This window comes from Priestia sp. YIM B13491 (genome assembly GCF_042787605.1).
GTDB classification, from domain to species: Bacteria; Bacillota; Bacilli; order Bacillales; family Bacillaceae_H; genus Priestia; species Priestia megaterium_E.
The window spans coordinates 1-229161 of the sequence record NZ_JBHZOR010000006.1 but is presented as its reverse complement, the minus strand read 5'-3'; the positions used below and the strand labels follow the sequence as shown (position 1 = coordinate 229161).

Below are 229161 nucleotides of genomic sequence, written 5' to 3'. Positions count from 1 at the left end.
CTTAAAAATCAGCCCTGGAGATCAAATAAAAAAAGGAACGATTACATATAAAGCATTAGAACGAAAGCAAAAAGTGTCGGAATTTATTCACCGAGACGTATTCGGCACACCTTACTACGGCATGGCCGTGCCCTTTTTAGATGAAGGAGATGTTCAAGGATGCGTAACGGCGATTTTTCCCGCGTTAACGAGCGGAAAGTCAGTTGTGACGTTAAAGGTGAACGAGGGATGGATACCGGTTCCTTTCTCAAAAATCATCTACGTAGAAGCGCGTGACCGAAAAACCTATGTGTACGCCCAGAAGTATACAGGTACGCATAAATACACGTTAAATGAATTTGATTATGTGCTTCCAAAAGAAGAGTTTGTGCGCTGTCATCGTTCCTTTATCGTCAATGTGACGCAAATTCAAGAAATTTACCCTGATACACATTCAACCTTTCTGTTAGTGATGAATAACGGAGAAAAAATTCCGGTCAGTCAGTCGTACGCCAGTTATTTTCGAAAGCTGCTTGGGTTTTAACCGTCATTTAGCTTAATTATCATCAAATATGCTGTTTTGTCGCTATTTTTGTCCATTTCATTCCAAAAACTCTTGTGGACGCTCCCTTTACAGTAAAATGGTAAAAAGAGAAAAAACAAGGAGTGAAGAGAATGAAAAACGCTTGTAATCGAATTAAGCATGAAGCACTACAGAATCGTGTTGTCTCTGCTGAAGAAGCAGCGTCTTGGATTCAAGATGGAATGACGCTTGGTTTAAGCGGCTTTACGCGTGCGGGAGATGTTAAGGCTGTGCCGTTTGCGCTAGCGAAACGAGCAGAAACAGAATCGATAAAAGTCAGCGTGTATACCGGTGCTTCACTTGGGTCAGATGTGGATAAGCTATTTGCAGAAAAAGGTATGTTAAACAAACGCCTGCCGTTTCAAGCTGATCCGACGATGCGTAAAAAGATTAATGAAGGTGAATTTCAGTTTATCGACCAGCATTTATCGCATACTTCTGAATGGGTGCGTTCAGGCGTGTTAGATTCAATAGATTTCGCTATTTTGGAAGCGGTTTCTATTACGGATGACGGAATGATGATTCCAACAACGTCAATCGGCAATTCGATGGTGTTTGCCGAGCATGCAAAATCGATTATTATTGAAATTAACACAGCACAGCCAGAGCTGTTAGAAGGCATTCACGATCTGTATGATCCAGGCGTTCAAGGACAGCGAGATGTGATTCCTTTAAAAAAATCTGATGACCGGATTGGTTCGTTAGGCATACCAATTGATTTAGATAAAGTAAAGGGCATTGTGTTTACAAATCAGCTAGATTCACCGTCTACGATTGTAGCACCTGACGAAGAAACGGTTGTGATGGCTCAAAATTTGATTTCATTTTTACGTGAAGAAATTAAAGAAGGGCGATTAACCGAATCGCTTGCTCCTTTACAATCTGGAATTGGATCTGTGGCAAATGCCGTTTTCCACGGTTTGTTAGATTCAGAGTTTCATAATTTAGAGGTGTATTCAGAAGTATTGCAAGATGCTGTGTTTGATTTATTTGACGCAGGAAAAGTTACGTTTGCTTCCTGCTGCTCAATTACGCTTTCAGCAGATAAAATGAAACAAGTTTTCTCTAATTTTGAAGCCTATCGAGATAAGCTCATTCTTCGCCCGCAGGAAATTTCAAACCATCCCGAAATCATTCGTCGCTTAGGCCTGATTTCTATTAACACTGCGCTAGAGCTAGACATTTACGGAAACGTCAATTCCACGCATGTGATGGGAACAAAAATGATGAATGGCATCGGAGGCTCAGGAGATTTTGCCCGAAATGCGCGTCTCGGTATTTTTGTAACAAAATCCATTGCTAAAAACGGTGATATTTCAAGCATAGTGCCGTTTGTTTCACACGTTGATCATACGGAACACGATGTGGATGTCATTGTAACAGAGCAAGGATATGCGGACTTACGCGGACTCGCTCCAAGAGAACGAGCAAAACGCATCATTGAAAATTGTGCACACCCAATGTATCGAGACCAGCTTATGGCGTATTACAAAGAAGCGCTCACGCGAGGCGGCCAAACACCGCACGTTCTTGAAAAAGCCTTTTCTTTTCATAATTCTTATCAAAAAAATGGAACGATGCGAGAAGTTGTAGCGCAAACAAAGTAAAAGAACGCTTTGTCTCCTGAGGAGACAAAGCGTTTTTCCCTTGAGTCAGAAACTTGTGTTTGTTATCTCTTTGAATTACGATGAAAGGGAATACATAAAGAAAACGAGGTAACTTATCTATGAAAGCATTAGTATTTGAAAGATTTGGAGGACCTGACGTTCTGCACTATCAAGATATACCGAATCCCTCTATTGGACCAACAGATGTACTAGTAAGAACAAAAGCAATTGGACTTAATTTTGCCGATGTGTACCGAAGAAAAGGGAACTATCACTTAACGGGTACACCTCCGTATATTTTAGGATATGAAGGAGCAGGTGTGGTAGAAGAAGTAGGAGCAGAAGTAAGTCATGTTAACGTAGGAGACCGTATTGCGTTTGCTGACGTTCCTTTTGCAAATGCAGAGCTTGTTGCCGTGCCACAAGATAAAATCATTGCCGTACCTGATGATATTTCGTTTGACGCAGCTGCTTCTGTGCTTTTACAAGGGTTAACGGCGCACTATTTAACACAAGACAGCTACAGCATTCAGCCCGGCGATTATGTACTTGTTCACGCAGCTGCTGGAGGCGTAGGTCAGCTTTTAGTTCAAATTGCCAAGCTATTAGGCGGACAAGTCATTGGCTTAACGTCATCTTCTGAAAAAGCAAAAGCGGCGGCTCAAGCAGGTGCTGACTATGTATTTTTATACGAAGATAACTGGGTGGAACAAGTGAAAGAAGTAACGAAGCGAGGCGCAGATGTTGCCTATGAATCTGTAGGAGTTACGCTAGAAAAAAGCTTTGAAGCCGTAAAAACAGGCGGAACCGTGGTATTTTACGGAATGGCAGGAGGCGATCCGGCTCCAGTGGATCCGCGTATGCTGATGGATACCTCTAAAACGCTCACAGGCGGAGATCTGTGGAACGTACTTGTATCTTATGAAGAACGTAAAGTACGTTCCCAGCAGCTGTTTGAGTGGATCAGTAAAGGTCAGCTTGTGCTAACTGATCCCGTGGTGTTCGATTTAAAAGACGGAGCAAAAGCACATGAGCTGCTTGAAAGCCGGAAAAGTACAGGGAAAATTTTGTTAAGACCGTAAAAGAAAGGCCCTTTAGTCAAGGGCTTTTTTCTGTTAGTAAAGGAGAAACTAAGGAGCTGTCTAATATATATAGTAGATAAGTAGAGTGAAAGAGGTGAAGGTAGATGAAACATGCATTGATTACAGCGGGTCATAAAGGTATTGGCAAGAAGGTAACAGAACAGTTTTTAAAAAAGCAGTATTCCGTTACCGTCCATTTTCGAAGTGATAAAAATAAAGTGCGAGAACTGCAAGAAGAATGGCATCAATATAAAGACAACGTACAGTTTGTAGAAGGAGATATAACGAATAAAGCAGATATTGAACACGTCGTTGCGCAGGCTATGGAGCAATTTGGACGTATTGATGTTTTAATTAATAATGCAGGTCCGTATGTATTTGAAAGAAAAAAATTAATAGAGTACACAGACAGTGAATGGTATGAAATGCTGGAAGGGAATTTAAGCTCCGTTTTTCATTTTGTAAAAGCGGTTGTTCCTATTATGAAAAAGCAGCAGTTTGGAAGGATTATTACATACGGTTTTCAAGATGTAGAGCATACCCCTGGATGGATGTACCGCGCGGCTTTTAGTGCCGCTAAGTCAGGGCTAGCTTCTCTGACCAAATCGCTTGCTCTAGAAGTAGCCGAATACGGGATTACGGTCAATATGGTCTGTCCCGGAGATATTGTAGGGGACATGAAAGAAAGTGATATTATAAAAGCAAGATTACTAGAAGACAAGGAAACGCCTGTGGGCCGATCAGGTACGGGAGAAGACATTGCGCGTATTATTGAGTTTCTTTGTGATGAAAACTCAGATATGATTACAGGCAGCATTATATCCGCTTCGGGTGGAGTAGACGTTGTTCATAAAAGTAAAAAAACAAGCCCCTGACGTTGACGCAGGGGCTTGTACGTTACAGCAGCGATTCTCCGCCGTCGATAAACATTTCACTTCCGGTAATATGTTTGGACGCGTCAGAAGCTAAAAAGAAGATTAAATCTGCTACTTCTTCGGGCTTAGCTGAGCGTTTAGCAAGCGGCTGATTGCCATTTGGATATTCAATTGGAATCGCCACTTCTTTTAATTTGTCTTCTTGACGGAATGTATTGCTTTCAATATTTGTATCAACTGCTCCTGGACAAATGACGTTTACCCGTATTCCGTATGTAGAAAGTTCAAGAGCTGCCATTTTGCCGAAAGCCATTTGGCCAGCCTTTGAGGAACTGTATGCGCTCATGCCGATATTTGAAAATGTACGGTTGCCGTTAATCGAGCTAGTAATAATAATGCTTCCTCCCTGAGCTTTCAAATAAGGAATAGAATGCTTCACGGTTAAAAAAGTACTTGTTAAATTTGTATCAATTGTTTTTGTCCAATCTTCTGGTGATAGTTCTTCAATAGAAGAGAACGTACCGTTGATGCCTGCGTTAATAGAAACAATATGTAATTGACTCCATAGGCTGCTGATCGTTTCGATACTCTCTTTTATACTTTCAGAGTCGGAGACGTCTGTTTTAATGGCTATACACTCTCCGCCGCTCGACATGATGGTCTCTTTTACTTCATGTGATTTTTCTTCGTCTAAATCTAAAAGAGCAACGCGCGCTCCTTGTTCAGCTAATGTAATGGCTGAAGCACGTCCAATTCCAGACGCCGCTCCCGTCACGAGCGCAACTTTTCCAGTTAATGCAATCATTTGTAACCCCTCCATATAAAAATGTTGTTTCCTTTCTTTAGCCTATACGGAGGAAATAAAAACCTCTTTTAAAATATTTGTGTTTAAATTTGCTAAAAGATGCCAAAAGGAAAAGAGAAAACAGCGGCGAATTATTAATATGACGCCAGAACATGAAAAAGCTAATGTCAAATGAGCCTACTTGAGTAGCTAAAGATATACCCTGTCTTTTCAGAAGAATGTTTATATAAAATTTTACATCAGAGGGACTTGCAAATCGTTCCTTGAAAGCTTACACTAGTAAAGCACAGAAAAAGGACGGTGTTTTATGAAGAAGAAAGATAATGTGATTCCATTCCCGCAAAGAAGGGAAGCGGCTGCTTATGTTCCCGCTTCTATTAGCTTAGATAAGGATATTGTGGAATTTTTAGAAATTATGAATTTTGAAGATCGCAATGATTTTTTAAACGAAATGATTGATTCATTTTTTAAATATGTAAAAGGTGAAGAAGACGAAGTAAGATAAAAGATAACGTAAAGACATCCAAAGAGATGTTTTTTATTTTGTGACCAATTGCTTAAAAGGCATGCTTAAGCCTCGTATAGTTATTTATGGTATAGTATACATTAAATACTATCTAGCAGGTGCAATTGCGAGGAGTGATAAGATGAGTGGATTTAAAAAAGACATTCGTGCCGGATCTGAAGAAACACACTCACTAGAACAATTAAAGCATGAAATGGAGCAAAGCCTGTGGAATTTAAGAAAAGATTTGCGAAATGAAAGTCGCTCGGAAACGGAAATGGCAATGATTAAAATTTCGCTGCTGTCACTATTTGAGGAACAGGCAAATAAATTGAGTGAAACTGAGCTTTCTGACTACCTTGCTGATTACCACAAAAGAGTCGAGCAGTTATTCGACAGGTATAGCTATAAATAAGACAAGCATCCTTGCGGGGATGCTTGTTTTTATTTGAGCAAAATTCGCTTGTATTCATTGTGTTTCAGAGGTTTGGATACATATCCGTCGGCTTCTAGCTGATAAATAATGGTCGCGGCTGCATACACGCTAAAGGCATGATCAAGACCAAAGTAGTCTTGCAAAGCGGCGACGCTCACTACCTCTTGAAAGATTTTACTGCGATTCGATAAGACAATAGGGTAGACGTTTTTAACGATTTGCTTTGAAATTTCGAGTGTTAACATATTAAATCCCTCCCGTGTGAATGTACATAACTAAAGGTATTCAGCACGGTGTACATTCATGAAAAAGGGAGCGATTACATTTCTAAAAGATAAAGAAAAGAGGAGTAAATGCCCATAAAATCAAATGTTTTATCTCTTTATGGGGCATGTTTGAAAAACGCAGTATTTTTAGTGTATGACAAACATTTTCAAAAGTTCTATGGAATTATTAGGAGCAATTTAACTAAATCCACATATCTTAAAGTATAGCAAATGGAGGTGAAACACATGGGATACTACGGAGGTTACGGATACGGTTGTGGTTATGGCGGCGGTGGCTGCGGCGGCGGTTTCGCTTTAATCATTGTACTTTTCATCTTATTAATCATCATCGGCGCTTCTTGCTTCGGCGGCGGCTGGTGCTAATTATTAAAAAATGATGACGACGCAACATCCACACTTTATTTCTTCAACTATTTCTTCCACAAAAGGTCTCTTCGGGATGAAGAGACTTTTTTAGTTTATTATTTATAATAACGTGTACAAACTGCACGTTAAAAAGGTTTTATGCGTGGTTCTACATAAAAAAAAGACTCTGAAATCAGAGTCTTTTTCTACTTATGCTTTTTGAACGTTAGCAGCTTGAGGTCCGCGTTGACCTTCTTCAACGTCGAATGTTACAGCTTGACCTTCGTCTAAAGATTTGAATCCTTCGCTTTGGATTGCTGAGAAATGTACGAATACATCGTCGCCGTTTTCGCGCTCGATAAATCCGAAACCTTTTTCTGCGTTAAACCATTTTACTGTACCTTTTTCCATGAATGTTGCCTCCTCGTGTGCTATGCACACATTGTATTACTATCCTTGCTCATGATCAAAATCTTTAAGACGAAAGTATTCACCTATCGATTGTTGCCGAACAAAAATAATTCTTCTTATAGAATAGCAAAAGTTAATGATAATTGCAAGAAATGAAGAAAATTTAATGAAAGTGGTTCATTCATTTAATGAAAGAAAACGAAAATTATACGAGTGAAAATAAGTAAGAAAGAGCGTATCAGGTCACACTATCTCTATATATAAGAAGAAAGGGGTCAGTCATATGTTTAAACAAAAAGCAGGGGAAAAACTGATTGAACTGTTAATTGAATGGGGCGTTGATCATATTTACGGCATGCCAGGAGACTCCATTAATTCAATTATTGAACCGCTTCGCAAAGCCCAGGATAAAATTAAATTTATTCAAGTGAGGCATGAAGAAGCGGGAGCTCTCGCAGCGGCTGCATATGCCAAGCTAACCGGTAAAATCGGTGTATGCACGGCTATTGCCGGACCGGGAGCGATTCATTTACTGAATGGTTTGTATGATGCAAAGTTAGACAAAGCTCCCGTGTTAGCACTTACAGGGCAAGTGGAGTCCGATCTCATCGGAAGCGATGCGTTTCAAGAAATTAATTTAGAGCGAATGTTCGATGACGTGGCTGTATATAATCAGCGAATCATGTCCGCTGAACAGCTTCCCACTGTTGTTAATCAAGCGATTCGAACAGCTTATGCTAAAAAAGGTGTAGCTGTGTTAACTATTCCTGATGATATCCCTCGTTTTGAAGTCGGATCAGAAGCACGAGAAACATCAAGCATAATCGTTAAACAAGACGTCTTTCCTCACAGAGAAGACCTTGAAAAAGCAAAAGATTTGATTGGTAAAGCAGAAAGTCCGGTTATTTTAGCCGGTCGAGGCACACATGAAATGAGAGAAGAACTGCTTGCGTTTGCAGAAAAAATCGCAGCACCTATTGTTCTTACGCTTCCTGGAAAAGGCGCCATACCGGATGAACATCCATATTGTCTCGGAGGACTTGGATTAATCGGTACAAAGCCAGCGTATGAAGCGATGCAAGAAGCGGATACGCTCATCATGATTGGAACGTCCTATCCGTTTACAGGCTTTTTGCCAGACCATGCGAAAACGATTCATATTGATATTGATCCCGCACAAATTGGCAAAAGGTACCCTGTAGATGCAGGGCTTGCAGGAGAAGCAAAAACAACCATTCAGTGGTTCTTAGAAAACGTTGGCCGCTCAGAGCATCGCCAGTTTTTAGAGCAAAGTCAAGAACGTATGAAAAAGTGGTGGAGTCAGCTTGATACCCAAGAAGCAAAAGAAAGCCTACCTATCAAGCCACAGCGAGTGATTCGAGCGCTTCAGCACGTAGCGGCTGATAACGCGGTCTTGTCCGTAGATGTAGGAAACGTCACAGTATGGATGGCGCGTCATTTTCGTATGACAAATCAGCAGTTTGTGATTTCAAGCTGGCTAGCAACTCTTGGATGCGGGCTGCCGGGCGCACTTGCTGGAAAAATTGCTTATCCCGAGAAGCAGGTATTTGCGGTCTGTGGAGACGGCGGCTTTGCGATGACGATGGCAGATTTTATTACAGCTGTTAAATACAATCTTCCGCTAGTTGTGGTGCTATTTAATAACCATAAAATCGGTATGATTAAATTTGAACAAGAAGTAATGGGAAATGCTGAATTCGGCACAGACTTAACAAATCCGAACTTTGCCAGGTATGCAGATATTTGCGGAGGTGTTGGCTACCGAGTAGAAAAAGAAGAAGAGCTGCTGCCGGCTTTTGAAAGTGCTGTTAGGCAAAACAAGCCGTGTATTATCGATGTAATCGTTGATGCAAACGAAGCGCCTATGCCAGCTAAGATTACGCTAGGACAAGCAACGGGTTATGCCAAGCATATGGTGAAAGAATTGTTTCAAGAAGGCAAGCTAGATTTACCGCCTCTATAAAAAATAGGCTGTGACAAAAGTACTTTAGTAAAGATCCGAACGATGAATCGAGACTCTTAATAGAGAATCAACTTCGTTTGGATTTTTTTGTTGGAATGGTGAAGGTAATTTAATTAACTATAAAATTATTATGTAAACTTAAATGCTGGCAAATGAAAAGAGGTGATATTATATTTATTTTGTAAAGTGGATGAGCAAAAAAACACCGAATTGGATGGTCTTTTTTTATAAAACTGCTTTAAGATAAGAGAGATAAAGGATAAACTACTAATAAGAAAGTTTAAATGTAAGGACTGACGCCGCATGAACTGGAGACCAGATCGCGCTAGCAAAAAAGCGATTTATAAACAAATTGCAGAATATATTGAAAGCTGTATTTCATCGGGAGCGTTTCCGCCGGATTCTATGCTGCCATCAGAACGAACGCTTGCTGCTGAGCTAAACGTGAACAGAAGCACGGTAGTAGCTGCTTATGAAGAACTGCAGGCACTTGGAATCGTAGAACGTAAAAAAGGAAGCGGCACGCGAGTTAGTTCAAGCATCTGGGGAATTTCCCGTAAACGTATTCCAAACTGGGGGAGATATGTAGAAGACGGTTCATTTTTGCCTAATTTACCGCTCGTACAGCGAATAAGAAGCGAAGCTTTGCGAACAGATTTTGTAAACTTAGCCAGCGGAGAATTAGCTCCTAGCTTATTTCCAAGTGAAGATTTTCAGCGAATATTAGCGGGCATGCCGTTTAATGAGCATTTAGGCTATGATCATCCTCACGGCAATGAACGTCTGCGTGACGCTATTGCTGCTCATGTTCATGAGTACCGGAAAATCTCCACCGATGCTAATTCTATTTTAATCACATCAGGTGCACAGCAAGCACTTCATTTGATTGTTCAGTGTTTGTTAAAACCAGGAGATGCAGTAGCGATTGAAGATCCGTCCTATAGCTATTCACTGCCGCTTTTTCAATCAGCAGGTTTACGAACGTTTTTGTTGCCTGTAGATAAAAATGGAGCCAACCCGGAGGACTTAGTAGAATTACATAAAAAGCATCGCATTCGTATGGTTTTTTTAAATCCGTATTATCAAAACCCGACTGGTATTGTGTTATCAGAAGCGCGCCGAAAGCGGTTTTTAGAGCTTTCTTCAGAATACGGCATTCCGCTTATTGAAGATGATCCTTATTCACTCACGGCATTTGACGGAAATGTACATCAAACGCTGAAATCGATGGACGAGAACGGAAATGTCCTTTATATCAGCTCGCTTTCTAAAATTGTGGCATCGGGCCTTCGAATTGGCTGGATAGTAGGGCCAGAGCAAGTGATTCAGCGCCTGGCAGACGCTAAGCAGCAAATTGACTTTGGCCACAGCATCTTTCCCCAGTGGATTGCTTATCAATTCTTAGATTCTCCTACGTTTTCTTCACATATTGAAAAGCTTAGACAAGAGCTCAAAAAGCAAGAGTATGCCCTGTCGTCGAGTCTGAACGAATTGCTCGGATCAAAAGTATCTTTCGATTCACCTCAAGGCGGGATTCACTTATGGTGCAAAGTAAATCAGCCGGTCGATGACTATCGACTATTGGAAGAATCGCTTAAAAGAGGAGTGGCTTTTGTACCAGGAAGCGTGCTGAGTTCTCAAAGCGGAGCTATTCGCTTTACGTTTGGCAGAGGGGAAGAAGAGGTCATTCGAGAAGGAATCAAACGATTTGCAAGCGCCCTAGAGAGTCTGGAATAGCTATAAACATAGGTAAACGTACCGGATGAAAGTTTTATTTTATTATTTCGTATAGATTGTTATGATCTTGTGCTATACTAAGAGTACCATTAACTTTACTTCTGTATTTGTACCGACTGGCCCTGTTGAAAAACAGGGCTTTTTTATGTTTGTACACAAAAAAACAGATCCTTTAAAGGATCTGTTTCTGATATGTTGTGTTTCTTATGCTTTTTGAACGTTAGCAGCTTGAGGTCCGCGTTGACCTTGTTCTACGTCAAATGTTACAGCTTGACCTTCGTCTAAAGATTTGAAGCCTTCGCTTTGGATTGCTGAGAAGTGTACGAATACATCGTCTCCACCTTCGCGCTCGATGAATCCAAAACCTTTTTCTGCGTTAAACCATTTTACTTTACCTTGTTCCATAATTGTTGCCTCCTCGTGCGGACTCGCACATTGTGGTACTATTCTTGCTCAAATCTAAAGACGAAAAGTGACAATACTCATACATCCCCACCGAACAAAAATAATTCTCTTACATCTTAGCAGAAATTTCCTATGTTTGCAAGCGCTTTATTTAAAAACCATTCGTATTTTTTAGACAAGTTTTTTATAAATCATGTCTAAAAAATGTCACATTTTGAACATTATAGAAAGGCTATTCTTTGTATTCGCTTTTACTGTAGTTATATAATAATGAAAATACGCTTTTTCTAAAGATAGACGACAAGTATAAGAAACGTACATACTGAGTGCTGAAATGGAGTGGTAAAGATGAAGGTGGGTTTAATTGGTTTAGGAAATATGGGATTACCGATGGCGGAAAATATGATAAAGGCGGGTCATGAACTTGTTATTTATAACCGTACTGCTTCGAAGGCGGAAAGTCTTGTGAAAAAAGGAGTAAAGGTTGTGGAGACACCTGCTCAAGCAGCACAAGAAGCGAATCTTGTCTTCACAATTCTTTCAAATGATGAGGCTTTAGAAGAAGTAACGCTTTCAGAAGCCGGTGTACTTGCAGGCCTTCAAGAAGGTGGTATTCACGTCTCTGTGAGTACTATTAGCGTAGATTTGTCGGAAAAATTAACAAGCGCACATGCTGCATCAGGACAGCATTTTGTTGCAGCGACTGTTTTAGGTCGCCCCGACGCAGCAGCTGCCGGGGCTCTCAAAGTAATAGTTGCAGGTAATAAAGAAGCAAGAGAGCACGTTTGGCCGCTGTTTGAAGCGATTGGTCAAACTATTTTCACTGTAGGAGACGAGCCTTACTTATCAAATGTAGCTAAGCTTGGCAATAATTTTTTATTAGTATCGATGTTAGAAGCTGTTTCTGAAGCAGTAGTCATGGTAGAACAGTATGGCATGCAAGCGGAAGAGTTTCTTGAAGTGGTTAATAGCTTATTTGCATCTCCTGTGTATAAAAATTACGGCAATTTAATTGCTAAAAGAGACTTTGATCCGGCCGGGTTCAAGCTGGAGCTTGGACTAAAGGATGTAAACCTGGCTATTGATGCAGCCAAAAAAGTGTCCGCTCCGCTTCCGTTAGGAGAGCTTGTGAAAGGTCATTATGAACAAGGAATCGAAAATGGCTGGGGTCATTTAGACTGGTCTGCTTTACTAAAAACAGTTGAAGCTCTAAAAAAAGATAACTAAAAAGACGAAAAGGAGTGCAGCCAGTGAAAGCGAAAGGAAAGTGGGTATGGATTGTATCCTTGATTTCGATTATTTCGTGTCTGCTGTTTGCAGCGGGACTTGGAATGTCTATTTATGATTATGTTAGCGCCTCAAAAGCTACTGTAAAAGAAATGCCAAAGCCAAAGCAAGAAACAAGCAGCAGTAACAAAAGTACAAAGAATTATACGATTGTTGCTTTAGGAGATTCACTGACAAGAGGAACAGGAGATGCAGCGGGAAAAGGATACGTTGGGTATTTAAAAGATAATCTTAAAGAAAAAACGAAGAAGAAAATTCTCTTAAGTAACTTTGGAATAAAAGGTCAAACGTCTTCGCAGCTGGCAAGTCAAGTAAAGCAGCAGGAAATTCAGCGGCAGGTTAAGTCGGCAGATACCGTGCTGATCACCATTGGAGGAAATGACTTATTTCAAGGCGGACAAACGCTGCAGAACTTAAATAAAAACAATATTCAAAAGCTAGAAAATGACTATTTAAAAAACGTAGACAGCATCTTAAAAAGCATCCGGTCGGCCAATAAAGACGCGACGATTTTTTTAATTGGTTTATACAATCCGTTTAGTAACCTACAAGATGCAAAAACGACAACGGCTATTGTACGAGAATGGAATTACAAAAGCAGTGAATTAAGTGCTAATTATAAGCAAACTGTTTTTGTTCCGACCTTTGATTTGTTTCAGCTAAAGGTAGATGACTACTTATATACCGATAAGTTTCATCCTAATGCAAAAGGCTACAAGCTGATCGCAGAACGTGTAGCATCGCTTATTACGTGGTAAGGGAGGGAATGATATGAGTGAAGTAACGCTTTCAGTAAAAGGACTGAAAAAAGTAATAGGAAAACGAGAAATTATCAAAAATATTGATTTTGAACTAAAAAGAGGCGAAGTGTTCGGCTTTTTAGGACCCAATGGAGCCGGTAAAACGACAACGATTCGAATGCTTGTCGGCTTGATTCGCCCGACCGCTGGTTCCATTTATATTTGTGGATACAGCGTATCGAAGCAGTTTACAAAAGCGATGGAGCATATCGGCTGTATTGTTGAAAATCCTGAGCTGTATCCATACTTAAGCGGCTGGGAAAATCTGCAGCACTTTTCACGGATGATTCCTTCTATGACAGAAGAACGCATTCATGAAGTGGTGGAATTAGTTGGCTTGCAAGAGCGTATCCACGATTTAGTTCGCACGTATTCGTTAGGTATGAGGCAGCGTTTAGGAATTGCGCAAGCGCTTCTCGGAAAACCAAAAGTGCTTATTTTAGACGAGCCAACGAACGGACTAGACCCTTCTGGGATTCGGGATATGCGTAAATTTATTCGCTTTTTAGCTGAAAGTGAAGGTCTAAGCGTCCTAGTATCCAGTCATTTACTGAGCGAGATTCAGCTAATGTGTGACCGAGTAGCGATTATCGCAAAAGGAGAAGTTATTCACACAGAATCGGTGAAGACCCTGTTAACTCAGCAAGAGCGTTTACTGTGGAAGCTAGATCCGCAGCCTGCAGGAATAGACGTTTTAAAACAAGTGACGGACTTTGTACAAGTGCAAGGGGAGTATGTCACGACGTTTTATGAAGAAGCTGAAGTGGGAGAGTGGAATAAACAGCTCATTGCAGCAGGAGTAACGGTAAAAGAAATGAATCGAAAGCTTCCAACTCTTGAAGATTTATTTATCGAAATGACAGGAGGCGAATCGATTGATTAGTTTGGTTCAAAATGAAATGATCAAGCTCGTTCGAAAAAAGCGCCTGTTAATCGTTACTCTTATTATGGGCGTTTTGATTTCCATGTTCACCTATGCTCAGCTTCGCGAAACACAGCGCCTTCAAGAAAAGCTAGGAACGACCGATTGGCGCAGTACGCTGCAGCAAGAAATTATCGATACGCAAAACCGGCTGAGCGGAAGCCAAATTTCAGATGATTGGCGCAAGCAGCTTGAAATTCGCGTGGCGCAGCAACAGTATTATTTAGATAATGATATCAATCCTTCGGAACCAGGGGCACCAACGTTTGTGCGAGGATTCATTGAAAACGCCATTCAGCTTTTGCTGCCGCTAATGATTATGATTATTGCAGCGGATTTAGTGTCTTCAGAGTACAGCTTGGGATCCATCAAGGTATTGTTGACGAGGCCTGTGAAACGGTGGAAAATCCTGCTTAGTAAATACATCACGCTCGTCATGTCCGTCTCGTTTTTAATTTTAATGTTTGGCGTTTTGTCGTACCTCATTTCTGGCGTTGTATTTGGATTTAAAGGCTGGACAGCCCCGATTCTTACGGGATTTAGCGTGCAGGGAAATGACTTAAATACAGCGGACGTTCATTTAATTTCGCAGTGGAGATATATTTTAATGGAGTTTGGTCTTGCTTGGTTTGTATCTCTGGTGGTTGGAACGCTTGCTTTTATGCTGTCTGTTTTAATTAAAAGTACAGCTGCGGGTATGGGTGTGATGCTTGCTTGTTTGATTGCAGGTACAATTTTAAGCAGCATGGTTTCTTCGTGGAATTCAGCTAAGTACTTGTTTATGGTCAATTTAAATTTAACTTCTTACCTGCAAGGAACAGCTCCTCCGACTGAAGGAATGACATTAGGGTTTTCCTTGGGTGTTTTAACCATTTGGGGACTTGCCGGGCTGCTCGTGTCGTTTCTGGTATTTACCAAAAAAGACGTGTACTAATTCCGTATAAGTTGACGATAATCAGGAACGTGCGTTATGATTGTGTTAACAAAAAATGCTGTTTTGCTCAAAGGGGAGTAGCTCTTGCAGTAAAGTCGTCATTTCGAGATTATTATCTCCGGCTTTATTGACAATGCAAATTGTTAGCGAGACCTTTGCCAATGTTGCCATTGGTAAAGGTCTGGATACAAACACCTTTACCACATGTGGTAAAGGTGTTTTTTGTTATTTCAAAATGAGAGAGGAGCTTAAAAATGTCAAAACTATCGAGACTGTTAAAAAGCCCCGCTGTAAAAAAAGGAATAAAAAAAGCTGTACCCATTATTATGAAAGAGTTAAAGAAACGAAAATCGAAAAGAAGATAGCAGAAAAGAAAATAAGAAAGGTTGAGTGCTAAGTGAAAAAGTGGATGCTAGTCATATCAACTGCTGTTCTTTTTATGGTCGGCGGCTGTTCTTTTCTTGAAGATACAAGCAGTACGCTGAACTACGCAAACGATGCGAAAGATTACGTGAGTGAAGCACAAAAGTTTGCTGAAGAAATACCGCCTCTAGCGGAAAAAGCTGTTAATGATGACGAGGCAATAAAGAAGCTAGAGCAAAAGCTGCAGGAAATGAAAGGAAAAGCTGAAGAATTTAATCAAACAAAAGCTCCTGACATCGCTTCTGATGTGCACGATCAGCTTGTTCAACAAAATGAAAAAATCATTAGTGGAATTGAAGCGTATGAAGCCAATATAAAGGATGGCAGCTTCAATCCAGAAGCGCTAAAAAACAGTGAATTGTTTCAATCAATTCAAGATGTATCAAGTATTATGAAACAAATTAAAGAATTAGGTCAGTAAAAAAGCGAGCCTGGGACAAAAGTATGTAGTTGAAGAAAATCCGAACGATGAATCAAGATTCTTGATGGAGAATCAACTTCGTTCGGATTTTTTTATTTGTAGGGTGAACGTAGGTTTCATGTGTATAGATGCTTTAGGTTGGATTGATATAGTAGGTATGTCTTATAACTCAACCTCGTTTCCGTGTTATAAATGTAAAATTATATAAATATATCTATTTATTAGAAGACAAAAACCTTCTCTTTCTTTTTTATATCTACGAAATTTTGTTAGAAGCTGTGACAAACTTAATGTCTGCTTTTCATATCCTATGTATAGTACATATATACACACCGCTTGAAATAAATTTTTTTTGAATGAAAAGGGGGCGTGGGAACGTTGATGTATTAGGTAATAAGACTCATTTTAAAAGGAGGGTTCATCCAATTAATAAAAACTATAGTCCTTGGTTTTGAAGAGAGAAACTAAAAAAATTTTTTCCGTTTACAAAAAGTTAATAAAACGCATACAAATGGTTTACTAAAAAATCAAAAAATTTACATCCTTTATAAATCTTTTCTGCTATACTATTTTTGAACAGTTGCTAGATTTATAGCGATGATAACTTACTTGAAAGGTGAATGGTAGATGAAAAAGAATACTCGCAGTAAAACGAAGAAAATCCTATCCACATCACTGGCACTTTCTCTATTATCTATGCCTCTTTTAACTACACAGGCAGGAGCGGAAGAACGTCATCCTGGACAAAGCTCACAGCAAAGCAAGCATCAAGGCCACAATAAAAAAGATGCGCTTGTGAACATACGCCTGATGGAAACAACCGACGTTCATACGAATCTATTAAACTATGATTATTTCAAAGACGCCCCTTATGAAAAAGTAGGTTTAGCTAAAACCGCTACCTTAATCAAAAATGCTCGAAAAGAAGTAAAAAACAGCTTATTAGTAGATAACGGAGACCTCATTCAAGGAACGCCTCTAGGCACGTATAAAGCCAAGATTAACCCGCTGAAAAAAGGTGAAGTTCATCCTGTATTTAAAGCAATGAATCAGCTGGATTACGATATTGCAACGCTTGGAAATCATGAGTTCAACTATGGATTAGACTTCTTAACAGAAGCGTACAACGATGCAAATTTCCCTTACATAAATGCCAATGTCTACGTTGATGATCATGACAACAACCCGAAAAATGATAAAAATAAATTTACGCCTTATAAAATTATGAATAAAAAAGTCGTCGATGAAAATGGAAAGAAACGAACGATTAAAGTTGGTTTCATTGGCTTTGTGCCTCCTCAAATTAACGATTGGGATAAAGCAAACCTTGATGGAAAAGTCATTACAAAAGGTATTGTAGAAACAGCCAACAAATATATTCCGGAAATGAAGAAAAAAGGTGCAGACGTAGTTGTTGCAATGGCTCACTCTGGATTTAGCAGCAACAAGCAAAACACGGAAGATGTCATTTACTCATTAAGTGAAGTAAAAGGCATTAACGCTATTACGTTTTCACACACGCATAAAGTCTTCCCTGCTAAAACGGAAGCTGCGCTAGACGGTTTGTTTCTTGGAGCAGATAAAAAGCCTCTTCCTGGCGTTGATAATGCAAAAGGAACGATCAACGGCGTTCCCGCTGTTCAAGCAGGTTACGGCGGAGGATCACTTGGCTTAATTGACTTAACGTTAAAAGAAGAAAAAGGAAAATGGAAAGTAGTAAGCTCTCAATCGTCTACGCGTGAAACGTATAAAGACGTAAAAGATGCGTCAGGGAAAACGGTTACGCAAAGTACGGTAGAACCGGATAAAGGTGTTGTTAAAGCAGTTCAAAAAGATCACGATGCAACGGTTAAATATGTGAACACACCAATTGGTAAAACGACGGATGATATTCACAGCTATTTTTCTCTTGTAAAAGATGATCCATCTATTCAAGTGGTAACAAATGCACAAAAAGATTACGTAGAAAAATACGTTTCTCAAAACAAGCCGGAATATAAAGACCTTCCGATTTTATCAGTGGGAGCGCCTTTTAAAGCAGGAAGAAACGGCGTTGATGAATATACGGAAATTAAAAAAGGTGACTTAACGATCCGAAGCGCTGGCGACCTGTATCTATATGACAACACGTTAAAAGCGGTTAAAGTAAAAGGTTCTGTTGTAAAAGACTGGATTGATATGTCTGCCGGTAAATTTAATCAAATTACACCGAACAAAACAGAAGAGCAGGAATTATTAAACCCAAGCTTCCCTGTTTATAACTTCGACGTAATTGACGGCGTTCAATACCAAATCGACGTCACAAAACCAGCAAAATACGATGTGAATGGAAACGTGATTCACGGAGATTCAAGCCGCGTTGTTAACTTAACGTATAACGGCAAGCCGGTTGATCCGAACCAAGAGTTTATCGTTGTGACAAATAACTACCGAGCTGGCGGAGGCGGAAACTTCCCTGGTCTAAAAGGAAGCGAGCTCGTGGTGGATTCAGCGGATGAAAACCGTCAAATTCTAATGGACTACATCACCGAGCAAAAAGAAATTACACCAACAGCTGACGATAACTGGTCCATTGCACCAATTAACGGAACGGCTAACGTGACGTTCACAAGCTCACCGCGCGGAGAAAGCTATTTAACTGAAGGAAGCAACATTACGTATACAAATAAAACGGATGACAAAGGATTCGGCATTTACAAAATTAATTTAAACGGCGAATCAAAAGATAATACAAAGGTTCAGCTGTTAGGCATGAACGACCTGCACGGTCAGCTCGATACAGATACAAAAATCAATTCAAATGGCCAAGCGCTTTTAGCTGGAAATATGAAATATACAGCAGCAGCTATTCGTAAACAAGAAGCTGAAAATCCGAATACGCTTTTAGTTCATGCTGGAGATATGATTGGCGGAAGCCCGTTAGTTTCAGCGCTGTTTCAAGATGAGCCAACGGTTGAAGTGATGGAATCACTTGGATTTGATGTGGGTACGCTTGGAAATCATGAGTTTGATGAAGGCATTGCTGAGCTTCACCGTATGATTGAAGGTGGAGACCATCCAAAAGGCACAAAAGGATACGACGGCATGAATTTCCCGGTTGTAGCGGCAAATGCTTATGATACTTCAACTAATGAATTAATTACGGAGCCTTATGCAATAAAAGAAGTAGGCGGCAAGAAAATCGGCTTTATCGGCGTTGTCACACAAGAAACGCCAAGCATGATTGTTCGTAAAGGAAATGAAAACTTAAAAATTACGGACGAAGCAGAAGCGATTGATAAATACACGGCAGAGTTGAAAAAGCAAGGTATTAAAGCCATTGTAGTACTTGCTCATAATCCATCTAATCAAAATGGAACGTCTACCGAGTTTGATGCAGCAGATATCGCTAAAAAAGTTGATGATGAAGTTGACGTGATCTTTTCAGCTCACAATCACGTATACAACAACAAAGTAGTAGATAACAAACTAATTGTTCAAGCTTATTCATACGGCTCAGCGTTTTCTGACGTAGACGTTGAAATCGATAATACGGGTGACATCGTAAAAAAAGATGCAAAAATTGTAACCGTATATCAAAAAGACTATACGCCAGATCCTGAAGTTTCAAAGATTATGCAAAAATATGAAGACTTAGCGGCACCTATTAAAGCAGAAGTGGTTGGAAAGTCATCTACTGATTTAGCAAAAGGCTATCCGTCTAGCGGAGCAACAGGGGATATCGCACTTGGAAACTTAATTGCTGACGGCATGAAAGCAGAAATGAACGCTGACTTTGCTTTAATGAATGGCGGAGGCGTTCGTTCACAGCTTGATTCAGGTGACGTAACATACGGTGATTTGTTTGCGATTCAGCCGTTTGGCAACGTCTTAAATAAAGTAAAGCTAAGCGGAGCAGATTTAGAAACGGTGTTAAACAATCAAATTACATCATCCGGACTAGATTTCCATATTGCAGGCTTTAACTATACGTGGGATGGAAGCACAAATAAAGTAGTCGATATTACGCTACCAGATGGAAGTAAAATCGACAAAGAAAAAGAATACACGGTAGTAGTGAATAACTACATGTACGGAAATGAAAAATATGGTATTGGTGCACTTTCGTCAGATATGGAAGTGGGACCAGAAGATTTACAAGCAACGGTAAACTATATTAAAACACTTAAGAGCCCGTTTGAATACAAAGCTGAAGGCCGTATTCAAAACGTGGCAGCTGCTAAAACAGCTGAACAGCAAGAACCTACTTTAAAAATAGCTCAATAAGCCAAAAAAGACTGTCTCATAACTCGGATTTCCGGTTTAGAGACAGTCTTTTTTAGTAGATTATCTTCACTTTCAAACTTTAAATCAATTAATTTACCCTATAACAGACCTCTTAATTTTTGAAACAATCACCAGATTGTGGTATTCTTTCCTTGGAAAGAAGATTTACGTAAACGTTAAAAGTGGTATAAAAATTTCACTATTTTTTCATTTATCTGAGTTATGATATAGAGCTATATAGAACCTGAAATAGAATATGTTCGTTACAGTAAAGGAGTAAATAAAAGTGGCTATTAATCTACAAAAAGGTCAAAAAATTGATTTAACAAAAGGAAGAGAAGGCCTATCTTCTATTACAGTTGGATTAGGATGGGATCCTGTAAAAAAACGCAGCTTTTTTGGTTTCGGAGGAAACGGACCAAGCATCGACTGTGATGCATCTGTTCTTATGCTAAATTCAAACGATAAGCTTGTAAGTAACTCAGCCGTTGTGTATTTTGGAAATCGTCACAGTAACTGCGGGAGCGTTAAGCATTCAGGCGATAACCTTACCGGAGCAGGTGAAGGGGACGATGAACAAATTTTTGTTAATTTAAAAAATGTTCCCGGAAACGTACATAAACTTGTGTTTGTGGTCAACATCTATCAGTGTGTTGAGCGAAACCAAGATTTCGGTATGATTAAAAATGCTTTTATCCGCGTTGTGGACAGCGCTAAAAACGAAGAGCTTGTACACTTTAATCTATCTGAAGATCATTCAGGAGCAACAGCTTTATTTGCAGGTGAAATTTACCGAGACGGGAATGAATGGAAGTTTTCAGCAACTGGAGATGCAACGAGAGATACTGGATTAGGAGAAATTGCAAACAAATATACAAAATAAACAACTAGAAAAGAGGGAATAAAATGGCTATTAATCTTTCAAAAGGACAAAAAGTAGATTTAACAAAAACAAATCCAGGATTAACAAACGTAGTAGTAGGTCTTGGGTGGGATGTAAATAAGTATGACGGTGGAAACGATTTTGATTTAGATTCATCTGTCTTTTTATTAAACGGAGCAGGAAAATGCGCTTCAGAATCTGATTTTATTTTTTACAACAATACGACGGGTGCAAACGGAGCGGTTGAGCATACCGGAGATAACCGTACAGGCGTAGGCGAAGGAGACGATGAGCAGGTTCAAGTAGATTTGAAAAATGTGCCTCAATCTATTGAACGTATCGCGTTTACCATTACGATCCATGAAGGGGAAGCACGCGGTCAAAACTTTGGCCAAGTAAGCAACGCCTACGTTCGTATTTTAAATGCAACAAATGACGAAGAGTTAATTCGTTATGATTTAGGTGAAGACTTCTCGATCGAAACAGCCGTTGTAGTAGGAGAGCTGTACCGACACGGCGGAGAATGGAAGTTTAATGCTATTGGCAGCGGCTATCAAGGCGGCTTAGCGGCACTTGTCAACGACTTTGGTTTAAACGCCTAGTCATTAAAGTAAGAAAACGTACGGAGGATATTTTTATGTCAATTTCTTTATCAAAAGGTCAGCGCATTGACCTAACGAAAACCAACCCAGGATTAACAAAAGTAATAGTAGGCCTTGGATGGGATACAAACAAATATGCCGGATCTCAGGATTTCGATTTAGATGCATGTGCATTTTTAGCCAATAAATCAAGTCAGGTTGTAAATGACGAGGAGTTTGTTTTTTACAACAATTTAAAAAGTCCAAATGGCGCTGTGGAGCATACCGGTGACAACCGTACGGGTGCAGGAGATGGAGACGATGAGCAAATAGCCGTTGATTTTTCTCTTCTTCCTGACCACGTTGAAAAAATCGGAATTAGCGTCACGATTCACGACGCAGATGCTCGCGGACAAAACTTTGGACAAGTATCCAACGCGTTTGTTCGTCTGATTGATGCTGAAACAAATGAAGAAGTACTGCGCTATGATTTAGGTGAAGATTTTTCAATCGAAACAGCTGTCGTTGTATGCGAGCTATACAAGCACGGAAACGACTGGAAGTTTAATGCCATTGGCAGCGGATTTTCCGGTGGCTTGGCCGACCTTTGCCGCAACTACGGATTATCCGTATAAAAAAGGCATGGGATAAATGAAAAAGAAAGGGTGCTTTAACGAGTACCCTTTCTTTTTAGCATGTATATGTCTGAAAAGAAAGGAGCTGTAAGGCGTGAGTAAACTAATTGATCCTCATATCATTAATCTTAACGAGCAAAATGGAACTTCTCTTTTTTCTCAAGATGTTTCTCTGCGAGGTGACTTTATACAAAATGAGCAGCAAATTTCCTATAAACAAGTGGCGGGAAGATATGTAGGCACCCATCTTGATGCGGACGAGTACGCAGCTTTTCTTTATGAACTTGCGCACTCATCATCATCGATCCTTGTCCTGCACGATAAGCTTGATAAGTCCATTTCAAATGATAGATTAAAAGAAGTACAAACGATTCTTAAAATTAATCAAGAAGAACGCGGCCTTTCTGTCAATCGACTGTTTGCTTTTTTAGAAGGAAAAAAGCTGATCGTGAAGTCAGAAAATCCCGCTATACATAGAAGAATACGTGAAAAATTTATTGAAACGTTAACGTGCTTTAAAGAACAGCACGCAGAGGGCTTTATGGACGGGCATTTTCAACGCTTATTAATCGATTTAATAAAGTGGCAGTGGAATCATGTGAAGTCTTGGATGGTCGATCAAGCATTTCCTGAACACGCGCCTCGCATCATGTGGTATGGAGATGCGAATAAAAGCGAGCAGTATTTTCTCTATTATTTGATTTTACTAGGTTTTGACGTCCTTACCTTTCACCCAGAGGGAAAGGATCATTTAAAAGAAGTAGATAAGAATCAACATTTAACAACGGTTTATACGTTTCCTTCTACTAGCTCGCTTTTACCTTTTCCAACGGATAAGCCGGTTCGAAAAGGTACGGTAGCATTTCGAGCTTCTCAAGAAATTGAGCAAGTGCTTCATTCAGAGGAGTCTATGCTGTATAAACCGTGGCAATTTCGTTCGTATTTTCCAACTTCAGTTACTCTTAAAACGACGTATGATGAGATTTTTTTATTAATGAGAGAACGGGCGTTTATTCGTCCTAATTTTGAAGTGTCAAAGCCATATGTACACGTGCCGGTTCTGTTTTCAAAAGTGCTTGGCATTTCCAAAAACCGAAAAGAGTACTGGAGTAAAGTACATGAGCTCATGCAAACAGAAAATGAGTTAGCTCTGACTGTTGATTCTGTTCCTTTTGCCAAAAAAATAGAAGGAAATAATCACTTTCACTACCAAGGCGCTCTCGGAAGTGATGGGACGCTCAGTCCTGATAAAATGATTGAAAGCAACTGGTGGCGCTATAAAGAACTGCCTATCGGGCTTCAGCAAGGGCTAGCTGCTGCTATTTCCAGATACTGTGCACATTCAAAGCTCCTTCGGTTGGATCATGAAGATGCGTATCAGCATCAAATGTACTTGTTTAATCAGTCTTTGAAGCTTCCGAACAACGTGCTTCGCATGCTTCAAAAATTTGATTATACGCAGCACGTCCCTCGGCTCATTATTTATCACGGAAATGAACATGAAGCGTTTACGCGTGAAGATGCAGCTTTACTGCTTCTGTTAAATGAATTTGGCGTTGACATTGTTCTTTTTAATCCGACCGGTCAAATAGATATAGAAGCGTTTGTCGAAGAAAAATATTTCGATATACATTGGCTAGAAGAAATTAGCTTTAATGAAGAATTCAAAGAGCCGTCGCTCATTCAAAAATGGTTAAAACGAATCTTTTAAAGAAAGAAGGGTTTTTAAATGGCAACAAACGAATTACAGTCTTTAGATGTAAACGAAGCCGAAGAAGTTTTAGAAACAAAGCCTAATGAAGTAAAAGCAAAACTGCGAGAAGAGCCGGAAGTACGTCGCTTAGCAGAACAAATTGATTATAAAAATCAGCTGGCTTTACTTGAGTATGGGAAAGAAACAGCCAATGAAATTTCCTCGTTTTCCGGAAAAGTGCTTAGTACAATTAAATCGTCTAGCATGGAAGAGTCAAGTCAATTATTAAAGCAGCTTGGAAAGATTATGGACAAATTTGATGCAAAGGATTTTGTTGAAGATAAAGGGTTTTTCTCTAAGCTTTTTAAACGCGGTCAAAAAATAGTGGATAAGCTGTTTCAAAAATATGAAACAATGGGCTCTGAAATTGATAAAGTATATGTAGAGATTACAAAATATGAAACCGAAATGAAGCATTCAACCACGACGCTTGAACAGCTTTACGAGCAAAACTATCAGTATTATATGGAGCTTGAAAAATACATTGTAGCGGGCGAAGTGAAAGTAGAAGAGTTAAAACAAGAGGTAAAGGTGCTTGAAGAAAGAGCGTCGAGTGGAAATCAGCTGGCGGCAATGGAGCTTCAAACCTTAAAAAATGCGGTTGAGCTGATGGAGCAGCGATTATATGATTTAGAAATGGCAAAACAAGTATCTTATCAATCCGCTCCTCAAATCCGTATGCTGCAGCGAGGAAATACAAAGCTGATCGGCAAAATCAATTCTGCGTTTATTACAACGATTCCTATTTTTAAAAATGGACTCATTAACGCAATCGCAGCAAAACGTCAAAATTTAGTAGCGGAGTCTATGAACGAATTAGACAAACGCACAAATGAGCTGCTCATTCGCAATGCAGAAAACATTTCACAGCAAAGCGTTAAAATTGCCAAAATGTCCGGTGCTCCTAGCGTAAAAGTAGAAACGATGGAACAAACGTGGAATATTATTATGAAAGGAATGCAGGAAACAAAAGCAATCGAAGAGGAAAACAAACGCCTTCGTGAAGAAGGACTTGTTCGCTTAGCGCAATTTCAAGAAAACTTCAAGGCGCTTGAACATAAGATGTAACGAAAAAGCGGGAATCTTTACGATTCCCGCTTTTTTTGCCTATACGTTTGCTAGAAGTCTGAACCGTAAGAGATTAGTGAAAAGCGTGAAAGGGTATCAGGTATAAAAGAAGTATTATCCAAAATAAGATAGTTATTTCCAGAAGACGTTTATGTACTTTTATAATTTAAGTTAAAAATGCAAAAAAACTTAATTATTTTAAGTTTTTTGCTGGTTTTTAACTTTTCTTTGCGCTACAATTAGCTCATATCAAAGTAAAAAAGGAGGGTATTCGGGTGTATCAAGAACAGCGCATGAGTGCGATTATTGAATACCTTCACACACACCGCACGATTACATTAGACGAAATTTGCGATATGTTCACCGTTTCAAAAGATACGGCGAGGCGTGATTTAGTCAAGCTTGAAGAAAACGGCGAGGTTATGAGAGTTAAAGGCGGAGCGACGCTATCGTCAAGTCATATCATTGATTACAGTGAACGGACGCCTACCAAAGCCAAAGAACAAATTGCTAAAGAAGCAGCTTTGTTAATATCGGAGGGGTATGACGTGCTTTTAGATACGTCTTCTACCATCGTACTGATGGCGAAGTATATGGATGTAAAGCATGTAACCGTTATTACGAATTCCATTGATAATGTGGATTTGCTCGATCAATATACAGCGTGTGATACGTTTTTGCTGCCGGGCAAGTTTAACGGGAAAAACCGTAACGTCACTGGGCCAAGAACGATTTCTACGTTGCAGGAATACAAAGTAGATCAGCTGTTTTTAGGTACGTGCGGCGTTGGTGCAGATGGTATTACATCTCCAAGTGAAGAAGAAGCGTTTTTAAAAAGACAGATGATTCAATGCGCAAGACAAGTTATTATGCTTGCGGATCATACAAAGTTTGAACGTGAATTTTTACATCGAGTATGTGATATGAGCGACATTGATATCCTAATTACAAATAAAGCGCCAGAAGCGGATGTAAAAGAAAAAATAGAGCAAAATCAAGTGCGGCTTATCGTAACAGATTTTGATAAAGGAGAGGAAACACAATGAAGAAAATAAAAGTAGGATTAGTAGGATACGGATTTTCAGCAACGGTCTTTCACACGCCGCTTTTAAGCGTGTTAGACGAATTTCATATTTCAAAGGTAATGAGTTCAAATCCTGAAAAAGTAAAGAGTGACTTAGAGGATGTTGAAGTAGTGAGCACTCTCTCTGAACTTTTAGAAGATGACAGCATTGATTTAGTTATTATTACAACGCCTAGCGGCATGCACTATGAAATGGTGAAAGACGCACTACGCGCAGGCAAGCATGTAATTGTTGAAAAGCCGATGGTCGTATCAGAAAAAGAAGCAAATGAATTAATTCAATTAGCAAAAGAACAGGATGTTCAACTAAGCGTCTATCATAACCGCAGGTGGGATAATGATTATTTGACGGTGAAACAGCTGATTGAAGAAGGGAAATTAGGCGACGTTAAAATGTATGAAGCGCATTTTGACCGCTATCGTCCAGCTGTTCGAGACCGCTGGAGAGAAAATGAAGGACCTGGGTCAGGAGCGCTTTACGATTTAGGATCTCATTTAATTGACCAAGCTTTACATCTTTTTGGAATGCCTGACTTTGTTCAAGCTGATGTGTTTGGTCAGCGAGATCATGCACGTACGGATGATTACTTCCACGTAGTGCTTGGATACGGTTCTCTTCGCGTTATTTTGCATTCAAGCGCTATTGTGCCAAGCAACGGGCCGCGCTTTCAAGTTCACGGAATAAAAGCAAGCTATATTAAATACGGGATTGACGGCCAAGAAGATATGCTGAGAGCTGGCAAGAAGCCTGTGGATGATACGTGGGGAGCCGACAGCCCTGAACACTACGGTAAGCTGACCACTGGCGAAGGCGAAACGAAAGAAATTTCAACGCTGCACGGTTCTTATGTGACGTATTATCAAAAAATTGCCGACAGCCTGCTTCGAGGAGAAAAACTTCCGGTTTCAGCAGAAGAAGCTCGTGACGTGGTTAAAGTTATCGAAGCGGCATTTGAAAGCAGCAAGGAAAAACGAGCGGTTTATTTTAACTAAGGAGCGAGAAACAGTGTGTAATCATTCGGTAGAGACGCTGCTTGAAAAAGTAGTTCAACAGGAAAAAGAACTGATCTTTCATCAATTTACAAATGACCAGGCGTTACAGATCGGCACGGCCATTATTAATGAAGCAAAAAGCAAGGGTAAGGCAGTAACTGTAAGTATTAAACGAAATGGTCAAACACTTTTTCATCATGCGATGGAAGGGGCGATTCCCGATCATGAAGAATGGATTAAACGAAAATCAAATACCGTTCTTCGTCACCATCACAGCTCGTATTATATGAAGCTGTACTGCGAGTTAAAAGATCGTTCTTACGCGCAGTTTTATGCAGCGAACCCTCAGGCATTCGAAGCGGTAGGCGGGTCATTTCCAATTTTGGTTAAAAACGTCGGCGTAATTGGAAGCATCACCGTATCAGGCATGTCACAAGAAGAAGATCATGCACTGGTGACCGATACGATTCGTAGCTTTTTGCAATAAAAATAAGCGGACTTCGTTGGAAGTCCGCTTATTTCATTAAAAGATGAGTGGCGATAAGGCGTGTGTTTTTTCTACATACATAAAAGCATCATATCGTTTTGACAAGCGAGAAGGAACATAATTTCCGTATTGTTCAATCTCTGGTTCGTATACAACACCAATGGCGCGATGGCCTATCGTTGAATGAAAAAATGTTCGGTTTTCCTCTGTGAACATGAGGTATTGATCAAAAGCACCTGCTCGGTGAATGGCATCTTCCCAGCTTCCTTCTATAGCTGGAGGAACGGTTAATTCCTGATGAGGATTACCCCAGCTATCAGAAGCAATGACCGTGCCGTGATGAGTTCCGAATCCGACGGCGTAAACATGCTTCTGTCCGTATTCTTCACGGGTAAGCTGACCTACATTCACCATGCCGCTGCTTTTCATGTCCGTTGCTCTTGCATCTCCGATGTGAGTGTTATGCTCCCATACAATTCCTTTAGCGCTATCTTTGTAGTAAGCTTGAATATATTTTAAAGCTTCTACCATATGACGATCGCGAATATTCCACGATTCATTGTCGTTGGTAATCATCGTATGATAATAAGCTTCAGCATTGCTTGCTACCAGCGCATTTACCTGCATACTAAGCGCAGCCTCAGGCTCATGAGTATAGGTATCTTTCTTTTGCTGAATGGTTTGTAAAAGCTCTAAGATTTCTACCATGCAGTTTTTTCCGTAAAGGGCAGAAGAAATTCCGTACATCTGTGCTTCGCGATGAAAAGGTTCAAAGCATTCAAAGGCTTTTTTCGCTTTCTTAGCATCAGAAGCGTGGTTGTTTTCTAAGTACTCAATAATGGCTTCCATCGATTCCCACAGGCTGTATACATCTAAGCCGTAAAAACCTACTTTTGGCTGATGTGCTGGCAAGTTGTTGTTATAATCACGAAGCCATTCAATCAATTCTTTTATTTCTTGATTGGCCCACATCCATGAAGGCCAGCGGCTAAAAGATTTTAAGACATCTTCGGCATTCGCGTATTGAGTTGTATATCCTTTAATGTAGCGATTAACTTCAAAACATGAAGGCCAGTCTCCTTCCACTGCTATAAAGGAAAAATCATAGTGCTGAATTAATTCTTTCGTAATAGCTGCTCGAATTTCGTAAAATTCAGATGTACCGTGAGAGGCTTCTCCGAGAAGTACGTATTGAGCGCGGCTTGCTGTGTTAATAAGCGGCAGTAAGTCATCGACATCAGCAAAAGGCATAGAATGTTTTTTAATGGCTTCTATCATTTGAATGGTTTTTAGCATACGACCACCTTATGTTTAAGAAATGGATAGCAAGAGCTTGAGACAGCGAGTCTTGCTACCAGTTAACGCGTTTTTATTTTTATGAATTACCTGCTAAAGTGCTTAATAGCAGAATCATTTAAAGAAAAATCTTCTTTAGTAAGCGCCGTTTGATTCTGTGTTTCGCACTCTTTAGTAGGATGCTCTTCTTTTTTAGAAACAGCAGAAACTTCTTCGTTATTTTCATACGTGTGGTTTGTTGACATTATGTTTCACCTCTTGTATCTAGTGTTTGAGGTACAGAAAATAAAATAAGAAGAAATATCAGGAATACCTTGAAAAGAAAAGTATACGCTTTAAATTATTTGAACTCATGCAAAAAATTGTCTACACTAAACACTGATACATAAATCGAGTGAGGAGAACGTGAAAAGTTTATGAAGTTGATTTCGTGGAACGTAAATGGCATTCGCGCGTGTGTGCGAAAAGGATTTTTAGATTATTTTCAAGAAGTGAATGCGGATGTATTTTGTATTCAAGAGACGAAGCTGCAGGAAGGCCAAATTGATTTGCAGCTAGAAGGGTATTATCAGTACTGGAATTATGCCGTGAAAAAAGGGTATTCCGGAACGGCTGTTTTTACAAAGCAAAAGCCTTTATCCGTTTCATACGGTGTGGATAAAGAATCGGAAGACGAAGGACGTATTATCACGCTTGAGTTTGAACAATGCTATGTAGTAAACGTGTATACGCCAAATTCTAAAAGAGACTTAGCAAGGCTTGAAGAAAGGCTTCAATGGGAAGATGATCTGCTCGTGTACTTAAAAAAATTAAATACCCGTAAAGCAGTGATTTTATGCGGAGACCTAAATGTAGCACACGAAGAAATTGACTTGCGTAATCCAAAGCCAAACCGAGGCAATTCTGGTTTTACCATAGAAGAGCGAGGGAAAATGACGACGCTTCTTGCTAGCGGATTTCTTGATACATTTCGTTATTTGTATCCGAATCAAGAAGAAGCCTATACGTGGTGGTCGTATATGAACAAAGTGAGAGAACGAAATATCGGGTGGCGCATTGATTATTTTATCGTATCCGAGAGAATCAAATCCGTTATTCAAGAAGCTGCTATTCATCCGCATGTAATGGGAAGCGATCACTGCCCTGTGATGCTAGAATTAAATGTACCCCATCTATGATATCTTTCTATATAATAGAAGAAAAACGGAAAAAAGGTTGGTTCACGCGAACGGTTGCGGTATAGTAAACATATTAAAAAGTACAGAATGTTTTATAAGATAAAGGGGGAGACAGAGGTGAAGCGAGACTCGCTGCAAACCATTGAGCACGAAATTGCGCTGCTTGTTCGTCTAACAACGACGCACAGTCCTAAGCTTGGAAGCCTGGACCGTTCTGAGTATTTACTGTTAAGCGAGCTAGATCAGCGCAGTCCGCTCGGGATTAATGCATTAGCTGAAAATTTAAAGCTGAGCTTATCTACAGCTAGCCGGCAAGTATCTGCGCTTGAGACTAAACAGTTTGTCCGCCGCTTTCCAAGTCCGGAAAACGGGCGAATTAGTTTAATTGAAATGACGGATTCAGGAAAAGAGATTTTGCAGCATGTACAAAACAAGCGTAAACAGGCCTATGCTGAAGTATTAGAAGATTGGTCGGAAGAAGAGGTTTTAGCACTGGAAAAAAGTTTATCCCGCTTGAATCTCGATTTTAAAAAATGGCGCAGTAATGGATGTTAAAGCGAATACATATAGATGAACAAAAAGGCTATTGAAAAATAGTCTTTTTAAGTTGAAACAAAGAAGTTGATTTCTTCTTTAAAAGATGTATAATATGTAGTGCTGCTATAACTTGCATGATACAACTTGTACAATAAAATATGTAAGGAATTGTTAGTCATATGAAAAGAATTTAATAAAAGGAGGAATAAATATGAGTCAGAATAATCCAGCAGTAGCCTCCGACAAACAAGGTTTAAGCGTACCTAAATACTTGATTATGGCGATTTTAACGCTATTTTCAATTGGCCCTCAGTATTTTTTGAATTTATCTTACACGGTCAATCAAGTATTGATTCAAAATCGATTTGATGCGAGTACACAAAGCTTACTATTGCCATCTATTATTTCTAACTTGGCATTTGGACTTGGGGTACCTATTGGTCCGATGCTGACGAAAAAATATGGCGTGCGTAAAGCATACTTAACGTTCGTTTTAGTCTTTTTAGCGGGTTCAATTATCAACGTTTTTTCCGAAAACGTTGCGTTTTTATCCCTTGGTCGTCTGATTCAAGGCTTAAGTTCAGGAATGCTGTTTTTAACCATTATTCCAGCTGCGCTGATCTCGTTTCCGAATAAAATCCGAAACTTCTTTTTAGTGTTAGCAATCGGCGGACTGTTCGGTTCAACGGCGATTGGAGCCTTTTTAGGTGCTGTATCTCTTAGCATGGATAATTGGCGCTGGGTTTTTGTTTTAGGAATACTTGCTTCTCTTGTATGTCTGTTTATTGGATATAAGGTATTACCTGCTCACGACCCAACTCAGCAAGAAGATCGACCAGTGGATAAGAAAAGTATTTTTATTCTTAGTCTTATTATGATTTTATTAGTGTATCCACTGTATGAACTAAGATACGAAGGATTTGCTTCTATTCAAGTGTGGCCGTTCTTACTGGCTGCAGCAGGATTAGTTGTCATTTTTGTCTTAGTTGATTTAGCGGCTGAAAATCCGCTAGTACCATTAAAATCGCTGCTAGCCGTAAAACCAGTTGCAGGTACAATTATGGCAATTGGCGGTCATATGGCGTATATTCTAGCCATTGCAGGTATTAATGGCGTCATGCAAAATGTGCAAAATGCATCGTACACCACGCTTTCTTATTTTTATTTATACTTTTTTGTTGGGGTACTGATTTCAGCATTTGCAACGACATTCTTATATGACAAATTTGGTCCAGGTTACCTTGGAGCAATTGGATCACTTCTTATTGTCATTGTAGGATTTAGCTGGGTGAACGTATCAGCTGATACATCACTAGTAAGTTTATATGTTCACATTATGCTCTTTGGTATGGGTGTTAGTATGGCACTGGTATCCGGCGCGCTAGGAGCGGCACTAGCCGGAGATTTACATCAAGCTTCGATGCGGTCCATTTCACTGCACTCCATTCGAAATTTATTAGGAGCGATTGTAGCACCTGTGATTGGGTGGTTTGTTGTTCGACAAAATGCGATTTATTATGAAGATTTTCGAGGTCAAATTAGCTCAGTAGATCCTCAGGTGAAGCTGCAGTTATCTGAAATGATCAAACGCTATATGGGTATGGGAATGAGTCAAGCAGACGCAAAAACATCGGCCGTGACGGCTATTGTAGCAGGCGCTAAAAAAGCGTCAATTTTACATGCGTATCACAACTTATTTTTCATGCTTGGTATTTTAGGCGTAATTATGCTCATTGCTTCACTAAGTAAAGCGTGGAGCGGTGAAAATAGAATTCTTGTTCAAAAAGAAGAGGTTCAAGAAGAAGCTGAGCCGCAAGAAGAAAGAAAAATGCTGCCGGCACCTCAAACAGAAGAAACCTCTGTATAATATACTAACTATAGAAAGAAGGAATTCCGATGAGTAAAAGTCGTTTATTGGTTACTAACATTGTTGGAATCATTGTGATTTTATTACTAGTAGGCTTTGGTGGATATTATTTCTACGAAAAAGCAAATTACGTTAAAACAGATGAAGCGCAGGTAGAAGCACCGCTTTCACAAGTCATCGCTTCAGCTAACGGTCAGTTAAGCGAATGGAATGTAAAAGAAGGAGATAGCGTTTCACAAGGTGATTCTGTTGGAAGCTTAAAAGAAGGCGAAAAATCAACAGACGTAACGTCTATGATTGACGGAACAATTATTAAAAACAACGCATCTCAAAATCAATTAGTAAAAGCTGGCGATGTGTTAGCACAAACAGCTGATTTATCTAAAATCTACATCAATGCAAACATTAAAGAAACAGACCTAGGTGACTTAGAAGAAGGAGACAGCGTCGACATTACAGTGGACGGAGATTCAGGTAAAGTCTTTAAAGGCCATGTTGAAGCAATCGGCCGCGCAACAAACTCAGTGTCTTCTATGCTTCCTGCTCAAAATACAGGAAACTACACAAAAGTAACGCAAAAAGTACCGGTGAAAATTTCAATTGATGACGCATCAGATAAAGTTCTTCCAGGTATGAATGCGGAAGTGAAAATTTCAATTTAATAACGGGAAAAAAGCTGCTTCCTCTAAGGGAGCGGCTTTTTTTATGCCTAAACAAATAAAATAAAAAATGTGCTAAAAAGGGGATGTATACAAAGGAAATGTGTGGTAAGATACTTCTTGTTTGAAATTGGATATCGGTAAAGAAGGTGATGGGATGACCGCGGTCGAAACAAAAAAAGGGCCAAAAGAAAAGCTGAATTTGTTTTTCTTAACGTGGCCGATCTTTTTAGAAGTGTTTCTTTTTATGTTAATGGGGATTGCTGATACCTTTATGCTAAGTGCGCTGTCGGATGATGCCGTATCAGGAGTCGGAGCAGCCAATCAATACCTTCACATTGCGATTTTGGTGTTAGAGGTCATTGGTAACGGAGCGGCAATTGTTGTCTCCCAGTATTTAGGATCAAAACGGTATATGGAAGCGTCAAAGATTTCTGCTTTGGCCGTTACGTTAAATTTAGGAGTCGGGCTAGTCATTAGCGCGGGTTTTCTTTTGTTTTCAAGACATATGATGGAAGCGATGAACTTACAAGGTGACGTACTGATGTATGCACAAAGCTATTTATCCATCGTCGGAGGAGCTATTTTTCTTCAAGCGATTATTAACTCTCTTGCAGCGATTATTCGCGTACATGGCTTTACGAAGCAGGCAATGTTTGTTTCACTTGGAATGAACATTTTTCATATTGCAGGAAACTATGCTTTAATCTTCGGGAAGTTCGGCTTTCCGGAAATGGGCGTGCAAGGAGCAGCGATTTCATCTGCGTTCAGCCGATTCGTTGCCCTTATTGTGTTCTTTTGGCTGCTGTATCAAGTGATGGAATATAGAGTGAAATTTCAATACTACATTACGCTTTCAAAAGAATATATCGGTAAAATTTTAAAAATCGGTATTCCGTCGGCTTTTGAACAAGTGATGTATCAGGGCTGTCAAATTGTCTTTTTATACTATGCAACCTACCTAGGAGCAGAATCACTTGCTGCGAGACAGTACGCGATGAATATTTCAATGTTCATTTACTTATTTGCCATTGCAATTGGAATGGGTACAGCGATTATTGTCGGCCGTTTAGTAGGCGGAAACGAAAAAGATGAAGCGTACCATCGCGTATGGAAAAGCGTCAAATGGGCCAGTGTCGTAACGATGATGATGGTTGTTCTTGTGATGACATTCAGAACACAGCTGATCAGCGTGTTTACAGACAATCCGCATATCATTGAGCTTGGGGCGACGGTGCTGCTTCTGAGCATTGTGCTTGAAACGGGAAGAACGATGAACATTGTGCTGATTAACTCGCTGCGGGCAGCGGGAGATGCCAAATATCCGGTGTTAATTGGTGCGATGTCGATGGTCATGATGAGCTTGCCGCTCGGTTATTTCTTCGTTTTCCATTTAGACATGGGGCTCGCTGGCATTTGGCTTGCCATCGCAGCCGATGAATGGACGCGCGCAGTTATTATGTTTTTTCGCTGGAAAAGCCGAGCATGGGAAAACTACGGACTTATACAGCACGAACAAACAGCTGAAGAACCAACGCCGGTTCAAGTATAAAACAAAACCTCTGCAGAATGTGCAGAGGTTTTTTGCTGTGTAAAAAAACGAAGTGAAGCTGGTCTTTTTACGCAAAAAGCTTTAATTTGTGGGAAAAAACGGGTATGGGTACAAAGGAATGGTTTTATTCTACTTATTCTTTGTTTTAGATAACGGTATATGGTTAGATAACGTATTTAGACATGAGTCTTTTTTCTCTTATTTTTCATTTTTATCTCAATTCATGAAACTAGAAGCATAAAAAAGAGAGTTTTTTCCTATTTAGCTATAATGAGACAAATTTTATACTTATAATTATTGGATTAAACTCGAAATGTGCGGAACAGGAGGAACGGTATGGGGTTAGGAAGCGTATTAGACGGACTGCTGGGTGAAGTATCTGGAAGAGTCTCAGATGTAGAAGGGAAAATTTCTAAGCTAAGAACGGCTAAAAGTAAAATTGAGCATGAACAAGCTGTTTCGTTAAAAGAAATTGAACACATCAAAAAGCCTGAGCTGGGAGACAAATGGACGGGTACGTTATCGGATGATTTTGACGAAAAACGTACGGCAGCCTACGACAACATAAAAGGCATTTTAGACGGTGATTACGATGGATACATTCGTGAAATTGAAACAAAGATATGGGCGCTAGAAGCTGAAAAAGGAGCTTTGAGCGGCTTGAACGCCGTTATTGGAGAAGCGGATTCTTTATTAGCTAAAGGTGAAGAAGCCTATGACGCAGTAGAAAACAAGATTAGTGAAATTAGAAGGGGGCTGTTTTCATGACAATTAAGCTTGATCACGCTGACGTTATCAAAAAGCTTGAAGCAGTCAGCACAGCGATTGGAAATTTATCCATTAGCAAAATGCCTGACCTTGGAAAAAACAGCCTTGATACTACAGAGAAATGGGAAGCGCGCGAAGAAGAAATTCAAACGCTTATTTCTACTTATATAAAAGCACTAAACAAAAACGTAAAAGATACAAAATCTAATGTAGACTTACTAAAAGAACAAGACGAATCTATTATCCATTCGTAGCAGCAAAGGGGGATGACTGTGGGAAAGGTATACGATGCAAAAGCGCTGTTTGATGTAGCAAAAGACAGGGAAAAAGCCTACGATGAGTTACTCAGCCAGCTGGGTGAACTGAAAAAAGCGCTGCAGGGCGTAGCGGACTTAGATGGCAGCTTAGAAGGAAAAGGCGCTGACAATATAAAATCTTTTTATAAGCAGCACGCCGATACGGCCGGACAGTGGGAAAACTTAATTAAAATGCAGCAAAGCTATTTTTCAACGCTTCACGTTAAAGCTGAAAAAGCAAAGCTATCAGGAAGCACGATTGTAACTGAATCATTTTTAGAAACAGAGCTAAAAAACGCCAACAGCAATGCTAAAGAAATGGTTGCGCAGCAGCACGAAGATCTGCAGAGTATTTTAAACGGCATTGACGATATCGTCTCTATTTCAGCGTTTTCAACGAGTGAGTTTAACGATAAAATAGAAGAAGCAGAGAAAAAACGCACCGATACAATTGAAGCAGTGAACCAGCTTGACGCTGAATGGTCAAAAGAATACAGCGAAATGGATGACTTCTATGCGGTAGTGGATATGCTAGTAAGCGGCTTAGAGCTTGCTACGAGTCAAGGAGGAAGTGTCTATCAGCTTGCCTTTGACGAAAAAGCCTATCACGACAGCGAGCTGTATAAAGTTCAAACAAAGCTAAACGACTATGCAACTTCATATGTTGACTACAACAAGCAGCAAGAAGAAGTATACGAGCTGGAAAAAAAGCAAGAAGAAGAAGCAAACAAGCCGTGGTATGAAAAAACGTGGGACGCGGTTTCTACCTTTACAGGAGAGGTCAGCGGATATTATGATTATAAACGAGCAGCAGAAGGCGTGGACCCTGTTACGGGTGAAAAACTTTCTACCTCACAGCGCGTCGCAGCGGGAGCCATGGCAGCAGCCGGCTTCATTCCGGTTGTCGGCTGGGTAGGAAGAGCCGCAAAAGGCGGAAAAGCCATCTACAAAACGGCTAAAGGCCTAAGCGCAGCGGATCACGCCTTAGACGCCTACAAATCCGCTAAATCCTTCAAAGTCCTGGAGCAAACGGAAAAAGGCCTCTACGGTCTTGTGGCCGCAAACGGGCTAGGAGAATATATGACCGGACGCGACATGTTCGGGAATAAAATCAGTGAAGAGCAGCGTAAAGCAAGTCTTCTGCAAGCATTAGGAATTGCTGGAGCTGGAGCGCTTTCTACGAAGGTAGCGGGAAAAATGGGACAAAGCCTTGCGACCAAAGGAACCGAAAAGCTCAACAACATGCGCAACACGCTTCGCACAAGCGCCGTTGCCAACGTCACAAAGCAAGCCTACCAAAGCGTCAAAAACGCACCGGCCTCTTGGACACAGTCGCTACATAAAACATATAACAACATCCTAGACAGCAGCATGCCAAGACTGGGGCCAGAACTTGTGCCGGCTGGTCCAGCACTTGCCCAGCAGACGGTGAGGGAGACCTTGCAGAATGTGAAGCAGCAGACGATGCAGATGATTGAAAAGCCTGTAAAAGCAGAGCGTGTGAGTGAACGTCAAATTCAACAGGATACGGGTGAAGTCAAGCACTTAGATAATATACCTAGAACAAAAGAAATTGAAGTGAAATTTAACTACAAAACTAAATTCGATTCAGAAGAATTTGCAAGACAGTTAAAGGATCAAGAAAAAGGTATGAATGAATTAACCGTACATGAATACCAGGAAAATCGAGAGCGATTTATTGATAAAGGCAGGGCAATAGAGGGAAATGTTGCTCAACAAACAGCTAGAGAAGAAGCTTTATCTGACAAAATTACCGAATTTATGGATAAAGGAAAATCATTTGATGAAGCAGAGGAAGAGGCGAAAAAATGGCTAAAAACCCAAGCGGCACTTCATAATCCAGATCAGGTTGCGGGAGGAAGGCCTGAAATAATAGGAGGAATGGGAGATAAGAGGGTTAATTTCTCTATAGGTAGTCAATGGAGGTCTAGAATTAAAATTGTTGATAAACAAATAGAGGAAATATCAAAAAATATGACACTAGAACAACTGAAAAATACTTATTTGAATGTAAAGTTAACACATTAAAGGAGGAGTTTGAATGGAACAATATTTAAAAGATTTTAAGTTGCATAATAAAGTTCCTAGTGAACTGATTGAAAAGTATAAAAATATGGTCCCTAAAGAAATAATAGATTTATGGCAGGATTATGGATTTGGAACATTTATGGCAGGTTATTTTAAAAGTGTCAATCCAGAGGAGTACATTGATATCTTACAAGAAAGTAGCCAAAGATACACTGATTCTTTAGTATTATTTGCAACAAGTATGGGGGATTTAGTCATATGGGCTGATGGTTATGTAAGGTTGCTTAATTTTAGGTACGGCTTACTTAAAACACTTATGCCAAACTTTCTATACTTTTTTAAAAGTTTAGATTCGGAAAAATTTCGAGACGAATATTTAAAGTGGAAGCCATATCCAAAAGCAGTAGAAAAATGGGGCGAAATATCTTATGACGAATGTTTTGGATACACCCCTCTATTAGGGCTTGGTGGAGCAGAAAAAGTAGAGAATCTAAAAAAAGTCAAATTGAAGGAACATATTCTTATTATTACTGAATTCATGGGACCAGTACAATAATGTTCAAAGCTATATTACAAAATGAACTATAAGCACTTGACTGCCTTTTAGGCAACAAGTGTTTTTTTGTGAGCCATTTTTTGTTTTTAAATTATCCGATGTGAATGTGAAAAATATCAGAAAGTTAAAGAGAAATGAGGTTGAATTTTTAAAAAAATATTTCAAAAAAACAAGTGTTGACGTTAAAAACATTTATACTGAGAGTAATATGCAAACAAAGAAATTTATAGTTAAATATATTATTGATGGCAAGCATGGCCTTACAGCATTTTATTATTGTTAAAGAAGTAAAAGTAGTATGAAAGAATTTGAAGATTTATTCAGTGAATTGCAGGCTGATATGACATCTAGTATGTAAGGAGGATATAGATGAAACCTAATTATTTTTCAATTTCAATGTACCCCACAGTAGCTTTTAACGAAGAGGAGCTATTAGGTCGTCTTTTGGATGTGTTTGAGTCAAATGAAAAATTTGCTCCTACCCATTGGGGTAACTCTGAAACAGTAAAGGTAGAATATAATCGTCGGGAAATTCTAGAAAAAGTGATTTCAGAGCGTAGAGTATCTGAAGTTCACCTGTATCGTGATAAAGCGGTGCACTATAAAGGGAGTTTTAAAGTTAACTGGAGTCATAGTTCATATTTGGAGTTTGAGTTCCATAAATCAATACCTAAAAAATTATGGTCTGTTTTTTTTAAGTTATCTGATCAAATCGCAGAAATTGTAAAGCCGCGTTATGGAGTGTCCCAAATTTTTTGGAAAGCATCTTATCCATGGAATACTGAATATGAACGCTTACATATGTGGATGAATACGTCTTCACTACCTATACCGGTCAGGTTTCTTCCTAACGGTCCCTTGGGGGTAGGAGCTAGAACATATTTTAGTGGTCATATTTTAGAAATGTTTGATAAGGAATTCCTACTAAATACTCCCGCTGTCGTATCAGAATTAGAATGGGGCGGGGTTTGTATGGATCTTTTACAAAATCCATTAGAAGCTGATAGGGATACATTGCTAGATCGGTGGTTACATGTAATGAAATACTTAGAACCAGCTCAAGTAATAGCTGTGCCAAGTTTTCATGAAAGTCGAATGGTTGTCACGTATTCTCCCAATGTTGCTTGGAAGAAGTATCTAGAAAATTAAAGGAAAGGAATTTGTAATCATGGATGAGAAAAGTAATGAGCGAATAAGGGTTATGGAAATAGTAAATAGATCTCAATATAATGATGAGGTTATAGATCAGATAGATATGAGTGATTTAGACCTTAGTTTTTCAGACCTGTCAGAAGTAATGGCAAGGCGTATTATGGCAAAACGTGTTGTGTTGAGAGCCTCTTCACTAATGAGAGCAGCGTTTCATGACTGCGATTTTGAGTTAGCTGATTTCAGAAGTTGTAATTTAGAAGAAATTAACATGGCAGATTGTAGGTTTGGCGAAGCGGATTTTTCTAAAGCAAATATGAAATATGCAAAGATAAATATAAGTAGTTGCTTTGAAACTCGTTTTGATGAGGCTGATTTTTCACATGGAGAATTAGTTGGAACAATTTTAAATCATGCTACATTTCGCCATGCAAATTTGTCAGGAATTGATGCGGAACAGGCCGACTGTACGGGAACGGATTTCAGCGGTGCCAATCTGACAAATAGTAAATTTGAAAAAGCGCATTTGGAAAATGTAAATTTATCAGCGGTAGATGCTAGAAATGCTAATTTCACAGAAGCGGATTTTACCGGAGCAATCCTTTTAAATGGGGATTTCACAGAAGCGGATTTTACCGGTGCTAAACTCGACAATGTAGTTTGGACAGGAGCAAATGTAGAAGGAGCTAAGTTTGACGAAAATGTGAAAGAACAAGTGTTGAAAATGATATAGAAGTTGATTTTAAATTGTATGTAAAATTGGCACCTACGTTTTAATGTATGATTTGTCACAGCATGTAAAGGGTGTCACACTCTCACTATAAAACTTGCAAACTTAAAGCACTTAATTGTCTAAGAGAGACGATGAGTGCTTTTTGTATCTCAGTATGAAAGGTGAAATGAACATGATAATTTTATAAGTATGCTAATGAGAACGGTAAAGCAGTATCTAAAAAGAAATCAATACCCAATTTTGTGAAAAACAATGGGAAGAAATATGTTGTTGATTCTTATATTCTAGGTGGGGAAATTGTCTCGAGGAAATTCACTCAACTGACTGAAGTACAAGAAAAGACCGCATTAAGTTATTTAAGTGAGTTTACTAAAAAATATTATTCTGGTAAATTTAACCTAAATACTTTAAAAGGTGGTCGAGTAGAGGGAGAATTAATTTTGGAAGTTCCTGTTCAAACGAAGCCAATTCCACAAAAAATCACTAAAGATCATTGGTTGATACGAAAACAAAATGTATTGAAGTAATATGCCAGGTGAAAAGCCGAAAACTCATGATTTTAAATATACTGACTAGCTTAAATAGCCCAAAAAATGATGAATACTGAAAATCACCTAGGTTTCTACAATAGTCTAACAGAAGAAAATAAATATAGTTTAATAAATGAATTTAAGAGGATAAATAGGAGTGATTCTAAGTGAATAAGTTATCTTTTCTACAACAATACAGAAAAAGTATTGAGTTTGTATCTAATGAAGACTTACTAAGTATTGAGAAAGAGAAAATCCCGGAGGAATGGATGGAAGTATTTATAGAAACTGACAAGACTGAGAGGAAAGATAAAATAATTGCTTTATGGAATCGGATATGTGAAAAAGAATTAAGTCATACGATCTCATATTTAAAAGAGAATTTAGTAGATGTTGAACTCATTATAGATAATGGACAGTACGCCATTCTATATAGCGTGAAGAGTGAAAATGACGAAATTCTTTATTATGAAGGGGGAATACCAAACAAATCAATTTACGATTTAGACATGCAACAAGCTTGGTCAAGTGTTCCGCAATCTATTGTTAAATTTTACGGAAAGTTACATAATGGCTTTTATTATATGCCAAGTCGAGCAATGGGTCTAGTACCGTTAGAGAGAGTAACTTATTTTAAAGAAGATGAATGGGGGATTCTTGATGATTTAGAGCATCCATTAGAAATCAATCTTGATACCACTTATGGATTTTTTGAGAATGGTATGGGTGGATACGTTGCGGTAGATTTGAACAATTGTACGGATAATAGAGCAACACTGTGGTTCACCAATGACCAGCCTGAATATAGTGTTGATTTCTGGGATATTGTAGATGAATGGATTTTAATAGGGTTACAAGATAATTAAAAAATAATGTGTAAATAGACTAAGTAAGTTTATATAGCATATAGCACTTGATTGTCCATAAAAGGAAGCAGGTGCTTTCTTTTATTTGAGCGTAACAATCGGTGCAATCATAAAAAAGTTCAAAAATGAATTACGTGTACGTTTAAAAAAATGGAAAGATTATTAAATAAACATAAGGAGGATTTTATGAAAAATAAATCCATTCTTAATTTACAAAGTGAACAAAAAGTTGGGGTTGTTTTAATTGTTGCTGAAAGAGTATTTTCTGTAATAAGTAAAGGTGATGAAAGATATCCAGCAGGTAGAGAAGCGTTAGACAAATGTTGGTTATGGGGTGAATCTCATACTGTAACTGGAGATGAACTCTATGAGCTTATTGATAGTGCAGACTATACAGGGATCTCAGAATTTGCTGAGGAAGAAGAAGACTTGAATATGGCTAGGCTATGGTCACTACTAGTGGATGCCGTCGCTTATACATCTTGGGAAGCTTATAAAAACGAAAAAGTAAAATATGTACCGCAAGCGCTGGAAGGTATCGGTGCAGATAGTATCACTGTCTTTTTGAATAGCGCAGTTGAAACCGGTTTTATCACAGTAGAGGAAATTGAAAGAATGGAATTAGTTCTTTATGATTATGAGTGTATAAGCAATGAAACCTCAATAAAAAGAGAAGACTTTATAAAATTATTCTAAAAGTGCATTAAACCTACGGAATAAAAACATTGTGAAATATAGAAATACTGATATGAACAAGTTCTATCAAGAACGTCAAAGAATATTGGGTAAGGAAACTCCAACAAGAAACTGAGATTAAAAACAATTAAATAATGCTCATACTAATTAAAGATTATGAAATGAGTTTTACAAGTATAGAAAATTAAAGGTGATTAAATGAAGGTATTTGAAGATTTTTTTTCAGAATTACAAACAGACATGATAGCTATTTGTTTAGAGTATGTCGAAAATAAAGCAGATGAAATCTATATCTATTGTTCATACGAGCCAAAAATGTATGTTTTTGATTTTTTCTTTAAAATTAATGAAAAGGTAGTCCATAAACATCAACTAAATGAGGCCAAACCTGAATTAAATGGTCAAGGCAATCTAGTTTATGATGTTTCAAGAGAAAGACAGAAGGCTGCTTTGAAAATCGGTAATGAAAACTTGAAATTTATTCATAAGAAATGCGAAGAATTTGATAGGGACATGCCAACCGAAATAAAACTTTTTTATGATGTGAAGCAGAATAGGGTAAAAGCAAACCATAGATATGACTTAATTTATACAAATGATGACGAACTATTGCCAGATGATATTTTTGATTGTTGGTTCGAAGAAGTAAAAGAAAGTCATTTGTAAACTAGAACTTGATGGGCTAATGCTTTTCAAAGTTTTTACTTTAATTAATATTAAACCGCTCTAAAGTTTGAGTGAAATAATGAGTAAAGTAAAAGGTGCTTCTTACGTTTTAGGATAGGAATCAATAAATCTAGTCAAATTTTATAAGTGCAAAACTATTAAATAGTAATGTATCTTTAGTCTTAACAAGTCATCCCATTTTATTAAGGAGAATGTAAATGAAAATGGAATTAAATATCCAACAAAGAGTTGGAGAATATAGAGTGAAAAGTGATCAGTTATTTGAACAGAAAAATTATCAATAATCTGTTGATGTATTAATCAAAGGGTGGGAAGAGATTCCGCTTCCAAAAGGGTTATATAGTGATACTTATGAGGTGGTAAAAGATATCATTGATACCTTTATCATAATGAATGACTATGAAAGTGCCCAATATTGGCTAACTCATCTATACTCATCAGGCTTTAAACGATTTGATGATGGTGAAAAAGAGTTTATTTCAGGCGTTATTTATTATGAGTTGGGATCCCTTTTAATTGCCAAAGAGTTTTTTGATATAGCTAATCGAAAATCAGAAGGAAGGTTATTTGAAGGGAAAGACACGAAATATATAAAATTACTCAAAAGGTAACCATGTATGAAGGAGGATCACCAAATCAAATGAATCGATTTAATAATTTGAGCAAGGATGCTAAAGTCGTATATCTATTGTCGCTATCTAATTTAATTATCAACAAGATTTCTGAATCTAAAGGATTTGAAGTAGCGGTTGAGTCATTAGAAAAAGCTTGGGAATGGCTAAAATTAAAGGATTTTGACGCAGATAGCCTGTATGTATATTTAGAAAACATAGATGAAACAGATATCATGACTTATATGCAACTGGCCGATGATAAAGATAATGAAAAAGTATGGATATGTATTGGAAATGCTCTGGCATATACAATCTGGGAGGCGTATCAATATGAAAAAGAAAAGTATCTTCCCCAGACTATTGAAAGTGTTGATTATCAGACTGTTGAAAGCTTCATAACAAATTTTGAAAAGGTATATGAGAATAATAGTATCTCAGATAAGCTATTACACTTTCTTGAAGAAAACTATCCAAAGAATGCTGATAAAAGGGTAGATTTAATTTCAATAAAGACTTTTATTGATGAGTCTATTGAGAAATAGATAACTAAGAAACTTCTAAAAATGTGTAATTATTTAGCTATACTTTTAAAAGCAGATTTTAACTTCAAAGATAAGCAGATGAGACTTTTAGATGACAGCTGCTTTTGGTTGTTTTTTTGAGATATTTACATTTTGTATACTTGAATGATGCTTTATTAAAGTTCATGAAGGTAGCATCATCAAGGAATATCAAGTTAATATTTGAATTTTATGAGAAGGACGATGATCAGAAGCCAAATGGATATATCGCCTTTTAATATTACACTTCATCACAATGTTAAAGAGGTATACAAATGGAATGTAAGGATGGTCAATCATTTATCCCTTGCCGGACGATACTGTGCTTTCTGAAAAGGAAGGTAAATGGAGAATGAATTTATCAGAAACGTATAAAGAATTTGTAAAAAAAAACAGCACTGTTAGTAGAAATATTATGGGAAGGTGTACAAGTGACTATGGAAATGTATTATTGTGACGAATGGTCAGATATCAAAAAGAAGCCTTGGAACATTCTTGATGAGCATACTGCATACACATACCACCAAAAACATAAACCCTATACGGTCGTACTAAGGGAAGATGAGAAGCACAAGTATATTATAAATATTACAAATGAATGGGTTTCGGTAGGGTTTTATGATGAACTAATTCGTAAATATTTAAATTATGATTTCGAAGTTATGAGTGAAGGTAAGCTTTTTTTAAGAACAGCCATGTATTGGGAATATGATGATAAAACTAATACAGAAGTAAGTAGTTTGATTTTGAATTTCCGAGAAGATGGTTACATAGCAATGGAAAATCGTGATTTAAAAAATGGTTCAGTCGAGGAACGCGAAGCAAACAATACCCTTGAAAAAAACTGGGATGTGTTTCCTGAATTTGGCCAATACTTATATTTGTGCAAAGAAGAGCGCTAATTCTTTTGTGAAGCTAGAGTTCATAAGATGTGTCAGCTTAATAGTTGCTACGATATATAAGTATCATAGTGTCTTTTTTTTAGTTGTTTGACATGGATTTGAAGAAATATAAAAAAGTTAACGATAAACAGTTAGGATAACATACCAAATTGAAGATGAAGAACTAGGGATAGCAACAGTTGAAAACCAGTCAGGAGGATAAATTTTATGCAAATGGAAAGCCAGTTACAGGAATTGTATCAAGAAATAGCAGAAACGGTTAATAATATGATTCCAGAAGAATGGGAGAAATTTTATTTTTATGCACAGATTGATGAATCAGGGGGGCGAGTTTACTTTTTTTATAAATCAATTAGAGATAATAGCTACACGTATAGTCTAGATATACCAAAACAATTTAACATATCGGAACTAGAATTTAATAATGAAGAAGATAAGCTTTTTGATCTTAGTGAACAGCTCAGGGAAATCTTTAAAGAAAATAACCAGGAACTATGGTATTCTTTTACGCTAATGTTAGAGCAAACAGGGAAGTTCTCTGTATCATTTGATTATACAGATTGGTTGAATACAGATTACGGATTTGTAGCACAGAAAAAGATTTGGAAGTATAAATATTTAGATGAAGCACCGGCGGATGAAAAAACTAAAAGTTTAATAGATCAGTATTTAAAAGAATATCCAAATAATCCTATTTAAATAATTATTAAGGCTATACAAATAAAGGAAGCAGTAAGCACAAAGTGAAGATGCGGGATTTTCGAGTACAAATATTTAAGTAGAGAATTAGCGGATGAAAAAGATAAAGAACAAATGATGAAAATGAAAAGATATGAAGAGAATTTTAACAGCAATAATTAATAATTTATAGCATTTGAGTTTTTTAAAAAGGAGGCAAGAACTTATGGATAAGGACGATATTCATTTTCTTCAACAGTTAATTAATAGCACAGATAAGGATTATATAATAAGTTATTTATTGAATACTAATAACTCTCTATTGCTTCATTACTCTGCTGCAAATTATAACTGGAATAGTGGATTTGAAGTGCCAGCAGTTATTCTAGAAAATGCAGCTTGTGATTTTGGAACAGGTTTACTGATGTTTCATTATGCAGACGGGTATCGTATGTTAGAAGATCCTGGTGAGGTTTTAAATTCTCCTTTGGAAAATTGGAAAAAATTTTTAGGGGAAGTTTACAACAAACTCATAAACTTAGAGTTTACATCTCAGGCTATTTCTTTCAATCCTGAATTAACAAACATTCAAAAATATAAATTAAAGAAGAGTAATCCAAACAGTCCTGAACTCCTTATTAATAAATCTCCAGGAGATGCGGTTGATATTTTTAAAATATAATGAATTAGTAACTAAACTTAGGTTAATTGATGCATTATAAAAAGAGAAAAGAGTTAGGTCTAAGTCTAAAATACATAAAGGAAGCTAAATATCAATATCAAGCAGCTAAATCTGGAAGAATGGTAGGTATAGAATTTGAACGAACTGAAGTCATGAAAAGAGTGGCAGGTGAGACCGTTTTTGTTGGTGTTTCATTAAGGTCAAATGTATCGGAGGTTGCTAAAAGTGGAAAATGAAATGAAGCAATTACATAAAGAAATAGCTGAAACAGTGAATAAAATGATACTAGAAGAATGGGGAAAGTTTTATTTTTATGCTCAAATATCAGAAACTGGAGGAGGCACTTACTTTTTTTATAATACCCTTGAGAATGAAAAGAACTATAAATATAGTTTAGAAATTCCTTGTGAATACGACGATATTGATAAAGAATTTTATAAAATGAAGGATCGAGCTTTATTTGAGTTAAGTAATAGATTAAGAAACGTTTTTAAAGATAATCAGCAAGAACTTTGGTACCCTTTTACGCTATCTGTTGATAGCGATGGCAAATTAAAGGTGCATTATGATTATACAAATTGGTTTGACACAGATTACAGCTTTGATGACCAGCTAGTGATTTGGGAATATAAATATTTAGGAACAGAACCAGATGATAGTGAAAGCAAGACTTTAATTAATAAGTATTTAAATGAGTATCCCAATAATCCAATTTAGCATAAATCCAGTATTTTTGGTTAAATTCCCACCTCATGAAGTTACTAAATTAACCCTGGAAAAATTACATCAAGAGGACTTTTTATAAGTGTATAAATAAACATTTATTACCAATTTTTATTTTATTTGCAGGAGATTTTGTGTGTTTAGATTATAGAGATAACCCTAGCGTTTGCGTAGTGATTACGGTCAAATAGTAAACGTTGATTCAATTAATTATAAAAAGGGGATACGAATGAAGAAGATCGTAGAATTATTTCATGATATAGATTGTACGTTGTCTCCCATGATAAGTTTTTATAGCGCTTTATCAGATCAAAAATTTTTAAAAGTCTCACACTATTTTTCAGAGGAAACTGGTTATGGAAATGAGTACCACATTTGTACATTTTCAGGTGACTTAGAGCCGTGGGAAGAGGGTTATGTTGAAAACGGTATTGAATTTCTAGACGGTACGGGTGACACTGACAAAAGTGTTATCGTTGATTATGAAACGTTTTTAACTTATTTGAACAAAATTTGCCGCGTATATATGGAAGATCATGCACATGATAAAGAAAAAGTGATGGCTCTTTTACATAAAATCAAACAAAATTATAGTATCGAAGACTAGTAGGAGTACATAAAGAAGCCACGAATCGAGTCTTGCTATAGACAATAAGCTCCCCACACTACAGCGCATTACACCAAGCAGAGAGACGATATATTTTGGAGAGAATTCTACAAGGTAGAAAGTAGAGGGAAAACGAAAAATGGAAATAACTCAAATGACAAAAGCTATTAGAGGTGCTATAAAAGGCGGTCACTTAAATAAGGTGAGAGACTTACTTGAGAAAGAGCCAGAAATGTTAACATGGGTCACACCTTTTGGCACATGGCTACATGTAGCGACAGCTCATGGTCATTTAGAAATCGTCCAGTACCTTATTCGTGCTGGAATAGATGTTAATGCACAAGGAGGAACTTTTTCTGCCAATGCCTTAGAAAGAGCGGCTGCAAAAGGACATATAGATATTGCTAAGTATCTTATTAACCATAATATTGAACTTGATATCAGTGAACCAGATAGAAATCCGCTGTTTGCTGCCATATATAACGGTCATTTTGAGATGGTTAAACTGTTAGTTGAAAATCATATCAATATATCGATTACATACTCTGGTGAAAACATGAAAGAAATGGATGCTTACACGTTTGCACTTGAAAGAGGACAAATAGAAATTGCTGAATATCTAAAGCGAAAGCTGAATGGAAAAGTACAAAAGAGAGTGCTTGAAGACTAATAAAATCGTATACAACAGGTCACAAAACTAATAAAAGCAAGGAGGTCCATCTCATGCTAGAACCCATATATGCTGAAAACGTAATTGTCGGAGTGGTACATAAAAAGCAGTTTCAATGGTATGTAACCGATCGAGAGCTATGGTACTTAGATAATGTAAAGTTTGCGCAAGCTTTTGAAAATGAAGGTGATTCAGCGGTTAATGAATATATCGAACCTGAACGAAAAGGAATCGAAGTTCTTAGCAGTGAAAATGCTGAGCTTTTTTTAAAACGTATAGAGTCATATAAAGCAGATGGAGCTACTCTTTCAAAGCTGTTTGAAAATAAAATAGAAAGCAAAGATGAAGAAGACGTATTAGACTTTAGCCCTTCGTTTTTAGTGGACTTTGATCAAAAAACGTTCTACTCACTTTTTCCTGAACCGGCTTCATTTGAAGAATACGTTCCAAGAGATTGGAAAGGAACGTATGAAGACTTTACAGCTTTGGTTCCGGAAATAGAAAAATATTGGGTAAATAAGGACGGAGAAAATTTATTTGAGCTGTGAAAGTAAACAGAGCATGGAGGGATAATGTTGTTTCGTGTTCAAACATTCATTAAGCGTCCAGGTATTTTGATTACCGATTTATCATCTCTATATGAAAAGGAATCGCACTATTTTATCGATATATCAAATGAAGCAGAACTCATTCGTTACGGTAATCAGTTTGATTTTACCTGTCTTGAAGGAGCTATTAAGCTTGAATACTATGGTGAACCGCTTCTTGATGTATCTGCATGGGATGTTATAGATGGGATGTGGCTTTATTTGTTGAATGCAATGGAGAATTTAAAAGAGACCGGGTATGGAGAGATGAATTTTCCAGATCAACCGTTAGTATTAACCTTAAAATCGGCTTCTGAACAGTTTATACTGTATACCTTGCATACATCTCCTCCCGTAAAAGCAGTGCTTCCGAAACAAGACTTTTTTATGATGGTGTTAGGAAGAGCGGAGCAGTTTTTTAAAACGATGGAGAGATGTTTTAAAGGGAACTTTCAATATTTCAATGAAATTAAACGTATTGAAGCGTTAAAAAGGCAGTAAGGAAGACGAGGTTACTAGTAAAAAACTACAGGAACTATGGCCACATTGTGACGGCAAGTGTAATTACTCGGCGTGCGCTTCCTTTTTCGAGCTGTTGTCCGATAGCACTTGATGTTTGCACCCAATTCACTTCATCGGGATAATTTGTAATCACTCCGTCACTTTTTGTTTTCCACAAAAATGAAGCGGGAAGCCGCTTGGTTCCAGACCACGGCGATATTTTCATTCCGGCAGAATGGACTTGGTGGATAAGAGCAGGCGTTAGGATGTCATAGGACGGGTTAAAGTAAGTGGCAAAAGCGGCGAATTGCTGGATTGAATTTGGGTTTGTATCTCGCTGTGAAGAAGTTAGTATGCCTATAGGAACGTTTGGGAGAAGCTCATGCATTTTTTTCATGGATGAAACGTTAAAAGACTGAACGATAACGTGATCGAGCTGTCGCTTGTTGATTTCAAAAGCTACTTTTCTTTCAATTCCAGGATAAAGCTCCGGGGCTTTTAACTCTATTAATATACCGATTTTTCCTTGAAATTCATCTAACACTTGTGAAAGAGTTGGAATTTTTTCATTCGCAAACGAATTGTCTTTCCAGCTTCCAGCGTCCAAGCGCTGAAGCTCCGCGTACGTTAACTCTCGAACGTGTCCGCTTCCATTTGTCGTTCGGTCTACGGTACGGTCATGCATAATAACGAGTACACCGTCTTTGCTTTGCTGCACGTCAAGTTCAATGTAATCCGCATTCATTTCTAGGGCTTGGTGAAAAGCAGCCATTGTATTTTCAGGTGCGTAAGCGGAGGCTCCTCGGTGCGCGATATTTGTGAGTTTTTCTTCCGTACGTGCAAAAGCAGAAGAGGCAATCGAACAGCATAACAAGGCGACTGCACTTAGCCCAGCTAAATATTTTTTCATCACGTTTCTCTCCTATGCGTTGGTATAGAAACAGCATAACGAAAAAATGTGATGCTGATATAGAGAAAGTGTGTAGAAAGCGTTGACATTTCGTAAAGAAAAATAGGGATTTTTTCATGGTGATGTTTACAAAAAATGCGTAAACGAATAGGAATTTTAATCAAACGTTAAGGAAACAGCGCTATAATAAAAGGTGTGAAAAAAAGAATAGGAATTTCTTAGAAAATAGTTGTATAATAGGTGAGTCAGTCAATGAAAGGAATGGAACATGGATATTCAGTACATACATACGTTTACGATGCAAACAAAAGAGGAGTGCCGGACGCTTCAGCAAAAGCTAAAAGCACAAATTGATTTAACATCAGGCGTCAAAATGACGCATATACATAACTGTGCTGGTGTTGATGTTGCGTATTGGGAAGAAAACGGCATATCTTACGGAGCTTGCAGCATTGTAGTGGTTGATTATCAGACGAAAAACGTTGTAGAAAAAGTGCACAGTGTAGGAGAAGTAACTGTTCCTTATCTTCCTGGATTCCTAGCTTTTCGAGAGCTGCCTTTAATTCTTGAAGCGGCTAAAAAACTTCAAATAGAGCCCGACGTGTTTTTATTTGATGGCAACGGATATTTGCACTACGAGCACATGGGAGTAGGCACACATGCTTCGTTTTTTCTCAATAAACCTACCGTTGGAATTGGGAAAAGCTATTTAAAGATCAAGGGACATGATTACGTTATGCCTGAAGATACAGAGGGCGCTTATGAAGATATTGTGATTGATGATGAAGTTTATGGTAGAGTAGTAAGGACAGCCAAAGGGGTAAAGCCTATTTTTCTGTCGTGCGGAAACTATATTGATTTGAACATGTCGTATCAGCTTATGATGCATTTTATTTCAAAAGAAAGTAAGCTTCCGATTCCGGTCCGCCTAGCAGATCTGCATACGCATGAGCTGCGGAAAAGGTACCGGCAGTCAACAGGGAAGTAAGCTGTTCATAGTGAGTTCATAGTTTCCTTTTATACTGATGGTTGGAATATAGTAGTAGTGTAAAATTATTAAAGAATGAGTAAGGTGATTAAAGGTGAGTTCATTTGTTGCGAGTATTTTGGATTTTTTAACGAGCCTTGGCTATTTAGGTATTGCGCTCGGCTTAATGATTGAAATCATTCCAAGTGAAATTGTACTAGCTTACGGAGGGTATATGATTTCTCAAGGTATGATTAGTTTTCCTGGAGCAGTCATTGCCGGAATTATTGGCGGAACGATTGCACAGTGGTTTTTATATTGGATTGGAGCCTACGGAGGACGTCCGTTTCTTCAAAAATACGGCAAGTACTTATTCATTCATGATAAGCATATTGATCTTGCTGAAAACTGGTTTAATAAATACGGCGCGGGCGTTGTTTTCTCCGCTCGTTTTGTCCCGGTTGTTCGACATGCGATTTCGATTCCTGCAGGTATTGCTAAAATGCCGTTTTGGAAGTTTACGTCTTTAACCGTGTTAGCGATGATTCCTTGGTCGATTTTATTTATTTACTTAGGCGGAAAGCTAGGCGAGAACTGGGCGAACATTGAAGACGTAGCAAGCAAATATACGCTTCCGTTTGTGGTTGCGGCATTTGTTATTATTGTTCTTTATTTCGTATTCAAACGCACGCGTGCAAAGCGCGTATAAGATTATCTTCGGACTAAAAGCATGGCAAAAAGCCATGCTTTTTTTGCATGAACAAAAACAAGCTCTTTTATTTGCTCATGACTTCTTCAAGTGCTATTATTTTTCATACGCACTAAAAAAGGAGACGATTTAACGTGGTACAAGAAATTGTATTAAATGATACGCCTATTCAAATTTACAGCTATGAACAAGAAATTGTAAAAGGCAAAACAAAAGTTTCAGTTGATTTCAAAGTAACAAGTGAGGAATATCATGATATTACTACACTTTTATATAAAGGTACTTTTCATGTAAATGTCCCGGAAGAAGATCTGGATTTCCAAGGAACGATTCATCAGTACTCTACGTCTTTTACAAATTTATATGAAAAAGGCCAGGTAGGGGATTTTTCATTAAGTTTAATTGAAGTGAACGAATAAGGAGCAGATGCGTGATGAAAGTAAGTATACTCGACCAATCGCCCGTTTCATCCCATCAGACCCCAGCGGAAGCGTTAGAAGCATCAATGCAGCTGGCCAAAGCGGGTGACAAGCTTGGCTATGAGCGCTACTGGATTGCAGAGCATCATGATTTGTCTGGACTTGCCTGTTCGGCTCCTGAAGTGATGCTTGGCTATATCGGTGCACAAACTAATAGAATTCGAATTGGACCGGGAGCGGTGCTGCTGCCTCACTACAAGCCGTATAAAGTAGCGGAAACGTATAACATGCTCGCAACGCTGTTTCCAGGGCGCGTTGATTTAGGAATTGGGCGCGCGCCGGGTGGATCGGCTGAAGCAACAAATGCGCTGTCGGATAACTTCTTGCAGCAAGTATTTAAAATGCCTGAACTTGTTAAAGAGCTTCTGCAGTTTTTAGACGATAAATTTCCGGTTGAACATGAATACGCAAAGCTTTCAGCTTCGCCGCTGCCTCCTGTCTCTCCGGAACCTTGGCTGCTTGGCACAAGTAAAAAAAGTGCCGAGCTCGCCGCTAGAAACGGAATGGCCTATACGTTTGGACAGTTTATGAGTGAACAAGACGGTTCAGCTATTATTGATCAGTACAAACAGGCATTTCAGCCAAGACGGACCGGTGATCACCCCTATGCCATTGTCACTGTATCGGTCATTTGCGCTGAAACAACGGAGCAAGCGCATCGCATCGCAACGAGCTCACTCGTATGGAAAATTCAGCAGGATAAAATGGAAGCAAAAGGCGTGCCTTCTATTGAAGAAGCTGCCAGCTATCCGCTTACAGAAGAAGAAGAGAAAAAAATGAAGAAGATGAAAGAAGCCATGATTATCGGAGACCCAGAAGAAGTACACGTCCGTCTTCAAGAAGTTCAAGCACGCTACGGAGCGGATGAACTCATGCTTGTCACCATTACACACGATCCGGCTGACCGATTAAAATCATATGAGCTTGTCGCAGAGAAATGCAAAAAATAAGAGCCAAATGTCGGCTCTTATTTTTTATGCCCGTAATAGTACTCAAATAAGTGCTGAAATGCTTCTATAGCGCTTGAAAAAGAAGCGACGTCTTGGCGGTCCTCTATTAACCAGCACGTGGCTAGTACAGAATGAGCGTATCCCCACAGTAAAATGCGTTTTTTACTTATGTTCAGTTCTTGTACAAATATATTGATTCGATGGTCAATTGTCTCTGCCACGTTTGTCTTAGGTAGATGATTTAAAAGAAAAGGGATAATTTCGTACTCTTTTTCTCCAATTAACCCTTTTGGATCAATTATTTTCCACGCCTCACCAGACTGTAAGATGTTATCATGATGCAAGTCGCCGTGAAGCAAAAAAAGCTGCTGAGAAGTCCGGTTTAATTCAGAGAAAACGGATAGTGCGTGTTGAAGCGTTTCAGAAGAAAGAAAATCAATACCGTTTGGATACATTTGTGTATACTCTCGAAGCTGCTTCTCTCTTTTAATGGCTGTTTCGATAGTGGAGTCCGAGTGAGGCATGCGCCATAGAGATTTCATAAGCCTAGCAGCGGTTAACGCAGCTTCGTCTTTAGTTGATAAAGAGGAAAGCGGGCATCCGGGAGACAGCTTTTCAAGCAGTAAAATGCCTTTTTCAGCATCGCTGTCCACGATCTTTACCGTGCTCTCACCAGCTAGTGCTGTCAGTGCTTCTTGCTCATGAAGCAGCTCTGAAGGCTCTACAAAAAGTTTGACAACTAGTTCACTTCCATCTGCTTTGCGCGCAGGAGCAACAAAGTGGTAAGAAAGGGGAAAGTGACTGTGAATGTTGATACGCCAGCGCTCTTCACAGTAGCGAATAAGCTGAGGAAAGTCAGTTAACCACTTTTGACCTTTATGAGAGTGAAGGTGAGTAATCGTATCACAAAACGTTTGAGGCAACGTATGCATGCGTTTGTCTCCTTTGTTGTTTCCAATTTTTTCTGATAAACTCATCATATACAGTCTATATAGAATCTGTAAAGAAGGAGGAGATCCTACATATGAAGAAAAAGAAGGTGAAATCCCCTTGGGCTCTTGCGGGGTTCCCGGTTTATATCATGGGGTTTTCACTTTTACTTGCTGGAAGCGCACCGGAGTGGCTAGAAACGGTGAGTAAAATCATGATTGTTCTTGGAGTCATTTTGCTTATTATTGCAGGAATTGATCTTAAAAAACGAAAAAAATCAGTACAAGCCTAAAAAACTGCCGTTTGGCAGTTTTTTTATTTGGAGAAAGGGTAACAAGATAACCAGATAAAAATGTTGAATTATTATTCTATTTGATGTATAAATATAATATAGAAAGCAACGGTATTGAAAGGAGAATGAACGTGTCCTACGTAATAAAAAAAGAGGTTCCACTATTTGAGCAGTTTGCAGCTTTGCATGAAGCGAGCGGATTACATAAAAGTAAAAAAGGAAATTATACAAAAGAACAGCTGTTTGAAGCCGCAGCCAACAGCTGGTTTAGAGTCGGTATTTACGACAATGAACAATTAATTGCATTTGGCCGTATGATTTCAGACGGAATTTACCAAGCGCTTATTTGCGACGTGATGGTTGATCCCACATATCAAAATAAAGGGCTTGGAAAGCAAATTATTCAAGAGCTGTTGACGAAATGCCAAGAAAGCGGAATTGAATCGATTCAGCTGTTTGCAGCAAAAGGAAAGCATCATTTTTATAAAAAATTAGGGTTTCAAGAAAGAGAAGAAGACGCGCCAGGCATGTCGCTTGTTATATAAAAAAGCTCAGTGATCAATCATACTCACTGAGCTTTTTGTATTATGCAGTTTTTAAAATCGTACTTTTTTGGACTGAATTCCAAGCAACTTTTACTAAATAAACAACAAGCAAAACGTTTAGCATAGACGTAGCAAACATAGAAAACGGATAGGACGTACTGTTTTGCATATTGCTGTCACCGTATAAAACAAAAAAAGTGTTCATAAAAATACTGATGCTAAATCCAAGGAATAAGTAAAGCAAGTTTTTGTCTTTCAAATAAATATAAGCAAGCAAAGCAAGCGCTGCTGCTGGAAATAAGTAGCGTTCATGCATGCTTGAAGAAAACGTAAATACCCCGGAAATTTGAATAAGCGCTGCAAGAGCGGCGTATTTAAAGCTGCGCCCTTTTATATAAATAAGCCATGAAAAAACAGTTGTTGCGACGATAAAAATAAGTCCCCACGTATGATAGCTGAAAAACAGCAGCGTTGCAGAGCTGTCTTTATAGTTTGCGCCTATTAAACTAAAAAAGTTATAGGCGTTAACAGAGGCATACGGGTACTCTCCAAAGGTGGATGAGAATAAATCAATAATCCACGTAGGACTTTTTCCTGCTGAAAAAGGCAATAAAATCACAGCAGCAGTGAAAGCAGCAGTGAAAGCAATGCCGAAGAAATGCTTCAGTTGCTTCAGGCGAATGAGTTCGAAAAATAAAATAGGCAGGATAATAATCGCCTGCGGCTTCATTAAGACCGCTGCTGTAAAAATAACGGCCGACGCGTAAATTCTTTTTTCCGTAATCATTACAATTGCTAGGACAATAAGCAAAGTGAAAAATGAATCGACTTGTCCCCAAAACGTTGAATTAACTAAAATGGCCGGATTAAATAAATACCCAATTGCTAACAGATATGCAAAAGAAGGTGCCAAGTATTTACGAGCTAAACGATAGAGTAAATAAGATGTGACAACATCTGCTAAAATAGGCGGGATTTTAATCAACAGCGAAAAATACTGCTGAAAATCCGGTAAACTGCCAACTTTCCCAACGATAAACAAGATATAAATATAAAACGGCGGGTAATCGCTTCCGCTTTTAGCATAGAAATTTGAAAAATGATTAGCCGCAACCGATGCCCAGTTTTTGAAAAGAGATGCATCCATATGAGAGCCTACCCACGGAATCAGTGCAATCCGGATAAATAGTCCAGTGCCAAGTAATGACCATAAAATAACGCGAGAATGCCCTATCGAATGATGCCATTTCTTTTTCTTTAATAATCCGTAAACGAAAGCTGATGCTATAAAAAAGCCCACCGTATAAAGAGCGAGCGGTGCTTCATAGTCTTTATTAGCTCCTTGACTTCCGGCACCGTTATCCATAGATAGATTATGAAAAGGCGTTACGTGTTCTCCGGAATTGCTAGACGAAGCGGGACCGTTTCCTGAAGGAAGACGATGATCCCTCGAATTATTATCAGAAGCAGATATACCATTCGTAATCTTTTTTAACTGATGACTTTCTTGAATCGAAAATAAATGTTCTTCTCCTTTGTAGTGTGATAGTGAAACGATACTGAAAACAAATGCTAAAAGAAAAGCAGCCATTACGATAAAAGCCGTTCTTTTTTGTAGTATGTTCATATAAAATCCTCCGATGACAATGTATCGAATAAGTAGTAGTGTGTATCCATACTATAAGGGGAGTTAGTGAAAATAAAGTGAAACTTCTTTAATAAAGAGCGGAAGAGAGAGCATAAAAAAACAAGGCCTTAGAAGACCTTGTTTTTTATATTGCTTATAGTACAGCATCAAACTTATTTACTTTCCACTGTGAACCAGATTTATAAAATGTAACGGTGCGTTTTACACTTCCTCCGTCAACTGTTGGAACCGTAAATTGATAAGAGCGAACATCGGCGCGCTGATAAGTTAGTTTTGCTTTTGCTTTGTTCCACTCTAGCATGCTGAATCCGTCACCGACAGGACGAGCAAGCTTTCCGTTATATGTGATGTAGCGATAATTTGTTAATCCTTTTTGAATAGCACTGTTTGTAAACGTTTCAGATAAGTAGCTTACTAGTTTGCTTTTTGTATTAAAATCTTGACAAAGATATGAGTACTGAGTGCCTTTATAATTAAATGTTTTTTGAGTACATAAATTACCTTTAGATCCATGAAGTGCATTCCAGAAATGGTTGCTTGCGTTTGCTGCAATTTTTACCGCATTAGTCGTTGATAGATTTTGTGATGCTGCTTGAGCTGTAACTCCTGTGCTTAGTGAAAAGAAAAGAGCAAGTGATGCTAAGATTATTCCAAATTTTTTCATTTCCATTTCCCTCCTACTCATTCATTGAAATATATGTAACATTCATGCTGTTAATATTACAATTGTTACATTTATATTACAATACTTCTTTAAAGAAATAAAGAGTATTTCTTATATATGTTTGAATTATTCCCGTATTTTCTTAAATAAAACGTAGAATTAAAAGAAAACATATAAACAGTATGTCAATTATGTGTCACATATTTCGTCGCTTTACAAGTTCGTATATAATAGGAATAAACCGACCAGTATGCTGATGCAGGTAAATAGGTCAGGCACAAAAGGAGAACGTAGACTAATGGGTGTTTCAGAAGTAACATCAGGAATTATTATTACCACTGCTGTAATTGCTATTGTGATTATTACAGTCGGTGTTTTGGCCACAATGATTGCGATTGCGAAGAAAGCAAATAAAAAGTAAGTATGTAGAGGAGAGTTAGTATAGTAACTAATTCTCTTTTTTTTGAAAAAAACCTATCGCTATTTTTATAATAAAAATGCATAAATAATGCGTGCATTATTCATAGAAAAAAGCAGGAAATTTACGTTTTGAAGCTAATAGATACATAAGGCAAGCTGCGCACTTTCATTACAAAAACAATGGAAGGGGTTCTAACAGACTTCAAGTGATATCGCCTATTTTATGTCATAATGAATGATATTCATTAACACAGCATCTTAGACGCACTTTATAACCAAATAATGAGGAGAGTGGTTGAGTTGCAACGACAAAAAGTAGCAGTGAATGGAGAAAGGTTAAAAAATACGCTTGAACGATTTGCCGAGTATGGACGAACACCTAATAACGGTGTAACCCGCCTAGCGCTATCAGAAGAAGATCGCTTAGCACGAGATTATTTTTGTTCATGCTGCCGGGACCTTGGAATGGATATTAAAATCGACGATCTTGGATGTATTTACGCCACGCTTGAAGGAATAGAAGATAAGCCTCCTGTTGTGATTGGCTCACACATGGACAGCGTAAAAAAAGGCGGAAGGTTTGATGGAATCCTCGGTGTAGTTGCAGGATTAGAGTTAGTAAGAACGCTGGTTGAACATAATATTAAGCCGAAGGTGCCGATTACCATTGTTAACTTTACGAATGAAGAAGGCGCGCGTTTTGAGCCTTCTATGATGGCTTCAGGTATTTTATCGGGCAAGTTTCAAAAAGACGTTATGATGAAGAAGACAGATGTTGACGGCGTGACGTTTAAGCAAGCCCTTCAATCATGCGGATATGAAGGCGATACGAGTAGCCGTCTTACTGAAGCATCGGCATTTGTAGAATTACATATTGAGCAAGGGCCTATTCTAGAACGAGAAGCCAAATCAATCGGTGTAGTCGAGTGCGTTCTAGGAATGGTATGCTATGAAATTGAAGTTACCGGGGAGTCAGATCACGCCGGGACGACGCCGATGGACATGCGGAAAGACGCACTTTTTGCAACTAATAACCTGATTGCTGAAGCTCGTCATGAGCTCGGCAGATTAGATTCAAATTTAGTCTATACAATGGGTCGTATGAACGTACTGCCTAATATTCATACCGTTATTCCAAATAAAGTTATTTTTTCGCTTGAAGCGAGACATACGGATGAAGATGTCATTGCATCTGTGGAAAAAATTATTCAATCACTGCCTGATCAAGCGGAGCTGTTAGAAGGCTGCGAAGTGCGGGTGACCAAGCTTTGGGGTCGCGATACCGTGTGGTTTGATAAAACGGTTTGCGATGAAGTGGAAGAGTCGGTTCGTTCGCTTGGGTATTCCTACAAGCGAATGGTAAGCGGAGCTGGACATGACGCACAGTTTTTAGCTAGCTATATTCCGACGGCTATGATTTTTATTCCGAGCGTAAACGGAAAAAGTCATTGTGAGGAAGAGTTCACTCCTTGGGAAGAATGTGAAAAAGGTGTAAACGTACTTTTAGAGACGGTGATGAAGTTAGCTCAGAAGTAATGAGATAAAAGAGTAAACCTGCGGAGGTTTGCTCTTTTTTAGTGCTTAGAAAGACTGCGGACTATCGCATTGAACTTTTGGTTTATTATGGCTACAATAAATGAGAAGCATCCGGATGGATGTGAAAAAAGGATGTGAAAAAAAGTGAGGTCTTCTCACTTACAGAAATGAAAATTACTATTATTATTGCAGATGATAATTCGTTTATTCGAGAAGGAATGAAAATTATATTAAATACATACGAGGAATTCGACGTTGTCGCTACTTTAAAAGATGGTCAGGAAGCCGTTCAATATTGCAAGAATCATTCCGTCGATATTGCATTGTTAGATGTAAGAATGCCTGTTATGGACGGTGTAGAGGCTACAAAGCTTATTTCAGAGTCAACGAAAGCAAAGCCGCTTATTTTAACTACGTTTGATGACGATGAATATATTATTGATGCCGTAAAAAACGGAGCTAAAGGCTACTTGTTAAAAAATACAGAGCCAGAGCGCATTCGAGACGCAATCAAAAGCGTGTTCAACGGACATACGGTTCTTCAAGATGTTGTGCTTGATAAAATCAAATCGAGTTTAAACGCTGCAACTGAGCGCGAGTCAAAAGCGGATATGACACAGTTTACAGAGCGTGAAACGAGCATTATGACGCTGATTGCCAAAGGGCTTTCGAACAAAGAAATTTCTAAAACACTTTTTATTTCAGAAGGTACCGTAGCAAACTATATTAGTTCGATTTTAAGTAAGACAGGACTGGAGCACCGTACTCAAATTGCTATTTACTATTTAACCGGTAAAGGGAAGTAGGGCTATGGAAGTCGGATTAATGATGACTAAGCTCATCCTTATACTGTTTTTGGCTATTACGTACATTCAGTTTAATTATGTACACTCGATTTCAGCTATTGTGTTAGCACTGCTTCTTTACAGCTGTGTTAACATTGCAGCGTCCATTGTGAAAAAGAGCGTGTTCAAGCGCATGTTTATTGTTAGTTCAATTGTCCTTATTCTATATTGTGCGTATAAACTTCATCCTTTGTTTTTTCTTCTTTTGCCGCTAAACCTTTGTGAGCTTATTGGAGAATCAGTCGTGAAAAAATGGATGGTGCTGCTGCTTGTTTTGCTTCCAATACTGCTTGTTCCCTCTGATATTAGCGCGCTGTATGTGTTAGTCGCTGCGTTTACTTTCTTTATTTATACAGGAGCAGCTCTCTATCAAAAGCGGACAATCAATTATGAACAAAAGCTCGATGAAATGAGAGTAAGTATGCAAAAGCTGCAAAAGCACGTGAATGAAAATAAAGAGTATGTGAGACAGTCTCAATATGCTTCAAAATTAGAAGAGCGAAATCGATTATCGCAGGAAATTCACGATAAGATTGGTCATTCAATGACTGGAGCACTTATTCAAATGGAGGCAGCAAAGCATGTAATGAAGCAAGATGAAGAAAAAGCGCTGTCTCTTCTTCAAAATGCAATTACAATTTCGAAAGAAGGCATTGAAGAAATCAGGTTAACGTTAAAAAGTATAAAGCCTCCCGCTGAGCAAATAGGAATCAGCAGGCTTAAATTATTTATTGGTGAATTTGAGGCTAAACATAGTATCGCACTGCCTCTTGTATACAAAGGGAATTTGGATCTTATCACCCCTCTTCAGTGGAAAATTATCCATGAAAATATAACGGAAGCTATTACGAATGCCTTAAAATATGCAGAAGCAACGATGATTGCCATTGAGCTTCATGTACTAAATAAAATGGTTAAAGTAGAAGTCAAAGACAATGGAAAAGGGGCTCACTTGTTTCAAAAAGGTCTAGGCATAGCAGGAATGGAAGAACGAGCCGCTTCCATTAACGGAACGGTGATTGTTGACGGGGCAAACGGATTTTCTGTTACAACGCTGCTGCCGATAGGTGAGAAACTTCATACATAAATAATGAGATTTCTCATGGGTAAAAGGTGAACTTATGCACTGACGTAAGTTTGCCTTTTTTTCATAAAATAAGGATATACCAACACACTAGAGGTGAAATGATGAACGTATTATCAATTCAAAAATTAACAAAGAAATTTGGAGATTTTATTGCGGTAGATAATTTGTCTTTACAAGTAGAAGAAGGAGATATATTCGGCTTTTTAGGAACAAACGGAGCAGGAAAAAGCACAACGATCCATATGGTGGCTAGTCTGCTTCAGAGCAACAGCGGCGATATTGAAGTACTTGGGAAAAATATAAAGAAACATCGAAATTTCGCAAAGATGAACATTGGAATTGTTCCGCAGGACTTAGCGATTTATGAAGATTTGACAGCCTATGAAAATGTGAAGTTTTTTGCAGGTCTCTACGGATTAAGAGGATCACTTCTTAACGAACGAGTCGAAGAAGCTTTAGCGTTTGTAGGGCTTTTAGATAAACAAAAGGGGTATCCGAAAAGCTTTTCAGGAGGAATGAAAAGAAGGTTAAATATCGCATGCGCAATTGCTCATCGACCGAAGCTGATCATTATGGATGAACCGACGGTTGGCATTGATCCTCAGTCGCGAAATTATATTTTAACATCTGTAAAAAAGCTAAATGAAATGGGAAGCACAATCATTTATACGAGTCACTATATGGAAGAAGTAGAAGAGGTATGTACAAAGATTGCGATTATTGATCACGGCAAAATTATTGCTGAAGGAACAAAAGAGCAGCTGAAAGCTATTATCACTGATACAAAAGATATTTGGATTGAAGTAAAAGAAGCGGACGATATAGATTGCAGCGGTCTAAAAGAAATTCCAGGCGTAACAGCCGTTACGTATGAAGATGGAATCATTAAGATTAATTCAAGCGCCGAAGTGAATAACTTGAACAAAGTCATTCATTATTTAATGACGCATCATATCGAAATTAAAGCAGTCAAGGAGCAAGCACCAAATTTAGAGACGGTCTTTCTGACGCTCACAGGACGCAGTTTAAGAGATTTATAAAAGAAAGGAGGAATAACGAATGAATATTATTGCAATTGCTTTGAAAGAAATGAAAAGTGATCTGCGGGATAAGCGTGCATTTATCTTTATGATTCTTTTTCCGCTAGCTCTTGTCCTTATTTTAGGAACAGCTTTGTCCCAAGCCTTTAATAATGACATGACGATAGACGACAGTTACGTTCTCTATAAAATCGACACAAGTAATGAAGAATCTGCTGCTTTTAAGCAGTTTGCTGCCCATGCAGAAAAATCGGGCATTCATTTTAAAGCGCTGAAAAAAAATCAGGATGGAAAAAAAGAAGTAAAAGAGCAGCGCTACACAGCTTATGTAGAAGTGAAAGAAGGAGACATTCATCTCTACGGAAATGAAGAAAACAGCATTGAATTCAACATGGTCCAAGGTATGTTAAGCACTTTTGTGGATAAGTACAATGTGGCGATGGAAGTGGCAAAAGTAAACCCTCAGCAAGTGAATAATCTGCTCCGTGCGTCTAAGCATGACTATATTCAAGAAACATCTCTTCATTCTCAAAAACAGCCAAATTCAATAGACTACTACGCCATTTCAATGACAACTATGATTGTTTTGTACGGATCTATCTCAGCGAGTTATTTAATTAGAGGAGAGCGTATGCGAAATACAGCTAGTCGATTAGTAGCCGCACCGATTAAAACCGCTGAAATTTTTATAGGGAAAATTTTGGGCACTGTTTTGGTTCACGCCATTTGTGTATTAGTGGTCATTATGTCGACTAAATATTTTTTTGATGCCAACTGGGGAGATCATTTACTCTTAGTACTCGTAATGTTAGTATCTCAGATTCTTTTTGCCATTAGCTTTGGATTAGGAGTTAGCTACCTTACGAAGACGGAAGCGGCGTCAAGAGCAATTATTATGGTTGTTATTCAAGTGTCGTGTATTGTGGGAGGAACCTATTTTCAAAATGGATCTGGAGAGGGCTTCGTCAATGTATCACCTTTAACCTGGATGAATAATGGACTTATTAAATTGATTTATACAAATGATATCGGCGCTTCTCTTTCAGTGATCGGGTTGAATGTAGGCTTCTCTATTTTATTCCTGGGCATAGCAATTGTGCTTTTGAGAAAAAGAGAGGGGTTATAACATGAAAAATATCATGTGGCTTGTCACAAATATGCTAAGAAATATGCTGCTTAGAAACAAAAGGACGCTTGTGCTTGTTATTGGTTTGCCTATTGCAGGGATTTTAATGTCCGTTCTTATTTATGGAAATGCAGGAGGGACTTCGGTGAATATCGGAGTTGTCAATCACGATTCAACGGATATTACAAAAGATACCGTTCAGTTTTTAAAAGGACTGCATAAAACAAATGTTAAAATGCTTACGGACAAAGAAGTGGATCATGACATTACGTCAAAGAAAGTTGATGCGGTTATTACCTTTGAAAAAGGGTTTTCTGACAGCGTCAAAGCGAACAAACCAGATCATATTACAATCACTTCAATAAAAGGAGCAGAAGTAACGAGCTTTATTAAGTCTTATTTGTATCAATATATTGACAATATTTCTTCGCTGAATCAAGCTGCTGAAGGCGACGATGCTGCGTTTAAACAAATGTATGAGAATTATCAAAAAGCGCCATTCCACGTCTCTACGCACGCCCTTGAAGACAAAGGAACCGATCAAAATATTGTCAAGCAGACAATTGGGTATTTAATTATGTTTATGCTTTTTTCTGCGGTAAATTTATCGGCTCTTATCACAAAAGAAAAAGAGCAGCGAACGTATTTTAGACTGTTAGCTTCGCCAGTTAGTGCAAGGCAATATGTGATATCCAATGTTATTACAAATATGATTTTATTAACTCTGCAAGTAATGATTACACTTGTGTGTATTACGACTTTTTTTCACGTAGATATGAACATTCCCGTGTGGCAGCTGTTTTTCATTTTAGTTTTGTTTGGTCTAGTAGCCATCGGCTTGTCTCTTGTAATTATCGCTTTTACAGAAAGTTCAAAAGCAGCGAATGGTCTTCAGACGCTTATCATCACGCCAACTTGTTTACTGTCCGGCTGCTTTTTCCCGCCTGAATTTATGCCGGATGTGATGCAGAAAATAGCCGACTTTCTTCCTCAAACGTGGGTATTAAGTACGTTAAAAAGTGTTCAACAAGGAGCTGATTTAAGCAGCCTATGGTTAAATATCAGCATTTTACTAGCTTTTGCACTCGTTTTTTTCCTGCTGTCTATTTATAAATTAAATCGAAATAATACTGTTCAAAAGTTTATTTAAATGGTAAAGTCAGAGAATACCTCTGGCTTTTTTTGTAATTTTTAAAAAGTTACAAAAAAAAGATTGAAAAATATAAGATGAAATTTTAGAATGAAAGAGGAAAGGGGTATACAAAAAGAGAATAAATAGGGGAGAAAAACGAAGTTCATGTTGGTTTTTTGCATAAACAAATGAAATCGCTTACATAAGTCAGCATGAAAATACGGAAGGAGAGATTGTCAGCGAGATAACAAAGGGGGAAAAACAGTGGGAATTTATGAACTACTTGTACCACGCACGGTTTTATATGGAGAAGGATCATTTTCTAAAATTGGAGAACAGGCTGCACTGCTTGGGACAAAGGCATTGCTTATAAGTGATGACGTTATGGTGAAAGCAGGCAATGTAGAAACTTGCCGTCGTTACTTAGCCGAGGCTGGCATGGACTGTGCCGTGTATACAGGCGTAAATTCAGAGCCGACAGATATTCATCTAGATGAAGCGCTTGTTATATGTAAAACGGAGCAGTGCGATGTGGTTATTGCCTTAGGGGGAGGCAGCTGTATCGATACTGGAAAAGCGGTTGCCATTATGATGACAAATGAAGGGCATCTACGAACATATTTTCAAAATCAACAAGATTTTCAAGATAGTCCTCTTCCTTTGGTTGCCGTGCCTACGACTGCTGGAACAGGCTCAGAAGTGACGAAAGCGACGGTTATTACAGACACGGCGTACGATGTGAAAATGATGCTCGCAAGGCCTCAATTATTGCCTGATACAGCCATTGTTGATCCGTTATTAACTCTATCATGTCCAAAACACGTAACGGCAGCTACAGGAATTGATGCACTCAGTCATGCAGTGGAAGCGTATTTGTCTAAAAAAGCACATCCTTTTACAGATTCACTTGCGCTTCAAGCAATTGAGTTAATCATGAAAAATATCCGTCTTGTGTACAGAAATGGAGAAAATGTTCAAGCAAGAAACGAAATGGCCTATGCATCTATGCTTGCGGGAATGGCGTTTTCAAATTCATCTGTTGCTCTAGTGCACGGTATGTCAAGACCTATTGGCGCGTTATTCCATGTGCCGCACGGTATTTCTAATGCGATGCTTCTGCCTGCGGTTTTGGACTATACAAAAGAGGCTTCAATCGATCGTTTAGGTGAAATAGGACAAGCTCTTTTTCCGAACGTATCATATACAAAAAAAGAGGGAGCAGATGTGTTAATTGAAGCCATCAAGCAGCTTTGTATCGACTTAGAGATTCCTAATCTTCAATCGTGGGGCATTGATCGCCAGCTATTTTACGCGGCGGTTGAGAAAATGGCAGCGGATGCGATTCAAAGCGGAAGTCCTGCTAACCATCCGGTTGTACCGACGGCAGAAGAAATTATCCAGCTGTATTACACGTGCTATGAATATGAGTTTGAGTCTGCACTTTATAAAAAATAAGATAAATTCAAAACAAATTGAATGAGGGATGAAAGGGGAAACGTTATGGATTTGCTGATTATTTTGCTGTCTCTGGGGCTTTTGATGCTGGTTGCTTACCGCGGATTTTCAGTTATTTTGTTTGCTCCACTGTGTGCGCTGCTAGCCGTTATTTTAACGGAACCAAGCTATGCACTCCCGTTTTTCTCAAACGTTTTTATGGAGAAAATGGTTGGGTTTATTAAAAACTACTTCCCTGTCTTTCTATTAGGAGCAGTCTTCGGAAAGATGGTAGAAATGTCTGGAGTCGCTGAATCGATTGCGAAAACAATTGTTAAAGTAGTAGGGGCTAAACGCGCCATCTTGGCTATTGTTTTAATGGGAGCAATCTTAACCTACAGCGGCGTAAGTTTATTCGTTGTTGCGTTTGCAGTTTATCCGTTTGCCGCTAACTTATTCCGCGAAGCGAATATTCCAAAACGATTAGTACCGGGAACGATTGCATTAGGAGCTATTTCGTTTACCATGGATGCACTTCCGGGTACGCCGCAAATTCAAAACGTTATTCCAACGACTTTTTTTAAAACAGACATCTATGCTGCTCCGACACTGGGGATTATCGGATCGGTGATTGTCTTTAGCTTAGGTCTTTGGTATTTAGAAAGCCGAAGCAAAAAAGCAAGAAAAGCTGGAGAAGGCTACTACGGGTTTAATAATGAACTAGCGGCTGCTGCAGAGCTAGAAAAAGAGTCTGTGCCTTCTACAGAACCTAAATATGACCCTAGCGTAGCAAGACAGATTCTTGCATTTGTTCCGCTCGTGCTTGTAGGGGTTGCAAACAAATTTTTTACTGTTTCTATTCCAAAGTGGTACCCAGACGGTTTTGATTTTGCCAAAATTGGTCTTGAAGCGTTCGGAAAAGTAGATTTAACCGCAGTTGTTGGTATTTGGTCAGTAGAATTGGCACTTGTTATTGGAATTATTACAACGATTGCGTATGACTGGAAGAGAGTGACTACCGGTTTCCAAGCGGGTCTTAACGCAAGTATTGGCGGAGCGCTTCTCGCTGCGATGAACACGGGAGCTGAGTATGGCTTTGGAGGCGTTATATCATCTCTTCCTGGCTTTGCAACCGTTCGTGATGGTATTTCACATACCTTTACAAATCCGCTTGTCAATGGAGCCGTTACGACAAACATTTTAGCCGGTATTACGGGCTCTGCTTCTGGAGGTATGGGAATTGCGCTTAGTGCGATGGGAGATAAGTATGTAGAAGCTATTAATCAGTACAACATTCCTCCTGAAGTTATGCACAGAGTTGTAGCGATGGCATCAGGCGGTATGGATACGCTTCCTCATAACGGAGCCGTTATTACCCTGCTTGCTATTACCGGGTTAACCCACAAGCAGTCTTACCGAGATATCTTTGCCATCACTGTTATAAAAACGCTTGCATGTTTCTTGATTATTGGAATCTACAGCTTAACTGGACTCGTATAACAAATAAAGAGGCTGAGTTTAGTTAAAGAAAAATCCGAACGATGAATCGTTCGGATTTTTTTATTGTTGCAGTGATTTAGTTATATATCAAGCTTTTGGCTCTAAAACAGATTCTTTGACTTTCTAAACTGTAAGTATTATGATTACACTACTTTCTGCAGTACTATATGCCGTTACATTAATTCTTAGCATGTTTATGAAGAAAGGAGAATGACTGTGAAGCTATTTGAAGGAAATTTAAAAGTAGGTGACTGGGTCAAAGGAAAGTCTCGCGACGGTGAACTTATATACGGATATATTAAAACGATTAATCCATCTAAAAAAGCAGCACTAATCAACGTTGTGAAAAGTGATGATGAAAAAATGGTCGGCACAACCATTGGCATGATGGATGAAAAAATAGAGAAGCTGCCCCTTCAAAAAACGGCGCACGAAGAGCAGATTCTTTCATTGATTGACCTTGCGCTGCTAACAAAAGATAAGGCTTGGTTTAATGAATTAACAGCTGAATTAAAAAGATTACAAGATAAAAAGCAAGGCTGACATTCCTGATAAGGAATGAAGGCCCTGCTTTTTTTATTATTCATAGGGGAAAAGCAGGAATGGAAAGCCGCTTGCGAGAAGAAGTAAGTGACAACATTAAGAAAGAAAAGGTGATAAAAGATGAGTAAACGTGTCTTGATTTTAACAGGAGATGCCGTGGAGGCATTAGAAGTTTTTTATCCGTATTATCGCTGTTTAGAAGAAGATATTCAGTGTACCATTGCTTCTCCCGTGAAAAAGAAGCTCCAAACGGTTGTTCATGATTTCCTTCCAGAAATGGAAACATTCACAGAGAAAACGGGATATAAAATTGATTCTCACGCTTCTGTCGATGAAGTGGATCCTGCCGATTATGATGGTCTTATTATTCCTGGAGGACGGGCGCCTGAATACATTCGAATGAACACAAAAGTTCAGGAAATCGCTGCGCATTTTTTAAAAGAAAATAAACCTTTAGGCGTTATTTGTCATGGTCAGCTCGTGTTAACGACGGTTAGAGAGTATCTGCAGGACAGAGAAGTGACAGCGTATCCTGCTTGCCGACCGGAAGTAGAAGCGGCGGGTGCTGTATTTGTGGAACAGACGCTTCACGTAGACGGAAACCTAGTAACCGGACAAGCTTGGCCGGATTTACCTAAATTTATGAAAGAGTTTTTTAACGTGCTAAAAAAAGCTGAAAAAGTGAACGCATAATAAAAAAAGCGGGCTGGGAGAAAATCATTCTTTCAGCTCTTTTAATTGATGATAGGTGAGGTGTAAACAACGTGCAGCTAGTGTCTGAACTGTCGAAGAAAATTATAAAAGAAGTACAGCTTGTGATGAAAGAACATGTAATTGTAACGGATATACGGGGAATTATTATTGCGTCTACAGAAGAAAAGCGGGTTGGTTTTTTTCATGAAGGCGCTTGGAACGTGATGCAAAAAAAGCAAAAACTATATATCTCCAAAAAAGAAGCAGCAGATTTAAAAGGAGTTAAGCCAGGAATTAATTTGCCTATCAGTTATCAAGGAGACATTATTGGCGTTATTGGCATTACAGGTACTCCAGAAGCTGTTGAGCCTTTTGCAGACATTATTCGAAGATTAACAGAGCTAATTATTCGCGAGGCATATTACATAGAAACAAAGGAATGGGAAAATAAAGGAGTAGAAGCTTTTTTTCGTGAATGGATTTATAGCCAGCAAGTAGATGCAGAATTTATTGAACGAGGCCATATTTTAGGAGTACAAGTAGACAGTGCTTATTGCTGCACGCTGTTTCAAATTGATTCATCTCTTTCGAAAAAGAAGCAGAAGCAGGTGCAAGAAATGATTCGCTACTGGTTTGAAAGTCATAAAGCTGAAGGAGATTATATCGCAAATTGGGGATACGATCGCTTGCTTTTACTTAAAGAGGCTGTAGGTGAAAAGGCAAGGCAAGGATTTAAAGAAGAATTAATAAAATGTCAGCAGTATATTCAAGCAAACAACCAAGTTATGATCACTATTGGTGTAGGAAAGCCAGCGGAGCAATTTAATTTGCATGCTTCATATGAAGAAGCGAAAAAAGCGCTTAAAGTGGCTTCAAAACGTCAAACCGTTGTTTTTTATGAGGAGCTGCTGATGGACATGATTTTAGAAGACGTTTCTGAACCTGTAAAAAAGGAATTCTTGAGTCGAGTGCTTTCTTCCATTCAAAAAGAAAAAGAGCTTCTCGAAACGCTGAAATGCTATTTAGCCAACGATCAATCTTTGAAAAAAACGGCGTTTGATTTACATATTCATATTAATACGCTTCATTACCGCTTGAAGCAAATGAAAGAACTAACAGACATTGATCCAAAAAGCGTAAAGGGTATCACGCTTTTTTACCTTGCGCTGTCTCTATTAGAATAAGTGCGCCCTTCGTTAGATAAACATACAAAAAATGAGTTTTTAAAGCGCTTTTTTTTAGTTTTTTATCCATAGCCCCTCGTGGCTTCTGCAACTATAATAAAATTAAGAGATATATAAGGAGGAACGTTATGCTTAATGAACGAACAAAAGCAAAGCTCATTGAAGTTGTAGGATCAGCCAACTTTCAAGATAGCAGTGAAGCAAGACTCGTGTACTCTTATGACGCAACACCTAACTTTCATTCGCTTCCTGATGCGGTTATTATGCCTGAAAACAAAGATCAAGTGAAAAGAATTTTAACGATATGCAACGAAGATCATGTTCCTATTGTGCCAAGAGGTTCAGGCACAAATTTAAGCGCAGGAACGTGTCCAACGCAAGGCGGAATTGTTCTTACATTTAACCGAATGAATAAAATTCTGGAAATTGATGAAGAAAATTTAACCGCTACCGTGCAGCCAGGTGTTATAACCTTAGATTTAATTAACGCTGTAGAGGCAAAAGGTTTATTTTACCCTCCTGATCCAAGCTCTATGAAAATATCAACCATCGGAGGAAACATCAATGAATGCTCAGGAGGATTACGAGGCTTAAAATACGGCGTAACAAAAGATTACGTTCTTGGTCTTGAAGTAGTTCTTGCAAACGGCGACTGCATTAAGACGGGAGGCAAGTTAGCTAAAGATGTAGCTGGCTACGATTTAACGAACTTGTTTGTCGGGTCTGAAGGAACGCTTGGCGTCATGACAGAAGCGATTTTAAAGCTCATTCCAATGCCTGAAACAAAACAAACTCTGCTCGCGCTGTTTGAAGACATGGACGCAGCCGCTAAGACGGTATCAGCAATTGTCGCTAATAAGATTATTCCAGCTACGCTTGAATTTTTAGATCAGCCGACGTGTGAAGTAGTAGAAGATTTTGCCCAAGTTGGGCTTCCAACTGATGTAAACGCTGTCTTATTGATTGAACAAGACGGTCCGCCGGAAGTGGTGAGTCGGGATATTGAAATGATTTCCCGCATCTGCAGCGAAGGAAATGCTGTATCTGTAAAAGTAGCGGCTTCGCAAGCAGAAGCAGAAGCGTTAAGTACAGCAAGAAGATCAGCTCTTTCTGCTTTAGCGCGAATGAAGCCAACGACGATTTTAGAAGATGCAACCGTCCCGCGGTCTAAAATTAGTGAAATGGTCAAAGCGATTAATGAAATTGCCGTAACATATAACGTTAAGATCTGTACGTTTGGTCATGCGGGAGACGGAAATCTGCATCCGACTTGTTTAACAGATGCGCGTGACAAAGAAGAGCTTCACCGCGTCGAACAAGCTTTTGAAGCGATTTTTCATAAAGCCATTGAGCTTGGAGGAACGATTACAGGTGAACACGGAGTCGGAGAAATGAAAGCACCGTATTTAGCGCTGAAGATGGGTGGAGAAGGAGTAGCTGCGATGAAAGCAATCAAGTATGCTTTGGACCCGAAAGGAATTATGAATCCAGGGAAAATTTTTGCTAAAGACACGAGAAAAAGAGTGGTGGTTCGTTCATGACGGCAACAAAAGACATTCAGCAAGCATTCAAGGAACGGTTAGATTATGACGAGTTAATGAATTGTATGAGATGCGGTTTTTGTTTGCCAAGCTGTCCGACGTATGGCCAAACGAATCAATATGAAGCAGCGTCACCGCGCGGAAGAATTGCTTTGATGAAAGGAGTTGTAGACGGACTTATTGAACCTGATGAATCTGTTGAAAAGCAATTGAATCTTTGCCTTGGCTGCCGAGCGTGTGAGCCTGTTTGTCCTTCGGGTGTGAAGTACGGACACTTATTAGAAGAAGCGCGTGATATTATTCAGCAGAAAAAAAGGCATAAATGGCCGGTAAAAGCGCTCAGGCATATGGTGTTTGAACAGCTTTTTCCTCATAAAGAACGATTAAAAAATGTACATTCTCTTCTTGCTTTCTATCAAAGAAGCGGCTTGCAAAAAGCTGTTCAAAAAACAAACATACTAAACGTCCTTCCTGGTAATCTAGCACAAATGGAAAAAACGCTTCCGCTTGTGCCAACCAAAAAAGAAATGAAGAAACGGCCGTTTTTATTTGAAGCAGAAGGAACAAGAGAGCGTACGGTTGCTTTTTTTACAGGGTGTTTAATGGATACGATGTTTATGGAAACAAACAACGCGACGATTGCACTTTTACAAAAAGCGGGGTGTAAGGTCGTTATACCAGAAGTGCAGACGTGCTGCGGCGCCCTGCATGCGCACGGAGGAGAAAAAGATCAGGCAAAAAAGTTAGCGAAGCAAAATATTATGGCGTTTGAATCCATTCAAGCGGATGATATTGTTCTTAATGCAGGAGGCTGCGGTGCGCTGTTGGTAGAATACGATCATTTATTAAAAGAGGAACCGGAATGGAAAGAAAGAGCAGAGGCCTTTTCTGCAAAAGTAAAAGATTTTTCAGAGATTTTATTGCAGCAGCAGTTTGTGGAAAAACAAAAGTTATCGCTGCCAAGTCAAATTATTACGTATCAAGACTCGTGTCATTTAAGAAACGTGATGAAAACGTCCAGCGCACCGAGAAAACTGATCCAAGCGATTAACGGAACGGTGTTTCATGAAATGGAAAATGCGGATCATTGCTGTGGCTCAGCTGGTATTTATAATCTAACGGAACAAGAGATGTCTATGCAAATTTTAGATTATAAAATGGAAAAAGTGAAAGAAGCCCATGCCCATACGATTGTAACAGCAAACCCGGGCTGTCTCATTCAAATGAAGCTAGGGGTAGTCAGAGAAGGAGTAGAAGAAAGTGTAAGGGCCGTTCATCTTGCAGATTTACTTCTTGAAGCAGTAGAAAGCAAATAAAAAGGCCGGACGTGTCCGGCCTTTTTATTATTTGAACAGCTGAGAAACAATTTCGTACGAACGAAGGCGAGCTTTGTGATCGTAAATTTGAGCGTTAATCATCAGTTCATCTGCTTCTGTTTCTTCAATAAACTGTTCCAGCTTGACTTTAATCGTCTCAGGACTTCCGACAATAGAAGAGCCCAGCTGCTGTTGAAGAGAAGCTTTTTCAAAGTCAGTCCATAGTTCATCCATATTATCCACAGGAGCTTTTAGTTTACCCGGTGTGTTTCGAATTAAATTTAGAAACTGCTGCTGCATAGAAGTAGCCAAACGTTCAGCTTCTCTATCTGTATCAGCAGCGATTACGTTTACACCTAACATTGCATATGGTTTGTCTAACACGTCGGACGGCTTAAAATAACGGCGATACATGTTAAGAGCTGTCATTGTATTATTAGGCGAAAAGTGACTTGCAAATGAAAATGGCAAGCCTAGTTGTGCAGAAAGCTGTGCGCTAAAACCGCTTGAGCCAAGCAGCCAAATCGGAATATTTAAACCTTGACCGGGAACAGCTTTAACGCGCATCTGACTTTCTGAAGCCGGTTTAAAGTATTCTTGCAGTTCAGCCAGCTGTTCTGGGAAGTCACTGCCGTCGCTTCTGCGATCGCGTCGCAGAGCTTGTGCTGTCAGCTGATCTGTCCCTGGCGCTCTTCCTAAGCCTAAATCAATACGTCCTGGAAATAGTGATTCAAGCGTGCCAAAATGCTCAGCAATAACAAGCGGAGAATGGTTAGGAAGCATAATACCTCCAGAGCCTACGCGAATGCGTGACGTGCCTGCAGCTACATGACCAATTACAACAGATGTAGCGGAGCTTGCGATACCTGTCATATTATGATGTTCAGCTAGCCAATAGCGGTTATACCCCCATTTTTCAGCGTGCTGAGCTAAATCTAATGTATTTCTAAGTGAGTCAGATACAGTTCCTCCTTCAACTACAGGAGAAAGATCCAATACGGAAATCGGAATATCTTTTAATGCTTTACTCATCAATTTCATCTTCTTTCTTTAAAGACTTCATAGGCCTTGTTATTTCAATGGAATACAAGTATTTTAACAATAATCTTTCGAGTTCCAAAATATTTTGCTTCGGTTATTTCCCTTTACGTTATTGCTCTTTATTTACATAAGCTTTTGAGAAACAAAAAGCTTGTACGCTATAGGGCAGAAGCCGCCTCTTTCTATAAAAAGCTGTCATATTTTATAGTAGAAGGGAGGATGAACATGGTTACTTTAAATGAACTAAAAAGCAAGCAGTACGATATGATATACAGCTTAGGCTATAACTGTTTTCCAGGGATATACATGAAAAAATATTCTTTGCGAAAACAAGCCGGCGTGATTGATTGGTGTATTAGTATTTCTCTTTCTCATGTTAACCAGCTGTTGAAAAATCGCTGTAAAGACTTATTTGTATATGAACACTTAACCTATATCAGTTCTTTCGGAGATGGTTCCACGCTTAGACTGCGTGATAAGGTGTATCAAATTGATTCTGCTCATGATTTTCCGTCGTCTATTAATACGGAGACTAACTGGCTTTCATATAATGAAGTCAAAGAAAAATATGAACGGAGAACGGAGCGATTTTTAACGTCAATGGAGACTAGTTCTTGTATATTATTTATTCGCATGGGCGGAACGTATGAAGAAGCGAAAGAACTAGAGCATATTTTAAAGAGAATGGTCAAAAACGATTTCTATATACTGCTGCTAACAAACAGTGAAAAAGAACTTTTGTCCGAAGCTAACTGGGACTTGCCTTATACATGTGTTTTACATGCACCTATTTTTTCAATGGACGTGCTGCGCGATGATCAAGTATGGGAAGAGCTCTTAAGCGGGCTTGTTATAAAATAAAAGAAACTCTTTTTGCTTAATACGGGAATGAAAAAGCTCGTTTTTTTCATAGACTTTGTTATATCTGTGTATCAAAGGAGATGAAAAGATGGAGTCCAATGTGCGGAAGGCGATAAAAGAAATTGTATTGCTGCTGCTAGAACAAGACCAGCGCTGGAATGAGTATCTAGTACAGCTGGAGGATTTGAAAATACAAGTGGATTTGAATAGTTCCGCATATGAAGTTCTGAGAAAGATGACGGGTAATTACGAAGTGCTGCTTGAACATATGGATCTTATTCAGCAGTTTGAAAATCATTCTAAAAGTGAAACGGCGCTGAATGACTTAGTTACTATCGTTATGAAGCATTACTCATTAAAAAATTCATAAGCCTGCTTTGTGCAGGTTTATGGAGTTTAAGCTCTCAATGGAATTCGGTAGAGATAATCGTTTATAATAAGTACATAGGGTGATGAAAGGGTGATCGATATGGAAGAGAAACAAGAAATTGTACCCGTTCGGACAGAGGAAACAGCCAAATATTATTCGGAAGAAAAATTTTGGGACAAGCTTAAAAAGTTTGGTAAAAAAGCGGGAGCAAACGTTGTTTATGCCGTATTGCTTTTATACTACACGCTGCAAAAACCTGATATTCCCCCAAAAGCAAAAGCAGTCATTATAGGAGCGTTAGGTTATTTTATTCTTCCTTTAGATTTAATTCCGGACTTTGCAGCGGGAGTTGGATTTACAGATGATTTAGGAGCTCTGGGGCTTGCATTGATTCAAGTTGCCATGTACATTGATGAAGGTGTTAAACTGAAAGCAAAAGAAAAAATTAAAACGTGGTTTTCAGAAGAACACAATTTTTCCATTATTGATGCTAAAATAAAGTAACGTTATGATCTACATGTAATTATTAAATAAAGTAAGCAAAAGAAGGTGATAGATGAATCATCTTCTTTTTAATCGATAATATATAGGTCTTTTTGACTAACTTAATCCGTTTTATGTAAAAAAAACAGGATTAAAATATTTTTTTCACTAAAAGTTTAAGCAATGTAATTGAATAATTCCCCTACAAATGTTAAGTTAAAACATGTTCATAAATTCGTCACAGAAAGCAATATACAAATAAGTAAGATTGTTTGTAAAAACTTTGTGAAATTATGGAACTTTTTAACTGAGAGTTTCAAACTCTTAGAGATTCTTCCTCATCAATCAGAAGTAGCTTTCTTTCGTCACAAGATTAAGCATCTTTCATTTGAAGGTGTTTTTTTTCAGCCTAAGTAAGCCAACAACATGATTGTATGACAAGTTTTTGCTAAGGTTGTAGAGTTACTGTATTGTATGACAAGTTTTGTGTGATTTGATTTAACTAAATGAACAGCTTCGAAGTAAATAAATGATTGCAGAAAAACAAAGTCCATGCGTTTTCATGAACCATTATACGTTACTTCATATTTGTAGAGATGTTTAGCAAAAAGGGAGATGAATGGCCTGACGTAAACAATATCCATAGACAAGCCTTAGAAGATAATTATCTTTCTAAGAAAGCAAATTTATATGATTGAGTCTAATCTAAACAATGGAGTGTTCAAAAATGGAAATTAGTCAAATCTTTATTATTTTAACCCCAATCTTTTTTGTTATTTTGTTAGGTTATTTAGCAGGGTATTTCAAAAAGTTTGATGCAACAACATCTAAAGGGTTAAACACGCTTGTAACAAAATTTGCGTTACCTGCACATCTATTCGTTGGTATTACAACAACATCAAAACAAACGCTTATTGAAAAATGGCCGTTTTTATTAGCATTAGTTCTTGGTATTATTGGATTTTATGTTCTTTTCTTACTTGTTGCAAAATATGTATTCAAATACTCACTAACAGGCGCGTCTATGTTCTCTTTAAACTCTACGCAGCCAACGTTTGCGTTCATGGGTATTCCCGTATTAGGTAGCTTGTTTGGCGCAGATGTAGTAGCAATTCCAATCGCCATTACGGGTATTGTAGTAAATGCGATGCTTGATCCTTTAGCAACTATTATTGGTACGGTCGGACAGCGCGAAAGAAGTGAAGGGGATTCAGAAGAAAGCTTATTTAAAGTAACGATTAAATCAATCTTACACGGTCTTTCTGAACCATTAGCTTGTGTTCCGTTAATCGCAGTAGTATTAGTATTATGTGGGTTCCAGTCTCCAGATTTACTTTCAAGCAGTTTAGATCAAATTGGTTCAATTACATCTGGTGCGGCACTATTCGCAGTTGGGGTAACAATTGGTATCCGTAAAATTCAATTTAGCCCAGCGGCATTTGGTATTGCGATTTTAAAAGTTGCTATTCAGCCGCTTGTAATGTTAGGAATTGCAACAGCAATGGGCCTATCATCAGCTGACATCGTAAAATTAGTATTATTAGTAGCGTTCCCAGGTTCAGCTGTAGCAGCGATGATTTCAGTTCGCTTTGACAGCTTAGCTGGTGAAACAGCTTCAGCATTCGTACTTAGTGCCATTATGTCACTTGTTACATTACCGCTGTTAATTTCTTGGTTAATGTAGTCACATATATCAATATAGAACATAAAAAAAGACTTTGCTATTTTAGCAAAGTCTTTTTTGTGCATCTATATTTAAAAAAGCTTTAAAAATTCTTGAGCGATTTTGGGAAGATAACTGTCGGTACGCCACGTAACTAAAGGCTCAATTACAAATGGATTATCTTCTATACTTAGAATTTTAATATGTTCTAGTGAAAAAGAGGAAAGCATTGAATAAGGAACAATGGCAGCACCAAGGCCACGACATACTAAATTAAGAAGCATCGCTGAATCATGGCATTCGCATAAAATGTTGGGTATTACACCTATCTTTTCAAATTCCTTCACAATGCGATTATATATGCTTATTTCCCGATTTGAACGAAGAAGAATAAGAGGGAGAGAAGCAATTTCAGCGACTGAAATCTTTTCTGTTTCATAACCACTTTCTTTAGGAACAGCTACAACAAAAACATCTGGTGCAAGTGTTTTTGTTTTGACATGTTGATAAGGTAAGTCAGTAGTAGTGACTGCTACATCGATTTTTCCTTCCGTTAATAACTCGTTTAAGTGAGCTGGTTCGTTTTCATAGATGTTAAATGTGCTGTTTGGATACTGTTTTTGAATAAGAGTTAGCTTATCGAGAACCGTTGATGCACAGTAGATCGTACATCCGATTTCAAGCTTTTCATTTGTTACGTTTTTACATTCCTGTACTTCTAATACTGATTTTTCGACCCTTTGCACAATTTCTTTCGCTCGTTTTAAAAAAAGCTCACCTTCTACCGTTAACAATAAGCGCTTGTTATTATTTCGTTCAAAAAGTAAAAGGCCCAGCTCATTTTCGAGCTGTTTTAGCTGCCTGCTTAAAGGAGGCTGAGCCATATGCAGGCGCTTTGCTGCTTTGGTCACATTTAATTCTTCAGCTATGACAATAAAATAATGCAGCTGTCTTAATTCCACTGTATTCAACTCCATACTTTAAAGGTATTATTATATATTTTATCAATATTTTAATTGTATGGAAAATGAGTGTAAAGTTAAATGTGTAACCAAAGCAGAGGGGAGAAAGAGAGATGAAAATAGCTGTAGGAATCACAGGAGCCACGGGAGCTATTCTAGGTATTCGAATTTTAGAGCTTTTGAAGAAGGCTTCTGTTGAAACGCATTTAGTCATGTCGACTTGGGCTCATGCCACAATTAAGTTAGAAACACCGTATAGCGTTCAGCAAGTAGAAGCGCTAGCAGATTATTGTTATTCATATCAAGACCAAGCAGCAAAAATTTCGAGCGGTTCTTTTCGTATAGACGGAATGATTGTTAGTCCTTGCAGCATGAAAACATTAGCATCTATTCGAATGGGGTTAGCAGATAACTTAATAGCGAGAACGGCAGATGTGATGTTAAAAGAAAGAAAGCCACTTGTGCTACTTCCTCGAGAAACGCCTTTGAATACGATTCATTTAGAAAACATGCTGGATCTTTCAAAAATGGGCGCTATCCTTGTGCCTCCTATGCCGGCATTTTATAACAAGCCTGAAACGATTGATGATATTGTCACTCATATTGCTGTTCGAACGTTAGATCAATTAGGAATTGAGCTTCCTGAGGCAAAAAGATGGAATGGAATTAAACATTTATCACAAGGAGGAAAATAAACATGGCTTATAAAGACTTTAGAGATTTCCTTAATACGCTACATAAAGAAGGGCAGCTACTGACGATTACAGATGAAGTGCAGCCTGATCCAGATTTGGGTTCAGCAGGTCAAGCCATCAGTAATTTAGGAGACCAAACGCCGGGATTATTATTTACCAATATTTATGGGTACAACAATGCAAAGGTAGCCCTAAACGTAATGGGTTCCTGGTCAAATCACGCGTTAATGATGGGAATGCCTAAATCAACTCCTGTAAAAGAACAGTTCTTTGAGTTTGCTCGGAGATATGAAAAATTTCCTGTCAAAGTAAAAAGAGAAGAGACGGCGCCATTTCATGAGTGTGAGATTAAAGATGATATTAACTTATTCGACCTTTTGCCGTTGTTTCGCTTGAATCAAGGAGACGGAGGCTACTATCTAGATAAAGCGTGCGTTATTTCTCGTGATCAGAATGATAAGGAGAACTTTGGCAAGCAAAACGTAGGTATATATCGTATGCAGGTCAAAGGGAAAGACCGTCTAGGCATTCAGCCTGTGCCACAGCATGATATTGCCATTCACTTGAAACAAGCCGAAGAAAAAGGTGAAAACCTCTCTGTATCAATTGCTTTAGGATGTGAACCTGCGATTGTCACAGCAGCCGCTACGCCGCTTCATTATGATCAATCAGAATATGAAATGGCAGGAGCTATTCAAGGTGAACCGTACAGAATTGTGAAATCTCAGCTTTCTGATTTAGATGTACCTTGGGGAGCAGAAGTGATTTTAGAGGGAGAAATTTTAGCCGGTGAACGTGAATATGAAGGTCCTTTTGGCGAATTTACAGGTCATTACTCCGGTGGCAGAAGCATGCCTGTTATCAAAATCAATCGCGTATATCATCGTAAAGATCCTATTTTTGAAAGTTTATATATCGGTATGCCTTGGACAGAAACAGATTATTTAATTGGAATCAATACAAGCGTTCCTTTATATCAGCAGCTAAAAGAAGCATATCCTGAAGAGATTGAAGCGGTGAACGCGATGTATACTCACGGTCTCGTTGCTATTATTTCAACGAAAAGCCGATACGGAGGATTTGCTAAGGCGGTTGGTATGAGGGCATTGACTACGCCGCATGGATTAGGATACTGCAAGCTAGTTATTTTAGTAGACGAAGATGTGGATCCGTTTAATTTACCGCAAGTCATGTGGGCGCTATCGACAAAAATGCACCCAAAACATGATGTTATAACAGTGCCTAATCTTTCAGTTCTGCCACTTGATCCAGGATCTGAGCCGGCTGGTATTACAGATAAAATGATTTTGGATGCTACAACACCGGTTGCACCTGAAACAAGAGGCCACTATTCTCAGCCTTTAGATACACCACTTGAAACTGAAAAATGGGAAAAAATCTTAACGAATATGATGCAAAAATAAACAAGGAGGAATCGACATGCATACTTGTCCAAGATGTGAAACCAAACAAGCGAACTTAGTATCTAAATCACCAGTTGAAGGAGCCTGGGAAATTTATTTATGCAGCGTGTGTTTGTTTACCTGGCGTTCTTCTGAACCTGAGACGATCACCAATCCTGAAAAATACCCTCGACCATTTAAAGTCAATCCAAAAGACGTACCGCTGGCAACGCACGTGCCTCCTGTGCCACCCCGATCTTAATCAGCAAAGGTGGTAAGTAAAATGAATAAAGCAGAGCTGCCAAGAGCCGTGCGGGTATTTTTAAATGGAAAAGATCTAGAAAGGAAGCAGCATGATGCGATGTTGCTATCTACAGTGACATCCGAGGGTTTTCCTCATGTAGCAATGATTAGCGCAGGAGAGCTGGTAGCTATTAGCTCTTCACGCGTCAAGCTATTAGTATGGAAAGATACAACATCTTCAACAAACATGATACAGAATCATAAGGCAACCGTTACATTAGTTGTTGAAGGAAAAGCTTATTACATTAAATTTTCCCTAAAAAAAGAAGCTCCTGTGTCATCAGGCTATGAGCTATTTACGGGAGAAGTAGCCGCTGTTAAAGAAGATTACGCAAAATATGCAGTTTTAACATCAGGAATTCAATTTCAGCTTCATGATTCCAAAGAGGTACTGAGCCGCTGGAAACAATCAATTGAGGCTGTTCTTTCTACCGAAAAAACCGATTCTTAAAAATAAGAATCGGTTTTTTAGCTGTAGTGAAATTTTTTTAAATAGCATGCTAGCTGAACTTTTAATAGGTGTTCACTGTTTGTAAATGATATGTTCATTTTTTCTTCGATTTTTTTCAACCGCTGATAGAGTGTATTAACATGAATATGAAGCTGCTTAGCTGTAAGTGAAGCAGAGCGGTTATTATCGAAATACGCTTCTAGCGTTTGCTCTAAAGGTTCGTCGCTTAAATGATTGTTCTTAAGAGGGAGAAATACTTCATCAATAAAGGTTTTTACTTCTTCTTTCGATTGATTAATAAATAGCCGGTTAATTCCTATTTCCTCATACAACATGCATCCATCTTGCTGCTGAGACAGAAGATAAGAGATAGCTTTTTCAGCTTCACTATAACTTTTTCCTATTTGAGTAAAATGAGAATAACGACTTCCAATCCCTGTTTTTACATGACATTCATTGTAGTAACGCCATTTTGAGAGTAAATCCTCTAATTGTTGGATAATAGCATGATGTTTTTCATAAGGATCAAGCGTAAATACAATGGTTACTTTGGTGTCGAATCCGTATACGACCGGTGTTTTTGAGCTGAAAACAGATTTGATGTCAGATACAAGGCGATGAAGGTGTAAGTTTAAGAGCTGCAGGTCCGCTTGTGAACGAATGGTAATGAGAGCGACTAGAATATGCTTTTTTGTATCAATGTTTAGCTCAGCTGCTTTTTGATACAGCAAAGTGGTGTCATAACACGATAAGTATTCACTAAATAATTCATGTGTTCGCTTGTAAAATAAATCAACTAACGTTTGTTTTTTCAGCATTTCTAATGCAATAACAGAGCTGCTTTGTTCGAGTGCCACTTGATCTAGAGAGGAAAGATCTCCTTGATTTGCCTGCATAATAAGTAACCCTAAGAGCGTGTCAATGCCGTGTATGGGGTGAATATAAACACTGTGTGCTTCATTGTGTGCCTCAATAGTATAAAAACAAGGCTTTGTATGTGAAAGAAAATGTGTGTGAAATTCAGCTGTTTTTGTGTCTATATCAAAGAATTTCAAGAAGCCATAGGCCTTATTATCAACAAAATCTACAATGGTGACAGGGGATGTAACCATTCGGCGCAATTCGGTAAGTATTGGTTCAATTCCTTTACTTTGAAGTGAAACATTCATGAAGGTGCGATGAATTTGATCCCGGCGTATTAAAAGTTCATTTTGTTTTTTTACATCTTCAAAAAGCGCTGAGTTTAAGAGAGCAATCGATACTTGATCGGAAAAGCTTTCTAACAATTCTTTATCCTCTTCATTTAAAAGGGGGGTTGTACCATTTTGATAAATAATGAGTACGCATACCGTCTGTTCTTCCATACAAATGGGGACAGAAATAATAGATTGAATGTTTGTAAACGTATAGGACTGATTAAGATAATGAATATTATCGTCAGTCATAGTAGAAGAATCGCGTAATATATCTTTTAAGTTCGTATACATATAGCTTTTATTATGCTGAAATGTCTTTCCGATAATTCCTTCGCCGACTTTCATTTTCATGTTTTGAATTTCATTGTTTGGCCCCCCGGACCAGGCGCGTGGCAAAAGAAATTGAGTGGAAGAATCAAACATCCACAGCACGCCCATATCGGCAACAGAAATAACTGAAAGAGCATTTTCAAGAATTCTTGTTAATAGATAATCTGAGTCTTGTAAAAGTGAAATTTCCTTAATGCTTTTCATAAGCACGTTTAAAATGTGCTCATGCCGCTCCAGCTTTTTTTGCAGCACATAAGGAGAAAAGGTAGCCGATAGCTGTTTTATTTGTGGGGGTGTCCAGTCGTGCTTAGCAAATATGCGAACAACAAACGCATAGCGATTTGGAAAGGACAAGTAAATTTCCTCGAACTCTTCATATGCCATATGCTTTTGAAAGGAATCACTGCCGTTATGTAGGCTAGTGGGAGGAGGGTAAGTCAGGGATGAACATGAAGAACTGGAAAAAATCACGTTGAAATTTGCAGAATCAATACTTGTCCAAATTTGATAAGGACTATTTTTGATAATAGATGTAAGATAACCTTTCATATTAGCTAATAAATCACTCATGTTAACAACCCCTTATAGACTACTTAATGTAAAAAAATACATAGTTATAGTTCTTATTATATAGAAATACACATTGAAAAAATAGTCAGAATTTTTTAATATTTATATAACGAATTGATTTGTTACAAAACATTACATTAAATGGAATAAAAAGGAGATGAGTGCATTTATGCTAGCAAGGTCGAACTGGAAATACGTCATTTTATTTTTATTATTTTTAGGCTGGTCGCTTGGAAACTTAGATCGTTTTATTATTAACTACGCTATTTTAGATATTTCGAAAGATCTACATCTGAATGCTTCTTCTACAGGCATCATCTTAAGTAGCTTTTTTGCAGGATACGCACTGATGCAAATACCTGGAGGGTGGCTAGCAGACCGCTTTGGATTTAAAAAAGTTATTACAATCGCCGTGCTTTTATGGTCTTTGTTTACGGTTTTTACCGGCATGGCCTGGTCTTTTGCTTCTATTATTATCATTCGCTTTTTATTTGGTTTAGGGGAAGGGAGTTATTTTCCATCTGCATCAAAAGGAATCGCAGGGTGGTTTCCTCAGCAAGAACGCAGTAGAGCCATGTCCTTCTTGTTATCGTCAGGTACGATTATGGGCGTGGTTACACCAATTCTAGCGACGCAGCTGATGCAAACGATAAGCTGGAGAAGTATCTTTTATATCATAGGAGCCATCGGACTCGTTATTACAGTTCTGTTTGTTTTTTTACTGAAAGAAAAGCAGCAGAGAGAAAAAACAGAGACTTCTGCTATTCCTGCTAAGCAGATGACATTAAAAGAAATTATCAAAACTCCGATGATTTGGAATTTATTTATTGCATACTTCAGTATCTACGCCATTAACTGGGGGCTCATGTCGTGGATGCCTACATATTTAGCCGAAGTAAGACATCTGAATTTAACGGACATCGGTTTTCTTTCCGCTATCCCAGCATTTGTAGGCATTATCGGAATGTTTGTTAGCGGCTTTGTTTTAGACAAGCTTCCGGACGGAAAAGACAAGACGATAGCGGCGGTGTTTGGTTTACTGATGGGTATTTTTCTTTGCTTCATGGCCATTTCACCTAGCGTAGGCATGTTTATCGTTTTTCAAAGTGCAGTCACCTTGTTGTTTTCGTTTAATGTGATTTTAATCGCTTCAGCTCCTTTAAAAATGTTGCCTGAATCAGTGGTCGGTTCAGCAAATGGTTTTATCAATACAGGAGCTCAAGCAGCCGGCGTATTAACACCGATGCTCATTGGCTTTTTAGTACAATCGTTTGGCGGGTCGTATAATGCAGCATTTGCTTTATTAATTATCTGCGCTCTTGTCTGTGCTATTTCGTTGTTTTCGATTCGACCTGCAAAAGTGGTAGTGGACGCACAAAATGCTGTTAAATAATGAAGAAAAAGGAGAGTGTCTCATGGGTATTATTAAAGAAGTCGAACAACTTATTGAAAAAAAGCGAAACGAGCTAACTCAAATCAGTGATCAAATATGGGAATATGCAGAGACGAGGTTTGAAGAGTATAAGTCTGCACAGCTGATTTGCGACATGTTAGAAAAAGAAGAGTTTACGCTTCGTACACATATTGCTAACCTTGAAACAGGTTTTATTGGAAGTTACGGGAGCGGTTATCCGATCATCGCTATTCTCGGTGAATACGATGCGCTTACCGGGCTGAGTCAAAAAGATAAGTGTGCAGTAGCAGATCCGGTCAAAAAAAACGGAAATGGCCATGGGTGTGGACATAACCTACTTGGCGTAGGCTCACTAGCAGCTGCACTTGCTGTCAAAGAATATTTAAAAGAAAAAAATGTCCCGGGGACCGTTCGATACTATGGATGTCCAGCTGAAGAAAGTGGTTACGGAAAGACGTATATGGTACGAGAAGGATTTTTTCAAGATGTAGACGTCGCGTTTTCATGGCATCCCGCTACCGTTAATGGTGTTATGCATACGTCATCGAATGCGGTTATGCAAGCAACTTTTAAATTTAAAGGAAGAAGCAGTCATGCAGCTGCTAGTCCTCACCTTGGTAGAAGCGCTTTAGACGCTGTAGAGTTGATGAATATTGGTGTGAATTATATGCGTGAACATATGATAGATGAAGCGCGCGTACACTACGCCATTACAAACAGCGGAGGCATTTCTCCTAATGTTGTTCAAGCAGAAGCGGAAGTGATGTACTTAATTCGTGCTCCGAAGCCATCTCAAGTAAAAGAACTTTATGAACGGGTTGTGAAAATTGCAAAGGGAGCGGCTTTAATGACTGAAACACAAATGGAACAGGAAATTCAAGGAGCCTGCGCTAATCTAATTCCAAATCAAACAATGGAGCAGCTCATGCATAAGCAAATGATGCAGATAAATTTGGCTGAAGTGAAACATGAAGAAATAGCTTTTGCCAAAGCTATTTACGAGTCTACATCCGCCGAAGATAAAGAAGCAGCAAAAAAACAAGTGGGTTCACTGCTAGACAGAGCTTTAGCGGATCATCCAGTCTTCAACCAAATTGCTCTTATGTCTAAAAATGTTTCCTTCATGACAGGATCAACGGATGTCGCAGACGTTAGCTGGAATGTTCCCACTGCACAGTGCGTGACCGCAACGTGGGCTTATGCTACGCCGTTTCATACATGGCAAGCTGTTGCTCAAGGGAAAACGGAGTATGCCCATGATGCGATGTTATTGGCTGGAAAAGCCATCGCGGCTACGGCGATTGAAATGATAGAAAATCAAGAGCTGATTAGTCAAGCCAAACAAGAGCTGGAGGATAGACTAGAAGGGGAAAGCTATGAATGTCTTGTGCCTTCACATATACATCCACCTAATTACTCAGAAAGTGAGCAGGAAGACTATAGCGTGGTATAAAAAACGAGATGGGAAAAAACGTATTTTCGTGTAAGGAAGATCCGAACGATAAATCGTTCGGATTTTTTTATTGTTAGGTTGAACACAGGTTTCATTTATCCCGTTTTTTCGTCTCTAGATTGTATTGATGTAGTTATGGCTCAATCTCTTTTTTGTTTTCATTAAAAATAAATGGTTAAAAATATATCTCTTTGCTGAACCTAACCCTATCTAATTGTTTTAGGAAAAGAGGTAAAGAAACATGAGAGCATATAAAGTAGAAAAAGATGGGTCAATTTCAACTTCACTAAAAGGAAAATCAGTTTTATCCACTTCTTATTTAAATAAAGGTTCTGCTTTTACTGAAGAAGAAAGAGAAAACCTTCATCTGCAGGGACTTCTTCCTCCAACGGTTTTAACGTTAGAAGAACAGGCAAAAAGAGCATATGAACAGTTCAAAAAAGCACCGAATGATCTTCAAAAAAATAATTCGTTGAATGATCTACATACTCGGAACGTTGTCTTATTTTATCGTTTATTAACCGATCATTTAAGTGAAATGCTTCCCATTATTTACACGCCTACTGTAGGTCAATCCATCCAAGAATACAGCCATGAATACCATCGACCTGATGGACTATATTTATCCGTAAATGAAGCGGATCGATTAAGTGATGCGATTGAAAACTTAGGACTCGACAGCGAAGATATTGATTTGCTCGTTGTAACGGATTCAGAAAGTATTCTCGGCATTGGGGACTGGGGTGTAGGAGGGATAAATATTGCAGTTGGAAAGTTAGCTGTCTATACAGCTGCAGCAGGAATTGACCCAAGCCGCGTACTGCCTGTTGTTCTTGACATGGGGACCAATAACAAAAAGCTTCTTGAAGATCCTTTGTATTTAGGAAATCGTCATGAACGAGTAAAAGGAGAAGACTATAATCGTTTTATTGCTCAATTTGTAAAAGAAATAACGACCAAGTTTCCTAAAGCGCTTCTTCATTGGGAGGATCTTGGGAATATTAATGCGCGTCACATTATGAAAGAATACGGCGATAAAATTTTAACGTTTAATGATGATATTCAAGGAACGGGAGTAATTACTCTTGCAGCCGTTTTAACAGCGGTGCGCATTACAGGAACGCCCCTAAAAGATCAAAGGGTTGTTGTATTTGGACCGGGATCTGCTGGAATTGGGAATGCTGATCGTATTCATAGTGCGATGATGCTTGAAGGGCTGTCTGAAGAAGAAGCATATGATCGTTTTTGGGCATATGATTACAGAGGTCTGTTAACCGAAGATATGGAAGATTTAGCTCCTTTTCAACAGCCGTATGTTCGCCAAAATGAAGAGATTAAAGAATGGGAAAAAGACGATGAAAATAAAATTTCACTGTTGGAGCTTGTCAAGCAAGTGAAGCCAACAATTTTAATTGGAACGTCAGGCGTCACGGATGCTTTTACTGAAGAAATCATTAAAGAAATGGCAAAACATGTAGAGCGCCCGGTGATTATGCCTCTTTCCAACCCTACTAAACTTGCTGAAGCTGTTCCGGAAAATATTATAAAATGGACGGAAGGAAAAGCCCTTATTGCAACGGGAAGTCCATTTGAACCCGTTGAATATAACGGGAACACTTATGAAATCGGACAGGCTAATAATGCGTTTGTGTTTCCGGGTCTTGGTTTAGGTGCAATTGTGGTTCGCGCTCAAAAGTTTACTGAATCTATGTTTTCAGAAGCAGCCAATGCAGTAGCGCGTATAGCAGAAACAGACACAAAAGGAGATACGCTTCTTCCCAACATTAAAGATCTTCAAAAAGTATCAAAGGCGGTTGCTGTAGCAGTTGCTGATGCTGCTGTAAAAGATAACGTAGCAACTGTTACCAAGCAAAATGTAAATGAACTTGTAGAAGCAGCGGTATGGCAGCCTGTTTATAAACCGGTTAAGGCAAAAGATGAATGAGGTGAATGATAAATGAGCATAGGTCAAATTTTCCTCATTCTCGCGCCTATCTTTTTTGTCATTTTGCTTGGTTATTTAGCAGGGCACTTTAAAAAATTTGATAAGCAAACGTCTAAGGGGCTCAACACATTAGTAACGAAGTTTGCGCTTCCTGCACACTTATTTGTAGGTGTAACGACAACGCCAAGAAAAACACTCATAGACGAATGGCCGTTTTTATTAGCGCTGATTTTAGGAATCGTCGGGTTTTACCTCATTATCTTGCTTGTCGTGAAGTATGCAGGGAAGAATACGCTAACTGCCTCTTCTATGTTCGCCTTAAACTCAGCTCAGCCAACGTTTGCTTTTATGGGCATTCCAGTACTCGGAGGATTGTTTGGTGCAGGCGCAGTAGCGATTCCAATTGCTATAACAGGAATCGTGGTGAATGCGATTTTAGATCCGCTGGCAACGATTTTAGGAACCGTTGGACAACGGGGGCGAAAAGAAGGGGAAGAGAAAACAAGTTTATTTAAAGTAACGGTTCATTCCATTTTGCATGGTTTATCTGAGCCTTTGGCATGTGTACCGTTAATTGGAGTGATTTTAACCCTTTGCGGTTTTCAGTCACCTAAACTTTTACAGGATATGCTTGATCAAATCGGAAGTATTACATCGGGAGCAGCTTTGTTTGCGGTAGGAGTAACGATTGGAATTGGAAAAATTAACTTTAGTAAAGGGGCGCTTGGGATAGCCGTCTTAAAAGTAGCGGTTCAACCCATCGTTATGCTCGGAATTGCAGTATGGATAGGGTTGTCTTCAGATGAAGTGACAAAAGCTATTTTACTGGTAGCTTTTCCTGGGTCTGCTGTAGCAGCGATGATTGCTTTGCGGTTTGAAAGCTTGGAAAACGAAACGGCATCTGCTTTTGTTATTAGTGCTATTTTATCGTTGATTACGCTGCCGCTTCTTATTTCTTGGCTTATGTAAATAAAAAAACGAAAGAGGAGAATTCCTCTTTCGTTTTAAGACGGATTAATAAGCTAATGCAAATAATCCTTTGATATGAGATAAGTAACGAACGTTACTTGCTTCTTTCATAAGTGATGCTGGTAAACCTTTTAATTGCGTTTTGTTTCCGCCGATTGTACCAATTGCATCTTTGCGTCCAAGACTTCCTAGTGTACCAGAGAAGACAGGAACGAATGATTCCATTGCTCCGCCGCGAATAGCTACTGCTAAGTTCACGCCTACAACTTCACCCATTTGCCAAGCTAATTGAGCAGTAGGTGGGTAAGGGCGACCTTCTGGACCCATTACAACCGCTGAGTCACCAGCAAGGAATACATCTTTATGAGATGTAGATTGTAAGAATTCATTTACAAGTGCACGACCGCGGTTTACTTCGATACCTGAGTTAGCAACTACAGAGTTACCTTGAACTCCGCCAGTCCATACCATTGTTTTTGTTTCAATTTTGCTGCCGTCTTTAAGTTCAACAGTTGTAGCATCCATTTTTGTTACAGGTGTACCAGTAACAAATGTAACGCCACGTTTTGTTAAGCTTGATTGAGCGCGCTCTACTAATTCAGCAGGGAAGCCTGGAAGAACTGTAGGAGCTGCTTCTACACAGTATAGAGAAATTTCTTTTGGATCAACACCGTGTTTTAGACATAGGCTTGGCATTAAGTCAGCGTATTCACCAACAAGTTCGATACCTGTTAATCCGCCGCCGCCAACTACGATTGTACCGTCAGCTTTATTTTTTGTTTTGCTGTATTCAGCGATACAAGCTTCTACGTGTGCACGTAAACGGTTTGCATCATTTACTGATTTAAGAACGAAGCTGTGCTCTTCTAAACCAGGGATACCGAAGTAAGCAGTTTCACTACCTAAAGCTGTAACAAGGTAGTCGTAGCTTAATTTTGTACCATCTTCAAGAGATACTTCACGTTGATCTGGTGAGATTTCTTTTACCGTTGCAATTTTTAAATCAACGTTGTAGTTTTTAAGTAATTTATCAAGTGGTAAAGCTACCGCTTGTTCAGAAACGCCGCCTACAGCTAGACGGTGTAATTCTGTAATGATTTGGTGAGTAGCAAAACGGTTCACTACTGTAATTTTTGCTTCATCCGCACTTAGGTGTTGGCGAGCTGTCATTGCAGTTAATAAACCACCGTAACCGCCGCCTAAAATTAAAATATGTTTTGACATAGTCGATCCTCCGTCCACACTTTTTAATGAAAATTATTTTTGTTTTTCGTTTGTAATGTCTAAATACGCTTGTGCAAAGCGGAATAGTTTTTGAGCTTGTGGATCTTTAAGCATGCGTAATAAACCGAATAAACCGATTGAATTAGAAGCATTTGCTTCTGCACGATCGGTTGCTTCGATTGCAGTAGCTGCAAGACCTTTTACTGTTCCTTCTACCGGCTCGATAAATTCTTTTACTCCACCAAGTAGATCTTCTTTTAATACGTCGTCAGTTAATAATGATTGCGCAACGTCGTAAGTTTTTGTAAGCACCGTTACCATTTCAGATAATTTTGGTAAATTATCTACAAGAACAGTAAGAGCTTCTTGTACTTCAGGCTTTAACAATTGATCTAACACATCCGCTTGACCTTTGTTAACTGCCGCTTCTGTTTGTACAGCAGCATTTTCCTCTGCAGCTGATTTTTGAATAGTTGATTGAGACATGAAAAGTCCTCCTTTGCTGGATACTGTTGCATATGTAGTTCCTAGTTATCTGCTAGACTTTCAAACTACATTGTGAAGTTGTGAAATCTTGCACATAATTCTATTTTAATTTTAATACGAGATAAAATCAACTCATTTCGTTGAAAAAATAAGTAAAGAACCTCGTAACCCTTTGTTTAATAAAAGTTTATAAAAAATAAAACGAATAATTGCCTAGGTAAATAAAATTAAAATAGGGAACTAACATGATTCCTCTTCCTACGATAAAACAAATAACGTCATATTTCAACACATACGAACTTAATATTCTATAAGTGTTAAAAAGATAGGGCGCATTTACTATTTAAAGAGTTTTCAAAAAATTACATTGACTTACTATAGTGTTCTACATATAATCAGAATATAACATCTTATGTAAGGAGATATAACATGGTTATAGTGGATGAACTTTATCATAATGTGGTCATTACGTTGCCTCAATTAAAATTAATTGAATTTATAATGAAGTTAAAAGAAGCTAAAGCACAAGAAATAGAAGATATAAAAACGAAAATTAGTAAATACGAAGAGAAGAAACGTGCTGAAGAAGCTTGGTATCAATCACTATCACCGTTTCGTAAATTTTTTACCGGGCGTCCTTTAAGTCAGCATCAAGCGGTCGAGTATATGGTATACGTAAAGGAGCGCTTTAAAAAAATTGATCACCTTAAAGCACAAATGCGAGAACTTCATGAAGTTCTTGAATTAATAAAAGCGGAAAATGAAGAAACAAGTGAAATTACGCTTTCGCCTGCTATTGTACAAGAAATAAAACGATTAAAAAGCAGTGGAGGCGTTGGGATATGAGTGTTAATGAACTAAGTTTAGGTATAAATACAACGTGGGTTGTATTAACAGCCGCGATGATTTTGTTAATGGAAGGCGGCTTTGCCTTGCTAGAGGCAGGTTTTGTCCGCTATAAAAATAGCGTGAATATTATTATGAAAGTATTCGCTGATATTACAATAGGAACGCTTTGTTTCTATTTAATTGGTTTTGGATTAATGTACGGTGATGATTTAGGTGGAGTTGTCGGTAAAAGCGGTTTTGCGCTCTCGGGTAATTTATCGCACCTTGACATTTCAATTGGGCTTGAAACGTTTTGGCTGTTTCAATGTGCGTTTGTTATTGCGGTCATTTCTATCGTTTCTGGAGCGGTAGCAGAACGAATTAATTTCCGCGCATATCTTTTATATGCGATTTTGATGACTACATTTATTTATCCTATAGCCGGCCACTGGATTTGGGGAGGCGGATGGATTAGTAAGTTAGGGATGCTTGATTTTGCCGGTTCGGCAGTTATTCATGCTCTTGGCGGTTTTTCAGCTTTAGCAGCTGCAATAATGATTGGACCGAGAAAAGGGAAGTTCACGAAAAATGGAATCAGTTCTGTTTCTCTTCCAAGCAATTTGCCGCTTGCATCAGTGGGTGCTTTTTTATTATGGTTTGGATGGTTCGGGTTTAATGCAGGAAGTACGCTAAGTGCTACTGACGTTAGAATTGGTCACATTGCTATTGTCACAATGTTATCAGCAGCAGCAGGCGGAGCAGCTACTTTATTTTATACTTTATTTCGCTACAACCGTTCAGATGCACCTTCTGTGATAAATGGATCGCTTGCCGGACTGGTTGGCATTACGGCCGGGTGCGCTTTTGTTAACACACCATCTGCTATTTTTATTGGAGCTGTATCTGGTTTATTAATGATGGCAGCTACAAACTGGCTCGAAGCACGTCAAATCGACGATCCTGTAGGAGCTTTTCCTGTACACGCTGCTTCGGGAATATGGGGCACGTTGGCTGTAGGCTTGTTTTCTACAGACGGCGGTGTGTTTACAGGAGGGAGCTGGACATTATTTGGCGTTCAACTTCTTGGGTTAATCGCTCTATGCGCTTGGGGATTTGTTACGACGTGGATAGGGTTAAAGGTTATTTCCTTGGTGGTTCCGCTTCGATCTACGGAAGAAGAAGAAGAAGTGGGCTTAGATATCAGCTACCACGGTATCATGGCAGCTCATCAGGCTCCTGAATTTATTGAATATGAAAACTACTATGCGGAAGTAAAAGAAAAAGCCGCAGATTCGTAATAAAAGGCCGCGCTTTATAACAAAAGGGCGGCCTTTTTATGTGAAAAAAAATAGATTTAAAATACTTGGTTTAAATGATTGAAAAGTCAGAATATTTGTGTTATATTATAAAAAAGCCAAGGAGTTGATTTCTTATGAAAAAGAATTTACTTAATTCACCGCAAAAATCCAACGGAAAGGTGCTTGATGCATTATTCGCTGAGATGATTCTAGACAAGGCGATTGCAGAATTTCGTAAAGCACAGCTAAAAGAAGAAATCGACCGCACGCTATTGATGAAAAATAAAGAAGAGTTTTTAAAACTCTCATCAGAACTTAAACAAATTTCTTAATTACTTACTATACTTCACACACCATCTATTTTAGATGGTGTGTTTTATTTTTGATACCTACTAAAAGGGATTAATTAGTAATAATTATGAATATATTCCTATTTAAAACTTTATTTACATTAATTGTATTGACTTCTTTTATGGGTTTTTTTAACATAAACAAGAATTAAAGAGGAGGGGTTTGGTTGGGACATCTATTATTAGTAGACAGCTTGATTGCAGGTATTGTTTGTATTGTGTTAGGAATTTTATTTAGAGCTCATAAAACAAGCAAATTTTTGTATGGCATAGGGATTGTGTTTGGTCTTATTTTTGTGATCGGGACGGTCACTCATTCTCCATCTAATACAGAAACTTCATCAGTTACAGCTGAGAAAGTAGAAGCAAATCAAAAAGACAGTAAAGACACGTCAGAACTTAAAGCTCTCGTTACTAAGGGAATGACAGATAAGGAATTTCAAAAAGAAAAAGGGAAAGCCGCTTTTCAACAGTCAGACTTAATTGCGTTAGGTAACGGAGAAGTCGGATATGTGATCAAAGCTGAAGACGGTTACGTTGTAGCTGATACGAATGGCAAAACCATTTCAAGCATTGAAACGTTTAAAACGGCTGATGAAGTAGAACAGTATGAATTAAACGAAGTTAAAAAAGTACATAAAGATGTAAGAACAGTTGATGCTCATTATAAGGCTTCAGATTTAGAAAGCTTAGAAGATTTTGATCAAAAAATTAATGAAGTGCTGAAGCGCGTTAATCTTACAAAAAAAGAGTTTAATGAACTAAAATTAAAGGATGTTAAAACATTAACTTCTCATGAAATAGAAGTAATGAAGGCTATACGTGATTCTGTTTCTCCCCTTACAAAAGATACGCTGCTGCAAAAAACGATTCCTGCTAAAGATATTGAAAAGTATGTAGATGGATCTTATACAGCAGTGGGGGGGTATGTAGCTAAAGCTGAAGATGTTCATGATATTACTTCTTACAAAGATTTTGTTGAAAGCTTACGTTTAGATTACATCGATGGTTCAGGCAAAAGGCCGTTTCCTGAAGAAGGATCGACGTATGGTGTAATCAAATTTAAATCGCAAGCGGTAAGCCACGTTGATATTCCCTACGGAACTGTGTTCGGAGGAAAAACAACAGACGGACCTCCATGTACGCTTAATGGGTTTACAGGATCTCGAAACGGGGAAACCGTTCCAGAGTTCAAATTCGATAACTATTATCCACCAGCAAACGGAGCGGAACTATATCAAGTGGTAAATGGGGAAGAAGTACTTGTAGCTACCTATGTGGCAGAAGAAAAACGATTTGTACCAGCGGTTGCTAACCCAATGTAAAGGACTGGTTTTTTGTGATTCGAAAAGGTTTGTATGCAGCATATAATGAACGAGATTACGAATGTTATGAAACGGAAAACGGGGGTGTAAAGCTAATTAGCTATGATAAAGGCGATGTAGCAAATGGATTCATTCCATACAATGATACGACTTTCACAAAAGAAGTTCCTCGTGATGCTGTTGAAGAAGTGTTTTTTATAGCTCCGTATGCTACTTATCAAAATGAAACGTTTGGTGTGTCAGATGCTTCTAATCATCGAGTGCTTTTGACCACATCTGAAAAAGAAAAAGCGGATAAATATCATTTTCAACGTACGGATAAATATCTATACGAAAAACATGTGTTAAGAGAAGAAGTGAAGTTAATGGAGAAAAAAACTCCTTATTCATAATACGCCATAATAAAAAGAGGATGCGAGTGCATCCTCTTTTTATTTAATCAATTTTCTTGAAGTGTTTCTGTTCGTATTATCATTTGTACGAAGGAAGGTAATGCCAAGACCGATTAATCCTCCTACAATAGCAGGAACTACCCAGCCGAGACCTACTCCATACATAGGTAGAATCGATGTAAACAGATCGTTTACTGCCGCAATTTTGAATCCAGCAGCATTTAAGCCATCAAATAAACTAACGATAAACGTGAACAGAAGGCTCATTTGGTAAACTTCAGAACGTCCTTTAAATAAAGGATGTAAGAATGTTAAAGCAATTAACACAATAGCTAACGGATAAATAGCTGTTAAGACGGGAACCGAAATAGCGATTAATTCCGTTAAACCAAAGTTCGCTACAACGGCGCTGAATGCTGATAAAATAACAGCAATCAACTTATAAGAAACACTTGGAAACAGCTTATGGAAAAAAGATGAACAAGATGTTACAAGACCTACACTTGTTGTTAAACAAGCAACGGTAATCATCAGACCTAAAAGAATTCCTCCGTAAGAGCCAAAGTAGTAATTTGATACTTCAGCCAAAACCGTACCTCCGTTATCAAGACGTCCAAGCTCTGATACGCTTGAAGCACCCATATAGGACAATGCACTATAAATAAGAGCTAAAATAACGGCAGCGATAGCCGTAGCTTTTGCACAAATTGTGATAATTTGTCGGTTGGATTTTGCTCCTTTTTCTTTAATTGCATTAATAATAATAATTCCAAAAACAAATGATGCTAGTGTATCCATTGTTAAGTAGCCTTCTTGGAAGCCTTTAAAAAATGAGTGTGTTGTATAAGCTTCGCTTGGTGCTTCAAATTTTCCAATTGGGTTCACAACGGCTACAACTACCAATATTCCAATAAACGTTAATTTAATAGGTGTTAAAACTTTTCCTACTAAATCGACAATTTTCGCAGGATTTAGCGAAAAAAAGCAGGTAATAGTAAAGAAAATTACCGTGAAAATGATAAGGGGAAGGTGCCCTGAATTTTCTGATAAAAAAGGCTTAACGCCGATTTCGAACGAAACGCTTCCCGTTCTTGGCATCGCAAAAAGCGGTCCGATTGCCAAGTATAAAATCGTAGTAAAGATAATACCGAAAGCTGGGTGTACGCGACTAGCTAAAGACTGCAGATCCTCTTTTCCGGAAAAACCAAACGCGAGAACGCCTAGAAGAGGCAGACCTACACCCGTTACTAAAAATCCAGCGTTTGCTGACCAAATATTGCTTCCAGCAGACTGACCTAACATTGCAGGGAAGATTAAATTACCTGCACCGAAGAATAGGGCAAAAAGCATAAAGCCAATAACCACTATAAATGAAAAAGGAACTTTGTTTGACACGTTAAAACCTCCAAAATTATAAATGCTTTTTATTATCGTGTTGAATAATTAAAATTTTCAGAATTTTATATTCGAATAATAAAAATAAACATGTATCGTATTATACTAACCTAAAATGCATATTTCAATATAAAATTTTATTTTTTTAATTTATTCGCTGAAATAGCAAAAATAGAAAAATTCTTAGCAAAAAAATCTCAATATACAACAATTATTTGATATGATAAAACAGAACTGTAAGTTTTAAAAATTCGCATGTGCGGCCTTACATCCTTTTAGTAAAGAACTGTTTACATAAGGTGCTGTAAGGATGTATATTTATACACGGTTCGCGGAACCGCATATGCTCGATGGATGAAAGTCAACTGTGCGAAAGGAGCAAGAAAGTGAAAAGGTTAGGTCTAGCAACTCAGATTCTAATTGGACTGATTTTAGGCGTAGCTGTAGGTGCTATCTTTTACGGAAGCGATACAGCCATTTCTATTTTACAGCCGATTGGAGACATATTTATTCATTTAATTAAGATGATTGTCGTACCGATTGTGATTTCAGCATTAATCGTAGCGGTCGCAGGAGTAGGCGATATCAAAAAATTAGGTAAGCTTGGCGGAAAAACAATTCTTTATTTTGAAATTGTTACAACCATTGCTATTGTAGTGGGGATTATTGCCGCGAACTTATTTCACCCTGGTGCAGGGGTTGATATGGGACATATTGAAAAAAGCGATATTTCTCAATATGAGGCAACGGCAAAAACGTCTGAAAGTACAGGGATTGCTCAAGAGCTTCTTCATATTGTTCCGACAAACGTCTTTCAATCGGTAGCAGAAGGCGATCTTTTACCAATCATTTTATTTTCCGTACTGTTTGGTGTAGGCGTAGCTTCGATTGGAGAGAGAGGAAAACCTGTTTTAGCCTTTTTTGAAGGCGTCTTGGATGCAATGTTTTGGGTAACTAATTTGGTGATGAAGTTTGCTCCAGTAGGTGTATTTGCACTTATTGGTGTTAATATTATAAAGTTTGGTGTCGGATCACTTATTCCATTAGGAAAATTAGTGTTCGCCGTTTACTTCACCATGATTTTCTTTGTGCTTGTGGTTCTTGGAATTATTGCTAAAATGGCTGGAACAAGCATGTTTACGCTGATAAAAGTGTTAAAAGACGAGCTGCTTCTTGCTTTTACAACGGCAAGTTCAGAAGCCGTTTTACCGTCTCTTATCAAAAAGATGGAAGACTTCGGCTGTTCTAAATCGGTTACATCGTTTGTTATTCCAACGGGCTACACGTTTAATTTAGATGGTTCAACCATTTATCAGGCGCTGGCATCGCTGTTTATTGCTCAAATGTACGGCATCGACCTTTCCATTATGGACCAAATTCAGCTCCTTCTTGTGCTAATGTTAACCTCAAAAGGAATGGCTGGTGTACCAGGGGCATCGTTTGTAGTTGTACTTGCTACACTTGAATCTATGGGCTTCCCTCTTGAAGGCATGGCATTTATTGCAGGAATTGACCGCATTCTTGATATGATGCGTACCACAGTTAACGTAGTAGGAAATGCTTTAGCTGCTATTGTAATGTCCAAGTCTGAAGGCGAGTTTGATAAGCAAAAATCATTAAATTACACAAATGAATTAAAGAAATCAAACATAGCTTAAAACAAAAAAGCTGGGCAGATGCCCGGCTTTTTTGTTTGGAGCTGCCTGTTATCTTTTTTGAAACATATGGTAAAATAAAAGAAATGAGAGACAAAGGAAGTGTCATAATGACGGAAACTGTTCAGTTAATTAAAAAGCTTGTTTCGATTCCCAGTCCTTCTGGAAATACAGAAAAGGTAATTTCATTTGTCGAAGACTATGTAAAAGAGCTAAATATTCAAACGTATCGCAATCGAAAAGGGGGCTTAGTCGCTACTATTCCCGGTAAAGATACAGATCACCACCGCATGCTGACGGCTCATGTCGATACATTAGGTGCTATGGTAAAAGAAATCAAACCGAGTGGACGTCTGAAAATCGACCTGATTGGAGGGTTTCGCTACAATTCTATTGAAGGAGAATATTGTGAAATTGAAACTTCATCAGGAGAAGTATTTAAAGGAACCATCCTTATGCATCAAACATCTGTTCATGTGTATAAAGATGCAGGGAAAGCTGAGCGGAATCAAGAAAATATAGAAATTCGATTGGATGAAAAAGTACATAGCGCAGAAGATGTTCGCAGTCTTGGAATTGAAGTCGGCGACTTTGTTTCGTTTGATCCTCGTGTAGAAATAACAAAAAGCGGTTTTATTAAATCTCGTCATCTCGATGATAAAGCAAGCGTAGCTTTATTGCTTCAGCTCATGAAAATAATTCAAGAAGAACAGATCGAACTGCCATACACTACGCATTTTCTCATTTCAAATAATGAAGAAATTGGATACGGAGGAAATTCGAACATTACGCCTCAAACAGTAGAATACTTAGCGGTTGATATGGGTGCTATGGGAGATGGACAATCTACTGATGAATACACCGTGTCTATTTGTGTAAAAGATTCAAGCGGCCCATATCATTACGGTTTGAGAAAGCATTTAGTGGAGCTAGCTAAGCAGCATGATATTCAGTACAAATTAGATATTTATCCGTTTTACGGATCAGATGCTTCTGCTGCTATTCGTGCCGGACACGATATCGTACACGGCTTGATTGGTCCAGGAATTGATTCTTCTCATGCGTTTGAGAGAACGCATCAAGATTCATTGAATCATACGTATAAGCTTCTCTATTACTATGTTCAGTCGAACATGATTCTGCTTTAAGAAAGGGATATTTAATTAGTGTATTTTTATGCAAAGGAAAGAACAGAACGGGATTGTGATGTCTGTTCTTTCCTTTCTTAAAAAAGAAGCCGGCTGTCTGGCTTCTTTTTTTTTATAAATACTATATATTTTTTTACTGGTGAATCAACAGTTGGTTAAAAAAGCACCTTTTTAAAAAGGTACAATACTGCTTAAACCTTTTGTACATTTTGTTCATTTACAGAAGTTAAAATGTTTTTAAATTTTTAAAAGTTTCTTGTGACAAGTTTTGTAGAATGGGTTTTCAAAAGGAAATGGTTTCGTCATAATGTGGATATAGCGATCACTACAATAATCGGAGGCGAATCTTTTCATGTGGGTACTGACGGTATATGCTGGAAAAGAAATGAAAATGTTTGAATTTGAAACTGAAAAGCAGGCGAGAGAAGCTTTTGCCAAAACAAATGGCTGTAAAGTTCTTTCAGAAGTCGTGTATTATAATGATCCTCATTTAACATTGGTAGCTATATAAGTAGAAAAACAAGAGCTGATTTTTTGCTCTTGTTTTTTTATGGCTCTTTATATCCTATAAAAAGAATAGAGTTGAAATAAAAAAAAATGTACGCTATGATATGGTAGTTACTTCTATTATTCTGATAGTTTAAAAGGTTCATATATATCAAACAGCAACAGTAAAGATGCCAAGAAGGCTTAATAGGGAAACTGGTGAAAGACCAGTACTGCCCCCGCAACTGTAAGTGTGGACGAACGAGTATAACCACTGTGGAAAAATCACGGGAAGGTTCTCAAGTAGAATGATACACAAGTCAGGAGACCTGTCTTTATTGTGAAGTTTCTATTTCTCCGGGGAGCGGGAAGGGAAACGTTGGCTTAAAGTGGCATTCGTGTACACTCTTATTCTGACGTTTTACCCGCTCGCATATTAGCGAAGCGGGTTTTTCTCGTATCGCAAAACTACATATCGTGCAAAAAAGGTGCGCAATGTCCACATTGCGTTAAATGGGAAGTCTGGTGTGAAGCCAGCGCGGTACCCGCCACTGTGAAGATGAGCTGATTGCATATGCCACTGTATTCGGGAAGGCGCAATCAAGTGATGAATCGAAGTCAGGAAACCAGCCTTTTTCTAATGCGAAGCTTACCCTACGGGATATAGGTGGAAGTGCAAAAACTTAGTTTGAATTTTTCTGCGCCTCTATCATTGATAGAGGCGCTTTTTTTAGTAAAGGAGCGAATGAGTGTGACGACGTGGAACTTAAATGGAACAAAACATCACGTATTGATTTGTAATGGAAGCAGCTGTATGAGAAAAGGTGGAGAAGAAGCCACGCAAGCTATTCGAAATAAAGTGACAGAACTGGATTTGGATGAAACGGTTCATACAACGCGTACACGTTGTAACGGACGATGCAAAGATGCTCCTGTAGCTATCGTCTATCCTTCAGGAGATTGGTACAAGCAGGTCACTGAAACCGTGGCTCATCGGATTGTCGAAGAACATTTAGCAGGAGGCTGCAGTATAAAGGAATCGCTTATTTATGAATATGATCAAAATGGTTTCGTTTCTCCGGAAAACAGTGACTCCATAGAAGGAATTGACAAAGTAAAAAGTAACGCATAAAGGAGGAGCTAGCATGAAAGGTAAACTTTTAGTTATTGGATTTGGGCCGGGAAGCTTTGAACATATTACACAGCGAGCAAGAGAAGCCATTCAAGAAAGTGATATGATCATCGGTTACAAAACCTATGTGGAATTAATTCAAGGACTGTTAACGAATCAGCAAATTATTAGTACGGGAATGACCGAAGAAGTAAGCCGTGCACAGGAAGCTGTAAAGCAAGCTGAAGCAGGAAAAACCGTAGCTGTCATTTCGAGCGGAGATGCGGGAGTATACGGAATGGCAGGCCTTGTGTATGAAGTGTTGATTGAAAAAGGCTGGAAAAAAGAAACGGGCGTAGAGCTGGAAGTAATTCCTGGCATTTCGGCTATCAATTCATGCGCATCTCTCCTTGGAGCGCCCGTGATGCACGATGCTTGTACAATTAGTTTAAGTGACCACCTTACGCCTTGGGAGCTAATCGAAAAAAGAATTGAAGCAGCTGCACAAGCAGATTTTGTAGTGGCTTTTTACAACCCAAAGAGCGGAAGACGAACAAGACAAATTGTTGAAGCGCAAAGAATTCTATTAAAGTATCGTTCCCCTGATACGCCTGTTGGTCTTGTGAAAAGCGCTTATCGTGACCGTGAAGAAGTCGTAATGACCAACTTAAAAGACATGTTAAATCATGAAATTGGCATGCTGACTACCGTTGTTGTCGGAAATTCATCTACGTTCTTTTACGACGATTTAATGATTACACCGCGCGGATATCAGCGAAAATATACCCTCAACCAAACGGAGCAGCCGCTAAGACCGCATCAGCGACTTCGAAAAGAAGCAGAACCATGGGCTCTCGATCAAGAAGAGACTGTAAAGCAAACAGCTTCGACTATTGAAGCAATTCAGACCAAAACAGAAGAAACAGCAACTTCACGAGCTCTTGCAGAAGAAGCGCTTCAAGCAATTTTAGGTGAACCTACTTCTGCGGTCGTACGTCAGCCAGTACAGTCTATTTTCGAAGTGGCGGTTAGTCCAGGACTTGCCAATAAGAAATTCACGCCTGTTCAAATGACAACACTAGCAGAAGTTGTTGGTGAAAAAGGTACGATGGAGTATACACCTGACCATCAAATCAAACTGCAAATCCCAACGGCTCAGCCAGATGTGATTATTAAAAAGCTCCAAGCAGCTTCCTTTTTACTATCTCCGGTCGGAGATGTGTTCACAATTAAAGCGTGTGATTTTTGTGACGGAGAAAAAAGCGATGCTATTCCACATACGGAAGAATTACAAAAACGCCTCGGGGGAATGGACATGCCAAAAGAGCTGAAGCTTGGTATTAATGGATGCGGTATGGCTTGCTATGGCGCTGTTCAAGAAGATATCGGCATTGTCTATAGAAAAGGTGCGTTTGATTTATTTTTAGGAGCTAAAACGGTTGGACGCAATGCGCATTCAGGTCAAATTGTGGCGGAAGGTATAGCGCCTGACGACATTGTTGAAATAGTGGAGAACATTGTCCATGAATATAAAGAAAAAGGTCATCCTAATGAGCGGTTTCATAAATTCTTTAAGCGTGTGAAGAACGTTTATGGATTCGACTATCAAGATATAACACCAAAAATAAAAGTAGAACCAGCTCCGTGTGGAGATTAAAAAATGGGAGGGCATTATATGAAATCAGTTTTATTTGTCGGTCATGGAAGCAGAGATCCTGAAGGGAACGATCAAATTCGCGAATTTATTTCGACTATGAAGCATGATTGGGACGCATCTATTTTAGTAGAAACGTGTTTTCTAGAATTTGAACGCCCAAATGTAAGTCAAGGCATTGATACATGTGTGGCAAAAGGAGCACAAGATGTAGTTGTAATTCCAATTATGCTCTTGCCTGCGGGCCACTCTAAAATACATATTCCGGCGGCTATAGATGAAGCTAAGGAAAAATATCCACACGTAAACTTCGTATACGGACGTCCCATTGGCGTTCATGAAGAAGTCCTTGAAATTTTAAAAACGAGATTACAAGAATCAGGAGAGAATTTAGAAACTCCAGCTGAAGACACGGCTGTTATCGTCTTAGGGCGAGGAGGAAGTGATCCTGATGCAAACAGTGATTTATATAAAATTACGCGCCTTCTTTGGGAAAAAACAAACTATAAAATCGTTGAAACTTCTTTTATGGGCGTAACTGCTCCGCTGATTGATGAAGGGGTAGAGCGATGTTTAAAACTAGGCGCTAAAAAAGTGGTTATTCTCCCGTATTTCTTATTTACAGGAGTACTAATTAAGCGTTTGGAAGAAATGGTGACGCAGTATAAAATGCAGCATGAAAACATTGAGTTTAAGCTCGCCGGCTATTTCGGTTTTCACCCAAAACTGCAGACAATTTTAAAAGAACGTGCTGAAGAAGGATTAGAAGGTGAAGTGAAAATGAACTGCGATACGTGTCAATATCGCCTCGGCATTATGGAGCATATTGATCACCATCATCATCACGATCATGACCATGATCACGGACACCATCACCACGATCACCATCATGACCACGACCACCATGAAGATAAGGTCGGCGGGCTAAAATGATTTTATTGTTAGCCGGAACTAGCGATGCACGTGCATTAGCCGTGCAAGTGAAAAAAGCAGGTCATGAGGTTACGGCAACGGTTGTAACCGAAAACGCAGCTATCGAATTACAGCGTGCAGAAGTGAAAGTGAAAATTGGACGTCTCACAAAAGAAGATATGATGGATTTTGTAAACGAACATCGTGTAAAAGCTATTGTGGATGCAAGTCATCCCTTTGCGGAAGAAGCGTCTAAAAATGCTATCGGCGCAGCTGCTGAAACAGCGATTCCTTACATACGCTATGAGCGGGCTTCGCAGGCTTTTACCTATGATAATATGACAATGGTTTCTACGTATGAAGAAGCAGCAGAAGTAGCAGCTGTGAAAAAAGGAGTTATTATGCTCACAACAGGCAGCAAAACGCTGCAGGTTTTTACAGAAAAGCTGCTTCCTCTTTCAGATGTACGGCTTGTTGCTCGTATGCTTCCAAGGCTGGATAATATGGAAAAGTGCCAGCAATTGGGATTCCCGCAAAAAAATATTATTGCTATTCAAGGGCCGTTTACAAAAGAGTTTGATCGAGCGCTGTATAAGCAATACGGAGTGACGGTCATGGTCACAAAAGAAAGCGGAAAAGTTGGATCTGTGGATGAAAAAGTGGAAGCAGCTAAAGAGTTAGGCTTAGATATTATTATGATTGGGCGACCGAAAATTGAGTATGGAACCGTGTATTCCACTTTTGAAGAAGTGGTTCATGCTTTAGTAAACCAAAATAGGAGTTGATTGAGATGGATTTTCGTACAGAATTTAAACCGTTAACTGTTCAGCCTCAGCAAATAGAAGGAAAAAGTTTTGAGATGATTACAGAAGAGCTTGGGCCTCATCCGTTTACAGACGAACAGTACCCAATTGTTCAGCGCGTAATTCATGCGTCTGCAGACTTTGAACTTGGGCGCAGCATGCTGTTTCATCCAGATGCGATTCAAGCAGGAATTAAAGCTATTCGCAGCGGCAAGCAAGTAGTTGCAGATGTACAAATGGTGCAAGTAGGAACAAACAAGCAGAGAATTGAAAAACACGGCGGTGAAATCAAAGTTTATATTTCGGATCCGGACGTAATGGAAGAAGCAAAGCGCTTAAATACAACGCGTGCAATTATTTCGATGCGAAAAGCCATCAAAGAAGCAGACGGTGGAATTTTTGCAATTGGGAACGCACCCACAGCTTTACTTGAATTAATTCGTTTGATTAAAGAAGGAGAAGCGAAGCCTGGGCTTGTTATTGGTCTGCCGGTAGGATTTGTTTCAGCAGCTGAATCTAAAGAAGAACTTGCAAAACTTGACGTACCGTTTATTACAAACATCGGGCGAAAAGGCGGCAGTACGGTAACGGTTGCTGCATTAAATGCAATTTCAATTCTTGCAGATCAGGTGTAACGCATGAAGGAAGTACCAAAAGAACCTAAGAAACTCAGAGAAGGCTATACGACGGGCGCTTGTGCAACGGCAGCTACGAGAGCAGCTCTGCTTACGCTAATTTCAGGAGAAGTGCAAGATGAGTCAACGATTTACCTACCTGTCGGCCGCTTTGCTACGTTTCATCTTGAAGAATGCGAGTATCGCACAAGCAGTGCTGTAGCCAGCATCATTAAAGATGCTGGAGACGATCCCGATGCCACGCACGGAGCGCTGATTATTTCTGAAGTTTCGTGGTGTAATGGTGCAGACATTATCATTGATGGAGGAGTGGGAGTAGGGCGTGTGACAAAGCCCGGTCTCCCAGTTCCTGTCGGTGAAGCAGCCATTAACCCTGTTCCAAGAAAGATGCTGAAAGAAACGGCTGAACAGCTTCTAGCCCAATACAATATACAAAAAGGCGTTAAGATTGTCATCTCGGTTCCTGAAGGAGAAGAAATGGCGAAAAAGACATTAAATGCGCGTCTAGGTATTTTAGGAGGCATTTCGATACTGGGGACGCGGGGGATTGTCGTTCCGTTCTCGACAGCTGCTTATAAAGCAAGTATCGTTCAGGCCATCAGCGTTGCTAAAGCGAGTAACTGTGAGCACGTTGTCATTACGACAGGGGGCCGAAGCGAAAAGTATGGAATGAAACAGTTCCCTGAACTTCCGGAAGAAGCATTTATCGAAATGGGAGATTTTGTTGGATTTACGTTAAAACAATGTAAAAAGCAAGGAATGAAAAAAGTGTCGCTCGTAGGCATGATGGGAAAGTTTTCAAAAGTCGCGCAGGGCGTTATGATGGTTCATTCAAAAAGTGCACCCATTGATTTTAATTTTTTAGCAAAAGCTGCTTCTGAGTCAGGCGCTTCTGCTGAACTGGTAGAGGAAATAAAAGGTGCAAACACAGCTTCTCAAGTGGGAGATTTAATGACGCAAAGCGGTCATCATCAGTTTTTTGAAAAACTGTGCGAGTACTGCTGTTTATCAGCATTAAAGGAAATAGGGGACGGAATCGATGTCGATACGTCTCTTTACACATTAAAAGGAGATTTTTTAGGACAGGCGGTGCAACATGGCAATTAAAATTATTGGAATTGGTGACGATGGGAAGTTAAGTTTGCTTCCGATGTATGAACAGTGGGTGTATGAAAGTGATGTGCTAATTGGAGGAAAGCGTCACCTGGATTTTTTTCAAGATGTCGAAGGCGAAAAAGTAGCGATTGAAGGGGGTCTTTCTCCTCTTGTTGAACGTTTAAAAAACGAAGAAGGAAATGTGGTTGTGTTAGCCTCAGGCGACCCGTTATTTTACGGAATAGGAAGCTATCTTTCTACAAAGCTAGACGTTGAAATATATCCTTATTTAAGTTCTATTCAGCTTGCATTCTCACGTTTAAAAGAGCGATGGCAAGACGCTTATTTTACAAGCGTGCACGGCAGAAGTATAAAGGGACTCGCTCAGCGCATAGACGGTCATAAAAAAGTAGCGATTTTAACAGATGAGCAAAATTCTCCTAGTGCTCTGGCAAACTACTTATTGTCATTTGGCATGACGGAATACAAGATGTTTGTAGCAGAGAATTTAGGAGGAGAAACGGAGCGCTGTCAGCTGCTTACGCTGGAAGAAGCGGCGAATCAACTCTTTTCCCCGCTTAATGTCGTGATATTAAAGCAGGTAGAAAAAAGCCCAATTTGGCCTCTTGGAATAGAGGACGATGAATTTATTCAACGCAAGCCGGACAAAGGACTTATTACTAAAAAAGAAGTTCGTACACTTAGTATTAGCGCCCTGCAGCTAAAGAGAGACAGCGTCGTATGGGATATCGGAACATGTACGGGTTCAGTCGCAATTGAAGCGGCTAAAATTGCGCGTGAAGGACAAATCTTTGCCGTGGAAAAAAATGAAGCAGACTTAGAAAACTGCAGAGAAAATCTATTGAAATTTCGAGTAGACGCCCACACTGTGCACGGAAAAGCACCGGAAGGGTTAAGTGAGTTTGCTAATCCTGATGCGGTGTTTATTGGAGGGACAGCAGGAGGCATGGAAACCATTTTGGACGTGTGCTGCAGCCGATTAAATGCAGGAGGGCGCATCGTATTAAATGCCGTAACGATTGAAAATTTAGCAGAAGCGATGAAAGCTTTTAAAGAGCGAGGATTCGAGACTGCTGTTACGCTTGCACAAATTTCAAGAAGCAAGCCCATTTTACATTTAACGCGATTTGACGCTTTAAATCCCATTTATATTATTACAGCCAAAAGAGGAGAATGAATATGATTGGAACATTGTACGGACTTGGAGTTGGACCGGGAGATCCAGAACTGATTACAGTAAAAGCATTTCGTAAATTAAAAGAATCACCCGTTATCGCGTACCCGAAAAAACAAAAAGGAAGCAAAAGCTACGCCCAAAAAATTATTGATGTCTATTTCAGTGCAAATGAAAAAGATATGCTCGGCCTTGTGTTTCCAATGACAAAAGATCCTGCTATTTTGGAAAGAAAATGGACCGAAACGGTAGAACGAGTATGGGAAAAGCTCCAGGAAGGAAAAGATGTAGCATTTGTCACAGAAGGCGACCCTATGCTTTACAGTACGTTTATTCACATGATGCGCCTGATGCAAGAACGTCACCCTGAAGCTCCGATTCAAGTAATTCCTGGTATTTCATCCATTAATGGAGCTGCATCTCGTTTAGGTATTCCGTTAGCAGACGGTGATGAACACGTAGCAATTGTTCCTGCTCGTGAAGATTATGAAACAATGAAAAAAGTATTAATGGAAAACGACTGCGTCATTTTTATTAAAGTGGCCAAAGTCATCGATTTTATGGTCGGTCTTTTAAAAGAGCTTGATCTGCTTGAAAAAGCGTCAGTGGTGACAAAAGTAACGTCAGATGAAGAAATTATCTGGAAAGCTTCAGAACTAGAAGGAGCGGATTTACAATACTTAACGCTAATGGTGGTGCGAAAATGAAGTTATACATAATCGGAGCTGGACCCGGAGATCCAGATTTAATTACCGTAAAAGGCTTAAAATTACTTCAGCAGGCAGATGTTGTCTTGTACGCTGACTCACTGGTAAGTCAAGAGCTAGTTGCTAAGTCTAAACCAGGAGCTGAAGTGTTAAAAACAGCGGGTATGCATTTAGAAGAAATGGTCGGTACGATGCTTGAGCGCATGCGTGAAGGAAAAATGGTTGTAAGAGTACATACCGGAGATCCCGCTATGTACGGAGCCATTATGGAACAAATGGTACTTTTAAAAAGAGAAGGCGTTGATATTGAAATTGTTCCGGGCGTCAGCTCCGTATTCGCTGCTGCAGCAGCGGCTGAAGCGGAATTAACCATTCCAGATTTGACTCAAACAGTTATTTTAACTCGTGCTGAAGGAAGAACGCCTGTGCCTGAGTTTGAAAAATTAACTGATTTAGCAAAACATAAATGTACGATTGCGTTATTTTTAAGCGCGACGCTCACAAAAAAAGTAATGAAAGAATTTATAAACGCCGGTTGGAGTGAAGACACGCCGGTTGTAGTAGTCTATAAAGCAACGTGGCCAGATGAAAAAATTGTTCGCACAACGGTAAAAGACCTAGATGATGCTATGCGAACAAACGGCATTCGCAAGCAGGCGATGATTTTGGCAGGCTGGGCACTTGATCCACACATTCATGACAAAGATTATCGTTCAAAACTTTATGACAAAACATTTACCCATGGCTTTCGAAGAGGAGTGAAGTCGGAATGATTCAACTCCAAGAAGGAAAAAAAGCCCTCATTACACAGCGCGGAGATTATGCCGTTGTAGCTATCACAAAACACGGCGTAGAAATTGCAAGAAATCTAGGCCGCACTTTTCAGCAGTCTGACGTGTATTACATGAGCAAATTTGAAAAAGGAGACGAACAAGAGCAGAACATTCAGCTGTTTTCAGGAAGCGTTCGGATGCTTTTGCCTTCTCTTTTTGAATCCTATAAAGGACTTATTATTATTATCTCACTCGGAGCAGTTGTGCGTATGATTGCCCCTATTTTAAAAGATAAGAAAACGGATCCTGCGGTTGTTGTCATTGATGATAAAGGTGAAAATGTCATCAGCGTGCTTTCAGGTCATATCGGAGGAGCAAATGAGCTTACGCGTGAAGTTGCGGCAGCTCTTGAAGCTCATCCTGTTATTACAACAGCATCCGATGTGCAAAAAACAATTCCAGTTGATTTATTTGGTAAGCGCTTTGGATGGGTTTGGGAATCAGCAGAAAAACTAACGCCTGTCAGCGCTTCTGTGGTGAATGAAGAAGAAATAGCAGTGGTTCAAGAATCAGGTGAAAAGAACTGGTGGCATTATGAACACCCTGTTCCAGCTAACATTAAAACGTATTCATCGATTCAGACAGCTCTTGAAGCATCGCCACATGCAGCCTTGGTTGTAACGCATCGCAATTTAGAAGAAGAGGAAGAAGCGATCTTAGAAAACGGTGTTCTTTACCGTCCAAAAGTACTGGCGATTGGGATGGGATGCAATCGAGGGACAAGTACAGCGGAAATTGAAACCGTTATTGAAAAAACGCTTGCTGAACTTCAGTTTTCAATGAAAAGTGTAAAAGCATTATGTACAATAGAGTTAAAGAAAGATGAAGAAGGGCTGTTAGAAGTGGCATCTAAGTACGGCTGGGAGTTTGTCTATTATTCGCCCCAAGAGCTAAACAGCATAAGTATCCAACAGCCTTCAGATACTGTCTTTAAATATACAGGTGCATATGGCGTCAGTGAACCTGCTGCTATGTTATACAGCGGTGCTGATAAGCTTGAACTTGTGAAGAAAAAGTCAGGGAATGTAACCATTTCAGTGGCACTTATTCCATATGACTAAAGGAGAGAGCAACATGTCAAACAGAAGACTCGTCATTGCCGGTACCGGAAGTGGCGTAGGGAAAACAACACTTACAATCGGGCTGATGGCAGCATTAAGACAAGCTGGTTACAGAGTTCAAGGGTTTAAATGCGGACCCGATTATATTGATCCAACGTATCATACGGCTGTTACAGAACGAGCGTCTCGAAATATAGACAGCTGGATGCTTGAACACGATATGGTTAGAGAAATTGTCGCTCGCGCTAGTGAAGATGCTGATATTTCCATCATGGAAGGAGTTATGGGATTTTTCGATGGGAAAAACCCGTTAACGAACGAAGGAACAACAGCAGAAATCAGCTTAATCACCAATAGCCCTGTCCTTTTAGTCGTCAATTGTGCTAGTATGGCTAGAAGTGCAGCGGCGATTGTAAAAGGGTTTCAGCAATTTTTACCGGAAGCTAACATCGTTGGTGTAATTGCTAACCGGGTTGGAAGTGAAGGACATTATAAACTTGTTAAGGCAGCGATTGAGCAGGAATGTCATATCCCTGTAGTAGGCTACTTGAAAAGAAACGATAATCTTACGATTCCTGAACGTCACCTCGGGCTCATTCCGTCGATTGAACGAGGAGAGTTAACACCGTTTTTTGAACAGTTAGGAAAGCTTGTTCATGATACAATTGATATCGAAAAAGTATATGAACTGGCTTTAGCTCCTAAAATAGAAATTAATGAGCCTATCTTTACAAAGCCGTCCGTACCTCAAGTGAAAATTGCTGTAGCGAGAGATGCCGCTTTTAACTTTTATTATGAAGAAAATTTCGAATTGTTAAAAGCTTACGGAGCAGAGCTTGTAGAATTTTCGCCTTTAAAAGGAGAAATGGTTCCACAAGATGCTGACGGTCTTTATATAGGAGGCGGATTTCCAGAAGAATTTGCTGAAACGCTGGCTAAGCAAATCGACGTTAAAAATTCTGTTCGAGCAGCCATCCAAAAAGGGATTCCTACACTAGCTGAGTGCGGAGGCTTTATGTTTTTAACAGATGGTATTGTCACAACAGATGATACATGCCATGAAATGGTGGGGCTTATTCCCGGACAAGTAAGAATGCAGACAAAATTAGCTGCTTTAGGGTACCGAGAAGTAACGGGAAAGCAGGGGAATTTTTTATTTAAAGGCGATATACAAGCTAAAGGCCATGAATTTCATTATTCAACTTTTCATTCAGAGAAAGAGTTTTCGCCTGCCTATGATACAAAAGGGATGCGAGGAATGAAAGAAGAAGGCTATATGAACAATAATTTAATTGCCGGCTATACGCACTTTCATTTCGGCTCTTCTACGAAGATGGTAGAAAACTGGGTGGAACAGTGTAAAGCCGTAAAAAAAGAAAGAAGAGATGCCGTGTGACAGTTGGAAAAGTATATTTAGTAGGAGCAGGACCAGGAGATCCGAAGCTAATAACCGTATATGGAATGGAGTGTATTCAAGAAGCGGATGTTATTTTATATGACCGCTTAGCCAACGAACAGTTGTTAAACTATGCTAAAAAAGACGCCGAGCTTATTTTTTGCGGGAAATTACCGGGTAAGCACGGAGTCATCCAAGATCGTATTCACGAACTGCTTGTTGAAAAAGCGCTTCAAGGAAAAGTAGTGACGCGCTTAAAAGGAGGCGATCCTTTTGTGTTTGGCCGCGGAGCAGAGGAAGCTGAAGTGCTTGCTACTCAAGGAATTCCTTACGAAGTAGTGCCTGGTATCACGTCAGGAATTGCAGCTCCAGCTTATGCAGGAATTCCTGTTACCCATAGAGATCATGCCACTTCTTTTGCGATTGTAACGGGTCATGGAAGAGAAGAAAAAGGAAAAGATTATTTAAATTGGTCAGCGCTTGCTCAAGGAATAGATACAATTGCGTTTTACATGGGCGTTGGAAATTTACCTCATATATGCAAGCAGTTGATGGACCATGGACGAGATAAACATACGCCAGTAGCGCTTGTTCAATGGGGAACGACGAAGTATCAGCGCACCGTAACGGGAACGCTTGCCACAATCGAAGAAATAGCAAAAAAAGCAGAAATTGCTCATCCTGCTATCGTGCTTGTAGGTGAAGTAGTGACAATTAGAGAAAAAATAAAATGGTTCGAAGAAAGAGCGGAAAATATTCTGCTTTAATGTTAAAAGGAGGAGACAATATGACGATTATCTCACAGCTAAAAGAACGAAGAGCGGTACGAGATCATGAAGCGCGTGAAGTGGAGCAAGAGAAAATCGAACAGCTGCTTGAAGCAGCAACATGGGCTCCAAATGACCGAATGAGAGAGCCTTGGAGCTTTTATGCGATTCAAGGAGAAGCAAAAAAGAAGTATGAAGAACTGGCTGAAGTTTATTTAAAGGAGCGTTTTCCTACAAAGCCCCATTTAGTAGAAAGTTCGTTAAAAGCAGTAAAAAATACGCCTGTACATATCGTCGTAACTGCTGACACAGTTGAAGGAGACGACGAAGCCACTGAAGACAACAAATATGCGGTTTCATGCGCGATTCATTCCATGTGGCTAGCAGCTAAAGAACTAGGTCTTGGATTCGTTTGGAGAACAAGAGGCGTTGGTCTTGTTCGAGACGAGAGATTGCATGAGTTTATCGGCAAGCCTTCAGGTAAAGTCGTAGTAGGAAACGTATTTTTAGGTTACCCAAATGAAGAGTCTCTTACAAAAATGAAAGAGCCTGCTAGAACACCGTTTACAGAAAAAACAACATGGCTGTAAACTGAAATTCGAAGAAAAAGAGGTTTTTAGATTGAAAGACAAACGGGGTCTTACGTTAATTTATACCGGAGACGGTAAAGGAAAAACAACCGCTGCTTTAGGTCTTGCGTTGCGCGCTACGGGACGCGGACAAAAAGTATTAATGATTCAATTTATTAAATCTCCTCAGCGTACATATGGCGAAAAGCTGATGTTTGACAGAATAGGAATTGAAATGATTCAAACAGGAGTCGGCTTTACGTGGACAAAAACACCGCCTGAACATCGTGAAGCTTTGCAAAAAGCTTGGGCGCTAACGAAGGAAAAAGTCTTCTCGAACGAATATGATGTAGTTATTTTAGACGAGTTAAATAATGCACTGGCTATCGAGAAATTTCCTATTGATGATGTGCTACCGCTACACGAAGTAATTGATCTTATTCAAAAGCGCCCTGAGCATATGCATTTGGTCATTACCGGGCGTTCTGCCAAAAAAGAAGTGATGGATGCAGCAGATCTTGTGACGGAAATGAAGCCTCATAAACATTATTATGATGAAGGAATTCCGGCTGTAAAAGGAATTGAATTTTAAAAAGCCCTCAGTGAAGAGGGCTTTTTTTATTGAGCAGGAGCATCTACTTTTTCAGCTTGCCAGTAAAATTGGCTAATGACATCAGACAGTGCTTTTGCTGTGTTGGTTAATTCATCAAAGTTATTATCAACCCCGCCCACTTCAATTAAAATTGCATTTTTAGAAACATCTTGGTTATATACACCGTTACCGCTGGATTTGTTTTTGCCAATAACTCCGCGGCTTAACCCAGGGTATTTCTTTTCAAGACCTTCATGAAGCGCTTTTGCCATTTTTAAGTTTTGTTCAAAGTTTTGATTCGCTTTCCCTAAAACAAACACAACTTTTGCATACGATTTATTGTTAATCTTAATGGTTGTATTATCTTTTCGAAGCGAATCTCGATGCAAATCGATAAAGTAAGTTAAATCTCTATTCTCAGTCATCGCCGTTTCAATGACTGTGCGAGACATGGCGTACGATCGGTTGGTGTTCCAGCCTTTTTCTTTTAATTTCTGTCCAATATTGGTTTGATCCACTTCTGCCCCAATTCCCTGAGCCTCTAAATCTTTTCCTAGCATATTTGCGACTATATTAATATTGGTTTTGCTATCTACTGCTTTATTAGCATCTGGATCACCTTCAAGTCCTAACAGAGGCAAGTAAGATTCCCAGCTGTGTGTATGATAAATATAAAATACCTTTTTTCCGCCAGTTGTATTATTATTTGGAGCGTTCGTACCATCGTTTTCTTTAGGTTGCTGAACTTTTGTAGTAGAATTTCTTTCTTTTAGCGTTTCATCTAGCGGCGGTGCAGATTCTCTAGGGAAGTTGGTGAAATTTGTGCCTTCACCGGCGATGATAATATTGGAGTCGTAAATACTGAATCCAGGCAGTTCTGAACCAAACAAGCTTCTCGCGTCTTCTGCTCGAATACTTGTTGATAACTCGAGCAGTGTAGAAGAAAGACCTGGAGGCGAGTAATTTTTATCAAAAGCCGTTGAAAAGTGGTGGTTTTCCTGGCTCATCAAATAATAAAGGCTTTCTGCTTTATGCTTTGATAACGTTTGATAGACAATAGAAGAATTGAACTGTTCTTTAAATGCTGAGTAACTTACTAGAACAATGATAGATGATGTCATTAAAACAACGGATAAAATAACAAGAACCATCTTATATGTTAACACTACAAAATTGGCGCGATTACTAGATTTCAATGGCGAAATCTCCTCTCTATGTCAGCGTCAGGCTAATAGGTATGAAGGACTTTGCTAATCTAGTAATGATTATATGAATGGAGGTTTCTAATTATGATAAGCATTTAATAGAGAAAGTAGTCTTCAAAATCAAAAAAGAAGAATCACGTGAGATACAATCTCATATTCTCCGTGATTCTTCTTCAAATAGACGTCGGATGGCTTCTCCTTTTGGAGTGAGGCTGAATCCTTTTTTCTCTTTTTTAAGCATCTGATAGTTTTGTAATTCTTGTAAATACGTAACAATGCGCTTGCGCTTTATGGAATTTAATAATCCAAACGCGGGTATTATATCGAGCTCTTTTTGACGAATACTGTTAGTAGAAACGCCTTCTAAAATTTGTACGTAAACCTGCTGAGTTTCCGTGTTTTTTAAGGTATCTATAAGTGTTAATAGCCGTAACATTTGGTTTGAATCAAAAGTTATTTGACCGATTTTTAGCGGAGTCGAAAGCAGGTCCTGACGCTGCTTATGAAGTTCATTTTCTATCTTAGCGCTTATTTCTGTCAGCTTCGTTTCTATTTCGTTTGGACTCATATAACATGTAAATTTGTTTGTTTCCTGCAGCAGGGTGACATCTGGAAAATCCCACTGTGAAAACCATTGAATGGAACCAACTTTGAGATTGGCATTCGGTGTCTTTACTTGTAATACGTTTTGAATGAAGGAAAGAAAGGGCTCGTTTTTCTGTAAAACTTGTTCTTCATTAAGTTGATAAGTGGTTAGGCTGCACAATTTGTCTTGGATCTCTTTGATGTGCACTTCATGATGCTTTAAAAGACTTTTCCATTTAAAAAAGACAAGCAGTTTTTGAATTACTTCTTCATTTTCATCTATAATCTCTTCGAACTGCCGCTGAGTTGTAGCTAATCGTTTCGCTGCTAGCACTACATTATACTCATCATCGAGTGAAATAGTATCATTTGTGACATCATATGTTACGGCGAGACCCCTGTTTTCTGAAGTTAAGCGAATGATCTCGTTTTCTCCGTGAACAGTTAATACCGTATCTTCCGTATCTGAAAAACCTCTCTCAAAGGCGGTGGAAGAAAGAGAGCGAAAAGGTCTCATAATGATTTCAATCCGATTGCGCCAAAAAGCAATTTGCTCAGGGTTTTTCATAATAAAAAGCAAAGGTGATTTTTTTGATTGTTCAATTGCTTCAATCACATCTGCATTTCGATGATAAAGGGAAATGAGCGGATGTTTGAAGAAACACTTATTAATATGTTGAATCCATTCTTCTTTGGAAGAATCATGTATCCTAGCGCAAAACATGTAATCTTTCATAATACTTCCGAGGTAGTTTTCCAACTCATTTTTAGTTAAAACCGTAAAATCTTGAGAATAAAGCTCATCATGATGAATAGGAATGCCGCGATTCTTATTATATTCTTTCCATAGGAATGAAGTTGGTTTCCAAAAGTGAGGATAAACGTCTTCATTTTTATCAATTGCGACGGGAAAACCGCCCCTATGACTTCCATATAAGAACGTTTGAAAAAGGACTATATCTTCTTGAGATAACTCATTCATTGCTCGTTCAAAGTAGTCATTTAAACGTCCAAGCAGCCCTTTAGTATGTTTACTTCCTACGGACCGAATCGATTTATTTTTGCGTCCGAGCGGAAGGAATGTTAAGTGGTTGTAAGCTGTAAAATCAACAGGCAAATTTTCTGGTAAAGTCATTTGTCTAGCTCCTTTCATTTATTGAGTATTTTACCTATTAAAGAAGAGAAGAAAAAGTTTTAGTGTGTCTTGAATATAAGAGTTATTTTTTAAAATTTTCTGTTAATTAATCTGTAGAAATTAAGAAAAGGGATTCAAAGTGATTTTGAATGGGTATAGTAATAAAAATTTTGACACATATTATCGAATATATATGAATATTGTCAAAAAAAACAACAAAAGTGATGATTCATCCAAAGGAGGAAGCTTATGGAGAATAAAGGTCCGTTTAAAAAGACGATATCCCTATTAGACTTAACATTGATTGGATTAGGGGCTATTTTTGGCTCCGCTTGGCTGTTTGCCGTTAGTAATGTCGCTACGCAAGCCGGTCCTGCAGGAAGTTTTTCTTGGGTTATTGGTGGAGTTATTATTTTATTAATAGGCCTTGTATACGCTGAGCTAGGGGCTGCCTTGCCTCGTACAGGAGGAATTATTCGATATCCTGTTTATTCACATGGTCATCTTGTAGGCTATATGATTTCATTTATTACGATTGTAGCGTACACTAGCTTAATCGCTATCGAAGTAACAGCTGTGAGACAGTATGTGGCCTATTGGTTTCCGGGTTTAACAAAATCTGGATCTGATTCACCGACCATATCTGGATGGATTCTACAATTTGTGTTGCTTTGCTTATTCTTTTTACTCAATTACTGGAGTGTAAAAGCATTTGCAAAATCGAATATTATCATTTCTATTTTTAAATATTTTGTACCGCTTACAGTAATCGTAACGCTGGCATTTTATTTTAAGTCAGGAAACTTTACGATGGGAGAGTTTGCTCCCGGGGGGTTTGATGGTATCCAGGCCGCCATTGCCACAGGCGGGGTTATGTTTGCCTACTTAGGCCTTCATCCAATTGTATCGGTAGCTGGAGAGGTGAAAAATCCTCAGCGTAATATTCCAATTGCTCTTGTGATTTGTATCATTCTAGCAGCTCTCATTTATACTGCCCTACAAGTATTATTTATCGGAGCTATTCCATCTGACATGATTAAAGGCGGTTGGTCCGGCATTCAAGATAAATTCTCACTGCCGTTTAAAGACATCGCTGTTGTTCTTGGCCTTGGCTGGCTAGCAACACTTGTTATTTTAGACGCTATTTTATCACCGGGTGGTAACGGTAATATTTTTATGAATACAACATCTAGACTTATCTATGCTTGGTCTCGTAATGGTACGCTATTTAAAACGTTTGCTCATGTGGATAAAAAAACAGGGATTCCTCGATCGTCTCTATGGCTTTCATTAGGACTTTCGATTTTTTGGACACTGCCATTTCCTTCATGGAATGCACTCGTAAACGTATGCTCTGTTGCGCTTATTCTTTCTTACGCGATTGCACCAATTTCATCAGCGGCCTTTATGGTGAATGCAAAAGATTTGGAAAAGCCTTTTAAATTAAGAGGAATGAGTATAATTGGTCCATTATCCTTTATTTTTGCTTCCTTTATTGTCTACTGGTCAGGATGGAAGACTATTTCATGGCTGTTAACTTCTCAATTGGTTATGTTTGTTATATATTTGATTTTTGCTAAATATGTGCCTAAAAACGAAGTAAGTCTTCGTCAGCAGATTAAATCAACTTGGTGGTTAGTTGCTTATTATATCATCATGCTCTTTATTTCTTATATTGGTTCGTTCGGCGGAGGAAAGGGTTTGATCGATACGCCTGTAGACTTAATTATCATAGCGGTCGTATCTCTTGGGATTTATTATTGGGCTAAATATACCGGCCTTCCAAAAGCGCTTATTGATTACGATCACCATCCTGAACAGGAAGAAAAAGCACCTGTATAACCTGTAAAGCAGCGATATTCGCTGCTTTTTTCTATGTTATTTGAACATGAATTTCTAAAGTTTGTCGTATAATTTAGTAGGAAAGAAGGAATTAGCACATTATTGTTTAATTAATGTAATGTAACCGTTTTAAATCCAACGCTTGGAGGAAGAGTATGATTGAAAAAATAATAAATTCACTTCGAAAGCGGCTGTGGGAAAACAATAATGTTATAGAAGTGTGTAAAAATGAAGGAGAAGTATACAGAACCACGTGTGCTTTTTTTGATGGAGTAAGCAAGAATCAACTGAATGTTTTTGAAGAAGAAATGCATGTATCACTTCCTGAAGACTACAAGCAGTTTTTACAGCTAACAAATGGGTGTAATTTGTTCATTGATGCTGACAAAAAAATAGCAGGGAATCTTTATAGCTTAGAAGATGTAAGAGAAACAGCTTATAAAAGTCAGAGTCTTTATATGACAATTGGGTCTGTCGGAGAAGAAGAGATTATCATTGACTCTAAAAAATCAGCGCACTCTGCATATATAATAGTAAAAAAGCGGAAGGCATCGTTTCAAGATGCACATGTATTACATATGAATTTTCAGAAATGGCTGGATTGTTTTATAGTGAGTCAAGGGAATTGTTTTTGGCACTGGAATGGGCTTTGTAATAAAGCTCATTCAACGGATAAAAAGACAACGGCTCAATAATATTATCTTCTAATAAATAAACGAGCACACTAGTGTGCTCGTTTATTTATTAGAAGGAAGACGTTCCCAACCGTATGCTTCGTCTTCAACTTTAGTTTCTCCAAACTGACTTGTACGATTCAAGATTTTTTTGCCGCCTAATTTTTTATAAAACTGAGTCGCTTTCTTATTTTTCTTCATAGCCCAAATAATCATAGACGTATATTGCTGATCAGCAAATTCTTTTACTGAATGAGAAAATAGAAGATGACCAATTCCTTGGCTTTGCACTTCCTTGCAAACGTATAGCGCGTATATTTCAGCGCGTGACAAATGAGGCTTACCCGCTGAAAAGCCGACGATCTCTCCTCGTTCATCGATAGCGAGCAAAATAAAATGAGAAGGATCGGTAAGAAAAAGGGACCATTTTTCTCTACTTTGTTCATAAGACAAGTTGTTTAAATAAGCATCAGGTACTAACTCTTTGTATGTAATGCGCCAGCTGTCTACGTACAGACGGGCAACAGAAGGGATGTGAGAGGAAGTAGCTTTAATAATTTTCATTAAAAAATCTCCTTTTTTAAAATATTAAGGCATATAGTATACCTTTCAGCCTAAGAATATTATGAAAAATAGATCATAATTTTCCAGTAATTCATAAAATGGTAAAAAAGGTGGTGTTCATTCTCACTCTATCACGGTAAAGTGAGAATATACATTTGTTTTGTTGTTTTAATTTTTGCTACATGTATAATGTCTAACGATCTATTTGTTATTCACCTTTACTAGTCTATCAAATAGTTTTGTTAAAGCCAAAGGGGCATAGGGTAAGAAATGTCAATTCAACTGCGTTTTGTTTTAACGTATATCAGTATTGTGTTTGTCTTTATTATTTTGCTTTTTTTATCGGGCTTTCTCATTTTCTTCTCTATTACTGGAGACGCCGATTTTGTAAGAAAACTGTACAGTCACTCCTATGAGTACAAATTGTTAACGCCAGAAGAAGAAAATGCATTCTTGGATTTAAAGTTATTGAGTGAAGAAAAACCGGAGCAGCTGCTGCGGCCGGATATGGTTAAAAAATATGAATTTGAAAATATTGATATTGTGATTCAAAAAAACACAGAGGTTGTATATGCTTCAGAATCCATTAAAGGAGAAAACCTTCGTAAATACTTGCCAAAGAATCAAAAAAGTAAAGGAAATCATTCGTATCAGCAGGACATGCTGCGCATAGGCAAGCAGTACTTTACATATATCAACCTTGATTTTCCTTTCTCGAATCAAGAAAAAGGAAGCATTTACGTTTTGCGAAAAATCAGCCCTTATGTAGGTATTATTAATCGAATTTTCCCTTTTTTAATCTTTCTACTATTAATTTTAGTCATTGTTATTATTGGATTTTTAAACTATCTTGTTTCAAGAAGCATTATTAAACCTATTCGTGAATTAAAAGAAGCGGCTGAAAAAATAAAACAAGGTGATCTTCACTTTGAGATCTCTGCTAATTCAAAGGATGAAATAGGCGAATTAACGCAAGCTTTTGAAGAAATGAGGCAAAAACTAAAATCTTCTGTTGAACTGCAAATTCAATATGAAGATAATCGAAAGCAGCTGCTTTCAAGTATTTCACACGATTTACGAACTCCTATTACTTCCATTGTAGGATATGTAGAAGGAATTCAAGATGGAGTAGCTAATACGCCGGATAAGCTTTCTAAATATTTGTTAACGATTTCAACAAAAGCAAAAGACATGAATGCGTTAATCGATGAGCTATTTTTATTTTCTAAATTGGATTTGCACGAAATTCCATTTGTGTTTAAAAAACTTAATATTTCAGCATTTATGGAAAGTTATGTGCAAGAGCTTCAGTTTGAAATGAGCGAACATGATATTGATGTTTTATTTTCTAATGATTCTCTAACGACACTGTATGCAAAGGCAGATGCTGAGCAGCTGCGGAGAGTTTTAATAAATTTAACAACCAACAGCATTAAATTTATGGATAAAGAAAGAAGAAGAATCGATATCGTTCTTTCTGCTACCGAAAGTGAACTCATTATTGAAGTAAAAGACAACGGCTCTGGGATTTCACCGGAAGCATTAGCGCATATTTTTGACCGGTTTTATCGAGCAGAACAGTCCCGCAATAGCAATACTGGAGGAAGTGGACTTGGACTGGCCATTGCAAAACAAATTGTTGAACGCCACGGGGGAGACATCTGGGCACTAAGTAAGCTTGGCGAAGGAACAAGTATTTTCTTTTCTTTGCAAAAAATGAATGAAAATGGTGATACACATGAAGAAGATATTATTAGTTGAAGATGAAGTAAGTATTGCTGAATTGCAAAGAGATTATTTAGAAATTAACGATTTTGAAATAGACGTTCAATATAGCGGGGATAAGGGATTAGAAAAAGCGTTAAATGAACATTTTGACCTGGTTATTTTGGATATTATGCTTCCTAAAGTGAGCGGATTTGAAGTGTGCAAGCAAATTCGAGCTGCAAAAGATATTCCAATCATTTTAGTTTCAGCTAAAAAAGAAGAAATTGATAAAATTAGAGGTCTCGGGCTAGGTGCAGATGACTATATTACCAAGCCATTCAGCCCTGGGGAGCTGGTCGCAAGGGTTAAAGCGCATTTAGCGAGATATGAAAGACTCTCTGATAAGCAGGAAAAGCGTATGATTCGCATTCATGGCTTAGCGATTGACACGCTCGCTAGAAGAGTATTTGTGAATGACAAAGAAGTGTTTTTTACAGCGAAGGAATTCGATTTGCTGAAGTTTATCGTTTCTCATCCAAATCAAGTATTAAGTAAAGAACATCTATTTGAAAAAATATGGGGATTCGATTCTTCAGGAGATATTTCAACCGTAACAGTTCACATTCGAAAACTAAGAGAAAAGTTAGAAGAAAACCCAGCAGACCCTCAGTACCTAGAAACGGTTTGGGGAGCAGGGTACCGGTTTAATATTTAAAAAAAAGAGATCCGAACGATTAATCGTTCGGATCTCTTTTTTATTACGTAGTAACGATTCTATGACGAGCTTTAATCTTACTCACGGGAGGTTCGGAAGAAAATATATTTTTTTCACCGATTTTATCATATAGACCGGTTGACTTTAACATTTCTTTCGGCTGGTGCTGTAAGCCAGAAATAACGACTTGGCTATGCGAATCTTTCAAACGTTCGACTACCTTCGATAGTAAAGCTTCTCCAGATGTATCAATAAAGGATACTTGGCTCATTCGAAGCAATAAAACTTTCGGTTTCGCTTCAGCGATGTTATCAAAGGAATCTTCTAATACTTCAGCCGATCCAAAGAAAAGAGATCCTTGCATGGTATATTCCATCAACTCAGATTTGTGAGCATTTTCAGATGTTTCCGCTAAAACTTTTGAAATCTTCAGTGATCCGCTCATTCGTTTCACGAACATAACAATAGCTAAAAGTAGACCCACGCCTACACCTGTTGTTAAATCGATTGAAACTGTTAATAAAAACGTAGCTACAAGTACAAATGAATCAGCTGACTTGGTTTTTAAAATATGTGCAAATTCTTTACGCTCACTCATATTCCAAGCCACAAACATTAAAATAGGTGCCATACTTGCCAGCGGAATGTTTGATGCATGAGGAGCCAGCATCACAAGGACCAATAAAACAACTAAGCCGTGTATGACTCCTGATAACGGAGAAGCTGCGCCGTTTTTGATATTGGTAGCTGTTCTGGCAATGGCACCAGTTGCTGGAATTCCGCCAAATAGCGAGGTAGCGATATTAGCAATTCCTTGGCCCACAAGCTCTTTATTGCTATTATGCTTGGTTTTGGCCATATTATCAGCAACAACAGCTGATAGTAAAGATTCAATACCTCCAAGCATCGCAATTACGCAGGCAGCCGGAAATAGCATCACGATGTTATCCCATGTTAAATCTGGGAAGCTAAAAGATGGTAGTTTACTCGGAATGGCACCGTAAGTAGAGCCAATCGTTGCAACTTTTCCTGGGAACAGTGTAATGGCTACAAGTGTGGAAATAAGAAGACCTAGAAGGGCACCGGGAATTTTAGGTAAAAACTTTGGCGTTATAATCACGATAGCTAAACAAATAGCGGCTATGATGACGCTGTAAATGTTAATCGTTGCAATTTTTCGTAGGATTTCAATCATATTTAAATGAAATTCCTCATGTTTTGCAATTCCCTTTAATCCTAAAAAGTTAGCGATCTGACCTGAGAAAATAATAATCGCAATTCCTGCTGTAAATCCAATCGTCACAGGGCGCGGAATAAACTTTATAAATTTACCTAGCTTAAATATTCCGAGCAGCGTAATCATAATTCCAGCCATAAAGCCGGCAATAATGAGGTTCTCATAACCATATTGCATGACAACTCCAAGCAGCACCGGAACAAATGCACCTGTTGGACCTGCAATTTGAAATTTAGATCCGCCTAATATGGAAACCATAATTCCTGCGATAATGGTTGTATAAATCCCGTATTCAGGTCTTACACCAGAAGCGATGGCAAAGGCCATTGCTAAAGGAATAGCAACGACCCCAACAACCAAACCGGCGATAATATCTTTTTGTAAATGCCCTGCTGAATAGCCTTGAAATCGGTTATCTTTTAGCATTCGATAAAATCCTCCTTCATGAGCTTACGGTTTCAGCTTGGTCTTGGGAATAGCCGTTTACAACGACGTCAAGCTTTCCTGTTGAGGGGTGAATAACCATTCCAGAAACAAGCACGTCTTTTGGTAATAAAGGGTGATTTCGAATCATATCCACACTGTTTTCGACACTATCCTCTACACATTCAAACCCAGTCAGCCATGATTCTAAATCAATACCGGCATATTTTAGATTACGAATTTGTTCCGCGCTGATCCCTCTTTGTTCAGCAGAGGCTAAAATAGCTTCAGCTTTCATGCCCGTCATTCCACATTCATGATGACCGATGACACATACTTCATCAGCTTGCAAAGCGTAGACGGCAACTAATATACTTCTCATGACGCTGCCAAAGGGATGGGAGATAACAGCTCCGGCATTTTTCACTATTTTTGCATCTCCATTTTTTAGCCCCATGGCTTTAGGAAGTAATTCTAACAAACGTGTATCCATACAAGTTAAGATGACTATTTTTTTGTTAGGAAATTTGGATGTTTGAAAAGCCTCAAATTGATTATTTGTTACAAATTTTTCATTAAACTTTAAAACTTCAGATAGACAAGTCATTGTTTTCCTCCTGCGTTATTTATTTTTAACTTATTTTTTAGTCTAAAGATAAAGTTTAAAAACGAACTAAATAAAATATTAAAATTTTCTTAAAATATTCAGAAAAAACTTGTAAATAAATCACATTTATATGCGTGAAATTATGTAAGCGTATTCTTTCTTTGTTTTGACGAAAAAATAGGAATTATATGTTAAAATGGTACAAAGTTGGAATTGTCTAAAAGAATGGTAGGGAGGAGGAAGGCAAAAGTGAAGGCTCTTATAGCAATAGGCTTTATTTTTTGTTGTTTAGCAGGGTGCAGTTCTAATGCTCAAATCACCAACGACAAAGAAATGGGAAAGAATATTCAGCAATTATTTGAAAAAAAAGGTGTAAGGTCAGTGGATGTATCGAAGTTAAGTGATTTTAAATGGGAAAAAGGATATTTATTCACAAACAAAAGCAAGAAAGCGGACGTAGAAAAACTTGTAAACGCACCGATCAGTGAAGAGGTAATGAAAAAAATATCTGCTGCTAATCAAATGCTTGTGTTTGTACACGAAGGAGAAGTTGTCCGCTATGTAGAACTACCCCAAGATTTCATAGCACATGATAAAAATCAACTTGAGTTTTCATTTTATCATTCTGAACTAAAATTTAATAAAAAAAGGGAGGGCAAGCTTATAAAAGCAGGAGATAAAACGTTAAGTTCAGAAGATGCTTTAGCTGTAGAATCAATTATGAAACAAATTCAATGGAAAAAAGCTGATTACACTGTCGCTCTTGACCCAGATGTACAGCTTACTTATGAAGGAGTCGTATACAATGTACGATTCACCTCCGAGAGTGCGGAACTTACTTCTAAAAGACGAGGAGTATATGGTAAAGTTACAGGAGAAACAGCACAGCAGCTATATGACATATTGATGTAACCTATTGATTTATCAATAGGTTTTTTTGTGCACATATTTTTAAATTTACATAAAATGTCTCGATATTATTGACATTAACGTTAACGTTAATCTATAATGGTAATAGATAGTTGACGTTAACGTTAATGTTTGAGGGAGGTGAAGGGGAAAATATGTATCTAATCGATGACGTAACGAAAATGACTGGTTTGACCAAGCGTGCTCTTCGGTATTATGAAGAGATTGGACTCATTTTGCCCCCGCAGCGTACAAAAGGAAATGCACGGATTTATTCCGAAGAAGAGGTAAGAGAACTAAAAAAAGTAGCAGAAGCAAAAGAAGTTCTCGGTTTTTCTTTACAGGAGCTGCAGCAGTTTATGTCGCTCAAAAGAATGATTGAAGAAAGAAGTGAGCAGCAAGGATTATCAGCGAAAGAGATAACTAAAATAGAAAATTTACTGGAAAATCAAATCAAGATGATTGATTTTAAAGTGGTTAAAATGCAGGCATTTAAAACAGAATTAAAACAAATGCGAGAATCTGCTATGGAAATACATGAAAAAACAAAAGGAGAGATGAAAGAGTGGAAGGACAGCATTCAAATAACCGATTAGGTCAAATTATTACGGTAGTAGCTACTTTTTTAGCATTTATGGGAATCGGGGTAGTAGATCCGATTTTACCAGAGATTGCTAAGCAAATTGGAGCTTCTCATTGGCAAGTAGAAATGTTATTTACTTCCTATTTGTTAATGATGGCTATTATGATGATTCCAGCAGGCATCTTAGCATCACGTGTAGGAGACAAGCGTTTGATGGTAACAGGACTTATCATTGTAACGATTTTTGCAGCACTATGCGGGTTTTCTAACAATATTCCTCAGCTTTCTATTTTCCGAGCAGGATGGGGACTTGGTAATTCGTTTTTCTTTGCAACAGCTATGACGCTGCTTATTGCATTATCAGGTGAAGTGAAAAAAGCAGTAGGATTATATGAAGCTGCGATTGGTTTGGGAATGGCCGGAGGACCGCTTGTAGGAGGCGTGTTAGGAAATGCTTCTTGGAGATTGCCGTTTTTCGGTACAAGTGCTTTAATTTTTATCGCCTTTATTTTAGTATTAACGATTGTTAAACAGCCTACAAGCACTAAGCCTCGTAAAGCAGCGGGTTTTAAAGACATGGTTAAACTTTATAAATTAAAACCATTTACTCAAGGCGCTGTATCAGGCATGCTTTATTACTACGGGTTTTTTACAGTGTTAGCTTATACGCCGCTTATTCTATCGATCGGAGCTCTTCAAATTGGCTTTGTTTTCTTTGGATGGGGATTATGTTTAGCTTATGGATCAGCGGTTTTAGCACATCAGTTAGAGAAAAGATATCAGCCAAAACAAGTGTTACATGTTAGCTTAATTGTTTTTTCACTTATTTTAATTTGTTTATTTGCCTTTGATGCAACATGGTTGCGTATTGTCTTAATCATGGCAGCAGGTCTTGTATCAGGACTTAATAATGCATTATTTACGAGTCATGTAATGGAAGTATCTCCTTATGAACGAGGAATTACATCTGGAGGATATAATTTCTTAAGATGGTTAGGTGCAGCTTTTGCTCCTTTATTATCAGGAGTTATCGGCAATGCCGTAGCGCCTCAAGCTCCTTTTCTCGTAGCAGCGATTCTTGGGTTGCTAGCTTTTGTTATTATGGTTATAAAAGTAAAAACAGCTTCTCAAACGAATGAAGCTGTATCTAAATAAACGTTGAAATAAAAGGCTTTTTCTTGTAAAAAGCCTTTTATTTTGTTTTATGTTATAATAGTAAAAACGTTTTTAATCATAAAAATGAAACTCTTTACCAACTTGTACGTATACTTTATATGTACATAAATCTTTTTAGGAGCGTGATGCCCATGGCCACCTGTCAAAATTGTAATCATAAATGGAACTGGAGGACAACCTTTAAACAACTGTTAACATTTAGAAACGTTTTAGAATGCCCACACTGTGACAAACAACAGTATATCTCTGCAAAATCCCAAAAGCGATTATCAATCTACTCATTTGCACCCCTTATTATTTGGCTTATTCTCTCACTATTTGACTTTTCCTTTCCATCCATTGTTGTCGCGGAGCTTATTTTCTTCATAGCAGCGGTTGTTATGATGCCACTTTCTTATGAAGTAAGCAGCGAAGAAGAACCCTTGTGGTAATAAAAAAACCTTCCGTTTTAACGGAAGGTTTTTTTATGCGGCTTTACCGTCTAGCTGTTGTCCGTGATGGCGCTGATAATACACCCACCCAGCATTCAATAGTAGAAGAACACTGGTTGTTAAGAATACGTAAGGAATTCCTTTAGCTCCGGCAATTTGTCCGCCAATGACTGGACCGGCTAAATTCCCAAAGTATTGGGCTGTTTGATTATAGCCAAACATTTTACCGGTAATCGAGTCCGGCACAATTTTCTTTAAATAAGAATTAATAGAAGGTAATAATCCTCCCATTGCAAAACCGAGTAAAAAACGAAGTAAGAATAGCTGCCAAGTACTATGCACAAAGGCCTGTAAGCCGCAAATAACTGCTACGATGAGCAGGCATATTTGAAGTACATTTTGAGGACCAACGCGATCGCTGACTTTGCCGAGTCTTGATGCAGCTAAAATATTTGATATTCCTGTTGCCGCCACGACAAAACCTGAAATAAGGGCAAGGTGATCGGTATGAGTAGACAGTTGTTTTACATACAGTGTAACGATTGGCTGAATAGCCATAACTGCAAGCTGCAGTAAAAAAGTTGTAACAAATATACCAATCACGGCCTTTGAATTTTTTAGAGATAGTAACCCAATGTTAGATTCTTTCGTCGTTTTCGCCGTCTCTTTTTTGTCTTCTTGAATTAAATTTACAATTAAAAAAGACAAAAACATAAATGCACCCGTCACGAAAAAGACGTGACGCAATCCAATTGTATCTCCTAAATAGCCCCCTACTAGCGGTCCTAATAAAGATCCTGATACAGCCCCTGTAGATAACGTACCTAATGCTTTACCACTATGCTCTTTAGGTGTTTGAGTCGCTACTAACGTAATGGCTGCAGAGATGAAGCCGGAAACAGCGCCCATTAAAAAGCGCAGTCCGACAAGCTGATAGACATTTTGCACAAAACCAATAGAAGTCATAACAATTGCCATACCCAAGCTTGCGCGAAGGAGCATAAGCTTTCGCCCGTATTTATCGGCTAAACTCCCCCATAAAGGAGAAACAATAGCCGCCATTAAAAAGGTAGCTCCAAACGCAATACCAGCCCATCTGCTGATGGAACTCGTATCGTGAACTCCCAGCTTTTCAATATAAAGCGGTAAAAACGGAATAACTAAACTCATCCCGGCTGTGGTGCAAAAAGAACCGAACCAGCAAATGTACAAGTTTCGTTTCCATAATTCCATTATATTTCCTTCTTTCGTTGTGCCGCATAGCGTAAAAACAACAAAAGAGCGAAACCATATGGCCTGCTCTTTTAGCATACATGCAGCATCTTTTTATCGGTTTAAATTATACCATATATCAGAAATATTTAAAAATAAAATGATTCACTTAGTGAAATATTACCGTGAAATGAAAACAGAAAGATGTCCTGTGTTTACGCTTGGCTTAGAACATAAAGTGACCCTTGGTTCACTCATTACTTTATGTTGTGACAATGGAATTATGTAAAGAATTTATACTTCACTAAAAACTGCGTCAGATAATCTGTCCAAAATATACGTTATACCCACAAATTTTGTCTATTTATCAAATAATGTGTAAAACAACCTGACGAAAAGAATGAATTTTCTGTTTTTTAACTCTATATTAAAACTATGTTCTCATTATTCATAATGTGGAGAGTGTTTTAAGGAGGAGTGTATATTGGAGCAGATGATTAGTACAATAAGTGAAATGATTTGGAGTACGCCGATGCTTTATCTATGTATAGGAGTGGGACTTTTATTTACTATTCTCACTAGATTTGTACAAGTTCGATATTTGAAAGATATGGTTACTTTATTGTTTAATGGAAAAAGTTCTGAATCGGGCGTTTCGTCTTTTCAAGCGTTAACACTTGCTTTATCAGGGCGCGTGGGAGTTGGAAATATTGCGGGAGTTGCAACAGCCATTGCATTCGGTGGTCCAGGAGCAGTTTTTTGGATGTGGTTTATTGCTTTTATAGGTTCAGCTAGTGCATTTATTGAATCAACACTTGCTCAAATTTATAAAGTAAAAGATAAAGGAGAATACCGAGGTGGGCCTGCTTATTATATTGAAAAAGGCATGGGAAAGAAGTGGTACGCACTGATTTTCGCTTTTGCCGCACTGCTAGCTATGAGTGTACTTGGACCAGGAGTGCAAGCAAATTCAATTACAGCAGGGTTAAATAATGCATTTTCAATACCGCCTTTAACGTCTGGGATTGTACTTGTTGTTATTTTAGGATTAATTATCTTTGGAGGCGTTAAGCGTATTGCTGCCGTGGCACAATATGTTGTTCCGTTTATGGCCATTGGATATGTTCTTGTTTCGTTAGTGATTATCGGATTGAACATTCAAGCTTTACCAGGAGTTATTGCTTTAATCTTTAAAAGTGCGTTTGCACTTGATTCTACGTTCGGTGGAATTATTGGCATGGCTATAGCGTGGGGAGTCAAGCGAGGTGTATATTCAAATGAAGCGGGTCAAGGTACCGGAGCTCACCCCGCGGGAGCAGCGGAAGTCTCACATCCTGCCAAGCAAGGTCTGGTACAAGCTTTTTCAGTTTATATTGATACGCTGCTTGTATGCTCTGCTACAGCCTTTATGATTTTAATTACAGGTTCTTACAGCACCCAAGGGCCAGATGGTTCGTTCATTGTGGATCATTTAAAAGGAGTTGAAGCCGGGCCTCAATATACGCAGCAAGCAGTTGAGACGGTGCTTCCTGGATTCGGATCAGGGTTTGTAGCTGTTTCTCTCGTGTTTTTCGCCTTTACTACGATTATGTCACAATATTATATTGCGGAAACGAACTTAGCTTACGTATTGAAAGGCAAACAAAATAAAATAGTATCCATGTTCCTTAAGGCAGCTCTTTTAGCCACTACTTTATACGGATCTATCCGAACGGCTGAAACTGCATGGGCGTTAGCAGATATTGGAGTTGGAATAATGGTTTGGCTCAATTTAATTGCAATTTTGATTTTAGCTAAGCCTGCTTTAATAACTTTAAAAGATTATCGCCAGCAGAGAAAACTAGGGATAGACCCTACCTTTTCTCCAAGGAAATTAGGAATTCAAAACGCTGATTATTGGGACGAAGAATATCAGCATAATCAAGATAAGGAAAATGTTTCATAAATCAAAAAAGCCAGCTGGGGTTATCCCGTTGGCTTTTTTTAGTTTATGAAGCAGCTCTTTTGACCGCTTGAAGATGGTAATGATTCGTTCTTTTCGGGTATAATGTGGCGTGAAGCGTCCTCAATTTATTTTCGTTTGAGTATTTATTTATAATAGAAGACATATAAAGGGACGGTGGTATGTAAATGACTAAAAAAGAAAATGAATCCATTTATATTCAGCAGCATTTAGCAAATGAACGAACGTATTTAGCGTGGATTCGAACGTCTATTGCCACACTCGGCATTGGCTTTGTTGCAGGCGGCCTACATTTCAATTCCGGAAAAAAATTAAGTGAAGCAGCCGATACTCTTATTATTGCTGTTATTATCTTTTCTTTAGCTGCAAGTGCAGGTTTGCTTCTCTTCTCAACCTATCATTATTTTTCAACCCGCAAAAAAATTAACAGCCAAACGTATCAATCTTCTCACGCTTTGGTTATTTTTGTTTCAATGATTATGCTGATGCTGATCGGCGCTCTTATGTTTTACTTTTTTAACATTGCGTAAAAAAGTTTAAGATGTAAGAAAAAAGGGAAAGCAGTCTCAGAGAATTTCCGGTTTTATGAAAGAAAAAGAAGATCTATTGATATGGTGGTAATGGCAGATGTAATTATAATAATATCTTCTTTATGAACCGGCTGTATAATTTTACAGGTTAAATTCTTTGTTAACCGCGGATAATGGAAAAGGAAAGCTTTATAAGCCGAAACTTATCCAATACATGTTGAACATAAAAAATGAATATGAATTTCACTACAGGGTGAAGCGAAAGTAAAGGAGAACGCTGTTATGATTCAAACATCTAAGACCGTTGCCGCTCGTTTTTTTACGGAGCGTTTCTTTGATCAGGCTGCTCAAACAGCCTACTATTTTTTGTTATCTTTTGTACCGTTTATTATCTTTCTTTTTTCTCTGCTGAGTTTCTTTCCAATTGATACAAACAATTTGCTGATATTTATTGAACCATTTACGCCTAAAAGCGCCTACGACGTAATTGAACGGTCAATTGAAACAGTTAACAATAGCGGGAAAAAAGTTTTATCTTTTAGTTTATTAGCGACTTTTTGGCTCGCATCTATGGCTATACAATCTTTGGTTCGCTCGTTAAATGACGCGTATCATATTCAAAGAAAACAAACGTTTTTGCGCGGTTTAATCAATGATTTGATTTTAACTTTTGGTTTTATGGTTGTGGTAGCTATTTCATTGTTTGTACCAATTATTGAAGAGGTCATTCGACATTTGGTCCTAACAAAAGTCCATGTTCCTGATATATGGTTTCAAAGCTGGACGACAATTAGATGGGGAATTGGGACATTATTTTTATTAGGCTTCTTCATTCTTTTTTACAAACTGATGCCAAGCGCAAGAGTAACGTGGAAAGATGTACTTCCAGGGGCTGTTTTCTCCACGCTAGGATGGCAAGTTGTATCTACCGGATTCGGATACTATGTCCAGTTTGGAAGCTACTCGCAAATCTATGGTCAGCTTGGAAGTATTATTATTTTAATGGTCTGGTTTTATTTAACCGCCGCTATTTTATTAATTGGCGGTTTAATAAACGGTAATAAGTTCATCAAAGCTCACAAGACAACGTATAGAGACGCGGAAAATGACTAGGGAAACCTAGTCGTTTTTTTTATATTCAGTTTTACAGTTAGAAAGTTTATCAAAAAAATATTGCGGGTAACTATTGAATATCTCGTTGCCTTCCCTTTACACACAACAAAAAAGCAGTAGGAGTTCACGTTGAGATGAGGTGGAAAATTGAATAATTTTAATCGGTTTTTAATCGCAATTATTGGAATTGCAGGACTGATTTGTTCAGGTATGTTAGCACTGATGGTTTATAGGGTTCCTCACCTTTCAAATTGGTTAGAAAAGTGGCAGCATCAGGAGTGGTTTTACTACACAATTTTATCAATAAGCGCATTTTTAGCTGTTATTTTTATTATTTTTCTTTTAACAGGCATATTTAGCAGACCGCCTAAGAAGAATTTAGCAATTGTAACTGGTGAAGGCAAAATAACAATTTCTAAAGCAACGATCGAATCTACAGCTTTACGAGCAATTAGAAGCTTTCAGGGAATACGCTCTCCTGAAGTCCATGCCTCTATTCATTCTCGCAAAGAAAAAGTTAGTCTGTATATCAACTGTTCGTTGTTTGGACGAGATGGACTACCAACACTAGGAAAAGAGATGCAGCTTGAAACAAAACGCGCCGTGGAGGCCTTACTTGAGCTTCCTGTTCACTCCGTCCGTATTGACTTAACAGATACACAAACACGAAAGAAAGAGCGTGTTGTGTGATGAAGGAGGGACATAATGAGTACTCCAGATAAATTGATTCCGTACCGTGGCCGAGTACTTGGTATTCTGGCAGGTTTAGTGTTGGCAATTTTGCTATTAACAATTGGTTTTGGCCCCACGCTGCTAATTGTAGCTTTTATGGGAATTGGTTATGTAATCGGGAAGTGGAGAGACGGTCATTTAGACATAAATGCTTGGGTAGGATTCTTTACTAAAGGAAGATAGAAAATCACTTTAAGGGAGATGTTAGTTATGGCAGTTAATGAAACAAATACAGCAGTAAAATCTCAGGAAAATACACATCAAAATACACATCAAAATACATTAACATTTGAAGATCAAGTCATTAAAAAAATTGCTGGAATTGCAGCTAATGAAATTAAAGGAATTTTATCAATGAGCGGCGGATTTATGAGCGGGTTAACAGATCGCTTCCGCAGCACTGAAGATATCACAAAAGGGATTAACGCTGAAGTAGGAGAAAAGCAAGTTGCCCTTGATTTAAAAGTAATTGTCGAATACGGAAAAAATGTTCCAGCCATTTTCTCTGAAACTGTTAATAACGTAAAAAAATCAGTTCACGATATGACGGGATTAGAGGTAGTAGAAGTAAATATGCATGTAGAGGACGTAATGACTCGCTCTGAATTTGAAGCGAAAACGGATCGAGACAAAGAGCAGGAGTCAAAGCGTGATCTTGAATAAAATATAAAAGGTGAACACTTCCATTCATCATATATTCTCTGTATGATGAATGAGAAGTGTTTTTTTATGGGAGGGAGAATTCTGTGATTCTGGTTAGTTCCTGCTTAGCAGGTCAAGCTTGCAGATATAATGGAAGCAGTGCCTTAGTTAAGGAAATTGAAGCGCTCGTTGAAAATAAAGAAGCGGTGATGATGTGTCCGGAACTGTTAGGTGGATTTCACACGCCTAGAGAACCGGCAGAAATTATAAAAGGAACGGGAATAGACGTAATAAACGGAAATGCGCGAGTTATTGAACGATCGGGAAAAGACGTGACAGATATATACATAGACGGGGCCTATAAGGCACTGAGCATCGCAAAAGAAATAAAAGCTACTGTTATTGTACTAAAAGAAAACAGCCCTTCATGTGGAAGTGAACATATATATAACGGAGCATTTTCAAATGTTAAATTAGCCGGTGAAGGGGTAACGAGTGCGTTGCTAAGAAAGCATGGTTTTATCGTCATGTCGGAATCTCAATTTGCAGCTGAAATGCATGGAGACCCATCATAATCAAAAAAAGCGTACACTATATGTGGACGCTTTTTTTATAAAAGCTTATTTACTGTGAAGCGTATCTGCTGTGCTTTCTGTTCGTGTTACCGCATAAAGAGAGCAGAAAAGACCAAGCAAAACAAAAATAGACCCGACCCAGCCGTTATAAATAACAGAGTATTGATTAACGACAATTCCTCCAACATAGGAGCCGATCGCAATTCCTACGTGTGAAATCGCTGCATTAGTGCTGATTAAAATGTCCGACGTGTCGCGTGCACTATGGATAATTAAATTGCTTTGAGCTGGTGAAACCGCCCAGCTGAGTGCACTCCAAATGATCATAAGAAGCAAGAACACAATAAATGGTAAATGAACGCCAAAAGGCATAGCAATCATGCTAACAAAAAAGAGAGCAATCATGGTGATAACAGATGAAGAAGGGTTCCATTTATCAGAAACAGCTCCTCCAAGTCCTCCTCCTGCCACGGCAGCAAGACCGAAAATACCATAAATAATGGTCACCATCGTTGTATTTAATCCTAGTGTTTCTTGCAAAAATGGTGTGAAGTACGCATAAAGCGTTAAATGGCCCGCAAGTACAAATAATGTTGCTAGGTGAATAGCGAGCATTTTTTTATTGCGTAAAGCTTTTACCTGAGTTTTTAACGGTACAATTGGAGCAGGAGCTAGACGCTCCATTGTAAACCAAACGGTAATCATAATAATGGCAGTCAAAATTGCAATCATAACAAATACTTGACGCCAGCCAAGCGCATTTCCAATCAAAATACCAAGAGGAATGCCTAAAACAAGTGAGCCGCTGATTCCCATAAATACGATGCCAATTGCTCTGCCTTGGTATTCAGGTTTTACCATTCTAGAAGCCATTGTGGTAGATAGTACAATGATAAAAGAACCGCTCGCAGCAGCAAGAATACGTCCAATCAGTAGCATATAATAGCCCGAACTGTAGGCTGAAAATACATTGCTCAATAAGAAAATAAATAATGTCCACATATAAACTTTTTTACGCTCTATCTTAGCCGTCACATTTAGTAAAATCGGCGCAGACAAGGCATAAACAAACGAATAAATAGAGATTAAATAACCTGCTTTTGCTAATGATACATGAAATGCATCGGCAATTAAGTCTAAGATGCCTCCTAGAATTAATTCGACCGTTCCAACAACAAAAGAAGCAATCGCAAGTATGTAAACTTTTTTATTCATCAAAAAACCCCCTCTTTAAAAAGTTACAACTAGAATAGTAACCTTTTTTAGAAGGGATTTCAATAGGTAATATTAAAAAGGTTACTAATGAATTAGTAACCTTTTAATATCGCAGGCGAGTAAGCAGATCCATGATCTCAGAATCTTGAAGAAGCTGCTCTTGATATTTCTTTGTAATATGGGTAAGTGCAACGTCATGATAAAAGAAATCAGCAAAAACTTTTACAAGCGGCTGGGACATGGTTTTTATTGCTTTCCATGTCTCATGTTCAATGCCGGCAAATAAAAGGTAAGCATCGTCAACAATAATCAACTGCGACGGCTCAAGGTTTTTATGATCATCTATTGGATTTAATGTATGTAAATGTTTGAGGGCAGTCTGCAAGTTTCCTATGGTTAAGACCTCGACGTTTACGCCTTGTTTCTCTTTTTCTTCTAGCAATGAGCGGTAATGTGCTAACTCATCATTCCACGCGGATAAAATAATAGAAGATTCCGCTTCGTCAATCAATTGTTCGATGTGAGCAGAAATAGAGGATTTATCTTTTAAACTCCAAACATGATCATCTGTAAACGTTTTTTTAATTTTATATGTTTTTAATTCATTAATGTCATTTTCAAAATCAGCAGTAAGTTTTTGAATGACGGTTTGAAGGGCTACCGCTGAGTAAAGTTTCTTTTTCCCGGACAATGTATTTACTACAATACCTTTATCAATTAAACGATTAAGCACTTCATAAATTTTTGCTTTTGGAACATGCGAATACGTAACAATTGAACTAGCATCCAGCGGGCCATCATTCGCAAGCAGCGCTTCATATACTTGACTTTCATACTGAGAAAAACCAAATTTTTGCAGCATAATTTTCTATTCATCATCCTTTCTTTTTTTAAGTATATCACGGTTTGTAAAAGTATTACTAATTGTATCAGATATAATAATCTTATTAAACTATGTTCTAAATAATCATTAAAAATAAAATAAGCTATTAAAGGATCTTTATTACAGGAGAAATATTTTTAACCATATAATACTTTCTATACTAAAACACTCACCATTGGGTAAAGAAAAGAAAGAGGTGAAAAAAATGAAGAAAAATGAAAAACTACTGTTGAAAAAAATGAACATAAAACAGCAACGAGAAGTGGCTGCTCAGCTTGAAGACGTACTGGATTCCTTACTGTCTCTTGAAGAAAAATTATGCTCAGCACCTGATAATAAGGAGTGGCTGTCTTTACAAGCTCAGCTTGAAAAAAGAGAACATGAGCTGAAATTTAAGCATAAAATGCTGTGTGAAGAATGGACAGCACTATAAAAGACAGGCATTTTGTCTGTCTTTTATTGCATTTAAATTTTCATTACGCGAATAGGGCTAACCATCAAAATAGCTAACATAATCATAAGGTAAGGGTTTACGTAATAAAACATGCCAAGCAGTGCGATAATTAGAGCGGGAAAAGGAATAGGAAGCCCTATAAAATAACCTATGGTTGGATTTGCACTAAATTTAGCTAATCTTAATGCGCCCATGCTTGGATAAATCATAAAAGCGAGTACGGTTAGCCAAGAGTGGGGAGAGAGAGTATGAAATAGCATTGCAGGCGCTACGCCAAAGCTGATAATATCAGCCAAAGAATCTAGCTCTACACCAAACTCGCTGTTAACTTTCAGCTTTCTCGCAATTTTGCCGTCAAATAAATCGAAAAAAGCGGCTAGAAAAATAAAAAGAGCAGCTAAGCGTTCGTAGCTGTTCATATTAAAGGCTATGGAAAATACGCCGCTTAGCAAATTTCCAATCGTAAAGAGATTCGGAACCCATTTTAACAGTCGAAGAATCAATGTCATACAACCGCCTTTCACAGTGTGTACAATTAGTGTAACTGTTAAATCGTATTATTATGTGAGATACAAGATAAAAAGAAGGTAGTATTGAAAACTGGGTGTCGTTTCTGTAATATATATCGTATAATACGATAATAATTGAAAATACGATATAAAGGAGCAGGATCATGAAAGTAGAGGAGTTAAACAGCTATTGGACGTCTATTTATTATCATTTGCACTATACGCATCAAGAGAAAATTACACACCAAACCATACGTCTTTTACAGCATATCGACAAATCATCTTCGGTTGGAATAAAAGAAATTGCGGATTATTTACACGTTTCACATAATACGGCATCTGAACACGTAAAGAGAAATATTGATAAAGGGTATGTATATAAAAATAGAGATATACATGATGAAAGAAAAGTAATTCTGCATTTAACAGAAGCAGGAAAAGACCTATTAAAACGGAATTCAAGCTTGGATGAAGAAAAAGTATCAGCTATTTTACGCGAAATGACAGCATCTGAAAAGCAGCTGATTCAACAGGCTTTTCAGTTATTGAGCGAGCGTGCAAAACATGTATAGTATCATCAAAATTTTAATGTCGGCTCTTATTATTGCAGGGGTAACAGAAATGGCCAAAAGATTTCCGACATACGGTGGAATTGTGGCTGCCCTTCCAATTGTGAGCTTACTAAGTATTGTATGGTTATCAGTGCAAGGAGAAAAAAAGGAAGTGGTCAGTCAGTTTACACTCGGCGTTCTTTATGGACTCCCAGGCACTATTTTACTACTTGCTGTCGTCTATATTTGTTTAAAAAACTCCCTTCATTTGTTTATGAGTTTATCAATAGGAGTTATGTGTTGGGGCTTGTTTTTAGGCCTTCAAAAGATAGTGATTAAACTAATTACTACATAAACTATTGGAATTTAATCCAATTTTCTGTAAAATAAAAGCCTAAGTAAAAGATAGGGGCTGAGTAGAGTTGAGTTTAGCAGAGAAAAAGTTAGGAATTGACCGAGTTGTTTTTATCGGCAGAACGTTTGAAGAGTATAGCGCCATGTTTAATTTGAATGAAAAGTATTTAAAAGGAAAAAAAGTGTTAGATTGTGCTAGCGGGGCCTGTTCTTTTACTGCTCATGCCATGCAGCAAGGTACGGAGGCTACTAGCTGCGATATTGCCTATAAATTTACGGCAGAAGAGCTTGAAAAGAAAGGAAGCCTGGATTTAATTCATACGATGAATCAAATGCAGCACGTACAGGAGCAGTATGTGTGGAAGTATTTTTCGTCTATTGATGATTTAACTGAACATCGAAAAAGAGCATTAAAAGATTGTATTGCTCATATGAAAAAGAACCCCGAAGCCTATCAGTACGGAGCACTTCCTAATTTGCCGTTTCAAAAGAACGAGTTTGATTTAACGCTTTGTGCTAACTTTTTATTTATGTACAGTGACCGGTTAGATTATACGTTTCATTTAGAGGCTTTAAAAGAACTGATACGCGTTACAAAAGAGGAAGTACGTTTGTTTCCTTTAACGGACCTGAGCGGCAAGATTTCTACCTATTTGCCGCAGCTGTTAGAAGAGATTGCGCCTCTAGTAAAAGGAACAGAAATAGCAGACGTCCCGTACGAATTTCAAAAAGGTGCCAATCAAATGCTGAAAATATATGTATAACAAATATAACGAAAGCCGCTTTTAGTTAAAGCGGCTTTTTAACATTCAAACGTTTTTTGGCAGTTTGAGTATGCTTCGTTATAGTTTCAGATCCAAGCGCTTTAGCTAAACCGAACAAAGGCATATTCACGTATACTGATTCATAATTTCCTGCAGGAATGACGTACGTTTCATGATAAATGCCCACTTCATTCGTTTTTGAAGCCTGTTTATAAAAAGAATTCCAAGCTTTTAAGTGCTGAGGACCTTTGGCATAGGAGGTTAATTGATCAACTGACTCCCAATATTGTATCAGCGTGATGGTTCTTAAATTAAAAGATCCTTGCAAAGATAAAAAGCCAAGGTTTTTGTTTGTATACAACTCGCGAATCATAGGAGGCATTGCTTTAAATACAGGGAACCATTTGTGTACCGCTGTCCACTTATTAATGCGCATTCCTATAACAAAGACGACCAACTCCTGACCGGGCTTAGCCATCATACGATTGGAATGAATCATAAATTATGCGCCTCCTCATCATATAATTTATTAATCGTATCTTTGCACCATTCTATCGAAGCACACGTTGTTCGTTTACCGTAGTCTAGGGTAATAAGCCAATACGTTCTATCGGGAGAAGGGCTGTTAGAAATGCTGTCTTCAATTCCGCAATACATGTGATAACGTTCAGTTAGTTTCTGCTGAGCGTTTTTTAACTGGGAAATTGTGAGCTGCTTTTCTTGCTGACTACTAAAAAAGAGTTTTAACAAAATTTCATTTCGTTCGGAAGGGAGCTGCTTAATAGGTTCACGCAGCCAATCTTGCAGAACTTCTTTTCCTTTAGTTGTTATGACATACTCTTTTTTATCTGGTTTATCAGTTTGAGCAACGGAATTAACCGTTGCTAGTTCATTATTCACAAGCTTTTGTAAAGTGGGATAAATTTGGCCATAACTGATTTTCCAAAAATGATTTAAACTTCGATCCATTAACTGCTTAATTTCATAACCAGTTCTGCATTCCGTGGTAAGCAGTCCTAAAATTGCATATGTTGTTTGATTTTCCTTCATTTATTTTCCTCACCTATATCTTTTTGATATATATATTACCATAAAAAGGATAACATTCAATAAAAAAACGCGAGAGTTATGCACTCTCGCGTCTAAAAAAAGGTTTGTATTGCTGAACCATCATTTGCGAAGCAGCAATAAATAAAAAGATAAAGCCTCCACACATTAGCAACATGACAGCACCTATTCTCCATAAAAGCTTTGGCATCAGCATATCTCCTTTTTTGAAGTTATTACCTATAGTGTAAAGAATAGCGTGCAAAAATTCTAGTCATAACTAGATATAATTTTATGACTTTTTTAAACTGACTCTCCCTTTGGGTCGTCTTCTAGATCCTCTTCGTCAAAAATAGGAACTTCCGTATATGTTTCTTCTTTTTCTGAAACGGAAGGAGAACCCTTTGTATCCTCTTGTCCTGGCTTCGCTGTGCCAGAAGAAATATCTGATTTTGCGTTTTTTAACTCTTCCATATCTTTTTGAATTTGGTCCGTGAAATCTTTTGGTATCGCTCCGCTTCCGTATGTAGCTCCGATGTTTAAAGTACCGCCGAGTTCTTTAATGCCAACTTGGCCAATATTGTTGTTTTGTTCGTATTTATCAAGAAAAAATTTATCAATATGAATAGGCGGGGGAGCATTTTCTAAAAGTGCCGCTTTTTGCTGAATCCCTTTTATTTCTTCTTGAAGGGCAGACGTTCGTTTTAGCATGTCCACCTGTACTTCAGTTACAAGCGACATGCTGCGTTCTAATGCTGAAACTCTGTTATCTAATTCTGTCATTCTTTCGATATAAGGAGCCATTTGCTTCTTTACAGATTGTTCTACTAACCGAGTTATATCCATGTAAGGTATAGCTTCTATCTTTTTATCGCGAGGAGGTTGTGTGGAGATCACTTGTTCCAATTGCGCTACTTTTTCTTTTAAAAAATGAAGCTGTTTAGCAGTTTCTTGCATGTCTTTTGCATACGTTTGTTCCGTATCTTTATGAGTGCTTCTTTGTGAAGATGAAGAAGCATTGGAGTGCGTGGGCTGAGCCTCTAGCTTTTTTTTGAGCATGATGAGAGAACCAATTTGCGGTTCGAGTTTTAAAAAACGGTTCATGTGAACTTCAAGCGTGTTAATGCGCTTGATTTGATGTTTGAAGTCCGCTAGCTCAGTATGAAGCTGTTGGTTAGTCTGTTTGGGGTTAAAAAATCCTTTCATAGACATTTCGCTTCTCCTCATCTTGGGCTTATTTCCTCTGTAATCACAGTTAGATAAATACATAGTGAGCCAGTTTAGAAGTGAACGTTAAATTTTTCGCATTTATAAATACTTATGTGCAGCATTAAAATTCATTCGTAAAACTACTAAACCTTATTCAATGTGAATACGTTCTTCTTGGAAAAACTGCCTGTGATAAGAAAGGATAAGCAGCCCGTTTTCAAATTTTGCACGCAGATGATGTGCATCGGTGGGCTCTGGCAACTCAATAATTCGGTTGAAATCTCCAGAAGGTCGTTCTTGTACAACCGGCTGTCCTGTGATGAGAGGGTGCGGTGAGCCTTTTAATAGAAGTCTGCTGCCTGAAACGGAAACGTGTAAGTTTTCTTTTAGATAACCAGGCAGGTCAGCGATAACAATGATCTCGTGAGGCGTAACGTAAATGTCAACAGGTGGAAAATTACTTTTAGAAGCCTGAGGTGCCTGATATGAATCAGGAGCATTCATATCCATATTTTCTTTCATAAATTCGTTAAAAGCAGTTTGATCAAAAACACCGTTCCAAAAGTCATTTGTTTGATATTTTTTAGCAAATTCCATCCACTGCATAAGTTTATCAAAGTCCATATCGTTTCCTCCTTACCACACATCATAAAAAGATGGAATTTGAATATAGTTTGAAAGGGGGGTGGTTTAAATGGCAGGTGCATCTATAAATATTAATATTTTAATGCTAAAGATAAATTCCTTTGAAAATGCGTCTGCAGTAAATATCGGACAGAATTTACTAGCAGACTGGAATAATTCAGATAAAAAAACACAGGGATTTGGGCAAAATTTTGGTGATGATAGCGGCTTTATAGGAACGAGAAGCTGTGTCGATGATCGAGATCAAATTGACAGCCCATCATCTTTTCAAAAAGTGCCCATTTCATAGAAAAAGCCTAATAAATATAGCCAGTTCAGATGCAGGTTATATTTATTAGGCTTCCGATTGAATGCTAATAGACGAATAGATGAAGATATGCTGCTAGTTGTGCGCAGTAGAGGCAGAGGAGATGAAAAAATTAAATTACGCTATTTTTAACTGAGTTTGAATCATTTACATCTGAGTCTATAATCCATGAGAACGGAGTTACGTTCGGAGAAAAATCTCCGTTTGATTCTCCCAGACCTTGATTACGTTTGTAAGATACGAACACATCAAGCTGCTGATTAGGTCCTATGCTTAAAACGGATGAATTATCCAAAACGTTCACTTTGAAGGCTTGTAAGTTAATGACCATGGGCGAAAAAATCATATGGTTTCCTCCTTATTTATCATTTTTTGTTGCAAATGCATCTACATAATCATTATCTACAGTTTTGTAAGCAGATCCTGCTGTAAAACATTGATCAGCGTGCTGCTGTCCGAAGGCCTGATTTTTCTTTGCTGTGACATATCTTGTAACTTTTGACGTATTTCCAATAGAAATACTGCTTGCTTGATCAGCACTGCGAACGTTCAAATTTCCTAGGTTGATTTTTGTTGAGTCGAATAGCATATTATTCTCCTTTCAAACGACAGTTCTTCTAAGTCTTTAAAAGCTTATTGTAGCTTCTTTGAAAATATGAATAATACATGGATTCATTCAGAGAGTAGAAGTGGTCTACTGTAGCGTATTGTAGTTCTGTGTAAAACGTGAAAAGATTTTAAAACCTCGACAGGAAAAGGAGGGAATAATAAAAATGCACGATATTTTACATGCTGTAAACACATCAACAGTAAAAAGTGTGTTGGCAACGATTGTTCATGTAGAAGGATCCTCATATTTAAAAGAAGGAGCGTCCATGCTGTTTCAAGAAAATGGGGAGAACATTGGGATGTTAAGCGCTGGTTGTGTAGAAGCAGATCTTGCTGAGCGCGTAAAAGAGTTGTTCGACACTGAGCACGTATTAACCGTTACGTACAATTTGAAAGAAGAAGGTGATGCAGGATGGGGACAAGGAGCAGGCTGCAATGGAATCCTGTATATTCTCCTAGAACCTGTAACTGCGAGGATGAAGCAAAATCTTTTGCGGGTAAAACGTCATTTAGATAACCGAAATCCTGTTTTGCATATTAAAAAATTAGAAAAAAACTTTATTCAAACAACCTCTTTTTATGTAGAAAAAACGGGCGAAACATTTGGTGGAAATAGCGACGAATCATCTTTTGCAACAGATGATTGGAATGGGAGAAAGAGCGGTATTCAACTTTTAAATTGCTCCCTGCTCACATATGCTCATCTATATAAACCAAAGCCTCGTCTAGTTATCTGGGGAGCAGGTGTTGATGCAAAATACTTAGTATCACTTGCTGCCATTACGGGGTTTTCTGTTACCTTATGCGACTGGAGACCGGCTTTATGTAATAAGGAACATTTTCCGCTAGCAGAGGAAATACATATTGGATTTCCAGAGGAAGTAGACAAACAATTATCTATACAAAGCGATGATTTTGTTGTGATCATGACGCATAATTTTTATCGCGATCAAGAAATTCTCTCGCTATTAAAATCAAACCCTGTGAAGTATATAGGAGTTTTAGGATCTAAAAAGCGAACACTTCGATTATTGAATACTGATATTTCTTCACGCATTCATTCGCCGGTAGGACTTTCTATAGGAGCGGTAGGACCGCAGGAAATTGCTGTTAGTATTCTTGCTGAACTAATTCAAAACCTCCGAATGTATGATGAAAAAAAGGGATGAAAATGTCCGGGTTAAATATTGTTGCTGTTTATCTTGCCGCAGGAGCTAGTAAAAGGATGGGCAGAAATAAACTGCTGCTGCCTTTAGGGAATGGATGTTTGGGAAGTAAAGCTTTACGAACAGCTGTTTCTTCAAAAGTAAATCATACGATAGTAGTAACTAAGAAAGGAGATCATCTTGAGTGGATTGACCCTGTTCTTTTTTCAGAAGCATATCAGCAGAAGTGGAGTCATACTTCTTGTAGTAGCGCCTTAAAAGGTCAGTCTGGGTCTTTAAAATGCGGATTAAAAAAAGCAAAAGAATTAAACGCTGATGCTATTATTGTGCTGTTGGCAGATCAGCCTCTTATAAGCATCGTGCTGATAGATACATTTGTTTCTCTTTTTAAAAAACATTTTTCTGTTCCATTTATTTCATCTTTTTATCAAGGAACTTCCAGAGCACCGGTTTTATTTTCAAAACAAATGTTTTCAAGCTTGGATAAGCTGCAAGGAGATCAAGGGGCAAGAAAAATTATAAGACAAAGCGGACCTGAAAATGGAATATTTTACGAATGGACCGACGCTTCCCTTTTTATGGATGTTGATACAAAACAAGCGTATGAACACATTAAAAAGATATACAAAGAGAAACGTCGACTGTTTTGATTGATGGAGGTGAAAAGAGTGGAGATCATTGGAAAAAGCGTGATTCGAAAAGATGCATTGGAAAAAGTAACGGGTACGGCTCGATACACAAATGATTACATGTTTAAAGGCTCCCTGCATGCCAAAATAGTAGTCAGCCCTTACGCTCATGCAAGGATTCAAGCCATAGACGTCCAAGCGGCGATTGTTATTCCCGGTGTTCACGCGGTTGTGACGGGTGAGCACTTGCCGTTAACCGGGGAAGGAGTTCGTGACCGGCGACCGCTTGCATTTGAAAAAGTGCGTTATCACGGAGAAGCCGTAGTCCTGGTAGTAGCAGAAACTCCTGCACTCGCTGAGCGTGCGGCGAGCTCCGTTCATATTCAATATGAGCCGTTGCCTGTCGTACATTCTCCTAGCGCAGCTATTGAGCCTGATTCTCCTTTAGTGCATGAACATATGCACATCTACAAGCATGATAAAACGGTGTATCCAGAGCCCGGCACCAACGTAGCAAACAGAGTTAAAATTCGAAAAGGCAATATAGAAGAAGGTTGGCAAAAAAGTGAGTTAATAGTCGAAGAAACATTTTCTCTATCTCCTTCAGATCACGCGGCAATGGAAACAAGAAGCGCCGCTGCTGAAATCCTTCCAAATGGATTAGTTAAAATTGTCACTTCTTCTCAAGCTCCTTTTATGGTCAAAAAATTAATCAGTGAGTACTTTGAAATTGAAGCGGGAAAAGTGATCGTTGAAACACCGCTAGTAGGAGGAGGGTACGGAGGAAAAGCAGCTGTCCAGCTGGAGCTGCTTGCTTATCTAGCTTCAAAAGCTGTGGGTGGAAGGCTGGTTAAAATATTGAACACAAGAGAAGAAGATATGCTTACTTCGCCTGCTCACGTAGGTCTAGATGCCAAAATCAAGCTAGGTTGTTCTAAAGAGGGACTCTTGCAGGCTGCTGACATTCTTTATTTGTTCGACAGCGGTGCTTACGCAGATAAAGGAACGGACTTGAGTAAAGCAGCAGCAGCTGACTGTACGGGACCTTATCGTCTTGAACATATTTTCTGTGATTCATTATGTGTATATACAAATCACCCTTACGCTTCCCCTTTTCGAGGATTTAGCCATTCGGAACTATTATTTGCGTTTGAGCGCACGATGGACATCCTTGCTAAAAAAGCAGGTATAGATCCTTTGGAGTTTAGAGAAAAAAACGCTATTCTGCCGGGTGATACTACGCCTACGCAAGTACGTTTAACTTCTAGCAGCGTTGGTAACTTACCGGAATGTATTCGTCGCTTGAAGCAGCTAATGAAATGGGAGGAAGGGCAGAGAATAGTTCATGAAAACGGCCTTATTACTGCCAAAGGGATTAGCTGCGTCTGGAAAACCTCCACTATTGAAACAAACGCAGGTTCAGGTGTTATTCTCACATTCAATCCTGATGGAAGCGTGAATTTAATGTCTGGCGTTATTGAATTAGGCACGGGGACAAAAACAGTGCTCGCGCAAATACTGGCTGAAAAATTGCAGATGCCCGTGGAACGTATTCATGTGCGAATGGAAGTAGATACTCAAACGACTCCTGAACATTGGAAAACGGTGGCTAGCAGAGGCACTTTTATGGCAGGAAGAGCGGTTTTAGAAGCGGCTGAATATGTGATTAACCAATTAAAAAAGATAGCTTCTTGTATATTTCGAGCTTCTGAGGAAGATATCGAAATAAAAAATGAAAAAGTTTTTTTACGGGATGAGCCTGAAACCTCCTTGGCCTTTAAAGAAATTGTATATGGCTATAAATATCCGAACGGAAATGCAATTGGAGGGCAAATCATAGGGAGGGGCAATTATATTTTAAGAGGGATGACCTACTTGGATAAAGAAACGGGAGCTGGGCGTCCCGGTCCTGAATGGACGGTAGCAGCTGAAGGAGTTGAAGTGGAATATAACCCTAGAACGTATAGATATCGTATTGTAAAAGCAGTCTCTGTTATTGACATAGGAACCGTGCTAAACGAGAAAATGGCAAGAGGGCAAGTCATGGGAGCGATGAGTATGGGCCTATCGTTTGCCGGAAGAGAAACATTTTGGTTTGATTCAAATGGCCGTATTTTAAACCCTCAGCTTCGGAAATATCGTCCTCTTCGCTACGGAGAGCATCCGGAGTACGTAGTAGATTTTGTTCATACGCCTCAATTAGATGCGGCCTACGGAGCTAGAGGAGTGGGAGAACACGGGCTGCTTGGTATGCCGGCTTCTTTAGGAAACAGCTTAACGGTGGCAGCAGAAACAGAATTAAACCACCTTCCGCTTATTCCAGAATTAATTTGGAGAATGAAAGAAGGGAATGCTAATGATTTCATTTGACTTTGAATATCACAAACCTGCTACCGTTTCAGAAGCAGTTGCCTTATTTCAAGAGTTAGAGAATCAAGGCAAACAGCCGCGTTATTATGCTGGAGGCACTGAAATTCTGACATTGGGCAGGTTGGGTTTGTTTGTTACCCATGCTGTCATTGATATAAAAAATATACCCGAGTTTCAAAAAGCAGAAGCCGATGAAGACTGGATGATTTTTGGTGCAGGTGTAACGTTGACTGAACTGGAAGAGAAAAACGTATTTCCTTTATTAAGTAAGTCTGCTAGCGAAGTGGCTGATCACACGGCTCGAAATAAAATAACGCTGGGAGGAAATATTTGTGGGCATATCTTTTATCGAGAAGCCGTATTGCCGCTCCTTCTAGCGGATAGTCAACTCGCAGTGGCAGATCTCAGTGGAATAAAGCTCCATTCGATTCACGATCTTTTTCAGCGGCGTTTACAGCTGAAAAAAGGAGAGCTGCTTGTTCAGGTGTTTGTTGAAACAAAGTATGCTGACCTCCCGTATATGAGTATAAAGGAGCGCCAGCAGTGGGATACAGGATATCCACTAGTTACAGTAGCAGCTTTAAAAACAGAAGAAAACATTCGAGTAGCTTTCAGCGGAGTATGTTCGTTTCCTTTTCGATCAGCTGAAGTAGAAGAAGTGCTAAACCAGAAAGACATTCCATTAGAAGATCGACTTCAAACTGCTCTTGATTATATACCGGCTCCAATTTTAAATGATGGAGAAGGATCGGATCGATATCGCAAATTTGTGATTGAAAATTTATTGATTGATATTTTCAAAGAGCTGGGAGGAACGTAATGTGCTAAGAGATGAAGGGTATAGAATAACAGTTAAGCTAAAGGTTAATGGGGAAGAAAAAATGGTTGATATCCGAACAGCAGATACGCTGCTTTACGTATTAAGAGAAAAGCTGGGCCTTACCGGAGCAAAACCAGGCTGTTTAAATGGAGACTGCGGAGCTTGTACAGTAGGGATAAATCAGCGGCCAATGAAATCCTGCCTCATGTTAGCGGCAGAAGCAGAAGAGAAAGAAATAATGACTATAGAAGGACTGAAGAGTTCACCTATGCAAAAAGCTTTTATTGAACACTTTGCTTTTCAGTGCGGTTATTGTACATCGGGTTTTATTATGAATGCTCATTTGCTTTCCAAACGCCATCCTTCAGGCAGTGACGATATTATAAAGGAGTGGTTAGCTTCCAATATATGCAGATGTACAGGGTATAAAGAAATTGAAGACGCAGTAAAATCTGTCTTACACTTTTCTGAGCGCGAGTGAGAAAAGAAAAAGCAGAATTAGAATAACACTTACACGTGTTTAGAATAGTATGTGCTAAGGGTGTGGAGAATGTGGAATGGAAAAGCGGCTTTGACAAAGAAAGGGAACTTATCTTTGCCATTCAACGAGATCTTGATGTAGTAACAGCCATATTATTATTAACTGGCCAAATAACAATTATAGGAGTATTTGTGACACCCGGAGCTTTTCGTGTTTCAGTAGGCGGACCTATTACAGGAACCAGTCGCATCGAAGGAAAAGACGGAAATGCGGGAATTAATATTATTATTGATATGATTGATGTGTTTCTTGCGGCTTTGCTGCTTAATAACCAGATCAATGTGTCGGGCGCCTTTATTTCTTCTGGAAGGTTTACCATTAACGTAAGCGGACCTATTTTTGGCGTTCCCAAAACAGAACCTGCATTAAGTGAACTGAATCAATCCTCTCAGTTTTTTCATCGTACTGTATCAAAACATTTTTATGTAAATCCTGACTTAGTTGAAAAATTTACAAAGGACTGATTAAAATGTCATTAACGGATATACCTACAGTAAGACCTTCAGAGACGAGTATTTTTCTTATCGCCCTGCCGCTTATTATTTTTATCTTTTTCTTTACTCAGCCAAAAGCATCAGATGTTAAATAATCATGTAGCATAATGGGTGTTTTATACTTGGGCACACAAGCTGCTTATTTTTCTGTTCATATCATTGCCTCTTCATTCATTAAGCCCCTAACGCTTTTCTTTTCTGTCATGTTTCATTAAAATGAACATAAACATGTATGTAGAGAAAAGAATAATGTAGAGTTTCCTAACGTTATAAAATAGCTTACTATACGAAGAAAGCGTCTATAATAAAAGAAATGAACCTTTTGCGTGGTCAGTTGACGATGCTTTTTATTTTTACAAACTGCAGTGAAGGCAGAAAGGAGAGAATTCGATGAGTTTGCGCGAGCGGCTGCTGTATGTAGCGGAACATTATAAACAAATGGGTGGAGACGTACTTGTAAAACATGAAATAGAAAATATGCTTACACGCAGGCTTCCGATTTCTCTTTATCGATTGGAGCATATAAATCGAGAAGAAATGCGTATATCGGGACACCACGCTGAAACATTTCCTTACGTGACCCTTGCGAATAAGAATATAGAGAGTGACGTGATGGTCGCGTATTTATTCAGTGAAGACGGTCAGCGCATTTACTTGGTCATGATGAGAGGAGACTCAGAAGAAGGAACAGATCTGAAAGACATTCGATTTTTTACTCCTGAACATGCCCGCGTATTGAAAGATAATCATATTGTCATTGGTACAAGCATGGAAGCGAAAAGCTTTGAGGATAGAGTAGCTCTTTATCTTCCTTACAATATAGCAGACTTACCTAGCAATGATCAGCTGCAAGAGGACTTGCATTTACTGCTAAGTATGCATGAACAGTATATAAAAACATACGGAATGAGCAAAGAGATGATGGGGGACAAAGACGCAATCGTCCATATTCATGAGTATATTAGGAAATCTGGATTTACATATGAACGACATGATATAGCCAACGCCTACTTTGCTTTAAAGACCAAACCGTTTATTGTTTTATCAGGAATGAGCGGTACAGGGAAAACAAAGCTTGCTCAGCTCTTAGCAGATAGTATCGGTGCCACGATTGAAAATGGAAGACAAGTGCTCATTCCGGTTCGACCCGATTGGCACGATAGTTCAGATTTATTAGGATATATTGATTTAAGAGGAGATTTTCGCAGAGGATCGTTTCTGTCGATTATGCAGCAAGCCATTCAGCATCCAGCTTACACATATGTTGCCATATTGGATGAAATGAATTTAGCTCGAGTTGAACATTATTTTAGCGACATTTTAAGCGTGATGGAAAGCAGGAGCTGGTCAAAAGGGAAAATCAAAACGGCTCCGTTATTCCCGGGACATAAGATGTTCCGAGATATTTATTTGCCATCCAATCTTCTCATTATCGGTACAATTAATATGGATGAAACAACTCATGGGTTTAGCCAAAAGTTGTTAGATCGTACCAACACCATTGAGTTAAATAAGATTCAACTAGATTCTTTTGATTTTTTAGATGATAAAGATCCGTCTCAGCACGGCATTCAAAATGTACAAATTCAAAGTCAATATGTTCACTTAAAAGATGCGTATGTTGAACATGCTGAGCTCATTCACGAAGTAACAAATGAACTGCTAACCGTCAATGAGATGCTTATAGAAGTCGATTTACAAATAGGTTACCGCGTACGCGACGAAATATGCTTTTATTTAATTTACGCGGTGAAAAGTGGAATGTTTACATTTGATCAGGCGTTTGATTTTCAGGTTTTGCAAAAAGTTTTGCCTCGTATTTCAGGAAGCGATGGGTACACATTTGATTTATTAAAAAACCTTTATTATTACTGTACAAATACGCTGTTAGATGATGAATTTGAGACAGCTGTCGTAAATGCAGATGGAATGAGATTTCCTAAAAGCGCACGCAAAATAATGGAGATGATGAGACGTTTTGAAGTATACGGATACACGTCATTTTGGATTAATACCGTACGTTGAAATTGAAACTGACACGTGTACGGTGGTTATAAAAGGGAAAAATAAGAAAAAAATAAAATCTGCAGAAGAAGTGATGTTTTTTTCTTGTACAGGAAAAGGAATTAGACATGTAAAAGTATTAAATCGAACAAAAGGCATGATGACCTCAAAACCGCCGCTTGAGCCTTTATTTTTTGAAAATGAAACCTATCAAATTACAGTTGTTTCTAAAAATGAAACAAGCCTGGTTGTTAACCACGATTCAAAAGCAGTTGAACAAAGCTTTCAAAGCGTAGGATTTCCCTACATTCTGACGGGAAATATAAGCTTTCAAAATGAAGTAGGGTATTCTACGTTTCATGTTTACAGCGAAAGAGAAAAAGAGCTCTCCTTTACTCTTGAAATTTTCCCCTCAAAGATGAGCTACAAGACAGATTATGTAAACATGGTTGATGAAGTGAACGGATATATTCATGATTTGGCATACGATATGCTTCGTAAAACATATATTGAAGCAAAATCTGTTTGGTCTAAGCAAGCAACATGGACGGAATTTTATCATGTTCTCTCTCACTATATGAAACCCTTTCTTCATTCTGTGCGTCAGATTGAAAATCAGGCGTTTCAATCGGTAAAAGTTGAACATGAGCTCATGAGAGGCGATCAAATAAAAAAACAAGATAGCCGTGCTATATCATTTGTCCGAACCCACCCTACCTATCTTGCATCTTCAAGCAGGGGGATTAAAATTAATCGAAATATAAAAGTAGTACCCACAAAAGCGATTGGCACCAGGCACGTGTCTACCTATGATAATCTGGAAAATCAAAGTGTAAAATGGATGATGACGCAGCTGTATCATAAGCTAACTGCACTAATTGACAAATTGATAGAAGATAGATATGTAAAAAAAGAAGCCGTATCGGCTCTAGAAACTAATCATACCGAATTAAAAAGACTGTTAAATAATGCGTTTTGGCAGCGGGTGAAGACCCTACAAGCTTCAACTCTTCCTTCTACACTGCGTACGGCACCCCGCTACCGGGAGGCAAGCAGATACTTTATGTTCTTAACGCGAGGATTGGCTCTTAACGGAGAGTTTTACCACCTTTCATTAAAAGATATCGCAACTCTCTACGAATACTGGACGTATGTTAGTCTTTTAAAGAAGTTGCAAACTTACGGAAAGCGGATAGAACAAAACATCATGACAACGACAGAACAAGGGTTGAACGTCAGGATGCAGCCGTCTTATCATCGTTTTCAAGTGGGGAAAGCAGAAGTCACGCTATGGTATCAGAAAGCATACCATCATACTCATACCGTTATTCAAAAGCCTGACTTACTGCTTGAAGTAAAGCAAGGGGAGAAAAAAAGTGTATATCTTTTTGACGCTAAGTATCGTATCAAACCAAATCACGATACGCCTTCACCTAGAGAAGAAGACATTAATACCATGCATCGTTACCGAGACACTATTGTAGAGGAAAATGGAATAAAACCAGTACAAACAGCGATTGTGCTGTTTCCAGGGAAAGCAGAGAGCTATAAGCAGCATCATTTTTATAACAGTATTGAACGTGTTGGAGTTGGTGCGCTGCCTTTTTTGCCGGGAGAAGAAGGGTTAGTAGAAGAATTTATTGAAGCTATTTGTACGGTAGAACCACATTTTTTCAGCGCTGAGTAGGTGAATAGATAGAAAGTGAACAAGACTTTTTTTATGCGTTGACGTAGTGTTAAGTTTTTTATGTTTTGATGACATTTCGAGATTTTAGTTGTATTTTCCTGTTGAATTTTCTAGAATAGTAGAGAATAAAACCGTATCGAAAAGAAGTCGTATCATGTGCAGAGAACGTTTCAGGAGGACAACGAAGTGAAAAAGATTCTACTATTCACGTTAGTAGCGCTATTGGCAACTTTTTTTATTGACAGGGTATACAGCGAACGCAACCAAGCGCAACTTCAGCAAACTGTAATTAATGAAATTAAAAAAACAAATCAAAGTAAAGAAGAAGCTTCCATCCTTGATTTTAATGAATTATGTGATTTTAGATGGGATAAAGTATATGTTTTTGGACCGGAAACGACTCGCAGTGAGGTAAATGAAAAGCTGGGCTTCACGTGGTCTGAAGCAAAAGCAAAAGGTATTGGAAAAGATAAAAAAGATAACTTTATTGTCTTTGTAGAAAATAATCAAGTAACGCAATATTTAAAAATACCGGCGTCATATGGAACTATTGTTCCTAAGACTTCTGTTGCAAATGAAAGCTAACGAATTTCTTCGTTAGCTTTTTTATGCTTTCTTTTTTAAGGATGAAGTTTTTTTCTCTGCTGTTGATTTTGTCGGGTGTAAAGTAGAAGGATCTATGCTCACTTTTAACATTTCCATTAAATGTCGAATATCTCGTTCTTCGCTTCCGCTGCCTTTTGTAACTTCGCCTTGATTTATTTTTTGTTGAATGACGTTTTGCAAGGCGTCTCGGTAGTTGTTTTTGTAAATAGATGGATTAAAAGAAGTAGATAGCTTATCAATTAATTCCACAGTCACTTGTGTATCACTTTCATTAATGGAAGAAGTACTGGATAAGTTAGGCACATCTGTGACTGAACGAAGCTCTTCTTCAAAATGCATCGTGTGAAGAACAAGAGATCCGCCCACGGAGCGAATAATTGCCATTTGCTGTTTGGAATATAAAAATACATCCGCAATACCGACTTTATTCGTTATTTCAAGTGCATTTAATAAAGTGTAATAAGCTTTTAGGCTTGTTTCCCCAGGAGAAATATAGTAGGGCTTATCAAAAAACAGGGGATCAATGTCATCTAACGAAACAAAGTGTAACAATTCAACGGCTTTGTTTGCTGTAAAGGGCTCTTTGACACTGTCAATTTCCTGTTGTGAAAGTACAACAAACTGACCGGTCGCAGTTTCGTATCCTTTAACCAGTTCATCGGATTCTACTTCTCGTCCGCACGTTTGGCAATGTTTTTCTTGATGAATAGGTGTATGGCAAACGGAGTGTAGCGTGCGCAGCTTTACATCTTTTTCTTCAATTGCTCCGTGCAGTTTAATAGGGATATCAATTAATCCAAAGCTGATTTTACCTTTCCAAGCAGTATGAAGCATAAACTTTCTCCTTTTACTCTTTTTTTAGTAGTGTGCCGTAAAATCAATTAGATATCCCATTGTTTTGAAAAGAAGAATATTCTTAAAAAACTATGTGCTAAATAAATAAATAATTAAATAGTTCCAATAAAGCTGCAGAGACAACATCTCCAGCTTTATTGGAACTCAATAGGGACTATTTGCTGATTAGATTCATTTGTCTCATGTTTAGAAATCGTAATTTCAAGGATTTCGTTACTAAATGTAGCGGTAATTTTTTTATTCATCAATGGAAATGGAAAGTCGATTGTACGTTCAACGCTTTCTTCCATTTGTTCTCTTGCAAGCGTTCCTTGCTTTTCATCATGAAATTCTCTAATACAGTATTTTTTGGCTGTCAGCTGTAAGTGGTCAGCTTGTATCTGAACGATAATATCCTTAGGGTGATACCCTAATAATTCAGCTTCGACAATAAATGATTGTTCTGTTTCAAATAAATCTATACGAACGGAATCATAATCTAAATAACTCATAAAGGGATTTGAAAGCATGACTTCTAACAACTCTTGAAAGCCTTTTACAAACATTTGGTCTGCTGGCAGACGCTTGTTTTTCATTTCTGCGTTCCTCCATTATTTAAACTGTTTCACTTTACTATCATATGCGCGTTTATGTACTTAGTGAACTCCTGCGCAAAGAATAAGCTTGAAGTACTAGCTGTCTTTTCTACGCATAAAAAAGCAAGCTCTGTAGAGAGCTTGCCGCTGTTTTACATATCATGTCCGCTATTGTGTTTTTGGCGAGAATGCTTACGGTTTTTTACTTTATGAGATCCGCTTAGCGGTTCTGGCTGTCCAGAATTGCTTTTTGGCGCATTTCTTCTGATGTCTTTGCTGCTGTTTTTGTTCATAGTTAAAGCCTCCCTTTCATTTATTAGGGTAGGATAGCGACAGGGAATTTATCCGATGAAAAATTCCCCTTTCTAAAAATAGGTTTAACAAAAACAGGAAATGGGAACAGAAAAAAAGCGTCATATATAATGACGCCTTCTCGTTAGATTTCATGGAGTTAAACGATTTTGCTTTTCTAACTAGTGATTAGTATACCCAATAAGAGATTGTTTTATTGATTTTTTTTGCGTTTTTTATTATTTTGTTTCTGTTGTTCCGTTAATGGTTCATTTGAAAACTCTTCATTATAACCCGCTCCTTTTCCTTGAGCGCTAGCCGCGTTAGCTCCAGGAATGACGTGGTTTGACTTGCGTTTAGCCATGTTGAATCACCTCCGTTTCTAGCATGCGTAAAAATCAATGAAATATGAATTATTAGAAAAATAAAAGGGGGATGGAAAAAGGTTATAAGTGAAACTTATGTTAATTAATAACATTCTTTTTATTTACTTATGTATAATATTATATTAAGATAGATGGTGAAGGGAATAGAGGATGGGGTAAGTAAATCCTTTATACATAGAATTTTAAGGGGGTAAAAGTAATGACTAAAAAAGACGTTTTCAACGCTCGTTCGTCATTCGATCTTAATGGCAGCACATATAATTATTACCGCTTACAAGCTTTAGAGGAAGCAGGTTTAGGTAATGTATCTAAGCTGCCGTATTCAATTAAAGTATTATTAGAATCTGTTCTTCGTCAGGTAGATGGCCGTGTTATTACAAAAGAACACGTCGAAAACCTTGCAAAATGGGGAACAAAAGATATTAAAGATATCGATGTTCCTTTCAAACCATCTCGTGTTATTCTTCAAGATTTCACTGGAGTTCCAGCGGTTGTAGACTTAGCGTCACTTCGTAAAGCAATGGCTGATTTAGGAGGAGATCCTGACAAAATCAATCCAGAAATTCCAGTAGACCTCGTTGTCGACCACTCCGTACAAGTTGATAAAGCAGGTACAGCTGACTCATTGCGAATTAATATGGACCTCGAGTTTCAACGTAATACAGAGCGCTATAATTTCTTAAGCTGGGCTCAAAAATCATTTAATAACTATCGTGCAGTGCCACCAGCTACAGGTATCGTGCACCAAGTAAATTTAGAATATTTAGCAAACGTTGTTCATGCTGTTGAAGAAGATGGTGAATTTGTAGCTTTCCCTGATTCTCTAGTAGGTACTGACTCTCATACAACGATGATTAATGGTATCGGTGTTTTAGGATGGGGTGTTGGCGGTATTGAAGCGGAAGCAGGTATGCTTGGTCAACCTTCTTATTTCCCAGTTCCTGAAGTAATCGGTGTTAAACTTGTTGGTGAATTACCAAACGGCACTACAGCTACAGACTTAGCGTTAAAAGTTACGCAAGTGCTTCGTCAAAAAGGAGTAGTCGGAAAATTCGTTGAATTCTTCGGTCCTGGCGTAGCAGAACTTCCATTAGCTGACCGTGCAACAATCGCTAATATGGCTCCTGAATACGGTGCAACATGTGGATTCTTCCCAGTTGACGCAGAAGCATTAGCATATATGCGTTTAACAGGAAGAGATGAAAAAGACATTCAGGTTGTCGAACAATATACAAAAGCAAATGGTTTATTCTTCACACCAGAAAATGAAGATCCAATTTTCACTGACGTTGTTGAGATTAACCTTGCTGAGATTGAAGCAAATCTTTCTGGTCCAAAGCGTCCGCAAGATTTAATTCCACTTTCTCAAATGCAAACAGAATTCAAGAAGGCTTTAACAGCTCCTGTTAGCAACCAAAGCTTCGGACTTGATGCTAAAGACGCGGATAAAGAAATTACGTTTAAGCTTGCAGACGGTTCAGAAACAACAATGAAAACAGGTGCCATTGCCATTGCGGCTATCACAAGCTGTACAAACACATCAAATCCTTACGTATTAGTAGCAGCTGGTTTAGTTGCGAAAAAAGCGGTAGAAAAAGGATTGGATGTTCCAGCTTACGTGAAAACTTCTTTAGCACCAGGTTCAAAAGTAGTAACGGCTTACCTGCAAAATTCAGGGCTGCTCCCATACTTAGATAAAATCGGCTTTAACATCGTAGGTTATGGCTGTACGACTTGTATCGGTAACTCTGGTCCATTAGAAGCTGAAATTGAAGCAGCGATTGCAGATAGCGACTTGCTTGTAACGTCTGTTCTTTCAGGAAACCGTAACTTTGAAGGACGTATTCATCCATTAGTAAAAGGTAACTACCTTGCTTCTCCACCGCTTGTTGTAGCCTATGCACTGGCTGGAACAGTAGATGTAGATCTACAAAAAGATCCAATCGGCATTGATACAGACGGCAATGAAGTATTCTTTAGCGACATCTGGCCTTCTCAAGATGAAATTAAAGAAGTTGTTAGCCGTACCGTAACGCCTGAATTATTCCGTAACGAGTATGAGCGCGTATTCGATGATAACGAGCGCTGGAATGAAATTAAAACAAGCGAAGATGCGCTTTATACGTGGGAGAATGATTCAACTTACATTCAAAACCCACCTTTCTTTGAAGGCTTATCAGAAGAACCAGGTGAAGTAGAGCCGTTAAATGATCTTCGCGTAGTAGCGAAATTTGGTGACTCAGTGACAACGGATCACATTTCACCAGCGGGTTCAATTGCAAAAACATCACCTGCAGGTCTTTACCTTCAAGAAAACGGTGTAGAGCCAAAAGACTTTAACTCATATGGTTCTCGTCGTGGTAACCATGAAGTGATGATGCGCGGTACGTTTGCAAACATCCGTATTAAAAACCAAGTAGCTCCTGGTACAGAAGGCGGCTGGACAACGTACTGGCCAACAAATGACGTAATGAGCATTTATGATGCTTGTATGAAATACAAAGAGCAAGATACAGGTCTTGTTGTACTTGCAGGCAAAGATTACGGCATGGGAAGTTCTCGTGACTGGGCAGCAAAAGGAACAAATCTTTTAGGTATTAAAACAGTAATCGCTGAAAGCTTCGAGCGTATTCACCGTTCAAACCTAGTATTAATGGGTGTTTTACCTCTTCAATTTAAAGATGGTGAAAGCGCGGATACATTAGGTTTAACTGGAAAAGAAACAATTGCAGTAGCAGTTGATGAAACAGTAAAACCACGTGATTTTATAAAAGTAACAGCAACTGATGAAGCCGGAAACAAAAAAGAATTTGAAGTACTGGTTCGTTTCGATAGTGAAGTTGAAATTGATTACTATCGCCACGGTGGTATCCTTCAAATGGTGCTTCGTGATAAATTACAGTCTAAAACACATGCGTAAGTTATAAAGAAAAAGAGCGGTTCTCGTGAGCCGCTCTTTTTTTATGCAAACGCACCGTTTTCGACAAAAAGTGAGAGGGAAATATGCTATATTATAAAAGAAAATGCCCTATAAAAGGATTATTTTAGTAGATATTGCACATATCTATTAGTACATAGATTATCACTTTTTAGAAGAAATAAAGGAGCCGATCATATGGTTAAAAAAATAATTGCGGTCTTGCTTCTAGTAGGCTTTCTTAGCTACGCACTTTGGCAAGGGCTTTCTCCAAATGAAGCATCCGATAATTCTAACTTAAGCGAATACAAGGATTTAAATATTAAAAAAGGCGATAGTGCTCGTCAGGCTTCGGGTCAAGCTTATGGGTTGGAACCAAAAGATATAGCGCCTCCGTTTACACTGTCAGATACGAGCGGGAAATCCGTTCAATTATCGGACTTTAAAGGAAAAAAAGTTATTTTAAACTTTTGGGCAACATGGTGTCCGCCGTGTCAAAAAGAAATGCCCGATATGCAAGCGTTTTATGAGAAATATGGAAACGATGTACAGCTACTTGCGGTTAATTTAACTTCGTCAGAAGGCAGTAAACAGGCAGTATCTAAGTTTCTTAAAGAAAAACAGTTTACGTTTCGTGTATTATTGGACGACCAAGATAGTGTAGGAAGTAAAAAATATCGGGTCTCCACCATTCCGACATCTTACTTTATAGATGAAGAAGGGAAAATTGTTCAACGAGTGAATGGTCCAATGACGCTTAAACAAATGGAAAACTTTGCTCAACAAGCAGCGAATTAACTTCGCTGCTTGTTTTATTAAACATGAAACTTATTTACTTTATCATCGTATATATAGATAAGTCAGTAAACATGTCAAACTTTCTTACAACTTTTCAAAAAGTATGTTTACTTATCTGACAAATTGGTTACAATATAGATAGTTATATGATATCAGTTTCTTTAGATTTTTCAGATTTTTCATAAAAATTACATAAAGTAGGTGTTGTGATCATGAGAAAATTACGCAAACGTTCATTTGAAGAGTTAGTGCAAGAAAATAAAACGCAGCTGTTAAAAGATCAGTCAGAAATTGAACGCATTGAAATGGAAATTGAAAAGCGGTTAGAAGATCGTATGCTTGAAAGAGCTGAATAACTTTAAAGTAAGTTGGTTAGAGTAACGGTGAGGAGGGGATAAGCATGGGAAATCCTAAAAAACAAAGCAAACCTTTTGTTCCGAATCACATCGGCACTCAACCGAGAGAAGCTGGTGGAAATAATGGAAAACAAATGCAAGATACATCCGGCAAGCATCCTCAAGTTATTCAAACCAAAGGTGAATGAATAAAAAGTCGCTGAATTCAGCGACTTTTTATTATTTGAATTCTACTGTGAATAAATAAACGTAAGGATTGCTCGAAATAAGCTCTTTAACGACTTCTTCATCGTCGGTTGAAAGCGGAGCAACTCGTATGCCACTGCCATCGTCACCAAATAAAGCAGCAATTGGATATGTTTTATTCATTTTTACCGTTTGTTTTTTCTCTAATCCAGTAAAGGAATAGCCGTTCATTTTTTTTGGCTTTTCCGCTTCTATTCCTAGGTTTGTATCGTTGCTGCCTACATTAAACATAACTTTGTGAGTATCATCATCGATTTTATATGTAATAGCAAACATGTCAAATTCTTTTGAAACAGTCAACCCTCCTGAAAATAAAGGTTCTTTGGCTTTTCCCTTTTCGTAGTAAGTAGCTTTTACATAAGCTTCTTTTGCGTCACTAGGAGCTTTCACATCGTATGCAATGATATTGCTTTTGTAGTCCAGGTTTGTCACAGCTAACATTTTTTCTTCATGTTTTGAGTAATGATGAGGCTTCATAAAGGCACTTGCAGTCAATTTTGATGCCAATGAGGTTTGCGACATAAAAAATACGGCAAGCACTGCAATAAAGATGACGCTTAGTAATGTTATCATTCGTTTAGTCATAGAGATTCCCCCTTTGTATGTATATATTACCATATTATGTATGTTTTATATATACATTTTAACTTAATTATAATTATATTATGTAAACTAAAATCATTTTTTTCCACTTATAGAGATGAACAAATCCGGCATACTACAATTGTAACAAAGTTATTTTGAGGAGGAAGATACAATGGCATGGAATAAACCGAATCCAGACGATCGCAGTGATAACGTTGAAAAATTACAAACAATGGTGCAAAATACAATGAAAAACATTGAAGAAGCAGAAGAAGCTGCTGCATGCAGCAATGAAGAAGAGCGTCAGCGCATTCAGCAAAAAAATCACAATCGCGAAGTAAGTATCGAAGCAATGCGCAGCGAAATAAAAGATGAGTCAGAAGCTCGTCAAAATGGTTACGAAGGTACGATTTAATAAATAAAGCAACGACAATAAGCAGCTAAAAATAAACGGTTTTAGCTGCTTTCTTTCTATATTTTTTTAGTAAGACAATACTAATACAAACTAGCGAAGAGGTTTATGTAGGTGAAAAAGCACGTGAAAAAGAAAGTACTAAGGATTTTGATCAGTTTGCTTGTCGTCTTGATTATTGTGGGCTCTTATCAAACACATAAGCCCTTGCCTAAAGGAGTTTCATACGAAAGTAAGCCCCACAAAGTAGAAGATGTATTTCTTTTATCAGACCTAACGTATCAAGACCAGCAGACATCTGTTTCTGAACAACATATTTTTCAAGCAGTTACGAATGCGATTGATGACGCAAAAGCTTTTATTATTATGGATATGTTTCTATTTAACGGCTACTATAACCAAGGCGAAACGTTCCCTCACCTTAGTGATACGCTTGCAAGTAAGCTGATTGAAAAGAAACGAAAACATCCTACTATCGAAATCGTCTTTATTACAGATGAAATCAATACAACCTACGGCTCACATGATTCAAAGTGGTTAGATTCACTGCGGCTAAACGGAATCAAAGTGGTGCAAACCAATTTATCTAAGCTCAGAGACTCCATTCCACTGTATTCTGCAGTATGGAGAACTTTTATTCAGTGGTTTGGTGAAAAAGGAAACGGCTGGATAACAAATCCGTTTGGTACCAATGCGCCTAAAGCGACGGTCCGTGCTTATTTAAAGTTGTTAAATGTAAAAGCTAATCATAGAAAAGTAGTAGCAACAGATCAAAGCGTTATTATCTCCTCTGCCAATCCTCATGATGCAAGTTTTTATAATTCTAACATGGCCTTTGAAGTAAAAGGGAATATCATTGGAGATGTGGTGAAAAGTGAACAAGCGGTGTCAGATTTTTCTTACGGAGGAAAGTTACCTCAGTATAAGAAGAAAGAAAAAGAAAAGGGAGACCTCTATGTTCAGCTGTTAACAGAAGGAAAAATCTATAAGTACGTATTACATGATTTACGTCATGCTAAAAAAGGAGACGATGTATGGCTTGGCATGTTTTATCTTGGAGATCGAGACGTAATAAAGGCGCTTTTGAAAGCTTCCAAACAAGGCGCAAACGTACGATTAATTTTAGATCCTAATGAAAATGCGTTTGGAAGAAAAAAGTTCGGACTGCCTAACCGTCCAGTAGCAGCAGAACTTGTGAAAAAATCTAAAGGCGATATTAAAGTTCGCTGGTATCATACGGGAAAAGAGCAGTATCATCCTAAAACTTTATTTATTCGGAACAAAAGAAAGGCAACGATTATTGCAGGAGCAGCAAATTTCACAAAACGAAATTTAGATGACTTGAATTTAGAAACGGATATTAAAGTATCAGGACCTTCTAACAAAAAGGTTATGACCGAACTAAACGCTTATTTTGACCGTTTATGGACAAATAAAGACTACACATATACACTTCCTTATAAAAAGTATGAAAATAAGATGACGCGGCTGGAAACACTGATATATCGCATTCAAAATGTGCTTAGTCTTACAACATATTGAGTTACAACCAAACTAGTAGGAGTATATTCTCCTTATATGGTAAGATAAAACAGGAACAGTGCAAGAGGAGGTAGAATCATGCTAGTGTCGAAGAAAGAAATCGAAGTGCGCTATGCAGAAACCGATCAGATGGGCGTTGTGTATCATGCTAACTATTTAGTATGGATGGAAATAGGTCGAACGCAGTTTATTAGTGATTTAGGTTTTAGCTATGCACAAATGGAAAGAGACGGTGTGCTGTCGCCAGTTATTGATATACAGGCTTCATATAAAAAGCCGCTTCATTATGGCGAGACAGCTGTAGTACATACTTGGGTTGAGAACTATGACGGTCTACGCGTTGTGTACGGCTACGAAATTTTTAATTCAAATGAAGAACTTGCGTTAACAGGAACATCGTCACACGTATGTGTGAAAAAAGAAAACTTTAAGCCTATTTCGATTCGCCGTAATTATCCGGAATGGCATAAAGCCTATGAAGATGCCAAAAAGCAGGGTTAAGCGCAAGAATAAAAAGCATCGATAAATCGATGCTTTTTTTCTTACGCTTCGTAATGAAAGTCAGGTTCTTTTGTTTCTTCATTATAATTTACGGTCAAATCATGACCGTCAAAGTACCAAAGGTCTTCATCTTCTACGAAGAATGTTAAACCGTCAACTTTTGTTTCAACGCCAACGTTTTTAGGAGAATCTGTGTTTACACCTAAAGAAAAACCTTTTTGAACGTTGCTGCATCCGCCGTAGCGAACAAAAAAGCGAATTGTTTCGTTTCCTTCTAGCATCATTTCATCTTTGTACCACGTAGCTGCTGCTTCTGTTACTGTTAATTTCATTCATTATGCTCCTTCCAATACTGCGGATACATTTATTATAGTAGAAAGGTAGATAAATTACCAATATATACGAATCCAGCTAGGAAGGAATGAGATAAAATAAAATAAAACGATTTAATATAGAGGTGAAGGCTTCATTTCTATATTAAATCGTTTCATTCTTTCATTTGAAATCATATTGTTTTCCAATGGTTTCCCAGCAGTGAACGCAGTAGCGGCTTCCTTCTAGCTGTGCATCCATTTTCTTATTTCGTTTGCAAATGGGGCATTTTTTCTTCACATCATTCACCTCCTTATTTTAGTATCAGTATAACTAATAAATAAGAAATGTATTCGCTTACAAGGTGGTTATAAAAAAAGAAATAAGAGGAAGATCCTCTTATTTCTTTTTACCTGACAAAAATGTGACTTTCGGTTCTGTTTTGTTAAGAATACGGGTAATGTTTGCGCGGTGTCTGTAAATGACAAAGGCTACAATTAAACCAATAATCATAATAAGCACGTAGTCTTGTTTAAACAGCGTGTAGATAAAGGTTAATACCCCGGTAATCATTGATGACAGTGATACATATTTCGTTATGTATAAGCAGATAAAAAAACATAATAGTACGAAAACAAATAAAAGAGGTTCATAACATAAAATCACTCCGGCGGACGTGGCAACAGCTTTCCCGCCTTTAAATTTCGCGAAAACAGGAAAAATATGACCAATGACAGCAAATAAACCAATGAAGAGAATGTTTTGATTCGTATTAAATAAAAGCGGTAAAGAAGCTGCTAGGGTTCCTTTTAGAATGTCTCCCAGCGTAACGATAATTCCGGCTTTTACACCCAATGTACGAAAGGAGTTGGTCCCGCCTAAATTGCCGCTTCCATGCTCTCGTATATCGATGCCGTATCCTAGTTTTCCAACAACTAGTCCAAAAGGAATAGAGCCCAAGATATAGGCAAGAATAGGTAATAAATAATTCATGTTTGAAAGCTCCTTTATTTCTATATCGTTTCTATTTTACCATGAGATACTTAAAAAAACATAGCTAGTTTTGGGTGAGAGACAATTATTTTAAAAAAAGAAGACGTTTACAAAAATAGAGAAAACGGGTACTATATGCAGGAAATCAACTGTAAATCGCGAATGTTGTTCAGTACATATTATATAGCTAAGAGAGGTAATAGACATGTCCATTAAAATTCCTTCCCGTCAAGAGCTTGGTAAAATATTAAAAAAAAGCAAGCGCATTGCTGTAGTAGGTTTATCAGATAACCCTCATCGAACGTCTTATATGGTTTCAGAAGCCATGCAGCAACAAGGCTACGAGATTATTCCGGTGAACCCGACAATAAACTCAGCGCTCGGCGTAAAAGCCGTATCTTCATTAAAAGAAATTGAAGGACATATTGATATCGTTAATGTATTTCGCCGCTCTGAGCATTTGCTTGAAGTTGCAGAAGAGTTTTTAGAAGTAGATGCAGACGTATTTTGGGCACAATCTGGTTTAATTAATGAAGAAGCATATGACCTGCTCGCTAAAAAAGGGTATACTGTAGTTATGGATCGTTGTATAAAAGTTGAGCATGCTTTAACAAAGTAAGATCTATAAGCAGAACAACCAACCCATGCACACTGCTTGCATGGGTTTCACCATGCGTTGAAATAGTAAGAGCTTTTCCGCTACAATAGACGTTAGACAGCTAGCTTTATAATGCTTATAATCCATGAATACACAAGATATTGCTTTTATAATACGGAAATTTGTGCTAAAATCTTGTAAGTACGCAAAAATAGAAACATACGTTCTGTTGATGCGAACACTATAAAATTAAAAGATAGGATACATGATCATTTATTCTTAGACACGAAGCGCAAACGTTTGTGTTTCATACATAATGTAGTAATGTTCGTTGTGATGAAAGGGGTAGTATGAATGGCTCGGAAACAACAATTTAATTATAATGAAGATGCAATTCAAGTACTAGAAGGATTAGATGCCGTTCGTAAACGTCCTGGTATGTATATTGGAAGTACGGATACACGAGGTCTGCATCATTTAGTATATGAAATCGTCGACAACTCTGTCGATGAAGCTCTAGCAGGCTACGGAGAAGAAATTATTGTAACCATTCACAAAGATAATTCAATTTCTGTACAAGATAAAGGTCGAGGTATGCCAACGGGCATGCATAAACTAGGAAAACCAACGCCTGAAGTTATTTTAACCATCTTGCATGCAGGAGGTAAATTCGGACAGGGTGGATATAAAACAAGCGGAGGCTTACATGGAGTAGGTGCATCTGTTGTAAATGCGCTGTCTGAATGGTTGACTGTAACCATTCATAGAGATGGATTTATTTATGAACAGCGTTTTGAAAATGGAGGAAAGCCGGTTACGACGCTAGAAAAAATAGGGAAAACGAAAAAAACGGGAACAACGATTCATTTCAAACCGGATGCCACGATCTTTTCAACAACTGTGTATAATTATGACACGCTGTGTGAACGGCTCCGCGAATCGGCTTTTCTGTTAAAAGGATTCAAAATAGAGTTAATCGATAAAAGACATGATCGTCACGATATCTTTCATTATGAAACAGGTATTCAAGCCTTCGTTTCATATTTAAATGAAGAAAAAGATTCACTTCATCCAGTCGTCTTTTTTGAAGGGATTCACCATAATATTGAAGTTGAATTTGCCTTTCAATTTAATGATGGTTATTCTGAAACCATTTTATCATTCGTTAATAATGTTCGTACCAAAGATGGTGGAACGCATGAGTCCGGTGCAAAAAGCGCTATGACCCGTGCATTTAATGAATACGCCCGTAAAGTAAGCTTGCTAAAAGAAAAAGATAAAAACTTAGAAGGAACAGATATACGAGAAGGCTTGGGAGCAATCGTTTCCGTTAGAATACCTGAAGAGTTGCTTCAGTTTGAAGGACAAACAAAAGGAAAGTTAGGTACAAGTGAAGCTCGTTCGTCCGTAGATGCAGTTATTTCTGAAAAACTTGCCTATTTCTTAGAAGAAAACCCGGACGTAAGCTCTCTTCTTGTAAAAAAAGCAATCAAAGCTGCTCAAGCGCGTGAAGCAGCACGAAAGGCAAGAGAAGATGCAAGAAACGGGAAGAAACGAAAGCGTCAAGAAACCGTTCTAAGCGGAAAGTTAACGCCTGCGCAATCAAGAAATCCTCAGCGAAACGAACTGTACTTAGTCGAAGGGGATTCCGCCGGAGGTTCAGCAAAACAAGGAAGGGATCGCCGCTTTCAAGCTGTGCTGCCACTGCGAGGGAAGGTTATCAATACCGAAAAAGCTAAGCTTCAAGATATTTTTAAAAACGAAGAAATTAGTACGATCATCCACGCGATAGGCGGAGGAGTAGGAGCAGATTTCACCATTGATGATATTAACTACGATAAAATAGTCATCATGACCGATGCGGATACGGATGGCGCTCATATTCAAGTGCTTCTGCTAACGTTTTTCTACCGCTATATGAAACCGCTTGTGGAAGCAGGAAAAGTATTTATTGCTCTTCCACCGCTCTATAAAGTAAGTAAAGGTTCAGGTAAAAAAGAAGTGGTTGAATATTCATGGAGTGACGAAGAATTGCAAGGTGCTATCGATAAGGTAGGAAGAGGGTATATGATTCAACGCTATAAAGGTCTCGGTGAAATGAACGCAGATCAGCTGTGGGAAACAACAATGAACCCAGAGACGCGTACGCTGATTCGTGTTCGTATTGACGATGCTGCCCGCGCTGATCGTCGTGTGACCACTTTGATGGGCGATAAAGTAGAACCTCGCAGAAAATGGATTGAAAGCAACGTAGCGTTTGGATTAGAAGAAGATCCAAATATTTTAGATAATGAAAATGTATTAACGGTCGCAGAGGAGGACGTACAATGACACAAACAGAACGCTTTTTAGATTTACCTCTTGAGGATGTACTAGGCGACCGTTTTGGTCGATACAGTAAATATATTATTCAAGAGCGTGCACTGCCGGATGCAAGAGACGGGTTAAAACCCGTTCAGCGCCGTATTTTATATGCAATGCACGTAGATGGAAATACAGCAGAAAAAGGCTTTCGCAAGTCAGCCAAAACTGTAGGGAATGTAATTGGTAACTATCACCCTCATGGTGATTCATCTGTATATGATGCCATGGTTCGAATGAGTCAAGAATGGAAAGTTAGAAATGTATTAATCGAAATGCATGGAAACAACGGAAGTATTGATGGAGATCCCCCAGCAGCAATGCGTTATACAGAAGCTCGCCTTTCATCGATTGCTGCAGAACTTCTACGAGATATTGACAAACAAACGGTTGAGTTTGTGTCTAACTTCGATGATACAAGCAGTGAACCAACTGTGTTACCGGCTATGTTTCCTAACTTGCTAGTAAATGGATCCACGGGTATTTCAGCTGGTTATGCTACAGAACTTCCTCCTCATCATTTAGGTGAAGTAATTGACGCAACGATCATGCGAATTGATAAACCAACGTGTACAATTGAAGAGTTGATGACGGCTATTCAAGGTCCTGATTTTCCTACGGGAGGAATCATTCAAGGGGTAGACGGGATTAAGAAAGCCTACGAGACAGGTAAAGGAAAAATTATTATTCGCGGAAAAACGGAAGTGGAGTCCATTCGCGGCGGAAAACAGCAAATTGTCATTACAGAAATTCCGTTTGAAGTAAACAAAGCCAACCTTGTTAAGAAAATGGATGAGCTTCGTTTAGATAAAAAAGTGGAAGGTATTGCTGAAGTTCGCGATGAAACGGATCGTACGGGTCTGCGCATCGTAGTAGAATTAAAAAAAGATGCAAATGCTCAAGGAGTACTTCACTATCTTTATAAAAATACGGATCTGCAAGTACCGTATAATTTTAACATGGTTGCTATTGCTAAAAAGCGACCAAAGCTTATGAGCTTGGCTAACATTCTTGATGCTTATATTGATCATCAAAGAGAAGTGGTAACAAATCGTTCTAAATATGAACTGCAAAAAGCACGTGAACGTGAACATATTGTAGCGGGATTGATTAAGGCCCTGTCGATTTTAGATGAAGTTATTGCGACGATTAGAGCTTCTAAAGATAAGCGCGACGCTAAAAATAATTTAATTGCCAAATATGAATTTACAGAACCTCAAGCAGAGGCGATTGTATCGCTTCAATTATACCGTTTGACAAATACGGACATCACAGCTCTACAAGCGGAAGCCGAAGAGCTAGGTGCTAAAATTAACGAGTTAGAAGAAATCTTACATAGCGAGAAAAAACTTTTTAATGTAATCAAAAAAGAATTACGCCGTGTAAAGAAGCAATACAGTACAGAACGCCGCTCAAAAATTGAAGCGGAAATCGAAGAAATTAAGATTAATCTAGAAGTGATGGTTCCATCTGAAGAAGTGATGGTGACAGTCACAAAAGACGGATACGTAAAACGAACAAGCCTTCGTTCCTACGCCGCGTCTAACGGGCAAGACTTCGGTATGAAAGATACGGACCGAATTTTAGCGAAGTATGAAATTAATACAACCGAAACGCTGCTCATCTTCACAAACAAAGGGAATTATTTATATATGCCAGTGCACGAACTTCCTGATATCAGGTGGAAAGACATGGGGCAGCATATCATGAACATTGTTCCAATTGATAAAGAAGAGCAAATTGTACGGGCGATACCGGTGAAAGAATTTAAAGAAAATCAGTATCTGCTTTTCTTTACGAAAAATGGTATGGTCAAAAAATCAGAATTACTTCAATATAAAGCACAGCGCTACTCCAAAGCCCTTGTCGCGGTTAATTTAAAAGGCGATGATGAAGTAATTGATGTATATCAAACGGATGGTAAAAAACAAGTGTTTATTGCCACTCGTTCTGGCTACGGATTGCGTTTCCCGGAAGAAGAAATCAATATTGTAGGAACTCGCGCTTCTGGTGTGAAAGGAATTAACTTAAAAGACGATGATTATGTTGTAAGCGGCGTTATCTTCGATGAAGATGAAGCTCTATCAACTGAATTATTTATCGCCACGCAGCGAGGAGCTGTGAAAAAGACAAAAATTACTGAGTTTGAAGAATCAGCACGAGCAAAACGAGGGCTAGTGATGGTCCGAGAACTAAAATCTAATCCGCATCAAATTGCAAAAGTAAAAGCAATTTCTAAAGAACATTACATGATAGTAGAATCATCCAAAGGTCAAATCGAGCAGGTTGATCCGTCTACAATGCGAGCTAGCGACCGATACAGCAACGGTTCATTCGTATTGGACCAAAGTGAAGCTGGCAATTTAATTGATGTGTGGCTGGAAGAAAAATAACAAAAAAAGTAGTAAAGTTTTTAACACTTTACTACTTTTTTTGTCTAATATTTTTAAATTAAACTATGTTCTAAATAAACAATATAAAAGAATTTCCCTACTCATTATCCCAGATAAACATTATACATCTTCTACACAAGCCTCTAAGAAACTTTTGAATGTTCCAATTGTCCTACACATATATATAAAAGAACAACTAGGAGGTGTTATAGATGAACTACTTTATTCACGTAACTCCTAAGACTAAACTTTTTGTTCGAGATATTGGAAAAGGGGAACCCGTTCTTTTCCTTCACGGGTGGCCGGTTAACGCTAAAATGTACGAATACCAATTTACAACGTTGCCGGCCCGAGGTATTCGATGTATCGCTCCTGATCTTCGGGGATTCGGAAAATCAGATGCACCTTTCACCGGCTATTCTTATAATCAATTAGCGGATGATGTTCGCATGTTAGTAGAAAGACTGGAGCTTAAAAATTATACGCTCGTAGGCTTTTCTATGGGGGGAGCCATTGCCATTCGATATATGAGCAGACATTTAGGATATGGCGTGAAGAAGTTAATTTTATTAGGAGCAGCGGCTCCTAGTTTTATTCAAAAAACTGATTTTCCATATGGACTTCCTTCTGAAGAAGTAAATACAATTATTCAAAATACGTATAGAGATCGTCCTAACATGCTTGAAGAGTTTGGGAAAAAGTTTTTTAATCAGCCAACCAGTTCAGCTTTTAGAGGGTGGTTTCAAGATTTAGGTTTAGAGGCATCCGGTCATGGAACGATTAAAACTGCGGTGTCTTTACGAGACGAAGACTTACGGGAAGATTTAAGTCAAATTTTCGCTGAGACATATATATTACACGGGAAAAAAGATCAAATTTGTCCATTTGATCTTGCAAAAGTTATGAATCGTCATATTTCATTTTCTACACTTCTTCCATTTGAAAACAGTGGACACGGCCTTTTTTATGATGACCGTGAGAAAGTAAATGACACTCTTATTGAACTCATCGCTAAAAGCTCAGCCTACAAGTAAGGATATACATTTAAAACCGAACTGGCAGCCAAATAAAAAAAGTAAAAACCCGGCACCTAACGTAATGAAACGAAGAAGCTTAGGCGTGATAAATTTTCTTGTAAAATGAATGCTGCTGGCAATATTTAAATTCCAAAGAAGGATGCCAAAGATAATAAAGAAACTGTGAAAAAAGACAGATAGCCATGTTTGACTTTGGAGGCTTTCGCTTAAGCTTGACCCAAATACACCAAACCAAAACACAATATTTAAAGGATTCATAAGAGCAATGAAGAAACCTGTAAAAAACGACTTATCTCTTTTGATAGAGGGTTTATTTACATCTATTGAAAAGGAGCGAGAAACAGCTTGTTTCATACTTTGAAAGCCAACAAATGTGAGCATGACAAAACCAGTTGCATACAGGGTAACAGTAACAGCCTGCATCTGAACAAAAGGCGTTAACCCTATTAAAATGAGGAGCATAAATAAAATGTCGGCCGTCATGCCTCCTAAACCAACTAGCCAAGAAGCCCAAAAACCTTTCGTCAGGCCTTTTTTAATCATCTCTATATTAATTGGACCTACCGGTGCTGCGAGACTAATACCTAGAATTATTTGTTTTATAGCAATCAAAAACCACTCCACAAACACAGCCTCCTTTCTAACTTGTCCAATAGTAGCTTATATATATATATAGATTAGAGTTTTATAATTTAGAAGCGACATTTAGTTAAAAATGCTCATAAACTTTCTTTTCTTTAATACACATGTAACGTTGAGTTCCATAAGGAGGGTTTTAATGGCATCAAAAATGCTTTTTCGAGCCAATGAGATTTTAGAGTCAACGCACGTCCCGTTTTGGGGAAAAGATGCTTTTCAATATTTCCGAAGCGATATATTATCAGAAGAAAATCCATTTCCTTGTATATTAGGGGTAGAAGGCTTTAAAAAAGATTTACTGCGGTTTTCATTTGTGACTACTCCTTATAACTACCAAGATATTAGGAATGCAGCGTCGGCACTTAGAGAATACATAGATACTTTTAAAACCATAGGTCGCTATACATCCTTTGTGTTATTCTTTAAGCCTGAACATAAAGAACGTTCAATGGAAGAGTACGAAACGATGTTTTGGGATACGTTGACGTTTCTTCATCAAATTGATCAAAAGAAATGGCCGCAAGACATTCCAAAAGATCCAAAAGATCCATTATGGGAATTTTGCTTTCACGGAGAACCTATTTTTGTCGTCTGTAATACGCCTGCTCATTCTTTACGTAAAAGCCGTAAGAGCAGGGGATTTATGATTACATTTCAACCTCGGTGGGTGTTTGAAGGTATGACAGGAGATTCAAAAATAGGGCGGCACGTACAAAAGGTGGTCCGCGATCGGTTAAAAACATATGATGACGTATCAGCTCACCCTGAGTTAGGATGGTATGGACAGCAGGAAAACCGAGAGTGGAAGCAATATTTTTTACACGATGATAACAACTATACTACCGGACAGTGTCCGTTTAAATTAAAAAGGAGTGAGCAGCATGGACGTAAAAAAAGCCTCTATTAAAAAAGGAGTTGGCGGAAAGTTTGAAGAAGTAATTAAAGAACTGCTTCCGGCGTATACTGGATACGTTGAAGTACAGCATGATATTGCTTTTCAAACGCACCCATCTCATACCCATCCAACTGATGAAATTCTTCATATACTTGAAGGATCTATTTACTTTACAGTTGAACATGATACGGTTCTATGTCAGGCAGGAGATCGGATACATTTACCGAAACAGACGGTTCATTCGTCAAAAGCCGGTCCTGATGGGTGCACATACGTTATTTCCATTTTAAAATAAAGATGAAAGAAGATGATGCTTATGCTACGTTCCCGGCCAGTGCTGCTGCTTATTGATGTACAAGAAGGATTTTATTCACCACAGTGGGGGGAAAGAAACAATCTAGATGCAGAAAAACATATGCTGACGCTACTGCAAGCATGGAGGCGCCAAGACTATCCTGTTATTCACGTACAGCATGCATCAGAAAATCCAGATTCTCCTTTACACCCCAGTTCGAAGGGGTTTCAGTTCAAAGAAGGGTTTGGTCCACAAGAAGACGAATACTTAATTCGCAAACACGTGAACAGCTGTTTCATTGGAACAGAGCTAGACAGTTATTTAAAAGCAAATGGTTATGATACGCTTATCTTAATAGGACTAACTACCAATCACTGCGTCTCCACGACTGCCCGCATGGCTGGAAATCTAGGGTACAGAACGTACGTTGTAAACGATGCAACAGCTTGCTTTGATGGTATGTCCTACGATGGAAAAACAAGGCTTCCTGCAGAAGATGTACATACATTCGCACTGTCTTCTTTGCATGAGGAGTTTGCGACGGTCGTTTCTACAAAAGAGACACTTCAAGTTCTTCAAACCTTTCAATATGCTCAAAATCACAACTGATGTGCATGTGCACATCGGTTTTTTATGTAGATTATGTTTATTAAAAGAAGTAAAATAAAGATAATTCTATACTATAAGGAGTTTGTACATATGATCATTCGTTATGCTAAAGAAGAAGATTTACCTATGCTTGTTGAAATTTATAACCAGTCTGTTCAAACAAGTGCTGCTACTTTTGACTTAACGCCTGTAACAGTAGAGCATAGAAGGAGCTGGTTTAATAATCATATTAGCAATGAACTTTTTCCGCTTATTGTCGCAGAAAAAGATGGGGTAGTAGCGGGCTATGCTTCGCTTTCTTCTTATCGAGATAAAGAGGCGTACATTCAAACGGTAGAGCTATCGATTTATATTGATAAAAACCAGCAGGGGCATGGCATTGGAAAAAAGCTTATGAAGCGAATTTTGGAATTAGCTAAAGAACTCAACCATCACGTTGTTATTTCAGGGATTACAAAAGGGAATGATATCAGTATCAAAATGCATGAGCAATTTAATTTTACATTTTGCGGAGAATTTAAAGAAGTAGGCTGGAAATTTAATCAGTGGCAAGATGTTCTTTTTTATCAGCTTATTTTATAAGATGTATGACACCTTTACACATTGTAACGTTTTAGTTTCATGTGTAAAGGTTATTAAAATAATAAGTCGTTTTATTATTTTAATACGAAAGGTGTTAGCTATCATGAATACACATTTTCAATATCAGTATCTAAGAGCTATTCCAAAAAGATGGTCAAAAAAAGAACTGCATATCCAGCTGAATAGAATCAAACACAACTCTGAACTATCTACTATAGCAGCAGATCCGCTTTTTTATCTGTTAGAATGTACCCATTCAGGCCTTCAAACTCAACAAGAAATCATAGACTACATCCAAAGCATTCCTACTCATCAACTTCCATCTTTTGTAACCTATTTAAGCAGGTTAATTCAGCATATTTATTATATAGAAGCTGCTGATTACTGTAATCGCCCCCTCAAAGGTTATATGCTTGTTATGAAAAACCAGCCCGCCTATATATCTCTTCATTTTGCTGATCAGATCACGTAAAAAAGCTCTCTATTCAAAAGAATAGAGAGCTTTTTTTATTCGTATTTTTTTACTGTTACTTGGCATTCTTTTAACGGAATAAGTTTTGACTTTTTCGTCCATTTGTATCCTAACCAAACAATTAAGAATAAAGGAAGTCCGATATAAGAAACAAGTACACCGTACCAGTCAATCGAATCACCCGTAAACGCCGAATAGTTTTGACCTAAAATGACAACAGCACATAAAATAAAGGCAAAGATAGGACCAAACGGGAAAAGTTTTGCATGATATGGAAGTTCACTCAAATCATGACCTTGAGCAACAAATGCTCTTCTAAAACGATAGTGGCTGATGGCAATTCCTAACCAAGCAATAAAACCAGACATACCAGAAGCGTTAAGTAACCACGTGTATACCGCACCGTCTCCAAAAAATGAAGCACCAAATGCAAGTGTACCGACAAGTGCCGTTGCGATTAAAGCATTAACCGGAACGCCTCGTTTATTTACTTTTGCTAAGAACCTCGGTGCTTTTCCATCTTTCGCTAAGTTCCAAAGCATACGCGTAGAAGCATACATACCTGAGTTACCAGCAGATAAAACGGCTGTTAAAATAACGGCATTGATAGCTGATGCTGCAAACGCCAGACCTGCTCGTTCGAATATTAAAGTAAATGGACTTACCCGCACATCATCACTTGCTAATGAATCCGCTGTGTATGGAATAAGCATCCCGATAACAAAAATAGCTAAAATATAAAATAACAAGATGCGCCAGAAGACTTGTTTAACTGCGCGAGGAACCGTTTTTTCCGGATCTTCACTTTCTCCAGCTGCGACTCCAAGCAACTCTGTTCCTTGGAATGAAAAACCAGCAGCCATAAAAATACCTAAGACAGTAAAGAATCCACCGTGAATGGGTCCATCACCAAGCGTGAAGTTTTTAAAACCTGGTGCTTCATTGTTAAAGATACCAAAAATCATCATAATACCAATAACTAAAAAGATGATAACCGTTACTACTTTAATTAACGAAAACCAAAATTCAGATTCACCAAATCCTTTTACAGAAAGGTAGTTAAGCCCAAACATAATTAATAAAAACAGGGCACTCCATAAAATAGAAGAAGAGTTTGGGAACCAAAATTTCATAATAAGGGCTCCAGCCGATAATTCAGCTGCAATCGTAATAGCCCAGTTATACCAATAGTTCCAGCCGAGAGCGAAACCAAAGGATGGATCTACAAACCGAGACGCATACGTACTAAACGAACCGGCTTCAGGCATATAAGCTGCGAGCTCCGCTAGGCTGGTCATCAAAAAGTAAACCATGACACCAATGATAGCGTAAGCTAAAAGCGCTCCCCCAGGTCCTGCTGTGTGAATTGCTCCACCACTTGCTAGGAATAAGCCGGTTCCGATGGCTCCTCCTAATGAAATCATCGTCAAGTGGCGAGATTTCAACCCACGTTTTAATTCTTGCTGCTCTTGCATAGATAAATACTCCTTTCGAATGTACGGAAAGAGACGGGATAACATAAAAAAAGCCCGCAGTATATGTGCGCGCTTTTAAATCTGAAAACCGCGTCAACCTTCCGTGAAGATAGCTCTTCACATCACTCGCATGATGTGACAGTTCTGTTCCTGTTCGGAGACAGCCCCAGCTTAAATCAACCGAGAAGTGATCTAAACTTCGGCAATTTTTCCTTTCAAGCAACATCCTCAATGTTCTCTGCATTTCCGTTGCTTTACTATTAAAAACTGCGACCTCTACCTCATCGATTAGGATGAGGGTTTTTTATATTCATTTGACATAAAAGAAGTATACCAAATACTAAAACGATTGTCATTATAAAAAATAGATTCAGAAAATAGAAACATCTTTGAAATCTCTCGAATCTATTTTGTTACATATGATATAATGGATGTTGTCATAATACTACATAAATATCCGAACGTACCACAGGGGGAGCCGCCGTGCTGAGAGTGAACAAATTGTTCAGACCCTTCGAACCTGTTAGTTAACGCTAGCGTAGGAATGTGGGAATAGTAGCATATATTTGCTTACTCCTGTGTAAACCGTTTGATATGAATGATTCAAAAACAGGAGTGAGAAACGTGAATAAAGCATTACCTTTACAGGCTAAAATTGAAATAGCTATTTTTGCAGCATTGGCACTTCTACTTGATCTTTTGCCTTCCATTAAGATTGCAACGGCTGTGAGTATTTCGTTCTCCATGGTGCCCATTTTTATTATGTGCTTTCGCTGGGGAGTAAAAGGCGGGGCTCTATCTGGTCTATTATGGGGGCTTTTACAGTTGGCAACAGGAACGGCTTATATTTTAACAGCGCTGCAAACGTTTATTGAATATATTGTGGCTTTTGCTTTTATAGGTTTTGGAGGTATTTTTTCGCAATCTATTAAAACAAATTTAGCTAACAATAACAGATCAAAAGCTTTTGTTTTGATTGTTTTATCCCTTATTATCGGCAGCTTCGCACGGTATTTCTGGCACTTTATTGCGGGTATTATTTTCTGGGGATCATATGCGCCAAAGGGCATGTCCGCTCTATGGTATTCTTTTTCAATGAACGGGATTTCAATGGTAGGATCACTAATAGCCTGCTTAATCATTCTTTCACTATTAATTCCATCGGCATCAAGAATGATTATAACTAAATCACACTCATCATAAGCAAAAAGACTAAATCTACCAAGATTTAGTCTTTTTTGTCATTTGTCACCTTTGTTTACACAAAAGTGTGTCAGGTTTGATAACATAGTTAGTGAAATATTCAAAAAACTGTTTTATGATAATCACCATATTCAAACGAGATAAGGGATTGATAGCATGCTACAGAAATGGATCACGAGCATAGGTTTAGATATTGGAACAAGTACAACAAAACTGATTGTAAGCAAGCTGTTAATAGCAAATCAACAAAATCAGTTTACGCTGCCAGGCTGTCAAATTATTGATCGTCGCGTAACGTATGCAAGTTCTATCTATACCACTCCTATGCTAAACGATGTTGAAATCGATGTTCAACGATTAACGGTACTACTAGAACAAGAGTATAAGAATGCAGGAATCTCCTTAGATCAAGTGGAGGCAGGTGCTGTGATCATCACAGGAGAAACGGCCAGAAAGAAAAATGCAGAAAGTATCGTTCACTATCTAGCCGAACATGCTGGGGATTTTGTTGTTGCAACAGCCGGCGCTGACTTAGAAGGAATATTAGCTGCAAAAGGATCAGGAGCAATCGAACGTTCTGCTGAAACAAATGCAGTAATTGCCAATATTGATGTAGGAGGAGGAACTGCTAACATCGCTTTATGTCAAAATGGAAAAGTTATAGAAACGTTTACACTGCATGTGGGAGGAAGATTAATTCGTCTGAATTCAGAAGGTTTGGTTACCTACGTTTCTTCTCATTTAACTGAATTTTTGAAAAATAATTCTTTAACACTGCGAGAAGGTGAAAAAGCAACATTTGAAAAGCTCTCGTCTATCTGTCAATTACTAGCTGAAGAAACCGTGAATTATGTAAATGCGCTGAATCAAAATTCCTCGCTGATCGTTTCTCCTCATACAAGATCTTCTATCCCCGAAATGATCATGGTTTCAGGAGGAGTAGGAGAAATGATGGAGAAGCAAAAGCCAAAAACAGTGAAGGAAGTGGCCATACATGGAGACGTTGGTCCGCTTCTAGCATATCATTTTCAATCCATCCAAGTATCTCAAGCCGCTGAGACAACGCGCGCTACTGTAATTGGGGCTGGTATGCAAAATACAGAAGTTAGCGGATCAACTGTATACATTGGGTCAAAGCGGCTGCCGTTAAAAAATATACCGATTGTAGAGATACCTGTTCAGCAAGAAGAGAAATGGAATCCGCTGATGTTTCAAGAAAGAGCTCGAGCGGCATGTATGCAGGCTTCAACTATTTTCAGCGCAGAAGATCCCCCCGCTGCTATTGCTTTATCTCATTTTCCTTACTGCAGCTATAAGATGCTTCAAGAATTAGCAAAAGTAATAAGCGCTGAATTTATTGCTTGTTTTAAAGGAGCTAAGTGCCTCGTTGTTCTATGCGAGCAAGATATTGCAAAAGCTTTAGGACAAGCATTAGCTAAACAGAGGAAAGAGTTAGAAATTATTTGTTTAGATCAAATTGATTTTACACACGGAGATTACATTGATCTAGGGTTACCAGTAGCTGGAGAAGCGATCTCCGTTTCCGTTAAAACGCTCGCTTTTTCATCATAATCTACTAAATATACAAGGAGGAAACGATGTTTAAAACTACACGATTGTTAGGAGAAACATTTTCATTTTATAGCTTAAAAGAAATCATGGCCAAAGCAAACGAAGAGCGTTCTGGAGATCAGCTCGCAGGAGTTAGCGCTGAGTCAATGAAAGAACGAATGGCAGCAAAGCAAGTCCTAGCTGATATCACACTTGCTGATATCAGAAACTATCCGCTGCTCAGCGCAGATGAAGACAACGTCTCGGCATTAATCGAAAGTCAGATTGATTCATCTGTTTACGATATTATTAAAAATTGGACAGTAGGGGATTTAAGAGAATATATTTTATCCGATCAGCATAGCGGAGAAGACCTTCTTGCACTTAGCCAAGGATTAAGCAGCGAAATGATTGCGGCGGCTACTAAAATTATGTCCAATTTAGATTTAATTCAAGGAGCTGCCAAGATAGAAGTGCAAACTACTTGTCAAACGACTATCGGCCAAAAAGGAGTATTGGCTTCTAGAGCCCAGCCTAATCATCCTTCAGATAATTTAAAAGGAATGAGAGCATCTCTATACGAAGCGTTAAGCTATGGAATTGGAGATGCGGTTATCGGAATTAACCCTGTTATTGACACAACGGATAATATCTACGCGCTTTTAAATGAAACAAAAAATATAATCAACGAATGGTCAATTCCTACTCAAAACTGTGTATTATCACACGTAACGAGTCAAATGAGAGCAATTGAAAAAGGAGGATCTGCTGACTTGATTTTTCAAAGTTTAGCAGGTACAGAAGCTGGTAATGATTCATTTGGAATTTCACTGTCTATGCTCGATGAAGCGACAGCGTTAATTCGTGAAAAAGGAACGGCAAAAGGTCCAAACCGCTGGTATTTTGAAACAGGACAAGGTTCTGAACTGTCAGCAGAAGCTCACTATAACATTGATCAAGTAACGCTCGAAGCCAGATGCTACGGCTTAGCTCGTCACTACAAGCCTTTTTTAGTTAATACAGTTGTTGGATTTATTGGACCTGAATACTTATATAACAGCAAACAAGTTCTACGAGCTGGGTTAGAAGATCATTTTATGGGTAAAATGCACGGCCTGCCTATGGGAGTAGACGTATGTTACACCAACCACATGGATGCTGATCAAAATGATATGGATAATTTAAGTATGCTTCTGGGAACAGCTGGAGTGAACTTTGTCATAGGAGTGCCCATGGCTGATGACTGCATGCTAAACTACCAGTCTCTTAGTTATCATGACATTGCAACGGTCCGTAACGTGTTAGGTCGTACCCCAACGCCGTTATTTCAAAAGTGGCTTGAAGATCAGCGTATTATGGACAACGGGCGCTTTACGTCTAGAGCCGGAGACCCAACTATTTTTATGAATTTGATTTAAGGAAGGTGCTTACTATGATACCAAAGTCAAATCGCGATCCGCTTGAAACACTTAAACAATTTACCCCTGCCCGCATAGGTGTCGGCCGTACAGGAACAAGGCCGCTAACAAAAGACGTTTTATCTTTTCGCACGGATCACGCTGCAGCTGTAGACTCTGTATATGGAGTAGTTTCAGAAGATATTTTAGCCGAGTTTAACCTTTTCTCTGTGAATACACGTGTGGAGTCAAAAGAACATTATTTAAAACGGCCAGATCAAGGAAGGTTATTAGCAGATAACGCTAAGAAAGAAATTTTTAAAAACTGTGTGCAGCGGCCTGATGTACAAGTGGTAGTCTCGGATGGACTGAGCGCCAAGGCAATTGAAGAAAACATAAGCGACGTCTATCCAGCTTTAATTGACTCCCTGCAGTCATATGGACTTCATATCGGGACTTCATTTTTTGTAAAAGGGGGACGAGTTGCGTGTATGGATGAAATAGGCGAGATCATAAAGTCAAAAGCACTTGTGCTATTGATTGGGGAGCGACCTGGACTGGTCAGTGCTGAATCAATGAGTGCTTACATGTGCTATGAACCTAGCAAAGGCAAAAAAGAGTCTGATCGTATGGTCATTTCTAATATTCATAAAAGAGGGACGCCTCCTATTGAGGCAGCCGCACATATCGGTACCATGATTGACAAAATGATCAAGCAGCAAACAAGCGGTGTACATCTTATTGTCTAAACATCAAAAGGAGGAGAACGTATGGCGTTACAAAAACAATTAAAACCTATTCATTTATGGGCTATTTCAGTTGGTATGGTTATTTCAGGACAATACTTTGGGTGGAATTACGGGTTTGAACAAGGCGGGATTATCGGACTTGCAATTGCAACCTTAATTGTAACTGTGTTTTACACGACGTTTATGTTCAGTTATGCAGAGCTTTCAACATCTATCCCGCAAGCAGGTGGACCTTCAGCTTATGCAAGAAGAGCACTTGGACCTTTTGGGGGATATATCGCAGGAATTGCCTGCTTGCTTGAATTTATTTTTGCTCCTCCTGCTATTGCCGTATCAACAGGAGCATACCTGCATTTTCTCATTCCAGCCGTTAACCCTGTATACGCAACAGTAGGTGCCTTTATTTTCTTTGTTTTATTAAATTTAATCGGGGTAAAAGAAGTAGCGGTGATTGAGCTTACAGCTACCATTGTTGCACTAATTGGTTTATCTATTTTTTATGTAGCTGGTTTGCCTCATGTACAAACATCGAATATTTTTAATGATCATTCATTTATTAACGGGCCAACAGGGGTATTAGCAGCTATTCCATTCGCTGTTTGGTTTTATCTGGCAATAGAAGGAGGAGCAATGGCAGCGGAAGAAGTGGAAAATCCTAAGAAAAACATTCCTAAAGGATTTATTGGAGCGATTATTACTCTAGCAACCGCAACGTTGTTTACACTATTTGTAACAGCTGGACTTGGCGGAGGAAGCGGGAAGCTAGCCGATTATCCACTTCCACAGGCGCTGTCTTCTGTATACGGAAACGGCATTTCAACCGTTGTTGCTATTATCGGGCTATTCGGCTTGATTGCTAGCTTAAATGGAATCATCATGGGATTTTCAAGACAAACCTATGCGCTTGCACGAGATGGTTACTTTCCTAAATTTCTCGCTAAAACGAATAAAAAAGGAGTTCCTGTCGGCGGTTTGTTGATTCCGGGAGCAATCGGCGTGATTTGTGCAGGATCTGCAACGTTTGCCAATGCACTTATTATCTTATCCGTGTTCGGAGCAATGATGATGTACTGCATCAGTTTAGTTTCTCTCTTTATTTTACGCAAAAAAGAACCTAACCTGTCCCGTCCTTTTAAAGTGAACTACCCGGTCGTGCCAAGCATTGCCTTAGTATTAGGGATTCTGTGCTTGTACAGCATCATAAAATACAGTGTTCTTACAACAAATTTAATGCTGTTTGGCGTTTCTCTACCTCTAATTTATGTGATTCTTGGAATTTTCCTTCTTTCAATTATTTACTATGTCTTTTATGGCTCTAGACAGCTCAAAAAAGAAGCAGCCAATTCATATCAAGAAGCATCCATTAAATAGGAAGAAAAACGGCTCGCTGTAAAGGCAAGCCGTTTTTCTTGTGAAATTAAAGGGTTGAGCGTTTTTTTGTAGAATGATATACTAGGTCTGTTTGTTGGAAGAATATACATACATTTATATTAGATAAAGAAGGGGCAATTATGATGAACAAACGTAATACAATCATTATCACGGTTGTTTCATCTATTCTGTTATCAGCCTGTCAGCAAGAAGAAACATTAAAAGACGGAAATACAATGATAGTAGAAAAAGATGCAAAAAAAGTACTAAACGAACCAAAAACACAGGTAGAAAGCATTCAATCGATTGATTTAAATAAAGAAGCAATGAGCGGGAAATTTATTACAGCCTGGATGACTGATTACTTTTCAGCGTTTGGAAAAGCAGTGGATCAAAACTCTTTTGATGATTTAAAAGCTTTTTTGAAAGCGGACAGTTCTTTTTATAAAGAGCAAAGTCTTCTTGTTGAAAATTTCACACGCCAAGGCATCGAGCAGAAGAAGCAAACGTTTCATATTGTCAATTGGTATGAAGAACCTAACCATGTGTTCAAAATACAAACCCACGAAGAAAGCTTATTAAAGCAGCCGGGTAAAGATCCTTATACTAAAATTTGTGACCGCCTTTATACAGCCGTTTATCAAAACGATACGTTAAAGTTATCGAGTGTAGAACCATTTGACTTTTCATCTAAACCAAATGCAAGCACTGAAACTCCCACTACACAAACAACAGATTTACACGACTACGATGGAAAATGGACCACTGGCAATGATAACGGATCTCCTATCATTCAATTTCTTGCTACATCCAACTCGGAAGCAACGATTAAAATAAATTCGTACCAGCCACCTAGCAAAATCCGCGTGTCAACCGTTGAACAAAAAAATATTCGCTTTGAAAATAACCAAGCAGCCATTGAATATGAAAATGATGGACAAGGAAATAAAGGAACCATTGTTATTACGCTCAAAGAAAATTCCATTTCATTACTTGCTAAAACAGATCAAAATAAAAAGGCAAAGTGGGGAATTCCAAGCGGTGATTACGTGCTCGATACGTTTGAGAATTAAAGATCATTTTAAAAACAGACTAAATTCGGCATTGAGGAGGACACCTTATGCATAAAAAATGGACGATTGCATTCGTTCTACTGCTGCTAATGGTTTTGACGGCCTGTGAAGAAAAAGAAACAGTTAAGTTATCCAAACCAACCGAACCTTCCTCAGATGAAGTGATTCCAAAAGATCAAGCTAAGTCATCTCTTCCGCCTGATCTTGTATCAGAAAAAAAAGCAGAAAAAACTGCGGTTGAGACGATGAACAAAATTTCAAGTACCTATAAAGAATTAGGCGAAGAGTACGAATGGGAAAATGAATCTAACCCTGCTGATTATGAAACGCTAAAAAAAGCGTTAACACCATACGCAACTTCATCTTTAATTGCAACAAAGCTAAAAAGTATTTCTACTAATTATTACTGCAAAGAATGCAATATGAGCTTTTTTCCTGATGTAACTCATCTGATTCGATTTGAACTTATTAACAATCATGCTGGGCAATTTTCGATCTCGGCTATTGAGCCAATTAGTAAAGAAGGAAGCGGCGGACTGACCATTTACATGAATTTTAAATACGTTAATAAGAACTGGAAGTTAAATGAGTGGGATGAAGTTACCTATCATCAAAAATACCTCAACATTACGGCCGATGAATATATCGAATACGTAAAGTCAATTAATCCTTCTAGTGATATTTCATACCAAGGTAAAACGACCCGCACAAATGAAAAAGGTGAAAAGGAAGAAATCTTGGTTTTCAAAGAGAATAATAAAACGTATGGCATCAGCAAAAACAGCTCTCAGCGAATCGACGATTTTAAAGAAGATGAAAAAGAAAAAGAAGAGAAGGAAGAAAAAGATTTTAATTTAAAAAACATCCAAAAAGTTGATCAAGAAACAGCGGATATTTTCATTGAACATTATTTACGAGATTTAACAAAGTCCATTAACACGAATAAATTTGAACACGTACAGCCTTATATCCAGCGGGATAGTGTTTTGTGGAATGATCAAAAGCAGCTTGTGAAAATGCTGTACGAAAGAGACATTCGAGAAGAACTCATTGATTATTCAGTATTGGACGTGGAATCTGTGAGTGAAGAAGAGGGCGAAGCGGTCTATACAATTCAAACGAAAGAAGTCATTTCAATTACAACGAACGGTCAAAGTCAGGAAAAAGAGTATTATCGAACCTATACCGTTTCCTGCAGCAATAAACAGCTGCACCTGACTAAAATTGAATCACTTTAAAAAACATCACGCTCTGCGTGATGTTTTTTATTTACAGATAAGTTCGCAGGATATCAAGATAATTCTTTCCGATCATCTGCTCTTGGCAGTTTTTCGATCCATCCTTTTTTGATCATTATTCGGCCAAAAGAAGAGATGGTTTTTAAATCCCTTAAAATAGAAGCATCACAATGTCCGGCTACGTCTATTCTCATACTAGTTATCATAGCTGCAGCATAATATGTAGTAGCTAAATGAAACAAAAATCCCGCATGAAATACCATTAGTTTATCAGAAAATGGGGCTACGTCAGAATTTGTAATTTCAGAATCCATCAAGCGTGGAGACTGCAGGTTTTCTTGTTGAAGTAAGGAAGAAAAAATGTTTATATTCTTACTGGCTGTGTGCAAACATTCTTCCATAAAGCTATGGATATCTTTATCTTTCGTTACCTGTTTGAAGCCAATCACAAGCGCTTTAGCTGCGATACTCTTTTTTAAGTTAAAATAAATATTTCCAGCTTCCATTGAGTTCAACTGTCTTTTGTCTCCGAATAGGTCCATGACATATCCCCATTCTGTAATCGAGTGACCTCTTTCTGTTTTAGAAAAGTAGGGAGATCGTTGATAAATACCTTTCGATATAAGAATTTCAATAGATTTATTATAAAGGTCCATCGCATCAATATTGCATTGATAATAATGGTCACGTATATCTTTGCGTGCTGAAACACTAAAAGATATACTATATCCAGCCAACCCGTGCATGGTCATTTCGTGTATATATACTAACCAAAAGGTGTCCGTAAACAAAGGAGGAGCATCTAGATTTACATCTTTATCAGTAAAGCCGATCGGCAAATCTAATTTTTCAGCTTTAAAAATATTTCTAAGCACGTGCAAATGTTTTTCAGCCAGTTCTAAAGTAAATTCAAAAAGAGAATAAACCTCAGAATCTTTAACCTTTGCTAACACATATTTACTAATACAAACAGACATGGTGTCTTGGATGTATTGTGCCCATAAACTTGTAATTTCTGATGACGTCAATCTATTTTTCTGATTATCCAAATTCGGTACCTCCAATTATTACTTAAACTCCTACTAGTGTTCCCAAAACATTGCTGTCTAACACAATCAAAATCCTTTAGTTAACTAACGCAAGATAACTCTTCCTTATCAAGCGTTCGTATGATAAAGTAGATAAATAAGCAGAAAACAGAATTATTTTTACATATAATGGATGTCTTCATTAAAATCTTTTAAAAACGGCTTTTTAAATTGAGTTTTGAGAGGTTTTTAAAAACTTTTAATGGTATTTGTTGCGAATTGATGAAAATTCGTTATATCAAATCCTAGATCGTTTTAAAGGGGTATCTTTGTTTTTAATCATTAGGAGGGGTAAAATGGAAGAATTTAGATTGTCGCCTGCGAAAAATTCGTTTCGCCAGCTAAAAGAGCAGTGGGAAGAGGCAGAGCTGTTAGATGAAGATAACAACTTAAATTTAAAGCACGTTTCAGATGAAGAATTTATTCAGCTCTTTTTTTCAATGCGTATTATCAAAAAATCACTTTCTCCTCATACAATCAGATCTTACAATCAAGACATGAAAACGATTCTGTCTTTTTTCTATGAACGAGAGATTACATTAAAATCGATTGGATTTATGGAAGTCAAATTATTTAATGAAGAAATGATGAATCAATATGCCAATCGCACCGCTGCAAGAAAACTAGAATTTTTTAGAAGAATGCTAGAGTTTGGACACGCTACTCATTTTTATCCTTCGCTGTATACGACGTGGATTGAAAAACCATCTATTGCAAAAGGACATTACAGCGACAAGGAAAAACAAAATCGCACCGAGTACCGAGAGCTAACCGACCGCGAAGCCCAGGTGATTGTAAATGCGTTAGAATCAGTCGTGCGCATTCGTCAGCATGAAAAGGAATTCAAAGCGCGCAATCGCTTAATGGGAATGCTTTTGTATATGAGTGGAATGCGTTCAAGTGAACTGCTGAGTTTAAATTGGGGAAGCTTCCGCGAAGACCGCCGCGGAAATTTGGTTGTAGATGTGATTGGTAAAGGAAAAAAGGAACGAACGATTCCCGTGTTTGATGATGTGAAAGAAACGCTTTTCACTTACCGGCAAGCGTTAAATGAAAGCACTGAATTAAGTCCTTTTGACACCGAACCGCTTTTTTATTCCATTAAAGAGTACTATCGTGCCGGGGAAAAGAAGCGACTGTCCTATACAACGTTGTATCGAACGATTAAATCAGCTGTTTATAAAGTAAAAGGAAACGCGTCTATTTCTCCTCATTGGTTTCGTCACACCTTTATTACAAACAGTTTAGCTAATGACGTTCCGCTTGCGGTTGTGAAGCAAGTAGTAGGGCATTCTTCTATTGCTACAACGAACGTTTATCTTGAAAAACTTCAAGAAGATACGGTATACGACGCGTTTCGAAAATCGGGCTATCGCTAATTACTTATAATATTTTTATGTAAACTAAAAAACATATATTTTCATTTTTCCTGCTTATGCGTATGAAATAAGTTGTATAAATGAATAAGTTACTTTTCCTACAATATAATGGTAGAAAGTCGATAAAGGAGGGAGCTACCTATGACGGCTAAACATCCGCTTCACTACCATTTCGGAGAAGTAACGGAGCTTTTTCATTACATATACGAAGTTTGTGAAACAGCAGGTATTTATATTGACTGGAGCGGAACAGCCCAAACCGTTCAGCTATATCGAAGCAAAGAATCTTTTTTATCCGGAGAGCGCTACATTGGAGCGATTCAGTATGAGGGAAGCAATCAGTTTCAAAAAAGGTGGCCTTCTACCGTTAGTTTGAGATTTCGACGTGCGAACTTGTCGTTTATTTTAAAATATTGTTTAGAACAAATTGAAGACTACCGCAAAGACACGAACAAAGAACCCTTCATTAATCCAAATGCAGAATCCATCGCGTTTAAATTCACCTCTTTAACAGATGAAACCAAACAAGTGATTTCAAAAATCAAAGAAGTGCTATGCATCGCCAACTACGTGTAAAACCCCGCAGAATGTTAGCTGTGGGGTTTTGGGTATTTAACGCAGGTCTTCTGCGTCTTGAAGCAATTGTTCGGCGCGGTGTTCAAGTTTTTGTAAGGTGTCGGTATAAATTTTCACCTGCTGCTCGTTTAATTCGGACGTTAATTCGAAAAATACCTGCTCCACAGCAGGCGTTACTTCTGTTTTTAACCGCAGGCCGTCTTCTGTTATTTGAATAAAAAACGAGCGGCGATCTTCTGGATTTCTCATACGCTGAATCCAATTTTGTTTTTCTAGTAAATCTAAAATTTTAGTCAGCGTCGCTTGATCTTTATCCGCTCGTTCAGCTAATTGTTTCTGCGTACTATATTCAGCTTCTGATACGCGTTTTAAAACGGTCCACTGTTCTGGTGTAATCCCAAAAGGGCGCAAGCGTGCGGCAACTACTCTGCTTAAGCGCTTACTTGTACGAACGGTGGGAATGCCGAACATTTCTTCTAACGATTCCATATAAAACCTCCTGCATACATACATGCTGTGATTATATCAGCTGTTTTTATTTCTGTAAATTTGTTTATAAAGAGGATGCTTAATAAAAATAAATTTACAGAATAAATCGCAAATACACTAGACTTATTGTGTGTATCCTTGTAATCTAGTGTAAGAATAGTTAAACTTTTTCAAAAACAGTAGGGGGTACACACATCCATGATTAAAGCGGTATTTTTCGACTTAGACGACACGCTACTTTGGGACCAAAAAAGCGTAAAAGAAGCATTCGTTGCAACATGTACATATGCAAGTGAAAAATATAATCTAAAACCTGAAGAACTAGAAGAAGCGGTGCGTAAGGAAGCAAGAGAATTATATGCTTCGTATGAAACCTATGAATTTACGCAAATGATTGGCATTAATCCATTTGAAGGGTTATGGGGAAATTTTTTAGACGATCATGATCAATTCCGAAAAATGAAAGATATTGTTCCTACTTATCGCAAAGAAGCTTGGACTCGAGGCCTTCGTGCTCTAGGAATTCACGACGATGCTTTTGGAGCGGAATTAGCTGAACGTTTTCCATTAGAGCGCCGCAAAACACCTTTTGTATACGAAGAAACGTTTGGAGTGCTTGATCAATTAAAAGGAAAGTACAAGCTGCTGCTGTTAACAAACGGTTCACCTGACTTACAAAATACCAAATTAGATATTACATCAGAACTAGTTCCATATTTTGATGAGATTGTGATTTCAGGGGCATTTGGCCGGGGTAAGCCTGATCCATCTATTTTCGACCATGCTTTATCACTTATGGATTTAAAGAAAGATGAAGCGATCATGGTTGGAGATAATTTAATGACAGATATACTGGGTTCTTCTCGCGTTGGAATGAAATCTGTATGGATTAATCGTCACGATAAAGAGCGAAATGAAGTCATTCCTACTTATGAAATTACCCATTTAAGTGAACTGCATTCAATTTTAGATGAACTAAATTCGTAATACGAACAAACAAAAAGAGGCGTAAATCGTCTCTTTTTTTGTTGTAAAAACAAGTACAAAAGTCTCTGGAAGTCCTATATCCGTTCCAAATCTCACTGACTTCAGTCACTTTTTCTTCTTCCTGCATAGTAAACCAATCTTATCCTTGATTCCCAGATAAATACCATGTAGCATAGTATATAGACTAGTCATTGGAGGAATAACATGAAGAAAATAGTTACCAGAAGCCTTGTAGCGACTGTTTTGTTCACAAGTCTCGCCGCTTGTGAAGACAAACAAGGCGATACGCACGTCACTTACAAAAACCCTCAACCTAAACATGTCCCTGGAGCAGACACCATTTCAGCAACAGATGAAACGATGGCGCCTGTAAGTCGGGTAGCGACAGAAGATGAAACCGATGATCGATTAGCGTTTGGAGAACGATCAAAACACGGTCAATATTATGTTTCCACAACGGATGCACAATTTTATCCTGTTAAAGGAGCTAAACAAGAGTATTAATTACATATAGAAAAAACGCCTGTCTTTTGTTTTATAGAAAAAGAGAGTAGACATTAAACGTGTTAATGTAGTCAATTTTAAAAAGAACGTGTATCATTGTAAGTGCTGGTAACAAAAGTTGGACATAAAATGTGGATAAAAAGTTACGAGAAAGGAAAAGGTGCGTACATCACGTTAAAGGCATATGAATCATAAACATACAAAAACAAATACTGAATTCAGTAATAAAAAAATAAACATGCATTTAAATAGAAAACTATCAGCGGCTATCATAGCTGCCTTTCTTTTCGCTTTGCTTTTTTGTTTTATACCAGGGATAAAAGAGTCAATTCCCAATTTTACTATAAAGAAAAACAGTTCGCATTTCAGCGAATTATTTCCTTTATACCTTTTGTTCTTTACGCCCTTTTTTTTAATAATGGGGACGTTAGGCACAGTTATTGTTGATTTATTAGTCAGCGCTTTTGTTAAAGAACGCAGTAAAAAAATTGATTTTATCATGTCATTCATATTTCATGGTATTTTTGGATTTTTAATGTTTGAATTTGGAATGATGGGCGTCATTCTTATTTTTATTGTTGACCGTATTCTTTCAATCCGTAAAGAAAGCTACACTTATTTATATCCACTGGTTTGCTTAGTGGTGTCGGCTATTATTGGAACTCTTGTCCATTTCATTTCTACTATCGGCTAATAAAAATGCTAAAAAAGAGACCTCAAAGGGTTAGGTACCGCCTAACAATTGAGGTCTCTTTTTTTAAAAACACCATTTGGCTAAGTTATTTACTTTACTGCGCTAACGTTTGATAAATCAAAAAGATATTTAAACAAATGACTAATGCAGCTATCACCCAAGCTACAGTAGTTGTTGCTTTATGATTAACCAACCCGCCCATGATTTTTTTATTACTTGTAAACATGATAAGAGGTACAAGCGCAAATGCAATTCCGAACGATAAAATAACTTGACTGACAACTAGTGCACTTGTTGGATTTACGCCAAGTCCGATAATCAAAAGCGGCGGAATAATTGTAATGAAACGACGAAGATATAAAGGAATTCTGCGTTTAATAAATCCTTGCATGATGACATCTCCAGACATTGTTCCGACCGAAGAACTTGAAAGTCCTGAAGATAATAATCCAACTCCGAAAGCAATAGCTGCAAAGGGACCAATTAAATGTTCAAATTGTGTAAAAGCCACGTCCAAATCTTGCACGTTTAGTCCGTTTTTAAAGAATAGAGCGGCTGCGACAATCAGCATGCTTGCATTAATTGCACCAGCGATAATCATGGCAATCACAATATCAATAAATTCAAAGCGAAAAATCGCTTTTTTCTCCGATTCTGTAGTTCCTACCACGCGGCGCTGCGTAAGAGCTGAGTGCAAATAAATTGCGTGTGGCATAACTGTAGCACCTAAAATCCCAGAAGCTAACAGCACGCTGTCTGTCCCGTGAAACTGAGGGACAAATAAGCCGTGGACAACACTTGCACCGTCTGGATGCGCAAGAAACATTTGAGTCCCAAAAGCTAATACCACAATAAAAACCATCGCCGCAATCGCTGCTTCTAGCAGTCGAACACCTCGTCTTTGTAACTCTAAAATAGCAAAAGAGCCTACCGCTGCGATAAGTGCAGCTGGGAACAAAGGAATATGAAATAATAAATAAATTCCAAGAGCAGCCCCGATAAATTCTGCTAAATCCGTCGCCATAATGACCAATTCCCCTTGTATCCAAAGCCCAAAAGAAACGAAGGACGGGAAGTGTTCCTGTGCTATCTCGGGTAAATTCAAGCCCGTTGCAATCCCTAATTTAGCTGATAACGATTGAATTAAGACAGCCATTAAGTTAGAAATTAATACAACCCAAAGCAACATGTATCCGTATTGAGAGCCTGCTGCAATGTTAGTAGCAAAATTACCTGGATCAATATAAGCAACCGCTGCGATAAAAGCAGGCCCTAAGAAAGGTAATAATCGCTTAATTCCTTTTGTTTTACCCGACAATACGTCTTGAGCACTTAGCTGCATAGCTGATAATGCTTTACTGCCGTTTTGATCTTTCATGTCTAGTGCTCCTTTCTTTGATGAACAATAAATAGCCCAAGCTAATTTTTTTATATGAAGTATAAAATGTTTCCTTAATGCAAATTATATGCTAGCAAAGGTTCTTTTGACAATAAAAAAGTTTAGCAAAAAATATAGATCATCTTCAGCTGTTTTTTATCCCGTTTGGCACAATTCTTTAAATGCACAGCCGTGACAGGAGGCAGGCGTATCTGTTTGAGGGAAATGCTCAAGGGGAAGCGGCTGATTTACCTCTGAGTCTTCCAAAAACGTTTTCATATAATCAATGCTTGCATCAACTTGCTGAAGAACAGCTTCAATTTCGTGAAGAGTAAGCTGATACGTACGGGCACTGCCTGAAAGCAAGTATTCGTTCCGGACTTTTATCTGATCCACGGAAATATTATATTCGGCTAGCACATAGAGGGCGTATATCGCCAGTTGAAACAAATCATCTTTTGTTTGTTTACTTGTTTTCCAATCAACAATCGTAAATTCGTCTGTGACTGGATTTTTAAAAAGAGAATGAAAAGGCGAATATACTTTATGATCATACACATTTATAGAACGAAACGACTGATGGGGCTCCACTTCTAAAAAAGGTGAAGATACGATGTCGCCAAACGATTTACTTTGTAAAAAGTGATGTACACAAATGTGTACCCGTTTTTGCATGTCTTTAAGATCTTTTTTAGAAATATAGCCGTTTTCGTAGAATTCTAAAAGCATCTTATACTGAGCGGGCCTATGATACCAAAGCTCTCCATAGTCAGTAGAATCACGCAGTGCGTTATTTAGTAGCTGCTGCGCTTTCTCCGTTAAGCTCTGTTCATCCGGAACAATCTGTGTAGAGGTATAGTCAGAAATGGCCTCTGTAATCACTTGACGAACGGCTTGTCCGGCGTACATAGATAAAGTGGAAACCTTTTTAAGACGATAAGCGCTCTGAGACTGAGCAGAAGCGCTGTCAAGCCATCCGTTATGTGAGACATAATAATGATAGGCATACTTTCGTTTGCACGCTGCGACCATTTTATGTCTGGAGTACGACCATGAAAATTCAGGGAAATCAGTGATTTGAAACAAGCTATTCACATCCTTTTTCAAAAACTGCGCATAGGTTGGTCTATTAGTATATTCGTACATGAGTTAAAATAGACTGAAAATGTAGAGAGTGAATAGCTACGCATGCATATTATTTTGTGGATTCTCGTGAAATATGTATAAATAGAAAAAACTATTTAAAAATTGATTGCTTTTTTCTGTGGCGGATGTTATATTAATAAAGCGATGAGCTAATTTGTGTAAGTCGAAGGACATGCTTTCGAGCTAAACGTGTGAATGTGGTCACACGGTCCCCGCCACAAACGCATCAAAGACGTCCTGCGTGGACGTCTTTTTCATTTTATAAAAAAGAGAGCGCTAGCGCTCTCTTTTTTTTGTGGGATTATTTTCTGAAAGAGTTAAGGACTTTTATTTGAATGCTTTCACTATGTTTTTAATACTTCTTTTTTATTCCACACATCGTTTCCTGCTTGCAACAAGAGTTTTCTTATCCGGTTTTCTCGACCAAACGTAAATATATATAAAACTTACTGTATTTGCACATTTGCCGCATATTGCATTGTTCCTCTTGTAGAGTTAATCGCAATATCAACAACGTACAAACCTTGATTTTTAGGAACCTTAAACTCATTATTTTTGACAAACAGCTTGGTTTTTTCACCGTTATCTCTCCATATATGCACACTCACACTACGAATATAAGCACCGTCTAAGTTCGAAAAATGGAGCTTAACTGATTGTTGCTGCTGCAATGGGATACTTTTTTGCTGCGATATGTATGTATATAAATCATATACATTTATTTCTTTTTTTGTTGTTGAACGGCCGTTTGACCAGTTAATAGAACCTTTGTGAAGGTGATAGGTATGTTCGTTGACCGCAAGCGCAGCTTCAGGTTTGTTTTGATCGTATTCTTCCTCTAGAAAGAAAGCACTGTTCTTAAGTAAAAGTAAGAAGAACACTATAACAGCTCCTAGACCGCTTAAGACATATACACCACATTTTGCGGGTTGTACTTTCATAATAATTTCCTTTCACAGACCAATAATTAAGGAGGATAGGCACATAAAATTTCCACTTTTTCTATTCTAAACGATTACAAGTGAAATTACATTTATTGCTTTCTTTCTTCACAAAAAACAGGATAATAGTCATACGTTTTCTATAAAAGATCTCCTTAGATCAAAATCAAACCTATAGAAAAGGAAGATAAATGGAAATTAAAAGAGGAAATCTAAAGAATTTACAGAAGTTGATAAGTGATTTAAAATTATACAAAGGAAAAAAGCATTTCAAAAAAAGGAGATTAGTAGGTTTTTTGTTCTACCTCCACTTCTTAAAAAGTCGTATTTTTCGTAAGAAACTGTAAAGCTATATTTTATAAAGGTGAACCAATACATATACAAACAAAAGGGACACAGAAAAAGGGGGATCAGCATGGAAATTAGAGAACTAGAATTACATGATGCTGCAAACTTTGTAGATTTGCTTAAACAGATTGAAGAAGAAAGTAAGTTTATGCTGTTTGAAAGCGGAGAGCGAAAGCTGAGTACAGATCAGCAGGAGAAAAACATCGAAATCTTTAAGCAGCAGCCAAACTCTACGATTATTGTCGCAGAAGAAAGCGAGATGCTTGTGGGATATATAGCTGCAACAGGGGGTGAAGCTAACCGAAACGCTCACATCGCTTCTTTGACATTAGGCATTCGAAAGACGTTTCAAAATAAAGGGATTGGGACGGCTTTAATCGGTGCACTTGAAGAATGGGCGAGAGAACACCATATTCATCGTCTTGAACTTACAGTCGCTATACAGCATGAAAAGGCTCTTTCTTTATATGACAAAGTAGGATTCGAAATTGAAGGAACAAAAAAACATTCACTGCGAATTGGCGGTTTGTTCATTGATGAGTACTATATGTCTAAATTGCTGAACTAAAAAAGAAACGACGTTTAAAGACGCCGTTTCTTTTTTTTAACTTCCTCTATAAATTTGGTATCCCCACGGTGACACAAGCAAAGGGACGTGATAATGTTCTTGTTCAGAAGACAATCCGACTCGAACAGAAACTTGATTTAAAAAGGGCGGATTTGTTGTTTGGGCCTCTTGTTTTTTATAATATTCCCCAATATGAAACAGAAGTTCGTAATCTCCTGATTCAAACTCTTCAGAAGAGAAGAGCGGAGTTACTAACCTCCCGTCTTCATTTGTAGTACCGTGTGAAATTTTTATTCGTTTACTTTCCGACTGAATATGATAAAAATCAACTTTGACAAAAGCAGCCGGACATCCGTGGGTAAGATCTAAAATATGCGTTGTGATTTTAGTCATGCTCGTTTCTTTGCCTCCTTATCTTCGGTGATTTTATCAGTTAAGCGAAAGAAAGCAATTTTATATACTTCTTCTAATGCTGTATCAAACTCCGTTTGCTCGGTATTTAGTAAACGACTTTGCATTGCCTCGTAGATATCTTCTTTTTGTTTACCTCGTACTGCTAAAATAAAAGGAAACGGAAACTTCTCCATATACGTTCCATTAAGAGAAGAAAACTGTTCATACTCATCTTGCGTTAAGTTTTGTAAGCCTGCTTTGGTTTGTTCTTCAGTAGAAGCAGATGTCATGGCAATATTTTCACCTAGATTTGGGTGAGCTTGCAGCAGCTTCAGCTGTTTTTCTACAGACGCTTGCGCTACAATTTCTTTCATCATGGCATGAAGTTGTTCAACGGAAGAGAAAGGACCTTTAGAATAAGCCTCTTCCGCAACCCAAGGTGAATGTTCAAATATATCACCAACTAGTGAGACAAAATACTGCTTGCTAAGCTGATTTACATACTGCACAGATACGTTATTCATACTACACCACCTTTATTTTATTTCTGAATAATCTGTCTTCTCTAAAGAGACAGAAGGTACTTTTCGTTCAATTGATGCGTTAAAAAAGAGATTTAATAAAATGGCAGCTAAACTTCCCGTAATAACCCCATCACTTACAATCACGCGCAAAGCACTTGGGAGCTGAGTGAATAAATCAGGCACTACCGTTACGCCAAGGCCGAGTGAAACAGAGCATGCGATAATCAGCAAATTTTCTTGTTTGGACAAATCAACAGCACTTATCATTTTGATGCCTGATGAAATAACTAAACCAAACAACACAACCATTGCTCCTCCTAAAACAGGGGTGGGAATAATGGTTGTAAAAGCAGCTATTTTCGGAACAATCCCCAGTAATACGAGAATGAAGCCGGCTACTACCACTACATTTTTTGTTTTTACTTTCGATAATTGAACGAGTCCTACATTCTGAGCGAATGTATTGTAAGGAAAAGCATTAAATAGCCCTCCAAGAACAATGGCGATTCCTTCGGCGCGGTAGCCTTTTGTAAAATCTTTTTCAGTTAATTCCCGATCACACAGTTTTCCTAACGCTAAAAATACGCCTGTAGACTCAATAATAATGACCAAGCATACGAGAATCATCGTTAAAATCGGTCCAATTTCAAAAGTGGGCATCCCAAAATAAAAAGGAGTGGGAATGTGCAGCCAAGAAGCTTCATTAAAGTTAGTGAAATTAACTTTTCCCATTAATACAGCGGCTATTGTTCCGGCTACAATTCCAATCAACACAGAAAGAGAACGAAGGAAACCGCTGAAAAATCGATTTAAAATTAAAATAAGCGCTAGAACACCAAAAGATAGAAGAAGATTAGAAAGAGAACCAAAATCTTTACTTCCTACTCCTCCTGCCATATTTCGGACAGCGGATGGTACAAGTGATAAACCAATCATCGTCACAACCGTTCCGGTGACAACGGGAGGGAAAAATTTAATAATTTTGCCTAAAAAACTTGCTGCCAGTACGATAAAAATACCACCGGCAATAATCGCTCCGTAAACAGCGCTAATTCCATACTGAGTTCCAATCGCAATCATAGGAGTCACCGCTACAAATGAACTTCCAAGTACAACAGGAAGACCAATCCCAAACCACCTGTTCGTCCAAGCCTGCAGCAGCGTAGCTAGTCCGCAGGTCAGTAAATCAATGGCTACGAGATAGGCTAAGTCATGTGCATTTAAATTTAATGCGCGTCCTACCATCAGCGGAACGAGAATGGCACCCGCATACATAGCGAGTACGTGCTGTAATCCCAATGAAGCTAGTCGAAACGGTCGATTTTGGTTATTCACCTAAAAACCTCCTTTAATTATATCACATGTAATGTTAATAAATATTACATTTAGAATGATACATTAATAGTAAAATGTTTTTTAAGGGATGTCATTAGTCAAGTTGACCAAAAACAGAGGTTTCAATATCTCCTTTTTTACAATATATAGAGAAGTAGGTAAGCTACCGTGTAAAAAGATGTTACATTTATTTTTTAGTACCAGATATTAATATCAAGTGATATAATTTTGTATATATTTTCAAATAATAGAGGGAAGAGGAAATGTTTATGTATAATCTTGCGGCTCACGCATGTAAATTTTTATTAAAAAGAAGAGGTAAGCTTTACATAAGGAATAAAGAGTCTTTACCAACAGACACAGGTTTTGTGATCGCTTGTTCGCATAAGGGATGGGTAGACGTTGTAGCGCTTGGTGCGGCTATTTTGCCTCACCAAATTCATTTTATGGCAAAAAAGGAGCTTTTTAATCATATACTCACTAGTAATGTATTAAAAAAACTTAACGCATTCCCAGTAGATCGTAACAACCCAGGACCCAGCAGCATTAAAACACCTATTAAATTAGCAAAAGAAGGACATATAGTCGGGATTTTTCCTAGCGGTACGCGAACGGAGGAAGACGTTCCCTTAAAAAGAGGAGCAGTCACTATAGCAAGTATGGCAAAGGTTCCTATCGTACCCGCAGTTTACAAAGGACCCGCAAATGTAAAAGATTTATTTTCAAAAGATCCCATTGTCATTTCCTTTGGAAAGCCTATCTACCTTGCTGAAGGCAAACTGACAAAAGATCGCCTTGCTGACGTGTCAAATCACTTAACAGCTTCGATTCGTGCGTTAGAGGAAACAGAAAAATAACTTCATAGCGGAGGTGCATCATGAAGGATTGGGTACAGAGAAAGCTAAACGATGTGATTAGTGATGATGTGCAGGCGAAAATGAAAGAAAAGATGGCTGAAAGCGGTGTAACCGTTCCTATATCCGCTTCTATGCTCATGCGAATTTTTCAAAAACAAATGACAAAGCAAGATCAAATTCAGCAATTTTCTATTTCATTTCAAGACTCCTATATTCACGTGAATGGAATTATTAAAAAATTTCTGGTGAGAATTCCATTTTCCATTGTGCTAGAACCTCTTGAAGCAAAAGAACGTACGCTTTTATTCAAAATCCATGAAATGAAACCTCTTAATCAAAATTGGATCAACTATCGAATTTTTCATAAGCCGCCTGTTACTACGTATGAAGAAAAACAAATTCATATCAATCTCAATGAAATTGATAAAATAAAGGTCATTCCAGTAGGGAAAATCAAACAATTTTCAATACAAGATGAAAAGCTTCGAGTGAAAATTGGTTTATAAATGGTTGTAAATAAAATTTAGAAATAGTTTTTTTAGAAAGAAAACCTTTTCAGTTCAGCACTTAATTCGATTAGGTGCTATTTCTTTATAATTTTTATAAAATTTTTAGAATTTTTCGTCTCTAACTATTGTGACACGCTTCCCTAAAGTTGTACAATGTAACTTATATAGAGGTTTAAGCGAAAAACCCGTAAATATAAAGAGCAAGGAGAAACAACTATGACAACTTATTCAATCGATGTAACACTAAGTCAAACAAAAAAAGAAAAGCCGCAATCTGATCAATTGCAATTCGGGAAAATCTTCACGGACCATATGTTCATTATGGATTATACAGAAGGCCAAGGCTGGCACGACGCTCGTATTGTACCTTATCAACCTATCACATTAGATCCTGCATCCATGATCTTTCATTACGGGCAGTCTGTTTTTGAAGGACTAAAAGCATATGTAACAAAAAAAGAGCAAGTATTATTATTTAGACCAGATGAGAATTTCAAACGTTTAAATAAATCAAACGATCGTCTTTGTATTCCTCATGTTGACGAAGACTTAGCATTAGAAGCGTTAAAACAGCTGATTAAAATTGACCGCGAATGGATTCCTACTGCTGAAGGTACATCACTATACATTCGTCCATTTGTCATCGCGACAGAGCCTTACTTAGGAGTAGCGCCATCTGACCGCTACCAATTTATCATTATTCTATCTCCAGTTGGCTCATATTATAAAGAAGGAATTGCTCCTGTAAAAATTGCGGTTGAAAGCGAATTTGTTCGTGCTGTAGCCGGAGGGACAGGGACTGCTAAAACAGGCGGAAACTATGCTTCAAGCTTAAAAGCTCAGCAGCTTTCTGACTCAAAAGGCTATTCACAAGTACTGTGGTTAGACGGAGTTGAACGCAAGTACATTGAAGAAGTAGGAAGCATGAATATTTTCTTCAAAATTGATGGAGAAGTAGTAACGCCATCTGTGAACGGAAGCATTTTAGAAGGAATTACGCGTAAATCCATCATTGAGCTGCTAAAACACTGGGATATGCCTGTAACTGAGCGCCGTATTTCTATGGAAGAAATTAAGCAAGCTTATTCGGAAGGCAAACTAGAAGAGGCATTTGGAACAGGTACAGCTGCAGTTATTTCTCCGATTGGCGAGCTATTTTGGAATAACGAGAAAATGGTCATCAACGGTGGAAACACAGGAGAAGTATCACAAAAACTGTATGACACTCTAACAGGTATTCAAAATGGTACAGTGGAAGATCCATTCGGCTGGGCAGTGGAAGTAGAATAAATTTCGATAATCGAATATCTTTTTACGTAAAAGAAGCGGGACAGCTCCCGCTTCTTTTTTTGTTTGCTGCCGAATAGTTCAAAAGAAACAAGTTATTTTTTGAATATTTAGAACTATTTATATACTTTTATTGTAAAATAAAATATAATTATCCTTATATAAGCAATACTTTGTCTTTATTGAAATTCACAGCATTACTTATTCGTTATAAGGGGGAGAACAAAATGCTTTTTTTATCACATGATGAAAAAATTAAACAGCTGGCTTCACACTTAGCTGAACGACTCGAATGGGAATTAAACCAAGAAACCTCAGATGAACAAATGCACGTGCTCATCGGCTACTTATTTGCTTCTCATTTAATCGAGCACCGTCCTACAGGTTATTACGTAAGGTCTCAATACCCTGAGCAGCTAAAAGATTTATATGAAACTTTACACGTCCACCAATAAATTATCTCTTCCTCTTTTGTCCTATATCGTGTAGAATTTTAGAAAATATATGATTTTCTAGTTGATGGCAGAGCTAGGATATAGCGTGGTGTGGCATTTACCTTTAAATGATTAAGTAATGGCTTTAGAGGTGAATAATGTTAGCGCAGATTAAAGAAATGAGTTTAGATAAAAATCGTCGTAATCCACATTACCGCGTGTTGTTGCAGTGTCCAGACGGGAGTGAACTATTCATTCACTTTAATTATACATACCGATCAAAAACATATTGGTCAAGAGATGTATATTACAACAATGTTCATAAAAAATCTCAGCTTGCTTGGTATACCCAAAGCGTAGAGGAAATGACTGCTCAGCAGTTTCTTGAAGAGCTAGGAGCTATAGTAAATGAACATTTCAACTTTACACTGCGACGATAACCAAGAAAAGCATCCTTTAACAAGGGTGCTTTTTTGGTTATCTTATATAAACAAGGACAAAATAATACATTTTCTCTTTAATAATAGTCACTGCTTCCTTACTTTTTCTTTATCAAAAGTGGCAAGATACTGCGTTTAAGTTAGCTATCAAGTGATGAAGAGACGGGTTGTGTTTTATCGCTAACTTTTATATAATGAGCGTACAAAACCCTCTATTTATATCGGAAATAGAGGTGTTTTTACTATGAAAAAGATACAAAATGGCAAAATATCTGCGGATGAACATCATTTTTCGCAAAAAAATTAAAATAATGTAAAAGTTTATGTTAAAATGGCAATGTTGCGTGAACGAATTAACTAACTTTACGCAAGAATGCTATTTACATACGTAAGAAGGAGAGAGATTTAAGATGGCAAAGACGTTAATTTTTGGGCATAAAAATCCTGACACAGATACAATCTGTTCTGCAATTGCATACGCTGATTTAAAGAATAAATTAGGTGTAGACGCTGAACCAATTCGATTAGGCGATATTAACGGTGAAACGCAATTTGCTCTTGAAAAGTTCAACGCTGAACTACCACGTTTCGTTGATGAAGTATCTAAAGAAACAAATGAAGTTATTTTAGTGGACCACAACGAACGCCAGCAAAGTGCAAACGATATTGATCAAGTTCGTGTGCTTGAAGTAATTGATCATCACCGTATTGCTAACTTCGAAACAGCAGATCCTTTATACTATCGTGCAGAGCCAGTTGGATGTACGGCAACGATCTTAAACAAGATGTATAAAGAAAACGGCGTAGAAATCGAACCTAACATCGCAGGTCTTATGCTATCAGCTATCATTTCTGATTCTTTATTATTCAAGTCACCAACTTGCACAGACCAAGACGTTGCAGCTGCTAAAGAATTAGCCGAAATTGCAGGCGTAGATGCAGAAGAGTACGGATTAGCAATGCTGAAAGCTGGAGCTGACTTAGGCGATAAAACAGCTTCACAATTAATTTCATTAGATGCTAAAGAATTCAGCATGGGTACAAGCAAAGTAGAAATTGCGCAAGTAAATGCAATTGATGTAAACGACGTTTTAGTGCGTAAAGTTGAATTGGAAGAAGCTATTACTAAAACAATCGAAGAAAAAGGATTACAATTATTCCTTTTAGTTGTTACAGACATTTTAAACAGCAACTCTACTGCATTAGCATTAGGTTCTGCTGCTTCAAAAGTAGAAGAAGCATACAACGTAACGCTTGAAAACAATACAGCTGTCTTAGAAGGCGTTGTATCACGTAAAAAGCAAGTAGTGCCTGTATTAACATCTGTATTTGCTTAATAAAAAAAACGGTTCGTGTCTAAACACGAACCGTTTTTTTGTCCATTTGCACGTCAAGCCAATTTAGTATATCTTCTATCACTTCATCTTTATTTAATTCATTAAGCAACTCATGACGGCACTGTGTAAAAAAGCGATAGCTTACGTCCTGCAATCCGGCTTTTTTAAAGTCATTATATACTTTGAGTACACCTTTTGTATAGCTGCCTACTGGATCATGTTCTCCAGATATTAAATAAACAGGCAGGTTTGATGATACTAGCTTTATATTAGCTAAGTTAGAGATTTGTTTGATTCCTGTTAATAAGTCATAGAAAAATCCCGCTGTGAAAACTCCTCCGCAGTAAGGGTCATTTACATATAAATCTACTGCCTCATTATCTTGACTTAACCAATCAAAAGGTGTTCGAGCAGGATGAAAGGATTTGTTGTACTGCCCAAAAGAAAGTTTATCAAGCAATGGACTAGCAGATCGTAATCCTTTTCTTTTTTTCTCTATTTTCGCAGCTAATATGCCAGCCTTCAGTGAAAGGGAAGGAATGCTGCCAGTACCTGAGAGCATCACGCCGTGAATGTGCTCTGTATTCAATTGAATATATCTTCTCGTTAGAAAGGACCCCATGCTGTGACCGAAAAGAAAGACTGGTAAGGCTGAGTGTTCCGTTGAAATGTGCCTAGTCAGAGCAATCATGTCGTAAACTACGGTGTCAAAACCATTTTCTTCAGCAAAAAAACGCTTTTCTTCATCTTTTAAAGCTGTTTGACCGTGACCGCGGTGGTCATTCCCATATACGATGTAGCCATGTTGAGTTAATACATTAGCAAAGTATTCGTAGCGCCCAATATGTTCGGCCATCCCATGGGCTATTTGGACAACGCCTTTTGCAGAATTGTTTTCAAGATCCCATTTTTGTGCAAATATTTCTTTTTCCTGATGACCTCTGTAGTAAAAGGATTGTTTCATGCTCAGCATCCACCTTCTGCTTTCCTGTAAAATAAGGGATATATGTATATATTATACTAATTTATACAGGTGATTTTACTATTTTGAAATAAAAAATGATTATTTTGTCATAAACCTTTACAAACCTTTGTGTGATTTGTTAAATTAGTATTTATATTAAAAATTATTAAACAATTTAAAAAGATTCAATTTTTAATAGGTTAGATGAATACGGAGGGAATTATTGTGGCAGAATTAAGAAGTAACATGATCAAAAAAGGATTCGACAGAGCACCGCACCGCAGCCTACTGCGTGCAGCTGGTGTAAAAGAAGAGGATTTCGGCAAACCGTTTATTGCGGTTGTCAATTCATATATTGATATTGTACCAGGTCATGTTCACTTACAAGAGTTTGGTAAAATCGTAAAAGATGCGATTCGCGAAGCTGGTGGCGTACCTTTTGAAATGAACACTATCGGGGTAGATGACGGTATTGCGATGGGACATATCGGTATGCGCTATTCATTACCAAGTCGTGAAATCATTGCTGACTCAGTTGAAACGGTAGTATCTGCTCACTGGTTTGATGGAATGGTATGTATTCCAAACTGTGATAAAATCACGCCTGGGATGTTAATGGCTTCATTACGTCTGAATATTCCGACAGTTTTTGTTAGCGGCGGACCAATGAAGGCTGGCGTAACGAGCGACGGTCGTAAGATTTCTCTTTCTTCAGTATTTGAAGGCGTAGGAGCTCATCAAGCTGGTAAACTTGATGATAAAGGATTACTTGAATTAGAACAATTCGGCTGTCCGACATGCGGATCTTGTTCAGGGATGTTTACAGCGAACTCAATGAACTGCTTAGCTGAAGCGTTAGGACTTGCTTTACCTGGAAATGGTACAATCTTAGCAGTTGCTCCTGAACGTAGAGAATTCGTTAAGAAATCAGCTAAACAGCTTATGGAATTAATTAAATTAGATTTAAAACCACGTGATATCGTAACAGAAAAAGCAATCGACAACGCGTTTGCTTTGGACATGGCGTTAGGCGGTTCTACAAATACAGTTCTTCATACGCTAGCTCTTGCGAATGAAGCTGAAATTGAGTACCCATTAGAGCGTATTAATGAAGTAGCAGAACGCGTGCCTCACTTGGCAAAACTGGCTCCGGCTTCTGATGTATTTATTGAAGACTTACACGAAGCAGGAGGCGTATCAGCCGCTTTAAACGAGCTATCTAAAAAAGAAGGGGCTCTTCATTTAGATGCGATGACAGTTACTGGAAAAACGCTAGGTGAAAACATTGCCGGATGCGATGTAAAAGACTATAACGTTATCCATCCAATCGATAAGCCGTTCACTGAAAAAGGCGGACTTGCTGTATTGTTTGGTAACTTAGCTCCAGACGGCGCAATCATTAAAACAGGCGGTGTTCAAGACGGCATTACTCGCCACGAAGGACCAGCAATTGTATTTGAGTCTCAAGATGAGGCGCTGCACGGTATTGCTAACGGAAAAGTAAAAGAAGGACATGTCGTAGTCATTCGTTATGAAGGACCAAAAGGCGGACCGGGAATGCCTGAAATGCTAGCTCCAACTTCTCAAATTATGGGAATGGGACTAGGCGCAAAAGTAGCACTATTAACAGACGGACGCTTCTCTGGCGCTTCACGTGGATTATCAATCGGCCACGCGTCTCCAGAAGCTGCTGAAGGCGGACCGCTAGCATTTGTCGAAGACGGCGATCACATCGTGATTGACATTGAAGATCGTTCGATGAATGTTCAAGTTTCTCCAGATGTTTGGGCAGAACGAAAAGCAAACTGGAAAGGCTTTGAGCCAAAAGTGAAAAAAGGCTATCTTGCAAGATATTCTAAACTTGTAACTTCTGCAAGCACGGGCGGAATTATGAAAATCTAATAGCAAAAAAAGGCTCTCAGCAGAGAGCCTTTTTCTTTACTAAAGTAACTGTGCAAAGAAGCATTTTTAACACGAAAATTCTTTTTTCATGATAACGTGTGGGATACCGTCTTCCATAAAGACATCTGAAACAGTCTTATAGCCTAATTTATGGTAAAAAGGTTCGGCCTGAACTTGACCGTGAAGCTTAGCTTGAGTTAATCCTTCTTTTTTCGCTACTTCTTCTAAGCTGGCCACCACTTCTTTTCCGAGCCCGTATTTTCTAAATTCCTTTAATACGCATATCCGCTCTATTTTGGCGTAATCGTCTACTATGCGGAATCTACCAGAAGCTGCCGGTTCATTGTTATAGTAAATCAACATATGTTTTGCCGTTTGCTCATGTTCATCAAATTCATCTTTTAATGGGACGCCTTGTTCTTCAACAAAGACTGTTTTACGTATATGAAATACTTCTTCAAGCTGCTCTTTTGTTGTAACTTGCTTAATTTTCATCGAAAATCCTTCCTTTGCTGCGAATTTATGATTCTTTTTTGTATAATAAAGATATCTGATATAAAAGAGTATAAAGGAAAAACAAAATGTTGTAAATGCAACAAAAAAACAACTAATGAACATATTACACAAATTTGTAGTCATTGCTCACTGTTTAAACAACCTCAGCAATAGTAAAATCAACTGAAACATGTTAAAAAAGCAAAGAAAAGGGATTATGAAGCGCCATGGCTCTACATAACTTGTAAAAAGAGAAATATTCACAATAGTAGTAGGATGAAAAAGGGGAATGTATCATGCAAATAACCTTAGTGTATAAAGATGAGCAATCGAATAAATTTTGGAAAGTTGAAAGAAGAGACAGCAAGTTAATCATTCACTTTGGAAAAGTTGATACAGCCGGTCGCATGCAAGTGAAAGAGTTTGCTTCCGCAGAAGCTTGTGAAGCGGAAGCTGAAAAGCTGATTCGTGCAAAATTGAAGAAAGGATATAAGCCTTTAACTTGTTCAATGCAAGTAATGAAAAACAGTACGATGTCAGAGGCTCTCTTTTGGGAACTGATAAAAAAGGCGAAGACAAAATTAGATGTCGACGAGCAAATGGAATGGCTCCGCTCAACGCTAGCAAAGCGTTCTGAAAAAGACATTTTCCGCTTTGATCAGCTATTAAATCAGCATTTTGATCAATCCTATAATTCTTCCTTGTGGGCAGCAGCTTATATTGTAATGGGCGGTTGTTCAGATGATTGTTTTGATTATTTTAGAGCCTGGCTTTTATATCAAGGAAAAGACATATATTATAAAGCAATTGAATCTCCTGAGACCATGATTTCTGTTCTTCAACCACTAGAAGCAGAAGGCTATGCTCCTCAATTAGAAGAATTACTTGCTGTAGCGTGCGAAGCTTACGAAGAAAAGACAGGTTTAGATAACGACTATTATTATGATAAATATGACCAGTTTGACCCAATGTGGTACGATGAGCAAGATTTGGATCTTGATTGGGATGAAGATGATGAGGACGGTTTACAGATGCGATTCCCTATGCTTTGGAGTCGCTATTGGAACAATCACCTCGAATACTAAAAAGAAGAGATGAAAATCTGTTTACAGACTTTCATCTCTTCTTTTCTTATTTTGATAGAGTGGGTGACGACGCGGTCTGAGATAGTTTTGTTTTTTTGTTTAACATACTATTTATGATCATTCCGATTACAATTATCGTCATACCAGCTAACGCGATCCCTGTTGGCATACGGCCATTTAATAAAAACACTTCGCCAAGAACGGTAAAAATCATGCTGCCCGATTGAGTTGCTTCGACCGCTCCAAGCAAACCTAAATTTTCTTTTGCCAAGTCTGTTGCGTAAAAGAACGTCATCGTAGCAATTACACCTGAACTCATTGCCAAGATGAAGGCTTGAGAAAATTGAGGAGCACTCGGAATACCTGTAGCAAAGAAGCCGTATATTGCATAAATAATGCTTAGCGGAATGCTTCCTAACGCCATTCCCAATACACGTTGGAACGTATCGAGCTTTCCGCTGCATATTTCCATCATTTTTCGGTTTCCAAGCGGATATAAAAATGCAGCGACAACAACAGGTAGAAACCCTAGAATAAACTGCATAGCCGTAATATTTTCTGCTTCTTTTACCTGCATAAGAATCACGCCTACTAAAATAAACGCTGAAACACTAAGCGTTTTTAGCGGAATTTTCCCTCTTACTTTTTTATATCCTTCTGCAGTTTGAACTTTTATAAAAAACAACGGAGAAAGAAGAGCTCCTGCTAGAATGGTCACTTGCCACGTTCCCGCCACTAGCCATGATGGTCCGAAAAGTGAGGAAAAACTTAAGAGAGAATAAAAGCCTACTCCTGCAAGTGTACCCCAGCCAAGCCAAGCCCACGGATGTTTTTTCATTTCCTTCCACAGAGGCGTAAATTTCTTTTGCATCAGCACTAAAATGAGTAAAATAGGAATAGCGAATAAAAAGCGGAGGGATGCAGTCCATGCCCAACTCGTTCCAGATACATTCATTGCTCGGTTGACAATAAACGTAGCGGAAAAGAACATAGAAGATAATAGTCCCCATATTATTGCTTTCATTGTTTACCCTCCTTATTAAATATATTATAATATGTTAATTACCTAAAAAAGTTTATCATAATATACATAAGAAAGGAAGGAAGAAATGCATACAGAAGAGATGATTAAAAAAGTAGGCAGTGAATTACGAAAAATCAGGGTGCAAAATCATTTGACGCTGGATGAACTGGCTGAAAAGACAGGAGTCAGCAAACTCACATTAGGAAAAATTGAAAGAGGAGAGACCAATCCTACTTTAGGGGTGATGTGGAAAATAACCACAGGTTTAAATATTCCTTTAACCAAATTAGTGTCAGTAGAACCCTCAGTATCTCTATCTAAGTGCGGAGAGGGGTTTTCTCTCAAAGGACCAGATGAAGCTTGGAAAATTGAGTTTATGTTTCAAAATCAAATAGATTCAACTATTGAAATGTACCGAGCCTTTCTTTCTCCTCTCGCTACATACTATCCCGAACCTCATCATAAAGGATTAATTGAAGTAGCAACGGTAATGGAAGGCAGAATTGAAATGAAAATAGAAGAAGAGCTATACGAACTAAAACAATTTGACTCTATAAAATTTGAAGGAAGTCATGTACACTCATACAAAAATCTTGAAGATCATCCCGCTGTTCTGCATTTACTGCTAAAATATGAGGAATAAAACGGCAGAGCCGCAGTAAAACGAACCATAAAAAATGATTCGTTTTACTGCGGCTCTAATAGCTGTTTATTCATCAGCTTGTTTTGGTAGCTAATATATTTTTTCACTTTAATGATACTTAATGAATATTCTTCAATTAAACGGTGGATAGATTGAACCATACACTCTGGATAATGATGTTTTTTCTGTAAATATACTTTATACTTTCGAATTTGTCTTTCGAAATATAAAATAACTTGTTCAGGCGTTTTCACCAGTAAAGATTGCATGTATTCATTTACTTGCGTTTCAAGAAACGAATAGCGATTCGTGATAAAAAATGTCTTCATCTTATTTTCCTCCCTATATGTTAGTGGTACAAAAAAGAAACCCTTGTGCTAGGATTTCTTTTTTGCTTTTTATTTGAATCAGCTGTGCGCAACTTTTAGGCACTGATACTTGAAATCGAAGACTCTCTGTATTTTTTTATTTTGCATTTTATATATGTAGGCGTTTCGCCGAAAAGATTTGCTACATGTGTAATAGCTCCATAATACGTTTTAGCATCCATCATTTCTTTATTCACAATATAGTCATACAGGGATGATTCAATATCATCAACAAAAGCTAAAATGTGACGCTTTTCGAATAGGAGTTGATAAAGTTCATTAATTAAGTATGGGCTTTGATCAAATTTGTCTTGCAGCTGCTCTACTCGGTACTTTGTCATAGGCACTTCACACAAGATAATGTATCGTAACTCTTCTAAAAATAATTTATTCATCTTTCTCACATCCCTATTCTGTTAATAATTATATAATAGCACTATGCCTTCATATTTGGAAGCGTTTTCAATGTATTAATTTTAATATTTTTTTCTTCTCATTTCCTTTCGTTTTTTCTTTTCTTACGTGAATTATCTGTAGTATAGTTCGTTTTACGTAAAGACTCTAGCTAATTGTTAAACTACCTGACATACTTTTTGAAATTTTTATTATTGATGTCAAAAACTCTTACATACCTAAGCGGAAACACCTTAAAAATAACATCCTATGAGCCGGAATCGTCTGTAATTGTGATAAAATAAAAAATGGAAAATACATCATATAGGAGAGAGGCTATGGAAAAAGATCATATTTCAGAGCTTAAGATTTTAAAAGACATTGCCGAGATTTTAAATGAAGGCACTAATTTACATACAATGCTTCACGATGCTCTTTTAAAACTGCTGCAAATAACAGATTTACAAACAGGCTGGATCTTTTTTATTGACGAAAATGGAAAACATGAGATGATTGCCGCTCAGCATTTGCCGCCGGCTTTATTAAATAAAACCGCTCAGCCTATGTGTAACGGAAGCTGCTGGTGTGTTGATCGCTATATGGATGGCCGGCTTCAAAAAGCGTCTAATATTATGGAGTGCAAGAGACTTGAAGATTCCGTCATTCATGAGTGGGGAGATACACACGACATTACTCATCACGCAACGGTTCCTTTACAAGCAGGGGATGAGCGCTTTGGATTATTAAATGTAGCTGCCCCTCATAAAATTCATTTTGAACAGCGAGAGCTTGATTTATTAGGATCTGTCGCTCTTCAAATTGGCACGGCTATCAAGCGGATTAAGCTGACTCAATCTCAGCAGGAAGTAAAACTTATTGAAGAAAGAAACAGACTGGCCAAAGATCTTCACGATTCTGTTAATCAGCTGTTATTTTCGATTAATGTCACAGCCAAAGCCGGAAGCAGCTTAGCGACAGATGTGCAGTTAAAAGAGACTTTTTCCTTAATCCAAGAAACCGCTCAGCATGCTCAAGTAGAAATGAAAGCATTAATTTGGCAGCTTCGTCCTCAAGGATTAGAAAACGGCATTGTCAGTGCGTTAAAAAGCTATGGTCAAATGCTAGGGCTTAACGTAAAAGAACAAATTAAAGGAGTGTCTGTTTTGCCTGCTGTGATTGAAGAAACACTGTGGAGAGTCGGGCAAGAAGCTTTTAATAATTGCCGAAAGCATGCGGGTACGGCAGAGGTACATTTAAACGTAAATATAAGCAAAGAACAAGTAATTATGAAAATTCAAGATAGCGGCAATGGATTTATATATAGCGCTTCAGCAGAATTGCCGACGCTTGGGTTAAAAACCATGCAGGAGCGAATAAACAGATTAAATGGCAATCTATCTGTTACAAGCAGCATAGGAAATGGAACGGTTGTGGAAGTATCTATTCCTCTTTCATAACAGAAAGGAGCGCATATGAAAATAAAGATTCTAATCGCAGATGATCACCACGTTGTCCGAAAAGGACTTGTCTTTTTCTTACAGACACAGCCAGACTTAGAAATTGTAGGAGAAGCTTCTAACGGAGAGGAAGCTTTAAAGTTAGCGACATCCCTAGATCCCCATATTGTTTTAATGGATTTATCGATGCCGGTTCTCGACGGAATCGAAGCAACAAAAGAATTAAAAAAACAAGCACCGCATATACAAGTTATGATTTTAACAAGCTTTTCGGATCAAGACCATGTGATACCGGCACTAGAAGCTGGAGCTTCAGGCTATCAGCTAAAAGAAAGTGACCCAGATGAACTTGTAGCCGCTATTCAAAAGCTAATGAACGGAGAAAATCAGCTTCATCCAAAAGTCACCTCACACTTGCTAACACGGTTAACCAAAAGCAGCGAAAAGAAAGTCAATTTTATTGAGCACTTAACGAAACGAGAAAAAGACGTATTAAAAGAAATTGCAAAAGGTAAAAGCAACAAAGAAATCGGTGCGTCCTTACATATTACAGAAAAAACAGTAAAAACACATGTATCTAATATTTTATCGAAGCTCGGTGTTCAAGACCGCACGCAAGCTGCTCTATATGCTGTGCAGCACGGCTTTTCCTAACCTACGACTTTAGTTGTAGGTTTTTCTCTGTGCTTCTCCGTCTATATTGGTAGCTTTCTTTCTATCAATAGCATGACGAAAAAAAGTTCAATCATTCCTATACTATACATATAACCAAACGACAGAGGAGTAGATAAGCATGAACATACTTATTATCAATGGAAGTCCTAGAGAAACAGGTCGAACAACACAAGTGACGAGAGAGCTTCACAACAGTTATCAAAGTTCTTTTTTAGATTTAAGCCAATTATCACTTCCTATATTCACAGGTGTACCTCATCAGTATGAAACAGAAGAAGTACAAGAGCTGATTGAAAAAATAGAAAAAGCAGACGGTATTTTACTTGCGACACCCGAGTACCACGGAGCTATGAGCGGAGCATTAAAAAACGCGTTGGACTTCTTAAACAGTGCGTATTTTGCGCATAAGCCCGTAGCACTTTTAGCAGTATCAGGAGGAGGAAAAGGAGGCATTAACGCTTTAAATAACCTTAGAACCGTTACACGCGCTTTGTACGCGAATGTTCTATCTAAGCAGCTGGTATTAGATCCTGCAGACATCGTGGAAAAAGGGACTTTACGAAAAAACGCAGCTGACGGAATTCATGAATTAGTTAATGAGCTGACTCTGTATACACAAGTGTCTAAGCAAATTTTAGAAGCTAAGCAAAATGTTTGATGAAGGCGCTTTACAAAGACCGGCGCTTTCAAGCCGTAGTAGCTGCTAATGTTTTATCATCGATCGGTTCCGGTATTACGATGCTTGCCATTCCTTTACTGTTAGTTGCATCTCCAGATGGAAATAGACTATTTGGCACGATTATGCTGATTATGACGGTGATGAGCTTTGTGGCTACCCCGTATATCGGCGTTCTTATTGATCGAATGTCCCGAAAGAAACTGCTGTTAACCGTAGAATTGATAGGTTTTATCACGGTCATGTTATTTGTAATCGTCGGTTTTGTTACAGACTATTCAACGATTCACTACGTCATTTTGTACGGAACCGGAAACCTTTACTACACGTTTTTTTATCCAACGATTTTCGCTTTAAATCAAGAAGTTTTTTCAAAAGATGCGTTTCAATCATTAAACAGTATCATGGAAATACAAGGGCAGCTATCGAGTATGCTTGCAGGCGCTGTGGCCAGTCTAGTCATTACTCGTTGGTCGCTTCAATGGATTTTAACAATAGATGCAGCTACGTATATAGCTGCATTCCTTTGTCTGTTGAGTATTCCATATAAACAAAGCAGGGAACGAAGCGACAAGAAACACACTGCTATGAAAGAAGGTTTAACATTTATAAAAGAAAATCGCTCGGTCTCTATTTTTTTACTGCTTTCTTTTATGCCTTTCATCGCTGTGATGATGACGAACTATTTATTTCCTATTTATCTGACTCAAGAATTAAACGCAAGTCCAGCAGCATATGGGATTGAAAGTGCTGTATATGGTTTCGGGGCGTTAACAGCAGGGATATTTATCGTATCTATTATGAAAAGAACAGGCACAGAGCTAGCGATTATGCTTAATATAAGCCTTTTTACATTCGGAATATCTATCATCTTCTTTATGAAGCTTCTGCCGGTTTATTTTTTTATTGTGTTTCTTCTTGCTTTTGCAAATGCAGGTACGAGAGTAGCTCGAAATACGTTTATGATGCAGAAAATACCGAATATCATCGTGGGAAGAGTCGACAGCTTTTTTCGCTTTATCACGTTAGGTATTCGAATTTCACTGATTTTCTTCTTTACGTACGTTACGGCTAACGATCGGATAGGACTGGCTTTTTTAGGACTTAGCCTGCTTTTATTATCATCGGCTGGAGCGGGCTGGATACTTTACAAAAGAAAACATCGAAAACAGTCTGCATTGCTTAAGAGTGTTTTATAATGTCTGTTGCATGTTATAATAGAGGAATTGACAAATAATGTTCAACGTTTATGACGTTGAACATTATTTGTTCTGAATAGAAATTAAACAGAAACAGCATTGACTGTTATGCGATTGGAAGATTGTGAAGCGATGATAAATAAAACATTAAACAAAGAACAATTAAAAGATTCGTACTCAAGCAGAACGTACTATAGAGGGCACACGTATTACAAGCAGGGACGTGTGCTTGATTTGGAATACAATGAACAGACCACTACGTGGACAGCATCCGTTCGAGGTGCGGAAATGTATACGGTAATGGTTGAACAAAAAGGAAATTCTTTTTATTCATTCTGCGATTGTCCTGCTTATCACGAGTTTTCAGAATGCAAACACGAAGTAGCTGTTTTATTAACCATTTGCGATGAGCGAGCAAAGCCGCAGCCAATTAAAACGAAGCCTTTTCGCCAAAGCAAAGAATACGAGAATGTAAATCACTTTATCGACTTATTTTCAAGCTATCAGCAAACCATAAGCGACCACAGAAAATATGCCGATAAAGATCCGTTGAAAGTAGAATTTATTTGCAAGTCTTACTCAGAAGAATTTTTACGTTCAGAAGGAATGTACGTAGCGCTTGAAATGAAAGTGGGCGTCGACCGGACGTATGTAGTAAAAAACATTCAAGAATTTTTAACAGGCGTTAAAGAATTCCAAACTCACGAATTTACCAAGCGCTTCGAATATGACCCGGCGGAACATTTTTTTATAGAAGAAGATAGAAAAATCATTGAGCTGCTGATGGATATTATGACAAATGAATCATTTTATAAAAATTCTTATTCTATGTATCGTTCGTCTGCAAATAACAGAGAACTAATCATTCCTTCCATCATAGCCAAAGAGTTATTTCAATTGCTCAAAGATCGGAACTTTACATTTATTCATGAAGAGTACTCATATGAAAATATTATCTTTGCTGAAAGCTCAGCTCCTTTTTCGTTTCAGTTAAATAAGCACCCGGCAGCTGGATTTGAACTAGACTTTACGGAGCTTCATCGAGCTTCGTTTTTTGATCGATACGGGTGGCTATTTTTAAACGGGACGTTTTATGAGCTATCTCAAGATCAGCGTATGCTTCTTGAAGGGCTTCGAAAAACGGCGCCTTTGAAGCCAGTCGTACCTATAGCAGAAGAGCAGATGGGCAATTTTTTATCACACGTCGTTCCAGGACTAAAAAAAGTGGGAAAAGTGGATATCGCAAAAGAAGTATCCCACCAGATTATTGCGCCTGAACTAAAAGCAAAAGTATTTATTGACGGGGAAGATGAACAGCTGTTTGTGACGCTTCGGTACCACTACGGAGAGATTTCAATTAATCCATTTTTATCTCAACCTGAAAAGTACGATAAAATCTTAATACGCGATTTAGAAAAAGAAGACCGCGTGATGGATTTAATTGAAACAGCTCCTTTAAACATCTATAAAAACCAGCTGTATTTAAATCAAGATGAATCATCTTTATATGAATTTTTGTTTCATATTGTTCCAAAGCTTGATGAAATAGCGGATGTGTATATTACGGATGAGATGAAAGATTATGCTTATACGGATTTTTCTGCGCCAGTAACAACGGTTGATATCAAAAACAGCAATGGATTATTAGAAATTAATTTTGATTTAGGAGACATTAATCATCAGACCGTTCAAGATGTTTTAAAATCTGTTTTAGAAAAGAAAAGCTATCATCGTCTAGATAACGGTGCGTTTATTCCTCTTGAAAACGAAGACTTTGAGCATATTCAAAATCTGTTTCGTGAGCTAAACGTAACCGAGAAAGACTTAAAGGATAACTCATTGCAAGTACCTTTATACAGAGGAATGCAAGTAGAAGAGATTATGAGTGCGGGTGATAAATCAGCGGCTAAGTTCGGCTCAGCATTTAAAAGATTACTTACACAGCTTAAATCTCCAGAGGAAATGGATTGGGAAGTACCGGAATCCTTGCAGGCATCACTGCGTGATTATCAGTACAATGGGTTTAAGTGGTTTAAATCTCTGGCTCACTACTCTTTAGGAGGCGTGCTGGCTGATGATATGGGGCTTGGAAAAACGCTTCAAAGCATTGCCTATATCCTATCTGAAAAAGAGCTTGATGAAGATAGCAGTGCTTTTTTAATTGTTGTGCCGGCTTCCTTGATTTATAACTGGCGCAACGAATTGGAGAAATTTGCACCGAATTTAACGGTTCAAACCATTACAGGAACGCCGAGCGAGCGTGAGGAGAAGCTAAAACGCACAGCTGACGTATGGATTACATCTTACCCAACGCTGCGTCAAGATATCGATTTGTATCAGCATCTTCATTTTCATGCTTTAATTCTAGATGAGGCTCAAAGTATTAAAAATCATACAACGAAAACAGCAGTAGCTGTTAGGACTATTTCAGCTAAAAAACGTTTTGCGCTGAGCGGTACACCTATTGAAAACTCACTTGATGAGCTTTGGTCAATTTTTCAGACCATTCTTCCTGGCTTATTTCCAGGGCTTCGCCAGTTTAAAAACATGTCATCGGAGCAGGTCAGTCGAATTGTAAGACCATTTTTACTGCGACGAGTAAAAAAGGATGTGTTAAAAGAACTGCCTGATAAAATTGAAACAACTCATTTATCTGAGCTGACTAAAGAACAAAAAGAATTATATGTAGGGTATTTAGAACAGTTAAAATCATCTTTAGCCGGTGAAGATTTTAATAAAAACCGAATGAAGATCTTGGCAGGATTAACAAGACTTCGCCAGATTTGCTGTCATCCGTCTTTATTCGTTGAAAATTATGAAGGGGATTCAAGCAAATTAGAGCAGCTGCTTGAAATTACAAGAAATGCGGTTGCCAATGGAAAACGTTTGTTAATCTTCTCTCAGTTTACAAGCATGCTTCACATTATTCGAGAAGAGCTCCAAAAAGAAAATCTCTCATACTTTTATTTAGACGGTCAAACGCCATCAAAAGAACGAGTGGAAATGGCGGATCGGTTTAATAATGGAGAACAAGACATTTTCTTAATTTCATTAAAAGCCGGAGGCACAGGCTTAAATTTAACGGGAGCCGATACGGTTATTTTATATGACTTATGGTGGAACCCAGCGATTGAAGAACAAGCGGCAGGCCGTGCACACCGCATTGGACAAAAAAATGTGGTGCAGGTCATCAAACTTATTTCTCAAGGAACCATCGAAGAAAAAATTTACGGCTTGCAGCAAAAGAAAAAAGAACTCATCGAACAGGTTATTCAGCCGGGAGAAACAATGCTTTCTAGTTTGACAGAAGAAGAACTTCGAGAACTGCTTAGTATGTAGCAAAGGGTGTGTGTGGAATGAAAAAATGGGCGTTTGTATCAGATTTTGATGGAACAATTTCAAAAAAAGATTTTTATTGGATTGTGATTGAAAAGTATTTTCCAGAAGGTGAAGAACTTTTCCCCCGATGGAAAGCAGGAGAAATGAAAGATATTGATTTTTTATCTACTGTTTTTCAATCCATTCACCAAGAAGAACCGAAAATTTTAGAAGAAGTAGCGAATATTCCAATTGATGAATACGTGCCCGCTTTTATTAAAGCTGTTCAGAAAAACGGCGGGGATTTTTATATTTTAAGCGCTGGAACAACGTACTATATTAAACCGATTTTAGATAAATACGGTGTTGAAAAAGTGGAAGTTTATTCAAATGAAGGATATTTCCATCAAAACAACGTTCACTTGCGTTTAGACCCTGCTCACAAATGGCATTCAGAACGCTACGGCATTGATAAATCGGCTGTTATTCAAGAACTAAAGGAATCCTACGAAACGATTTATTTTGCTGGAGACAGCGAGCCGGATTCGCATCCGGCAAAATATGCAGACGTCACATTTGCAAAAGATTCTTTGCAAGATTTACTGCGCGAACAAAACGTTTCATTTGTTCCAGTCGAGACATTTGAAGATATTGAGCAATATTTAATACAACACAACGTGATAAGAAAAGGATAAAAACAGCGGTATTATTTGATTACTTCAAATAATACCGCTGTTCCTATTCCGCCTCCGCTTCCTAAAGCCGCTATGACATATCGCACGTCACGGCGCTTGCTTTCATAAAAAAGACGCGTAGCTAAAATAGCTCCCGATGCTCCGTAAGGGTGTCCTAGGGTCAATGCTCCTCCGCGAATATTCACTTTCTCTTCTGATATTCCCAGTTCTTGCATGCAAGCGACAACTTTAACAGCAAATGCTTCATTGATTTCAAATAAGTCAATATCATCTACCGTAAGAGAATTTCGGTTCAAGATATTTTTAATCGCAGAAATGGGTGCAATAGCAGGGTAAAGAGGTGACACTCCTGAAATATCAGCGTCAATAAAACGTAAAACGGGCTGAAAGCCTAAAGCGCGTGCTTTTTGCTCTTCCATCACAAGCGCAATGCAGGCTCCGTCGTTAATTCCACAGCTGTTGGCTGCAGTGACGGTGCCTTCTTTTTTTAAAAAGACGGGGCTGGCTTTTTGCAGCAGCTTTGTTAGGTTTCGTTTTTTCATAAATGCTTCATCGTGCATCACGTTTGGAAGAGGAAGCGTTTCTTCTTGAAACAACCTTTTTTCAAAAGCCTCCCAGCTTCTTTCATGACTTAAAAGAGCATATCTGTCCTGCTGATCTTTAGATATATTGTATCGCTGAGCTACGTTTTCTGCTGCGATCCCCATGTCAGGGTCACCAATTTTATCAGGAGAAAAACGTGCTCTTTTTTCAAAAGGAGAAGTACTTGTACTTTCAACGCCTCCAGCTAAATAACACGTTCCAGCGCCTGCTTTTATCAAATAGCTGGCCATTCGAATGGCCTCTAAGCCAGCTCCGCACTGACGATCAATGGTCATTCCCGGGATAGAAAAAAGGAGGTCTGCTTCTAAAGCGGATAGCCTAGCTACGTTTCCTCCTGGACCTACAACATTCCCTAAAATAATGTCATCGATTTCATATTCAATTCCAGCGCTAAGATGTTTTAATAAAGGAGCCGTTAGCTCTTGAACATGAAAATCTTTCAGTAGACCATTTTCTTTTCCAATGACCGTACGCTTCGCTTTTACAATTGCTGCTTGATAGATAAGTCATCACTTCCTTACATAGAAGCCGTGTTAGAACGGCCAGGTACCGCTACTGCTTTTCGAACTTTTGTAATTAGATAAGCCGCGACCACTGCTTTTATACAGTCACCTGGAAGGTAAACGAAGCTTAGCTGAAAAGATTTTAGAAATGGAATGTGAAGCTGTAGTGCCTGTACAGGAATGCCGCATGCATATACCAACCCAATCCCAAATAACACATTTACGGCAAATGCTTTTGCAACCGTTACATTTTTTAATCGTGACAGCGTCCAGCCAATAAAGAAAGCTGCAAACACATAGCCAATGATATACCCAGCACTCGGACTCAAAAATACGCCAATTCCTCCGCGCCCTCCAGCAAGTAAAGGAACGCCAGCTGCTAGCAAACATAAAAAAAGAAATTGACTTAAAGCTCCTAATCTAGCGCCAAGAATTCCTCCCGACAGCATAACACCCATAGGCTGAAGAGTAATTGGAACAGGTGTAAAAGATAAAAAAATAGGAGGGACGAGTCCTAGAGCTCCCATTATAGCTGTGAATAAAGCAACGTACGTCATATCTTTTGTTTTCATCGTAAACCTCCGCTATGTAGGATAAAACATGACTATCGTATCTTATTAAACTTAAATTAGTCAACTTAATTTTTATTAAAGTTTACATTTTTCTTTTCTCAAACCCGTATTTACGGTACACTAAAAGTAAAATAAAAAGGAGCTTACGGAGTAATGAATCGAATTGAAGAACTAGTTTTTAATCAGTGTCAACAAACGCCGGACAGACTCGCACTATCGGATTCTGTTAATAAACTAAGCTACGGTCAAATGTGGGATCATGTATGCAAAGCCGAAAATCAGCTGAAAGAAAAAGGGATGGAAAAAGGAGAGCTCGTTGCGTTAAGTATGCCAAACAATGCAGAAGCTGTTGTGTCATTTTTAGCGATTTTAAAAGCGGGTGGAATTGTGATGCTTTTACATAATGAGCTAACAGATGCTGAAGTAGATACCTATTTTTCTATTCAATCCCCGAATTGGCTATGGAAAACATCTTCTCTAACTAACATAACAAAAGAAAAACCAATCCTGCCTATACGGCAAGTGAATGCACTGTCCGATCTATTTTTATTTGGATTTACCTCTGGATCAACAGGGAGACCGAAAGGATTTGTAAAATCGCATCATTCTTGGTCTTCATCATTTCAAGAATGGTCGGACGTATTTTCTTTACAGAAACATGAAAAAGTACTTATCCCCTTACATATTTCGTATTCCGCGCAGCTTTATCCGGTTTTGCATGCGCTTTGCAGCGGCATGCACGCTATCATGCTAGAAGCGTTTACACCTTCTGCTGTTTTTAACAAGGAAGCTAGCTGTATGTCTATTACACCCGCGTTAATTTCTCCTTTGCTTCGGTACATACAAAGCAGACCAAAAGAAAAACGACTTTTGCCAAAAACCGTGATTTCAGTAGGAAATAAATTATCGCCTTCCGTTCGAAAGAAATTTTCACAAGCGTTTCCTAACTCCTCTCTTTATGAATATTACGGATCTTCTGAAATGGGATTTGTTACGGTACTTTCACCAGATACCGCTGAAACGCTGCCTCATACAGTAGGCTATCCTGTTGACAGTGTAGACGTTTTAATCCTGAATAAGCGTGGAAAAGAAGTAGAAAAAGGAGACAAAGGAATACTGTTTGTGAAAACAACTCAAGCATTCGAAGGGTTTGTTAATGACAGCGAAGAAACGAACCGCTCATTTTTTAATGGATATGTTACATCGCATGATATTGCGGTTCAGCTTCCAGACGGAAGCATTACCATCGTAGGAAGAGATAAAAATGTGATTAAAAGCAGCGGAAGCTTAGTATATGCTGAAGAAATTGAAGAGCTGCTACTACAAATACCGGGCGTTAGCGAAGCAGCTGTTTTTAGCGTAGCAGATGCTGAACGTTCAGAAGTAGTAGGTGCAGCAATTGTCTTAGAGAACATTTCTCTTTCTGATGTAAGACAAGCGCTGACAAAACGAGTATCCCTTTATAAAATCCCGCGCGTATGGAGAGTTTTAAAGTCCTTTCCGCGAATGAAAAATGGTAAAATTGACAAAGCAACGATATACAGCTACTTTACAGAGAAAGAAGGGAAGACATATGATCTCATTTGAACCCGTTACAGCTGACACGATGTATATTGTGTCAGAGATTATCAATTCAAACGAAGCTTATAACGTGTTAGAAAACGGTAAGAAAGAGCGAAGTGAAGAAGAGCTTTTTAAAGAATACATGAACGAAAAAACAGACAGTTATTTTATAAAAGCCGACGATACATACGTAGGGGTTATTGATTACATGAAGCAAAATCCTAACGATGATCATCCGTGGATTGGAGCTTTTATTATTCATAGCGCCTATCACAATTTCAGTTTCGGAACGCAGGCGTATCTAGCGTTTGAAGACAAGCTAAAAGAAGAGGGAATTTCCGTTCTACGTCTTGGGGTTCTGTCTCAAAATCCTAGAGCCAAGCTGTTTTGGGAACGCCTTGGTTTTACCCAGTACGCCACTAAGCCGCTGCATCATAATCAAGTTAACTGCTTGGAAAAAGAGTTGTAAGAAAATCCGTGGGTTTATCTACGGATTTTTTACTGTACTGGAATGCAAATGGAAGAGGTCCGCATTTTCACGTGTTAGATGGGTTAAATCCTTATAAAAAAGGTAGATATGATCAAAGAAGCAACCATTACCCAGAAAATTGTTCAGGATACAAAAAGCGAGGGAAGAACAATAGATAACTATTTATTTTTTTGCACTTATTGGTTTCCACATGATTAAGGGTGTAAAACACCGTATGTAAATAAAGCTCTTTCAATATAAAGAAATAATGAGAGAAGATACTATTAATTAAATAAGGTGTATTTTTTTAGATGTGACTATAATCAATGATTTTTCATCTCAAGCTGGTCCCATTTTTTTCAAAACTTATATTAAAATTTTGATGTGGAATCCTATTATTTTTAAGCTATTTGTTCTAAAACAGCATCAAGATTTGGTTTGAATCCATCATTTTTTTCTAACAAGAACGTTCGCAAAGTTTTATGTGTTTTAGAGAACGTTCGTATATTATTTCAAAACTTAAACGAATGGTGAAAATGATAGATTTTCTATATAAATCAAAAGTTCGTAAAAGTATACTTTTACGGACGGTGTGTCTTGTAATCTTAGTAAATTAATATTAAGGTAGCCCCTGAAATAGTGAACAATAAAAAAGCTAATTTTCTTACTCATAGGATTAAGAAAATTAGCTTTTTCTTTTATCTAGATACTTTGATAACTGCACCATTTACATTGATTGCTTTGATTTTCGATAAATCTAAAGGAGAAGAAGGTAGAAATTTAGCTTTAACACTTTTATTGTTACTAAAGTTTTGTAATGAGTTGAGTGATTGAATGCTTCCATTTTTCATTTTTACACTCACTTTCATATCATCAGTATCTTTAAATTGGCCTTTTCCGAATACCGTCACACCTAGTGATGAAAGGGTCATTTTAGTTGCTTTCCAACTGCCAAAGTCTTCATTAAAGCTCAGATTTTTTTCGTTTTCTACAGAATGCAATTTAAATGTAGTACTCCAATCACCTTTTGTATAATTACCATTAGATACAAGGTCTCCCATAAGCTTTAACTTACTAAGATCTTCATTATTTACATCAAAAATATATTCTACATAGTTATTTCCGTAAACAGTTTCCCCTGATTCATCTACTCCATAAGAGATGTTAGAAGAAGCATTTATTTTCTTTCCGGAAGGATCAACTAAATAAAAATCTCCGTGGCTATCTATATCTTCATCGGACCACTTTGTTTGAACGTGAAGTTTACCATCCGCAAATCCCATATTTGATACATGCATAAATTTTATTTTTGGCAGAGAAAGAATGATTCCATTAGGCTTTAAAATTTCTATACTTTTTCCCGTGTCGAGTTGGTCAGTAATTTCCCCACCTCCACCGGATGTATTATCCGTGCTAAGAGAAATTGTCTCTACCTTTTTATTCTTTAACTCCGACAGATCAGTATCTATCTTGATTCCCTCATGCTTATACTTTTTACTAAGAAAAGAGCTTATTCGTAATTTGATTTTTTTATGATTAAAGTTTGTGCCTCCGTTTGCTTGAATTCGTAATGTGGCTGTATTTGTACCTTTATCATAGTCAACAATTTGGCTATTAAACATATGCCCGTCAGTTAATGTGTAATCATAAAGATCCAGCGTTTTATCTATACGGTTACCAGTTAAATCTTGCATGGTAACATAAATAACTGCCATTTCATCATCATTCATGGCACCTACAACCTTCATTTTTATTCCTTTATCTTCACTAGTGGTTTCAATAGGTTGAAGAAACAAGGCAATGTCGGGACTAACAAGAGATAGTAAGTGGTTGAAGGTTGGAAATGTCGCTGCGCCTACACCTGCGGAACCTATAAGGAATAAAGCTGCGGCAGCCGGAAATACAATTGCTTTTTTAAACGTTCTTCTGGGTTGCTCTGATTTAGCCTTTTCTACACCGAGTTTGGCTCTCATATGTAATTCTTTTGGAATTTCAATTTGTTCAAATTCTTGTTTTAGTTTATTCTTCATAAATACCCACGCCTTTCACTTGTTTACGAAGTTTAGCTAAAGCACGATATAAAGTAGATTTGGCCGTGCCTAAAGGAATGGTCAACGTCTCAGCTATTTCCCTAAAGGAATAGCCTTCGTAAAACCGTAAAATAACAACACTTTTTTCATCTTCATTTAATTCTTCCACTAATTGATGAAGGGATAATGTAAGGGGGATATCTTCAATATCTGAACCGATAATTTCCTCATGTTCTGGATGTAATTGAACGACCTTGCTATTCTTTCTTAGATGATCGATTGCACACCTAATAGTAATCTTGATTAACCATGTCTTAAAGTATTCTGGCTTTTTTAAAGTATCTATGTTTTTAAAAGAACGGTATGCTACCTCTTGAACCACATCTAAGGCATCGTCCTTATTTTTGACATAGACATAAGCCATTCGATAAATATCTTGTTCATATGTCTGAAAAAGCTTCAAAAAGGCTTTATCGTTACCTTTTTGAGCTTTTTTAACTATCCTAATAATTGAAATTCATCCTCTCTACTTTTTCCTTTTATACCTATTAGACAAAGTTACTTGGCATTTGGCTTAAAGTTTTAATAAAAAAATGGACTAACGGTATAAGAAGCTTCTAATTACCCTGTAGCCAAGATTTTTTTGATTAAAAGCATAATAAAGATTGTAGAAAATATAAAAAGCTACCCCGTCATTGGCAAGCGAGATAGCTTTCTAGTAGAAATGCTAACTATAAAGTATTAAAATATAACCGCAAGTAAACAATATCTCATCTCTTCCATATAGGCTACATTTTACCGTACGTACGAACATACATATATAACATGCAATTTTTATATATCCTCCTCCCATTTAGGTATCGAGTAAACGCAGTTATATCAAGGGTATATAAAAAGTTGCATAAACGATAAATTTGTAAAGTAAACGAGCTCTTGAGTACCAAGGGCTCGTTTCTACGTGTGTTCCGGAAAGAGTGTGTATGTAAACTATCTCTGTATATGATATACATCCGAAATAGATTAAAAATTCCCTAAAAAGTAAAACAATTCTTTTTACCAAACGTCTTATTTATAGTAATGAGGATCGGAGGGATTCGTTTGACAGATAAGGATAAAAAGAAGGTTTGGGTAAAGTTTATTATTTTTACGGTAGTCGTAGGGGGAATTGTCGCAGCTTTCTCTGTTATGTCTGATCATTTGCCACTCGTAACGAGTATGACCATTCCTGAACTAATGGTATCATATGTAGCTATCATGCTTAATTCTTTACCAGGTTGGTTTATAATGGCTATGGTTGTTGGGTATGTATTTGGAACTCGCACAAGACAAGCCGCATGTTTTGGAAGCCTTTATATTGTCAGTTCCATTACCATGTATTTTGTAATTGGTCATTTTTATAGCGATCTACCAGACGGTGTAGTATGGAGTTTAAAAGACATGGTGTACATCTTTATCACTTGGTACGGCGCATCCGTTATAGGTGGTATTGTTGGCGGAATCGTTGGGTTTTTGTTTACCAAAAAACCTGTTGTATTAGTTACGTTACCAGCAGGTTTGCTGCTCCAACTATTTTTAAATGGTACTAGGGGTTGGAGTGATATAGTGGGTATGGCCCAAAGTATCACTTATTGTTTAATAATTATTAGTGTTTTTATTTATTTCTTTAGATTAAAGACAACCAAAAACAAGGAGGCTAAGCATTTTGCTTAACCTCCTTGTTTTTAATTGAATTTTAGTTAATTAAAGCCGAAATTCTTTTAACACTGATTTTTTTAAATTCTCTTTTTCTCCTGTTGTAAGCTCAGATATAAGGTAATTCTTCAGGTCTATTTTAACCTTATTCAGTTCTTCATAAATCGAATTAGATTTATTCATAATAACTACCTCTTTTACGCTTTTTATAGTTTACTTTCATTAATTAATACGTAAGTATGCAAGTAAATCTATCGAGACTGTAATAAATAAGTTCATGTTTCTATAACAGTGATTATGGTAACTAAATTTTATAAGATATATAGCTTATAAAAAGAATGCTTAACAACAGAAAACCCCTTACACGTTTGAGGGGTTTTCTTGTTGCTAAATATTAAGGGTGTAATTGCTTGTTGCTTACATATCATTTAATATTTTTGTAGATGTTTATTATAACCTAATAGACCATTTTGAAAAAGAAGAATATGAAAACGATTACTTTTTATTTGAATTAAGGTGCACCTTTTCTATTTCAAGCCTGTAGGCAACATTTTAGTAAGTAAAAATGGGAGTATTTATTCTTTTATTGCTGATATACAACAGAACGGTTTTTGGACACTTATTTTCACTTGTCTAAAGCCCTCTTCTTCTAACAAACTTTGAATATAATTAGGCGAATAATGAAGGAATTTTTTCGTGTGCCTCATTCTATCTAGTTCCTCACTTAAAGTAAATGTAATGAATACTTCGCCTTCAGGCTTTAATACTCTTTGAATTTCCTGTAGTCCTTTTACTAAATCGGACCAAAAGTATACTGTATGAATAGTATATACTTTGGTGAAATATCCTGTAGAAAAAGGAATATGTTCAACGTTTCCTTCAGTAATCTCGGCTTTATGACTTGCTATAAAGCCTCTATTTACTTGTTTAGCCTTGTTCACCATAGATAAAGAGATATCGATTCCACATATCTTTTCAATATCTTCATACTCGTTTAAAAGTCTATTCAACGTTACACCAGTTCCCATTCCAATTTCGAGAATACGATCGCCGGGCGACGGATTTATAAGCTCAACTGTCCATCCATTAGCCTTTTTATTGCCCTTTTCCATATAAGAACCTATCCATTTTGCCAAAATACCTCTAGGGTTACTCAACTGTTTACCTAACCATTGGTTAAACATATTTACAGCCCCTAATTTTGAGCAAGGGAATAAGTTATATAAGATTCTAATTTTTCTTTTACTACATTCCACTCTCTATCAAGTATACTATAGACAACTGCGTCACGAACTAGGCCGTTATATAAAAGGCGTTCGTTTCTCAATATTCCTTCTTTAACTGCACCTAGTCGTTCAATAGCTTTTTGAGCTGTTTTATTCCGTAAATCGGTTTTGATTTGTACTCGTTTCACTCCTAATGTTTCAAAAGCGTGTTGTAATAATAAAAACTTACTTTCTGTATTAATACTTGTGCGTTGAGCATCAGGTGAGAAGAAAGTATACCCCATTTCTAGAGTTTTTGAAGATAAAGATATGTCATATAGTCTAGTACTACCAACAATCTTATTATTCCAAATATCTTCCACGATAAAAGGAACTATCTCCCCTGTTTTTTTCTTTTGTAGACACTCATTTATTATATTTTTCATATCTAATAAGCTATCCATTTTAACAGGCATATAAGTCCAAATATCTGGATTTTGTTTCACGATATTATATAAGTCCTCTGCATCTTCTATTTTCATTATTCTTAATCTTACACGTTGTTTACTTAATTCCACTTGTTTCCCCCATCCCTTTGTACATATTTTGGAAATCATTTAATTTTACACTATATGGAATTAAATATCGAATTTTTTTAGCAATAAATCAAAGATATAAAAAAATTATTATTTCTTCCTATGAGCCACATTACGTTAAATAAGTCGTAAAGTATTTCATAAAAATAAGTTGTTTAACTATTTACACTTAGTGACGATACATACAAGAAAAGCCCTCAATTAATTGAGGGCTTTTCTTACATGTGTGGTTGTTCATAGCTGCATTTAATAGTTGATAAAAGTGAAATATATACATGTACATATCTAAAATATAGTATTAGCTTATAATTTGTCCAGTCAAAAGGTAAGCGAAATAAAAAGCAACCTCTGGTCGTCAGTAGAGGTTGCTTTTTGAACATCATCATTATGGAATCTATCCCTTACATATTAACATTTATTTCTAAAAAAAGCCATATATAATGGGATGTTGCATATGTATAAAACATGCGCTTTTTATACATTTTTTCTCGTTCGTCTCCTACTAAAGCGTTGGTATGTCAAAGATGTATAAAAAGCTGCATATCCGATAAAAGTCATCCTACTCCGAACCCTTGTCCTGCATGGGTTCATTTTTTTGCTTGGTTCCTTGAAGAGTGTTTATGTAAACTAGGGATGTATACGATATACAGAGTTTCTTGAAGAATTATTATGATAGAATGGTATAAAAAGGTATTTAATTAAGGGGATGTCTTTTTGATTGCAGTAAGTTCATGTTTAGCAGGAATAGAATGTAGATATAATGGATCACATAGTTTAGTGGAGAAAATTAAGGGATTAGTTGAGCAAGATAGAGCATTATTAATATGCCCTGAACTTTTAGGAGGTTTTTCAACTCCACGTGAACCGGCAGAAATTGTAGGTGGTACTGGGGAAGATGTATTAGATGGAAATGCTAAGGTAATAGAGAAGTCTGGAAAGGACGTAACAAAATTATATATAAAAGGAGCCCATAAAGCATTAAATACTATCCAAGAGGTTAATGTTAAGTATGTTGTATTAAAAGAAAATAGTCCTTCTTGTGGTAGTAACATGATTTATAATGGCGAATTTTCTAATACAAAGATAGCTGGCGAAGGAGTTACGGCTGCTTTATTTAAGAGGGCTGGGATTCAGGTGATTTCTGAAAGGGAATTTTTAGATACTAGCTTCTTTTAAGTGTCGATAATGGTGATTATGTTAACTAGAAATGTATATGATATCCAAAATAAAAATGCATATACAGTAAAATAATGGGTATTTACTAATAAAGGAAAGTGACGGGATGACATGAAGGATAAAATAATATTTAATCAAATGTTATTTATTAGAAAACAAACACTTAAGCTAATTGAAGAGATACCAGATGATTTTATGGATATTATTCCAGAAAGCCATAATAACTCAATTCGTTGGAATGTTGGACATATATTTGCAGACCAAGAAATATGGCTGTATGAACGAATAAAGAATTCTTTAAAGCTTCCTCCCTTTTATAAAGAGTACTTTGCATATGGTTCTAGTCCATTTACTTGGAACGATTGTGTTCCTTCAAAAAGTGAGTTGATTGATCATTTAGAGAAGCAGCCCTACCGTATCATGAAAGACTTTAGTAAAGAATTAGATCAAAATCTTGTTAATCCAGTATTATTAGGATTTGATAATACAGGACAGATATTATTACATACTTTATATCATGAAGGTTTACATGTGGGGGTAATTCAATCTATAAAGAAGATATTAACTAAAAAGATTTGAAGTCTATAACTTTTGTATTTACAGATAACATTGTTTTGGTTAATAGGACATGTAGTAGAATAAAAGATAAAAATTAACTAATAAGGACCAAAGGGGAATTGTAATGGTAGAGAAATTAGAGTTAGAAAAGATAAATCTTCAGGAAATTACAAAAGATATTAAAGATCGGCATGTAAATTTTGCTGTATCAAATATTAATAATCATTGCCTTCGTATCGCTGTATTTTCAGGTGAATATAAATGGCATTACCATTCTAATTCAGATGAGCTATTTATGGTTTTAGAGGGGGAACTGTTAATTGACTTTAAAGACAAGGATACAGTTGTTTTAAAACCGAATGATACATTGCTTATCCCAGCTGGAACTATACATAGAACCAGAGCTAAACAAAGAACTGTAAATCTTTGTTTTGAGGATCAAAACGCTAATACTATCATCATTGATAAGTAAATAAAAAAGAACATAGATACCGTGAAAGCCACTTAAGATAAGTCTTAAATGGCTTTTACTATATACAAATAAATTCCTATAATTTTGATTATGGTGCGACAAGAAGTCGCTTTTATATAGTGTGGCTCACGCCACTGGTTTAGACGCAAAAACTGTCCCCGTCCAAAACTGCGTGCCTGGTAACGGGCTCGTGGGTTGCATGCGGAAATGCGGAAACAGAGAGTCAGTGCACGACTCGGAACACTGCTAGGGGAAGATGAGTATGGTGAACATTAGTGAAGGTTTGTAAGCTTCGTAAGGATTAGCTCAGGATAGTGCACAGATTTGCCTGGGTATTGGCAAGAGGAAAAGCAGATTCATAATGCTGCTGTGACGCGTCCCGTATCTTGCCCGGAGTAAAGAACCCACCTAACCTCGTCGTATCTATAAGATGCGGAACTTGGTAAGTCCTTTGTCATCTGTGTAAACAGTAGGATGACTGTAAAGTCAAACGATGTGATAAAGGGTAAAGGATACGAGAGAAAGCGAATGCCGTTGTCTCGAAAGAGAACAGGAAAGCAGGAAACTGTATAATTGGATGGATACTATCGTCCTTACGGACAAACCCATGATAGGTCCGAAAGGGAGCTGACTTCTCGTTGGTCTCTCGTAGGCACATAAGGTTGTGGCTATCTTCTGACGAAAGAAACGTACTGTTATGTATACCTCCACTTGGAGCGTCGGCGTACGTTTTACTTACCGTTATGGTGTGTGATAAAGATACGACAGCAAATGGACCTGCAATGGGAGGCTTGAGCCGATGTGTCTTGAAAGGGACTCGCACGGTTCTTAGGGGAGTCAGGGGCAGTGATGCCCCTCGCTTACCCGACTAGACTAGAAAATAACAAAAGATAATTTTGGTTATTTATGGATGTGCGATGATAGAATTAAACAAAAGTGAATATGTGGAGGAACTAATTTATATGAAAAATATAATTGCGATTATTGGAGGAACTGGGAAAGCTGGTAAATATTTGGCCGAAACAGCCATTCAAAAAGGTTATAAAGTCCGTTTGTTAGTTAGAAGTCCTGAGAAACTTACATTTTCAAATCCAAATGTAAGCTTTATTCAAGGAGACGCTAGAGATGCAGATTCCATTTATTCTCTAATTAATGGATGTGACGTAGTGATAAATACATTTGGTCAACCTAACAGAGCTAAACCTTTATATAGCGAAACTACCACTCTAATCGTCAATACTATGAAGGAACTTAAAATTAACAGATATATTGGTGTAACGGGTGGATCTTTAGATATCAAAGGAGATAAAAAAACATTGGTCAATAAACTAGGAGCAATTGCTTTTCGTATTCTTTATTCTGAGATGATTTTAGATAAGAAAAAAGAGCTGCAAATCCTTGAAGAAAGCAAATTAGACTGGACACTGGTAAGATTGCCTTTTGTTAAAGAACATAAAAAATCAAAAAAAATAAAGGTTAATTCACTTGATATGCCTGGGTTTAAGATATCTGCTGAAGGCATCGCACAATTTTTAATTGAGCAGGTACCTTGTTCAAGTTACATACGTAAAGCACCATTTATATCAAACTAAGAAATGTCTACAGATAAAAGGTTTTATGTAAATTAGCTAATTTAGGTTTGAATTTTAATAATAGGGATATTCCTGCTTGTTCATGATAATGGAATCCCAAAACCAGTATATGATGGCTGCACCTACTGCAAATACAAACATTTTAGGATAATCCCCTATTGGATCAGACCAATTTCCTTGAAGTTTATAAGAGATATAAAGTAATAGGATTGCTACGACAGAATAGGTACATAAGTAGAGAATACTGAACTTCTTAGGCCATTTATTTAGAAATAGTTGCAGTGGCACAGCTGCGACAGAATAAGGAATGATTGTAATAAGTGAGATCAAAAAAAATGCAATAACAGCTCTATAACTAGGCTCAATGATGATAAGAAATATGGAATAAGAGACACTAGAGCTAATAACTGTTAACGCATGATATGGTAAAAGCTCTTTAAATGTCAATGAGTAAACACACCCTTCTTGTCTATTCTACAGATGTATATTATATAAAGGTTAAAGCTAATTAACTTTAGTTTTTTTATTGAGTTTTTTTGATAAATAAAAACAAACTAATCCAGCACCTGCTACCTTACAAAATGGAATAAATGCATAGGACGGTGCGATTAAAACAATAACGAACAAATAGGCACTTATAGCAAATATAAGCCAACTTGTTATAAGTAAAAAGCTAGATAAAAACTCCTTCATAGATTTCATCCTTTAGAGAAGATTATATTTTTATCATAACAGATATATCCTTCGACAAGGACCTTTTTTTCCTATAATTGGTTTTATGGTGCGACAAGAAGTCGCTTTTATATAGTGTGGCTTACGCCACTGGTTTAGACGCAAAAACTGTCCCCGTCCA

General features: G+C 38.1%; 245 protein-coding genes, 1 pseudogene and 4 riboswitches (1 of these 250 only partly in view). Of the genes and pseudogenes, 184 read left to right on the top strand and 62 right to left on the bottom strand.

The window, feature by feature from the left end:
- The 4 genes from ACFX4E_RS21600 to ACFX4E_RS21585 all read left to right on the top strand — a co-directional run.
- A protein-coding gene (locus ACFX4E_RS21600) for a LytTR family DNA-binding domain-containing protein (protein ID WP_014459738.1) crosses the window boundary here: on the top strand, positions 1-523 show its 3' portion. It extends 122 nt beyond the left edge of the window; the window shows 523 of its 645 coding nt (coding positions 123-645); its start codon lies off the left edge, out of view; its stop codon occupies positions 521-523.
- Between the two features lie 131 nt (positions 524-654).
- Complete coding sequence (gene scpC, locus ACFX4E_RS21595; RefSeq protein ID WP_377258405.1) at positions 655-2169, top strand: succinyl-CoA:acetate CoA-transferase ScpC; 1515 nt, start codon at positions 655-657, stop codon at positions 2167-2169.
- Between the two features lie 119 nt (positions 2170-2288).
- Positions 2289-3251, top strand: a complete 963-nt coding sequence (locus ACFX4E_RS21590; RefSeq protein ID WP_014459740.1) for a quinone oxidoreductase family protein — start codon at positions 2289-2291, stop codon at positions 3249-3251.
- A 104-nt stretch (positions 3252-3355) separates the two neighbouring features.
- Entirely contained in the window at positions 3356-4126 is a 771-nt protein-coding gene (locus tag ACFX4E_RS21585; protein WP_097823187.1) for an SDR family oxidoreductase, read from the top strand.
- A 22-nt stretch (positions 4127-4148) separates the two neighbouring features.
- On the opposite strand, the gene ACFX4E_RS21580 is transcribed toward ACFX4E_RS21585, so the two are convergent.
- Positions 4149-4931: an SDR family oxidoreductase gene (locus tag ACFX4E_RS21580; protein WP_377258409.1), complete on the bottom strand. Its 783-nt coding sequence runs from the start codon at positions 4929-4931 to the stop codon at positions 4149-4151.
- Positions 4932-5238: 307 nt separating this feature from the next.
- Between ACFX4E_RS21580 and ACFX4E_RS21575 the strand changes: the two genes are divergently transcribed.
- A complete protein-coding gene (locus ACFX4E_RS21575; RefSeq protein ID WP_014459743.1) occupies positions 5239-5436 on the top strand; it encodes a hypothetical protein in 198 nt (65 codons plus the stop codon).
- A gap of 142 nt (positions 5437-5578) precedes the next feature.
- Entirely contained in the window at positions 5579-5851 is a 273-nt protein-coding gene (locus ACFX4E_RS21570; protein ID WP_028408230.1) for a hypothetical protein, read from the top strand.
- 29 nt (positions 5852-5880) lie between these two features.
- On the opposite strand, the gene ACFX4E_RS21565 is transcribed toward ACFX4E_RS21570, so the two are convergent.
- Entirely contained in the window at positions 5881-6117 is a 237-nt protein-coding gene (locus ACFX4E_RS21565) for a hypothetical protein (protein WP_098249523.1), read from the bottom strand.
- A gap of 267 nt (positions 6118-6384) precedes the next feature.
- Here ACFX4E_RS21565 and yjcZ point away from each other — a divergent pair, with 267 nt between their 5' ends.
- Positions 6385-6522: a sporulation protein YjcZ gene (gene yjcZ / locus ACFX4E_RS21560; RefSeq protein WP_013057409.1), complete on the top strand. Its 138-nt coding sequence runs from the start codon at positions 6385-6387 to the stop codon at positions 6520-6522.
- 192 nt (positions 6523-6714) lie between these two features.
- On the opposite strand, the gene ACFX4E_RS21555 is transcribed toward yjcZ, so the two are convergent.
- A complete protein-coding gene (locus ACFX4E_RS21555; RefSeq protein WP_013057408.1) occupies positions 6715-6915 on the bottom strand; it encodes a cold-shock protein in 201 nt (66 codons plus the stop codon).
- A 283-nt stretch (positions 6916-7198) separates the two neighbouring features.
- Here ACFX4E_RS21555 and ACFX4E_RS21550 point away from each other — a divergent pair, with 283 nt between their 5' ends.
- Positions 7199-8899 carry a pyruvate oxidase gene (locus tag ACFX4E_RS21550; RefSeq protein WP_025751607.1) on the top strand — a complete coding sequence of 567 codons (1701 nt, stop codon included), beginning with the start codon at positions 7199-7201 and terminating at the stop codon, positions 8897-8899.
- A gap of 303 nt (positions 8900-9202) precedes the next feature.
- Complete coding sequence (pdxR, locus tag ACFX4E_RS21545; RefSeq protein WP_034651371.1) at positions 9203-10636, top strand: MocR-like pyridoxine biosynthesis transcription factor PdxR; 1434 nt, start codon at positions 9203-9205, stop codon at positions 10634-10636.
- 204 nt (positions 10637-10840) lie between these two features.
- Here pdxR and ACFX4E_RS21540 read toward each other — a convergent pair whose 3' ends face one another.
- Positions 10841-11041: a cold-shock protein gene (locus tag ACFX4E_RS21540; protein ID WP_013057405.1), complete on the bottom strand. Its 201-nt coding sequence runs from the start codon at positions 11039-11041 to the stop codon at positions 10841-10843.
- Between the two features lie 348 nt (positions 11042-11389).
- Here ACFX4E_RS21540 and ACFX4E_RS21535 point away from each other — a divergent pair, with 348 nt between their 5' ends.
- The 14 genes from ACFX4E_RS21535 to ACFX4E_RS21470 all read left to right on the top strand — a co-directional run bounded on the left by ACFX4E_RS21535 (position 11390) and on the right by ACFX4E_RS21470 (position 27578).
- Positions 11390-12268, top strand: coding sequence for an NAD(P)-dependent oxidoreductase (locus ACFX4E_RS21535; RefSeq protein ID WP_377238224.1), 879 nt, complete (start codon positions 11390-11392; stop codon positions 12266-12268).
- 23 nt (positions 12269-12291) lie between these two features.
- Positions 12292-13086, top strand: a complete 795-nt coding sequence (locus tag ACFX4E_RS21530) for an SGNH/GDSL hydrolase family protein (RefSeq protein ID WP_377238225.1) — start codon at positions 12292-12294, stop codon at positions 13084-13086.
- Between the two features lie 13 nt (positions 13087-13099).
- A complete protein-coding gene (locus ACFX4E_RS21525) occupies positions 13100-14011 on the top strand; it encodes an ABC transporter ATP-binding protein (protein WP_098333044.1) in 912 nt (303 codons plus the stop codon).
- The gene (locus ACFX4E_RS21520) at positions 14004-14984 is read left to right on the top strand and encodes an ABC transporter permease (protein WP_014459751.1); all 981 of its coding nucleotides are present in this window, start codon (positions 14004-14006) and stop codon (positions 14982-14984) included. The genes ACFX4E_RS21525 and ACFX4E_RS21520 overlap by 8 nt, the downstream gene beginning before the upstream one ends.
- Positions 14985-15381: 397 nt before the next feature.
- On the top strand, positions 15382-15828 hold the full coding sequence (locus tag ACFX4E_RS21515) for a DUF6376 family protein (protein ID WP_028408237.1): 447 nt from the start codon (positions 15382-15384) through the stop codon (positions 15826-15828).
- 627 nt (positions 15829-16455) lie between these two features.
- Complete coding sequence (locus tag ACFX4E_RS21510) at positions 16456-20094, top strand: multifunctional 2',3'-cyclic-nucleotide 2'-phosphodiesterase/3'-nucleotidase/5'-nucleotidase (protein ID WP_377238226.1); 3639 nt, start codon at positions 16456-16458, stop codon at positions 20092-20094.
- A gap of 286 nt (positions 20095-20380) precedes the next feature.
- Entirely contained in the window at positions 20381-20977 is a 597-nt protein-coding gene (locus ACFX4E_RS21505) for a TerD family protein (protein ID WP_043983012.1), read from the top strand.
- A 23-nt stretch (positions 20978-21000) separates the two neighbouring features.
- Positions 21001-21579 (top strand): TerD family protein, encoded by a 579-nt coding sequence (locus tag ACFX4E_RS21500; RefSeq protein WP_025751616.1) that lies wholly within the window; start codon positions 21001-21003, stop codon positions 21577-21579.
- 35 nt (positions 21580-21614) lie between these two features.
- On the top strand, positions 21615-22193 hold the full coding sequence (locus ACFX4E_RS21495; RefSeq protein ID WP_013057395.1) for a TerD family protein: 579 nt from the start codon (positions 21615-21617) through the stop codon (positions 22191-22193).
- A 94-nt stretch (positions 22194-22287) separates the two neighbouring features.
- The gene (locus ACFX4E_RS21490) at positions 22288-23904 is read left to right on the top strand and encodes a YceG family protein (RefSeq protein ID WP_098432967.1); all 1617 of its coding nucleotides are present in this window, start codon (positions 22288-22290) and stop codon (positions 23902-23904) included.
- An 18-nt stretch (positions 23905-23922) separates the two neighbouring features.
- On the top strand, positions 23923-25014 hold the full coding sequence (locus ACFX4E_RS21485; RefSeq protein WP_162214385.1) for a toxic anion resistance protein: 1092 nt from the start codon (positions 23923-23925) through the stop codon (positions 25012-25014).
- 275 nt (positions 25015-25289) lie between these two features.
- On the top strand, positions 25290-26060 hold the full coding sequence (locus ACFX4E_RS21480; protein WP_098578672.1) for a DeoR/GlpR family DNA-binding transcription regulator: 771 nt from the start codon (positions 25290-25292) through the stop codon (positions 26058-26060).
- The gene (locus ACFX4E_RS21475; RefSeq protein ID WP_377238227.1) at positions 26057-27091 is read left to right on the top strand and encodes an oxidoreductase; all 1035 of its coding nucleotides are present in this window, start codon (positions 26057-26059) and stop codon (positions 27089-27091) included. The genes ACFX4E_RS21480 and ACFX4E_RS21475 overlap by 4 nt, the downstream gene beginning before the upstream one ends.
- A 13-nt stretch (positions 27092-27104) precedes the next feature.
- Positions 27105-27578: a heme-degrading domain-containing protein gene (locus ACFX4E_RS21470; RefSeq protein ID WP_377238228.1), complete on the top strand. Its 474-nt coding sequence runs from the start codon at positions 27105-27107 to the stop codon at positions 27576-27578.
- Between the two features lie 36 nt (positions 27579-27614).
- Here the strand turns inward: ACFX4E_RS21470 and ACFX4E_RS21465 are convergent, their stop codons facing one another.
- Entirely contained in the window at positions 27615-28874 is a 1260-nt protein-coding gene (locus ACFX4E_RS21465; RefSeq protein WP_098967732.1) for an erythromycin esterase family protein, read from the bottom strand.
- Positions 28875-28960: 86 nt separating this feature from the next.
- Positions 28961-29119: a hypothetical protein gene (locus ACFX4E_RS21460; RefSeq protein ID WP_165802510.1), complete on the bottom strand. Its 159-nt coding sequence runs from the start codon at positions 29117-29119 to the stop codon at positions 28961-28963.
- A 171-nt stretch (positions 29120-29290) separates the two neighbouring features.
- Here ACFX4E_RS21460 and ACFX4E_RS21455 point away from each other — a divergent pair, with 171 nt between their 5' ends.
- The 26 genes and pseudogenes from ACFX4E_RS21455 to ACFX4E_RS21330 all read left to right on the top strand — a co-directional run bounded on the left by ACFX4E_RS21455 (position 29291) and on the right by ACFX4E_RS21330 (position 49521).
- A complete protein-coding gene (locus ACFX4E_RS21455; RefSeq protein WP_060746663.1) occupies positions 29291-30052 on the top strand; it encodes an exodeoxyribonuclease III in 762 nt (253 codons plus the stop codon).
- Positions 30053-30169: 117 nt separating this feature from the next.
- Positions 30170-30607, top strand: coding sequence for a MarR family winged helix-turn-helix transcriptional regulator (locus ACFX4E_RS21450; RefSeq protein ID WP_060746664.1), 438 nt, complete (start codon positions 30170-30172; stop codon positions 30605-30607).
- Between the two features lie 193 nt (positions 30608-30800).
- The gene (locus tag ACFX4E_RS21445) at positions 30801-32456 is read left to right on the top strand and encodes an MFS transporter (protein ID WP_377238229.1); all 1656 of its coding nucleotides are present in this window, start codon (positions 30801-30803) and stop codon (positions 32454-32456) included.
- A gap of 29 nt (positions 32457-32485) precedes the next feature.
- Positions 32486-33118, top strand: a complete 633-nt coding sequence (locus ACFX4E_RS21440) for an HlyD family secretion protein (RefSeq protein ID WP_025751627.1) — start codon at positions 32486-32488, stop codon at positions 33116-33118.
- A 154-nt stretch (positions 33119-33272) separates the two neighbouring features.
- Complete coding sequence (locus ACFX4E_RS21435) at positions 33273-34667, top strand: MATE family efflux transporter (protein ID WP_377238230.1); 1395 nt, start codon at positions 33273-33275, stop codon at positions 34665-34667.
- A 336-nt stretch (positions 34668-35003) separates the two neighbouring features.
- A complete protein-coding gene (locus ACFX4E_RS21430; protein ID WP_013057382.1) occupies positions 35004-35435 on the top strand; it encodes a YwqH-like family protein in 432 nt (143 codons plus the stop codon).
- Positions 35432-35689, top strand: coding sequence for a YwqI/YxiC family protein (locus tag ACFX4E_RS21425; RefSeq protein ID WP_013083474.1), 258 nt, complete (start codon positions 35432-35434; stop codon positions 35687-35689). Before ACFX4E_RS21430 ends, ACFX4E_RS21425 begins: the two co-directional genes overlap by 4 nt.
- 12 nt (positions 35690-35701) lie before the next feature.
- Positions 35702-36676 (top strand): annotated as a pseudogene (locus ACFX4E_RS21420) (T7SS effector LXG polymorphic toxin); the annotation flags it as partial.
- 633 nt (positions 36677-37309) lie between these two features.
- Positions 37310-37780 carry a polymorphic toxin type 15 domain-containing protein gene (locus ACFX4E_RS21415; protein WP_377238306.1) on the top strand — a complete coding sequence of 157 codons (471 nt, stop codon included), beginning with the start codon at positions 37310-37312 and terminating at the stop codon, positions 37778-37780.
- A 13-nt stretch (positions 37781-37793) separates the two neighbouring features.
- Positions 37794-38336 (top strand): T6SS immunity protein Tdi1 domain-containing protein, encoded by a 543-nt coding sequence (locus ACFX4E_RS21410; RefSeq protein WP_114895650.1) that lies wholly within the window; start codon positions 37794-37796, stop codon positions 38334-38336.
- Between the two features lie 369 nt (positions 38337-38705).
- Positions 38706-39485 carry a hypothetical protein gene (locus ACFX4E_RS21405; RefSeq protein ID WP_377238231.1) on the top strand — a complete coding sequence of 260 codons (780 nt, stop codon included), beginning with the start codon at positions 38706-38708 and terminating at the stop codon, positions 39483-39485.
- Between the two features lie 19 nt (positions 39486-39504).
- Positions 39505-40218, top strand: coding sequence for a pentapeptide repeat-containing protein (locus ACFX4E_RS21400; protein WP_208756652.1), 714 nt, complete (start codon positions 39505-39507; stop codon positions 40216-40218).
- A 242-nt stretch (positions 40219-40460) separates the two neighbouring features.
- A complete protein-coding gene (locus ACFX4E_RS21395; protein ID WP_377238232.1) occupies positions 40461-40745 on the top strand; it encodes a hypothetical protein in 285 nt (94 codons plus the stop codon).
- Between the two features lie 170 nt (positions 40746-40915).
- A complete protein-coding gene (locus ACFX4E_RS21390; RefSeq protein WP_377238233.1) occupies positions 40916-41614 on the top strand; it encodes an SMI1/KNR4 family protein in 699 nt (232 codons plus the stop codon).
- A 186-nt stretch (positions 41615-41800) separates the two neighbouring features.
- Positions 41801-42310, top strand: a complete 510-nt coding sequence (locus tag ACFX4E_RS21385) for an Imm6 family immunity protein (protein ID WP_377238234.1) — start codon at positions 41801-41803, stop codon at positions 42308-42310.
- 198 nt (positions 42311-42508) lie between these two features.
- Positions 42509-42976, top strand: a complete 468-nt coding sequence (locus ACFX4E_RS21380; RefSeq protein ID WP_377238235.1) for a DUF600 domain-containing protein — start codon at positions 42509-42511, stop codon at positions 42974-42976.
- A gap of 377 nt (positions 42977-43353) precedes the next feature.
- Positions 43354-43608: a hypothetical protein gene (locus tag ACFX4E_RS21375; RefSeq protein WP_251465950.1), complete on the top strand. Its 255-nt coding sequence runs from the start codon at positions 43354-43356 to the stop codon at positions 43606-43608.
- 29 nt (positions 43609-43637) lie between these two features.
- Entirely contained in the window at positions 43638-44153 is a 516-nt protein-coding gene (locus tag ACFX4E_RS21370; protein WP_025751639.1) for an Imm6 family immunity protein, read from the top strand.
- Between the two features lie 455 nt (positions 44154-44608).
- Positions 44609-45073, top strand: coding sequence for a hypothetical protein (locus ACFX4E_RS21365; RefSeq protein WP_377238236.1), 465 nt, complete (start codon positions 44609-44611; stop codon positions 45071-45073).
- A 213-nt stretch (positions 45074-45286) separates the two neighbouring features.
- Entirely contained in the window at positions 45287-45772 is a 486-nt protein-coding gene (locus ACFX4E_RS21360) for an antitoxin YezG family protein (protein WP_154991762.1), read from the top strand.
- A 205-nt stretch (positions 45773-45977) separates the two neighbouring features.
- Positions 45978-46433, top strand: a complete 456-nt coding sequence (locus tag ACFX4E_RS21355; RefSeq protein WP_377238237.1) for a DUF4274 domain-containing protein — start codon at positions 45978-45980, stop codon at positions 46431-46433.
- Between the two features lie 225 nt (positions 46434-46658).
- Complete coding sequence (locus ACFX4E_RS21350) at positions 46659-47150, top strand: immunity protein YezG family protein (protein ID WP_377238238.1); 492 nt, start codon at positions 46659-46661, stop codon at positions 47148-47150.
- Between the two features lie 235 nt (positions 47151-47385).
- A complete protein-coding gene (gene cdiI / locus ACFX4E_RS21345) occupies positions 47386-47763 on the top strand; it encodes a ribonuclease toxin immunity protein CdiI (RefSeq protein ID WP_377238239.1) in 378 nt (125 codons plus the stop codon).
- 139 nt (positions 47764-47902) lie between these two features.
- A complete protein-coding gene (locus ACFX4E_RS21340; RefSeq protein ID WP_377238240.1) occupies positions 47903-48433 on the top strand; it encodes an ankyrin repeat domain-containing protein in 531 nt (176 codons plus the stop codon).
- A gap of 53 nt (positions 48434-48486) precedes the next feature.
- Positions 48487-48981: a hypothetical protein gene (locus tag ACFX4E_RS21335; protein WP_377238241.1), complete on the top strand. Its 495-nt coding sequence runs from the start codon at positions 48487-48489 to the stop codon at positions 48979-48981.
- 24 nt (positions 48982-49005) lie between these two features.
- A complete protein-coding gene (locus ACFX4E_RS21330; protein ID WP_377258413.1) occupies positions 49006-49521 on the top strand; it encodes a hypothetical protein in 516 nt (171 codons plus the stop codon).
- Positions 49522-49555: 34 nt separating this feature from the next.
- On the opposite strand, the gene ACFX4E_RS21325 is transcribed toward ACFX4E_RS21330, so the two are convergent.
- Positions 49556-50431 carry a glycerophosphodiester phosphodiesterase gene (locus ACFX4E_RS21325; RefSeq protein ID WP_377238243.1) on the bottom strand — a complete coding sequence of 292 codons (876 nt, stop codon included), beginning with the start codon at positions 50429-50431 and terminating at the stop codon, positions 49556-49558.
- Between the two features lie 268 nt (positions 50432-50699).
- On the opposite strand from ACFX4E_RS21325, the gene ACFX4E_RS21320 reads away from it, so the two are divergent.
- The 4 genes from ACFX4E_RS21320 to ACFX4E_RS21305 all read left to right on the top strand — a co-directional run bounded on the left by ACFX4E_RS21320 (position 50700) and on the right by ACFX4E_RS21305 (position 53536).
- Positions 50700-51419, top strand: a complete 720-nt coding sequence (locus tag ACFX4E_RS21320; protein ID WP_377238244.1) for an endonuclease V — start codon at positions 50700-50702, stop codon at positions 51417-51419.
- A 94-nt stretch (positions 51420-51513) separates the two neighbouring features.
- Entirely contained in the window at positions 51514-52107 is a 594-nt protein-coding gene (gene uptA, locus ACFX4E_RS21315) for an undecaprenyl phosphate transporter UptA (RefSeq protein ID WP_057245111.1), read from the top strand.
- A 134-nt stretch (positions 52108-52241) separates the two neighbouring features.
- Entirely contained in the window at positions 52242-52526 is a 285-nt protein-coding gene (locus ACFX4E_RS21310) for a DUF3219 family protein (protein WP_014459792.1), read from the top strand.
- Positions 52527-52540: 14 nt separating this feature from the next.
- Positions 52541-53536, top strand: coding sequence for an LLM class flavin-dependent oxidoreductase (locus ACFX4E_RS21305; RefSeq protein ID WP_377238245.1), 996 nt, complete (start codon positions 52541-52543; stop codon positions 53534-53536).
- A gap of 17 nt (positions 53537-53553) precedes the next feature.
- Here ACFX4E_RS21305 and ACFX4E_RS21300 read toward each other — a convergent pair whose 3' ends face one another.
- Complete coding sequence (locus tag ACFX4E_RS21300) at positions 53554-54468, bottom strand: aminoglycoside phosphotransferase family protein (protein ID WP_377238246.1); 915 nt, start codon at positions 54466-54468, stop codon at positions 53554-53556.
- Between the two features lie 92 nt (positions 54469-54560).
- Here ACFX4E_RS21300 and ACFX4E_RS21295 point away from each other — a divergent pair, with 92 nt between their 5' ends.
- Both ACFX4E_RS21295 and ACFX4E_RS21290 read left to right on the top strand, forming a co-directional pair.
- Positions 54561-54758: a hypothetical protein gene (locus ACFX4E_RS21295; protein WP_098524954.1), complete on the top strand. Its 198-nt coding sequence runs from the start codon at positions 54561-54563 to the stop codon at positions 54756-54758.
- Between the two features lie 131 nt (positions 54759-54889).
- Positions 54890-55303: a GNAT family N-acetyltransferase gene (locus ACFX4E_RS21290; RefSeq protein ID WP_050690178.1), complete on the top strand. Its 414-nt coding sequence runs from the start codon at positions 54890-54892 to the stop codon at positions 55301-55303.
- Positions 55304-55343: 40 nt separating this feature from the next.
- Here ACFX4E_RS21290 and ACFX4E_RS21285 read toward each other — a convergent pair whose 3' ends face one another.
- Positions 55344-56930 carry an MptA/MptB family glycosyltransferase gene (locus tag ACFX4E_RS21285; RefSeq protein ID WP_377238247.1) on the bottom strand — a complete coding sequence of 529 codons (1587 nt, stop codon included), beginning with the start codon at positions 56928-56930 and terminating at the stop codon, positions 55344-55346.
- A gap of 154 nt (positions 56931-57084) precedes the next feature.
- Positions 57085-57621, bottom strand: a complete 537-nt coding sequence (locus ACFX4E_RS21280) for an IseA DL-endopeptidase inhibitor family protein (RefSeq protein WP_014459798.1) — start codon at positions 57619-57621, stop codon at positions 57085-57087.
- 292 nt (positions 57622-57913) lie between these two features.
- Here ACFX4E_RS21280 and ACFX4E_RS21275 point away from each other — a divergent pair, with 292 nt between their 5' ends.
- From ACFX4E_RS21275 to ACFX4E_RS21210, 14 genes are all read left to right on the top strand, one after another.
- Positions 57914-58036, top strand: coding sequence for a hypothetical protein (locus ACFX4E_RS21275; protein WP_013057357.1), 123 nt, complete (start codon positions 57914-57916; stop codon positions 58034-58036).
- Positions 58037-58335: 299 nt separating this feature from the next.
- The gene (locus tag ACFX4E_RS21270) at positions 58336-59571 is read left to right on the top strand and encodes a Zn-dependent hydrolase (RefSeq protein ID WP_377238248.1); all 1236 of its coding nucleotides are present in this window, start codon (positions 58336-58338) and stop codon (positions 59569-59571) included.
- 167 nt (positions 59572-59738) lie between these two features.
- Positions 59739-60377: a response regulator gene (locus ACFX4E_RS21265; protein ID WP_028408271.1), complete on the top strand. Its 639-nt coding sequence runs from the start codon at positions 59739-59741 to the stop codon at positions 60375-60377.
- A 4-nt stretch (positions 60378-60381) separates the two neighbouring features.
- Positions 60382-61503, top strand: coding sequence for a sensor histidine kinase (locus ACFX4E_RS21260; protein WP_377238249.1), 1122 nt, complete (start codon positions 60382-60384; stop codon positions 61501-61503).
- 101 nt (positions 61504-61604) lie between these two features.
- Complete coding sequence (locus ACFX4E_RS21255) at positions 61605-62543, top strand: ABC transporter ATP-binding protein (RefSeq protein ID WP_377238250.1); 939 nt, start codon at positions 61605-61607, stop codon at positions 62541-62543.
- 19 nt (positions 62544-62562) lie between these two features.
- Positions 62563-63669 (top strand): ABC transporter permease, encoded by a 1107-nt coding sequence (locus ACFX4E_RS21250; RefSeq protein ID WP_377238251.1) that lies wholly within the window; start codon positions 62563-62565, stop codon positions 63667-63669.
- A gap of 1 nt (position 63670) precedes the next feature.
- Positions 63671-64819 carry an ABC transporter permease gene (locus ACFX4E_RS21245; protein ID WP_336063911.1) on the top strand — a complete coding sequence of 383 codons (1149 nt, stop codon included), beginning with the start codon at positions 63671-63673 and terminating at the stop codon, positions 64817-64819.
- 246 nt (positions 64820-65065) lie between these two features.
- Positions 65066-66256: an iron-containing alcohol dehydrogenase gene (locus ACFX4E_RS21240; RefSeq protein WP_098791898.1), complete on the top strand. Its 1191-nt coding sequence runs from the start codon at positions 65066-65068 to the stop codon at positions 66254-66256.
- Positions 66257-66301: 45 nt separating this feature from the next.
- Positions 66302-67735, top strand: a complete 1434-nt coding sequence (locus ACFX4E_RS21235; RefSeq protein WP_028408277.1) for a GntP family permease — start codon at positions 66302-66304, stop codon at positions 67733-67735.
- A 216-nt stretch (positions 67736-67951) separates the two neighbouring features.
- On the top strand, positions 67952-68278 hold the full coding sequence (locus ACFX4E_RS21230) for an IDEAL domain-containing protein (protein ID WP_098249560.1): 327 nt from the start codon (positions 67952-67954) through the stop codon (positions 68276-68278).
- Between the two features lie 120 nt (positions 68279-68398).
- Positions 68399-68971, top strand: coding sequence for a DJ-1/PfpI family protein (locus ACFX4E_RS21225; RefSeq protein WP_028408278.1), 573 nt, complete (start codon positions 68399-68401; stop codon positions 68969-68971).
- Between the two features lie 71 nt (positions 68972-69042).
- Positions 69043-70155, top strand: a complete 1113-nt coding sequence (locus ACFX4E_RS21220; protein ID WP_028408279.1) for a CdaR family transcriptional regulator — start codon at positions 69043-69045, stop codon at positions 70153-70155.
- 128 nt (positions 70156-70283) lie between these two features.
- Positions 70284-71696, top strand: a complete 1413-nt coding sequence (gene glcD / locus ACFX4E_RS21215; protein ID WP_377238252.1) for a glycolate oxidase subunit GlcD — start codon at positions 70284-70286, stop codon at positions 71694-71696.
- Positions 71693-73012 (top strand): (Fe-S)-binding protein, encoded by a 1320-nt coding sequence (locus ACFX4E_RS21210; protein WP_028408281.1) that lies wholly within the window; start codon positions 71693-71695, stop codon positions 73010-73012. Before glcD ends, ACFX4E_RS21210 begins: the two co-directional genes overlap by 4 nt.
- A 27-nt stretch (positions 73013-73039) precedes the next feature.
- Here the strand turns inward: ACFX4E_RS21210 and ACFX4E_RS21205 are convergent, their stop codons facing one another.
- The gene (locus tag ACFX4E_RS21205) at positions 73040-74044 is read right to left on the bottom strand and encodes an LLM class flavin-dependent oxidoreductase (protein WP_013083439.1); all 1005 of its coding nucleotides are present in this window, start codon (positions 74042-74044) and stop codon (positions 73040-73042) included.
- Positions 74045-74278: 234 nt separating this feature from the next.
- Here ACFX4E_RS21205 and ACFX4E_RS21200 point away from each other — a divergent pair, with 234 nt between their 5' ends.
- From ACFX4E_RS21200 to ACFX4E_RS21185, 4 genes are all read left to right on the top strand, one after another.
- Positions 74279-74914, top strand: a complete 636-nt coding sequence (locus ACFX4E_RS21200; RefSeq protein ID WP_098659335.1) for a DUF1796 family putative cysteine peptidase — start codon at positions 74279-74281, stop codon at positions 74912-74914.
- An 88-nt stretch (positions 74915-75002) separates the two neighbouring features.
- Positions 75003-75284: a hypothetical protein gene (locus ACFX4E_RS21195; protein WP_033579186.1), complete on the top strand. Its 282-nt coding sequence runs from the start codon at positions 75003-75005 to the stop codon at positions 75282-75284.
- A gap of 99 nt (positions 75285-75383) precedes the next feature.
- Entirely contained in the window at positions 75384-75788 is a 405-nt protein-coding gene (locus tag ACFX4E_RS21190) for a YkvA family protein (RefSeq protein WP_013057340.1), read from the top strand.
- A gap of 706 nt (positions 75789-76494) precedes the next feature.
- A complete protein-coding gene (locus ACFX4E_RS21185) occupies positions 76495-77451 on the top strand; it encodes an AEC family transporter (RefSeq protein ID WP_028408284.1) in 957 nt (318 codons plus the stop codon).
- Between the two features lie 71 nt (positions 77452-77522).
- Here ACFX4E_RS21185 and ACFX4E_RS21180 read toward each other — a convergent pair whose 3' ends face one another.
- A complete protein-coding gene (locus ACFX4E_RS21180; RefSeq protein WP_377258416.1) occupies positions 77523-78392 on the bottom strand; it encodes a LysR family transcriptional regulator in 870 nt (289 codons plus the stop codon).
- A gap of 113 nt (positions 78393-78505) precedes the next feature.
- On the opposite strand from ACFX4E_RS21180, the gene ACFX4E_RS21175 reads away from it, so the two are divergent.
- Genes ACFX4E_RS21175 through ACFX4E_RS21160 form a run of 4 tightly spaced genes read left to right on the top strand, consistent with a single transcriptional unit; the run spans position 78506 to position 81244 of the window.
- Positions 78506-79087 (top strand): non-oxidative hydroxyarylic acid decarboxylases subunit B, encoded by a 582-nt coding sequence (locus tag ACFX4E_RS21175; protein ID WP_060746935.1) that lies wholly within the window; start codon positions 78506-78508, stop codon positions 79085-79087.
- A 2-nt stretch (positions 79088-79089) separates the two neighbouring features.
- Positions 79090-80511 carry a non-oxidative hydroxyarylic acid decarboxylases subunit C gene (locus ACFX4E_RS21170; RefSeq protein WP_060746934.1) on the top strand — a complete coding sequence of 474 codons (1422 nt, stop codon included), beginning with the start codon at positions 79090-79092 and terminating at the stop codon, positions 80509-80511.
- 16 nt (positions 80512-80527) lie between these two features.
- Entirely contained in the window at positions 80528-80752 is a 225-nt protein-coding gene (locus tag ACFX4E_RS21165) for a non-oxidative hydroxyarylic acid decarboxylases subunit D (protein WP_060746933.1), read from the top strand.
- A 21-nt stretch (positions 80753-80773) separates the two neighbouring features.
- Positions 80774-81244, top strand: a complete 471-nt coding sequence (locus tag ACFX4E_RS21160) for a hypothetical protein (RefSeq protein WP_028408289.1) — start codon at positions 80774-80776, stop codon at positions 81242-81244.
- A gap of 17 nt (positions 81245-81261) precedes the next feature.
- Here the strand turns inward: ACFX4E_RS21160 and ACFX4E_RS21155 are convergent, their stop codons facing one another.
- Positions 81262-83340 (bottom strand): helix-turn-helix domain-containing protein, encoded by a 2079-nt coding sequence (locus ACFX4E_RS21155; protein WP_060746932.1) that lies wholly within the window; start codon positions 83338-83340, stop codon positions 81262-81264.
- Between the two features lie 169 nt (positions 83341-83509).
- Between ACFX4E_RS21155 and ACFX4E_RS21150 the strand changes: the two genes are divergently transcribed.
- The 4 genes from ACFX4E_RS21150 (at position 83510) to ACFX4E_RS21135 (ending at position 89121) form a co-directional block, all read left to right on the top strand.
- Positions 83510-84733, top strand: coding sequence for an MFS transporter (locus tag ACFX4E_RS21150; protein ID WP_028408291.1), 1224 nt, complete (start codon positions 83510-83512; stop codon positions 84731-84733).
- Positions 84734-84755: 22 nt separating this feature from the next.
- The gene (locus tag ACFX4E_RS21145) at positions 84756-86207 is read left to right on the top strand and encodes a M20 family metallopeptidase (protein ID WP_377238255.1); all 1452 of its coding nucleotides are present in this window, start codon (positions 84756-84758) and stop codon (positions 86205-86207) included.
- 241 nt (positions 86208-86448) lie between these two features.
- Positions 86449-88152, top strand: coding sequence for an NAD-dependent malic enzyme (locus ACFX4E_RS21140; RefSeq protein ID WP_377579858.1), 1704 nt, complete (start codon positions 86449-86451; stop codon positions 88150-88152).
- 12 nt (positions 88153-88164) lie between these two features.
- Positions 88165-89121 carry an AEC family transporter gene (locus ACFX4E_RS21135; protein ID WP_377238257.1) on the top strand — a complete coding sequence of 319 codons (957 nt, stop codon included), beginning with the start codon at positions 88165-88167 and terminating at the stop codon, positions 89119-89121.
- Between the two features lie 45 nt (positions 89122-89166).
- On the opposite strand, the gene ACFX4E_RS21130 is transcribed toward ACFX4E_RS21135, so the two are convergent.
- Together ACFX4E_RS21130 and ACFX4E_RS21125 are read right to left on the bottom strand one after the other, a co-directional pair.
- A complete protein-coding gene (locus ACFX4E_RS21130; protein WP_013057328.1) occupies positions 89167-90345 on the bottom strand; it encodes an NAD(P)/FAD-dependent oxidoreductase in 1179 nt (392 codons plus the stop codon).
- Between the two features lie 33 nt (positions 90346-90378).
- The gene (locus ACFX4E_RS21125) at positions 90379-90831 is read right to left on the bottom strand and encodes a DUF1641 domain-containing protein (protein ID WP_098287568.1); all 453 of its coding nucleotides are present in this window, start codon (positions 90829-90831) and stop codon (positions 90379-90381) included.
- Between the two features lie 429 nt (positions 90832-91260).
- Here ACFX4E_RS21125 and ACFX4E_RS21120 point away from each other — a divergent pair, with 429 nt between their 5' ends.
- The 5 genes from ACFX4E_RS21120 (at position 91261) to ACFX4E_RS21100 (ending at position 95024) form a co-directional block, all read left to right on the top strand.
- Positions 91261-91677 carry a hypothetical protein gene (locus tag ACFX4E_RS21120; protein ID WP_013057326.1) on the top strand — a complete coding sequence of 139 codons (417 nt, stop codon included), beginning with the start codon at positions 91261-91263 and terminating at the stop codon, positions 91675-91677.
- Positions 91674-92957: an ammonium transporter gene (locus ACFX4E_RS21115; RefSeq protein WP_377238258.1), complete on the top strand. Its 1284-nt coding sequence runs from the start codon at positions 91674-91676 to the stop codon at positions 92955-92957. The genes ACFX4E_RS21120 and ACFX4E_RS21115 overlap by 4 nt, the downstream gene beginning before the upstream one ends.
- Positions 92958-93091: 134 nt before the next feature.
- Positions 93092-93289, top strand: coding sequence for an IDEAL domain-containing protein (locus tag ACFX4E_RS21110; RefSeq protein ID WP_013057324.1), 198 nt, complete (start codon positions 93092-93094; stop codon positions 93287-93289).
- A gap of 185 nt (positions 93290-93474) precedes the next feature.
- Positions 93475-94632, top strand: coding sequence for a hypothetical protein (locus ACFX4E_RS21105; RefSeq protein ID WP_377238259.1), 1158 nt, complete (start codon positions 93475-93477; stop codon positions 94630-94632).
- Between the two features lie 14 nt (positions 94633-94646).
- Positions 94647-95024, top strand: coding sequence for a hypothetical protein (locus ACFX4E_RS21100; protein WP_102812823.1), 378 nt, complete (start codon positions 94647-94649; stop codon positions 95022-95024).
- A 39-nt stretch (positions 95025-95063) separates the two neighbouring features.
- On the opposite strand, the gene brnQ is transcribed toward ACFX4E_RS21100, so the two are convergent.
- Positions 95064-96419: a branched-chain amino acid transport system II carrier protein gene (gene brnQ / locus ACFX4E_RS21095; RefSeq protein WP_060746926.1), complete on the bottom strand. Its 1356-nt coding sequence runs from the start codon at positions 96417-96419 to the stop codon at positions 95064-95066.
- Positions 96420-96805: 386 nt separating this feature from the next.
- Here brnQ and ACFX4E_RS21090 point away from each other — a divergent pair, with 386 nt between their 5' ends.
- The 17 genes from ACFX4E_RS21090 (at position 96806) to cobO (ending at position 113038) form a co-directional block, all read left to right on the top strand.
- Positions 96806-98077, top strand: a complete 1272-nt coding sequence (locus tag ACFX4E_RS21090) for a cation:dicarboxylate symporter family transporter (RefSeq protein ID WP_028408299.1) — start codon at positions 96806-96808, stop codon at positions 98075-98077.
- A gap of 107 nt (positions 98078-98184) precedes the next feature.
- The gene (locus ACFX4E_RS21085) at positions 98185-99222 is read left to right on the top strand and encodes a M42 family metallopeptidase (protein ID WP_028408300.1); all 1038 of its coding nucleotides are present in this window, start codon (positions 98185-98187) and stop codon (positions 99220-99222) included.
- Between the two features lie 352 nt (positions 99223-99574).
- A complete protein-coding gene (locus ACFX4E_RS21080; protein ID WP_013057318.1) occupies positions 99575-99733 on the top strand; it encodes a hypothetical protein in 159 nt (52 codons plus the stop codon).
- Between the two features lie 147 nt (positions 99734-99880).
- Positions 99881-100059: riboswitch (cobalamin riboswitch) on the top strand.
- A 118-nt stretch (positions 100060-100177) separates the two neighbouring features.
- A riboswitch (cobalamin riboswitch) is annotated at positions 100178-100357 on the top strand.
- 102 nt (positions 100358-100459) lie between these two features.
- The gene (locus ACFX4E_RS21075; protein WP_016764370.1) at positions 100460-100840 is read left to right on the top strand and encodes a (2Fe-2S) ferredoxin domain-containing protein; all 381 of its coding nucleotides are present in this window, start codon (positions 100460-100462) and stop codon (positions 100838-100840) included.
- 13 nt (positions 100841-100853) lie between these two features.
- Positions 100854-102476: a precorrin-3B C(17)-methyltransferase gene (gene cobJ, locus ACFX4E_RS21070; RefSeq protein WP_377238260.1), complete on the top strand. Its 1623-nt coding sequence runs from the start codon at positions 100854-100856 to the stop codon at positions 102474-102476.
- An 18-nt stretch (positions 102477-102494) separates the two neighbouring features.
- Positions 102495-103406 (top strand): sirohydrochlorin chelatase, encoded by a 912-nt coding sequence (locus ACFX4E_RS21065; protein WP_028408302.1) that lies wholly within the window; start codon positions 102495-102497, stop codon positions 103404-103406.
- Positions 103403-104170 (top strand): precorrin-6A reductase, encoded by a 768-nt coding sequence (gene cobK / locus ACFX4E_RS21060; protein WP_028408303.1) that lies wholly within the window; start codon positions 103403-103405, stop codon positions 104168-104170. The genes ACFX4E_RS21065 and cobK overlap by 4 nt, the downstream gene beginning before the upstream one ends.
- Before the next feature lie 5 nt (positions 104171-104175).
- Entirely contained in the window at positions 104176-104823 is a 648-nt protein-coding gene (locus tag ACFX4E_RS21055; RefSeq protein ID WP_013083415.1) for a precorrin-8X methylmutase, read from the top strand.
- Between the two features lie 3 nt (positions 104824-104826).
- Positions 104827-105930, top strand: coding sequence for a cobalt-precorrin-5B (C(1))-methyltransferase (locus ACFX4E_RS21050; protein WP_377238261.1), 1104 nt, complete (start codon positions 104827-104829; stop codon positions 105928-105930).
- A complete protein-coding gene (gene cbiE / locus ACFX4E_RS21045; protein WP_377238262.1) occupies positions 105920-107116 on the top strand; it encodes a precorrin-6y C5,15-methyltransferase (decarboxylating) subunit CbiE in 1197 nt (398 codons plus the stop codon). Before ACFX4E_RS21050 ends, cbiE begins: the two co-directional genes overlap by 11 nt.
- A 2-nt stretch (positions 107117-107118) precedes the next feature.
- Positions 107119-107820, top strand: a complete 702-nt coding sequence (gene cobI / locus ACFX4E_RS21040; protein ID WP_013057310.1) for a precorrin-2 C(20)-methyltransferase — start codon at positions 107119-107121, stop codon at positions 107818-107820.
- A complete protein-coding gene (gene cobM, locus ACFX4E_RS21035) occupies positions 107817-108593 on the top strand; it encodes a precorrin-4 C(11)-methyltransferase (RefSeq protein ID WP_028408307.1) in 777 nt (258 codons plus the stop codon). Before cobI ends, cobM begins: the two co-directional genes overlap by 4 nt.
- Positions 108590-109714, top strand: a complete 1125-nt coding sequence (locus tag ACFX4E_RS21030; RefSeq protein WP_098249575.1) for a cobalt-precorrin 5A hydrolase — start codon at positions 108590-108592, stop codon at positions 109712-109714. The genes cobM and ACFX4E_RS21030 overlap by 4 nt, the downstream gene beginning before the upstream one ends.
- A 13-nt stretch (positions 109715-109727) precedes the next feature.
- A complete protein-coding gene (locus tag ACFX4E_RS21025; RefSeq protein WP_377238263.1) occupies positions 109728-111110 on the top strand; it encodes a cobyrinic acid a,c-diamide synthase CobB in 1383 nt (460 codons plus the stop codon).
- A complete protein-coding gene (cobA, locus tag ACFX4E_RS21020; protein ID WP_013057306.1) occupies positions 111107-111877 on the top strand; it encodes a uroporphyrinogen-III C-methyltransferase in 771 nt (256 codons plus the stop codon). Before ACFX4E_RS21025 ends, cobA begins: the two co-directional genes overlap by 4 nt.
- A gap of 20 nt (positions 111878-111897) precedes the next feature.
- Complete coding sequence (locus tag ACFX4E_RS21015; protein ID WP_377579856.1) at positions 111898-112467, top strand: nitroreductase family protein; 570 nt, start codon at positions 111898-111900, stop codon at positions 112465-112467.
- A gap of 31 nt (positions 112468-112498) precedes the next feature.
- Complete coding sequence (cobO, locus tag ACFX4E_RS21010; protein WP_013057304.1) at positions 112499-113038, top strand: cob(I)yrinic acid a,c-diamide adenosyltransferase; 540 nt, start codon at positions 112499-112501, stop codon at positions 113036-113038.
- A gap of 26 nt (positions 113039-113064) precedes the next feature.
- On the opposite strand, the gene spoIIP is transcribed toward cobO, so the two are convergent.
- Entirely contained in the window at positions 113065-114234 is a 1170-nt protein-coding gene (gene spoIIP / locus ACFX4E_RS21005; protein ID WP_377238265.1) for a stage II sporulation protein P, read from the bottom strand.
- A gap of 160 nt (positions 114235-114394) precedes the next feature.
- Positions 114395-115963, bottom strand: a complete 1569-nt coding sequence (locus tag ACFX4E_RS21000) for an RQC-minor-2 family DNA-binding protein (RefSeq protein WP_252123291.1) — start codon at positions 115961-115963, stop codon at positions 114395-114397.
- A gap of 249 nt (positions 115964-116212) precedes the next feature.
- Here ACFX4E_RS21000 and ACFX4E_RS20995 point away from each other — a divergent pair, with 249 nt between their 5' ends.
- Both ACFX4E_RS20995 and ACFX4E_RS20990 read left to right on the top strand, forming a co-directional pair.
- A complete protein-coding gene (locus ACFX4E_RS20995; protein ID WP_013057301.1) occupies positions 116213-117805 on the top strand; it encodes an APC family permease in 1593 nt (530 codons plus the stop codon).
- Positions 117806-117960: 155 nt separating this feature from the next.
- Positions 117961-118500 (top strand): SMI1/KNR4 family protein, encoded by a 540-nt coding sequence (locus ACFX4E_RS20990; protein ID WP_050690216.1) that lies wholly within the window; start codon positions 117961-117963, stop codon positions 118498-118500.
- Between the two features lie 42 nt (positions 118501-118542).
- On the opposite strand, the gene ACFX4E_RS20985 is transcribed toward ACFX4E_RS20990, so the two are convergent.
- A complete protein-coding gene (locus ACFX4E_RS20985; RefSeq protein WP_028408315.1) occupies positions 118543-119043 on the bottom strand; it encodes a GNAT family N-acetyltransferase in 501 nt (166 codons plus the stop codon).
- Between the two features lie 270 nt (positions 119044-119313).
- Here ACFX4E_RS20985 and ACFX4E_RS20980 point away from each other — a divergent pair, with 270 nt between their 5' ends.
- Together ACFX4E_RS20980 and ACFX4E_RS20975 are read left to right on the top strand one after the other, a co-directional pair.
- On the top strand, positions 119314-120804 hold the full coding sequence (locus tag ACFX4E_RS20980) for a sensor histidine kinase (RefSeq protein ID WP_028408316.1): 1491 nt from the start codon (positions 119314-119316) through the stop codon (positions 120802-120804).
- Positions 120782-121465 (top strand): response regulator transcription factor, encoded by a 684-nt coding sequence (locus ACFX4E_RS20975; RefSeq protein WP_028408317.1) that lies wholly within the window; start codon positions 120782-120784, stop codon positions 121463-121465. Before ACFX4E_RS20980 ends, ACFX4E_RS20975 begins: the two co-directional genes overlap by 23 nt.
- Positions 121466-121508: 43 nt before the next feature.
- On the opposite strand, the gene ACFX4E_RS20970 is transcribed toward ACFX4E_RS20975, so the two are convergent.
- Together ACFX4E_RS20970 and ACFX4E_RS20965 are read right to left on the bottom strand one after the other, a co-directional pair.
- Positions 121509-123128: a SulP family inorganic anion transporter gene (locus tag ACFX4E_RS20970; RefSeq protein WP_377238266.1), complete on the bottom strand. Its 1620-nt coding sequence runs from the start codon at positions 123126-123128 to the stop codon at positions 121509-121511.
- Positions 123129-123144: 16 nt separating this feature from the next.
- Positions 123145-123732: a beta-class carbonic anhydrase gene (locus ACFX4E_RS20965; protein ID WP_028408319.1), complete on the bottom strand. Its 588-nt coding sequence runs from the start codon at positions 123730-123732 to the stop codon at positions 123145-123147.
- Positions 123733-123981: 249 nt separating this feature from the next.
- On the opposite strand from ACFX4E_RS20965, the gene ACFX4E_RS20960 reads away from it, so the two are divergent.
- The 4 genes from ACFX4E_RS20960 (at position 123982) to ACFX4E_RS20945 (ending at position 126831) form a co-directional block, all read left to right on the top strand.
- Positions 123982-124644, top strand: coding sequence for a hypothetical protein (locus ACFX4E_RS20960; protein WP_253352872.1), 663 nt, complete (start codon positions 123982-123984; stop codon positions 124642-124644).
- A gap of 152 nt (positions 124645-124796) precedes the next feature.
- Positions 124797-125237 (top strand): MerR family transcriptional regulator, encoded by a 441-nt coding sequence (locus ACFX4E_RS20955; RefSeq protein ID WP_098333360.1) that lies wholly within the window; start codon positions 124797-124799, stop codon positions 125235-125237.
- On the top strand, positions 125207-126379 hold the full coding sequence (locus tag ACFX4E_RS20950; RefSeq protein ID WP_028408322.1) for an MFS transporter: 1173 nt from the start codon (positions 125207-125209) through the stop codon (positions 126377-126379). The genes ACFX4E_RS20955 and ACFX4E_RS20950 overlap by 31 nt, the downstream gene beginning before the upstream one ends.
- Before the next feature lie 152 nt (positions 126380-126531).
- Positions 126532-126831, top strand: coding sequence for a TIGR04104 family putative zinc finger protein (locus tag ACFX4E_RS20945; RefSeq protein WP_016764349.1), 300 nt, complete (start codon positions 126532-126534; stop codon positions 126829-126831).
- A gap of 33 nt (positions 126832-126864) precedes the next feature.
- Here ACFX4E_RS20945 and ACFX4E_RS20940 read toward each other — a convergent pair whose 3' ends face one another.
- A complete protein-coding gene (locus ACFX4E_RS20940; RefSeq protein ID WP_028408323.1) occupies positions 126865-128064 on the bottom strand; it encodes a multidrug efflux MFS transporter in 1200 nt (399 codons plus the stop codon).
- A 472-nt stretch (positions 128065-128536) separates the two neighbouring features.
- On the opposite strand from ACFX4E_RS20940, the gene ACFX4E_RS20935 reads away from it, so the two are divergent.
- The 7 genes from ACFX4E_RS20935 (at position 128537) to ACFX4E_RS20905 (ending at position 133598) form a co-directional block, all read left to right on the top strand.
- Positions 128537-129988: an alanine/glycine:cation symporter family protein gene (locus tag ACFX4E_RS20935; protein ID WP_377238307.1), complete on the top strand. Its 1452-nt coding sequence runs from the start codon at positions 128537-128539 to the stop codon at positions 129986-129988.
- Between the two features lie 185 nt (positions 129989-130173).
- A complete protein-coding gene (locus tag ACFX4E_RS20930; RefSeq protein WP_016764347.1) occupies positions 130174-130536 on the top strand; it encodes a YidH family protein in 363 nt (120 codons plus the stop codon).
- A gap of 282 nt (positions 130537-130818) precedes the next feature.
- Positions 130819-131649 carry a YihY/virulence factor BrkB family protein gene (locus ACFX4E_RS20925; protein ID WP_013057287.1) on the top strand — a complete coding sequence of 277 codons (831 nt, stop codon included), beginning with the start codon at positions 130819-130821 and terminating at the stop codon, positions 131647-131649.
- A 147-nt stretch (positions 131650-131796) separates the two neighbouring features.
- Positions 131797-132339 carry an alkaline shock response membrane anchor protein AmaP gene (gene amaP / locus ACFX4E_RS20920; protein ID WP_025751715.1) on the top strand — a complete coding sequence of 181 codons (543 nt, stop codon included), beginning with the start codon at positions 131797-131799 and terminating at the stop codon, positions 132337-132339.
- A gap of 15 nt (positions 132340-132354) precedes the next feature.
- Positions 132355-132564: a DUF2273 domain-containing protein gene (locus ACFX4E_RS20915; RefSeq protein WP_016764344.1), complete on the top strand. Its 210-nt coding sequence runs from the start codon at positions 132355-132357 to the stop codon at positions 132562-132564.
- A 27-nt stretch (positions 132565-132591) separates the two neighbouring features.
- Positions 132592-133044, top strand: a complete 453-nt coding sequence (locus ACFX4E_RS20910) for an Asp23/Gls24 family envelope stress response protein (RefSeq protein ID WP_377238269.1) — start codon at positions 132592-132594, stop codon at positions 133042-133044.
- A gap of 83 nt (positions 133045-133127) precedes the next feature.
- Positions 133128-133598, top strand: a complete 471-nt coding sequence (locus ACFX4E_RS20905) for a 2-thiouracil desulfurase family protein (protein ID WP_377238270.1) — start codon at positions 133128-133130, stop codon at positions 133596-133598.
- 45 nt (positions 133599-133643) lie between these two features.
- On the opposite strand, the gene ACFX4E_RS20900 is transcribed toward ACFX4E_RS20905, so the two are convergent.
- Together ACFX4E_RS20900 and ACFX4E_RS20895 are read right to left on the bottom strand one after the other, a co-directional pair.
- Complete coding sequence (locus tag ACFX4E_RS20900) at positions 133644-134813, bottom strand: MFS transporter (protein ID WP_025751718.1); 1170 nt, start codon at positions 134811-134813, stop codon at positions 133644-133646.
- A gap of 103 nt (positions 134814-134916) precedes the next feature.
- Complete coding sequence (locus ACFX4E_RS20895; protein ID WP_028408326.1) at positions 134917-135675, bottom strand: TrmB family transcriptional regulator; 759 nt, start codon at positions 135673-135675, stop codon at positions 134917-134919.
- 226 nt (positions 135676-135901) lie between these two features.
- Here ACFX4E_RS20895 and ACFX4E_RS20890 point away from each other — a divergent pair, with 226 nt between their 5' ends.
- Positions 135902-136129: a hypothetical protein gene (locus tag ACFX4E_RS20890; RefSeq protein ID WP_028408327.1), complete on the top strand. Its 228-nt coding sequence runs from the start codon at positions 135902-135904 to the stop codon at positions 136127-136129.
- A gap of 32 nt (positions 136130-136161) precedes the next feature.
- On the opposite strand, the gene pssA is transcribed toward ACFX4E_RS20890, so the two are convergent.
- Positions 136162-136653 carry a CDP-diacylglycerol--serine O-phosphatidyltransferase gene (gene pssA, locus ACFX4E_RS20885; protein ID WP_176526105.1) on the bottom strand — a complete coding sequence of 164 codons (492 nt, stop codon included), beginning with the start codon at positions 136651-136653 and terminating at the stop codon, positions 136162-136164.
- A 170-nt stretch (positions 136654-136823) separates the two neighbouring features.
- Here pssA and ACFX4E_RS20880 point away from each other — a divergent pair, with 170 nt between their 5' ends.
- The 3 genes from ACFX4E_RS20880 (at position 136824) to ACFX4E_RS20870 (ending at position 138328) form a co-directional block, all read left to right on the top strand.
- Positions 136824-137231, top strand: a complete 408-nt coding sequence (locus ACFX4E_RS20880; RefSeq protein WP_013057279.1) for a MarR family winged helix-turn-helix transcriptional regulator — start codon at positions 136824-136826, stop codon at positions 137229-137231.
- Positions 137224-137565, top strand: a complete 342-nt coding sequence (locus ACFX4E_RS20875) for a DUF3147 family protein (protein WP_098249586.1) — start codon at positions 137224-137226, stop codon at positions 137563-137565. The genes ACFX4E_RS20880 and ACFX4E_RS20875 overlap by 8 nt, the downstream gene beginning before the upstream one ends.
- A 67-nt stretch (positions 137566-137632) precedes the next feature.
- Positions 137633-138328, top strand: coding sequence for a class I SAM-dependent methyltransferase (locus tag ACFX4E_RS20870; protein WP_028408330.1), 696 nt, complete (start codon positions 137633-137635; stop codon positions 138326-138328).
- A gap of 25 nt (positions 138329-138353) precedes the next feature.
- Here the strand turns inward: ACFX4E_RS20870 and ACFX4E_RS20865 are convergent, their stop codons facing one another.
- The 5 genes from ACFX4E_RS20865 to ACFX4E_RS20845 form a co-directional block, all read right to left on the bottom strand.
- Positions 138354-138827 carry a DUF4188 domain-containing protein gene (locus ACFX4E_RS20865; protein ID WP_102812810.1) on the bottom strand — a complete coding sequence of 158 codons (474 nt, stop codon included), beginning with the start codon at positions 138825-138827 and terminating at the stop codon, positions 138354-138356.
- Complete coding sequence (locus ACFX4E_RS20860) at positions 138824-139378, bottom strand: PadR family transcriptional regulator (RefSeq protein WP_016764331.1); 555 nt, start codon at positions 139376-139378, stop codon at positions 138824-138826. The genes ACFX4E_RS20865 and ACFX4E_RS20860 overlap by 4 nt, the downstream gene beginning before the upstream one ends.
- 76 nt (positions 139379-139454) lie before the next feature.
- A complete protein-coding gene (locus ACFX4E_RS20855) occupies positions 139455-139586 on the bottom strand; it encodes a hypothetical protein (RefSeq protein WP_013057274.1) in 132 nt (43 codons plus the stop codon).
- A 92-nt stretch (positions 139587-139678) separates the two neighbouring features.
- Positions 139679-140587, bottom strand: coding sequence for a hypothetical protein (locus ACFX4E_RS20850; RefSeq protein ID WP_377238272.1), 909 nt, complete (start codon positions 140585-140587; stop codon positions 139679-139681).
- 147 nt (positions 140588-140734) lie between these two features.
- Positions 140735-141208, bottom strand: coding sequence for an Hsp20/alpha crystallin family protein (locus tag ACFX4E_RS20845; protein WP_377238273.1), 474 nt, complete (start codon positions 141206-141208; stop codon positions 140735-140737).
- A 70-nt stretch (positions 141209-141278) separates the two neighbouring features.
- On the opposite strand from ACFX4E_RS20845, the gene ACFX4E_RS20840 reads away from it, so the two are divergent.
- Complete coding sequence (locus tag ACFX4E_RS20840) at positions 141279-141518, top strand: hypothetical protein (RefSeq protein ID WP_013057271.1); 240 nt, start codon at positions 141279-141281, stop codon at positions 141516-141518.
- Between the two features lie 130 nt (positions 141519-141648).
- On the opposite strand, the gene ACFX4E_RS20835 is transcribed toward ACFX4E_RS20840, so the two are convergent.
- The gene (locus ACFX4E_RS20835; RefSeq protein ID WP_013057270.1) at positions 141649-141882 is read right to left on the bottom strand and encodes a hypothetical protein; all 234 of its coding nucleotides are present in this window, start codon (positions 141880-141882) and stop codon (positions 141649-141651) included.
- A 12-nt stretch (positions 141883-141894) separates the two neighbouring features.
- Complete coding sequence (locus tag ACFX4E_RS20830) at positions 141895-142125, bottom strand: hypothetical protein (RefSeq protein ID WP_028408334.1); 231 nt, start codon at positions 142123-142125, stop codon at positions 141895-141897.
- A gap of 184 nt (positions 142126-142309) precedes the next feature.
- Between ACFX4E_RS20830 and ACFX4E_RS20825 the strand changes: the two genes are divergently transcribed.
- The 9 genes from ACFX4E_RS20825 to ACFX4E_RS20785 all read left to right on the top strand — a co-directional run bounded on the left by ACFX4E_RS20825 (position 142310) and on the right by ACFX4E_RS20785 (position 152441).
- Positions 142310-143314, top strand: coding sequence for an XdhC family protein (locus ACFX4E_RS20825; protein WP_263035731.1), 1005 nt, complete (start codon positions 142310-142312; stop codon positions 143312-143314).
- On the top strand, positions 143311-143961 hold the full coding sequence (locus ACFX4E_RS20820; protein WP_377557395.1) for an NTP transferase domain-containing protein: 651 nt from the start codon (positions 143311-143313) through the stop codon (positions 143959-143961). Before ACFX4E_RS20825 ends, ACFX4E_RS20820 begins: the two co-directional genes overlap by 4 nt.
- Before the next feature lie 18 nt (positions 143962-143979).
- Entirely contained in the window at positions 143980-146310 is a 2331-nt protein-coding gene (locus ACFX4E_RS20815) for a xanthine dehydrogenase family protein molybdopterin-binding subunit (protein WP_377238275.1), read from the top strand.
- Positions 146297-147130 (top strand): FAD binding domain-containing protein, encoded by an 834-nt coding sequence (locus ACFX4E_RS20810; RefSeq protein ID WP_028408338.1) that lies wholly within the window; start codon positions 146297-146299, stop codon positions 147128-147130. Before ACFX4E_RS20815 ends, ACFX4E_RS20810 begins: the two co-directional genes overlap by 14 nt.
- Before the next feature lies 1 nt (position 147131).
- Positions 147132-147611 carry a (2Fe-2S)-binding protein gene (locus tag ACFX4E_RS20805; RefSeq protein WP_034651629.1) on the top strand — a complete coding sequence of 160 codons (480 nt, stop codon included), beginning with the start codon at positions 147132-147134 and terminating at the stop codon, positions 147609-147611.
- A gap of 71 nt (positions 147612-147682) precedes the next feature.
- Positions 147683-148135, top strand: coding sequence for a hypothetical protein (locus ACFX4E_RS20800; protein ID WP_025751732.1), 453 nt, complete (start codon positions 147683-147685; stop codon positions 148133-148135).
- A 420-nt stretch (positions 148136-148555) separates the two neighbouring features.
- On the top strand, positions 148556-150190 hold the full coding sequence (locus ACFX4E_RS20795; protein ID WP_028408341.1) for an MrcB family domain-containing protein: 1635 nt from the start codon (positions 148556-148558) through the stop codon (positions 150188-150190).
- A complete protein-coding gene (locus tag ACFX4E_RS20790) occupies positions 150144-151856 on the top strand; it encodes a DUF2357 domain-containing protein (protein WP_377579853.1) in 1713 nt (570 codons plus the stop codon). The genes ACFX4E_RS20795 and ACFX4E_RS20790 overlap by 47 nt, the downstream gene beginning before the upstream one ends.
- 186 nt (positions 151857-152042) lie before the next feature.
- The gene (locus ACFX4E_RS20785; protein ID WP_013057259.1) at positions 152043-152441 is read left to right on the top strand and encodes a hypothetical protein; all 399 of its coding nucleotides are present in this window, start codon (positions 152043-152045) and stop codon (positions 152439-152441) included.
- A 21-nt stretch (positions 152442-152462) separates the two neighbouring features.
- Here ACFX4E_RS20785 and ku read toward each other — a convergent pair whose 3' ends face one another.
- The 4 genes from ku to sspO all read right to left on the bottom strand — a co-directional run bounded on the left by ku (position 152463) and on the right by sspO (position 154547).
- Complete coding sequence (gene ku / locus ACFX4E_RS20780; RefSeq protein ID WP_028408343.1) at positions 152463-153296, bottom strand: non-homologous end joining protein Ku; 834 nt, start codon at positions 153294-153296, stop codon at positions 152463-152465.
- A gap of 155 nt (positions 153297-153451) precedes the next feature.
- Positions 153452-153892 (bottom strand): Hsp20/alpha crystallin family protein, encoded by a 441-nt coding sequence (locus ACFX4E_RS20775; RefSeq protein ID WP_013057257.1) that lies wholly within the window; start codon positions 153890-153892, stop codon positions 153452-153454.
- Positions 153893-154044: 152 nt separating this feature from the next.
- Positions 154045-154185, bottom strand: coding sequence for a small acid-soluble spore protein P (locus ACFX4E_RS20770; protein WP_013057256.1), 141 nt, complete (start codon positions 154183-154185; stop codon positions 154045-154047).
- A gap of 212 nt (positions 154186-154397) precedes the next feature.
- Positions 154398-154547: a small acid-soluble spore protein O gene (gene sspO / locus ACFX4E_RS20765; protein ID WP_013083371.1), complete on the bottom strand. Its 150-nt coding sequence runs from the start codon at positions 154545-154547 to the stop codon at positions 154398-154400.
- 221 nt (positions 154548-154768) lie between these two features.
- Here sspO and acnA point away from each other — a divergent pair, with 221 nt between their 5' ends.
- The 4 genes from acnA to ACFX4E_RS20745 all read left to right on the top strand — a co-directional run bounded on the left by acnA (position 154769) and on the right by ACFX4E_RS20745 (position 158828).
- The gene (acnA, locus tag ACFX4E_RS20760) at positions 154769-157489 is read left to right on the top strand and encodes an aconitate hydratase AcnA (protein WP_028408344.1); all 2721 of its coding nucleotides are present in this window, start codon (positions 154769-154771) and stop codon (positions 157487-157489) included.
- Between the two features lie 195 nt (positions 157490-157684).
- The gene (locus ACFX4E_RS20755) at positions 157685-158284 is read left to right on the top strand and encodes a TlpA disulfide reductase family protein (RefSeq protein WP_028408345.1); all 600 of its coding nucleotides are present in this window, start codon (positions 157685-157687) and stop codon (positions 158282-158284) included.
- A gap of 212 nt (positions 158285-158496) precedes the next feature.
- Positions 158497-158640 (top strand): FbpB family small basic protein, encoded by a 144-nt coding sequence (locus ACFX4E_RS20750; protein WP_013057252.1) that lies wholly within the window; start codon positions 158497-158499, stop codon positions 158638-158640.
- Positions 158641-158684: 44 nt separating this feature from the next.
- Positions 158685-158828 (top strand): acid-soluble spore protein N, encoded by a 144-nt coding sequence (locus ACFX4E_RS20745; RefSeq protein ID WP_013057251.1) that lies wholly within the window; start codon positions 158685-158687, stop codon positions 158826-158828.
- A 31-nt stretch (positions 158829-158859) separates the two neighbouring features.
- On the opposite strand, the gene ACFX4E_RS20740 is transcribed toward ACFX4E_RS20745, so the two are convergent.
- Entirely contained in the window at positions 158860-159471 is a 612-nt protein-coding gene (locus ACFX4E_RS20740) for a hypothetical protein (protein WP_028408346.1), read from the bottom strand.
- 172 nt (positions 159472-159643) lie between these two features.
- Between ACFX4E_RS20740 and tlp the strand changes: the two genes are divergently transcribed.
- The 3 genes from tlp to ACFX4E_RS20725 all read left to right on the top strand — a co-directional run bounded on the left by tlp (position 159644) and on the right by ACFX4E_RS20725 (position 161926).
- Positions 159644-159886 carry a small acid-soluble spore protein Tlp gene (gene tlp / locus ACFX4E_RS20735; RefSeq protein WP_013083367.1) on the top strand — a complete coding sequence of 81 codons (243 nt, stop codon included), beginning with the start codon at positions 159644-159646 and terminating at the stop codon, positions 159884-159886.
- 111 nt (positions 159887-159997) lie between these two features.
- Positions 159998-161425, top strand: coding sequence for a phospholipase D family protein (locus ACFX4E_RS20730; protein ID WP_377238277.1), 1428 nt, complete (start codon positions 159998-160000; stop codon positions 161423-161425).
- 78 nt (positions 161426-161503) lie between these two features.
- Positions 161504-161926, top strand: coding sequence for an acyl-CoA thioesterase (locus ACFX4E_RS20725; protein WP_028408348.1), 423 nt, complete (start codon positions 161504-161506; stop codon positions 161924-161926).
- A gap of 41 nt (positions 161927-161967) precedes the next feature.
- Here ACFX4E_RS20725 and ACFX4E_RS20720 read toward each other — a convergent pair whose 3' ends face one another.
- Together ACFX4E_RS20720 and plsY are read right to left on the bottom strand one after the other, a co-directional pair.
- The gene (locus ACFX4E_RS20720; RefSeq protein WP_013057245.1) at positions 161968-162258 is read right to left on the bottom strand and encodes a HesB/YadR/YfhF family protein; all 291 of its coding nucleotides are present in this window, start codon (positions 162256-162258) and stop codon (positions 161968-161970) included.
- Between the two features lie 379 nt (positions 162259-162637).
- On the bottom strand, positions 162638-163231 hold the full coding sequence (gene plsY, locus ACFX4E_RS20715) for a glycerol-3-phosphate 1-O-acyltransferase PlsY (RefSeq protein WP_060745510.1): 594 nt from the start codon (positions 163229-163231) through the stop codon (positions 162638-162640).
- A 205-nt stretch (positions 163232-163436) separates the two neighbouring features.
- Here plsY and ACFX4E_RS20710 point away from each other — a divergent pair, with 205 nt between their 5' ends.
- From ACFX4E_RS20710 to ACFX4E_RS20695, 4 genes are all read left to right on the top strand, one after another.
- Entirely contained in the window at positions 163437-163850 is a 414-nt protein-coding gene (locus ACFX4E_RS20710) for a CoA-binding protein (protein ID WP_013057242.1), read from the top strand.
- 333 nt (positions 163851-164183) lie between these two features.
- Positions 164184-166160, top strand: a complete 1977-nt coding sequence (gene parE, locus ACFX4E_RS20705) for a DNA topoisomerase IV subunit B (RefSeq protein WP_013057241.1) — start codon at positions 164184-164186, stop codon at positions 166158-166160.
- Positions 166157-168583, top strand: coding sequence for a DNA topoisomerase IV subunit A (gene parC, locus ACFX4E_RS20700; protein ID WP_060745511.1), 2427 nt, complete (start codon positions 166157-166159; stop codon positions 168581-168583). Before parE ends, parC begins: the two co-directional genes overlap by 4 nt.
- Before the next feature lie 212 nt (positions 168584-168795).
- A complete protein-coding gene (locus ACFX4E_RS20695) occupies positions 168796-169617 on the top strand; it encodes an alpha/beta fold hydrolase (protein ID WP_098249602.1) in 822 nt (273 codons plus the stop codon).
- Here the strand turns inward: ACFX4E_RS20695 and ACFX4E_RS20690 are convergent.
- Positions 169603-170244 (bottom strand): LysE family transporter, encoded by a 642-nt coding sequence (locus ACFX4E_RS20690; RefSeq protein WP_060745513.1) that lies wholly within the window; start codon positions 170242-170244, stop codon positions 169603-169605. The genes ACFX4E_RS20695 and ACFX4E_RS20690 overlap by 15 nt on opposite strands.
- A gap of 154 nt (positions 170245-170398) precedes the next feature.
- Between ACFX4E_RS20690 and ACFX4E_RS20685 the strand changes: the two genes are divergently transcribed.
- From ACFX4E_RS20685 to ACFX4E_RS20665, 5 genes are all read left to right on the top strand, one after another.
- A complete protein-coding gene (locus ACFX4E_RS20685; protein ID WP_098249603.1) occupies positions 170399-171166 on the top strand; it encodes a YqcI/YcgG family protein in 768 nt (255 codons plus the stop codon).
- A complete protein-coding gene (locus tag ACFX4E_RS20680; RefSeq protein WP_034651653.1) occupies positions 171141-171449 on the top strand; it encodes a cupin domain-containing protein in 309 nt (102 codons plus the stop codon). The genes ACFX4E_RS20685 and ACFX4E_RS20680 overlap by 26 nt, the downstream gene beginning before the upstream one ends.
- Positions 171450-171470: 21 nt before the next feature.
- The gene (locus ACFX4E_RS20675; RefSeq protein ID WP_098250008.1) at positions 171471-172058 is read left to right on the top strand and encodes a cysteine hydrolase family protein; all 588 of its coding nucleotides are present in this window, start codon (positions 171471-171473) and stop codon (positions 172056-172058) included.
- A 90-nt stretch (positions 172059-172148) separates the two neighbouring features.
- Positions 172149-172640: a GNAT family N-acetyltransferase gene (locus tag ACFX4E_RS20670; RefSeq protein WP_060745515.1), complete on the top strand. Its 492-nt coding sequence runs from the start codon at positions 172149-172151 to the stop codon at positions 172638-172640.
- Positions 172641-172743: 103 nt separating this feature from the next.
- Positions 172744-173112 carry a hypothetical protein gene (locus tag ACFX4E_RS20665; protein WP_377238278.1) on the top strand — a complete coding sequence of 123 codons (369 nt, stop codon included), beginning with the start codon at positions 172744-172746 and terminating at the stop codon, positions 173110-173112.
- A gap of 35 nt (positions 173113-173147) precedes the next feature.
- Here ACFX4E_RS20665 and ACFX4E_RS20660 read toward each other — a convergent pair whose 3' ends face one another.
- A complete protein-coding gene (locus ACFX4E_RS20660; RefSeq protein WP_050689739.1) occupies positions 173148-174587 on the bottom strand; it encodes an amino acid permease in 1440 nt (479 codons plus the stop codon).
- A 102-nt stretch (positions 174588-174689) separates the two neighbouring features.
- Positions 174690-174874, bottom strand: a riboswitch (Lysine riboswitch).
- Positions 174875-175048: 174 nt separating this feature from the next.
- Positions 175049-175149, top strand: a riboswitch (TPP riboswitch).
- Positions 175150-175181: 32 nt separating this feature from the next.
- Here ACFX4E_RS20660 and thiT point away from each other — a divergent pair.
- From thiT to ACFX4E_RS20625, 7 genes are all read left to right on the top strand, one after another.
- Complete coding sequence (thiT, locus tag ACFX4E_RS20655) at positions 175182-175790, top strand: energy-coupled thiamine transporter ThiT (RefSeq protein ID WP_050689751.1); 609 nt, start codon at positions 175182-175184, stop codon at positions 175788-175790.
- Positions 175791-175946: 156 nt separating this feature from the next.
- Positions 175947-177362, top strand: a complete 1416-nt coding sequence (locus tag ACFX4E_RS20650) for an ethanolamine ammonia-lyase reactivating factor EutA (RefSeq protein ID WP_377238279.1) — start codon at positions 175947-175949, stop codon at positions 177360-177362.
- 26 nt (positions 177363-177388) lie between these two features.
- Positions 177389-178759 (top strand): ethanolamine ammonia-lyase subunit EutB, encoded by a 1371-nt coding sequence (locus ACFX4E_RS20645; protein ID WP_377258420.1) that lies wholly within the window; start codon positions 177389-177391, stop codon positions 178757-178759.
- Positions 178760-178773: 14 nt separating this feature from the next.
- A complete protein-coding gene (eutC, locus tag ACFX4E_RS20640; protein ID WP_098249607.1) occupies positions 178774-179487 on the top strand; it encodes an ethanolamine ammonia-lyase subunit EutC in 714 nt (237 codons plus the stop codon).
- 21 nt (positions 179488-179508) lie between these two features.
- Positions 179509-180858, top strand: a complete 1350-nt coding sequence (eat, locus tag ACFX4E_RS20635) for an ethanolamine permease (protein WP_028408364.1) — start codon at positions 179509-179511, stop codon at positions 180856-180858.
- A 143-nt stretch (positions 180859-181001) separates the two neighbouring features.
- Positions 181002-181931: a TcaA NTF2-like domain-containing protein gene (locus ACFX4E_RS20630; RefSeq protein ID WP_377258423.1), complete on the top strand. Its 930-nt coding sequence runs from the start codon at positions 181002-181004 to the stop codon at positions 181929-181931.
- Between the two features lie 47 nt (positions 181932-181978).
- Complete coding sequence (locus tag ACFX4E_RS20625) at positions 181979-183169, top strand: TcaA NTF2-like domain-containing protein (protein ID WP_377238282.1); 1191 nt, start codon at positions 181979-181981, stop codon at positions 183167-183169.
- Positions 183170-183222: 53 nt separating this feature from the next.
- On the opposite strand, the gene ACFX4E_RS20620 is transcribed toward ACFX4E_RS20625, so the two are convergent.
- A complete protein-coding gene (locus ACFX4E_RS20620) occupies positions 183223-184218 on the bottom strand; it encodes a DUF3231 family protein (protein WP_336063718.1) in 996 nt (331 codons plus the stop codon).
- A 335-nt stretch (positions 184219-184553) separates the two neighbouring features.
- Between ACFX4E_RS20620 and ACFX4E_RS20615 the strand changes: the two genes are divergently transcribed.
- Together ACFX4E_RS20615 and ACFX4E_RS20610 are read left to right on the top strand one after the other, a co-directional pair.
- Positions 184554-185636, top strand: coding sequence for a tyrosine-type recombinase/integrase (locus ACFX4E_RS20615; protein WP_377238283.1), 1083 nt, complete (start codon positions 184554-184556; stop codon positions 185634-185636).
- Positions 185637-185777: 141 nt separating this feature from the next.
- Positions 185778-186212 carry a hypothetical protein gene (locus ACFX4E_RS20610; protein WP_013083346.1) on the top strand — a complete coding sequence of 145 codons (435 nt, stop codon included), beginning with the start codon at positions 185778-185780 and terminating at the stop codon, positions 186210-186212.
- A 36-nt stretch (positions 186213-186248) separates the two neighbouring features.
- Here ACFX4E_RS20610 and ACFX4E_RS20605 read toward each other — a convergent pair whose 3' ends face one another.
- On the bottom strand, positions 186249-186701 hold the full coding sequence (locus ACFX4E_RS20605; RefSeq protein WP_377238284.1) for a MarR family winged helix-turn-helix transcriptional regulator: 453 nt from the start codon (positions 186699-186701) through the stop codon (positions 186249-186251).
- Between the two features lie 198 nt (positions 186702-186899).
- Between ACFX4E_RS20605 and ACFX4E_RS20600 the strand changes: the two genes are divergently transcribed.
- The 3 genes from ACFX4E_RS20600 (at position 186900) to ACFX4E_RS20590 (ending at position 188886) form a co-directional block, all read left to right on the top strand.
- Positions 186900-187688, top strand: a complete 789-nt coding sequence (locus tag ACFX4E_RS20600) for an HAD family hydrolase (RefSeq protein ID WP_377238285.1) — start codon at positions 186900-186902, stop codon at positions 187686-187688.
- A gap of 204 nt (positions 187689-187892) precedes the next feature.
- Entirely contained in the window at positions 187893-188192 is a 300-nt protein-coding gene (locus ACFX4E_RS20595) for a hypothetical protein (RefSeq protein WP_377258426.1), read from the top strand.
- Between the two features lie 184 nt (positions 188193-188376).
- Entirely contained in the window at positions 188377-188886 is a 510-nt protein-coding gene (locus ACFX4E_RS20590) for a hypothetical protein (protein WP_028413179.1), read from the top strand.
- Between the two features lie 94 nt (positions 188887-188980).
- Here the strand turns inward: ACFX4E_RS20590 and ACFX4E_RS20585 are convergent, their stop codons facing one another.
- The 3 genes from ACFX4E_RS20585 to ACFX4E_RS20575 all read right to left on the bottom strand — a co-directional run bounded on the left by ACFX4E_RS20585 (position 188981) and on the right by ACFX4E_RS20575 (position 192351).
- Positions 188981-190264 carry an Nramp family divalent metal transporter gene (locus ACFX4E_RS20585; protein WP_028413180.1) on the bottom strand — a complete coding sequence of 428 codons (1284 nt, stop codon included), beginning with the start codon at positions 190262-190264 and terminating at the stop codon, positions 188981-188983.
- 156 nt (positions 190265-190420) lie between these two features.
- The gene (locus ACFX4E_RS20580; protein ID WP_377579875.1) at positions 190421-191359 is read right to left on the bottom strand and encodes a PD-(D/E)XK nuclease family protein; all 939 of its coding nucleotides are present in this window, start codon (positions 191357-191359) and stop codon (positions 190421-190423) included.
- A 497-nt stretch (positions 191360-191856) separates the two neighbouring features.
- On the bottom strand, positions 191857-192351 hold the full coding sequence (locus ACFX4E_RS20575) for a hypothetical protein (RefSeq protein ID WP_098331754.1): 495 nt from the start codon (positions 192349-192351) through the stop codon (positions 191857-191859).
- 415 nt (positions 192352-192766) lie between these two features.
- On the opposite strand from ACFX4E_RS20575, the gene ACFX4E_RS20570 reads away from it, so the two are divergent.
- Positions 192767-193267 carry a GNAT family N-acetyltransferase gene (locus tag ACFX4E_RS20570; protein ID WP_028408376.1) on the top strand — a complete coding sequence of 167 codons (501 nt, stop codon included), beginning with the start codon at positions 192767-192769 and terminating at the stop codon, positions 193265-193267.
- Between the two features lie 36 nt (positions 193268-193303).
- Here the strand turns inward: ACFX4E_RS20570 and uraH are convergent, their stop codons facing one another.
- The 3 genes from uraH to ACFX4E_RS20555 are packed head-to-tail and all read right to left on the bottom strand — an operon-like array spanning position 193304 to position 195519.
- Entirely contained in the window at positions 193304-193660 is a 357-nt protein-coding gene (gene uraH, locus ACFX4E_RS20565; protein ID WP_377238288.1) for a hydroxyisourate hydrolase, read from the bottom strand.
- Positions 193657-194184 (bottom strand): 2-oxo-4-hydroxy-4-carboxy-5-ureidoimidazoline decarboxylase, encoded by a 528-nt coding sequence (uraD, locus tag ACFX4E_RS20560; protein ID WP_098249616.1) that lies wholly within the window; start codon positions 194182-194184, stop codon positions 193657-193659. Before uraD ends, uraH begins: the two co-directional genes overlap by 4 nt.
- Before the next feature lie 12 nt (positions 194185-194196).
- Positions 194197-195519, bottom strand: a complete 1323-nt coding sequence (locus ACFX4E_RS20555; RefSeq protein WP_377238289.1) for a nucleobase:cation symporter-2 family protein — start codon at positions 195517-195519, stop codon at positions 194197-194199.
- Between the two features lie 269 nt (positions 195520-195788).
- Here ACFX4E_RS20555 and ACFX4E_RS20550 point away from each other — a divergent pair, with 269 nt between their 5' ends.
- The 6 genes from ACFX4E_RS20550 to ACFX4E_RS20525 all read left to right on the top strand — a co-directional run bounded on the left by ACFX4E_RS20550 (position 195789) and on the right by ACFX4E_RS20525 (position 200383).
- The gene (locus ACFX4E_RS20550) at positions 195789-196376 is read left to right on the top strand and encodes a lysophospholipid acyltransferase family protein (RefSeq protein ID WP_098578723.1); all 588 of its coding nucleotides are present in this window, start codon (positions 195789-195791) and stop codon (positions 196374-196376) included.
- Positions 196377-196396: 20 nt separating this feature from the next.
- Positions 196397-196882, top strand: a complete 486-nt coding sequence (locus ACFX4E_RS20545; protein WP_014459920.1) for a hypothetical protein — start codon at positions 196397-196399, stop codon at positions 196880-196882.
- Between the two features lie 219 nt (positions 196883-197101).
- A complete protein-coding gene (locus ACFX4E_RS20540; RefSeq protein WP_028413189.1) occupies positions 197102-198175 on the top strand; it encodes a branched-chain amino acid aminotransferase in 1074 nt (357 codons plus the stop codon).
- Between the two features lie 224 nt (positions 198176-198399).
- On the top strand, positions 198400-198627 hold the full coding sequence (locus ACFX4E_RS20535; protein ID WP_028413190.1) for a hypothetical protein: 228 nt from the start codon (positions 198400-198402) through the stop codon (positions 198625-198627).
- A 137-nt stretch (positions 198628-198764) separates the two neighbouring features.
- The gene (locus ACFX4E_RS20530) at positions 198765-199046 is read left to right on the top strand and encodes a hypothetical protein (RefSeq protein WP_028413191.1); all 282 of its coding nucleotides are present in this window, start codon (positions 198765-198767) and stop codon (positions 199044-199046) included.
- A 410-nt stretch (positions 199047-199456) separates the two neighbouring features.
- On the top strand, positions 199457-200383 hold the full coding sequence (locus ACFX4E_RS20525; RefSeq protein ID WP_014459925.1) for a manganese-dependent inorganic pyrophosphatase: 927 nt from the start codon (positions 199457-199459) through the stop codon (positions 200381-200383).
- 19 nt (positions 200384-200402) lie between these two features.
- On the opposite strand, the gene ACFX4E_RS20520 is transcribed toward ACFX4E_RS20525, so the two are convergent.
- Positions 200403-201347 (bottom strand): alpha/beta hydrolase, encoded by a 945-nt coding sequence (locus ACFX4E_RS20520; protein ID WP_377238291.1) that lies wholly within the window; start codon positions 201345-201347, stop codon positions 200403-200405.
- Between the two features lie 225 nt (positions 201348-201572).
- Between ACFX4E_RS20520 and ilvD the strand changes: the two genes are divergently transcribed.
- Complete coding sequence (gene ilvD / locus ACFX4E_RS20515; protein WP_377238292.1) at positions 201573-203249, top strand: dihydroxy-acid dehydratase; 1677 nt, start codon at positions 201573-201575, stop codon at positions 203247-203249.
- A gap of 66 nt (positions 203250-203315) precedes the next feature.
- Here ilvD and ACFX4E_RS20510 read toward each other — a convergent pair whose 3' ends face one another.
- Positions 203316-203744, bottom strand: a complete 429-nt coding sequence (locus ACFX4E_RS20510) for a GNAT family N-acetyltransferase (protein WP_098578728.1) — start codon at positions 203742-203744, stop codon at positions 203316-203318.
- A gap of 296 nt (positions 203745-204040) precedes the next feature.
- Here ACFX4E_RS20510 and ACFX4E_RS20505 point away from each other — a divergent pair, with 296 nt between their 5' ends.
- Positions 204041-204829: a DUF4240 domain-containing protein gene (locus ACFX4E_RS20505; protein WP_028408387.1), complete on the top strand. Its 789-nt coding sequence runs from the start codon at positions 204041-204043 to the stop codon at positions 204827-204829.
- Positions 204830-204875: 46 nt separating this feature from the next.
- Here the strand turns inward: ACFX4E_RS20505 and ACFX4E_RS20500 are convergent, their stop codons facing one another.
- A complete protein-coding gene (locus ACFX4E_RS20500) occupies positions 204876-205853 on the bottom strand; it encodes a DMT family transporter (RefSeq protein WP_098249623.1) in 978 nt (325 codons plus the stop codon).
- Positions 205854-205938: 85 nt separating this feature from the next.
- Between ACFX4E_RS20500 and ACFX4E_RS20495 the strand changes: the two genes are divergently transcribed.
- A complete protein-coding gene (locus tag ACFX4E_RS20495) occupies positions 205939-206496 on the top strand; it encodes a helix-turn-helix domain-containing protein (protein ID WP_377258433.1) in 558 nt (185 codons plus the stop codon).
- A 44-nt stretch (positions 206497-206540) separates the two neighbouring features.
- Here ACFX4E_RS20495 and ACFX4E_RS20490 read toward each other — a convergent pair whose 3' ends face one another.
- The gene (locus ACFX4E_RS20490; RefSeq protein WP_028408390.1) at positions 206541-206825 is read right to left on the bottom strand and encodes a hypothetical protein; all 285 of its coding nucleotides are present in this window, start codon (positions 206823-206825) and stop codon (positions 206541-206543) included.
- A 95-nt stretch (positions 206826-206920) separates the two neighbouring features.
- Positions 206921-207259, bottom strand: a complete 339-nt coding sequence (locus ACFX4E_RS20485; RefSeq protein WP_050691151.1) for a hypothetical protein — start codon at positions 207257-207259, stop codon at positions 206921-206923.
- A 336-nt stretch (positions 207260-207595) separates the two neighbouring features.
- On the opposite strand from ACFX4E_RS20485, the gene ACFX4E_RS20480 reads away from it, so the two are divergent.
- From ACFX4E_RS20480 to ACFX4E_RS20455, 6 genes are all read left to right on the top strand, one after another.
- On the top strand, positions 207596-208714 hold the full coding sequence (locus ACFX4E_RS20480) for a GAF domain-containing sensor histidine kinase (protein ID WP_028408392.1): 1119 nt from the start codon (positions 207596-207598) through the stop codon (positions 208712-208714).
- A 15-nt stretch (positions 208715-208729) separates the two neighbouring features.
- Positions 208730-209368 carry a response regulator gene (locus ACFX4E_RS20475; RefSeq protein WP_098578730.1) on the top strand — a complete coding sequence of 213 codons (639 nt, stop codon included), beginning with the start codon at positions 208730-208732 and terminating at the stop codon, positions 209366-209368.
- Positions 209369-209507: 139 nt separating this feature from the next.
- A complete protein-coding gene (locus ACFX4E_RS20470; RefSeq protein ID WP_098249624.1) occupies positions 209508-210047 on the top strand; it encodes an NADPH-dependent FMN reductase in 540 nt (179 codons plus the stop codon).
- On the top strand, positions 210047-211264 hold the full coding sequence (locus ACFX4E_RS20465; RefSeq protein WP_377258437.1) for an MFS transporter: 1218 nt from the start codon (positions 210047-210049) through the stop codon (positions 211262-211264). Before ACFX4E_RS20470 ends, ACFX4E_RS20465 begins: the two co-directional genes overlap by 1 nt.
- Before the next feature lie 132 nt (positions 211265-211396).
- On the top strand, positions 211397-214603 hold the full coding sequence (locus ACFX4E_RS20460; protein ID WP_377258440.1) for an SNF2 helicase associated domain-containing protein: 3207 nt from the start codon (positions 211397-211399) through the stop codon (positions 214601-214603).
- A gap of 17 nt (positions 214604-214620) precedes the next feature.
- Complete coding sequence (locus ACFX4E_RS20455) at positions 214621-215277, top strand: MtnX-like HAD-IB family phosphatase (protein WP_377238298.1); 657 nt, start codon at positions 214621-214623, stop codon at positions 215275-215277.
- Between the two features lie 11 nt (positions 215278-215288).
- On the opposite strand, the gene ACFX4E_RS20450 is transcribed toward ACFX4E_RS20455, so the two are convergent.
- Positions 215289-216383, bottom strand: coding sequence for an acetyl-CoA C-acyltransferase (locus tag ACFX4E_RS20450; protein WP_377238308.1), 1095 nt, complete (start codon positions 216381-216383; stop codon positions 215289-215291).
- 14 nt (positions 216384-216397) lie between these two features.
- Positions 216398-216955, bottom strand: a complete 558-nt coding sequence (locus tag ACFX4E_RS20445; protein ID WP_377238299.1) for a biotin transporter BioY — start codon at positions 216953-216955, stop codon at positions 216398-216400.
- A 153-nt stretch (positions 216956-217108) separates the two neighbouring features.
- Between ACFX4E_RS20445 and ACFX4E_RS20440 the strand changes: the two genes are divergently transcribed.
- The 3 genes from ACFX4E_RS20440 to ACFX4E_RS20430 are packed head-to-tail and all read left to right on the top strand — an operon-like array spanning position 217109 to position 219166.
- The gene (locus tag ACFX4E_RS20440) at positions 217109-218542 is read left to right on the top strand and encodes a class I adenylate-forming enzyme family protein (protein ID WP_377238300.1); all 1434 of its coding nucleotides are present in this window, start codon (positions 217109-217111) and stop codon (positions 218540-218542) included.
- A complete protein-coding gene (locus ACFX4E_RS20435; RefSeq protein WP_098113012.1) occupies positions 218529-218987 on the top strand; it encodes a GNAT family N-acetyltransferase in 459 nt (152 codons plus the stop codon). Before ACFX4E_RS20440 ends, ACFX4E_RS20435 begins: the two co-directional genes overlap by 14 nt.
- Before the next feature lie 8 nt (positions 218988-218995).
- Positions 218996-219166, top strand: coding sequence for an HNH/endonuclease VII fold putative polymorphic toxin (locus tag ACFX4E_RS20430; protein WP_377238301.1), 171 nt, complete (start codon positions 218996-218998; stop codon positions 219164-219166).
- A gap of 519 nt (positions 219167-219685) precedes the next feature.
- On the opposite strand, the gene ACFX4E_RS20425 is transcribed toward ACFX4E_RS20430, so the two are convergent.
- Both ACFX4E_RS20425 and ACFX4E_RS20420 read right to left on the bottom strand, forming a co-directional pair.
- Positions 219686-221017, bottom strand: a complete 1332-nt coding sequence (locus ACFX4E_RS20425; RefSeq protein WP_377238302.1) for a DUF4179 domain-containing protein — start codon at positions 221015-221017, stop codon at positions 219686-219688.
- Positions 221007-221534 (bottom strand): RNA polymerase sigma factor, encoded by a 528-nt coding sequence (locus tag ACFX4E_RS20420; RefSeq protein WP_377238309.1) that lies wholly within the window; start codon positions 221532-221534, stop codon positions 221007-221009. Before ACFX4E_RS20420 ends, ACFX4E_RS20425 begins: the two co-directional genes overlap by 11 nt.
- Positions 221535-222115: 581 nt before the next feature.
- Here ACFX4E_RS20420 and ACFX4E_RS20415 point away from each other — a divergent pair.
- On the top strand, positions 222116-222727 hold the full coding sequence (locus ACFX4E_RS20415) for a hypothetical protein (protein ID WP_377258443.1): 612 nt from the start codon (positions 222116-222118) through the stop codon (positions 222725-222727).
- A 30-nt stretch (positions 222728-222757) separates the two neighbouring features.
- On the opposite strand, the gene ACFX4E_RS20410 is transcribed toward ACFX4E_RS20415, so the two are convergent.
- From ACFX4E_RS20410 to ACFX4E_RS20400, 3 genes are all read right to left on the bottom strand, one after another.
- The gene (locus ACFX4E_RS20410; protein ID WP_377258446.1) at positions 222758-222892 is read right to left on the bottom strand and encodes a hypothetical protein; all 135 of its coding nucleotides are present in this window, start codon (positions 222890-222892) and stop codon (positions 222758-222760) included.
- A gap of 392 nt (positions 222893-223284) precedes the next feature.
- Positions 223285-223893 carry a class I SAM-dependent methyltransferase gene (locus tag ACFX4E_RS20405; protein WP_377258449.1) on the bottom strand — a complete coding sequence of 203 codons (609 nt, stop codon included), beginning with the start codon at positions 223891-223893 and terminating at the stop codon, positions 223285-223287.
- An 11-nt stretch (positions 223894-223904) separates the two neighbouring features.
- Positions 223905-224492, bottom strand: a complete 588-nt coding sequence (locus ACFX4E_RS20400) for a GNAT family N-acetyltransferase (RefSeq protein WP_377258452.1) — start codon at positions 224490-224492, stop codon at positions 223905-223907.
- Positions 224493-225224: 732 nt separating this feature from the next.
- Between ACFX4E_RS20400 and ACFX4E_RS20395 the strand changes: the two genes are divergently transcribed.
- From ACFX4E_RS20395 to ACFX4E_RS20380, 4 genes are all read left to right on the top strand, one after another.
- Positions 225225-225686 (top strand): 2-thiouracil desulfurase family protein, encoded by a 462-nt coding sequence (locus tag ACFX4E_RS20395; RefSeq protein WP_377238741.1) that lies wholly within the window; start codon positions 225225-225227, stop codon positions 225684-225686.
- 111 nt (positions 225687-225797) lie between these two features.
- Positions 225798-226265: a DinB family protein gene (locus ACFX4E_RS20390; RefSeq protein WP_377238742.1), complete on the top strand. Its 468-nt coding sequence runs from the start codon at positions 225798-225800 to the stop codon at positions 226263-226265.
- A gap of 103 nt (positions 226266-226368) precedes the next feature.
- The gene (locus ACFX4E_RS20385) at positions 226369-226716 is read left to right on the top strand and encodes a cupin domain-containing protein (RefSeq protein WP_377238744.1); all 348 of its coding nucleotides are present in this window, start codon (positions 226369-226371) and stop codon (positions 226714-226716) included.
- A gap of 962 nt (positions 226717-227678) precedes the next feature.
- Positions 227679-228308, top strand: coding sequence for an NAD(P)-dependent oxidoreductase (locus tag ACFX4E_RS20380; RefSeq protein WP_377238746.1), 630 nt, complete (start codon positions 227679-227681; stop codon positions 228306-228308).
- Positions 228309-228362: 54 nt separating this feature from the next.
- Here the strand turns inward: ACFX4E_RS20380 and ACFX4E_RS20375 are convergent, their stop codons facing one another.
- A complete protein-coding gene (locus ACFX4E_RS20375) occupies positions 228363-228755 on the bottom strand; it encodes a UPF0715 family protein (RefSeq protein WP_377238748.1) in 393 nt (130 codons plus the stop codon).
- Positions 228756-229161 lie beyond the last annotated feature (406 nt).

Coding starts and splice junctions, on each gene's coding strand:
- scpC (WP_377258405.1), top strand. CDS start 655: ATGAAAAACGCTTGTAATCGAATTAAGCATGAAGCACTACAGAATCGT.
- ACFX4E_RS21590 (WP_014459740.1), top strand. CDS start 2,289: ATGAAAGCATTAGTATTTGAAAGATTTGGAGGACCTGACGTTCTGCAC.
- ACFX4E_RS21585 (WP_097823187.1), top strand. CDS start 3,356: ATGAAACATGCATTGATTACAGCGGGTCATAAAGGTATTGGCAAGAAG.
- ACFX4E_RS21580 (WP_377258409.1), bottom strand. CDS start 4,931: ATGATTGCATTAACTGGAAAAGTTGCGCTCGTGACGGGAGCGGCGTCT.
- ACFX4E_RS21575 (WP_014459743.1), top strand. CDS start 5,239: ATGAAGAAGAAAGATAATGTGATTCCATTCCCGCAAAGAAGGGAAGCG.
- ACFX4E_RS21570 (WP_028408230.1), top strand. CDS start 5,579: ATGAGTGGATTTAAAAAAGACATTCGTGCCGGATCTGAAGAAACACAC.
- ACFX4E_RS21565 (WP_098249523.1), bottom strand. CDS start 6,117: ATGTTAACACTCGAAATTTCAAAGCAAATCGTTAAAAACGTCTACCCT.
- yjcZ (WP_013057409.1), top strand. CDS start 6,385: ATGGGATACTACGGAGGTTACGGATACGGTTGTGGTTATGGCGGCGGT.
- ACFX4E_RS21555 (WP_013057408.1), bottom strand. CDS start 6,915: ATGGAAAAAGGTACAGTAAAATGGTTTAACGCAGAAAAAGGTTTCGGA.
- ACFX4E_RS21550 (WP_025751607.1), top strand. CDS start 7,199: ATGTTTAAACAAAAAGCAGGGGAAAAACTGATTGAACTGTTAATTGAA.
- pdxR (WP_034651371.1), top strand. CDS start 9,203: ATGAACTGGAGACCAGATCGCGCTAGCAAAAAAGCGATTTATAAACAA.
- ACFX4E_RS21540 (WP_013057405.1), bottom strand. CDS start 11,041: ATGGAACAAGGTAAAGTAAAATGGTTTAACGCAGAAAAAGGTTTTGGA.
- ACFX4E_RS21535 (WP_377238224.1), top strand. CDS start 11,390: ATGAAGGTGGGTTTAATTGGTTTAGGAAATATGGGATTACCGATGGCG.
- ACFX4E_RS21525 (WP_098333044.1), top strand. CDS start 13,100: ATGAGTGAAGTAACGCTTTCAGTAAAAGGACTGAAAAAAGTAATAGGA.
- ACFX4E_RS21510 (WP_377238226.1), top strand. CDS start 16,456: ATGAAAAAGAATACTCGCAGTAAAACGAAGAAAATCCTATCCACATCA.
- ACFX4E_RS21500 (WP_025751616.1), top strand. CDS start 21,001: ATGGCTATTAATCTTTCAAAAGGACAAAAAGTAGATTTAACAAAAACA.
- ACFX4E_RS21495 (WP_013057395.1), top strand. CDS start 21,615: ATGTCAATTTCTTTATCAAAAGGTCAGCGCATTGACCTAACGAAAACC.
- ACFX4E_RS21485 (WP_162214385.1), top strand. CDS start 23,923: ATGGCAACAAACGAATTACAGTCTTTAGATGTAAACGAAGCCGAAGAA.
- ACFX4E_RS21475 (WP_377238227.1), top strand. CDS start 26,057: ATGAAGAAAATAAAAGTAGGATTAGTAGGATACGGATTTTCAGCAACG.
- ACFX4E_RS21465 (WP_098967732.1), bottom strand. CDS start 28,874: ATGCTAAAAACCATTCAAATGATAGAAGCCATTAAAAAACATTCTATG.
- ACFX4E_RS21460 (WP_165802510.1), bottom strand. CDS start 29,119: ATGTCAACAAACCACACGTATGAAAATAACGAAGAAGTTTCTGCTGTT.
- ACFX4E_RS21455 (WP_060746663.1), top strand. CDS start 29,291: ATGAAGTTGATTTCGTGGAACGTAAATGGCATTCGCGCGTGTGTGCGA.
- ACFX4E_RS21445 (WP_377238229.1), top strand. CDS start 30,801: ATGAGTCAGAATAATCCAGCAGTAGCCTCCGACAAACAAGGTTTAAGC.
- ACFX4E_RS21440 (WP_025751627.1), top strand. CDS start 32,486: ATGAGTAAAAGTCGTTTATTGGTTACTAACATTGTTGGAATCATTGTG.
- ACFX4E_RS21435 (WP_377238230.1), top strand. CDS start 33,273: ATGACCGCGGTCGAAACAAAAAAAGGGCCAAAAGAAAAGCTGAATTTG.
- ACFX4E_RS21430 (WP_013057382.1), top strand. CDS start 35,004: ATGGGGTTAGGAAGCGTATTAGACGGACTGCTGGGTGAAGTATCTGGA.
- ACFX4E_RS21425 (WP_013083474.1), top strand. CDS start 35,432: ATGACAATTAAGCTTGATCACGCTGACGTTATCAAAAAGCTTGAAGCA.
- ACFX4E_RS21410 (WP_114895650.1), top strand. CDS start 37,794: ATGGAACAATATTTAAAAGATTTTAAGTTGCATAATAAAGTTCCTAGT.
- ACFX4E_RS21405 (WP_377238231.1), top strand. CDS start 38,706: ATGAAACCTAATTATTTTTCAATTTCAATGTACCCCACAGTAGCTTTT.
- ACFX4E_RS21400 (WP_208756652.1), top strand. CDS start 39,505: ATGGATGAGAAAAGTAATGAGCGAATAAGGGTTATGGAAATAGTAAAT.
- ACFX4E_RS21385 (WP_377238234.1), top strand. CDS start 41,801: ATGAAAAATAAATCCATTCTTAATTTACAAAGTGAACAAAAAGTTGGG.
- ACFX4E_RS21380 (WP_377238235.1), top strand. CDS start 42,509: ATGAAGGTATTTGAAGATTTTTTTTCAGAATTACAAACAGACATGATA.
- ACFX4E_RS21370 (WP_025751639.1), top strand. CDS start 43,638: ATGAATCGATTTAATAATTTGAGCAAGGATGCTAAAGTCGTATATCTA.
- ACFX4E_RS21365 (WP_377238236.1), top strand. CDS start 44,609: ATGGAAATGTATTATTGTGACGAATGGTCAGATATCAAAAAGAAGCCT.
- ACFX4E_RS21360 (WP_154991762.1), top strand. CDS start 45,287: ATGGAAAGCCAGTTACAGGAATTGTATCAAGAAATAGCAGAAACGGTT.
- ACFX4E_RS21355 (WP_377238237.1), top strand. CDS start 45,978: ATGGATAAGGACGATATTCATTTTCTTCAACAGTTAATTAATAGCACA.
- cdiI (WP_377238239.1), top strand. CDS start 47,386: ATGAAGAAGATCGTAGAATTATTTCATGATATAGATTGTACGTTGTCT.
- ACFX4E_RS21340 (WP_377238240.1), top strand. CDS start 47,903: ATGGAAATAACTCAAATGACAAAAGCTATTAGAGGTGCTATAAAAGGC.
- ACFX4E_RS21335 (WP_377238241.1), top strand. CDS start 48,487: ATGCTAGAACCCATATATGCTGAAAACGTAATTGTCGGAGTGGTACAT.
- ACFX4E_RS21330 (WP_377258413.1), top strand. CDS start 49,006: ATGTTGTTTCGTGTTCAAACATTCATTAAGCGTCCAGGTATTTTGATT.
- ACFX4E_RS21325 (WP_377238243.1), bottom strand. CDS start 50,431: ATGAAAAAATATTTAGCTGGGCTAAGTGCAGTCGCCTTGTTATGCTGT.
- ACFX4E_RS21320 (WP_377238244.1), top strand. CDS start 50,700: ATGGATATTCAGTACATACATACGTTTACGATGCAAACAAAAGAGGAG.
- ACFX4E_RS21305 (WP_377238245.1), top strand. CDS start 52,541: ATGAAAGTAAGTATACTCGACCAATCGCCCGTTTCATCCCATCAGACC.
- ACFX4E_RS21300 (WP_377238246.1), bottom strand. CDS start 54,468: ATGCATACGTTGCCTCAAACGTTTTGTGATACGATTACTCACCTTCAC.
- ACFX4E_RS21295 (WP_098524954.1), top strand. CDS start 54,561: ATGAAGAAAAAGAAGGTGAAATCCCCTTGGGCTCTTGCGGGGTTCCCG.
- ACFX4E_RS21285 (WP_377238247.1), bottom strand. CDS start 56,930: ATGAACATACTACAAAAAAGAACGGCTTTTATCGTAATGGCTGCTTTT.
- ACFX4E_RS21280 (WP_014459798.1), bottom strand. CDS start 57,621: ATGGAAATGAAAAAATTTGGAATAATCTTAGCATCACTTGCTCTTTTC.
- ACFX4E_RS21275 (WP_013057357.1), top strand. CDS start 57,914: ATGGGTGTTTCAGAAGTAACATCAGGAATTATTATTACCACTGCTGTA.
- ACFX4E_RS21265 (WP_028408271.1), top strand. CDS start 59,739: ATGAAAATTACTATTATTATTGCAGATGATAATTCGTTTATTCGAGAA.
- ACFX4E_RS21260 (WP_377238249.1), top strand. CDS start 60,382: ATGGAAGTCGGATTAATGATGACTAAGCTCATCCTTATACTGTTTTTG.
- ACFX4E_RS21255 (WP_377238250.1), top strand. CDS start 61,605: ATGAACGTATTATCAATTCAAAAATTAACAAAGAAATTTGGAGATTTT.
- ACFX4E_RS21250 (WP_377238251.1), top strand. CDS start 62,563: ATGAATATTATTGCAATTGCTTTGAAAGAAATGAAAAGTGATCTGCGG.
- ACFX4E_RS21245 (WP_336063911.1), top strand. CDS start 63,671: ATGAAAAATATCATGTGGCTTGTCACAAATATGCTAAGAAATATGCTG.
- ACFX4E_RS21235 (WP_028408277.1), top strand. CDS start 66,302: ATGGATTTGCTGATTATTTTGCTGTCTCTGGGGCTTTTGATGCTGGTT.
- ACFX4E_RS21225 (WP_028408278.1), top strand. CDS start 68,399: ATGAGTAAACGTGTCTTGATTTTAACAGGAGATGCCGTGGAGGCATTA.
- glcD (WP_377238252.1), top strand. CDS start 70,284: ATGCTTAATGAACGAACAAAAGCAAAGCTCATTGAAGTTGTAGGATCA.
- ACFX4E_RS21210 (WP_028408281.1), top strand. CDS start 71,693: ATGACGGCAACAAAAGACATTCAGCAAGCATTCAAGGAACGGTTAGAT.
- ACFX4E_RS21205 (WP_013083439.1), bottom strand. CDS start 74,044: ATGAGTAAAGCATTAAAAGATATTCCGATTTCCGTATTGGATCTTTCT.
- ACFX4E_RS21200 (WP_098659335.1), top strand. CDS start 74,279: ATGGTTACTTTAAATGAACTAAAAAGCAAGCAGTACGATATGATATAC.
- ACFX4E_RS21195 (WP_033579186.1), top strand. CDS start 75,003: ATGGAGTCCAATGTGCGGAAGGCGATAAAAGAAATTGTATTGCTGCTG.
- ACFX4E_RS21190 (WP_013057340.1), top strand. CDS start 75,384: ATGGAAGAGAAACAAGAAATTGTACCCGTTCGGACAGAGGAAACAGCC.
- ACFX4E_RS21185 (WP_028408284.1), top strand. CDS start 76,495: ATGGAAATTAGTCAAATCTTTATTATTTTAACCCCAATCTTTTTTGTT.
- ACFX4E_RS21175 (WP_060746935.1), top strand. CDS start 78,506: ATGAAAATAGCTGTAGGAATCACAGGAGCCACGGGAGCTATTCTAGGT.
- ACFX4E_RS21170 (WP_060746934.1), top strand. CDS start 79,090: ATGGCTTATAAAGACTTTAGAGATTTCCTTAATACGCTACATAAAGAA.
- ACFX4E_RS21165 (WP_060746933.1), top strand. CDS start 80,528: ATGCATACTTGTCCAAGATGTGAAACCAAACAAGCGAACTTAGTATCT.
- ACFX4E_RS21160 (WP_028408289.1), top strand. CDS start 80,774: ATGAATAAAGCAGAGCTGCCAAGAGCCGTGCGGGTATTTTTAAATGGA.
- ACFX4E_RS21155 (WP_060746932.1), bottom strand. CDS start 83,340: ATGAGTGATTTATTAGCTAATATGAAAGGTTATCTTACATCTATTATC.
- ACFX4E_RS21150 (WP_028408291.1), top strand. CDS start 83,510: ATGCTAGCAAGGTCGAACTGGAAATACGTCATTTTATTTTTATTATTT.
- ACFX4E_RS21145 (WP_377238255.1), top strand. CDS start 84,756: ATGGGTATTATTAAAGAAGTCGAACAACTTATTGAAAAAAAGCGAAAC.
- ACFX4E_RS21140 (WP_377579858.1), top strand. CDS start 86,449: ATGAGAGCATATAAAGTAGAAAAAGATGGGTCAATTTCAACTTCACTA.
- ACFX4E_RS21135 (WP_377238257.1), top strand. CDS start 88,165: ATGAGCATAGGTCAAATTTTCCTCATTCTCGCGCCTATCTTTTTTGTC.
- ACFX4E_RS21130 (WP_013057328.1), bottom strand. CDS start 90,345: ATGTCAAAACATATTTTAATTTTAGGCGGCGGTTACGGTGGTTTATTA.
- ACFX4E_RS21125 (WP_098287568.1), bottom strand. CDS start 90,831: ATGTCTCAATCAACTATTCAAAAATCAGCTGCAGAGGAAAATGCTGCT.
- ACFX4E_RS21120 (WP_013057326.1), top strand. CDS start 91,261: ATGGTTATAGTGGATGAACTTTATCATAATGTGGTCATTACGTTGCCT.
- ACFX4E_RS21115 (WP_377238258.1), top strand. CDS start 91,674: ATGAGTGTTAATGAACTAAGTTTAGGTATAAATACAACGTGGGTTGTA.
- ACFX4E_RS21110 (WP_013057324.1), top strand. CDS start 93,092: ATGAAAAAGAATTTACTTAATTCACCGCAAAAATCCAACGGAAAGGTG.
- ACFX4E_RS21085 (WP_028408300.1), top strand. CDS start 98,185: ATGACGGAAACTGTTCAGTTAATTAAAAAGCTTGTTTCGATTCCCAGT.
- ACFX4E_RS21080 (WP_013057318.1), top strand. CDS start 99,575: ATGTGGGTACTGACGGTATATGCTGGAAAAGAAATGAAAATGTTTGAA.
- cobJ (WP_377238260.1), top strand. CDS start 100,854: ATGAAAGGTAAACTTTTAGTTATTGGATTTGGGCCGGGAAGCTTTGAA.
- ACFX4E_RS21065 (WP_028408302.1), top strand. CDS start 102,495: ATGAAATCAGTTTTATTTGTCGGTCATGGAAGCAGAGATCCTGAAGGG.
- cobK (WP_028408303.1), top strand. CDS start 103,403: ATGATTTTATTGTTAGCCGGAACTAGCGATGCACGTGCATTAGCCGTG.
- ACFX4E_RS21055 (WP_013083415.1), top strand. CDS start 104,176: ATGGATTTTCGTACAGAATTTAAACCGTTAACTGTTCAGCCTCAGCAA.
- ACFX4E_RS21050 (WP_377238261.1), top strand. CDS start 104,827: ATGAAGGAAGTACCAAAAGAACCTAAGAAACTCAGAGAAGGCTATACG.
- cbiE (WP_377238262.1), top strand. CDS start 105,920: ATGGCAATTAAAATTATTGGAATTGGTGACGATGGGAAGTTAAGTTTG.
- cobI (WP_013057310.1), top strand. CDS start 107,119: ATGATTGGAACATTGTACGGACTTGGAGTTGGACCGGGAGATCCAGAA.
- cobM (WP_028408307.1), top strand. CDS start 107,817: ATGAAGTTATACATAATCGGAGCTGGACCCGGAGATCCAGATTTAATT.
- ACFX4E_RS21030 (WP_098249575.1), top strand. CDS start 108,590: ATGATTCAACTCCAAGAAGGAAAAAAAGCCCTCATTACACAGCGCGGA.
- ACFX4E_RS21025 (WP_377238263.1), top strand. CDS start 109,728: ATGTCAAACAGAAGACTCGTCATTGCCGGTACCGGAAGTGGCGTAGGG.
- ACFX4E_RS21015 (WP_377579856.1), top strand. CDS start 111,898: ATGACGATTATCTCACAGCTAAAAGAACGAAGAGCGGTACGAGATCAT.
- ACFX4E_RS21000 (WP_252123291.1), bottom strand. CDS start 115,963: ATGACTTTACCAGAAAATTTGCCTGTTGATTTTACAGCTTACAACCAC.
- ACFX4E_RS20995 (WP_013057301.1), top strand. CDS start 116,213: ATGGAGAATAAAGGTCCGTTTAAAAAGACGATATCCCTATTAGACTTA.
- ACFX4E_RS20990 (WP_050690216.1), top strand. CDS start 117,961: ATGATTGAAAAAATAATAAATTCACTTCGAAAGCGGCTGTGGGAAAAC.
- ACFX4E_RS20985 (WP_028408315.1), bottom strand. CDS start 119,043: ATGAAAATTATTAAAGCTACTTCCTCTCACATCCCTTCTGTTGCCCGT.
- ACFX4E_RS20980 (WP_028408316.1), top strand. CDS start 119,314: ATGTCAATTCAACTGCGTTTTGTTTTAACGTATATCAGTATTGTGTTT.
- ACFX4E_RS20975 (WP_028408317.1), top strand. CDS start 120,782: ATGAAGAAGATATTATTAGTTGAAGATGAAGTAAGTATTGCTGAATTG.
- ACFX4E_RS20970 (WP_377238266.1), bottom strand. CDS start 123,128: ATGCTAAAAGATAACCGATTTCAAGGCTATTCAGCAGGGCATTTACAA.
- ACFX4E_RS20965 (WP_028408319.1), bottom strand. CDS start 123,732: ATGACTTGTCTATCTGAAGTTTTAAAGTTTAATGAAAAATTTGTAACA.
- ACFX4E_RS20955 (WP_098333360.1), top strand. CDS start 124,797: ATGTATCTAATCGATGACGTAACGAAAATGACTGGTTTGACCAAGCGT.
- ACFX4E_RS20945 (WP_016764349.1), top strand. CDS start 126,532: ATGGCCACCTGTCAAAATTGTAATCATAAATGGAACTGGAGGACAACC.
- ACFX4E_RS20940 (WP_028408323.1), bottom strand. CDS start 128,064: ATGGAATTATGGAAACGAAACTTGTACATTTGCTGGTTCGGTTCTTTT.
- ACFX4E_RS20935 (WP_377238307.1), top strand. CDS start 128,537: ATGATTAGTACAATAAGTGAAATGATTTGGAGTACGCCGATGCTTTAT.
- ACFX4E_RS20930 (WP_016764347.1), top strand. CDS start 130,174: ATGACTAAAAAAGAAAATGAATCCATTTATATTCAGCAGCATTTAGCA.
- ACFX4E_RS20925 (WP_013057287.1), top strand. CDS start 130,819: ATGATTCAAACATCTAAGACCGTTGCCGCTCGTTTTTTTACGGAGCGT.
- ACFX4E_RS20915 (WP_016764344.1), top strand. CDS start 132,355: ATGAGTACTCCAGATAAATTGATTCCGTACCGTGGCCGAGTACTTGGT.
- ACFX4E_RS20910 (WP_377238269.1), top strand. CDS start 132,592: ATGGCAGTTAATGAAACAAATACAGCAGTAAAATCTCAGGAAAATACA.
- ACFX4E_RS20900 (WP_025751718.1), bottom strand. CDS start 134,813: ATGAATAAAAAAGTTTACATACTTGCGATTGCTTCTTTTGTTGTTGGA.
- ACFX4E_RS20895 (WP_028408326.1), bottom strand. CDS start 135,675: ATGCTGCAAAAATTTGGTTTTTCTCAGTATGAAAGTCAAGTATATGAA.
- ACFX4E_RS20890 (WP_028408327.1), top strand. CDS start 135,902: ATGAAGAAAAATGAAAAACTACTGTTGAAAAAAATGAACATAAAACAG.
- ACFX4E_RS20880 (WP_013057279.1), top strand. CDS start 136,824: ATGAAAGTAGAGGAGTTAAACAGCTATTGGACGTCTATTTATTATCAT.
- ACFX4E_RS20875 (WP_098249586.1), top strand. CDS start 137,224: ATGTATAGTATCATCAAAATTTTAATGTCGGCTCTTATTATTGCAGGG.
- ACFX4E_RS20865 (WP_102812810.1), bottom strand. CDS start 138,827: ATGATTCATTCCAATCGTATGATGGCTAAGCCCGGTCAGGAGTTGGTC.
- ACFX4E_RS20860 (WP_016764331.1), bottom strand. CDS start 139,378: ATGAAGGAAAATCAAACAACATATGCAATTTTAGGACTGCTTACCACG.
- ACFX4E_RS20855 (WP_013057274.1), bottom strand. CDS start 139,586: ATGCCAAAGCTTTTATGGAGAATAGGTGCTGTCATGTTGCTAATGTGT.
- ACFX4E_RS20850 (WP_377238272.1), bottom strand. CDS start 140,587: ATGTCTATGAAAGGATTTTTTAACCCCAAACAGACTAACCAACAGCTT.
- ACFX4E_RS20845 (WP_377238273.1), bottom strand. CDS start 141,208: ATGGACTTTGATAAACTTATGCAGTGGATGGAATTTGCTAAAAAATAT.
- ACFX4E_RS20840 (WP_013057271.1), top strand. CDS start 141,279: ATGGCAGGTGCATCTATAAATATTAATATTTTAATGCTAAAGATAAAT.
- ACFX4E_RS20835 (WP_013057270.1), bottom strand. CDS start 141,882: ATGATTTTTTCGCCCATGGTCATTAACTTACAAGCCTTCAAAGTGAAC.
- ACFX4E_RS20830 (WP_028408334.1), bottom strand. CDS start 142,125: ATGCTATTCGACTCAACAAAAATCAACCTAGGAAATTTGAACGTTCGC.
- ACFX4E_RS20825 (WP_263035731.1), top strand. CDS start 142,310: ATGCACGATATTTTACATGCTGTAAACACATCAACAGTAAAAAGTGTG.
- ACFX4E_RS20820 (WP_377557395.1), top strand. CDS start 143,311: ATGAAAATGTCCGGGTTAAATATTGTTGCTGTTTATCTTGCCGCAGGA.
- ACFX4E_RS20810 (WP_028408338.1), top strand. CDS start 146,297: ATGATTTCATTTGACTTTGAATATCACAAACCTGCTACCGTTTCAGAA.
- ACFX4E_RS20795 (WP_028408341.1), top strand. CDS start 148,556: ATGAGTTTGCGCGAGCGGCTGCTGTATGTAGCGGAACATTATAAACAA.
- ku (WP_028408343.1), bottom strand. CDS start 153,296: ATGCTTCATACTGCTTGGAAAGGTAAAATCAGCTTTGGATTAATTGAT.
- ACFX4E_RS20775 (WP_013057257.1), bottom strand. CDS start 153,892: ATGAAAAACAAGCGTCTGCCAGCAGACCAAATGTTTGTAAAAGGCTTT.
- ACFX4E_RS20770 (WP_013057256.1), bottom strand. CDS start 154,185: ATGAACAAAAACAGCAGCAAAGACATCAGAAGAAATGCGCCAAAAAGC.
- sspO (WP_013083371.1), bottom strand. CDS start 154,547: ATGGCTAAACGCAAGTCAAACCACGTCATTCCTGGAGCTAACGCGGCT.
- acnA (WP_028408344.1), top strand. CDS start 154,769: ATGACTAAAAAAGACGTTTTCAACGCTCGTTCGTCATTCGATCTTAAT.
- ACFX4E_RS20755 (WP_028408345.1), top strand. CDS start 157,685: ATGGTTAAAAAAATAATTGCGGTCTTGCTTCTAGTAGGCTTTCTTAGC.
- ACFX4E_RS20750 (WP_013057252.1), top strand. CDS start 158,497: ATGAGAAAATTACGCAAACGTTCATTTGAAGAGTTAGTGCAAGAAAAT.
- ACFX4E_RS20745 (WP_013057251.1), top strand. CDS start 158,685: ATGGGAAATCCTAAAAAACAAAGCAAACCTTTTGTTCCGAATCACATC.
- ACFX4E_RS20740 (WP_028408346.1), bottom strand. CDS start 159,471: ATGACTAAACGAATGATAACATTACTAAGCGTCATCTTTATTGCAGTG.
- tlp (WP_013083367.1), top strand. CDS start 159,644: ATGGCATGGAATAAACCGAATCCAGACGATCGCAGTGATAACGTTGAA.
- ACFX4E_RS20725 (WP_028408348.1), top strand. CDS start 161,504: ATGCTAGTGTCGAAGAAAGAAATCGAAGTGCGCTATGCAGAAACCGAT.
- ACFX4E_RS20720 (WP_013057245.1), bottom strand. CDS start 162,258: ATGAAATTAACAGTAACAGAAGCAGCAGCTACGTGGTACAAAGATGAA.
- plsY (WP_060745510.1), bottom strand. CDS start 163,231: ATGAATTATTTATTACCTATTCTTGCCTATATCTTGGGCTCTATTCCT.
- ACFX4E_RS20710 (WP_013057242.1), top strand. CDS start 163,437: ATGTCCATTAAAATTCCTTCCCGTCAAGAGCTTGGTAAAATATTAAAA.
- parE (WP_013057241.1), top strand. CDS start 164,184: ATGGCTCGGAAACAACAATTTAATTATAATGAAGATGCAATTCAAGTA.
- parC (WP_060745511.1), top strand. CDS start 166,157: ATGACACAAACAGAACGCTTTTTAGATTTACCTCTTGAGGATGTACTA.
- ACFX4E_RS20695 (WP_098249602.1), top strand. CDS start 168,796: ATGAACTACTTTATTCACGTAACTCCTAAGACTAAACTTTTTGTTCGA.
- ACFX4E_RS20685 (WP_098249603.1), top strand. CDS start 170,399: ATGGCATCAAAAATGCTTTTTCGAGCCAATGAGATTTTAGAGTCAACG.
- ACFX4E_RS20680 (WP_034651653.1), top strand. CDS start 171,141: ATGGACGTAAAAAAAGCCTCTATTAAAAAAGGAGTTGGCGGAAAGTTT.
- ACFX4E_RS20675 (WP_098250008.1), top strand. CDS start 171,471: ATGCTACGTTCCCGGCCAGTGCTGCTGCTTATTGATGTACAAGAAGGA.
- ACFX4E_RS20670 (WP_060745515.1), top strand. CDS start 172,149: ATGATCATTCGTTATGCTAAAGAAGAAGATTTACCTATGCTTGTTGAA.
- ACFX4E_RS20665 (WP_377238278.1), top strand. CDS start 172,744: ATGAATACACATTTTCAATATCAGTATCTAAGAGCTATTCCAAAAAGA.
- ACFX4E_RS20660 (WP_050689739.1), bottom strand. CDS start 174,587: ATGCAAGAGCAGCAAGAATTAAAACGTGGGTTGAAATCTCGCCACTTG.
- thiT (WP_050689751.1), top strand. CDS start 175,182: ATGAATGATTCAAAAACAGGAGTGAGAAACGTGAATAAAGCATTACCT.
- ACFX4E_RS20650 (WP_377238279.1), top strand. CDS start 175,947: ATGCTACAGAAATGGATCACGAGCATAGGTTTAGATATTGGAACAAGT.
- ACFX4E_RS20645 (WP_377258420.1), top strand. CDS start 177,389: ATGTTTAAAACTACACGATTGTTAGGAGAAACATTTTCATTTTATAGC.
- eutC (WP_098249607.1), top strand. CDS start 178,774: ATGATACCAAAGTCAAATCGCGATCCGCTTGAAACACTTAAACAATTT.
- eat (WP_028408364.1), top strand. CDS start 179,509: ATGGCGTTACAAAAACAATTAAAACCTATTCATTTATGGGCTATTTCA.
- ACFX4E_RS20630 (WP_377258423.1), top strand. CDS start 181,002: ATGAACAAACGTAATACAATCATTATCACGGTTGTTTCATCTATTCTG.
- ACFX4E_RS20625 (WP_377238282.1), top strand. CDS start 181,979: ATGCATAAAAAATGGACGATTGCATTCGTTCTACTGCTGCTAATGGTT.
- ACFX4E_RS20615 (WP_377238283.1), top strand. CDS start 184,554: ATGGAAGAATTTAGATTGTCGCCTGCGAAAAATTCGTTTCGCCAGCTA.
- ACFX4E_RS20610 (WP_013083346.1), top strand. CDS start 185,778: ATGACGGCTAAACATCCGCTTCACTACCATTTCGGAGAAGTAACGGAG.
- ACFX4E_RS20605 (WP_377238284.1), bottom strand. CDS start 186,701: ATGGAATCGTTAGAAGAAATGTTCGGCATTCCCACCGTTCGTACAAGT.
- ACFX4E_RS20600 (WP_377238285.1), top strand. CDS start 186,900: ATGATTAAAGCGGTATTTTTCGACTTAGACGACACGCTACTTTGGGAC.
- ACFX4E_RS20595 (WP_377258426.1), top strand. CDS start 187,893: ATGAAGAAAATAGTTACCAGAAGCCTTGTAGCGACTGTTTTGTTCACA.
- ACFX4E_RS20590 (WP_028413179.1), top strand. CDS start 188,377: ATGAATCATAAACATACAAAAACAAATACTGAATTCAGTAATAAAAAA.
- ACFX4E_RS20585 (WP_028413180.1), bottom strand. CDS start 190,264: ATGAAAGATCAAAACGGCAGTAAAGCATTATCAGCTATGCAGCTAAGT.
- ACFX4E_RS20575 (WP_098331754.1), bottom strand. CDS start 192,351: ATGAAAGTACAACCCGCAAAATGTGGTGTATATGTCTTAAGCGGTCTA.
- ACFX4E_RS20570 (WP_028408376.1), top strand. CDS start 192,767: ATGGAAATTAGAGAACTAGAATTACATGATGCTGCAAACTTTGTAGAT.
- uraH (WP_377238288.1), bottom strand. CDS start 193,660: ATGACTAAAATCACAACGCATATTTTAGATCTTACCCACGGATGTCCG.
- uraD (WP_098249616.1), bottom strand. CDS start 194,184: ATGAATAACGTATCTGTGCAGTATGTAAATCAGCTTAGCAAGCAGTAT.
- ACFX4E_RS20550 (WP_098578723.1), top strand. CDS start 195,789: ATGTATAATCTTGCGGCTCACGCATGTAAATTTTTATTAAAAAGAAGA.
- ACFX4E_RS20545 (WP_014459920.1), top strand. CDS start 196,397: ATGAAGGATTGGGTACAGAGAAAGCTAAACGATGTGATTAGTGATGAT.
- ACFX4E_RS20540 (WP_028413189.1), top strand. CDS start 197,102: ATGACAACTTATTCAATCGATGTAACACTAAGTCAAACAAAAAAAGAA.
- ACFX4E_RS20535 (WP_028413190.1), top strand. CDS start 198,400: ATGCTTTTTTTATCACATGATGAAAAAATTAAACAGCTGGCTTCACAC.
- ACFX4E_RS20530 (WP_028413191.1), top strand. CDS start 198,765: ATGTTAGCGCAGATTAAAGAAATGAGTTTAGATAAAAATCGTCGTAAT.
- ACFX4E_RS20525 (WP_014459925.1), top strand. CDS start 199,457: ATGGCAAAGACGTTAATTTTTGGGCATAAAAATCCTGACACAGATACA.
- ACFX4E_RS20520 (WP_377238291.1), bottom strand. CDS start 201,347: ATGAAACAATCCTTTTACTACAGAGGTCATCAGGAAAAAGAAATATTT.
- ACFX4E_RS20510 (WP_098578728.1), bottom strand. CDS start 203,744: ATGAAAATTAAGCAAGTTACAACAAAAGAGCAGCTTGAAGAAGTATTT.
- ACFX4E_RS20505 (WP_028408387.1), top strand. CDS start 204,041: ATGCAAATAACCTTAGTGTATAAAGATGAGCAATCGAATAAATTTTGG.
- ACFX4E_RS20500 (WP_098249623.1), bottom strand. CDS start 205,853: ATGAAAGCAATAATATGGGGACTATTATCTTCTATGTTCTTTTCCGCT.
- ACFX4E_RS20495 (WP_377258433.1), top strand. CDS start 205,939: ATGCATACAGAAGAGATGATTAAAAAAGTAGGCAGTGAATTACGAAAA.
- ACFX4E_RS20490 (WP_028408390.1), bottom strand. CDS start 206,825: ATGAAGACATTTTTTATCACGAATCGCTATTCGTTTCTTGAAACGCAA.
- ACFX4E_RS20485 (WP_050691151.1), bottom strand. CDS start 207,259: ATGAATAAATTATTTTTAGAAGAGTTACGATACATTATCTTGTGTGAA.
- ACFX4E_RS20480 (WP_028408392.1), top strand. CDS start 207,596: ATGGAAAAAGATCATATTTCAGAGCTTAAGATTTTAAAAGACATTGCC.
- ACFX4E_RS20475 (WP_098578730.1), top strand. CDS start 208,730: ATGAAAATAAAGATTCTAATCGCAGATGATCACCACGTTGTCCGAAAA.
- ACFX4E_RS20470 (WP_098249624.1), top strand. CDS start 209,508: ATGAACATACTTATTATCAATGGAAGTCCTAGAGAAACAGGTCGAACA.
- ACFX4E_RS20465 (WP_377258437.1), top strand. CDS start 210,047: ATGAAGGCGCTTTACAAAGACCGGCGCTTTCAAGCCGTAGTAGCTGCT.
- ACFX4E_RS20460 (WP_377258440.1), top strand. CDS start 211,397: ATGATAAATAAAACATTAAACAAAGAACAATTAAAAGATTCGTACTCA.
- ACFX4E_RS20455 (WP_377238298.1), top strand. CDS start 214,621: ATGAAAAAATGGGCGTTTGTATCAGATTTTGATGGAACAATTTCAAAA.
- ACFX4E_RS20445 (WP_377238299.1), bottom strand. CDS start 216,955: ATGAAAACAAAAGATATGACGTACGTTGCTTTATTCACAGCTATAATG.
- ACFX4E_RS20440 (WP_377238300.1), top strand. CDS start 217,109: ATGAATCGAATTGAAGAACTAGTTTTTAATCAGTGTCAACAAACGCCG.
- ACFX4E_RS20435 (WP_098113012.1), top strand. CDS start 218,529: ATGATCTCATTTGAACCCGTTACAGCTGACACGATGTATATTGTGTCA.
- ACFX4E_RS20425 (WP_377238302.1), bottom strand. CDS start 221,017: ATGAAGAATAAACTAAAACAAGAATTTGAACAAATTGAAATTCCAAAA.
- ACFX4E_RS20410 (WP_377258446.1), bottom strand. CDS start 222,892: ATGAATAAATCTAATTCGATTTATGAAGAACTGAATAAGGTTAAAATA.
- ACFX4E_RS20405 (WP_377258449.1), bottom strand. CDS start 223,893: ATGTTTAACCAATGGTTAGGTAAACAGTTGAGTAACCCTAGAGGTATT.
- ACFX4E_RS20390 (WP_377238742.1), top strand. CDS start 225,798: ATGAAGGATAAAATAATATTTAATCAAATGTTATTTATTAGAAAACAA.
- ACFX4E_RS20385 (WP_377238744.1), top strand. CDS start 226,369: ATGGTAGAGAAATTAGAGTTAGAAAAGATAAATCTTCAGGAAATTACA.
- ACFX4E_RS20380 (WP_377238746.1), top strand. CDS start 227,679: ATGAAAAATATAATTGCGATTATTGGAGGAACTGGGAAAGCTGGTAAA.